Source organism: Clostridium sp. KNHs216, from assembly GCF_006714885.1.
GTDB lineage: Bacteria > Bacillota > Clostridia > Oscillospirales > Acutalibacteraceae > Caproiciproducens.
This window is the reverse complement of record NZ_VFMF01000001.1, coordinates 2,475,343-2,706,028: the sequence shown is the minus strand read 5'-3', so window position 1 is coordinate 2,706,028 and position 230,686 is coordinate 2,475,343. Positions and strand designations below refer to the sequence as shown.

The window sequence follows — 230,686 nt, the reverse complement described above, 5'->3', positions numbered from 1 at the left end:
TGCTTTAGCCGCAGCGGGAGTACCCGCACTGGCGGCACGTCACGCATCCGCCCTCGTGCTCCAGCCTTGCCCCGCACTCCGGGCAATAATGCATTTTTCCCGGGGCGTCGTCCGCCGCTTCTCTCACAGGCGGGGACTTCCGCGGTGTGGGAGCGGTCCACTTTCCCAGCTGGACCTGCTCTTTGTAAACGCGTTCAATCGTCTTTGCAATCGCGTCCGGGCAGGAGGTGCATTTCAGCCCCGGCTGGCGGATAGTCGACGGGCAGCGGATTCCCCTGAGCTGGTCGACAATGCTTTCGACCTCCATCCCGCTGCGCAGGGCGACGGATGCAAGGCGCGCGGTCGCCTCCGACTGGGACGGGCATCCCCCGGCCTTGCCGGTATTGGTAAACACCTCGCAGATTCCCTGATCGTCGTAGTTGACGGTAATATACAGGTTTCCACAGCCGATTTTCACCCGCTCCGTAATCCCGGTCACCGTATCGGGCCGCGGGCGCGGCACAATCCGGCCATCCTCCGGCGTCTCCGCCGCGGGCTGGCCTTCTTTTTTTACCTGCCCGATGTTAAGCACCTGTTCCGCGCGGCTGCCGTCACGGTAAATGGTCACGCCCTTGCAGCCGAGATGGAACGCGAGCGTATACACGCTGGCCACGTCCTCTTTTGTGGCGCTGTTGGAGAAGTTCACCGTCTTGGAAACCGCGTTGTCCGTTCCCTTCTGGAACGCCGCCTGCATCCGGATATGGTACTCCGGGCTGATGTCGTGCGCGGAAACGAACACCCGGCGCAGGTCCTCCGGCAGCTCCTCAATATGGGCGACCGTCCCTTCTTTGGCAATGCGCTTCATCAGCTCGTCCGAGTACAGTCCCCGCTTTTCCAGCTCCGCCTTCAAAATCGGGTTGACCTCGATCATTTCCGTGCCGTCCATGATGTTGCGGATGTAAACATAGCCGAAAACCGGCTCTACGCCGCTGGAGCAGTTCGCGATGATGGAAAGGGTACCGGTCGGCGCAATGGTCGTGATCGTCCCGTTGCGCATCGGTCTGTCCTGCGGCAGGATACTTTCGCCGAAAAGTGGGAACGCACCGCGTTTTCCGGCAAGTACGGCACTCTCTTCGCGCCCGCGTTCGGTAATGAATTTCATGACCTTTTCTCCGAGCGCGATCGCTTCGTCGGAATTGTACGGAATCCCCATCTGCAGCAGGCTGTCGGCCCAGCCCATGACGCCCAAGCCGATTTTCCGCGTCTGTTTGGTTACCCGGTCGATATTTTCCAGCGGATACTGGTTGGCGTCAATGACGTTGTCCAGAAAATGCACGGCGTTTTTTACCGTCAGCCCAAGCTTGTCCCAGTCGAACTCCGTTTTTCCGTTCGCCGTCTTCAGCATCTTCACCAGATTGACGGAACCTAAGTTGCAGGACTCATAGGGGAGCAAAGGCTGTTCCCCGCACGGGTTGGTGGACTCGATTTCACCCTGCGAGGGCACAATGTTGTCCCGGTTCAGGCGGTCCAGAAAGATAATTCCCGGCTCGCCGTTGCGCCACGCGGCGTCCACGATCCGGTCAAACACCATGCGTGCGCACAGAGCGGAAACGGCTTTCTTCGTGTGGGGGTCGACCAGCTCATAGTCGGTATCCTTCTCCACCGCTTCCATAAATTTTTCCGTCAGGCCCACCGAGATATTGAAGTTGTTGATTTCGTTGTTGTTGGCCTTACAGTCGATAAAATCGAGGATATCCGGGTGATCGATACGCAGGATGCCCATGTTTGCGCCGCGGCGGGTTCCGCCCTGCTTGACGGCTTCCGTCGCCATGTTGAACACTTTCATGAAGCTGATCGGGCCGGAGGCGACTCCGCCGGTCGAATTGACGGTGCTGCCCTGCGGGCGCAGACGCGAAAAAGAAAAGCCCGTTCCGCCGCCCGATTTGTGAATCAGCGCCGCCTGCTTGATCGCTTCAAAAATATCCTCCATGCTGTCCGCAACCGGCAGCACAAAGCACGCCGAAAGCTGTCCGAGCGGGCGGCCGGCGTTCATCAGCGTGGGAGAATTGGGCAGGAACTCCAGCTCCTGCATCATATGGAAAAAGGTTTCCTCCGCCTTTTTAACGTCTGCCTTCCCGTCGTGCAGCCTGTCCGGCTCCGCAATGGCGGCGGCCACGCGGCGGAACAGGCCTTCCACGGTTTCCGTGGTTTCTCCCTTTTCATTTTTGATCAGGTACCGCTTTTGCAATACCGTCAGTGCATTCTGTGATATGGTCATGGCCACAATTCCCTTCCCTGTCCATTTTATGATACTATATATTGTATCACTTCATACACATAAGTCAATATATTGTGAATATTTTATCGTATTCAGAAATAAATAAAGAAGGCCCCGCGCGGATTACCGCGCGGGGCCAACTGATTCAAGAAAGATTATTCCATTTTGGAGAGTTTGACAAGGTGCTCGTAGTTTTCGGCCGCAACCTTTTCAGCCTTCTGGAACAGAACCTCTGCGCGCTCCGGGAATGCACGGGTCAGGGAGTTGTAACGAACCTCGCCCATGATGAAGTCACGATAGCTGGCTGTAGGAGCCTTGCTGTCGAGATGGAACGGATTCTTGCCCTGCTCCGCAAGACGCGGATCATAGCGGAAGTTGGTCCAATAGCCGGCTTCAACCGCCTTCTTCTCTTCCATCTGGGAGATGCTCATGCCGCCCTTGATGCCATGGTTGATACAGGGAGCGTAAGCAATGACGATGGAAGGTCCGTTGTAGCTTTCAGCTTCCGAAATCGCCTTGATGGTCTGGTTGTAGTCTGCGCCCATTGCGACGCGGGCCACGTAAACATAACCATAGGTCATTGCGATAGCGGCAAGGTCCTTCTTCTTTGTCGCCTTACCGGTTGCCGCAAACTGAGCGACGGAACCGATCGGGGTGGACTTGGAAGCCTGGCCGCCCGTATTGGAGTAAACCTCGGTGTCGAATACGAGAATGTTGACATTCTCACCGGAAGCGAGAACATGGTCAACACCGCCGAAGCCGATATCATAAGCCCAGCCGTCGCCGCCGAAGATCCACATGGATTTCTTGGCGAGGTAGTCTTTGTCAACAAGCGTTTTCTTCGCAAGCTTTGCAACATCGTCGCTGCCGTTTGCAGCTTTTTCGAGCTCCGCAATCAGAGCGTCTGCCGCGGCGCGGTTCAGGTTGCTGTCTTCCTTGGTCGCAAGGTAATTCTTGCAGGCTTCCTTCAGGGAAGCGGAAGCCGCTTCGGAAGCTTCGATATTTTCAACATACTCGGCGAGTCTGCCGCGGATCGCGTTCTGGGCAAGAGTCATGCCGAAGCCGAACTCCGCGTTGTCCTCGAACAGGGAGTTGTTCCACGCGGGGCCGTATCCCTTCTTGTTGACGGTATACGGTGTGGCCGGTGCGGAACCGCCCCAGATGGAGGAGCAGCCTGTCGCGTTGGCAATATACATTCTGTCGCCGAAGAGCTGTGTGACGAGCTTTGCATACGGTGTTTCACCGCAGCCCGCGCACGCGCCGGAGAACTCAAGCAGAGGCTGCTTGAACTGGCTGCCCTTGATGGAGGTAGGCTTAAACTTCTCGATGACTTCCGGCTTCTCGTCAAGGGTAAGGCCGTAATCAAAGCCCTTCTGGCTCTCAAGCTGTGTTTCCATCGGCTTCATGACCAGTGCCTTTTCACCCTTCATGCCCGGGCAGACGGATGCGCAGGAGCCGCAGCCGGTGCAGTCATAGGAGGAAATGGTGATCGCATATTTCATGCCGGGCATACCGGTCATATCCTTGGTCTTCTGGCTTGCAGGCGCCGCGGCGGCCTCTTCCGCAGTCATAGCGACCGGGCGGATAACGCCGTGCGGGCAGACATAGGAGCAGAAGGTACACTGGATACAGTTTTCCGGATGCCACTCGGGAATATCAATGGCGATGCCGCGCTTCTCGTAAGCGGAGGAACCGGCCGGCACAGTGCCGTCGGCCATCTTGACAAAGGCGGATACGGGAAGCTGATTGCCCTTGTATTTGTTTGCGGGAACCATGACGTTGTTGACATACTCCAGCGTTTCCGGTCTGCCGTCCGTAAAGACGTGCGCCTGGGTGTCGTCCGTGCTGTTCTTCCAGGATGCCGGAACTTCAACCTTGACGAAATCGGTCGCGCCGCGCTCAATAGCGGCATAGTTCATATCGACGATCTTCTGGCCCTTCTTCGCGTAGGAATGCAGGGCGGCGTCCTTCATATACTGGATCGCCTGTTCGGAAGGAATGATGTTCGCGATCTTGAAGAATGCGGACTGGAGGATGGTGTTGATGCGGCCGCCGAGGCCGATCTCTTTACCAAGCTTGATACCGTCGATGGTGTAGAAGTTGATATTGTTGTCGGCAATGAATTTCTTCATTTTGCCCGGCAGTCTCTTGTCAAGCTCTTCCAGATCCCACTGGCAGTTCAGAAGGAAGCTTCCGCCCGGCTTCAGGTCCTGTACCATGTCGTACTCGTCGACATAGGAGGGCTTATGGCAGGCGACGAAGTCGGCCTGGCTGATATAGTAGGTGGACTTGATCGGTTTGCTGCCGAAACGCAGATGGGAAACGGTCAGGCCGCCGGACTTCTTGGAGTCGTAGGCGAAATAGCCCTGAGCGTACATGTCGGTGTGGTCACCGATAATCTTAATGGAGTTCTTGTTTGCGCCGACGGTGCCGTCCGCGCCAAGGCCCCAGAATTTGCAGGAGTGCGTGCCCTTCGGGGTCGTGTCCGGAGTTTCCTTAATGTCGAGGGAAAGATGGGTAACATCATCGATGATGCCGATGGTGAAACGCTTCTTCGGGGTGTCGGTTTCCATGTTGCGGTATACGGCGACGATCTGGCCCGGGGTGGTGTCCTTGGAGCCGAGGCCGTAGCGGCCGGTGTAAATCGGAACAGAACCGAATTCCGTGCCGTTGACCGCGGCAAGAACATCCAGGAACAGCGGCTCGCCGATGGAGCCCGGCTCTCTTGTTCTGTCGAGCACGGAAATCTTCCTGACCGTCTTCGGCAGGACGTCGAGCATATATTTCGCAACGAACGGTCTGTACAGTCTGACCTTGACCAGACCGACCTTGTCGCCGGCTGCGTTCAGGTAATCCACAACTTCCTCCGCCGCTTCGCAGACGGAACCCATTGCAATGATAACCCTTTCGGCATCCGGTGCGCCGTAGTAGTTGAACGGCTTGTAATCGGTGCCGATTTTCTCGTTGACTTTATTCATATAGTCGACAACAACATCCGGAAGAACATCATAGAATTTGTTGCCGGCTTCACTTGCCTGGAAGAAGAAGTCGTCGTTCTGAGCCGTGCCGCGCGTAACCGGATGCTCCGGATTCATCGCGTTGCGGCGGAAGGACTCCACAGAGTCCCAGTCGAGCATCTCGCTCAGATCGGCGTAATCCCACATGTGGATCTTCTGTACTTCATGGGAAGTACGGAAGCCGTCGAAGAAGTGCAGGAACGGTACGCGGCCCTTAATGGCGGAAAGATGGGCGACTGCGCCCAGATCCATAACCTCTTGCGGGCTGTTGGAGCAGAGCATTGCGTAACCGGTCTGACGGCATGCATAAATGTCGGAATGATCGCCAAAAATGCAAAGTGCGTGGGTCGACAGGGAACGTGCCGAACAGTGGATGACGCTCGGAAGGAATTCGCCGGCCATCTTGTACATGTTCGGGATCATCAGGAGAAGTCCCTGAGAAGCAGTGTAAGTAGTGGTCAGCGCGCCTGCTGCCAGCGAACCGTGCACTGCGCCTGCGGCGCCCGCTTCGGACTGCATCTCGGTAACCCTGACTTCCCTGCCGAAAAGATTTTTTCTGCCGGCCGCGGCATATTTGTCCGTTTCATCTGCCATAACGGACGACGGGGTGATGGGGTAGATAGCAGCAACATCTGTAAACGCATAAGACACATGTGCGGCAGCGTTGTTGCCATCCATAGTTTTCATCTTTCTTGAATCCATTATAATTATTTTCCTCCTTTTAAGGATAATCTATTTGCTATAGGCGCCAACATACTGCACCTTGTCTAAATTTTATCATCTTTTATAAGATATGTAAAGAAATTTTGCAGAATTGACCATAGAATTTACATTCCCAATAAAATTTGAAAAAATTTATCCTGAATTCGTTCATTTTGGCGGCGATTCCACCCTGTGAAGCGGCTTTGCCCGGCCACACCTCTGCCTCTTTACTTTGCTCGTGCGCACAAATGCGCAGATACTCCATAAACTGTTTGACATTAGTATGAATAATAATATACAATAATATTATTATATTTTATTTCCGAAAGGGGAAAAACAATTCATGTCACCCGAACCTGACGGCTCATTTTTCCATTTACTGAGCGCGCTGCCCGCCGCTGCTGAACAGGAGCCAAATGAATTTTTATCCATTCTGCTGCTGTTTGTCCTGATTTTGGTAAACGCTTTCTTTGCCGCGAGTGAAATCGCAGTGATTACCCTCAACGACAACAAGCTGAAAAAGATGGCGGAGGACGGTAATAAAAAAGCCGTCAAGGTACTGAAGCTGACGGAGAATTCCAGCCGCTTTCTCGCGACCATCCAGGTCGGCGTGACACTGAGCGGATTTCTGACCTCTGCTTCGGCTTCCCAAAGCTTTGCCGGCAAGCTTGCAAAACAGCTTGCCTTTCTGCCCTTACCCACCGGCGTCGTCTACGGCGTATCCACGGTATTGATTACCGTGCTGCTGTCCTATTTCTCGCTCGTGCTGGGCGAGCTGGTCCCGAAAAAAATCGCCATGCAGCGCGCGGAAGAGCTGTCCTTCAAATTCATCGGCATCCTGAACGGCACTTCCACTGCTTTCCGGCCGTTTATTTCCTTCCTTTCCTTTTCCACCAACGTCGTTCTGAAGATGCTGGGCTTTGATCCCAACGCCTCGGAGGAAACCGTCACGGAGGAGGAAATCCTGATGATGGTCGACGCGGGCGAGGAGAAGGGCGTCATCGGCGAAACCGCCAAGGATATGATTTCCAATATTTTCGATTTCAGCGACATCACCGCGAGCGAAATCATGACCCACCGTACCGAGGTGGACGCCGTGGAGGACACCGCCTCCATACAGGACGTCGTGAATCTTTCCATTGCTGACGGACACTCCCGTATCCCCGTTTACCACGAGGATCTGGACAATGTTCTCGGTGTGATTTATGTGAAGGACCTGCTCCAGTATGTCGGCAGCGAACTGGATGAAAAGATCAGGATTACCGACCTGATGCGCCCCGCGTACTTTGTGCCGGAGAGCAAACGCTGCAGCCAGCTGCTTACTGAGATGGCCGAGCGCAGGACCCAGATCGCGATTATTATTGACGAATACGGCGGGACAGAGGGGATTATTACCATGGAGGACCTGCTGGAATCCATTGTCGGCGACATTCAGGACGAATACGACCACGAGGAAGAGGAAATACATAGGGTGGACGATCACAAGTTTACTGTGGACGGCGGGACCGACATCGATGAAATTTCCGATCTGGTGGGAATCGAACTTCCCGAGGGGGACTACGACACCATTGCCGGCCTGGTGGTGGAGATGCTGGGAAGGATTCCAAAACCGGGCGAACACCCCGTCGTACAGGTCCAAAACCTGACGCTGACCGTTCAGGAGGTCGAGGACCGCCGCATTTCCAAAATCCTGATCGAGGTGCTGCCGGAACCGGACGACGGCGACACTCCGGCGAAAGACGAATAACAGAAAAAACAGAGAGTCTGCTGCTTCGGCACAGGCTCTCTTTTCTTGCGCCGTGATGCCGGATATTTGCGGAAACGAGTTGCTTTCATCGCCATTTTGTAGTATGGTATTGTAGTTATCGGACACAGCCTGTCCGGTATGGTCAGTCGCAAAATCCTGACCTTAAATAAAACTACGGAGGAATCTAAAAATGAAAAATCAGTCTCAGCGTGCGCAGTATCTTGCGCAGGGCGCTATGATCGGCGCCATCTACATGGTTTTGACCCTTCTTGCGGCCCTGGCGAACTTAGCCTACGGCCCGGTGCAGTTCCGATTTTCGGAAGCGCTCACCATTCTGCCGGTCTTTACTCCGGCGGCCGTTCCTGGGCTTGCGGTCGGCTGTCTGCTCTCCAATATCTGGAGCGGCTACGGCGCGGCGGATATGGTGTTCGGAACTCTGGCGACTCTTTTGGCGGCAGTCTGCACGAGGATGGTCAGAAACATCCGGATCAAAAACATTCCCTTTCTGGCCCCGCTGCCGCCGGTTTTGTTCAACGCGGTGATTATCGGGCTTGAGATCGCCATTTTGTCCACGGAAGGCTTCTCGTGGGCCGGGTTCTGGGCGGCTGCCCTTTCGGTAGGAGCCGGAGAGCTGGTGATCTGCTACGGTCTGGGACTTCCCTTGGCTGCGGCCTTGCAGAAGGTAGGGAAAAAGAAAAAAATATTCTGATTTTGGGGTGGAACTTGCAATGGGGGAAGAACAGTTCTGTGTGAAAAAGCGGCTGAGGAGCGTGCCGCCGGTCAGGCTGATTGTGGTGAGCTTTGCCATTGTCATTCTTGTGGGCGCAGTCCTGCTCACGCTGCCGATGGCTTCACGCAGCGGTCTGCCGACCGGGTTTATTGATTCGCTGTTTACCGCGACCTCGGCGACCTGTGTCACAGGTCTGGTCGCATTTGACACATGGACACACTGGAATCTGCTTGGCCAGATCATCATCATTCTGCTGATTCAGATCGGCGGGCTGGGCGTTATCACCTTCACCACCGGCTTTTCCATACTGGTCCGCCGAAAAATCGGGCTGCGGGACCTGCAGCTGGCAACAGAAAATACGAGCGGCGACACGATTAACATAAAGCATCTGATCAAGATCATTCTTTTCTTTACATTTTTCTGCGAGATGACCGGGACGGTGCTGCTGACGTTCCGTTTCGTTCCTCAGTTTGGGGCAAAAGGAATTTGGATTGCGGCGTTTACGGCGATTTCCGCCTACTGCAACGCCGGATTCGATATCCTGGGCTTTTTGATGAAGGACGGCAACCTGATTCCCTACGTCGGAGACCCTCTGGTCTGCCTGACAGTCGGCGGGCTGATCGTGATCGGCGGGCTGGGCTTTGTGGTAATCAGCGATATTTACAATGCGAAGCTTCTTCCCCGGATTCATAAGGAAAAACCGGCCCATCTGCATTTTCACTCCACGCTGGTACTGATCATGACGGCGATTCTGATTGTGTCCGGTACCGTGCTTTTTCTGGTCTGCGAATACGACAATACGCTCGCAGGCATGGATTTCGGAACAAAGCTGAACGCTTCCCTTTTTCAGTCCATCAGCGCGCGCACCGCGGGCTTCTGTACGGTAGACATTGCAAAGGAACACGATTTTACGAAAATCATCACGGTTATCCTGATGTTTATCGGCGCCTCCCCGGCAGGGACCGGCGGCGGTATTAAGACAACCACCTTTATCGTGCTGCTGGCTACGGTCGTCAGCGTCATGCGCGGAAATGAAGAAACCACCCTGCTCAAACGCCGGATAGACCAGTCTACGGTTTACCGCGCGCTGTCGATTCTTTCCGGCGCGGCTATGGTCCTGTTTGTTGCCACAGGCATTATTTTGACCGCGGACCCGGATGTCAACGGCGTCGACGCCCTTTTTGAGGCGACGTCCGGTTTTGGCACCGTGGGGCTTACCGCGGGTGTCACACAGACTTTAAGCTGGATTTCCAAGCTGACGGTAAGTCTTACTATGTATATCGGCCGTGTCGGCCCTGTTTCCCTTGGGCTTGCGCTGACTCTTCACAGAGGACACCGCAGCGCAGGCGCGATTTTGCCGGAAGGGAAAGTCATTGTGGGCTGATACTTCGGCGATAGCAGCGGCCTCCCCGGCAAAGCCGAAGAGGCCGAGAATGATAAAATCCCACCGCGTTTCTCGCGGTGGGATTTTTAGTATTTATTCCTCTTGGGCGCCTAGAATCCTCATCAGTTCCTTCTGGCTTTTATTCTCACAGACGGCGACGATTTCGTCATTGGCGCGAATAACCGTAAACCCGTTTGGAATCATCATGGAATCCCCGCGTACCACGGAGATAATCAGCGAACCCTGCGGTAGGGTGATATCCTTCAGCTGCACGCCGTCCAAAGCGGTGTCGCGCGGAAGGGTAATGGCACAGATTCCGGCCTTCCCCTTATTCAGCGTTGCAAGCAGATGCATCTTTGAGACGTCCACTTCCTGCTCAATCAGGTTGGTGATAATTTCCGTGCTGCTGACGGCAATATCCGCGCCCAGTTTGCGCAAGGCCGCCAGATTGCGGGGGTCGTTCGCCCGCGCAATGACTTTTGCCGCCTTAAATTCTTTTCTGGCCAGCTGCGAGGCAACAAGATTGTCCTGATCGCTGCCCGTAACCGCAATCACGCAGTCGGCGTTTTTTGTACCGGCTTCATCCAGCACCTCAATTTCCGTGCCGTCGCCGCAAATCACTTCCACGTCCAGCTCATTGGCGAGGCGCATACATTTGAGCTTATCTTTTTCAATCAGCTTCACGCTGTATTTTCTCTCGAGCATATTTCTGGCAATCTGATGTCCCAGCTTGCCGCCGCCCACAATTACAATTCTCATATCTTCCCAATATCCTCCAAATTCGGCATGGCCGAAATCAATCAGTCGATCACCTTTGCAAAAATGACCTTGTCCCCTTCGGTAAGAATGATTCTGCGATCAGAAGAATACAGCTCCAGCGTACCGTTACGGTGAAGGACCCCGAAAACGGTCTCTCCAATATCCTTTGGCGCAGCGGCAACAGAAATGCCTTCATGCGTCTTATCCACGGCGCGGCAGTGAAAAGTCGCCGTCGCACTCTCGAAAGACACATTTTTGGAAGCGAGCGGCTGCGTCAGCGCGGTAAAAATAGAATCGCCCGCCAGATTGGTCGGGCAGACGGTTTTCAGACCGAACCGCTCAAATACATTTTCACGGGCTGGGTCGGAAATACGCGCAACCACGTTCTGTACGCCGAAAAACTCACGCACAATCTGTGACACCGTAATGTTCAGATTATCGTCGGGAGTGACCACGGCAACTGCGTCACAGCTTTCCACTCCGGCGTTTTGCAGCACCGTCATATCCATCGGCATGCCGGTAACCGTGATCCCGCTGAAGTCTTCGCTCAAATTCCGGAACGTATCCGGATTGGAATCAATCACGGCGACGTCATGGCCGTGCTCATCGAGCAGTCCCGCCAGACGGGTTCCCAGCCTGCCGCAGCCCACTACAAGAACATTCACAATCATCTCTCCTATTGTATTAACGCTGTATATATCATTTATAAAATCCCACTGATGAAAAACCGCTTCCGCTCTCCGCCTAACCGGATCGATCACAGGGAATTGTGCGCCTCACAACACGTTTATTTGGTCGGATAAACGACTTCAAACTCTTCGCAAACCACGAGCATTTCTTCTGTAAATTCCTGACCGATTTTTTTCAGTTCCAATGTAAAAAACTCGGAATGACACTTTTTCCAAGAGGCAAGAGTACGGTCACATTCCCCCTCTTTATACGCGTGTTCGGCTGTTACCTGATTGAACGGCGTTGTGTAGACCCTCGTTGTTCTGGTTACACAAACCGCCCCGTCTGTGGTATTTAAAATTAAATTGTATCCCCCAACGGGCGGCAGCGGGGACTCTTCTTTTATGTAAGCGGGATATGCGCTGGCCGTCGCGGTTTTTGTGCCTTTTAATACAAGATCAGCCAGTACATCCGACATTTCGGGCGTATTCCCTCCAAATGACCATGCATCATAGGATTTGGCATTCGGATTCACTTTCTTATACTGGTTCCACATCTGTTGTTCAGTCATCATCTATCTCCATCAAGTATCTATCATATATAGTTGCCTGATTTTTGTCAACAAGGCATCCTCCGTAAACTTCATCTTACGCCCTTGGTATTACTCGAAATAGAACAGATCTTCAAACTTCTTATCCAATGCAATACAGAGAATCAGCGCGAGTTTTGCCGTTGGATTGAATTGACCTGTTTCAATAGAGCTGATTGTGTTTCTGGAAACGCCGACCAATTCAGCCAAATCCGCTTGTGACAGGTTCTTTTCCGCGCGGGCAACTTTCAGCCGGTTTTTTAGAATCAATTCGTTTTTCATGCTCCAATGCACAGAATGTTTGTAACGGTTCCTTCATCTTCTTGCTGCTCGCGGCTTTTTTTCAAAATTTCCTCTTTATTCACGATAAGCCCTCCCAGTAATATTGTTATTATGACAAGTTTTATTGTCTTTGACACAGTATACCTCTAACAAGTTTTCTTGTCAATCTTTTCGCAAAGTTTTCTATGCAAAAGCCGCCGAGCAAGACAGAGGCAAGTCGATGTTTTATAGGCTTGCGTTATGTTCATAATGAAACTATAATTGAAAACTTTCTGTTTTTAAATCGCAATAATATCGCCCTTTAATCGCTGTAAATCTCAGCACACAGTAGTCTGGATCTGTTACACCCTTTTTGTAAAACATCGTATCTCCGGTCCGCCAAATATCCTGTTTTGTTTGAGAGTCTTCCAGCACTTCCATTGTTCCAATCAACATGACGCCTTCATAGCGAAAGCGGCCTTTATTGAAAAAATAAATACTGGCTTTTTCGTTTTGCTGATATTGGCTCACACGCAGGGAAGATGTGTTCGTGGTGAAATAAAATAAATTTTCTTCTATTTTGCGCGGCATAAGCATGGCTTTGATATTGGGAAAGCCATCTTCATCAACAGACGCAATAAACGCAACTTTTTGTTTTCCAATAAACTCAAGGATTTGGTCTTTCGTTTTCATCGTAAACTCCTCTCAATGTCAATAGGCATAATAATAGATCATCTGAAATTGAAATAGATATTTGGCCTGATATTATTATAAAATAAATAATCGGGCTAAAGCAATACACTTTTGCATTCATTTTAGACTGATAGCCTTGGCCCGCCCGGAGGGATTCGGGGGTTGGCACGCTTTACCCGCGTTCCGGACGCAGCGCGTCTTTCGCGCCTACGGCGGTGCTCTCCGAAATCGTCATTAAAAAACTTTCATACAGAGACTCCTGCATAAAATGATTGCTGCATTGCTGCTTAGAATTTTACCTCTGCACCGGGGTTTTCGCCTCGTGACAGACGAAAAACAAGGACAGGGCAAAAGCCCTGTCCTTGTTTTTGGCCCGCCCGGAGGGATTCGAACCCCCGGCCTTCAGAATCGGAATCTGCTGCGATATCCAGCTTCGCTACGGGCGGATGTTTAGCCAAAGGTTATTATAACATAATTCGCGCCAAAGTCAATGGAAACAGCCAGAAATTGCGCGGGGTCATGCCTCGCAGATTTTTCTGATCGAGGCCACCGCAATCTCGATATATTTGGACATGGGCTTTTCTTCCACCCCCGCCACGTACACATGACAGGCGGACACGGGCACCAGCACCTTTTCCGCTTTGCTGCCGGAAACGGCCTGTGCGATTGCGGGCGAAATTTCCCCCAGCATCGCGTTCGCGAGAATAATCCCCATAGGCCCGGCGATAATATCCGCGTGCGCGCAGTTGTATACTGCCGCATTTTCGCCGGTAGCACCGGCGTCGGCCCCAGCTCTCAGCATTGCCGAGGTTGCAAGGGCGTTGGTCCCCACCGCGATGAGCTCGGCGCCCGGAAGCTCTGCTTTCAGCCTTTCCACGATGCTGCGGCCAATCCCGCCGCCCTGGCCGTCAATCACGATAATCTTCATTGAAATCCTCCGTCCCCAGATTCTATTTAAGATGATAGCACAAGTATCTTTTTCCGTCAATCAGTCCCGGCACCGGGTATCTTTTCTCATTAAAAATCCTCTTGGAAAAGGATGGATTTCAAAGGCTGCGGGGAGGGTCAGGCATTGACAAAAGCCTATTTATATTGTAAAATAAAAATTAATATCGATATGCAGAAGCATGTCGCCCGGAGTAACGGAAAACAGGATCATGAATTATCAGCGCGCGGCAGCAGCTGTGCGCTTTGCCAGAAGGCTCACAGTACTGTGAGCCTTTATTCTTTTTAATCAGGAGTTATGATCGATGGACTTGAAAACATTCTTTACACAGAATCCGCGCGCTGCGCTCGCCTTTTCCGGAGGAGTGGATTCCTCTTATCTGCTGTACGCGGCAAAACAGTACGGCTGCGACGTCCACGCCTATTTTATCAAGTCGGCTTTTCAGCCCCAGTTTGAGCTGGACGACGCGCGCCGTCTGGCGGAGCAGTTAAACGTTCCCTTTACCCTGGCGGAATTCGACGCTCTTGAAAATCCGCAGGTGGCTGCCAACGACGCCCTGCGCTGCTACTACTGCAAAACCACCCTGTTCACGCAGCTCAGGAAACTGGCGGCGCAGGACGGCTGTACCCTTCTGATGGACGGCACCAATGCCTCCGACAGCTTTGAAGGACGGCCGGGCATGCGCGCCCTGCAGGAGCTGGACGTACGCTCACCCCTGCGCGAATGCGGTCTGACCAAGGACGATATCCGCCGTCTTTCCCGGGAAGCCGGGCTGTTCACTTCCGAAAAGCCCTCTTACGCCTGCCTTGCCACCAGAATTCCCACTGGCACGGCCATTACGGAGGACATGCTGAAAAAAGTGGAGCAGGGAGAAAACGTCATGTTCGCCATGGGCTTTACCGATTTCAGGATCCGGCTTTTCCACGGCGCGGCGAAAATCCAGCTTCCGGAAAACCAGTTTCCAATGGCAATTGAAAAGAAAAACGAGCTGAATCAGGCTCTTTCCCCGTATTTTAACGGGGTATTGCTCGACCTGACGCCCAGAGTATAAAGGAGAGGTTGACAAATATGGAACAGCAAAAAACGCTGGAACTGCTGCAAAAAGTAAAAAACGGAACGCTTTCCCCGGAGGAGGCCGTTCTGAAGCTGAAGATGAGTCCCTTTGAAGACTTGGGATACGCCAAAATCGACCTTCACCGGGGGCTGCGTCAGGGCATCCCGGAGGTGATCTACGGCAGCGGGAAAACGCCGGAACAGATTCTGGGCATCGCCTCGGCCATGCGGGCGCGCGGCGGGGAAAACATCCTGATTACCCGCCTTTCCGCCGAATCCGCGGAAAGGGTGGGTGAAAAAATCGCCCTCACCTACGACCCCATGTCCAAAATCGGGATCGTGGGCCGCAAAAGCGAAATGACCGCTTCCGGCACGATTGCGGTGGCGACCGGCGGCACCAGCGACATGCCCGTCGCCGAGGAAGCGGCCCTGACCGCGGAGGTGCTGGGCAACAAGGTCGCCCGTCTGTACGACGTGGGCGTGGCGGGCCTGCACCGCCTGCTTTCCAAGCTGGATATCCTGATGGACGCGAACGTTGTCGTTGCTATCGCCGGAATGGAAGGGGCGCTGGCAAGCGTGATCGGCGGGCTTGTGGACTGCCCGGTCATCGCCGTACCGACCAGCATCGGTTACGGGGCAAACTTCAACGGCCTTTCCGCCCTGCTTTCCATGCTGAACTCCTGCGCCAGCGGCGTAAGCGTGGTGAATATCGACAACGGCTTCGGCGCGGGGTACCTCGCCAGCATGATCAACCATATGGGAGGGACTCCCCAATGAAAAAGCTGTATCTCGAATGCAATATGGGCGCCGCCGGGGATATGCTGATGGCGGCCCTGCTGGAGCTTTATCCGGATAAGGAAGGCTTTCTCAGGCAAATGAACTCGCTCGGGCTGGACGGCGTTTCGGTCCGGTGCGTCCCTTCGCAGAAATGCGGCATCAATGGAAGCCACATCGACGTGATCATCCACGGTGAAGAAGAAACCGCACAGGACGTGAGTCCCGATGAGCTGCATTCCCACAGTAATGCGGAAGACTCTACTCACCCTGAACACGTTCACAGTCATGACGGTCATGAGCATGAGCACGATCACGGACACAGCCACACGCACGATCATGATGAACACAGTCACGAAGACGCGCAGGCGCACACCCACAGCCATATCGGCTATGAAGCGCTGAAAAGCATGATTTCGGAGATGCCGGTTCCGGAACCGGTCAAAAAGGACGCCCTCGCCGTTTATTCCCTGCTCGGAGATGCGGAGTCCGGCGTACACGGCGTTCCCGTTGAGCAGATTCATTTCCATGAAGTCGGCTCTCTGGACGCTGTCGTGGACGTCGTGGGCTGCTGTCTGCTGTTCCATCTGCTGGGGCCGGACTCGGTCACCGCGTCGCCGGTCCACGTCGGCAGCGGCTTTGTGCGCTGCGCGCATGGGATTCTGCCCGTTCCCGCGCCGGCCACCGCGGCAATTTTACGCGGGGTGCCCATTTACAGCGGGGAAATCCGCGGGGAGCTTTGCACCCCGACCGGCGCCGCTCTGCTGAAGCATTTCGTTTCCCGGTTCGGCCCGATGCCGCCGATGACGGTGGACAGGATCGGCTGCGGGATGGGCGTCAAGGACTTTGCGGCGGCAAACTGCGTGCGCGCCTTCTGGGCGGAAAGCGAAGATAACCGCGACGAAATCGCACAGCTGAGCTGCAATCTGGACGATATGACGCCGGAGGCGGTCGGGTTCGCGACGGAGCTGCTGCTTTCCGCGGGCGCTCTGGACGTTTTCACCGCGCCGATCTTCATGAAGAAAAACCGCCCGTCCACTCTGCTGACCTGCCTGTGCAGACCGGACGACAGGGATAAAATGGCGCGGCTGATGCTTTTGCACACCACCACGCTGGGGGTCCGCGAAACCGGCTGCATGCGCACCATCCTGACCTCTTCCTTCCGTACGGCGGAGACCGCCTACGGCCCCGTACGCATCAAGGTGAGCAGCGGCGGAGACATCCTCAAATATAAGCCCGAATACGCCGACGTACGCGCCGCCGCCGAAAAGCACGGCGTTCCCTACGATACGGTTTACAAACAGGCGGTCGCACAAGCGGAAAAAATGAAATAAAATGCAGATTTATCAAAAATATCTTTGCTTTCCTGAATGAATGCGGTATACTGTAGTCATAAAATATTCATTTTCCCCTGTATTGGAGGCTGCCATGAAAGAGGACATTTTGAATCTGCTCAGCGACAACCCGATCATCGCGGCGATCAACAGCGACGAAGGGCTGGAAAACGTTCTTCATTCCAGGTGTAAAGTGGTGTTTATTCTTTACGGGAGCCTGTGCAGTATTGCGAATATTGTCCACCGTGTCAAGCAGGAGGGCAAATGCGCCTTTGTCCACGTCGATCTGATCGAAGGCACGTCGACCAAAGACGTCGTGATCGATTTTATCAAGGAAACGACGGGCGCCGACGGTATTATCAGCACCCGGGCGTCTATGATCAAGGCCGGGAACTCAAGGGGCCTGTACACCATCCACCGCTTTTTCCTGATCGATTCCATGTCCTTTCACAATGTTTCCAGGCAGGTGAGCCTGTGCAGCCCGGACTGCATTGAAATTATGCCGGGGTGCATTCCGAAGGTGCTTCGTTCCATTCAGAAAATCGTAAACGTCCCGATCATTGCCGGAGGTCTGGTGGTGGACAAAGAGGACGTGGTCGCCGCCCTTGGGGCCGGCGCGGATGCGATCTCTTCCACCAGCACAAGGGTCTGGGACCAGATATAAAAGTGCATAAAGATACGCCCTGAGACGGTTTGTTGGTCCGTTTCAGGGCGTATTTTCTGTTTTCTTTTACATATCTCTTGTGGCGACGAAATCAATTCCCGTTCCTAAAATATCCTTATAAACCACATCGCCGCGCTTGACGGGAGCGGTCACCTCGACGGTATCCAACAGCTTCATTGCGTTGAAAATCATCGCCTTGGGAATCGGCTCGCTGGTCTTTACCGGCAGGCGGCGGTGGGAACCGCCTCTGATCTTCACCGTGGAAGGAACCACCCTTGTCGGATCGGTCAGCTCTTTTTTACCGTAAACCTCGCCCCTTTTGCAGCCGTTGCCGGTCACCGCGCAGCCGTTCTGCTCATCCACCTTCAAATGGCAGCCCTTGGGGCATACGATACAAATCAGTTCAGTCATGCTGTTTCCTCCTTACCGACCGCTACGGTCAGCGCACCCGCGGCATTTTCCAGAAGCGCCTTCGGGACCGTGATCTTTTCCATTTCGCCCGGCGCCATGTGCTCCCTTTTAAACCGCGCGATTTCCTTTTCGCCGTGTGTCACCTTAATTACTACATCCTGATAAACATTGTTGACGCGGAAGAAAATTTCCGCCGCCTTATCCAGATTTTCCGTGCGGATTTTCTGCGGGACCGTGTAGTTGACACAGCTGCCGTTCTGCACCTCGAGAAGGCTTTCGGCTTTCGGCTCCCCGTTTGCGATATATTTTCCCGCGGCGCGGCCCGCCCGCTGGCTTTCCGCCGTTACGAAGTCCACCAGGTCATGCACATGCACCACGTTGCCGCAGGCGAAAATCCCCTGCATGGAGGTTTCCATATTTTCAAACACCACCGGGCCGCTGGTGCGCCGGTCCATGGCCAGTCCCGCGGACTTGGACAGTTCGTTTTCCGGGATCAGTCCGACGGAAAGCAGGACCGTGTCGCAGTCGAAGGTCATTTCCGTTCCCGGAATCGGCTTTCTGTTTTCGTCCACCTTGGACACGACGACCTTTTCCACTCTTCCGTCGCCCTGAATATCCGTAATGGTATGGGAGAGGTAAAGCGGAATGTCGTAATCCTTCAGGCACTGCACAATGTTGCGGTTCAGCCCGTTGGAGTAGGGCATCAGCTCCACGCACGCGAGCACCTTCGCGCCCTCCAGCGTCATGCGGCGCGCCATAATCAGGCCGATATCGCCAGAGCCAAGGATGATCACCCTTTTGCCGACCATATAGCCTTCCATATTGACGTAGCGCTGCGCGGTCCCGGCGGTGAAAATGCCCGCCGGGCGGTCGCCCGGAATCGCAATGGCGCCGCGGGTCCTTTCCCTGCAGCCCATTGCCAGCACGATCGCTTTCGCCTGAATAATCATGTAGCCGTCTTTGCTGTTCACACAGTGAATCTGCTTGCCGCGCGTAATTTCCAGCACCATGGTGTCCAGTTTGACCTGTACGTTGGTGTCCCGCAGCATTTCAACAAACCGCTGTGCATATTCGGGGCCGGTCAGCTCCTCTTTAAAGTAATGGAGCCCGAACCCGTTGTGGATGCACTGGTTGAGGATACCGCCCAGCTCCTTGTCGCGCTCCAGAATCAGGACGCTTTCCGCGCCGTTGTGATAACCCTCCAGAGCGGCCGCGAGCCCCGCGGGCCCTCCGCCGACGACAACCAAATCATAAGCTTCCGTTATCATTGCTGTACTCCTCCCTTTTTGGTCTCTCCGGTCAGAATATAAGTACCCTTTTTATTCAGAAGCACTTCTTCCAGCGGAAGGCCCAGCTCCCTTGCGAGAATCTCCTGCACGCGCGGGCCGCAGAAGCCGCCCTGACAGCGCCCCATGCCGGCGTTGCATCTCTTCTTGACCGCGTCGACGGTGCGCGGGGTGATCGGGCTGTGGATGGCATCCACAATCTCGCCCTCCGTGATCGTCTCGCAGCGGCAGATCACCCGGCCGTAAAGCGGATTTTCCTCGATCAGCTCCGCCTTCTCCTTCGGGGACAGGGATTTGAAGTTCACCTTCCGCCTTTCGTCTATAAAATCTTCCTTTTCTTTCAGATAAACGCCCGTTCTTTCCAGAAGCTTGATACAGTCGAGCGCAATGGCCGGGGCGCTGGTCAGGCCCGGCGATTTGATCCCGGCCAGGTTGATGAAGCCTCTGGCGGATTTGGATTCCTCAATGATAAAGTCCGAACGCTCGCTTTGTGCGCGGACGCCCGCAAAATTGCGGATGGACTCCCTGAAATTGACGCCCGGCACCGACCTGACCGCCGTTTCACGGACAAAATCAAGCCCGCCCTGGGTGGTGGAAACGTCGTCGTCGTTCTCAACGCCGACCGCGTCCGGCCCGACAATCAGGTTGCCGTGCACCGTCGGGGAAACCAGAACGCCCTTTCCCACCTTGCTGGGACACTGGAAAATCACCTTGCTGACCAGATTTCCCTGACTTTTATCCAACAGATAATACTGGCCCTTGCTCGGGATAATTCTGAACTCCGGTTTCTCCGCCACCAGATTGTGGACGTCGTCGGAATGGAGTCCCGCCGCGTTGACCACTCGGGCCGCTTCAACCACCTGGTCGCCGCAGAACAGGCGGTACGCCGTCCCCGTGCGCTCGATCCGGTCGACTTTGCTGTTGAGGAAGAAATCCGCGCCGTTGCGCTTCGCGGTGTCCGCCATGGCGATGCACAGCTCCCACGGGCTGACAACCGCGCCGGACGGCGCGTACAGGGCGCCCTTGATCTCCTTGCTTAAATTCGGTTCCATTTCAAGGGTCTCCCTTGCGTTCAGGACCCGGATGCCCGGCACGCCGTTTACCACGCCCTGCCTGTACAGCCGGTAGATCACGTGCAGGTCGTCCTCGTTGAATCCCAGCACCAGCGACCCGCATTTCTGATAGGGAACCTTCAGTTTTTTCGCAATCTCTTCAATCATGGCGTTGCCCAGAACATTGAGACGGGCCATCGCCGTGCCGGGCTCCGGATCATACCCCGCGTGGACAATGGCGCTGTTCGCCTTGGTTGTGCCGTCGGCAACGTCGTTTTCCTTTTCCAGAACGGCGATTTTCAGGTCGTAGCGCGAAAGCTCGTACGCTGTTGCCGCTCCGATGACACCGCAGCCGATAATTGCTACATCATACATAAGAGACACCCTTTCCATACCTTCATTTTTCCATAAAAGCAATAAAAAAAGAGCAATGCGAATCAACAGTATTGTTAATTCAGCATTACTCAAAAATCTCCATGCTTTTGTATTCAATTTTCTGTGTATATCTTACACCGTCCGACCGGCTTTGTCAATGGATAAAGCCTGAAACGGAGTGCCACTTTTTGTAAAGCGGATTTCAGCAATCTGCATAAAAAGCGCTTTGGATCAGGCTGATTAGCCCAACTCAAAGCGCCGTTTCTTGTGCAATATGACCGAACCCCTGGAAAGACTGCTCCGAAGCCCGGATTTTTGTCAGATAAACAGATTGGTGTCCGACTGCTCGGCGGAGCCGAGGAAGGTGGCGACCCCCGAGATTTCCACCCCGTCGATCAGTTCTTCAGGCTTGATTCCCATAATATCCATGGACATCTGGCAGGCCACGATCCTTACCCCGCCGTCCATGGCGGAGCGGAGAAGCTCCTCCAGCGAAGAAACGTTTTTGCTCTTCATGACCCCGCGGATCATTTTGGAGCCCATCCCCATCATATTCATTTTGGAAAGGCCCAGCTTTTTGCTTCCGCGCGGCATCATCCTGCCGAACATGCTTTCTATGAAATTCTTTTTCACAGCTACCTTCTCACTTCTCCGCAGGATATTCAATCCCCAGAAGGTGAAGAACATCGTGACCTTCCGGCCCATGGAGGCCGCTCCGTTGGCGATGATCAGCGCCGCCAGCGCCTTGTCGAGGTCGCCGCTGAACACCACCATGCTCTTGTCGTTCCCGCTCTGGGCCGGAACGGCGGGGGCCTGCGCGCCCTTCTGGATTCTGACGCTGTAGGTCGCTCCCTCGCGCTGCACGCCGAGCAGCAGGTTCCCCGTCCTTTCGCACCAGACGCTGATGTCCGAAGCAAACGCCGGGTCGGTCGCGCGGATCGTCAGACAGTCCCCGTCACGGATGCTTTTGATTCCTTCCGCGGCTTTCATGATCGGGCCGGGGCACTGCAGACCGCAGGCGTCCACCTCCAGCATTTCCGCGTCCCGGCAGCACGCCGATTTTATCTCTTCTCCGCCGCTACTGTTTTTTTTTACGCCGACACAGTCGGCGCCCGTCGGACTTTCCCTGTCCCCTTTGGCGGTGATGTAAGTCTTGTATCCGCCGCTGAGGTTATAGACGTCGTAGCCGTTCTGCACCAGAATCCTTGCTGCAAGGTATCCGCGCAGGCCCACCTGGCAGAACGCATACACCGGTTTGTCTTTCGGCAGCTCGCTCATCCGCTCACGCAGACTGTCCAGAGGAATTCCGATTGCGCCGTCGAGCGTACCCATTTTCATTTCGTCGGGCGTCCTGACGTCCAGCAGGGTGACTTTTTCACGGTCCAGCGCATCCACCTCGTCATAGTGGAACACTTTTACGTCTCCGCGCAGAATATTGGCCGCCGTAAAGCCCAGCATGTTCACCGGGTCCTTCGCGGAGGAATAAGGCGGCGCGTAAGAGAGCTCCAGCTTTTCAAGATCGTAGACCGTTCCGCCCAGACGAAGCGCGGTGGCAAGCACGTCGATGCGTTTATCCACTCCCTCGTAACCGACCGCCTGTGCGCCGAGGATTTTGCCGTCCGGCGCGAACAGCAGCTTCATGCTGATCTGTGAGGAGCCGGGATAGTACCCCGCGTGGCTCGACGGATGGATATAGGTTTTCTGATACGGAATCTCCTGTGCTTTCAGCTGTTTCTCGTTCAGCCCGGTGGAGGCGGCGGTCATGTCGAACACCTTCAGCACCGCGCTGCCCTGTACGCCGCCGTCCCTTGTGACCCTCTGCCCCAGAACATTGTCCCCGGCGAGCCGTCCCTGCTTGTTGGCGGGCCCGGCAAGAGGAACCAGCGTTCGGTCCCCGGTCACGATCTGTCGAACGGAAATGGCGTCGCCGACCGCGTAAATATCCGGGTCGGAGGTGGCAAAGGTATCGTCGGTCAGGATGCTTCCGCCGACGCCAAGCTCCAGACCGGCTTCTTTGGCAAGGCGGCTGTCCGGCGCAACGCCGATGCTCAGGATGACCAGATCGGCCTCCAGTTCCCTGTCTCCGGTCAGCTTGACTTTCAGGCTTCCGGTTTTTTCAAAGCCCTGCACGCCCGTACCGAATAGTAATTTGATTCCGTTTTCTCTCATATGGCGGTGCAGAATGGCCGCCATTTCCGGGTCGAGGGAGGCGATGGCCTGATCCAAGAATTCAACAATCGTGACGTCAAGGCCGCGTTCCTTCAGATTTTCCGCCATTTCCACCCCGATAAAGCCCGCGCCGACCACAACGGCCGACTTTGCGTGCTTTTCCTTAATATAGGCGTCGATCTGAAGCGTATCCGGCACCGTGCGCAGCGTAAAGATTCCCTCGCTGTCGATTCCGGGCAGGTTGGGGCGCTTCGGCACCGCGCCAGGCGAAAGAATCAGTTTATCATAGCTTTCCTCGTAGGTGCTGCCGTCCGCGTGATTTTGTACGGTCACCGTCTTTTTTTCACGGTCAATTTTCACGACCTCGCTCTTTGTACGCACATCGATGCCAAAGCGCCTGCGAAGCAGCTCCGGCTGCGTGACGATCAGCTTTTCCCTGTCCCTGATCGTTCCCCCGATATAGTAGGGAAGACCGCAGTTTGCGTAGGAAATGTACTCTCCCTTCTCAAACAGGATGATTTTGGCTTCCTCGCTCTGTCTGCGCAGCCTGGTAGCCGCGCCTGCGCCGCCCGCAACACCGCCGACAATCAGTACCTTCATTATATCTCCGCCTTTCTAATCATATAAAGCTTATGAATGCCTGTTTTCAAAAATGAACTTTTTTCGTGCGCCGCCCCTGTCCGGCTTCTATAAAACCCTTAAGGCAGGCTTTGCCTTCCGGCTCCCTCAAAGAGGAAACTAACAGCATTTCCAGTTAATTCTGCAACAGGGTTGCGTTTCTCCCCGCCTTCGGCGGGGAGAAACGCGTTTTGTCTCGCAAGCTGAAATGGAAGTGCTGTAAAATCGGAATTCAATTTGAAAAATTGCAAATATTGTAGTGTAATTTTTTACAGTTTTATGATATCATGAGGGAAGATAGGATTCCGTGACTAAATCACACAGCGGAAGAAAGCCCGGATGTGACCATGTCACAGAATAAATCTCATTTACGGCATATAATAAAACAATCAACCAGAGAGGGTGAAACGATGGCCGATATAATCATCTTGGGAAACGGTCCCGCCGGAATCTCTTCAGCGGCCTATACGGCACGCGCCGGGCTGGACACCATGGTAATCGGGCGCGACAGCGGAGCTTTATCAAAAGCGGGGGAAATCGAAAATTATTACGGCTTTCCCACCCCTATTTCCGGAGAACAGCTGGTCCGCAACGGAATCGACCAGGCCGAAAGGCTTGGTGTTTCCATCGTCAGCGACGAGGTTCTGGGAATCAGCTACGACGGCGAGTTTACCGTCCAGTCAAAACAGGGCTCCTACAAAGCCCCCTGCGTCATCCTTGCGACGGGCGCTTCCAGAAAATCGCCCAGAATCGAGGGTCTGAGCAAATTTGAGGGAAAAGGCGTCAGTTATTGCGCCGTCTGCGACGCGTTTTTCTACCGCGGAAAAGCCGTTGCCGTTCTGGGGGACGGCGACTACGCCCTGCACGAGGCGGCGGAACTTCTGCCGGTCGTCGGTTCGGTCACGGTGCTGACCAACGGGCGTGAACCTTCCGCGGAATTCCCCGAACAGATTTCCGTGAACAAAAAGGAAATAGAAGCGCTCAGGGGCGACAGCGTTTTGGAATCCATCGCTTTCCGCGACGGCTCCACCCAGCCGCTCAGCGGGGTGTTTGTTGCTTTGGGCGTAGCTTCCAGCACGGATTTCGCCCGGACCATGGGCGCCGAAACCGAAAACGGCCGCATTGTGGTAAACGACCGCATGCAGACGAACATTCCCGGCCTTTACGCGGCGGGCGACTGCACCGGCGGCATGTACCAGATTTCCAAAGCGGTCTACGACGGCGCCAGAGCCGCGACCAGCGCCATTCAATATCTGCGCAGCCGCAAAAAATAACTTTTTTCGCCAAAACGTGATATAGTCACGGAAAAAATTCGATTTCCGGTATATAATAGGGATACAAACGGAGAAAACTATTCTTAAACATGGACAAAGGAGAATGAATATGGCAGTGGTAACTTTAACAAAAGACAATTTTACGCAGGAGGCGGTCAACGCCGATAAGACCATACTTATTGATTTCTGGGCCCCGTGGTGCGGCCCCTGCCGCATGGTATCGCCCATAGTGGATGAGATTGCCGAAGAGGCTTCCGCCACCTTAAAGGTAGGCAAGGTAAATGTGGACGAGGAGCCGGAGCTCGCCTCTCAGTTCGGCGTTATGAGCATCCCGACACTGGTGGTGATGAAGGACGGAAAAATCGTGACTTCCTCCGTCGGCACCAAAAGCAAGGAATCCATTCTGAGCATGGTCCAATAAAACAAATCCAAAAGCCCCGCATCCGTGATGCGGGGCTTTTTTCTTTTGCCTTTCTGTAGTATAATAAACCCAAAAAGAAATATCAGCCGCCCGGTGCGGCTGACTCAGGGAGGCAGTCGGGATGGCCGTTACACAGAAAGAGCTCGCATTTATGAGGGAGGCGTTCCCTTTTTGGAATCAGCTGACGCAAAGGCAGCAAACCCTTCTGGAGCAGTCGGTTTCCAGTTCTTCCTACAGGAAGGACCAGCGGCTGCACGACGGCGCACAGGACTGCATGGGTCTGATTCTGGTGCTCAGCGGGCATCTGCGCGCCTTTATCCTTTCCGACTCGGGAAAGGAAATCACCATTTACCGTCTTTTTGAACGGGATATCTGTATTTTTTCGGCCTCCTGCATGCTGAAGAATATCAGCTTCGACATCTATATTGAAGCGGCGGAGGACTCCCGGATCCTGCTGATTCCCACGGCGGTATACAACGAACTGAATCAGACCTGTCTGGCGGTTTCAAACTTTACGAGCCAGCTGATTTCCTCCCGCTTCTCCGACGTGATGTGGGTGATGGAGCAGGTGCTTTTCATGAGCTTTGACCGCCGTCTGGCCAACTTTCTGCTGGAGCAGTCCGCGATTGCCGGCAGCAGCACGTTCAGCATCACGCACGAAACCATTGCGAAAAACATGGGTTCCGCGCGCGAGGTCGTGACCCGCATGCTGAAATATTTCCAGAGCGAGGGGATGGTTTCCCTCTCCCGCGGCGGCATCACCATTACCGACCCGAAAAAACTGGAAAGACTACTCCAGTTTGACAAATGACCGTCCCGATTGCAATTGCCGGTAATCTGTAGTAAAATCAAATGGAAAACATTGTCATAAACAGACGAATTTCTGCGAAGCGGAGGCCATACCTATGCAAACTGGAAAACAGCCCGATCTTCTGAAAAAGCCCGCGGACGACGCGGTGGAAGATTATGTGTTCGCACTCGACATCGGGACAAGAAGCGTGATCGGCATTGTAGGGACCCTGGAGAAGGAAAAGCTGCGTATCTCCGCCGTGGAGCAGGTCGAACATCCGAAACGCGCCATGATCGACGGCCAGATTGAAGATATCGAGCAGGTAAGCCGGGTGGCAAAGCAGGTCAAGGACCGGCTGGAAAAGCGGATCGGCTATTCCCTGCGTCACGTCTGCGTCGCGGCGGCCGGACGCGCGCTGAAAACGCAGAAGGCCTCCCACGAACTAGCGCTCAAGCAGTCGCAGGTGATCGACGAGGAGCTGATCTGCCGTCTGGAGGCGGGGGCGATCGAAGCGGCAGAGCGGCAGTTCAACCCCGAGACCGCCGACGAGAACCAGTCCGTCTTTTACCTTGTCGGCTATTCCGTGATTCAGTACACGCTGGACCGCTACCCCATTTCCAACCTTCTGGAGCACCGCGGGCAGAGCATCGGTGTGGAAGTGATCGCCACCTTCCTCCCCCGCGAGGTAGTGGACAGCCTGTATACCACCATGCATAAGACCGGGCTGGAGGTTTCCAGCCTGACGCTGGAACCGATCGCGGCCATGAACGCGGCCATCCCGCAGAAGCTGCGCCTGCTGAACCTTGCGCTGGTGGACATCGGCGCGGGCACCTCGGACATTGCCGTGTCCCGCGACGGCGGCGTCGTGGGCTACACTATGGCGACCGTGGCTGGCGACGAGGTCACCGAGGCGATCATGAAGATGTATCTGGTGGACTTTAACGCCGCGGAAGAAATCAAGCTGAAAATGAACGGGGAACGGAATATCGTCTTCACGGATATTCTGGGATTTGAACATACGGTCACGCCGGAGGAAATCCGCAATAAAACCGAGCCGGTCAAGCGCGCGCTCTGTGAGGAAATCTCCCAGAGGATCGTACAGGCCAACGGTGGCCCCCCGTCGGCGGTCTTTCTGGTGGGCGGCGGCAGCAAGCTGCCCGGCATGTGCGAATGCGTGGCGGAATGCCTCGACCTGCCCCTGACCCGTGTGGCCATCGGCGGAAGCAACTTTATGGTGCACGTGGCCGCTTCGGAGGAGGACGTAGCCGGGCCGGAATACGCGACCCCGCTGGGCATCGCCGTTTCCGCGGCTCTCAACCTCATCAACGACAGCTTCTCCATCACCCTGAACGGCAGCCGCGCGAAGCTTTTCCGCAGCGGCAGGCTTTCCATTCTGGACGTGCTTCTGATGAACGGGTTCAGCTACAATCAGCTCATCAGCCGTTCCGGGCAGAGCATGATCGTGGAGCTGAACGGGGAAAAGAAAGTCGTCTACGGCGGGCATCCAGCCGCGGCGCGCATCCTTCTGAACGGCGCGGAAAGCAACATCGCCGCTATGATCAAAGCCGGGGACAGCATTGACTTCGAGCCCGCCGTGGCGGGCGAAGACGCGCACCCGCTGCTCGGTGAGGTGGTCGGTCCGCAGGAAACGCGCAGGGTGTTTTTCAATGGTTCGGAAATGACCGCGGGGACCCGCGCCGTTGTCAACGGACAGCCCGCCGGGCCGGATGATCCGCTCAGCATGCGGGACCGGATCCAGACCTTCCCGATCAACACGCTGCGGGAGCTTCTCGTCTTCGCGGGGGAGGACGAAACCCGCCCGTATCTGATCAACGGACAGCCTGCCGACCCCGACAGCCTGCTTTCCGCGGAAGACCGGATCGAATACGCTCCTGTTGCCGCACGGCCCGATACGCCACTGCCCGCCGCCGAACCGCCGCAAAGCGGTGAACCGCAGGAGGACGAAGAACCGCCGGTCCAAACGGTCACTCATATTACCCTGAACGGCGCGCCCCTTGCCCTGAAAACAAAGCAGGACAAAACGCCCTACCGCCTGATCGACATGCTCAATCTGGTGGATTTCGATCTGTCCAAGCCGCAGGGGAATATTATTCTGCACGTCAACGGTCAGGACGCGGCCTATCTTCAGATGCTGGCGGACGGGGACCGTGTGGATATCTACTGGGATAAAAACCAAAGACCGTCATAATACGGAGAAAGCATCGGAGCGGAAATTTCCGCTCCGATGCTTTCTTTATCGGCTCCTCTTTGTCGGTTCCTATTGATTGTTTTTCGGCAGACTGTCTTCCAGCAGCTTTAAAATCCGCTGCGGCTGCAGGTTCGCCTGCGCCAGCATCGCCATGCCCGCCTGGACCAGAATATTGTGCCGCACCAGCTCCGTCATTTCCCGCGCCATATCCACGTCGCGGATACGGCTTTCCGCCGCCGTCAGATTGTCCTCCATCGTGGAAAGGCAGCTCAGATGACGCTCCAGCCCGTTCTGGGCGGCGCCCAGACTTCCGCGCGCTCCGGCGACCGCATCGGCCGCCTTTTTGATAAGGTCAATGGCTTTCTGCGCGTCCTCCTGCGTGTCAATGGAGGCTCCGTCCAAGCCCAGCCCTTTCGTCCCCATATCGGGGATATGGACGGTATATTTGCTGTCCTCCGAATTTTCAGCCCCGATCTGCAGCGTGATGCCGTCCTTCCCAAACGCGGGATCGGAGGGGTCGGTTATTTCGGCCAGGCTGCCGTTAAGCAGCTTGGTCCCGTTAAAATCGGTGGTTTTTGCAATCCGGTCAATTTCTTTTTTCAGCGCCTCAAATTCCTTGCCGGAATTTTTTCGGTCCGTGTCGTTCTGATAAGTCCCGTTGGAGGACTGCACCGCGAGCTCCATCATCCGGCTCAGGATGGACTGGGTCTCGTTCAGGTTTCCTTCCGCGGTCTGAATCATGCTGATGCCGTCCTGCGTGTTCTGCTGCGCCGCCTGCAGGCCACGGATCTGCGACCGCATTTTTTCAGACACGGCAAGGCCCGCCGGGTCGTCCGCAGCGGAATTGATGCGGTATCCGGACGAAAGCCTCATGATGCTTTTATCGCACAGCGCCTGATTGATGGAAAGCTGGCGCAGCACGAAAAGCGCGCTGAGATTATGCTGGATCACCATTTTGATTACTCCCTAAAATCCGAAAGCGGCGAGTCCTTTCGCCGCTGTTTTTAAGTTCTATTTAATATATCGTTTCCTCCGGCAGAAAATTTACATAATTCCCTGCGAAATAAAAAAACAGGGATTTCAATAAACAGCTGTTACCTGATTTCCTGCTCCAGACCGCGGAATACAGGAGTATCGAAGAAATCAGGCAAAGAAATGCCTAACCCGTCGCACAGCTTCTTAATCGTCACAATACCGGGATTTTGACTTTCATTATTTAAGATGCTCTTAATCGTCGACTGTGGTACTGCGGCATGGTAACTTAACGCATTCGGCGTCATATTCCTTTCTCTGCACAGCTCAATAATTCTGTCTGCGACTGCCTGTCTTGTATTCACATGAACCCTCCTAAAAGCTGTGAATTCCGGAACTCCTGAAAAACGTAAAAGCAGGAAAGCAATCACTTGACTTCCTGCTCTAAATTACGGAACTCGGGCGTGTCGAAAAATTGGACGATGCTGATGTTGAGGCCGTCACAAATTTTTTTAATGGTGGAGATCGTCGGATTCTTGCTTACCCCGCTGACGATATTGTTTAAAGTCGATTGGGTGACTCCGGAAATCGTCCCCAATTTGTTAAGGGTGATTTCTTTTTCCCTGCATAATTCCTCGATTCGTTCCGCTACCGCTTCCCCGATTCTCATATCATCATCCTAACTATAAATAGTTAATTTTAGTTTACTCAATTTTTCTTTAAAAGATTACCCATTTATAGTTGACTTTTCGGAGCATTGTGCTATATTAACTATATATAGTTGATATAGAGGAGGTTGCAATGCCGGACTATCGAAAAATGTATTTTGAACTCGCGGCGAAGGTGGAGGATGCTGTCGAACTGCTTGTAAAGGCGCAGCAAAAAGGGGAGGATGACTATATGGAAGGGAAACCAACGATAAGGGAATTTAAAATTCGCGAAGCTTCGGAAAAAACCGATCTGCATCAATAAAAGAGGGACGGCGGCTTTCAGCCGTCGCCCCTTCTGGTTTTGCCTATATATTATTCTTTCGGATTGCTGACCGTGCCGATAAAGACGGGCAGCTTTGTCTGTGTATCCACAATCGCATAGAGGAACGGGCGGTCGAACACGACCTCCTTTTGCTCCTGCACAGGGGCTGCGCTTGTCGCGGCCATGGAAACAGAAGTGGCGGCGCCGGCCTTGGCCCCCAGCTCATCCACCTGAATGAAGGTTTTGTGCAGCACATCGCTGATAAACAGCGGTCCGTCCGGGGAACTGCCCATGGAGCGGAAATCGGCCCGGTCGGCGTCAAAGGCGTCCGTCAGTCCCAGCGCTTTCAGCGGGTCGTTCAGGCCGACGGAAAATTCATATTTGAACTTCGGCAGGAAGGAGTCCGCCCACTCTTCTCCGGAGGAATCGAGCAGAGCAGCGAACGATTTCCCCGTCATCTGCGCGATATATTCGTCCAGCCCGACGCCTTCCTTCGGCAGAATCGCCATGAGGGCAAAGCGGTCATCCTTAAAAGGTTTCAGAATTCCGTCGGATTTTCCGTCGTGCAGATAGATTTCTTCGGAATTCATAAACGGTACGGTTACCTTCCCGCCCGGGGCCTGGAATTCCCTGTCTCTGACCTGATAGTCTTTGTAGGCGATCCGCCAGTCCGATTCGAAATAGAGTGCGTTAATCAGATACATCGTGGTCGCATCGTCGATCTGGCTCACCATTTTATCGATTTTCCCGCCGGTGTTTTCCTTCACCCAGCCGTTGATTTTATTCACGGTCGACTGCTTCCCAAAATCGAGCTGAAACGCGCCCGCGCCGAAATAATCGGCGTTTTTCTGAAGGAAGCCCTTTTCCACCGTCAGGTTTTTGTCGCGGTACCAGATGGAATTGGCAATCTGCAGCTTGCCGTCCGTAATGGATTTCAATTGGTTTGCAAGAAGGTACTCGTTTCGGTTGAGCTCCGTGATGTCCATTCCCCCGCCCAGCAGCTTTTCAAACTGGGTCAGCGTTTCGCCGCCTGCGCCGTTGGCCGTCATGCCGAGCGCAAGAGAGACCGAAACCGGCGACACAAGGGAATTCTGACCCTTTGCGGCGGATTCCCGGAACAGCTTTACGGAAAAATCCTGCTGGCTGCGGATAAAATCCTCGCTCACGCTGCCCTTCACATCGATCTTATTTGCCGAAACGCCGTTCATCAGGTTTTCGGAAGCGCTGACCGTACTGAGCGGAAACAGCACGCCGCTCAGCAGCAGCCCGCAGACCAGCACCACCGCAAGCGCGGGAACCAGCACCAGCCGCAGCGGCTTCTTTTTCTTTTCCGGCTCTCTGTCCGCCGGAAGATTTTTCAACAGTTCCATTGTTTTTTGTTGAAAATCTTCCGACGCCTTTATTTCATTCAGTTCGGAAATATATTTGTCCCTATTCATCGTCAAAACCTCCCGTCAGCGATTTTTTCAGCTGCTTTCTTGCCCGGTGCAGCCAGGAGGAAACCGTATTTTCCTTCTGCTGCAAAGCGGACGCGATCTCAGTCACGCTCATGTCCTCATAATAATGCAGATAAATCACATTCCTGAACTTCGGGTCAAGCCGCATGACCGCGTCCAGGACCTCTCCGTTCCCGTCGCGGGACAGGAGGTTATCCTCCAGAACGGCCCTTCTCCGGAACCACGAGGATTTCAGATAATCCTTACACAGGTTGATCGTCACCCGGATGATCCACGCCTTTTCATGCTCGGCGCTTGTAAAGTCCGGGCCGAGCGTAAAGAGCCGCAGAAACACCTCCTGCGCAATGTCCTCCGCTTCCGCTCTGCTTTTGACATTCTGGAACGCGATGCGCACGACCACGTCGGAATAGCGGGCAAGGCACGACTGAATCCTGCTGTCCGCGTCGATTACTGTTTTCACCTTTTCGCCTCCTTCAGATACAATACGATTCAAAAAGCCCGCGGCTTGCACCTCGCCGGGACATTAAAAAAATATTTTCGGCGCGGGCGGAAGTGCTTGGAAGTAAGCCCCGTCCATGCAACATAAGTCTATAAAATTGAGTATATTGTCCTTGCAAACAGCCGATGATTGGAATAGAATATAGTCAGATATTGCATAATAATCATTTTCGTCCTCATCAAAAAGATACAGGGGGTAACAAAATGCTGTCTGCAAAAGTAAAAGAATGGATTACTCAGGGAAAACTGGATGAAAACCTGTCCTATTTATATGTCTGCGGTTACGAAAAAGTGGCGGATTATCGGAAAAGGCTGCTGCTTGCGGTCGAAAATTTTGAAAAGCTGTTTGGCGAGGGACGGGATATCCATATTTTCAGCGCGCCCGGCAGAACGGAGGTGGGCGGCAACCACACCGACCATCAAAGGGGCCGCGTGCTTGCCGCGAGCGTAAACCTCGACGTGATCGCGGTAGTTTCCGCCGGCAGCAGCGGCCGGGTGCGGGTAAAATCCGAAGGTTACCCCATGGATGATTTAAGCGCAAAGGAACTGGATGTCAAAGAGAGCGAGCGCAACCAGTCCGTTTCCCTCATCCGCGGAATTTTGAGCCGCTTCTCCCAGCTCGGCCACACCGTCGGCGGATTCGACGCCTACACCACCTCCAACGTGCTCGCCGGTTCCGGGCTTTCTTCCTCAGCGGCTTTCGAGGTGCTGATCGGCACCGTCGTCAACGATCTGTTCTGCGGCGGCAGGGAAAGCGCGCTGAAAATCGCGCAGATCGGCCAGTACGCGGAAAACAGATATTTCGGAAAGCCCTGCGGGCTGATGGACCAGGCGGCCAGTTCGGTCGGCGGGTTCGTCACCATCGATTTCAGGGACGCCGAGGCGCCCAGGGTCGAACAGGTCCATTTTGACTTTGCAAAATGCGGCTACGCTCTGTGCATCATCGACACCAAGGGCAGCCACTCCGACCTGACGCCGGACTACGCGGCCGTTCCCGCCGAAATGCGGAAGGTAGCAGCGTTTTTTGGCAAAGAAGTGCTGTCCGAGGTGGACGAGGAAACGTTTTATCAGAACATTCCCGCGCTGCGGGAAAAGACGGGCGACCGGGCTGTGCTGCGCGCCATCCATTTCTTCTCCGACAACGCGAGAGTTTTGAAAGAGGTCGCGGCTTTAAAGGACAACGACTTTGAAACGTTTAAGCGGCAGATTATTGAAAGCGGCTATTCCTCCTATATGTACCTGCAGAACGTCTTTTCTCCGGCGCACGTGCAGGAGCAGGGCATGTCCCTGACGCTGGCGCTCTGCCAGAAGTTTTTAGCCGGAAAGGGCGGCGCTTACCGCGTGCACGGCGGCGGCTTCGCCGGAACGGTGCAGACGTTTGTCCCGCAGGATTCCCTCGGTGAATTCGTGGAGAAAATGGAAGCTGTGCTTGGAAAAGGCAGCTGCCACACCCTGTCCATCCGTCCGGTCGGCGGCACGAAGATGATATAAAAATTTCAGGAGGGCTTTTTCATGGCTGAGTTAAGATGGCATCCTTTGATAAAGGATTGGATTATGATCGCTTCCAACAGGCAGGACCGCCCGCAGATGCCCAGAGACTACTGCCCGTTCTGTCCGAGCTTCGGCAATGTGCCGGACTACGACGTAATGAAATACGACAACGATTTTCCCGCTCTTTCCCAGAACCCGCCGGAGCCGGACGACGTTGCGACCGATTTTTTTAAAGTCCGGCCAAGCTACGGCAAATGCGAAGTGATCTTATACTCTCCCAACCATACGGCGACCCTGCCGGAGCTTTCCGACAGCCATATGAAAAAGCTGGTGGATTTGTGGTGCGAGCGCTTCGACGCGCTGCGCGCCGACGAGAAAATCAAATATGTGTTCCCTTTTGAAAACCGCGGGGAAGTGGTGGGGGTAACCATGCCGCATCCGCACGGCCAGATTTACGGCTACCCGTTTCTGCCAAAAAAGTTGGAACTTGAAACCAACGCGGCAAAAGAGTATTATGAAGAAAGGCACGAGTGTCTGTTCTGCGACATGCTCAAAAACGAGCGGAAAGAGGACCGGCGGATCATCTTCCACAACGAGCATTTTACGGTTTTCCTTCCGTTCTACAGCGAGTATCCCTACGGCGTATACATTGTATCAAACCGTCATACGGAATATATGACGAATTTTACCGGGGAAGAAAGGGCGTCCCTCGGCCTGACCATCCGCGACACCGTCGGGATGCTCGACAGCCTGTTCCATTACCGGTTCCCGTATATGATGTGTATGCACAACGCTCCCGTCAACATGGGCGATTATTCAAAGGACTTCCATTTCCACATTGAGTTCTTCCCGCCGATGAGGAGCGCGGAAAAGCAGAAATTCAACGCCTCCAGCGAAACAGGCGCCTGGGCCTGCTGCAACCCGACCTGCCCCGAGGAGACCGCACAGGAGCTCCGCGAGGCATACAAACGTTATAAGGAGAATCAAAAATGAGAGTATTGGTTACCGGCGGTGCAGGGTACATCGGTTCCCACACCTGCATTGAGCTTTTAAACAGCGGATATGAAATCGTGGTAATGGATAATTACTGCAACTCCTCCCCCGACGTTTTGAAGATCGTGGAAAAGCTTACCAGCAAGACCTTTCCCATCTACGAATGCGACATGCTCGACTATGACGGGTTTGAAAAAATCTTCAAGGAAAACAAAATAGACGCGGTCATCCATTTTGCCGGACTCAAGGCGGTCGGCGAATCGGTCGGCAAGCCGCTGGAATATTACCACAACAATCTGGTGGGCACCATCAACCTGCTCCGTCTGATGAAGCAGTACGGGGTTTATCAGCTGGTGTTCAGCTCCTCCGCCACGGTATACGGCATGAACAATATCGCGCCGTTTAAGGAGGATATGCCGCTTTCCACCACCAATCCTTACGGCACGACCAAGCTGATGATCGAAACCATTTTAAAAGATCTCTGCTTTGCCGATAAAAACTGGAAAGTCGCGCTCCTGCGCTACTTCAACCCAATCGGCGCGCACCAGAGCGGCCTGATCGGCGAAAACCCGAACGGAATCCCGAACAACCTGATGCCGTACATCATGAAGGTGGCGGTCGGCCAGCTTCCCTGCCTGAGCGTTTACGGCGACGATTACCCGACGCCGGACGGCACCGGCGTGCGCGACTACATCCATGTCTGCGACCTTGCCGTCGGACATCTGAAGGCGCTGGAAAAGCTGCCGCAGATCGACGGAGCGCAGGCCTACAACCTCGGCACCGGCAAGGGCAGCAGCGTACTCGACGTGGTCCATGCGTTTGAAAAAGCAAGCGGCAAAACCGTCGCTTATAAAATTGCCCCGCGCAGGGCGGGCGATATCGCCGAGTGCTACGCGGACGTGTCCAAAGCGAAAAACGAGCTCGGCTGGGAGGCTGAATACGGCCTTGACGAGATGTGCCGCGACAGCTGGAACTTCATCAGGAACAAATAGTAACCGAATTCAACAGCGCCGGGGGAGTAACCGCTCTCCGGCGCTGTTTTTTTATGAAACTCCCTCAGTCAGGCTGCGCCTGCCAGCTTCCTCACAGAGGGAGCCTTAAACCGATCCCCCACCTCCCTCTTTGAGGGAGGCGGCGCGCCCGGCGCGACGGAGGGAGTCCATTACGCGTAACTGTCTGAGAGCATCGCCGTAGGCGCGTACCGACCGCATGGTTCGCTTTCCGACCGGCCGGTCCTACTCCTTCAGAATATTCAGAATCTCATCGGCGTTGCTCACCGTTACCGCGCGGTAGGGGATGCGGATATAGTGCTCGTTCTGGATATTCAGCTTTGTGGACGGGCTTTCCCCGGTAGCCAGAGCGTAGGACAGATCGAAGATCGCTTTGGCCTGCCCCTGCGCGTCGTTGAAGACCGTGCCGAACATGCTGCCGTCCTTAATGGCGTTCAGGCCGCTTTCCGTCGCGTCGACCCCCACGATCGCAGGGTGCACCTTCGTTTTGCTGTCCTTGACCGTGTCGATCGCGCCGAGCGCCATATCGTCGTTGTTGCAGAAAACGACCTCGATCCGGTCGCCGAATTTTGCGAGCCACTGGGTCATTTTCGCCGACCCCTGCGCGCGCTGCCAGTTGGCGGTGTCGTTCGCCAGCTTCTCCACCTGAATCCCCGCGCTGGTAACGGCCTTAATGGAATATTCCGTTCTCAAAAGCGCGTCCTGATGTCCCTGCTCCCCTTCCAGCATGACATACTGAATCTTCCCGTCGCCGTTTTTATCGATCTCGGCGCGGTTTTTCTGAAAGGCTTCCGCAATGATTTCTCCCTGCAGCCGCCCGGACTGGGCCGCGTCCGCCCCCACGTAATACGCCCGCTCCCACAGGCGGATATCCTCCTCCACCGGCTCCCTGTTGAAAAAGATCACCGGGATGTTGGCGGCCTTCGCCTTGTCCACAATCACCGCGGCCGCGGTCCGGTCGACCATGTTAACACAGATCACGTCGTAATTCTGGGAAATAAAGCTGTCCACCTGATCGTTCTGCAGCGCCTGGCTGGACTGTCCGTCCACCATATTGACCACGATCTTCTTGCCCGACTCGGTCTCCTTCTGCTTCGCCACCCTTTCCAGGCAGGTGCAAAGGCTCGCCACGAAGGTGTCATCCTTGCGGTAAAGGGAAATCCCGATTTTCACCGTTTCCACCTTTCCCCCGCCTCTGCCCGAGTCACAGGCAGCCAGAGGAAGCAGCATCGCGGCTGCCAGCGTAAAAGCCATGATTCTGATAAAGCTTTTCATATTTCTCCCCCATTATCTTACAAACGGAAAAAGCAGCCTTTGGTTGTCGGAATTATACATGTTCTCGTGATTTACGATTGCGAAATTAATGCTGGCCTGACCGGCCTCCTGCTTATTGTTGATTTTTTCCACCGCCGTACGGATGCTGATGTATCCCAGATTGTACTCGTTTTCCACCCCGAGGGAATTGATGATCTTTTCTTCCAGAAGGGAAACCACCGTATTCGTCCGGCCTATCCCGTAAATCTGCACCTGGGTTCTCCCTGCTTTCAAAAGGTCCTTTTCCGCTTTCGCGGCGGCTTCCAGCGCCGACGCGTCCAGCGCGACCAGCGTATCGGCGCCGCTGGTCTGCAGCATTCTTTTGACCGTATCATTCGCTTCCTGGGAATCGTTGGGGATTTCCCAGGATTCCATATCGTATTGGGAGGATTTGAGCGTCTGCAGCACGCCGAGGTAGCGCTGCTGAATATTGCTGCAGTCCATGCTGTTGCGCAGAATGGCGATATGGCCGCGCCCGCCTCCGTTTTTCAGGATCGTCTCCGCCAGAGCGCTGCCCAGCTTCTGATTGTCGCACGAAATGGTGGGCAGATCCTTGATGGTCGTCACCGTGGACTGCATGGCGACGACCGGAACGCCTTTCTGGGCCTTTTCGATCGGCTCCTTCAAATCTGTCGAATTGACGGGAGCGATCACAATGGCGTCCGCGCCGTTATTGATTTCGCGCTGGAGCAGGGAAATCTGTTCCCCCGCGTTGTTTTCCCCCGACAGGGTGATAAAGCTGACCTCCGCGTTAAAATCCCTCGCCGCCTGATCGATCCCCTGCTTGATGGTGGTGCTGCTCTCCGTGCTTTTGCTGCGCCAGATGACGGATATTTCGTAAGGATCGCTGTTTTTCTTTTCAAAAAACCGGTCCCGGTTCAAAATCAGAAAGGAACCCGCAAACGCGAACAGAATCAGGATAAACACCTTTATTTTATTTCTGGTCATTTGGGCCCGCCCCCTTCGTTTCCTTCGGCTTCCTCCATCGTTTTCAGCGGCAGATGGATTCTGGCGGTGGTTCCCTCGTCCGGTTCGCTGTAAATGGCAAGCCCGTATTCGCTGCCGAAATAAAGCTGAATGCGTTCCTGCACGTTTTTCAGCCCGATACCCGAACCCTTTCCGCGCACCTTTGTGGTTTCCTGCGTCAGCAGCGCGTCCGCCTGCTCCTGCGGCATGCCGAGGCCGTTGTCGATAATGTCGATATAGAGATCATTTCCTTCGCGGTAAGCTTTAATGCGGATTTCGCCGTCGCCGCTCATGAATTCCATGCCGTGATAGATGGCGTTTTCCACCAGCGGCTGGACGATCAGCTTGATGGTCGCGCATTTCAGCGTTTCCGGCTCGGCCGAAATCTCGTAGCTGAATTTGTTTTTATACCGCATTTTCTGTATGGTCAGGTAATTGCGCACGTGCTCCAGCTCGTCCGACACGGTGATGATGTTTTTCCCCTGGGAAAGGCTGATGCGGAAAAGCCTTGCCAGCGCCGTTACCATAGTGACCGCGCCGTCGTACCGCTCGTTTTCAACCATCCAGATGATGGAATCCAGCGTATTGTACAGGAAATGGGGGTTAATCTGGGACTGCAGCGCGTCCAGCTCGCTTCTTCGCTTGGATTCCTGCTCCGCCACAATATCGTCCATCAGCCGGCGCATCTGATCGACCATGGAGCGGATCGTCTTGCCCAGATGCTGCACCTCGTAGGAGCCGGAGACGGAAATATCCACCCCGCTCAGATTTCCCCGGTCAAGCTCCTTGACGGAAAGCTCCAGCTCCTTGAGCGGGTTGGCGATGCGGGAGGACAGGAACATGTTGACGAAGATCATAAGAAAGATCGCGAAGAACAGAAAGAACAGCGCGAAAAGCCGGAACTGCTGATAATTGGAGGTAATGTCCTGTGTGGGGGTGACGGCAATGATTTTCCAGCCGGTATACCCCGCGGTTTTGACCGTGACCAGCCGCTGCTGCCCCTCAAAGGTCTCGTTATGGTTTCCGTCGTCGTACCTGGCGGCGGCGTAGTTGTTTTCATGAATCAGATTGGAATAGATCAGCTGCTGGCGGGGGTGGTAGATGATCTCCCCGTTCCCGTCGATCAGATAGATATAGCCCGATTCGCCCAGATCGACATTCTTGCAGATCTGTTCGATCCCGCTGAAGTTCATGTCGACCAGCAGGACGCCGTGGGTGATCGAACCGGCGCTGGTCAGCTCCACCGAACGGCTGAGCGAAACGACCCACCGGTACTTGTTGTCGGGGTCCACAAACAGATTCTGCACATGCGGCGTGGAAAAATGGCAGTTTTCAATCTTGCGCGCGGCGTTTTTAAACCAGTTTTCCCCGCTTACGTTGGCGGAGGGTTTCAGCTGAGTCAGCGGCTCGGCGGCAATGACCTCGCCGGAATTGGAAAACACGCCGATGCTGATGAGCAGGTCCCGGTTTGTCTCATAGAGCAGACTCATATCGTTGCTGATATTGTCCGTAGCCAGATCGGCATTTTTGATCACGCGGTAATACATGGAGTCGGAAATACGCATCATGTTGCGCAGATAGTTGTCCAGGTTCAGGTTGACCTGGTCGACCATACGCGTGCTGTCGTCCGAGACCATTTCTTCGCTGGAGCTGATAAAACGCATGGAAAGGGAACCGCCGACAATCAGCATCCCTACCACCGAAACAGCGGTAAAAGTGATGGAAATAGTAAACTGCAGGCTTTTTTTCTGCAGAAGCTGGGTTATTTTATCAATAAAGTCCCTTGCTTTTTTCCGCATCGTATCAACTCCAGGCCCGCCGCCGTAAAACGGCGCGGCATTTCGCCTACGTTTCAGTTGCTTCTGTATTTTGATGGTGACACACCAAACTTCCGTTTAAAGACATAGCTGAAATAATTGGGCTCGGTATAACCCACCTTGCCCGCAATCACATAAGTTTTGTCGCCGGTGGTATTCAGAAGATTGACCGCCTCCTGCAGGCGCACCTCCGTCAGATAAGCGACAAAGCTCATGCCGGTCTCCCGCTTAAAGACCGTTGAAAAGTAAGCGGGGCTGACGTGCAGAAACGAGCAAAGGCTTTCCACGGAAAGATCGCTGTTCTGATAATTCCCCGCGATATACTGCTTTGCGTTCTGCGCAAGCAGCTTGGTGGAATCCACACGCTCGCGCTTAATCAGCGTGCTGATTTTGATACAGGAATCCGTGCACCACTGCTTCATCTCAGCCGGCGAATGCAGGGACGCGATGGTGTTGACGTAATTGAAATCCACGCCGAAAATTTCTTCCGTGCTCAGTTCGTACGCATGCATGACCTTCAGCAGAGAGGTCATCATCTCCATGACATAGATCTGATACTGGCTGAGCGGAAGCAGAAGTGTTTCAAAACGCGTGAAAAGCGCGTTGATCCGGTCGGCAATTTCCTGCTCGGAGCCCATCTTGATCGCATTGGTGATTTCCCGCTCGTCGTGCTCGTCGAACTGGAGCCGGACAGAGGTTTCCGGCTCGACATCCGCAATATAAATGGCTTTTCCGGAGCCCATGGTCGCGCTGTAGTCCAGCGCGTTCTGCGCTTCCCGGTAGGAATGGCGGATTTCCGTCAAAACGGAACACACCGTGCCCACCCCGGCCATGACCTTCACGCCGAGCACCCGCTCGGCGGACTTGCATATCTGGTTCATTCCGTTGATCAGGGAATCGATGCCGCTTTCCGGCTTCAGCTCCGCAATGACCGCGACGCAGTCGGAGTAAAGAAAGCCCGTGAACCCGCAGTAATTCCCCAGAATTTCATCCACGGTGCATTTCAGGGAAATCGGGATCAGCTCCTCTTCTCCGTGCAGGGCCGCGTCGGCCTTCGGCGCGGAATCCGCCCGGACAAGCGCAACCGCCCACTGGTCGGCCGCCGTCAGGTCGATCTGCAGAAGCGGAACCTGCGCGCGCAGCCGCTCCTCGGAAATCCGGCCCTCGATCAGGCCGACCAAAAACTGCTCCCGCATCACGGGAAGGCTGTCCATATAATTTCTGCGCAGCATTTCCACGTCGCGCTTTTCCGCGAATTCCCGGTCAAGCTGCTGTTTCAGCTTTTTCAGCGTTTCCGTCAGCTCGTTGGAATTGATCGGTTTGAGGACGTATTCCGCCACATTGATTTTGATCGCCTTCTGCGCGTATTCAAAATCGTCGAACCCGGAAAAGATAATCAGCTTTGCCGACGGCAGGACCACCCGCAGGCGTTCCCCCAGCTCAAGCCCGTCCATAAACGGCATTTTAATGTCCGTCATGACGACGTCCGGGTGAAGATGCTCCGCTTTCTCCAGGGCCTCCAGCCCGTTTTCCGCGTCGCCGACAATGGTGTACCCCAAGCGGGCCCAATCTATCTTACGAATAATGCCTTCTCGTATTTCTTCTTCGTCATCCACAAGAAGAACACGGTAAAGTGCCATAAAATTTTCACTCCAATCGGTACTGCAACTGTGACTATTGTACCATTTTTTTGCCGGATATGCAATCGATAGCTGAGCGCGAACGGCCCGCGCAGTCTTTCTGCACGGGCCGTTCGCGGGAATAGTATGAGACGTAAAACGGAGAAATCATTTTTTTCTGTACTTGGAAAGGTCGATCGCGACAGCGACGGCAATAATGATGCCCTTGATGATCTGCTGCCACATCGGGCTTACGTTGATGAACTGAAGACCATACTGAATAACGGTAAAGATCAAAACGCCGGTTACAATCCCGCGGATCTTGCCGACACCGCCGTTGAGCGAAACACCGCCGACCACACAGGCCGCGATGGCGTCCAGCTCATAGCCGTTGCCGTAGTTGTTCGTAGCTCCTGCAGTTCTTGCCGCTTCCAGTACACCGCCGACGCCGTAGAGGCCGCCGGCCAGGATGAAGATACCCATGATGGTGGCAAATACGTTGACGCCGGAAACGATGGCCGCTTCGCGGTTGCCGCCGATGGCATAAACATTTTTGCCGAACACCGTTTTATTGAGTACGAACCAGATAATGACCGTGGTCAAAAGCGCGATCGGAATCAGCACGGAGAACCCGCCGAAAAAGGACTTGAGCAGCTTTGTCTGGCCAAGCGCCGCAAAATCCGGACGGATGCCGCCGATCGGCTGGGAATTGTTCGGGGGCAAATCGAAGTACAGGGAACACGCGCCGTAAATGATAACCTGTACGGCCAGGGTCGCGATAAACGGATGCATGTCGAACCGGGCGACCAGATAACCGTTCAAAACACCGAACAGCAGACACGCCACCACAGCCGCGACAATGGAAACGATCACCGGGAGCTGCGGAAGATTGGGATAAAAACGGTTCGCGTAAGTTTCCGTCTGCATCATCGATGTGGAAATGACCGCCGCAAGCCCGACCATACGGCCCGCGGAAAGATCGGTACCTGCAATCAGCAGGGTAAAGCAGATGCCCAGGGCGATAATCAGCCTTGTGGACGACTGCGTCATAATATCGAGCAGAACCTTGATCTGCATGAAACGGGGCTCAATGAAGATGATGACGACCACCAGCGCCAGCAGCGCAAGGATAATCGCGTTGTTTGTCAGGAAGGTCTTTGCCGATTTTCCCGAAAGCACGACCTCTCCCAGACGCTCTGAGCTCAGCATCTGAAATCCCGCGTAAATACACAGGATGACGCCGATGCCGATCAGGATCAGAGGCATGTCATACATCGTCTTCTTATAGACCGCAAGCTTCAGGACGGCGCCGACAGCGGCCAGCACAAGGCCGACAGCTATGTAAATGATGGCAAATTTTTGCCGGGGGATGACTTTCTCTCCTTGCATCATACGCAACCTCACTTTCAATTTTAACACTACTGGACGAATTTTGTCGCCAGGCGCATAACCTCGATCTGATTGGCTTCGTCACGGTTCAGCATTCCTGAAACTCTGCCTTCGCACATGACCATAACCCTGTCAGACATGCCCAACAGCTCGGGCATTTCGGAAGAAATCATGATGATTGATTTTCCCTGCCGGATCAAATCCAGCATAATCGTATAGATTTCATATTTTGCGCCGACGTCGATCCCGCGGGTCGGTTCGTCCAGAATCAGGATATCCGGATGCGTGAGCAGCCAGCGCGCGATCAGAACCTTTTGCTGATTGCCGCCCGACAGGTTCTGCATCAGGGTTTCCAGCGTGGGGGTCTTGACATTCAGCTGCTGGTTGGCTTCCTTCGCCGCTTTCTGCCGCCTGCCCTGCTGGAGCACGCCGCTTTTCGCGTAATCCTTCTGGCTGGCGATGACCGTATTGTCCAAAACGGAAAGGATTCCGAACACGCCTGTTGCGCGGCGTTCCTCCGTTAAAAGTGCGATTCCGTGTTTTTTCGCGTCCGACACGGATTTTACCCTGAATTCCTGACCATCCTTTTCCACCGTACCGGATTCAATGGCTCTCAGCCCGAACAGCGCCTCCACCAGCTCGGTGCGCTGCGCGCCGACCAATCCGCCGATTCCAAGGATTTCGCCCCGGTGCAGCTCAAAGCTGACATGCTGGAACGATTTGGGAAGAGGAGAACACAGATCGCTGACCTTGAATACGACCTCTTCGCCCGGAGTATGGGTTCTGGGCGGGAAGCGGTTTGTCATATCCCGGCCGACCATCCGGCTGATAATCAGGTCGGTGGTCAGCTCGGTGGAGGGCCAGGTGCCCACGCCCTGTCCGTCACGCATAATGGTGACCTCGTCCGCAATTTTCAGGATTTCCTCCATCTTATGCGATATGTAAATGATGGCGCAGCCCTTGTCCTTCAGCTGACGTATAATCTTAAAAAGATGTTCCGTTTCATTATCCGTCAAGGATGATGTCGGTTCATCCATGATAATTATCTTCGAATTGTAGCTGACAGCTTTCGCAATCTCAACCAGCTGCAGGTTGGAAGCGGAAAGGCTGCCGGCGAGTACCTCCGGATTGACGTCCAGGTCAATCTCCTTAAAAAGATCCCTGGTTTTGCGGATCATGGCCCTGCGGTCGACCGCAATCCCTCTCATCGGGAAACGCCCCAGCCAGATATTTTCCATAACCGGCCTGAAACGAATGGGGTGCAGTTCCTGGTGAATCATGGATACGCCCAGATCGAGCGCCTGCTTTGAGCTTGTAATATTTTCTTTTTTCCCGTCCAAAACGATCTCTCCGTCGTCTTCCTGGTAGATTCCGAAAAGACATTTCATCAGGGTGGATTTCCCGGCCCCGTTTTCGCCCATCAGCGCGTGCACACTGCCTGGCCGCACGTTCAGACTGACGTTGTCCAGCGCTTTTACGCCGGGAAACACTTTGGTAATGTTCTTCATCTCCAACACATATTCGCCCATACACCATTCCTCCTTTTTGCTAAAATCAACGGGGAACGCAAAGCGTTCGCTTCGTCATTCCCCGTTGAACAGTAACCCCTGAAACTACTAATTCAGCCGAGAATTAGTTGTAATTATTTCTGGAAATCTTTGTAGTTCTCAGCCGTTACCTTAACATAAGGAATCCATACATATTTGCCGTCCGTCACTTCGTAGCCGGCTGTATCTTTGGTGATCTCTTTGCCCTGAGCGGCTGCAACTGCGATGTTCACGGTCGCTTTGCCCTGGTTTTCGCCGTCGTTCAGCACTGTGCCGAGCAGAGAACCGTCTGCCATTGCTTCCAGCGCGGGAGCTGTAGCGTCAACACCGACGACCGGAATATACTTGGATTTGTCGCCCTTGTTGTAGCCCTGTGCTTTCAGAGCTTCGATTGCGCCGAGAGCCATATCGTCGTTGTTGGCGAGAACGGCTTCGATTTTGTCAAGACCCTGGGAGGAAATGAAGGTGTTCATCAGATCGGTCGCTTTTACTTTATCCCACATTGCGGTATCGGCAGCCAGTTTTACCGGCTCGAAGCCCGCGTCTTTAATCGCCTGTACGGAATACTGTGTGCGCAGAGTAGCGTCCTGATGGCCCGGCTCGCCCTGAAGCATCACATACTGGACCTTGCCGTCGCCGTTTTTGTCAGCGTCTTTGTTCGCCTTGAAGTAATCGGCGATCAGTTCGCCGGACATGGTGCCGGACTGCTCCGCCTTTGCGCCTACGTACCAAACCTTGTCGTAGCTCTTCATGACGTCCGCTTCCGGCTCACGATTCAGGAACACGATCGGAAGGCTTGCCGCTTTTGCTTTTTCTACCAACGGGGCGGCCGCGGTGCGGTCAACCGGGTTGACGGCGAGCGCCGTAACGCCCTTGGTGATAAAGGTATCGACCTGCTCGTTCTGAGTCGGCTGTTTGTTCTGGGAATCCACGATGTCGAGCTTCGCACCCAGCGTGCCTGCCTGAGCAGTCATGTTATTGCGGACGCCCGTCATGAAGGTATCGTCGAATTTGTAGATGCAGACGCCGACGTTCACATCGGAGGCATCCGCCGTGCTTGCCGCCGCGCTTTCAGCCGCTTTGCTTTCCGCTGCCTTGCTTTCTGCGGGAGCGCTTGAGCAGCCTGCTGCTGCTGAGGCCATCATCAATGTGGCCAGAATCAATGCAACAATTTTCTTCATTGAAAAATCCCCTACTTTCTTTTTGATTGTTCTGTTCGCAAAGTCTTTCTTGTGCTATTGCACAAATTTCAAGACGTTTGCATCGTTCTATTGGATAGTATAACTTCCGTAATCGAAAAAATCCATATGATTTTCTTTTCTCTTCTATTAAATTTCTTCACAGGTTTCGCTAAACCGCAGGCGATTCCCTAAAATATATTGGTTATTTTTTATAAAAACAGGAAGAAATTTCAAAGAAAACAACGGTTTTTGTGACCTGAATATAGAAGTATCTCCTTTCCGGGCCCGAACATCCCTCCGGCGAAATTTTTGTTGTGCCGGGCGGGCAAAACAGCTATAATAAGGAGGAAAAAATACGGGTTGGGAAGCGGGAAATATGAACGGAAAAATTCTTGATATTCTGAACGGGATTCCGGGGAAAACCGGATTCTATTATAAAAATCTGACGACCGGCGAGAAATGGGAGGTTCGCTCGGAAGAGCCGATGATCGCCGCGAGCGTCATCAAAATCCCCGTGCTGGCGGAGGTCTTCGCGCAGCTGGAAGCCGGCACGGCCGACAAAAACGAGCTTTACCGGATTCGGGAGGAGGACAAGCTTCCCTCCTGCGGCGCGCTGAACTACATGCACACCGGCCTGGAAGTGACGCTGGAGGACCTGTACACCCTGATGATCATCCTGAGCGACAACACCGCCACCAACCTGCTGATAAAAAAATTCGGCATGGAAAACATCAACCGGCGCATGCGGGGCCTCGGCCTGAACGTCACCACCGTCAACCGCCTGCTCTTTGACGCGGGGGCATCCGCGGCGGGCAGGGAAAACAGGATCTGCGCAAAGGAAATCGGCCTTCTGCTCGAAAAGATGTACCGCGGGGAGCTGATTTCGCCGAAGGCTTCTCAGGAAATCATTTCCATCCTGATGAATCAGCGCTTAAATGGGAAAATGCCGTTTCACTTCAAGGGAAAGGTTAAAATCGCGCACAAGACCGGCGAGGACGGCGGCATTACCCACGACGTCGGAATCGTCTTTGCGCCCCAGCCCTTTGTGACGTGCTTCTGCTCGAACGAAACGGACGTTCCGCTCTTTGAACGGGCAATTCAGGACATCACCAAGCTGCTGTACGATCTGCAGCCCCCATGCTGATTTTCAGGCCGGAAACGGGTTTTCGGGCAGATTTGATAACAAAGCTGTAATGAATTTCCTCCCATTTCCGGCGTCATTTTCCCCCTTCCTTACCTTTACAAAAATGCTTCACGGTGATATAATTACCGATATATGAATTTTTTTACTTGAGAAATTGCATTATTTACAGTATTTCCAGTTGATTATGCAACAAGTTTACTTTCTTCCCCGCCTTCGGCGGGGAAGAAAGTGTTTCGTCTCGCGAACCGAAATGGAATTGCTGTAGAATTATGATAGAATGCCGGAGGAGGCCCATTCTTGAAAATAAAGGAAATAGAGATCGGCGAGATTTTTATCCCGCTGGCAACTCCCTTCAAAACCGCTCTTCGCACAGTGGAGAACGTGGAGGACATCGTCGTCAGGATCACCGCCGATACCGGGGAAGTCGGCTACGGCGAAGCGCCGCCGACCGCGGTGATTACTGGCGATACGAAAGGCTCCGTCGTCTGCGCCGTCCGCGATTTTATCCGCCCGGCCATTCTGGGCATGGAAATCGAAAACATGGACGGAATCATGGAGAAGCTCCACTCCTGTATCCAGAAAAACACCAGCGCCAAGGCCTGTGTGGACATGGCGCTTTACGACCTGTACGGAAAACGCTACAAAGCGCCGCTCTACCGGCTTCTGGGCGGGTACCGCACAGAGCTGGAAACCGACCTGACCATCAGCGTCAACCCGATCGACGAGATGGTGCGCGACAGCGTGGACGCGGTGAAGCGCGGCTACCGCATTTTAAAGACGAAGGTCGGCAAGGAAGGCATAAAGGATATTGAACGCATCGCCGCCATCCGCGAAGCGGTGGGTAAAGACGTGAAAATCCGCGTGGACGCGAACCAGGGCTGGACCGCCAAGGAAGCCGTCCGCATCCTGACGGCGATGGAGGACCGCGGGCTGGACATCGAGCTGTGCGAGCAGCCGGTGAGGGCGCACGACCTCAACGGAATGCGTGCCGTGACGCAGGCTGTTTCCACCCCTATTCTGGCGGACGAAAGCGTGTTTTCCGCCGAAGACGCGGTGGAGATCATCCGCACGGGCGCGGCGGACCTGATCAATATCAAGCTGATGAAAACCGGGGGCATTTACGGCGCTCTGAAAATCTGCGCGATCGCGGAGACCTACGGTGTGGAGTGCATGATCGGGTGCATGCTGGAAAGCAAGCTGGCTGTCAGCGCGGCGGCGCACCTTGCCGCGGCGAAGGGCATTATCACCCGCGCCGACCTGGACGGACCGTCCCTGTGCAGAACCGACCCGTTTGAGGGCGGCCCGGATTTTCTGGAAAACCGTATCGTCATGAACGACCTTCCCGGTATTGGGATTCAGACCGTTCCCGCATTTAAAGAGGACGGTAAATAAGGCACCGGCCGTCCTTTTATCATAACAGGCAGCCTACGGCAATTCCATTTCCGTTTGCGAGACAAAACGCAACCTTGTTGCAGAATCAACCGGAAATACTGTAGGGTCTATCATTAAGAGAGAAAAGAGGATAAACGATGAAAAAGCTGTTATCAATGCTGCTGTGCGCCGCAATGCTGCTCGGCACGCTGGCGGGATGCGGCCAGAAAGCCGAGGGCTCGTCCGAAAACTACCGCAAGCTTTATTCCGAAGAATTCACGACCATGAATTATCTGATTTCCGGCAACCAGAACGAACAGGCGGTTGCGGCCAACTGTGTGGACGGCCTGATCGAGTACGACAAATACGGCGTCGTACAGCCCGGCCTTGCGGAAACATGGGAAACCAGCGATGACCAGCTCACCTGGACCTTCCACCTGCGCAAGGGCGTAAAATGGGTGGACAGCACCGGTAAGGAGGTCGCCGACGTAAAGGCGCAGGATTTCGTGGACGCCGCCCAGTATCTTCTGACGGACACCTATAAATCGGAAACCGCGAATATTTTTTACAGTGTGGTCAAAAACGCGGAGGACTACTATAATAAGAAGATCACGGACTTTTCACAGGTCGGCGTGAAAGCGACGGACGACAGCACGCTGGTTTACACACTGAACAAACCGACCCCGTATTTCCTTTCCATGCTTGTTTACGTCTGCTTTTTGCCGGCGAACGGCGATTTTCTGAAGGAAAAGGGCGCCAATTTCGGAGTCGACAATACCAGCCTTCTGTACAACGGCTCTTATCTTCTGACTACCTATGAGCCCCAGGTCTCCCACGTCTATACCAAGAACGACAAATACTGGGATAAAGACAAGGTCTATATCGGCACCATTACCGAAACCTATAATAAGGAAAAGAACACTCTCGCGCCGGAGATGTATAAGCGCGGAGAAATCGATCAGGCCTATATTTCCTCCGACATTCTCGACCAGTGGATGAAGGACGATTCCACCAAGAATCTGGTCAGCCCGAGCCGCAGCCAGTGCTACTCCTACTTCTACGCCTTCAACTTCAACCCGAAGTTCGACGCGCAGTACGAGCCGGACAACTGGACCAAGGCCGTCAACAACGAGGATTTCCGCAAATCCATCTTCTACGGCCTTGATCGCATCAAGGCGCTTGCCGTCGCGGAGCCGTACAATCCGGATAAGCAGCTTCTGAACACGGTCACTCCGCCCGCCCTGGTCGATCTGGACGGTACGGACTACACCAATATCGGCGACCTGAAAGCGATCACCGCCCGCGATTCCTTCCAGGCGGACGAAGCCAAAAAGTACGCCGAAAAGGCAAAGACGGAGCTGAAGGCCGCGGGCGCGACCCTGCCGGTCAAGATTCTGATGCCGTACAATCCGACCACCGCCAACTGGGATAAAGAGTGCCAGGTGGTCGAGCAGCAGCTCGAGGGCCTGCTCGGCAAGGATTACATCGATATTATCCCCGAGGCCGGCCCGTCGACCGGGTTCCTTTCCGCTACGCGCCGCGCGGGCAAATATGCGCTGATGAAGGTTAACTTCGGCCCCGACTACGCCGACCCGCAGACCTTTACCGACCCATTCCAGCCGAACGACGCAAACGGCGAGGGCGGCGGCAACTACAACTGGCCCGAAAAGGCGCAGGGTTACACCGACGCCGACGGCAACAAGACCTACACCAACCTGTATAACGCCGCGATTGCGGAATCCACCGACCTCGACAAACGCTACAATGCGTTTGCCAAGGCGGAAGCCTTCCTTATCAACAACGCGTTCGTCATTCCCTACGGCCTGAACACCGACGGATATCAGGTCACCAAGAGAAACGAATTCGATTACCAGTACGCTCCGTTCGGCGTTTCCATCCTTCGCTACAAGGGACAGCATCTGCTTGAAAAGCCCATGAGCATGGATGAATTCTACGCCGCGGAAAAGAAATGGGACGAAGAGCGCGCGGCCGCGCTTGCGAAGGCAAAGAAATAATACGGGTTCGATTCCCGTTTGCAGATTAAAGGATAAGCGAAAGAATAATGGCTCCGTTGAAGCGCGGCGGAGCCATTATTCCTATTTTTGATCGATAGGATATGAGAATGGGCATTCCTGGGAACGGCTATTCTCATATCCTGCCGCAAAGGAGCATTGCCATGTTAAAATACACAGCCAGACGGCTGGCACAGTCCCTGATTACCCTGTTTATCATCATCACCATCGTGTTTTCCCTGATGAGGCTGATGCCGATCGAGGGGTACTTCCAGAATTTCGACAAGCTGGATAAAAATCAGATTCACACCGCCCTGCAGAGCATGGGGCTTCTGGACCCGCTGCCGATCCAGCTCAAAAATTTCTACATTCAGATTTTCCACGGCAGTCTGGGCGATTCGCTGATCTACCGCCCCAACGTGCCGGTCATAGAAATTATTGCGTCGAAAGCTCCGGTATCCATCTATATGGGGCTCGCCTCCATGGCGATCGCCCTTTTGCTGGGCCTTCCGCTCGGCACCGCCATGGCGCGCAGCAAAAGCGGCTTCTGGGATAAATTCGGCACCGCGTTCATCGTATTCATCACCGCCGTACCCGCCGCCGTCTACTACCTTCTGGTACAGCTCTACTTTACCGACTGGCTCGGCCTGCCGATCCTGTTCAGCGCCGCGAACCCGGTCAGCTGGATTTTGCCGACCGTGTCGCTGTCGCTCGGCAACATCGCCTATTACGCCATGTGGCTCAGGCGGTATATGGTCGACGAGCTGAACAAGGATTACATACGGCTTGCGCGCGCGAAAGGTGTGGACAGCAAATCCATTATGAAGAACCACGTGTTCCGCAACGCGTTCGTACCGATGGTGCAGTATCTTCCGACCTCCCTGCTGTACACCATCGCCGGTTCCATCTATATTGAATCGCTGTATTCGGTCCCCGGCATGGGCGGCCTTCTGGTCAACGTCATCCAGCGCCAGGACAACAACATGGTGCAGGCGCTGGTGCTGATCTACTCCGCGGTGGGCATTGTTGGCCTGCTGCTCGGCGATATCCTGATGAACCTGATGGACCCGCGCATCAGCTTTGTGAAAAAGGGAGGTGCGCGGTAATGGCTCTGAGACACAAAAAATCCGCCGCTGTGGAGACCAGCATCAACCGGTCCCTTAAAGAACTGAGCGACGACAAGTTGTTCGCCTTTGCGGGCTTTGACGAGGCCGCCGCGGAGCGCACCGGTTACTCGGACTACTCTTACTGGCGCTCCACCTTTCAGGTTTTTCTGAAAAACAAAGTTGCTCTGTCCCTGCTGATTTTAATGGGAGTCATCCTCCTGTTCACCTTTATCCAGCCGATGATCCCCGGCCAGCGCTCCGCGACGGAAATTTTCAACGGCGCAAACGGTTTGCAGCTGAGAAACCTGCAGCCCGGCGGGGAATTCTGGTTCGGCACCAACTCCATCGGGCAGGATTTGTGGAGCCGCGTCTGGAGCGGCACGCGCACCTCGCTGCTGATCGGCTTCGCCGTCGCGCTCAGCGAGGCGGTACTCGGCATCCTGATGGGCGTGCTCTGGGGCTACGTGCGCAAGCTTGACCGGTTATTCACCGAAATTTACAACGTGCTGGACAATATTCCCCAGACCGTCGTCCTGATTTTGTTCTCCTACATTATGCGGCCCAGTATCTCGACGCTGGTGTTCGCCATGTGCCTGACCGGCTGGCTGGACATGGCGCGCTTTATCCGCAATCAGATTCTGATTATCCGCGACCGGGATTACAATCTGGCTTCCCGCTGTCTGGGTACGCCGACGCGCCGCATTATGCTGAAAAACCTGCTGCCGTACCTCGTGTCCGTCATCATGCTGCGCATGGCGCTGGCGATTCCCTCCGCCATCGGCAACGAGGTATTCCTCACCTATATCGGACTGGGGCTTCCGGTCAGCATCCCGTCGCTCGGCAACCTCATCAACGAGGGCCGCGTGCTGATGACCTCCCCCGCGCTGCGGTACCAGCTGTTTTTCCCCGCGATCGCGCTTTCCGTCGTCACGATTTCGTTTTATATCATCGGCAATGCGTTCGCGGACGCGTCCGACCCGAAAAACCATGTTTAAGGAGGCTGAAGAATGGAACAGGAAGTTATTCTTTCCGTAAAAAACCTGGAAGTAAAATTTAATCTTCGCGGGCGCATTCTTCACGCAATCCGGGGAATATCGCTCGATCTTTATAAAAGGGAAAGCCTTGCGATCGTGGGGGAATCCGGGTCCGGCAAGTCCGTCCTCGTCAAGACCTTTATGGGCCTTCTGGACGCGAACGGCACGGTTACAAACGGAGAAATCCTTTATGACGGCAAGGACCTGAGCAAGCTGAAAACCGAAAAGGAATGGCTCGGGGTGCGCGGCAAAGAAATCGCCATGGTGCTGCAGGACCCGATGACCAGCCTGAATCCGCTCAAGACCATCGGCTACCAGATCTGCGAGGCGATCGAGCTGCATCAGGGACTGAAAGGGGCCGAAGCGAAAGCGGCGGCGGCTTCCATTCTGGAGGACGTCGGCATTTCCGACGCCCAAAACCGGATGCGCCAGTATCCCCATGAATTTTCCGGCGGGATGCGCCAGCGCGTAGTGATTGCCATCGCCGTCGCATGCAGGCCGAAAATCCTGATCTGCGATGAGCCGACCACCGCGCTGGACGTGACCATTCAGGCGCAGATTCTGAAGCTGCTCAAGGATTTAAAGGATAAATACGATCTGACGACGATCTATATCACCCATGACCTGGGCGTGGTTGCCAACGTAGCCGACCGCATCGCGGTCATGTACGCGGGCGATATCGTGGAAATCGGGAAATGCGGGGAAGTGTTCTACAATCCCCGCCACCCGTACACCTGGGCGCTGCTCTCGTCCCTGCCGCAGCTCGGCGTCAAGGGCGAAAACCTGTACTCCATCAAGGGAGCCCCGCCGAACCTGTTCACGCACATCGAGGGCGACGCGTTCGCGCCGCGCAATCCGCGCGCGCTGAAAATTGACTTTGTCAAGCGTCCGCCCTATTTTGACGTAAGCCCCACCCACAAGGCGCGCACCTGGCTGCTGGACCCGCGCGCGCCCAGGGTGGACCCGCCGGAGATCATCCGGAATCTGCACCGGGAGGTGAGCGGCCATGTCTGAGAAAAAAGCGCCGCTGCTGGAAGTAAAGAACCTTACTGTCACTTTCGGTACCAAAAAGCAGAAATTTACCGCCGTGGACGGCGTAAGCTTTTCGATTCAGGAAGGCGAAACCTTCGGGCTGGTCGGGGAATCCGGTTCCGGAAAAACGACCATCGGCCGCTCAATCATCCGGATCAACCCCACCTCCGGCGGCGAAATCCTTTATAAAGGCCAAAAAATAAACGGTCCGATTTCACGGGAACTTGACCGCGAGCTGACACGCCGCATCCAGATGATTTTTCAGGACCCGATGGCGAGCCTGAATGAGCGCGCCAAGGTGGACTATATCGTCTCAGAGGGTCTTTACAACTGCGGAAGGCACCTGAGCGAAAAGGAGCGGCGGGAGGAGGTCGACCGTGCGCTGACCGACGTGGGCCTGCTGCCCGAATTCGCCAGCCGGTTCCCGCACGAATTTTCCGGCGGGCAGCGGCAGCGCATCGGCATTGCGCGTGCGCTGATCATGCAGCCGGATTTTATTATTGCCGACGAACCCATCAGCGCGCTCGACGTTTCCATCCGCGCGCAGGTGCTGAACCTGCTTGCCGAGCTGCAGAAAAAGCGCGGCCTGACCTATCTGTTTATCGCGCACGACCTTTCCGTCGTCCGCTTTATCTCGGACCGCATCGCGGTCATCCACAAGGGCGTGCTGGTGGAGCTGGCCGAAACGGAACAGCTGTTCGCCCGCCCGCTGCACCCCTACACCCGCGCGCTGCTTTCCGCGATTCCGCTGCCCGACCCGGCCGCGGAAAAGAACAAGCAGCTTCTGGTGTACGACCCCGAAATGCACGATTACTCGGTCGACAAACCGGTTTGGTGCGAAATTGAGCCCGGCCATTTTGTACTGGCAAACGAACCCGAGCTGCAAGAGTACCGGAAAATATTGGAGGGATAACATGTTTACGCCAAAACCACTGTTCCCGGGCGCGCGCGTCGCGCTGATCGCCCCGGCCGGCCCGGTTCCCCCGGAGCGCTTCGGCCCGGCAGTCCGGGCGGTGGAAGAGCTTTCCTTAAAGCCCGTCATTTTTGAAAGCTGCCGCAGGGCGCACGGCTACCTGGCCGGGGACGACCTGCTTCGCGCCAACGACGTCAACGCGGCGTTCGCGGACAGGGAAATCGACGGCATCCTCTGCATCCGCGGGGGCTACGGCGCACAGCGCCTGATGAATCAGATCGACTGGAACAGCATCCGCAGGCATCCCAAATTTTTCTGCGGCTACAGCGATATCACTTCCCTGCACATCGTGCTGAACCAACAGTGCTGCATGGTCACCTACCACACCCCCATGCCCTCCACGGAATGGTACCGGGGCATGGACGAGTACACCACGGACAGCCTGAAAAAGGTGCTGTTCGGCGGAAAAACCGGCGAGCTGCGCAATCCGGACAACATGCCGGTTCAAACGCTGGTCGGCGGCTGCGCAAGGGGAATCCTGACCGGCGGCAACCTGTCGCTTGTGTCGTCGTCGCTCGGGACCTGCTATGAAATCAACACCAAAGATAAAATCCTGTTCCTTGAGGACGTGGGCGAGGAGCCGTACCGGATAGACGGGATGCTGAACCACCTGAAAATGGCCGGAAAATTCCGCGACTGTGCCGGGATCCTTCTCGGCTCCTTCACCGACTGCGCGGCGGAGGACCCGCAGAAATCACTGACGCTGCAGCAGGTTTTTGAAGAGCTGCTCGTACCGGAGCACAAGCCCGCCCTGATGAATCTGGCCTGCGGGCACAGCCTTCCCAGCATGAGCCTGCCGCTGGGAAAAGAAATCGAAATGAATTCCATCTCCGGAAAAATCACGGTATTGGAGGGATGACATGAAGCGCGATGAACTGCGTGATTACGCGGAAAACGAAATTCAGGACATCAACGCGAAGGTTTCGCTTCTGGTATACGACTTCGATCAGGACGAAACGCTGCTCTCCTTTTATGAGAAAGACCGGGTGGTTTCGGCCAGCACCATCAAAACGCCCATCCTCCTGACGGCGCTGGATATGGTACAGAGCGGAAAACTGTCCGTCGGGCAGATGCTCCGCCTGCCCGGGGAAGAAATTCTGGACGACACCGAGGTGTTCGACCGGGGCGTGCGGGAATACCCGCTGGAGGAGCTTCTCACCTGGATGATCATCAACAGCGACAACACCGCCACCAACGTGCTGATTGAATTCCTGGGTATGGACGCCGTAAACGCCTGCTGCCGGAAGCTGGGGCTGAAAGCCACCGCTCTCGAACGGAAAATGCTCGACTGGGAGGCGGTCAGACAGGGCCGCAACAATTACACCAGCGCGCAGGACCAGCTGACTGTGTTTCAGAGCCTGCGCCGCGCTTCGATCCTGACGCCGGAGCTTTGCCGCTGCGCGCTGGGGATTCTGGAACGCCAGCGCGATTTCAGCATGGCGCTGCGGTATATTGCCGACCGGGACTTCTCCGCCGCGCACAAAACCGGCGGGCTGGATTATCTGAATCACGACACAGGCATCTTTTCCCTGCCCGGCCACGAATATTATTTCGGGTGCTTTGTCACCGACTCCACGGACGACACGGATGAAAATCCACTGTCCAAAAAGCTGATCGGCAGACTTTCCCGCAAGGTCTACGACTATTATAAAGAGGGATGACATGGAATACGCACTGATAAAAGACGCCGTCGTACCGCTCATGGAGCTGCCGGACCGCAACAGCGAGCTGACCGACGAGGCGCTCTGCGGCATGACGGTGGAAATTCTGGAACGGCGGGACGGATGGGCGCGCGTGCGCACGCACTACCGCTACGAGGGCTGGGTGATTGAGGCGTCGCTTTGCTTTGGGGAAAGCTTTGTCCGGGACTGGGACGCCGCCCCTAAAAAAACGGTCCTGCAGGCTTACGCCGATGTGCTTGACGGGCCGAAGGTGCAGGGGCATCCGGTGGGCTCGGTGACCCGCGGCGGCCTGCTGAGCCCCGTGGGACAGCCGGAGGACGGCTGGCAGCGCGTCCGCTTCTGCGACGGGCGGGAGGGCTTTACCTGGGGCGCGTTCCTCGGGGAGCAAATCACGTCATGGGACAAAAAAGAGGAGCCCGCTCTGCGGAAAGCACTGGTAAACACCGCGCTCGGCTATTTCGGCACACAGTACCGCTGGGGCGGAAAAACGCCGCTCGGCATCGACTGCAGCGGCCTGTGCTCCATGGCGTATCTGATGAACGGGGTGCTGATCTGCCGCGACGCGCACATTCTTCCGGAATTCGCAATGCATGAAATCCCCTTCAAGGATATCAAAGAAGGCGACCTGCTGTTTTTCCCCGGGCACGTTGCCATGTATCTCGGCGACAGCCGGTACATCCACGCGACGGCGGGCAACAACTGTCACGGGGTCGTCATCAACAGCCTCGACCCCAAGGCCCCGGATTACCGGGCCGACCTGCCCGAAAAGCTGCTCTGTGCGGGCAGCATCTTCTAAAAAAATATCCGCCCCGCTGTATTTGCAGCGGGGCGGTTTTCCGTATTGCGGAAGAATCGGTCCTATTTGTGAATAAAGGCCCTGTACCATTCATATAGAATGTACAAGGCCTTTTGTTTTTTTCATCAATCCTTACGCGGAACCGGGTTCGCCGAATACAGCAGCTTCAGCATCTCCGGGTCGGCAACACCGGTGACCACGAGCCCGTTCAGCAGCTGGAAATCCTTCACGCTCTGCTCGGTGCCCTCGGCGAATTCGCCGGTCGGGGTCACAAACATATAGCCGAGCTCTTTCAGCCGGTTCTGCATCTTCAGTACATCGTCGTTCTTATCGCCTTTTTTCAGCGTAAGATTTGTATTTCCCGGCGCCGTTGAAGAAGCGGAGGAAGACGAACTGCTCTGATTGCCCTTAGAGGGCTGTGACGTCGTACCGGAGGAAGACGGGCTGGAAGAAGCGGGCGGCGCGCTGGAAGCCTCCGTGCCTTCGAGAAGCTCGGGATAAACGGTTCCGGCCATGAAGCTGACCGCCTCGATCATCCCCCTGCCCTGCAGGAGCATCTGATTCGGGTCCATTTCGTAAACCCGGCCCTCCTTGACCGCGCCGAGCTTTTTGTACTCCTCGGACGCCGCCAGCTCTGCCTTTAAGCCGGTCGGGCAGAATATGTATTTCGGGTCGGCCAGCAGCAGCGCGCTGGCAGAAAGCTGATTTCCCGTGCCGTCTGAGGCGGCGTTGACCAGCCCCGCGGATTCAATGAGCTTGCCCTCCAGAGTGTCGCCGGTAACGGCTCCGCCCTGTGTGTCGTAAAGATACGCGACGGTGGTCGGCGTATCGCTGGAGGGGATAATACGGCTGATATCGTCAATGGTAAGGAAAATCCCCTGAGAAATTTTCCTGCCCTTTTCATAACCGGTTTTTGCGCCCTTCATGGCCGCGCCGACCTGGGAATAAAGCCTGTCCAGGTCTTCCCTGCCGGTCGCTTTCGCGACGGTGAGCACGGCGATCCCCTCTTTGTTCAGCGCGGACAGCTGTTCGTCGGTGGGCTTGGTGTCGGTAAATACCAGCTGCGCCCCAAGGTCCTTGATTTTCTGTGCGTCGTCCAAAGTCACGTCCGGCAAAACGGAAAGGTCGCTCTGGGTACACTGCGCACTCTTCGCCTTCAGCTGAGCTTCGTACCCGATCGCAAGAATCACGTCGGCAATGTTCGGTGAAAGCACCGCGACCCCCGCCGGTTCCTCACTGACGGTGACGTTCCCGATGGTCACCGGAAAATCCTTGGTCCCGGCACCGGAAGAGATATCGTTTTTCGGCCCGCAGGCCGCAAGCGCCCCCGCGGCAATGGCTATACACAGAAATACCGCCGTTATTTTTTTCAGCATGGTATGCTCCTTTCCGTCTCTTATCAAATCTTCTGTCCGCGCCTGATGCGTGCTTCCGCGTCGTCGATATACTGTCTGGCGCAGCGCGGGGAACGCCCGCCGCGCGCGGTGGCCCAGCGTTCCGCTCCCTTTTCCAGTTCACTCATATGCTCTTCAAGCTGCCGCTGTCTTGCCAGCAGCCGGATAATTTCCAGATAGCGCTCCCTGTCCGGCAGGGTAAAGCTGATGGAAAGGCCGAAACGATCCGCCAGCGAAAGGCTTTCCTGCATGGTGTCGCCGCGGTGGACGTCGTCGCCCTCCCGGTCGGAAAAGGTCTCCCGAACCAGATGGCGGCGGTTGGAGGTGGCGTAGATGAGCGTGTTTTCCGGCCTTGCCGCCAGACCGCCCTCCAGCACCGCCTTTAACGCGGCATAAGTATCGTTCTGCTTGGAAAAAGAGAGATCGTCGATAAAAATAATGAATTTCATCGGGATCGCGGCGATCTGATCGACCAGAAGCGGAAAATCCATCAGGGATTCCTTCGGCATTTCAATCATCCGCAGGCCCCTTTTGTAATATGCATTCAACAGCGCCTTGACCGTGGAGGATTTTCCCGTTCCGCGGTCGCCGTACAGCAGACAGTTGTTGGCGGGGAACCCCTGTAAAAAGGAAAGGGTGTTGTCCGTCGCCAGCCCGCGCTGCAGTTCGTACCCCTTCAGGTCGGCAAGCGACGTTTTGTCGGGATACGCGACCGGCTGGATTTTTTTATCCCGCCAGATAAACGCGCGGTAGCGGGCATATATCCCGCAGCCGTTTTCACGGTAATACTCCGTCATTTTCCGGATGCTGTCCTTCAGGTCCCCCTGAAGCGCGCTCACCGGTTCGCCGGTTTTCCACCCGGGCAGACGCAGCGGGGAAAGTTCCTGTGCAAACCCGCAGCCGTCCAGAAGCTGCTCCGGGGTGATCGAAGAAATATCCAGAATAATCTGCAGGTCGCGTTCCACCGCGTCCATCAGCGGCTGCGGAAAGCCGGTTGTTCCGGCTGCCGCGGCAAGGGAATACGCGTTTTCGTCATACAGCGCCGTGCCGGTCATGCACCCAGCAAAGTTTTCGCTGTATCCGCGCTCGCAAAGCACGGCGAAAAAATCTCCCCAGGCGTTCAGAAATTCCTCCTCGGACCGGTCTGCCGACCAGAGAAGCCGATAAAATGCTTTGGGGACCGTGCGGTTCAGAATGCCCTTATAAATTGAAAGGGACGCCATTTTCGCTGCGGCCAGCTTCCTCTCATTCATGCAAAACTCCCTTTCAGTCTTTATAAACTTAATATCTGTTATTTTACCCTTGTTGCGGGTATTATGTCAAGTTATGGGATGCAATTGGGTTGCGATTCCAATAAAAATTTGATATGATATTCATAATAGAGAAAGATAAACAAAGAGGTAAATGATGAAGATTTCAAAACTTGCAGGCTTCTTTCTGGCAGCGGCGCTTTTGCTGGGGCTGTCCGCCTGTGGCACAAAAGCGGACGCCGACGTGCTGATGCGCGAAGCGAAAACCAACGCCAACGCCATTCAGAACTGTACCGCCGCCATTGACAATACACTGGAATTCACCGCGAACAACAAACCGTACTCCTATAAAACCGGCAGCACCAGCGTTTACTGGGCGAAGCCGTTCGCACTGAAATCGACCCAGACCTCGCTTCTGGGGGGCGTAACGGGCAGCAGCGTGTCCTACACCGTCACCGACAGCGACGGCGCATGGTTCTATTCAAACGCGGGCAGCGGCTGGCAGAAGACCTCCGCACAGGGCGTTTCCTCCACCCCCCTGGAACAAATCGATATTCTGCGGCTTCTCGGCAGTGTTTCCGGACAGAAATATGTACGGGAAACGGTATTGGATTCGCAGAAGGTACATAAAATAGAACTGACCTTCCAGAATGAAGTACTGAGAAGTACGATTGAAAATATCGTCACCGCCACGGGCATGTCCCAGGGTTCCCAGACGGTGGTGCAGACCCTGCTGGACAGCGCACCGCCCATTTACGGTTACTGCTATGTCGACGAGGCATCCAGCCAGATTGTGAGAGTGGAGCTCGATGCGACCGAAGCGGTCAACAAGATTTTTCAGAATATAGACGGAAGCGGTACCTCGGTGACCATCTCCAAATGTGAGATCAGCGGAAATATCGAAGGAATCGGCAAGGCGCCCGCTGTGGAGCTGCCCGCCGATGCCTCAGCCGCCCAAATGGTGCAAGCCGCCGGTTAGAGCAATCGCCGGTTTCACTCCCTTTCACGGGCCCTGCGTCTTGCACGGGCCCGTGAAGGGAGACAAAACACTTCCGAATTAATAGTAGAACCTGATAAATTTGATATTGTAGAAATCGCACGCAAGAACATCGTCGGTCCGGGTCTCCCGGATCAAGATATAGTTGATACCGACACCCAGCAGGGTACCGGTCCGGTCCGTCAGCGTATTGGTCCCCACCAAAAAAGTAACGAGTACCGGCCGGCCGATCTGCGTTCTTAAAAAGCCGTTCAGATATTGCAGACTGTCCGGCGTAACCACGCTCGGCGGCATCCCGGTCTGAACCTGTGTCGCCGACGTTGTCGCCTGCTGACCGCCTGCCGTTTGCGGTACCCCGTCTCCGGACTGCCTCATGATTCCTATGCTCGACTGCGGCGACGGAATCTGCGGCATAGCGGCGCCGGTTTGCTGCCCGGCCCCTGTCACGGATTGCAGCATCCCCATCTGCGACTGCTGCATTCCCGTCTGCGGAAGGGTAACCGCGGCAAATTGCTGCGCTGTCTGCGCAGGCTGTTTTTGCTGCTGGATAGGGTTCATATAATTGTAGCTCGCAACGCCTTCCAGGACAGACGGCGTATTTTTCATGTTTTCCGCTGTGGGATAAAGCGCGGCCTGGCACGGGGGCATTTTGTAATCGCCAACCGCATTATTATTGTCCATCATTTTGATTCCTCCTTAGAATCATGTAGTTGCATATACTGAGGTAGGAGAATAGTAGCAGTGCTGATTAATCCTGTTGAAAATCACACCGGCTCCTCCCGGCGGGAAGTAAGGCGGGCATTGGGGATTAAATGGATTGAAGTAAAAAAGCGAGTCCCCGACCCCGGAGAAAATGTTTCCCGCGATCGCCCAGTCCGCGATCGCATAGTGGACATCCTCTGGGTCCATATTCCATACGTTCTGAGCATTGTAAGCGCCGGCGACCATCTCTTTCATGCAGGTAAACTGGCCCTGCTGTTCAATAATGGCGCGGATATCGCCGCCGTTGCTTACGCGGGCGAATTCTCCGTTCGGCACCTGCGCGCGGTTGACAATCACGGAAGCGACTGCGCGCATCCCGTTGTCTCCTTCTCCGCCCGCTTCGCATTTTATTAGTTTCGCTAAAAGTTCTCTTGTTGTTAATGGCATATTATCACCTGATTTTAGAAGTTGTCTAATGGCATAATATGTTCTTTACTGCTCTTCCGGCACAACATCCTATGCTGTGCCGGAATTTTTTACAGTCTTATGAAACTTGAAAAACACTTGACTTTTACGTCCCGAATCGATAAAATGTATAAGTGGCTCTACAATAGCCACCGGAATTCTTATCATCAGCATAAATATGGAAGCGTATCGAAGTGGTCATAACGAGCCGCCTCGAAACGGGCGAAGGCAAATCCGTGACCGAAATCCCGAAAAGCCCGTGTTTCCAAGGTTTCCAAGCCGCAAAACTCAGGAATCCACGGCTCTATTCTAACACGTTTCTAACGCCTGTGCTACCCTGAAAAACGGGGTGAAATTGAATATGGAGAGGTACCCAAGTGGTCGAAGGGTCCGCACTCGAAATGCGGTAGCCGGTTTACGCCGGGCAAGAGTTCGAATCTCTTCCTCTCCGCCAACATCAGCCATGGAAGAATCCGCTTCCATGGCTGATTTTTATGTTTTTGCTCTTTCAAGGATTTGAGCCCTGGGCCCATCATCCTGCACATAACACTTTGTTTTATCTGTCGTTCCGTCCTCTGTTCCGCCCTGTTCCAATGAAGCATCCAGCAAGTTACCTATCACAGCACCGGTACCCCGTTTGCTTGCAAAGTCCAAGTGCGCGTAAATATCGGCGGTAGTGGAAAAATTGCTATGCCCCAACCAGAGTTGGATGCGCTTCATGTCCACCCCCTCTGCTACCAATAAGCTCGCACAAGTGTGGCGCAGATCATGAAAGCGGATATGCCGCAAACCGTACTTCTGAAGGAGATAGGAAAAGTGCGCGCTCAGAAAAGCCGGACTCAGCAGATTCCCCAGGCTGTCCACGCAGACGTACTCCAGATACTTCGTGCAATATCCCTTCCTGCATGCCCTGCGGTATTCCTCCTGACGGGCCTTTGCTTCCAGAAGAACACGTTCCGGGATTGGAAGCAGAGGAAGTGTCCGGCGGCTGGACTTGGTTTTCATCTCGTCCATCAGTAGTAGGCCCTCCTGCCCCGCGGCGCATCCGTCGATAACCTTGTGTTCGATGGCGATTGTCTTTTTCTCAAAATCAATGGAACTCCAACGGACTCCCAATACCTCACTGCGCCGCAACCCATAATAGGCTGCCAAGAGAATTGGCACATACAAAACGTCGTCCGTCACCGTCCGTAGCAGCCGATTCAGCTCGTCTCTGGAATAGTAACTGGGCTTGTACCTGTTTTTCCGAGAGGGCTTTTCCACCGCGCGGTCCGCCGCATTAATCTGGATGTATTCCTTTCGGATGGCATAGTCCAAAGCCATCTTGAGCATGGCATGGTATTTGACCACTGAGTTTTCGCAGCAGCCGTCCTTTCGGATGGAGTTATAGAAATCGTCCAGCTGATGATAATTGAGCTCTGTCAGCAGGGTCCTCTGTGGGCCGAAATAGTCTGTTACCCTTGCTTCGATCATGCTGGTATAATTGTGATAGGTAGTTGGTTGGATATGGGGTTTGCGAGTGACAAGCCACTCATAGAGAAAATCCAGAAGGGTCATGTCCACCGTCCTGGTACAGGCAGGCTGACCGCGTTTTGAAGGCGGCAGTTGCGCGCTGTAACGTTGTGTTAGTTCGTTTAACACCTCCTGTGCTTTCTTTTTATTTCCTTTGACTGTGTACCCTGTGCTGATCCATTTGGGCCGTCGCTTGCCCGTGTGGTCATATAGGTTGAGAACGGCATAATATTTGCCGTTCTTCGGCTGTATGCTGCCAGTTATCATGGTAATGCCTCCTTGGTAAGGTGATGCTCTTTGCTGCCGACAATTACAGCATATCAGTTGTTTTTGGTTTGCGCCAATGTGTCAGCTTCATTGTTTTGCAGCAGGAAGTCAATCACATACACCTTGGGAATCTTATACGATTTGCCGACCTTCCGGCCTTTGATCTGACCGGAAATAATAAGGGTATAGGCATGATGTCGGCTGATTCCCAGCATTCTTTGAAGCGTATGTACATTAATTACATCCGGGTATTGCCGAAACATGTGCTTATAGGCAATGCGTGTCTGTGCTATATAAATTCCTCCTTTTATATAAAGGGCCGTGTATATAAGCTTTCTGGATCGTTAATAAACGCTCGGCTTCCGGGCCACTTCCTGCGCCGCTTTCGTTGCGCCGCGTATACTCGTTTCCTCGGGCTGCGCTGTGCGCAATTCAATTAGTGGGTACGCTCGTCCGCACGGATGTCATGGCAAACTATCCCCCAAACCCGTATAACTCCCGGATCCGGCTATGAACTTGTCAAGGTGCCATTGAACCACTTTGTTTTCGGTCTCGCTTATTAAACATAAAAAGAAGATATAGATTTCTGCAAAATAAAAGGCTTATTAATATTTTTTTGGACTGATTAAAGTCTTCCAGTTAAAACAGTACGAAAAATCAATTATCCGCAGGAAAAAATCGAGCGAAAAAAAGAGAAAATATTGCAGTTTGAGTCGTATTGCGATATGATAAATAATTAGATTAATGTATATTAATGACCCCTAATTTGAAGAGGTGATTGAGATGGCCATCAGCTACAAAAAACTATGGAAACTTTTGATTGACAAAGATATGAAGAAGAAAGATTTACAACAAGTTGCCGGTATTAGCTCAGCATCCGTAACCAAACTCAGCAAAAACGAAAATGTAAATACGGATATATTACAAAAAATATGCACCTCTCTTGACTGTGATATAAGTGACATCATGGAAATGCTTCCGAACAATATTGATGTATAGATTCCATATAGAATAATAAGCGCACATGAAAGGAGCCCCAGCAACGGCTGAGCTAGAATAGTATAAATAGAGATTCCTCTCCAATTTGTGATGAGTCGCTCTCCTTACGAGATGCGTTTCTGGGGTGGTTATTTGCTAATAATGCCAAAAAATCCACTGACTGTGTGTACGTTATGATACTGGATGAATATAAAGATGGATTTATTAAACACGGTGCCGGACTACTCACAGTTGCATCAGAGCACAGCAATATTTTTTCATCTCAATACGAACAACTGTTGAATAATAGATGGCCTGAAATTTTGTGGATGCTTATATTGATATCGAGATCAATGTCCGACCTTGCAATGATATTTGATTTAATGAATTACTTCCAGCATTTCAAAATGATGACAATCCGTTATGCGAACACACACAATGTTAGAATTACAGTGGCTGATTGCGGCTAATTGGACCTGAGACAGGTTCGCTGTATGACATCAATTTTCATGAAGGAGACATGGCATGAATAAGGTTTTATGCGGAGATTGCCTTGAGATAATGAAAACGCTAGAGAATGAAAGCGTTAACTTTGTGATGACATCTCCGCCTTATGCAGATCAAATAAAGAATTACGGAGAAGTTATTAAAAAAATACATCCGGATAGATACGTCGATTGGTTCTTGCCGAGAGCAAAGGAAATCTACCGAATTCTTGCTGATAACGGAAGTTTTGTTTTAAACATAAGCGATAAGCTAGATGGGAAATTTCAGAATATCTTTGTATTTAAACTCGTTATAAGCCTTTGCGAGGAAGTTGGTTTTCATCTTGTCCGCGACTATGTTTGGTATAATCCTGCAACCCCTCCTAACGTTTTTTCAAGAGGTACAATGGGAAGAACTAAAAAATCTCATGAGTATTGCTTCTGGTTTTGCAAAAGCGAAGAGTGGACTTTTAATATGGATTCTATACGCAAGCCATATAGCGGAAGTATGAAGAAAATACTGAATGGTGAAGTTATTAACGGACCAAGGGATGAGAATACAAGGCCGAGTCGCCACAACTTTGATCTAAGCCATAAATGGAATGATCACGGTGGAGCGGATCCCGGCTCAGTATTAACAATTAGTAATACTAGTAGTAATGGTGTTTTTCATGATCTGTGTAAAGAGATGAATATTCGACATCCAGCCAGATATCCGGAAAAGCTTGTTGAGTTCTTTATTCTTGCAGGGACAAACCCCGGAGACACTGTACTTGACCCATTTTCTGGTTCAGGCACTACAGCCGTTGTCGCAAAAAAACTAGGGCGTAACTATATATGCATCGAAGCAAATCCAGACTTCTGTAGACTTGCAGAATCTTGGATTGCAGTAACAATCCCAGAGGACGTGTAATTACCATGAGTTTATTTGATGAAAAACCCTACTGCATCCGTTGCATTAATGGCTCAGAAGGTTTGCTTGCTTTGCCAAAAAAGAGTGTAAAACTTGTCTATGGTTCTCCTCCATATCCCAACGCTGATCGTAATTATGGCGTTTGGAAATCAGATAAATACATTGATAAGCTTGCTCCATTTATTGACGCATCAATAGCTGCGTTAAGAGAGGATGGATTTCTTGTTATCAATGTTAAAGCAAACAGAGAAAAGCACACCTCTAAATCTTCGCCAAGGAGATCTTTGGTCATCGAAAGATTAGCAATCCTCCTTGAAGATCAATGGAATTTACATTGTGTTGACATTGAGGTATGGGTCAAAGGAAATCCGGTACCAACCGGCCTCAGATGTGCTTGCCAAGATGCATATGAACAGATTTTATGGTTTTCAATTTCGCCAAAGTGGAACATTAATCTCGATGCCATCCGGAGGCCGTATAGTTCACATAGTTTGGAAGTCTACAAAGATTATGAATACAAGCCACGCGAAAATGGTTTGTCATACGTTAGAAAGAAAAAGACGATTCAGCCCAATACTGCTGGTGCGCTGCCAAACAACGTTATACTTAGCGGTGTATCAAATGCCAAGGGTGTACATCAAGCAGTGCAACCATCTGCGTTACCGGAAAAGTATATAAAAGCGACAACAAGTGAAGGCGACCTTGTTGTTGATCCGTGGCTCGGATCTGGTACGACCGGTGTTATGGCTATAGAATTAGGCCGTAGATTTGCCGGGTTTGATATTTTCCAAGAATATATTGATCTATCAGAAGCAAAGATGGATGAAGCTTGGCAAGGGAGGCGTAGGGATAATGGAACGGTTATCACAGAAAACACTCCATAAAATGCTGTTGTACGATTTGGACGAGCATGTCGCTGCTCAGCATTCTGACATTAGCAAAAAGCCTTTGCTCATCGACTTGGATTCATATCCCTCAAAGCTTAAGGTTTATTTGTTTAATTGTACTTGCCCACCCGGCGGTCGTACAACAGATGAGTATAAGATACAGCTTATCTTGGAAAATCAAAAACGTAATGAACGGTGTCATATTGATAACTCTGATGGACGAACTGTACTTCTCATGGGATATGCAATACCTCTCATAGATGTTGAGGACGGAGTCTATATTATTTGGCAAACGGACATGCATGTAAATGCCGCGTATTCTGCAAATTTACAGGTAACATTACCGTATATGCTGAAGGCGCTCGCAACCGATGTTTTTACTTATAAGAAATATGGAAACAACGAAAGAATGGTTCTGTGTGACAGGAAGCATATTTATCAAGCTATCAAGAAACGTAAAGACTGGGATACGGAAGAGATGATAAAATGAGCATGCTATCAGATTATGAATTCAATGGATCATATAATAAACTCGACGACGATGTATCAGCCGAGTTCTATTTACCGTGTATGCGTAGTTCAATTAGCTATGATCGCATATCTGGTTACTTCGGTAGTACGGTTTACATTGTTGCTTGGGATGCGCTCAAGGAATTCATCAATAACGGCGGACATATTCGCGTTATATGTTCACCATTCCTATCTGTGGAGGATGCAAAGGCTATAGACGATGGAATCTCAGCTAAAACGGAGGCCATATTAGTAAATGCCCTGAAAAAGGAAATCGATTCAATGCTCGAAATGTCCTATTTGAGCACACCATCAAGACTACTAACATGCTTAATTGCGAACCAAATCGTAGAGATCAAGATTGCAATACCAAGGAACACATCTGGCAATCCGGCGATTGAAAAACTCTATCACGATAAAGCCGGTATTTTTACAGATGTTGCAGGCAATGAAGTGGCGTTTCGCGGGTCTTTCAACGAAACGTATAAAGGGCTTTCTAACGACGGGAATATTGAATCCGCAGATGTGTTCCAAAGTTGGGATGGTGGGAAAGATGCCATAAGAGTGAAAGCCATAAGGGATGGTTTTGATAGAATCTGGGCGGGACAATACGAGGCTATCAAGATTTACAATATGCCTGATGAAGTGAAAACTTACGTTTCCAGACACGCATCAGGCTATAAATGGGAGGAACTACTTCGAGAGATTACTGTCATAAAGAGTAAAGACGAAAAATGGACACCTAATAAGGCCAAAAAAGTGATTGGTTTAAAAGATCATCAGACCGAGGCCTTGGAAGACTGGGAGAAGCAAAACTACCGCGCAGTGTATCAAGGATGCACAGGCTGTGGGAAAACAGTTATCGCAATATCAGCGATTAGATGCCAATTAGATAGGGGCAAAACCGTGTTGGTACTTGTGCCAGGAAAAGAGCTTCTTTACCACTGGCAAAAGGAAATTGCTCGGCTAATTGGTGATTTAGATATAAACTATATGTTGTGTGGCGACGGCAATAATTTATGGAGAAAACCCGGAGCTTTACCCCGGTGGACAGCTGCAAGTCAAACTGGGAAAAAAGTAATCATAGCGATGATGGATACTGCTGTTAGTCCAGAGTTTATGAGCAAAATTACTCAAGGCGAGCATCTGTTTATTATCGCTGATGAGGTTCACCGAATGGGTAGCCTGCAGAGGAAGAAGTTTTTCCAAATTATTTCTGGTCCACGTTTTGGAGTGTCGGCTACGCCATGCCGGTATAACGACCCAGAAGGTACACAAGCGATTTTTGATTATTTCGGTACCATACTACAACCGCCATACACTTTGAAGAGGGCAATCAAAGAAAAAGTGCTTACTCCATATTTTTATCATCCGATAACTGTCGCACTGACGGAAACAGAGCAAAAAGAATGGGACAAGATATCCAAACAAATATCAAAGTTATATGCGTCTACAGCCAACAGTAAAAATTCGGATGGAAGTGAAAAGAAAAGTGCATTCTTGGATCTGATGAAAATTGAGCGGGCTCGTATTATTAAGAAAGCAGCCAACAAAGTTATGACAGCTGTCGATATAATCAAACACAGTTATTGTGACGACCAAAAGTGGCTGGTTTATTGCGAAGATATTACGCAACTGACACAAGTATGTGATGCCGTCAGGACTGAAGGAATAGATTCTTATGTTTATTACTCGGACATGCCAGGAAGTCGCGAAGAAACCTTAGAATACTTCGGGCTCAATGGCGGCGTGTTAGTATCAATTCGATGTCTCGATGAGGGTGTTGATATTCCCTCAACCACACATGCAATTGTCCTTGCCTCATCGCGAAATCCGAGAGAATTTATACAGCGTAGAGGCCGAATACTTCGTAAGGCGGACAATAAAAGTTATTCTGAATTATATGACATTATTGCTGTACCAAATGCATCAAGTGCTGATGCAGATAAAAGCATGTCGATTATTGTCTCAGAATTGGCAAGAGCCATTGAATTCGGCACTTATGCTCAGAATCCGGCGTGTATAGCTGATTTAAAAACAATTGCTTTGCGATTCGGTGTTGACTATAAACAATTCGAGAATGGAGGGTTTGAAGAAGATGAAGAACAGCTTAAATGAATTGCTCGCAACACTGGAGGAAATTCGTACAACCCAGTTTCCCGACATCCCTCCAGAGGTAATTGTCGAAATCGTTAATGCGCAGGTTAATAATCAAGACAATCCGGGCACACGGCAAAGTGAAACACAGAAAATCATTACCCAATATACCAATCTGATTACGAGTGAGGATGGTGAAGAAGAATGAGGTTTAAAAAACTAACCGTCGCAAACTTTGGCCCTTTCAAAGATACTGAAGTGGTCGACTTCACTAAAGCAGACGGTGTAAGTATCATATGGGGAGATAATGGTAGAGGAAAGACCTCTCTTCTAAACGCTTTTAACTTTGTGCTGTTTAATATCGTAAGAGACAGAAACGGCAAGATCGATAATTTTATTAGCTATATTAACATTGAGGGCTTCAAGGAAGGTAATTACACATACCGGGTTTCCCTTGACATTGCTAACGGAACTGAAAGTTACAAGGTGACACGTAATCTTGTGCTTGAGCACGGTGTCACCGTTCCGCAGATAAACTCTGATGTAAGGACCACGCTGTCCGTTTCTCACAACGGAATCATCGTCGATAAGGATACCGGTGAGCACATTATTATGTCTCTTATTACACCAGAAGTATCAAGGTTCTTTCTGTTCGATGGTGAACTACTTGAAGAATACGAAACACTCTTAGACGAGAATTCTCCTACAGGCGGCTCTATCAAAGGGGCAATTGAGCAGATTTTGGGTCTTCCAGTTCTTACGTATGGTTTTGCCGATGTAAAAACAGCGAGAGACAAAATTGCTACAACGGCTACAAGGATTGCACAAAATGATGCCAATACCAAGATATACGCGACCAGTATTGTCGACTACGAGGCAGAAAAGATTAAACAGGAGGAAGATCGAGATAGGCTGATTCGTAAACGCGATGACCTGCTTGCGAAGAAAAAACAAATTCAAGCTGAAATTGACTCGACCCAAAAGCTCCGTGATCTGGTTGCCAGAAGAACAAACATAGAGACCGCAATATCTGGGCTTGAGCAGCAGGTAGTTTACCTTCGGGCAGAAGTCGTTGAGCTTCTAAAAGGTTCTTGGAAATGGATGTTCACACCAACAGTTCAAGAGGTCGTCGATGAAATTGACTCTGACATTTCTGAACTTAAGGAAAAGGAAGTGGTTGCAAGTGCGCAGGATAAGACGATTGCTTATATTCAGCAGGCAATCGATGAGGTCTTTTGTCCTGTATGTGATCACGAAGCAACCGAGGCAGAAAAAGTAAAACTCCAGGGAAAAATTGATTTCATCAGGAACAGAACCGTTGGTCTGACATCTGATGAAAAGAAGAAACTAGGTGCCGATAAGTCGCGTTTGACAGCCCTAAGGTCCTACCTTGGTACACAAGATCGAGGCGAAGATGTATTGCGTAAATGCAATACAATCAACGATCTCCTCGTGAAAATTTCTGATAAGCAGGAGCACGAGCTCGTTGACGTTAAAGCCGAGATCAAAGACTTGATTGAGAGCGGTGGGAACGAAGATGCTGTTGCGCAGATTATGAAACGTGCGGAAGATTGCGGAAGGGAGCTTCAAATCACAGAAGACGGTATAAAAGCCGAAAATGCTGTAATTGACGATCTTGCTACAAAAATAGAGAAAACGAACAGAAAACTAATTCAGGTGAGTCAAAACAGGGATGTAAAGCTTGCTGGAAAACGCAAAGACTTTGCAAGCAGCGTGGCTTCGATTTTTGAACAGGGTATCATTACATATAGAGAAAAACTGCGTAGAAATGTTGAGTGTGATGCCACAAAAATATTCCAAGCCATGAACACTGAAGATGATTATGATCGATTGGAAATTAATGATAATTATGGCCTCGCTATCGTTTTGAAATCATCCGGAGAGCTTGTGCCTAAAAGCTCAGCCGGTTGGATTCATATGGTTGCTTTTGCACTAATCGGTGCGCTTCACAAAAATGCGCCGTTTGAAGGTCCTGTTATTATGGATTCACCTTTTAACCGTATGAGCACAAAAAATACGGCTAATATGGTAAAGGCACTTCCGCTTATTTCTAAACAAGTCCTTCTGCTCCCTCTGCCCGGTGAGATCGATGATCAGCGCACACGTCAGGATATTGGAGATTCCATTATTCAAGAGAAGGAATTGATTAGGATCAGTGCTACGCATTCTAAAATAAAGGAGTTGATGTAAAATGGCTACTATAAAAGAACTTGGAACTGATTTAAAGCTTTCACAAAGAGCATCAGACTATGTTGCACAAATGTTTGTAGACGAAGGCTGGTTTACCATACGCCAAGATGCGGCGATATTTGCTGCCGCCTATGTTTTGAAGTACCATTTTAAGGACTTCGATCCGGGCTCTTATGTTGTCCCTGATCAATTAGGAACAAATTATGCATATGGTAATCTGGACAAGGGCGGCTATTGGGAAAATCTCATTAGGAACCTATATCAAACAGAAACACCACGACTTTTTTTTCGCAACCTAATGATTTATGGGCTTGAGGAAATTGGCAATGATATCGAACGCCTTGGTGTGCTCCAAATCGAGAACTACATCTGATTGCAGGTATTAATAGGCTATGAGGGGTAATATAGATGACATTTGCTTCTAAATTATATACTGAGGGAACGTTTATTGAAGAAATAAAGAATCGCTTTCTATGCACCGTAAATGTTGCAGGAGAAAATGTTCTTTGCTACATACCGTCGTCATGTCGCTTGAGTAACTTTATGGAGTTGAGCGGACGTAAAGTATTGTTGATGCCAGTCAGTAAACCGAGTGCACGAACAAAATACTCAGTATTCGCGGTCAGAATTAAGAGGAATTACATGATTCTTAATACGTCTTTTCCCAATGAACTGGTTGAGAAGAGCCTTAGCCGAAGAATGTTCTCCTTCTTAGGTTCTCGGCATAATACCGTTCGAGAAAAGATTGTGGATGGCTACAAAAGTGATTTGTATATTCCTGAAACAAATACTGTTGTTGAAGTCAAAAGCGTTATTTCTCTTACCAATACAACTACTTTTCCAAATGTTCAGTCCGAAAGGATAATCAAGCAACTTCAAAAGATTAAATTGCTGTTGCTCGACGGGTACAATGTTGCATTCCTACTTATTGCATTGAGTCCGCTTGTAACTTGTGTTATGCTCAATTCAGCGGAGCCATATGGTGCATTATTTCGAGACTGTATTGAACATGGGATGCAGATACATGGATATTCAACGTGTTCTAAACGTGGCGAATTTATAATTAAGAGTGAAATCGCAATAAAAACCGAGTAGCAGTAATAAAAGGCCAGCAAGGCGAACACATAACTAATTCGAACTAAATCGGGAAATATGAAAATATTAAATAATACTGATTGTGGTCTAACGGATGTCATAAACATAATTGGAGGTTGAGAAACAAGGAAATCAATAAGACTTTTTTGTCGCTTTTCTTTGTTTATAGCGGCCGCAAGTTCTAGGAAAAACTGTTCACAAGATTGGATTAGCTACGTACCAGCTTGGATTTCACGATTTCCAGACTTTTGCACTTTGATGCGTTTGCTGAGAATCCCTTTATAACTTCCTGCATGGTCTCGGAGCTCCAATAGATTTTCAATTTCTTCTTTGCACGAGTAATTGCCGTGTAAAAAACTCCATGAGTTATCTTTTCTGCATTGTTATTCGGGATAATTACCTTAACCGAATCATACTCTAAACCTTGTGCCTTATGAATTGAAACGGCATACGCGAGCTGAAAGGGAATAATAGATTTCATCCGCAGGTCATCGTCTTCCATGTCCATTTTGCTGCCGTCATAGGCGTATACACTAAAACGAATGCGCGTAGAGTTTCCCACAACATCAATAAACTCGACACCTTCTCTTCTACAGTCCATGTCTGTTAAGGAAATATCTACATCAATTGTAAAGGAGATTCTGTCGTTTTCTTTTTCAATCTTGACAATCCGTCCCTTTAAGTTGTTGTATAAGAGAGAAAATCGTTTCGTGTCATTGAAAAGGATGGGATCACCCACTTTATAATTCCATTCCTGCCACGAGACAGCCTCGCCTTTGGAGTTTGCATTTTGAAAGTAGTTATTCATGTTATTTAGGCCAAATTTTCCGTCGTAATTTAGACAAAGAATAACCTCGTCATCTTCTTCCCGCTTGAAGACTTTTGGCCCTATGTCTTCCGAGAAGGGACCGTCGATAACCAGCTTTTCAGTTATCAACTCATCCATAAGCCTGACTTCATTCCACAAACCAATAAGAGTTTGATTTTTTGTCCTCCAAGTATTTAGTAGCTCAATATTAGCACCGTATGCTTTAATGATATCTTTTGCATAAAAAAACCAGTTACCAAACTCGATGGATTCAATTTGTTGGATATCTCCTGCAAAAACCAAAAAAGTATTGAGACTTAATTTATTGAGAAAAGCTAACATAGTGCGGTTATCAATTGTGCTACATTCATCAACAAAAATGATATCATATTCCGGCAGGACAACTTTCTTGGTAAAGCTGTCGATGCTCACAAAATCAGCTGATGTTCCTGGATTATCAATACGTCTTTTTAGGTTTTGTAGTGCGGTGTGGGTTTTGGTGAGAAACAGTTTACGGTGACTGGTCATCAAATTTGAAATATAGTTGATAAGGGTCGTTTTCCCAGTCCCAGCAGCTCCGTAAATTAAAAGAAGCTGGGAGTCGACAAAGACATCTCTTATTGCTTGTTCTTTTATCCTGTCGGTAAAGTCAATTTTGCTTTGCTTAAGAAAGTTCTGATTGTACTCTTCCTGGCCTTTATTGCCGTTTTTCGAAAACTCTAAAAGTTGTTTTAATATGAGAAGTGTAGTTTTTTCATAAGAATCTATGCAGGCAAGTCCGTCCACAAGGTTTATTTGATATCCCTGGCTGTGCTCCCAAGAATCCAGTTGGGCATTGTACTTATCGATGACTGTTTTACTGGCAACGGCGTCTATCTCAAAATAGATTTCTCCTGTCTGCTTTGTTGAGTTTTTGATAAACAGATATGGGCGAACCACATCTAATTTATCGCTTCCGACAACACTGAGGATGTGTTTTGCCTGACTGCTGCCGCTTGTCTTACTTCCTGCCAAATCAGAAATAAAAGGGTTTCTTTCAAAAGGTAGACACCGGCTCGAGAGGTAGAGCTCGGCACAGAGCTGTTTGGGCTTATACTGTGAAGGCATAACGCTTTCGAGGGCTTCTTCTCTTAGATTCAGGAGCAAATATCTTATCACATTCCGGCCGAACTCTTCTGATGTCTTAGAATAATGTGCCTTAAGCTTCAGAAGTACCTCCTTATAAATGCAAGTATTTGTTTTCTCATAAATTGGATCGATAAGAGATGAAAAAGTGACCGTTTGCAAATCAATTAAATCCAGAAAGTTGATGCCTGTTCTGGTTAGAAAAGTCATCAGTTCATTATACTCGCCATATTTCGAAGAAAGATTTGTGCTGATACGCAATATCTTTCCCAGCTTATTCAGACAGGCAGGCTCTATTGATACCTTCCAATTTGTGATTACCTTTATTTTGGATGCAATTCCCCACAGATCAATTATAGTATCCACATAACCAATCTGTATGGAATAGTTTGTGGAGATGTTTTCTTTTGTATAAGCGGTAATGCGGTTGTACTTTGTAGCATAAATACTTGCCAGCTGCAAAGTGACTTCGAAATATCGCTCTGTTCCAATAAAAAATGGAACTTTTTTCTGAACATAAAATCTGGATGTACATAATGCGTGGAGAGTGGGATCGACGGAATCAACTGCATTTGCAGCCAACTGGTAATATTGACGATCGAGCTCATCAATATGGAGTGGAAACTTTTCCAAGTTATGCAGAACAGACATTCCGCAGTTTTTTTGCAAGAATTTTCGTATTTGCCACAGAAAATTATAATACTTCAACAATAGGCGTTCCGATTGTCCATCATCGGGAATGCGCTTGCCAATATATTGCAAACCTTTGAGAAAAGTTCCAAGGTACTTGGTTTCAATACTTAGAATGGAATGCTCCCAAGCCAATTGGAGACTTGCTCTTTCGTTCCCATTACCTAATGTATTTAGCAGGAGAGTCGCTGTACACAAATCACTTAGTCTAGTAAGAATTCTCCTTGATACGCCATCACGAGTATCATTAAGAATGTCCAGTCTGTCTATGCTTTCCGTAATGTCCTCGTCACAAGCCCTAATAATTTTTTCTACATCATTCTTTGAGTAGTTTTTGCTATCCAATTGGTTAACAAAAGAATGATGGTCAACAAGATCTTCGAGCTTGTTACAAAACACATTAACACTCTCATCGGTATTGAAAATTTCCTCATCAGATGAAAAACTGATGGTTACACTACTGTTTTCAAAATCAATTGAATTGAGAAAATCCACAGACATATATTTCCAGAATACCCGTTCGGAACCGCGGCAATCCGGGTTTAGTACAACAAACAGAATACCAGGATCAAATGTCACATCGCTATAGATAAATGCAGGGAATGCCAAACTCTTCAGGGAATACTTAATCATGCCATCTACTGCACTATATACATGAGTACCCTTAATCTGGACAAAAAAGTTTTGCTTTGGGCGTCTCGATACATTAGGTTCTGAGACAAACTCAAATGTACCATCTGCATTTGGCCACTTGTCATCACAAGAAAAATTAGTGTTGATCTTTCCACTGGATCTCAAAAATGTTTGTAGAATAGAAACAGCTGCACGATCTTCGTCTGAGCGTTCGGTGTGAGTTCTAATATGTCTTTCAATAATTTCTCTTGCATAGTCTAACATATACATTCCTCTCTTTTCTGCAAGCACTTAAATTGATTTCATAGATTTCGTTGAACAATACTATCGGCTTGTATTTATGTTAATATCATCCATCTATGTGCCCATTTGTATAAATAAATTCTTCTAAGCATTTTCTTGCTTCTGCACTGGCATTAGAATACTAGTGAGCCAATCCTACACCCCAGCAAAGACGCATGTTTTTCCGGAAGCCTCAATAATCTCCGGAATGCGGCCACGGACAAGCTTATTATAGACCTTTGCAGCCATCTTTCAGCCTCCTCAGTTGGATAACAAATTGCAAATATCCTGCTCTTTGACAATTTGGATGGGATGTCCTTTTGCTTGCAATTCCAGCGCCTTTTTTACCTTTGTGCCATAGTTGCCGCTGCTCCAAGCATCGCTGCCCCTGCTGCCGACAATCACACAATCTATTTTCCTCGTAACGCTGGAAACCGGGATACCTCCTTTTTGAGAAAGAGCCGATTCCACGCTGGAACGATCCCCAAATTCAAATTCCCCGGTCAGGCAAAATGTCTTTCCGTTGATGTCGAAGCAATCACAGCTACAGGTATTTGCAACAGGATCTGTGATTTGCCCAAATAGAAGCAACATTGCCTGCAACTCTGCATCTTCCAAGATGCCATCTTCCAGCGTACCTCCAACGGTCTCGAAGATTTTATCAAAAGGAAAATTGCCGCGCAGCGCGAGGTTCTCATTCATCCAAGTTTGAAGGGAGAGGACTTCACTCTCACTCAACTCGTCGTCTGCCGTGATTGTGCTAAGCAGATCTTTGAGCGCAAGCAGTTGCGTTGTTGTCTCACTGGGTTTTGCTTTTGGTGGCATCCGTAGTGTGCGGCGCTGTGCCAGATCATACCGACGCAGAAAACGATCCGGCTGCAGTCCATGATGCATATAGTCCAGCAACAGCTCCGCGCAGGCATGGCTGTCGCTGCCGGCGTGGTGGTGATCCAAATTGAGATTAAGGTAATTACAAAGGGTATTGAGCTTGTGATTTTGAAGCTGCGGATAGCATGCTCGTCCCATCACGCAGGTGCAGGCATAATATGTAAAGGGCTGCCATTCGATTCCATAGTCATTCAGGCACTGCGCCAGCACACCCATGTCGAATGGCGCGTTATGCGCAATCAGCAGGCCGCTGCCCATAACCGGCGCAATCTTTTCCCATAATTCTGGAAATGCGGGCTGGTCGGCCACCATTTCCGGCGTGATGCCGGTAAGCCGGATGTTGAAGGGATCAAAGTGCACTTCCGAGTTTACAAGAGAGTAGAAATCATACGTGATGCGGCCGTTTTCGACAACGGTAATGCCGATGGCGCTGATGCGGTCATTTGCATAGTTTGGGGTTTCTACATCAAATGCTATGTAACGATCATTCATGATACTGTACCTTCTCTCTGCATACCTTACCTGCGGCTACTGATCCGCTGCAAAATAACCTCGTCCGCCGGGCAAAACTCGTAGTTTGGTATTTCATCCACTGTGATCCACCGGATATCGTTATGTTCCAATTTCTGTGGTACGCCCTCGGCAATCGTGGCGTTGAACAGCGTCAGGTGCACGGTAATGTCCGGATAATCATGCGTCACGGCCATTAGCTCGCTGCCTACAGACAGCGTGATGGCGAGTTCCTCTTGGCATTCTCTGATAAGAGCCTGCTCTTTCGTTTCGCCCGGTTCAACTTTTCCACCGACAAACTCCCACAAAAGGCCGCGCGCTTTCGTCGCCGATCGCTGGCAGATCATAAACTTATCTTTATCCCAAATCAGAGCTGCTACAACTTCGGTCATTATCCCACCACCAATTTATTTGTCTTGTTCAAGAATTTCGCTGGGATTGGTCTGTCAAGCTTCCATGTAATATTCATCGGCCTTGAACCCTCGTGACAGACATAGCTTGCCGTACCGAGATAGGTGTAGGCAGCAGCGCCGCTGGAGATGCGATCAGTTTTGAACTCGCGCACGAACAGCAGCACGCGGCTGCCCTGGGCGCGGTGATGGATATAGCGCTGACCAGTGGGGGAGTTTTCCGCCGTGGTGCTCTGGCTCTGCCAGTGGAACAGTTCCTCGTTGATGGAGTAATCGTTATACATCGTCGTCGGCGAATAGTCCTTGTCGGACTTATTGAGCGTCACAAAAAACACGTCCGCTTTCTTATCCGGCAGCCACTTTACGCCCTCACGCACGGTGGTGGGCTCCGTGAAATCCATGGCGACCAGAAGCTGGTCACGGGTGTAGGTGCAGTGCAGATCCAGCGGGCATTCAAATCCCAGATCAACCGGCTCATCAATGAAGTCTATGCGGTTAAAATTGTATTGGAGCAACGCGGTAAGCTCTGAGAGCATGACCTGGCTGTCTGCCAGCGCGCATAGATTTTCCAGTACCTCATCGCCGTCCCAACTGTCGGCAGCCTTACCCCAAACCGTGATGTAGAACATTTGCAGCATCCGCTGCTTCAAGGGTGACAGGGCGGCAAAGTCCACATTGTGCAATTGGGGAAGAATGTCCAGCAGGAAAGTGATCCAGCGGCGGGAGTCGATGACGGCGATGCGACTAAATGCTTTTGTCAGCGTTTTCTCGGCAGGCTCCGTGAAAGCATCCAGCTTGCCGGCGAGCTCGCAGAGACGAGAGAAAGAGGAAAACTTGTAGAGTGACCGGGCGTCAAGGCGGCAGTGGCTCAAAAAGTTTGCCAGTGTCAGCGGCAGGCCGCTGTCCTCCTCAAAGCTTCCAATGCGGGAGACCAATCCGGCACTGTTGCCATAGGAGGCACGGATGTTGTCCAGTATGTATTTGGCTGCTTTCTTTTCCAGCTGAATATAGCAGCCTTTGGGCGCGGATACAAAGCCGTCCCGAATTTCGCGCGGCACGCCCCGGGTTGTACTGGAGAGCAGCGCCGCGAACTTGTCCTCAAAGTTATACCTTTTGTTGGCCTGACCGATAAAATCCAGTACGGTCAGACACTCCTTATCCTCGCTGAGACGCAGACCGCGGCCTAACTGCTGGAGAAAGATGGTCAGCGATTCCGTAGGGCGAAGGAACAACACCGTGTTAACCTCGGGGATATCCACGCCCTCGTTGTAGATGTCCACCACAAAGATAAAGCGGACTTCGCCGGAGACTAGCCGCTGTTTTGCAGTTTTACGCTCCTCATCGAGAGACTGACCGGTCAGGAACATGGATGGGATGCCGTGCTCATTGAAATAGTTAGACATGAACTCCGCATGCTCGACGGAGACGCAGAAGCCCAGCCCCTTCACGTCGTTGATATCTGTGACGTATTTAAGCAGTGACGAAACAACCATATCAGCACGGCGCTTGGCAGCGCCGCCACTGAGGGTGTAAATGCGCGACAACTCACCTTTGTCGTAACCGCCCCGCGTCCACTTCAAATCATCCAGATCAATGACGTCAGTGACGCCGAAATACTGGAATGGGCACAGCAACTTGCGGTCGATGGCCTCCGGTAACCGAATTTCCGCCGCGATGCGGCCGCTGAAATAATTCAGAATACTCTTGCCATCCATGCGCTCCGGCGTGGCGGTGAGGCCTATCAGAATTTTGGGCTGATAGTATTCCAGCAGTTTTTGATAGGTGGGCGCGGCGGCATGGTGGAATTCGTCCACCACGATATAGTCATAAAAGTCCGGCGTGGTCTTGACGGTAAAGTCCTGGGAGTTAAATGTCTGGACGGAAATAAACAGGTTTTCTATGCTATCCGGCTTGTAGCTGCCGACGAACATCTCACCAAAATTGGCGTCCTTAAGCACAGCGCGATAGGTATAGAGGCTCTGTTTCAAGATTTCTTCCCGGTGCGCCACAAACAGTAGGTGGCAAGGCCGGCCTGGATTCTGCTTGCGGAAGCGTTTATAGTCCAGCGCGGAAATTACAGTTTTGCCTGTACCGGTAGCAGCTACCACCAGATTGCGACAGTAGCCACGGACGGTTCGCTCGGCCTCCAGCTTGTCGAGAATCTCTTGCTGGTAGGAATAAGGCGCGATGTCCAGCGTGTAGGCATCCGCGTTGTTAGCGTCAAAGTACTTCTCTGCCTTCAATGCGCGAGCGAGGCGCTCCTTCTGATTCTCCGTGTAGTATTCAAATTCATTGGAATTCCAATAGCTCTCAAAGGTGGCGGTGATCTTGTCGATGGTCTCCGGCAGGTCCTTTTTTGTGACTTTCACATTCCACTCAAGGCCGCTGGAGATGGCGGCGTTGGAAAGATTGGACGAACCTACATAGGCCGTGGTGAAGCCAGTATTCCGATAGAATACATAGGTCTTGGCGTGGAGGCGGGTACGTTTGGTGTCATAGCTAACCTTGATTTTTGTGTTCGGCAGCTTGCGCAGCTCCTCGATAGCCTTGACGTCTGTCGCGCCCATATAAGAGGTAGTAATGATACGCAGCGCGCCGCCGATTTGGGTAAATGAGATCAGCTCGTCCATAATAAGCCGTAGACCACTCCACTTGATAAAGCTCACCAGCATGTCGATGCGATCCGCGGAGACGATCTCCTTTTTAAACTCTGTGTACATCTGAGGTTCGTGAACTGCACCGGTAAAGAGGCTGCTTTGCGCGATGGAGGTTTCCGGGCGGTCAACAGTTGCGGCGGTCTTTCCAATAGCTAGCCGCGGGTCGTTTTCCCTGAGTAGAGCAAGAAGCTGCTCTGCCCGCTCGTCCACAGACAAAGCGGCAAAGTCAGCTTCCCTTGTGGTGCGCTCCACGATGCGCACGATTTCATTTGTTAGCCCGATCTGGGCGGAGAGGTCCCCGCCGTTATCCAGCATATTGTCCAGCCCCTTTTGAACTACGCCCGTGAGATACTGCGCTAAGACCTTGGAGGCCTCTGCCTTATCGATGGGCACAGTGGCCTGCCGGGCTGCCGGAAGCTCCGACAGATCGGTATTGATCTCGCGGTTGATCACTTGTTCATATAGACCTGGCTGAAGCATAGCGCAAATCCTCAATTTTATATTAATTTGATCTACTCTAAAATATACAATAGCTCTTGTCCTATCTTTCGCACATCCGCCAGTTTCTCGGCGTCCTTCGAAATGGCCCAGACCTTGCCAAATTTCGTCAGTCCCGGGATGCGGCCCTGATTGCACAAGACTTGCACGCGGCGGCGAGTAATACCCCATTTTTCTGCGGCTTCGGATTAAAATGTAATCTATAAGTTCACCTCATGTAAGCATATAAAAACAGCCCTGCATCTCGCAGGACTCTCCGTTTTACATTAAGTTGGCTGCCATCCAAACGGTATAGGCCCTCGTAGCTTTGCGTCGCCGTCTTTCGATGGCTTTGCCGATTCTTCTATACTTTATGACAAGTATATACTTTTTTGAGAACAATTTCAACCTGCGATTTAGTTAAATTATTTCATTTCAGCATATAAAAAAACCCGAGAGAGTGCAAGTTGCTATGCTAGCTTCAACACGGTATAATGAGGATATCACCTTTTACCCGAAGGAGGGAGAGCCGGTGCCTATCTGCTTCTACGACCCGGATCACCTCATTATTGAGGTGGGCGAAAACATGAAATCACCTCACCTTGCGGATTGGACGGTAGACGGTACAGATTATATCAGTTTGAACTACGAAATTACAACACGAAGATGAAGCCGCCGTCCTGTGTAACAGAGACGGCGGCTTCATCTTCTATCTGCCAGCTAATCCATTTTGTTTATCTAGTTTCTTATGGACCCTGCCATTGCGCGGGATTATCCGCCCCGTATCCTTCCGAAAAATTGATAACGTCCCATACAGGGAGACCCGCTCCTAGCGCAACCAGAAGGGTTTTTAGTGTATCGACCACATTTGTAAAAAAACTACTATTTCACCTTCATTTTATATATGGCACAAAATCGCCATTTCTGGCAACATCTAAATCGAGCCCTATATTTGCTCCTTTCTTGTTGTTTTATGGGAAATTTGGATATATAATAATAAAAACAGCCACTACACAATTGTTGAAGAGTTGGGTGTGGAAATTAGGGCAAACTCACAGAAACCAAGTACGATACATAATAATTGGAACAATGTGGAGTTGAAAGATTTAGAGTCCAGACTGATAAAAAGCAAAATTGAGTCCAACAAATAATACCCCGGCTGTTAAGGAAAAAGACGAAAGACCGTTTAAATCAAGTAATAGATAATACAAACCTTTGCCCCTAGTCCAATAATGAACAGATATTAGAATTGGATTATGAACGTGGTAGGCTAGCGCCTCACTGCGTTGGGGCTAGAATAAACGATATAAGCATTATTGATTTAGAAAATTCCTTTTGTTTACTTAGGACAATACTGTTCGATTATTTCATCAAGACTACTAAAAAATAAGATGGTTCCCATATGAGCAAACTGGACAGTTCGAAGGAAAACTCGATTTGTATATTATGTTTAAACTGTCAATGAAGCGAAGTCTGTATATATGGCTGTATCGGTCTATATAGAGTAACAATATCAAAAATCGTGTAGACACAATGTGAGGTGTGGGTGGATAATGCTTCAGTCTTTGTTTGAGCAAACGATATTTCAACCTGATATTGGCATTCCAAGTGAAAAAAATCTATTCCAAGTCGAAACCAGAACTTTTTCCAACCCGGAATTTGACAACTTGGATAGTATGTTAAAGTGCCATTGCGTTTACATACTGGAAAATGGCAGCGAAGCATATATAGGTGAAACCAAGAATGTGATAAGAAGAACCAAAGAGCATTTTAGTAGATCTGAAAAAAACGGGCTAAAAAGATACCATTTTAAGAGGTTGCATATTATTACTAGCCGACTTGCTGAAATAGGATTTGCAAAGTATCAGGAGAATCAGATCAAGATATTAATGGAGTGGGATGGAAAGTTTAATGTAGTAAATCGCAATGATGGAGAGCCCCAGTATTGCCTGAGAAAGAATCTATTTGAGTGGTATTTTGATAAATTATGGCCAAAGCTTGTAGAAAAAGACCTTGTCAACGCAAAAGAATACAAACTCATTATCAATTCAACTTCTTATAAATATTCTCCGTACACTGAACTAACGGAACAACAGCAAAATTCATTAAATAATATAGTAAATGCTATAGATTTCTGGGAGAATCAAAAAGTGGAAGAACCAAGGCCAATATTGGTATGTGGTGACGCTGGCACGGGAAAGACCGTATTGGCTACCTCACTATTTTATTACTTAAAAAAACATACGCACTACAAAGATAAAAAGATAGCTCTTGTATATGCAAATCCCGCTACGCGTACCGAAATTGGGTCCATTTTTAAAAATACTGAAAGTCTCAATAAAAAAGATGTGATTAGCCCCATTGATGTTACCAAACAGCACTATGATATCATTATTTGTGACGAGGCTCATAAGCTGAGGCAAGGTAAAAACTTAGGTCTATATTATAAGCACTTCAAAGAAGCCAATAAACGGATGGGTATGGACAACACTCATAATGAACTGGATTGGATTTTGAAGAATTCAGATTATCAAGTGCTACTATATGACGAAAAGCAGTACACAAGCCCATGTGATATCCCACATGATTATTTTGAGAAAAAATTGCTTGATAACAACCGAACGGTCCGCCTCATTGCATTAGGAGATCAAATGCGCATAAAAGCTGGAAATAATTATGTTGGATATATTTATGATGTGCTGTACCAAAGGGCCCCACAGCAACAAGTGTTTGATGAGTATGAGTTCAAGCTTTTTACCTCTTTACCCGATATGATAAGTTGTCTTGATGAAAAAGAACACGAAGCGGGGCTAAGCCGATATTGCTCAGGATATGCCTGGCCATGGAGAGCGAAAGAGGACAAGGATTTAGTCGATATCAGCATTGATGGTGTTGAGATCCAATGGAATACACAAACTGGCGGATGGTTAAGCAATGAGGAAGTAAAAAAAGAAATGGGCAGCATCTATACCCTGCCAGGACTGGATTTAAACTATGCAGGCGTCGTGATTGGACCAGATCTTTATTATGACAAAGTGGATAACAAAATAAAAGTGGACAAAAATCACTTTTTTGATAACAAAGTGAAAAAAGGCATATCAGATACAGAGCTAAAGACCTACATCCTGAATACTTACGCAGTCTTACTTACACGAGGCATTAAAGGTACCTATGTCTATGTTTGCGATGATAATTTGAGGGCGTATTTTGAAACGTATATACCGCTTTAGAGGTGAATACGAAGGAACGATGTGCCATCATACTAAAAAGATGACTTTTAAAGAGCTGTTTGATGCGTTGACCACATCATTTGAATAGAGTCTTATTTTATTATCAATACGCCATCCTAAATAAGGGTAGCGTATTGAGTAGAGCTCCCTCCTGAAATTGGCCAAAGCACCGTATTCGAATTATTGGACCAAGCCTTGGGTCCTGACAACAAGGGAACCAGAACCTTGTTTCGAACTATGGATTCTTGTCAAGTATTTTCACGACGGCTTTAAATATCCAACGATTTTGGAGGGGAAGAAAAATGGATAAAGCTAAATTTAATGCCGTTTTCCCAATTATAATAACCGATTTAGCAGACAAAATAATTAAGGCGAGCAATATGCCTGAAAATAAAGCAATTGAAGAATTATATACATCTCAGTTGTATTCTGCACTTGAAAACGAGGAAACAAAGGCCTGGCAATACAGCACTGAGAAACTGTATGATCTATATAAAATGGAAAAAGAAAATGGCCGGATGGAGTTACCGGAGTATTGAGGTATGAATATGAGCAAAATATTTGACTTTGAGATTTCTGTCTGAAAGCATATAAAAATGTGCTTCAACTGGATGCACCACTGTGCTAAATATAGCGAAAGGCCATCAAAGACCGAGAGTGACCTCCCCTTTTCTTTCCTTTCGGTCGCCCTAGCGATTATCCATAGCTCAATATCGCTGGCATCCCTTCGGTGTTACCGCCACATCCAGAACGTACCTATAGGCGCCAGTAGTTCAGTTAGCACATTCGACCGCTTCAGATAACCCGTCTCCGGATCTGCCCAGCTTACCTGACGATGGAGACGCTTCCGGTCCTGCTCGATCTGCCTAGCACTTTTTTCCGCCGCTGCCGCGTTTTTTTTTCTAACTCTTTCAGGCCTCTTCCTTAGACATCTAACCTCAATCGATGCCATTAGGCATCAATCAAATCATCCAGCATATTCACCATTTCAATAAAGTAGTAACGATACACATAGAATAATAATTCGTCATTTATAATATCCCATTCTATGCTTGGCCTCATACGACCTGCAACAGTGTAATAGCCACATAAATAAAAATAGAATGCTCTCCAATCATCAGAGCATTCACATTCCTTAAAAAAGTGATTAACTTGTTCTTTGGAGTACATTCCGTTTTTGATTGCTTCAACCAGACAACAAAAAACCGACAAAGCAATTTCATAGATGACATCTTCATTTGGTTCTCCATCTTCATGAAGAATCCCGGCCTGAATAAACCGCATTTTGGGGTTATTCATTTTATCACTTTCCTCTTTTATTCAATTTCGGGGACCGACCGGAGCCACGGCTCCAACAGGTCCCATACACCGAGAAAATTATTTTGTTATTTCTTTCAACAACCCAATGATATCAATCTTTTTTGGTCTAATTAGTCAGTTTAGGCGGAAATAAATAGTGTGCGATCGGTAAATTTTTGATATAATTATGATTATGGATACAAAGTATATCAACATGAGAAAACTTAATAATGCTCAAATATTTGCGCTGAGGAAAAAGGTTGTTAAGTCTAAGCTTTCAGGACGCAGCAACGGGGAGATTAGTCGAATCGTCAATGTAAATCCCCGGCAAATACAGAGAATATGGTGTGCATACCTCTGTGCCGGGGAATGCATCGAAAATTTGCGGCCAAAACCTTGCGGCCGCAAAAAAGAATCCGGCAAACTTTTGAGTCCTGACGAGGAACAGAGTATTCTTAAAACACTGATGGAATCAACGCCAGAACAGCATCAGATAGATAGCAAGTTGTGGACACGCAAGACAGTTTCTTTATTGATAAAAATGAAATACGATAAGCTTGTTCCTCAGCGGAGTGTAACCAATTATCTAAAGCAGTGGAGGCTTTCCTATTCTAAATCCCACATTGGCGAGAATTATATTGCAGGGGAGTTTTCTCTTTTGCAGCAACGCGCAAAAGTAAAACATGCCAAAGTCTACTGGGTTAGTGTACATGATATCAGTCAGCCAGAGCAGTATGCTATGACCAATGAAAATGGGAGCAATGTTTGGTGCATCAAGTTTATTCCGAGACAAAAGGCTACAAATGCCTTCTTTGCCATTCCCAGCAAAGGGGCTACCCGATTCCTTGTGGTACACAACAGCAGCCTACAAAGCAAGCAAATTAATTTCTTAAGCCGCTTGATGCAGGATGCATCCGATTCCAAGGTCATTGCCATATTGGATAACGATGTTCACCTTGACGAAGGAAAACGCATGCAAGGATTTCTTTGTAATAATAAAGATAAGCTAGAAATCATTTCGCTCGCAGAAAATAAGGACTAAGACTATCAAGTCACCATTGCAAAAAAGGGTCTTGAAAATTAAAATGGATGGTTAAATCCCCATTTTGATCAACGTCAATTCTTTCAATAAGCTCTGACAAAAAGGCATGATTTAATTCCGGCAGAATGTGACCATATAAAAACTGCTCAAAAAGTTGATTTTCCTTGTCCTTTCGTGATGGTGATAAATTTTTTTCACGATTAAGCTCTGAAATCGATTCTGTGATAGCCTTAATCTCATCATCATATTGTGATCTGTAGATCTCACATTCTTCTTTTGTTAGCATCCCGTCCTTCCAATCTTGATACAGCGATTTTTTGTAACGGGCTGTTTTGATTAGTTGTTTCTTCTTTTGGTTAATGAGACAGTCTATCTGATGTTCATAATCATGGGCTATCGGCTCAGCCTGCATAGCCTGCTGGATTTCCGAGATGTCCGCTGCTATTTTTGTGTGTAACTGTACCACTGTGTTTATAATGTTGAGCAGCCTGTCCTCTCTAAAACTGTGACCAAAGCACGCATTCCTTGATTGTTCCCGATATGTCCTGCAACGAAAGTATATATATTTGGACGAAGCGTGGCGCTGCATGGCTTTATTACATTCGGCACAGCGCACCAAACCGGCAAAAGGCTGTAATGGTATTTCCTCGAAAGCCGCTCTCATTCTGTTTGATAAAAGGCTCTTTGCTTTTAGGAAGACATCCAATTTAATGATGGGGCTGTGAGTTGCCTTCACAATAACCCATTCATCCTCCGGTATATCCTCAACCTTCTTATGCTTATAACTTTTGCTGCGCTGCCGCCCCTGAACCATATCCCCGATATATACCTGATTACCTAAAATGCCCCGAACGGTTCGCAGATTCCAAAGAGGCATTCCTTGATCAAGACCGTGATTATGGTAGGCCAGCCCTATGGATTGTTTATACGCGGCGGGTGCAAGAATCCCCAAGGCATTCAGCTTCTTCACGATATGTTTTTGGCTCATACTGTCATAGACAAACCACTGGAATATCATGCGGACTGTTTCGGCAGCCTTATCATCTATAATTAGCTGATGCTTATATTTGGGGTGTTTGCTATACCCATATGGAGCAAATGCTCCCACGAACTCTCCTTTTTCCCGCTTCATTTTAAGAATATTGCGAACCTTAATGGATGTCTGCCTGCAAAAGTCATCATTAACTACATTCTGCATCGGAATCATGACGCTATTCATCAGTTCAGGGGATTTGAAGCTATCCAACGCTGGATACTCTAATGAAACAAACCGTATATCCATAGAGGAAAAGAAAAAATCCAAATAGTACCCTGCCTCATAATAATTGCGTGATAGTCGGGAGAGATCTTTGACTATCACGCAATTTATCTTCTTTTCTTTGATGTCATTTAGCATGCAGATAAAATGTTCTCTGTCAGAATTACTTCCACTGGCACCAACATCTACATAAAGCTCAGCCGATTGAAACTCATCTCCATGGGTTTCGACGAAATCATAGAGTCGCTTCTTTTGGTTTTCTATGCTGTATTCATTAGAATGATCATCACGGGAAATACGTGCGTATAATGCGCCCCTCCACTTGTGAGGTATGTTAATTTGATTCATTTTCATTCTCCCTGCTCATCTTTTACGGCCAAAATATCTGGCCAAGAGCTTACTGATGGACGGTCCGTCGGATGAGTATTTAATATTGATTTTGATTTCGCCGGACCTTACACGGTATGGGTTTTTGATTTCTGTCAGATACTGCAGCATCCTTTCTTCAATGGGTTGGGATAGATCTACGCTTACTTTGCAAATCTCCTTGGGAAGCGTGCTGTTTTGCTTGTCATCAGCCTCTTTAACTAATTTGTTCAATAATGCTCTTGTAATCATGGAGAACCTCCTATAATATGATAACGACATGATTTCCATGGATACAGAACAACGTAATTGGCAGAGATACAAGCTTTCCTGAACTTTAAGTATCTTTTGAGCCTCCATAATAATTGATGCCGGCATCGCCTAGGATGATACGAACATCTTTAGGCTGCGTGTCCATTGAATTACAGAAATTATAGTTTAACATAATGCGCTCTTTCAGGCAATTCGCCTGCTTGCAGCAGGTATTTATTTCTCAATGCGCATTACATTTGTATGGAAAGCGTAGGGCAGTGTAAGTGCGGTATAAAATACGTATTATCATCGCACAAAAGAATTCACACTTGAATAAAACAAAATTACCTCCGGTTATAAATGAAAGGCCTGTGGATTCATGATAGAAACCACAGGCTTTGTTGATTTTGGCTGTCTATGGAAGATTTATCAGCTTATACTCAGTTTATTATTCGTGGCGTTTCCATTCTGTTTCCACTGTTCCAATAGCTGAAATATGACATCCTCCATTTGCCGTGGGGTATAGTTGCAGGGAAAGAATTCCCGAAGCTTGTCCTCCCGCAGCTTGAGCCGATCCACCTGATTGCCCTTTTGCTCACTGAGGATTTTCAGAATAGCGTCCATGTCCAACTTGCCCTCCTGGCTGAGTTTTTTCAAGGTTTGAGCCCGGGAGAGGGATGGGGTGGCCTCCTCAGTGATGATGGTTTCCAGCAACATGCACTGCTCATCATGGGTTAGAAACGAAATCTCCACCGCGGGACCAAAAGCGATGCGGCCCTCATCCACCATCTGCAGCAGATTTCCCTCCAAATAGGTGAGGCGAATATAGCGTTGAATAGTACGACCACTTTCATCGCTAACAGAATCAGCACGCTCTAACTTCCCGACAAGTTGTCGGGAAGTGGTTTCTATTTTCTTACCTTGCCTTTTCATCGCCTCCAGTTTTATGCGATAGGCAAACGCCTTTTCACTGGGTAACAGGTTTTCCCGCTGTTGATTGGCGTCCACCATCAGAATGGTCGCGGCATCGTCATCCAGTTCCCTTACAATCACCGGGATGGTCTTTCGGCCGATCAACCTGCAGGCTGCCACTCGGCGGTGGCCAGACAGCAATTCATATCCGTCGTCATATGGACTGGGACGTACGATGCAGGGTGTCAGTACGCCGTTTTCCTTAATACTCTGGGCCAACTGACGTAAAGCATCGTCCTCCACCACCCTAAATGGATGATTTTCAAAAGGATGCAGCTGCTCCAAGCGGACTGAAATGCTCTTTTCTCCTGTGTTAGTTTTCATCATCGGAATCCTCGCTTTCATAAGGTCGCACCGTTACATACCTCTGCTTCACATGGCCGGGGTATTCCGGAATGGTCATCCGGAGTACCCCCTCCTCCAGCAGGGGATGCAGTACGGTGTCCCGGAAAAATTTCCGGTCGGATAAATCGAGGAATTCCTGAATTTGTTTGCGGCTCCTTGGGGTCCGGCAGTAGAGCGCCACGGCAGCCCGTCTCTGCTCGCGGAAGCTCTGTTGTCTCTGAAATCCGTATTTCTGGATGTACTCGATGAGCCATAACTTTGGCACCCGGACCCAGCGGTCGAACTTGATGCTGTTAATCTCGCCGGAGCGCAGCATCCGGTATACCCGCTTCTTGTCCAGATTCATGATGACCGCCACATCATCGACTGAAAGAATATCGTCATAGGTGGCGAACATCTGCAAATATAGTTCATCTATGGTAATCTTTTTCATGAGGTACAACCTCCGTTTTCTTGCTTTGTCGGTAGCAAAGAGTCGGAAATTGCTGGGGGGTAAATTGAGTTTATGGAACAGACTTGACGGGAATTTGCTATCAATTCTCTATCGTTTCGACTCTGATACGGGGTAAAAGCGCCTCCTTTCCTATATTACCGGTATAGCGCGCTACGTCAGCCTTTATTGCCTGCAAACCCGCATGATATAAGGCTTTCCACTCATATTCAAAGGCCTTAAGCGACCGCGGGAGACCTCTCCTTTCCTTTCCAAACGGTCGCTCGAAATCAGGTAGACCGCAAGGTCTTGCAGGTTCGAACCCCACCGCTTCCGCCAACGTCAGCCATGGAAGAATGCGCTTCATATCCACGCCCTCAGTCCCCAGTCGCAAAGCATACCTGACTCTACAGAAAAACCGGGAAATTGCTACCCGCACCCAGGAGAAAGCCGCCCGAATCGGAAAACGATCAAGAGATAAAAATGGTGCAAATAATGCCGCAGAGATGATAGAAAAAGCACTTGCGAATAAATGCTAATTCTCACATCGGGCCGACTTCGAGGTATTGGCAAAGCAGTAAAGTAAACTAAATAGCAAGCCACCCGGTCAACTCAGAGTTGAACAGGTGGCTAGTTTTTTTTGTCTATACCTGTTGACTATTTCAACTAAAATCCGACCCGTCGAATGCCGCTTTCAGGCGTATCCTTTCATCCCGGCGTTTTTTCAGAGGATAAGCGATAGGTCTTTTTTCTGGCCAAAGCCCTTTGGAGGCTTGCCTTAGCGCGAAGCATATCGGTGGTTGCTTCCTTCCGTTCTATACGTTCCCTGGCCCTTCGTTCGGAGGCTTCGGCACGGGAAAGGTCAATATCCTGTGCTGCCTCGGCAGCGCGTACAAGCAGTGTGACGCTGTTTTCAAGCACATCCACCACTCCGTTTCCCACACAGACATACTCCGTCATATTCCCAAACTCGCATTTTACCGGGCCGTCTCTGACGGCGGCAAGCAGGGGAGCGTGACCGGCCAGAATGCCGGCGTCTCCGTCTTCCAGCGGCAAACCTGCATAGTGCACTATTTTTTCGTATTTGACACCGGCAGAGGTCATCACACAAAGATGTATTCTGTCTTCCACAGGAACCCCTCCTTAGAATTGGTCGCGTTTCTTAAGGACCTCGTCAATGCTGCCGCAGAGCAGAAACGCCTGTTCTGGCAGGTCGTCGCATTCTCCTCCCAGAATGGCCTGAAAGCCCTTAATGGTCTCTTCCATGGGAACATAGCGCCCTTCTACTCCGGTGAAGTTCTCCGCAACATGGAACGGCTGGGAAAGAAATCGCTGAATCCGGCGGGCTCTGCTGACAACTGCCCTGTCCTCTATTCCAAGCTCATCCATTCCAAGAACCGCTATGATATCCTGCAGCTCCTTGTACTTCTGCAGTACGCCCTGAACCGCCCTTGCGGTTTCGTAATGGACTTTGCTCAGGATCCCCGGCTCAAGGATGCGGGAGGTGGATTCCAGAGGATCAACCGCAGGGTAAATGCCAAGCTCAGCAATGCTTCTGGACAAAACGGTCGTTGCGTCCAGATGGGCGAACGCAGTTGCAGGCGCAGGATCGGTCAGGTCGTCCGCGGGCACATAGATTGCCTGGACGGAGGTGACGGAACCGTTTTTGGTGGAAGTGATGCGCTCCTGCAGGGCGCCCATCTCCGTCGCCAGAGTGGGTTGGTAGCCAACGGCGGAAGGCATGCGGCCCAGCAGTGCGGAAACCTCGGAGCCTGCCTGGGTATATCGGAATATGTTGTCTATAAACAGCAGTACGTCCTTCCCGCTGGCGTCGCGGAAATTTTCCGCAATCGTCAGGCCGGACAGCGGCACACGCAGGCGCGCCCCCGGCGGCTCGTTCATCTGCCCGAACACCAACGCGGTTTTATTGATTACGCCCGATTCATTCATTTCGTTCCAAAGATCATTCCCCTCGCGGGAACGCTCGCCGACACCCGCAAAAACGGAATATCCTCCGTGCTCGTATGCAATGTTGCGGATAAGCTCCATGATGAGTACGGTCTTGCCGACACCCGCGCCGCCAAACAGGCCTATTTTACCGCCCTTGGAGTAGGGGGCAAGCAGGTCGACAACCTTGATGCCGGTTTCCAGTATTGCGGTAGACGGAACCAGCTCTGTGAATTCGGGCGCTTGCCGGTGTATGGGAACACGCTCCACATTTTCAACAGGGCCCTTGCCGTCGATCGGTTCCCCGACGACGTTAAACATACGGCCCAGGGTAGCTTCGCCGACAGGCATGGAGACAGGCGACCCCGTATCAGCTGCGGCAAGCCCTCTGGATATGCCGTCCGTTGAAAACAGCGAGAGGCATCGGACGCAGTTGTTTCCTATGTGCTGAACAGCTTCCATAACTACTTTTCGGTCCTCGAGCCGGATTTCTATTGCGTTATAAATTTCCGGCAGATTACCGGAAGGGAACTGTACGTCAACGACTGGCCCGATGACCCTTCTGACGATGCCATTTTCCATAATGAACTCCTCAAATCAAAGGTACATTTTCGATCATTTTTTATGCTTGAGTGCGGACGCACCGCCGGCGATTTCGGCAATCTCGGTGGTGATGGCCGCCTGACGCGCGCGGTTGAGCTTCAGCCTGAGTTCCGCAATCAACTCCTGTGTATTGTCCGACGCAGCGGTCATTGCCCTCATTCTGGACGCATGCTCCCCTGCCTTGGCTTCAAGCAGGGCCGAATAAACCGTGCTGTTGATATGCAGCTGCAGCACGTTTTCAAGAATCGTCGGGCGGTCCGGCTCGAAGAGATACGCTTTATCTGTCGTTTTTTCTTCAGCCTCCTCCGGCTTTTCCGGCAGAAGCTGAGCTTTGCAGGGAGTCTGACTGAGGGCGTTGACAAATTTTTGGTAGACCAATACGACCTCATCCGCTTCGCCGTTCAGGTACATCCTCTTAAGATACTCGGCAAGCCGTATCCCCTGTTCCGCACTCGGTGTATCGCCTATGTCGTCAAAAACGCGTTCAACCGGAAGACCTGCCTTGCGGATTACGTCCTTCCCCCAGCGGCCGCATACGACCACTGAATACGTGCTCTGGGCCGAAGCCGCCAGGTCGGCCATATAGCGGAGAAGATTGCTGTTATATGCCCCGCACAGACCGCGGTTGCTCACAAACAGCACATAGCAGACCTTTTTTACCTCGCTTCTGGGCTCAATCAGTGCGTTTGAATGAATTTCATCTCCGCCGAACAGTACGGCCAGTATTTCCCCACTCTTCCGGGTAAAAGGGCGCATGGCTTCCATGGCTGACTGCACCCTTCTCAGCTTTGATACCGACACCATTTTCATGGCCTTTGTTATTTTCTGCGTGCTTTTTACATTTTTGATATGCGCGCGTATTTCGCGCATGGCTGCCATAAGCTGTCCCTCCCTTCAAAGCATCAAAAGGACCTGACGACTAACCCGATTTGCAGCAATCAGAACGACTGCCTGAAGTCCCTGATGGCCTCACGGAGCTTGCTGAGAGTACCGGCGGACAGCTTCTTTCCTGTCATGATTTCCTCATACAGCGCCGGACACGCACAATAGACGTGATCCACAAGCTCCGATTCAAAGCGCGCAACGTCCTTTACGTCTACATCATCGATAAAGCCCTCGTTTGCCGAGAATATCTGGATGACCTGATCCTCCACGGACATGGGGGCAAACTGATCCTGCTTCAAAATCTCAGTCATCCGCGCGCCGCGCTCCAAAATCTCGCGGGTAGTCTTGTCAAGGTCGGACCCGAACTGGGTAAAGGCGGCCAGCTCCCTGTACTGGGCCAGATCCATTCTCAGCCGACCCGCGACCTGCTTCATTGCGCCAATCTGCGCCGCACCTCCGACACGGGACACCGACAGGCCGACGTTAACGGCGGGACGGATACCGGAATGGAAAAGGTCCGTCTCCAGAAAAATCTGGCCGTCGGTGATGGAAATGACGTTCGTGGGAATATACGCGGAGATGTCGCCAGCCTGCGTCTCGATAATCGGCAGCGCCGTCATGCTTCCGCCGCCGGCCTCTTTGCTTAGCCTGGCCGCGCGCTCCAGCAGACGCGAGTGCAGGTAAAAGACGTCGCCGGGGTACGCTTCCCGTCCGGGCGGCCTCTGCAGGAGCAGGGAAATTTCACGGTACGCCACCGCCTGCTTGCTGAGGTCGTCATACACAACCAGAACATCCCTGCCGTTATACATGAAGTACTCACCCATCGCCGCGCCTGTATAGGGCGCAATATAAAGCATGGGTGCGGGTTCGGAGGCGTTGGCCGAAATGACGATGGTATAATCCATCGCGCCGTGAGCGCGGAGCTTTTCAACCACCCCGGCTACGGTGGACTCCTTCTGCCCGATGGCAACATAGATACAGACCACGTTCTTGCCCTTCTGGTTGATGATCGTATCCAGCGCGATGGCCGTCTTGCCGGTTTGCCGGTCCCCTATGATGAGCTCGCGCTGACCGCGCCCGATAGGTACCAGCGCGTCAATGGCTTTGATACCGGTCTGAAGCGGTACGGATACGGGCAGTCTGGAAAGGACACTCGGCGCAGGGCTCTCAATCGCTCTTCTTTCCGCTGCAGCGACAGGGCCCTTGTCGTCAATCGGAGCGCCGAGGGCGTTGACCACGCGGCCGATCATGCTCTCGCCGACAGGGACATCGATGATTCTTCCCGTACGGCGTGCCTGTTCCCCTTCCTGCAGCTTTTCATAGTTTCCGAGCAGGATGACGCCGACATTGTCCCTGTCAAGGTCCTGAACCATGCCGCGCAGGCCGTTGTCGAACTCCAGCATCTCTCCCGCCATGACGTCGGCAAGGCCCGACACACGGCAGATGCCGTCTGCGACGGTCACGACCGTTCCGGTCTGAAACACATCGATGCTGCTGTCAGCCGTCTTCAGCTTCTCCTTGATCCCTTCAATAATGCTCTGCATTTTCTTGTCCGACCTGCGGGTATTCTTTTCGACATCCTGGCTGAGCTTATCCAGAGAATTCGCAAGCGTGCCGTCATATACGGTGTCGCCCACCTTCATCCGGATGCCGCCGATGACGCGGTCGTCGACCTCATTGCTGCAGGAAAGGAAGGTCTCGCACATTATTTGTGTCAGCCGCTTCATTTCCTCCTCGGAAAGAGGCTCGGCGCTCGATACGGTAATATTCAGTTTCTTCAATTCATTCATATTCAAAATATCACTCGGCATTGCTGCCATCAAATCCTCAATTTTTTCTATAAATTCGTCTGTAAGGGCCTGCCTTGATGAGGCGAACAAATCCTGTTTCAGTGTGTTTTCCGCCAGCGCCACTACTTTCTTTACCGCTTCGGCGCCCACTTTTCCCACCATCTCCTGGCGCAGCAGATGCTCGGTTTCAGAGGCGTTGGCAAGAATGATTTCCGCTTCATGCTCGCTGAGTTCCACGGCCGACTTACTGCTTAACTGCGCCTGCGCTTTCGCGCGCGCAATGATTTCCTTCTGCTGTTCCTCGGCGGAAAGCGCAGCGCTTTCCATGTCGGACATCAAGGCTTTTGCCTGTTTTCTGCCTTCTTCGGATCGTTTCAGTTCCGCTTGTACTTTTTCCCTGTGTCCCCGAACTGCTTTCTTAACACTCTTTCCGGCAAAGAAATACAGAGCGGCAAACAAAATCAGGAAGTTCATAACGGCATAGAAAAATTGCAATCCGGTCATCCGGCTTCATCCCTCCCTTCCCTGTTATGGATTTACACCGGCAAATCCTCTTTAATGGTCTTGCATGGAAAATCCGTTTTTCCGTTACCCGGCAGGCTTCGCCTCACCGAGAAGGTGGAAAGTAAGCACGGACACAAGCTCCGGCAGGCTTTTCCCCACGTCTTTTCTTGCGGCTTCTTCCTCCTCGGCTATACGTCTGTTAGCGGAGTTGCGCATGGAGGCCGCACTTTCATTCGCCCTGTTAAGGATCACGGCTTTTGTCCTCTCGTCGGCAGCCCTGGACTCGCTTAAAATCCGTCTGGCCTCGATGCTGCTTTTTTGCAGATTCTCAGCCAGCTGTTTTGCATTCTCTTCCTTCGCCTGACCGGCTTTTTCCCCTTCGGCGATCCCTTCGTCGATCCGGGCTTTCTGTGCGTCCATAAATTTCAGAAGAGGGGTGTACAGGAAAATCTTCAACAGAAACATCAGCAGAAGAAAATTGATGATGGTCCATACCATCTCTGATAGATCGAGCTTCAAAGTATGTATCCTCCTCTTTCAGTGTTTACGGCGCAATCATATCTTTGCAACCAGCATAAACGCGATCAGCAGTCCGTAGATGGTGAGCGCTTCCAAAAGAGCCATTGCCAAAATCATGCTGGTCCGCAGGGTGCCGGCCATTTCCGGCTGGCGGGCCATTGCCTCCAGCGCTTTGGACGCCACGAGACCCTGTCCTATTGCCGGACCCAATGTACTCAGCGAAATGGCCAGGGCCGCTGCGATTGCAATCATGTTTGAATCCATGTTTTTTCCTCCTGACTGTCATCTTTATTTTTCTTTACTACCAATTACTCTTCCCCGGTTGCTTCGCTTACAAAAATTGCGAGCAGCATGGTAAACACCATGGCTTGGATCAGACAGAACAGCAGACTCAGCACCTGCATCACCAGCGGCAGCAAAACAGGGAACATGGCTGCCAACTGCTCTGTCACCTGTTCTTCCCCGAAGAGGTTGCCGTAAAGCCGCAGAGCCAGCGAAAAAGGCCGAACGAGCTGCTCTATAAGAATCAGCGGCAGCAGAAAAGCAACCGGTTTAAGAAACGACTTGAGATATCCACTTAATCCCTGACATCGGATTCCTATGGTATGGGTCGTAAAAAAAGATATCACCGCAAGGCCGCCTGTGACGGACAGGCTGGCTGTGGGAACGGAAAACAGGTGTCCGGCTCCGGGAAACAGCCCTGAATAATTTGATGCGACAATAAACAGGAACAAAGTGGAAAATACGGGAAAGTATCTGCGCATAGGCTGATACCCCATAATGTCCGCAAAAAAGCCCTCCAGCTTTTCCACCGCCATCTCCGCCAAATTTTGCAGCGGTCCCGGCACATCCCTCAGGCTTCTTGTCGCAAGGATGGAAAACAGTACCAGAACCAGCATGATTACCCACGTCGTCACCACGGACTTTGTGACCGCAAGGCCAAGGATCGAGAACAGGACATTTGATTGTTCTTCCAAGCTTCTTATCACCTCCGTTCAGCAAACGAATCAGTTCTGTTTGTGGCACCTTGAAAGATGCAGGATCAATAGTGTGGACACGGCGGAAAGGCCCAGAGACGTACCGATCACGACGGCCGCAAAGGGCCATGGCAGGAGATCGCGCAGAAAAAACACGACCGCAAGGGCAACAGCGTTAATCAGCATCCTGGCAAAACTGACGCCCATGACGGAAATTATTCCATTTTTTCCGCTGCCGTTCCGGCTTCTTTCCATATATGATTTGCTGATACGGTAATTCAGGAAGGCTGCGAGGCTTCCGAAGATCAGGCCGGCCATACCTCCGGCTGCTACCTCTATCATCACGGCATTACAACCCAAATTTCGTGTGAGCTTTTACGCTTTTCCATATTTGCTCTCATGGTTTTGATTTCCCATTCCTTTCATTGCATCCGGTTTCAGCATTTTGAAGTGCTTTCGCCGAGGGTATCCTCTTTTCCCTTTTGCTATCACAAGTTCTTGCCAAGCCCGTCTTTAAAAGTGTATAACGGATTCCCTTGTAAAGAAACCGGACTGTAGTTGTAATTTGTACCGACAGTCGTACCAATCATAAGATTAAGGTCGTATAAGGATTCGCCGTTTAGTCGTCAGGTCCGACGGCCAAGCAGCAGAAATCAGATCTGCCGCCCCGCTCACTGGAAACCTAATAAAAGCAGAGAACGTGCATCCCCTTCGAGGGGGATGCACGTTCTTTATTTTTACGCTGTTATAATCTGCCCGGCACACTGCCGGGCAGCAGCTTTTATCAAGTCACGATTTAATTCTACATAGAAGCAATCCGCTTTTTAAAGTCGGCGTCTCTGATTACCTGTTTCAGCGCGTCGGATACTTCCGTACTCCAATACCCTTTTTTGCATTCCTGACTCAATTTTAAGAATGCTTCGTTTTCATCTCCGCATTCTTCCATAAGTCCCATAAATCGGTTGATTGTCACCATGATTTTCAGATTGAGCGGCATCTGTCTGGCGGTCAATCCGTCCGGATAACCCTCTCCATTCAGCTTTTCATGATGGCTCCGGACATATAAGTCCAGCCAGGCGTGCATATTCAGAGGCGAAATGATTTTTAAGCCCTCCTCAATATGCCCGTCGGGATCGTCGGTGATGATTTTCCCAATATCATGCAGGCAGCTTCCTACGACCAGTTGATTCATATTTTCATCGATGACATATAGAATCCTGCCCACACTTTCACAGTAGTGGCTCAGATTGACAGAATGAAGATAGGCTTTGTAATTCAGGGCCTGAAGAGTGTTGAGAAGGGCTTTTACGACCGCATTCCCGGGCTCCATCACTTCGAGCGTCTTTTTATACCGTACCGCCCATTCCACCCGGTTTTTCAGTTCCTCGTATTTTACAGGCTTTGATAAAAACGCATCCGCCCCCATATTGAAGGCGTGAATCCGGTCCTCCATATCGTTCAGGGCCGTAAGAATAATAATCGGTATCTTATGTGTCTCCTCAAAGGTTCTCAATTTGTTGCAGATAGCAAATCCGTTCATCCCCGGGAGCATAATGTCCAGCAAAATGACGTCGGGTTTAAAATCCACCACACAGTCGAAGACCTCCAGACTGTTGGTGCACACTTTTGTATGATAGCCCCACGTCGTCAATAAGTCGTCTATGATCTCGATGGCAAGTTTATTGTCATCGACAATAAGAACGTTATCCATACCGGTCACTCCTAAATCTTACTAAACAAAAAGCGTACATCAAAGGATATCCGGGTCGTCCGCTTTTCCCCGATTGATATTGATTGGCAAGGTAATAGCAACCTTCGTGCCCTTATTAATCTCACTGACTAAATAAATCGTCCCGCCCTGCATTTCCACAAATTTTTTTGCCAGAGGCAATCCCAGGCCCGTGCCTTCATATTTGCGCTCATAGGAATTGTCGGCCTGTTCAAATTCACTGAAAACACGCTCCTGATCTTCTTTTTTGATGCCGATGCCGTTATCCTCGATCACAATACGGACAGAACTTTCGACCTGTGCGGAAGTAATCCTGATCTGACCTCCCCCGGGAGTGAATTTGATCGCGTTCGAGAGGATGTTGCAAAGCGCCTGTTTGGTTTTTCGGGAATCGATCCGAACAATGAGATCCTCCCCAAGCATGCTGTTCTCAATGGTAATGTTTTTTTTGTACGCTAAGATTTCCACGATCGACAGGCTTTCCCCGATCACCTCCGACAGCGTACAATTCCCGACGGCGAGCGTCATTTTGCCGGCGTCTATTTTGGCGGTGTCCAGAATGCTGTTGATCAGCTGCTGAAGCTGTTCGCTGCTTTCCAGAATATTGTCGGTATATCTTTTTTGCTTATCGTTCAGCGGACCGAAGAGCTCGGCCTTCAGAAGCTCCGAATAACTGATGATGGAGCTGAGCGGCGTGCGCAGCTCGTGGCTCATATTGGCCAGGAACTGGGATTTATACTGTCCGGATCTTTTCAGCCCTTCTATTGCCTCGCGCAGATCCTGCGTCCGCATTTCAACCTTTTTTTCAAGAGTTTCGTTCAGGGCGATCAGTTGCTGAGACAGGAGCTGCTGTTCTTCCCGACCGTTTTCCAGATCTTTTAAATACTCTAAAATATCCGCCTTGTTTTTTCTAAGCGTATCCGCCATCATTTTAAGCGACCTCAGCAATATAATGCTCTCGTCGTTGCTGTCGGTCAGCGTACTGATATCTATCTGCACATCGGTGTTGCCCTGTGAAATCTGATTTGCAAGACCGGTGGCCTTGATGATCGGGCGCGCAATTTTTTCCGCTACATACCGAAGCAGAAACAAAATGATGACCAAAAAGAAAAGAGGGACAAAAAGATTGATCCTCTTCTGGGTATTTGAAATCAGCTTAAACTTCTGTTCGGGTATTCCCACGCCGATCGTTCCAACATCTTCGCCATCGACATTGGTAATCATCCTGTCCAGATAGATATGAACTTCTCCCCCGAAATCCTTTCTCCCGAAATACACATTGTTCGTTCCTTCCAGCGTAGTGACGGAGACGGGCATGGGGCTGCCTGTATAGTTTTCGCTCTCCGGGCTGGTGATATTGGATGCGATCCGTATCCCTTCGGTCGAAAGCGCAAGGTAGGAATTTGGAACGCTGTTGGAATAGGCCATCGGCAAATAGCTGTTGTTATTCAAAACGGCTCCCAGAACAAGATATCCGGAAATTCCGTTTCCTTCGCGGTTGCGAATCGCATGTACGCTTACGGCAGCAAGGCATTTCTTCAGATATTCATGCTGATCGTTGACATACACCCTGAACTTCAGGTAATCGGCAGTTCCCCGGCCGAATAAATCTTCAAGGTCAAACGATTCAACGGAGGTCACTGCATTCTGGCTTTTCTCCGCTTTCTTAAGCAGCTGGTCCAGCCTTTCCGTACCGGCGTTCTGAATAGAGGGCTGGCCTATGATCAGGTTCTTGTCCGCATCATACAGCTCGTAAAAGTCTATATACGAATAAACCTTACAGGTGTTATTCAGGAAGCTGTATATGCTTTCTGAATCTCTGTTTTGCAGTTCTCTGTCAAAACCTGCGGATTCGGTAATATTGGCGGACAGCCTGCCCATTTCCTCCATCCGGCTTGACAGGAGGTTGTTGGCAATAACAAAAGCTTCTTTCAGGTATTCTTCGGCCGACTGATTGATCTGGTTGTCCAATATGGTATTTGATAAAAAGAGGATGATCCCCATTGGGACGATGATGATGACCGAAGAAAAGATCAGCATTTTTTTGTAAATAGACATTTTTTTCATCCAATTCAGCTAATACAATTTTTACAGTAAAGGATCACTTCCAGCCTGTCCTTTAATTTCAGCTTTCTCAATATGTTCGACATATGCGTCTTCACTGTCTTTTCGCTGATGTTGAGTTTCATGGAGATTTCTTTGTTGGACAGCCCGTAATTAATAAGCCTGACGACCTCCAGTTCCCTCATCGTCAGCTTATTTTTCAAAAGCAGCAGATCATTTGCCGGGCTCTTCTCCTGCTGGCCGCCGTTCTCTTTTTCCTCGACATTCTCTATCGGGCTTAAAATATTGACGACACAGTCTATCAGATTGATAATTTCATCCAGCTTTTCCTTTGCAATTTTGGGAATATCCCGCAACATGCTCTGTTCCCTGCCGGGTCCGTCATCCACCGCTATTCCGCCGCCGAGGCATACGGCTACCAATTCCCCGCAATAGAGGACGGGACAGGCAAAATTAACGATCCCCATATAACATGTACTTTTGACGGATTTATGTTTTTCGCAGACATATTTTAAAATACGCTGCCGTTCTCGCATGCAGCTCTCCGTATTCCCCGATTCGATTTTCTCGCAGACCAGCAGCGAATTTGACCAGACAGTAATAGGCTCGCCGTCAAGGGATACAAACCCTAAGCTGATATTAAACAAAGTCGCGCAGCTGTCCTGCAGCAATTGCAGCTTGTTTTTCCCGAAAAGAGAAATCCATTCTCTGCATCTCATTTGAGTTTCGGCTTTCATAGGAGCCTCCCCGATCAATCTGTCAAGGTCATTTTTATTTCAGCTATCATTATATCTTGCAAAAGTGACAAAATCAACTGAGAAACAGCATAAAAATACTATAAATTGACAAAAGTTTGGCGAAACCGGGCATCTTGTGCAATAAGCCAAAAAATCGACGCCGTAATTTTGGCAGCAAATTTCACAATGTGTACACTTTGCACACATTGTTCAAATTATTTATTTTTCAGCATGAGATAATGTGCACTTTTTACTAATCGGGTTGCAAAGCACGTGTTATGATTTGGGTGCATATTTGGAGCCCACAAAGAATATTAAGGAGGATCATAATGGAAAATGAATCAAGGGTTCAGGAAATTCTGAAGAGACGCGGTCTGGATGTCACACCGGTTGATAATTTCACCGAGGCGGATGTCCCCGAACCGACCGAGCGCTTTACGAAGCTGATCAACATTTACTACCTTATGAAGAACACCATCGACATGGAGATTCCGTATTGGTACAACCGCTTTTGGTGGGAAAATGAAGGCGACGTTCCCGTCATCCGTCGGGCGAAGGCCTACAGCGCGGCGCTTTCCCGCCACACGCCCACCATTTGGCCGGGGGAGAAGCTCGTTATGAACAAGACCAAGAACTGGCGCGGCGCTTTCCCGTTCCCCTGGGTAGACGCTTCCTTCTTCAATGCTGCTGCCGAAGCCCTTATGAACGAGGTCGACGCTCCCCCGGAAGCTGCTGCCGATGCTGTTTCCATAGTCGGCGCCGGCGGCGGAAACGTCACCCAGAACTATGGGAACGTTGTCTCCATCGCCAAGAAGTTCGGTATGCGCAAAGAGGAAATCCCCTGCCTGGTGAAAGTTTCCAAGTACTGGGACAACGGCTCTGTCGAGTCCGTCAGCGACCGCTACTCCAAGCTCGTCCCGGAATATAGCAAATGGCAAGCCTACAGAGACAGCGTTCTGATCATGTTCGACTCCTGGGCGATCCCTCAGGGCCGCGAGGTCATCAATTATTATCTGCCTTTGCAGTATGGCTTCGACCGCATCATCGAGCTGTGCGACGAGAAGATCGCTGAAACGCTCGGGGAAGCCGGTGACGACGGCATTCTCGGTATGAGCCGCGGTTACTACTATACAGCCATGAAGGAAATCACCAAGGGCATGTCCCAGTGGGCCGATAACTACGCCAAGCGTGCTTCCTATCTGGCCGGCCTTGAGAGTGATCCCATCCAGAAAAAGGAATATGAAGAGATCGCCGCCGTCATGCACAACGTCGCTCACAAGAAGCCCGCTTCCTTCCGTGAAGCCCTGCAGACGACCTTCCTGTGCCACCTCGGCGTTGTGAACGAAGACCCGCAGTCCGGTCAGTCCATCGGCCGTCTGGGTCAGGTTCTGCAGCCCTTCTACGCGAAGGATCTTGCCGACGGCACCACTACCGAGGAAGAAGTTGTCGAACTGCTTGAGCTGTATCGTATCAAGATCACCTCCATCGAGTGCTTCGCCTCCTCCGGCGTCACCGGCGGTGTTCTGTCCGGAAACACCTTCAACAACCTGTCCGTGGGCGGCCTGGGCTATGACGGCCTGACTGCCGTTACTCCGCTGGAGTATCTGATTGTCGAAGCCGGTATGAGAGCCAGAACCTCGCAGCCCACGCTGTCCGTTCTGTACGATGAGAAAACGCCCGAGGATTTCCTCATGAAGTGCGCCCGCTGCTGCAAGCTCGGCATGGGCTATCCCGCATGGATGAACAATCAGGGCGGCATGAACTATATGCTCCGCCAGTATCACGATGAGGGCATGAACATTTACGACGCCCGCGCGTGGTGCCTCGGCGGCTGCCTTGAGTCCTCCCCCGGCTGCTTCCAGCCGCTGGATTACGACGGAAGGGTTTGGATGATTCCCGGCGGCGCCGCTCCTACAGCCGGCACCGGTATCCACTTCACTGGCCTGCCCAAGCTGCTTGAGCTCGTCCTCACCAACGGTGTTGACAAGCGTACCGGCATCAAGGTGTTCGAACCCCACAACAAAAAGCTTGAAACCTTCGAGGAAGTCTGGGAAGTCTGGATGGCCTGGATGCGCGAGCTTCTCGATGTTTCCAACAAGATCAACAACATCCAGATGGACGTCTGGAGAAAGATCAATCCGCCTGTTATCCAGTCCCTGCTGAAGGCTGACTGCTTCAAGAAGGGCCAGCACATCGGTGACTGCGGTGCCCGCTACAACGGCTCCATCAACTTCGAGTCCTGCGGCACCATCAATTTCGTCAACTCCATGGCCTCTCTGAAAAAGAACGTGTACGACGACAAGAAGTACACCCTCGAAGAGATGACCGATGCCCTGATGAACAATTTCGGCTTCAAGACTGCTTTTGAGACGGGTGTATTCTCTCCCGACCGCCGCGAGGCCACCGAGAATGCTTCCAAGTATGAGCAGATCTTTTATGATTGCGTCAATGCTCCCAAGTACGGCAACGCCGATCCTTACGCCGACAGCATCCTGAAGGATTACGAGGAGCGCATGCTGCCCGAAATGCTCAGACTGCGTTCCTATTACGGCAAGCAGTACTATATGTGCCAGATTTCCGTTTCCACCCACGGCCCGCAGGGCGCTATCACCCTTGCCACTTCCGACGGCCGTCTCGCCGGTACCACTTACGCCGATGGCTCCATGTCCCCCGCTCCCACCACCGACAAGAACGGTATCTACGCCGTGTTTGAGTCCGCCACCTGCTACGACCACGCGATGTGCCAGAACTCCCAGATGAACGTCAAGATTCATCCGACCGCCGTCAAGGGCATTAACGGTACCAAGAAGCTGCTTGACGTCATCCGCGCCTATATGCGCAAGGGCGGATTCCATGTCCAGTTCAACATCACTTCTTCCCAGACGCTCCGCACCGCGCAGCAGAAGCCCGATGATTACCGTGATCTGATGGTCCGCGTCGCCGGCTTCACGCAGTACTGGTGCGAGATCGGCAAGCCGATTCAGGACGAGGTTATCTACAGAACCGAATATGACGCCTGATTCGGGCGGCCGGGTCAGCTCCGAACAGTTTGAACTGCAAGTAAATTAATGGAGGTAAAATTATGAAACATAATGACTGCGCTAATTTTCTGAACCTTGACTGCGAAAAGGGAATGTGCGCCCTCACCAAGGGGATCGTTCCCCTTGACGGCGAAGGCAGCGACGCCTGTCCCCAATTCAGGGAAGGCTTCCATTGCGCCAACTGCAAAAAATTTTCCGAGCCGGATAAATACGGCATCGGCACCTGCTCCGGCTTTGAAAAGGAGAACTGGACCTACGCGCAGAACGGTGCTTTCTGCTGCGAGCATTATCTGCAGAAATAAAAAACAGGAAAGGGAAGCAACTCAATGGATGATCTAACCGGTATGATCTTTGACATTCAGAGTTACTCCGTTCATGATGGTCCGGGCTGCAGGACGAATGTGTTCTTCGTTGGATGCCCGCTGCGGTGCAGATGGTGCGCCAATCCGGAAAGCTGGGGGCGTAAGAAGCATCTTATGTTTTCAGAGCGGTCCTGCAAATGGGATCAGGGCTGCCGGGCGTGTGAAAATGCATGTCCGGCCGGCTCCATCAAATTTGATGAAGCCGGAAAGCCCTCCCTGAACTGGGTCATCTGCAATGAATGTGAAACAATTGAATGTTCTAAATCCTGTGCGGCCAACAGCCTCAAGCAGTGTGTGCGTTTTTTGACCGTTGAAGATCTGATACATATCCTCCTGCGCGATTTTGCCAACTGGGGGTCTGACGGCGGCGTGACGTTCAGCGGCGGTGAGCCGCTTCTGCAGCACGAATATCTGCTCGAAGTGCTCAAACGGTGCCATGAGCTGCAGATGCACACGGCGATAGAGACCTGCGGCTTTGCGAAACAGGAGATCTTTCTCAGCATCATGCGGTACGTTAATTTCGCATTTATCGATGTAAAAAACATGGACGACGAGAAGCACAGGTGGGGAACCGGCGTCAGCAACGAGCCGATCCTCTCCAATATCTCCGCTCTTGCGCAGTCCCGCTGGGAAGGCAGGCTGGTGCTCCGTCAGCCCACGATTCACGGCTACAACGACAGCACGGAAAATGCACTGAAGGTCATCGATTTCATGAACGAGAATAATCTCTATGAGATCAATCTTCTCAAATTCCATCGCATGGGAGGCACGAAGTGGGAACAGCTCGGCACGCCTTATGAATATGCCGACCACGGCGATATGACCGATGAGCGTATGAAAGAGCTGCAGGAGCTCTATCTGCAAAACGATATTGCATGCTATATCGGTGAAGACACCCCGTTTTAGCCCGTTAAAGACAGACCCGATCCTGTATCTGCCGGTGCGGGCATGACTCATAGCGTGCCCGTACCCAAAAGAAAACAGCGAAATAAAACGCAAAACAACTTTAAAATCCGTTTGATTCCTTTTGCGTCTTAGAGACGCAAATTCTCCTTATATTGCAAAGTAAAAATAAAAACGTTGTTAAATTGGAGGAAAAATCAATGGCACCTATCTCCGAGAAGCAAGCCAAAACTTATGGTCTTATGACCGTTATTTCCGCCTGGCTGGCCGTTTTCTGTCTGTTTGGTTACCGTTCCAGCTTTTCGATTATGCAGAAAATGATTATCGCCGACACCGGCTGGACCACCATCCAGGTTTCTCTTGGCTACTGCTTAATGATGACCGTTTACGCCATCACAGCTTTCTTCAGCGGGTCCCTTGTCGACAAGAAGGGCTGCAGACCGACCTACGCCATCGGCGCCGTCTGCTGTTTTCTCGGCTTCTTCCTGACTTCTCTCGTCAACGTAGCCACACCGGCCGGATTCTACATTTACCTGTTTACTTACGGTCTGTTTGCCGGTGTCGGCACCGGGATGCTGTGGGTCTCCTCCACTGTTTCCTGCAGAAAATGGTATGTCGGCGCCCGTTACGGCACCATGTGGGGCCTTGCTTTCATGGGCGCTCCTATGGCGCAGCTTCTGCTCACACTGGTTCTGAAGAGCGTTCTCGTCAGCATGGGCTGGCGCGCAGGCATGAAGATCCTGTCCGTTATTATGGCTGTTTTCCTCATCGTCGCCTCTGTGATCGCCAAACAGACCCCAGACAAATATGGCGTAGAGGCCTTTGGTCTGGAATCTGTCAAGGACAAGGGCCCTGCACCCGCCAGGAAGAAAGTCTGGACGGTTGGCGAGGCGTTTAAGACCTACGCCATCTGGGCAACCATTCTCTGCTTTCTGACCGCTATGGCCGGCGAATTCCTTGTATGGTCCCAGGTCGTCAGCTTTTTCCAGACGGACATGGGCATGAACCTCGACCAGGCTTCCAACATCTATCTGATTATCGGCATTGCCGGTATTTTCGCTATGCCATTGACCGGCAAGCTGTCTGACAACCTTGTCAAGTCCTTCGGCAACGAACGGAAGGCCCGCAAACTCATGCTCGTCGTCGGACCGGCCTGCGGCGCTGCCGGCGTTGCCCTGCTTCTCACAAAGAACCTGACTATGTGCTTGATCTCTATGGTTCTCCTCGCCATCTACTGGGGCATTGAACCCGGCGGATGCGCAGGTTACGCCGGTTCCATTTTCGGCGGCGCGACTCTCGGACGCATCTGGGGTCTGGCGACTCTGGTCGTCATGGGGATCGGTCCCTCCTTTGGAACCTTTATGGGCGCGTGGTTCAAGGATCATTTCGGCTCCTATATCCCCGCTCTGATCTTCTGCCTGGTCGCTTACCTCATCTCCATGTTCCTGGCATTCACCATGCCGCTTAAGATCAAGGGCGAAGAAGTCTCCGACGAGGGGAAAACCATTGCATAACATAATAGGGGTAACCATGAAAGAAGCTATAGAAAATATCGTTCAGAAGGAATATGCGATGCTCGATAAGGTGAACAACACCGGAGGCAGGGCATGGTGTCAGGATCATTTTGACGCTTTCAGGCTGATGCGCGCAAGCCAGTTTCTAATCTGGCCGGATCAGATTCTGGGAAGTTATCTTGACGACTTGAAGGATGCGGAAAGAACCGGTCGAAATCTGCTCTTTGAGAAGTACGCATGGATGATGATGTTTGCGCTCCCGGAGGAATTTGAAAAGGTAGAACATGTCCTTCCCATATTCCCGGTGGATAAAATTTGCCGGATGGAGGAAACCATAGCGGTTCAGGCCGCGTGGGCCAAGGAATTTGCAAACCGTTATCCCTTCATCGGCGGGCAGGGACGCCCGGTATACTCCTCGCAGGACACCCCGGACGATATTTCGGTGGAAACCTATATGCGCGGGGAACTGTCCACCTATTCGGACAAAACAGAGGTACTCTACCATGATTTTGTTCTTTGCTGCAAAGCGGAGGGACGTAATCTGACCACAGAGGCCAGACGTAACCAGCTGCGCTTTCAGGGCTGGGAATCCCTTGAGCAAGCCGAAAGGCAATACGCGGCACGGAAAACAAAAAAATAAGAAAGAGGATAGGCCGCGCAAAGGAACTGGTTTGAAAAAATCAGGCGAAGCCATCCGGTGGCTGAAAAGGCTGTTGTACCGTAAAGGGAGACAGCAGCCTTTAGGCCTACTTACACGCGGTGACGGCTCACCACAAACGGTCATTACGGGGATGTTTCCCCTTTTTAATCAATATCCGGACTACTGCCTATAACCACGATTTTCTAAGACTTCAGTCGCATATTTGGGCCTGTTGTAAGTACAAATTACAACTACGGCCTAATTTTTTTTGAAAGGAATCGGTTGTATCCTTTGTGATGGAAGATTTAAAAAATCAGGTGTCTTTTGTGTTTGCGATAGCTATTTAATCGGGACGGCCCCAGGAGCGTCTTCCCGTGAATAGACAGAGCAGGTGAAAGGACATTGACCGTCAACACGTACCGGGCCAGACTGGCTCAAAGGCGAAGTAGGGGTAGGGATATGAAACTTGAGGATACGACAATTTATCCGTTCATTAAAAGTTATCCCGAGCTGTGTAAACTATATAAATTCAGTCGGAATAAGTACATCACCCGTGTAGTCTGGAATGACGAAGATGTCTGGTATTTGGTCAGTGGCAGCGTGAAAGTGGAAGCGACTGCCCAGAATGGGAAAAAGCTGCTGGTAGATATCGTCTGCGAAGACAATTATGTCGGACATTTAAGTAATTTCTACGGTCAGAACTTTTATTGCGACTGTGTTGCCATGCTTTCCAGCACCCTGATCCGAATTCCCGCGGAAATGTTCCGCGGCCTGCTGAACACACAGGAGTTCAGCCGCCACTTCTACATGAAGACCAGCGCCCGCTTATACGACATGTATAAAAAAGAGTTGATGAGAGGTCTGTTCACGCAGCGCCAGCAATTCGCATTTTATGTCATTGACAAGACAAAGGACGGCATCTGCCGGATTCACAGCATCTATTATATCTGCGAATATCTGAAAATCAGCCGGCGAAACCTGTACAACCTGCTGGCCCGCTTCGAAGAGGATGGCATCATGGAACGCTTAGAGACAGGTGATATCCAAGTGCTTGATATGGAAGCGCTGTTCGAAATCGCAAAGCCTGTCGTTGACTTCTGCCACAACAAAATCTGATGATTTCCCGGAGGCTATTGAAATGACAAAATATACGGTGGAGCAGACAGACCACAATAATGTCCGTTTCCGTTTTATCGTTCCGTCCGCAGAATTTGACACAAGGCTGGAAACCGCATACCGGGTAAATAAGGACAAGTACGAAATGCCCGGAGTACGAAAAGGCAAGGCGGAACGAAAAATGGCGGAGGCTTATTTGGGCAGGGCAGTCTTTACCAAGCCAGTTGTCGACAAAATTGTTTCGGAGGCTTACTGCAAGGCTGCTTCCGAATATCCGGAGGAAATCTATTACTCCCCCGTGATAACCATAGAACAAAACGAACCGGGCAGGGATTTTATGTTTTCCGCACGGGTCAGAATCCGCCCCGAGGCCAAGCTGTGCGATTACCGATCCGTTCTCCTGACGGAGGGAGACCGAAAAAAGGCCGACGAAGCCGTTCGCGATATTCCGGAGAGCGAGCAGGGTCCCACACGCCGGTATTTACTGCAGTCCGCCCTGATTAACCGTATTGCTGACCAAAGTACTATTGAAATCCCGGAAACCATGATTTTAGAGCGGGCAGTAAATATGGCACGGGAATTTGAACGGCGTTTGGAAACGGATCAGAAATCACTGAAGGAGTATTATCAAGAATGCGGCTCCGATGAGAAAACAATGCTTGCGGAATTTGCCGCAGACGCAAAAAAACAACTGCGCTCCCGGCTGACGCTGCTGGCCATTGCCCGGTCGGAGGGGCTGGAAGCAACCGGCGAGGAATATGATGCAGAAATCCGGAGGCTGAGCGCCATGTACCTGATGACGACGGAACAGCTCAAAAAGTTTTTTGCAAACCGGGAAGGCTCAAAGCTTAAAGAGGATATCGCAGTTTCCAAAGCTGCCGAATTCATCAGCCAAACGGTTCAGCGGCAAAGTCAAAACAGTGATACGTAGCAGTGTCAAAACATGAAAAGGTATCTTTTTCATTGTTAGGTATCGCCAGTCAAAAAAATGAGAGCTGGCTGCAATTGTCCGTCAGCAGCAGTTCCTTTGTGCTGGAGGTCAGTCTGTGGCCCCGCAGCTGATCCTTATATATAAGCATAAAAATTCGATATGGCTTGCGGCTGTTTTTGACGTTTAGCGAGCTATTCCGGAAAGCAGTCTGTAATAGTGGGGCAGCGGCTTTACTCTTCGATATGGTTGCAACCAAAGTATAAGTCGGAATGGAAATCCTTATGACAACGCTGTGATGGAATCTTCTTGTCGGACATTAAAAAGGGGCTTGTTCAGGATGCTGATTATAGCAATCCTGAACAAGCCCCCTTGGATATCTTTAAATACATTGAAACCTACTACAATACTAAACGGATTCATTCCGCATTGGACTGACTAAGTCCTATTTTAACAAGGTCTCTGCATCGATATATTTGATGTTAAGACTCTCCGCAACCGCCTTATTGGTAAGAATTTTTATACTCATGTCATTACCTCCTATTATCTATAATTCTACGGACATTGAAAGAAAAATCCTCCACTCGTAAGATAGAACTACGATTGAAGGTTTTCATATATCCGGAAAAAAGGAATGCCAAGATACAATAAAAAATGAAAGAAACGGACATCGAAGGTTATCAATCTGAGACAAGTTGGTCCTGATTTCCATGTATCCCTGAACAGTGATGTTCCGATAATGTCTGGCGTGTTAACAACCGAAAATATTGAGCAGGCAATTGAAAGGGCGGGCACCAAGTCCGGCAACAAAGGCTTTGACTGTGCAGTTGGTGCGATTGAAACGGTAAATCTTTCGAGATATGCAACTTTTATCCTTGTCGCTCCCACATGGCTTTTCGGAATTCCAGGGGCAATATGCCCTTGGCACTACGGAACAGCTCGGCGAAATGCCCTGCGGCGGTATAGCCCACCGCTTTTGCCACCTCTCCAACCGGCAGGTCGGTATAGGCCAACAGATGCTCCGCCTGGTCAATGCGCACCCGCTGGATGTAGTCGGCCACAGTGCAGTCAAAGTAAATTTTGAAACAGCGTTTGAGCTTGGTTGTACCCATACAGGCGATCTTTGCCAGCATCTCTATGGAGAGAGAATCGGCATAATGGTCGCCGATGTAAGCTGAGAGACTCTGGAGCATAACCTGATCCGACTCTGCAACAGGCACTTTCCTGCGTTCATTTAGCTTCCGGTGCCGTTCGAAGACCAGAGAGAGCGCCTCTGCTGCCTTGGCATCATAATAAAGTGTAGCGGGCAGGCCCCGCCCCTGATATCGCCACAGTTCCCGCAGCAGCCGGGACATTTCAGGAAAGTCAGCTGTCTCGTCCAGGCTCCGAAAGGCGTCGGCAGGACTCTGGTAGAGATCGCCGAACTGTTCCTTTAAATAGGCCTCATAATAGGCCGGGCGGTATTCGATGCCGATGGAGCGGATAGGCACGCCCCGGTGAATGAGGGCGCGATAGGGATGATATCCCCCGAGAAAGCTCTTGACCATATGGCAGTTCAGCTTCCGGTAGGGCTGAAGCTCCTCCCCGGAGATAGATTCATACCAGGTCACACTCAGGCATTCCGGGATAGACATGTTCGTCACCGTGTCCTCCCGAAACCAGAAGTCGTGGATTTTGATGTTATAGCGGTCTCCCGCTTCGTAAACCCAGTAGTATCCGCCGCCGCCATCGCCTGTCAACTGCCAGCATTCACCCTCTGCAGGAAAACCCTCCGGCACGGGACAGGGCTTGAAGTGCATTGCTTCAAACAACTTCCGGTAGTAACTGCTTTTCGTTTCTTTCATGGACGCCTCCTGTTCCAATCGGACGTTTCTTTACCACAAAAAGACCGACTCTGTTAAAAGACATTGTACCAGAAAACCGACCGATATACAATACAGTCAGGCCAAATGAAAGGAGGGATTTCCCATGAAATCCGATAAAAAGGGCCTTGCGCTGCTGCTGGAATGGGCAGGAAAAGATCGGCGGTATCTCTATGCCTCAATTGTTCTGGCTCTGCTGTCCAGTCTCAGTACCATCGTCCCCTATTTTGCATTTTATAAAATCATCGACGCCGTGGTGCTGGGAACCTGCGACCTTGCCTTCGCCTTAAAATGGGCGGTCATCGTACTCATCGCCACGGCTGTAAGAGTGTGCTGCAACCTGGCGGCCACCCTCGCCTCCCACAGGGGCGCCTACAGCACCCTGTTCCGGGTGCGCTGCATGGTGACCGAACATATGGCAAAGATGCCGCTGGGCGCCTTGAATGAACGCAGCACCGGGGAGATCAAGTACGTGATGAACGAGAGCATCGAAAAGCTGGAGTTGTTTTTGGCCCATAACCTGCCGGAGCTGGTGCTCTATCTCTCCGGGCCCATCGTTATGTTTCTCTATCTGCTCACGGTAAACGCGGCACTGGCCCTGCTCAGTATTGTGCCGATCTTCCTTGTAGCCGCAGTGATGGCCCTTATGTTTCAGCGCTTCGGCAAGTTCATGCCCGAGGTCAACGCGAGCAGCGGCAATCTGTCCAGCTCCATCCATGAGTATGTGAACGGCATGCGCCTCATCAAGGCCTATCACATGGGCGCGCAATCCTTCAAAAAGTATTCCTCCGCCATCGAGGCGCAGCACAGGATGTGGGGCGCCATTTCCAAAGCCACCGGGCCCCTTTACGCCGCCTATGTGGTGTTGCTGGAATGCGGTATTTTATTTCTTGTTCCTCTAGGCGGGTATTTCTTCGTCCACGGCTCCATCAGCGCCGGCGTGCTGCTGCTCTTCGCCTTTGTGGGAACGCAGTATCTCACCGATATCCGTCCGTTACAGGAGCTGGGGTCCAATTTGTCCTACGTGCTCAATGGAGTCAATCAGGTAAAGGAAATCCTGGAAACCCCAGTGTTCGGCGGCGGCCAGTCCTTTCCAAAACGGCACGATATCGAGCTTCGGAACGTATCCTTTTCCTATACAGAGGGCGAACCGGTACTGGAGCATGTGGATCTGCACATTGCCCACGGTGAACGGGTCGCCTTCGTGGGGGTGTCCGGCGCAGGCAAAAGCACGCTGGTGCAGCTCATTTCCCGGTTCTACGATGTATCGGAGGGCAGCATCGCCATCGGAGGCATGGATGTAAAGGATATCGACTACGAGCAGCTTTTGCAGAACATCTCGGTGGTGTTCCAGAGCAGCTTCCTTACCCGGGGCAGCGTGTTTGAAAACATCGCCATGGGCAACCGTGCCGTCACGCTGGAGGAGGTTCGTACCGCGGCACGAGAGGCTCAGATCGACGGGTTCATCATGTCTCTGCCAGACGGATATGAAACCAAAGTGGGCAGCTACGGCACCCGCTTCTCCGGGGGACAGAAGCAGCGTATCTGCATCGCCCGGGCCATTCTCAAAAATGCTCCTATCCTCATTCTGGATGAGGCAACCAGTGCCGCCGACCCGGAAAACCAGGTGGAGATTGACCGGGCTATTGAAAATCTTTGCCAGGGGAAAACCGTCATTATCGTGGCTCACCGGCTGGGCATTGTCCAGGGCTGCGACCGCATCGCGGTGGTGGAAAAACGCGGCATCAGCCGGATCGGAAGCTTTGACGATATGCAGGAGAACAATCCCTATTTCGCGGGGGCCTGGCGGGACTACAACGCCGCCCGGAGCATCCGCTACAGCTTGAAGGGAGGAAAAGAAGAATGAACCGTAATGTTTTTAAAATGGGAGGAAAACTGAAGGCCTCTATTGCGGGCGTTGTGATCGAGGGTTTGCTCGGCGGCTGCAATTTTCTGGTGCTGTTTCAGGTGCTGCACCTGATCTTCGACCAAAGCATCGGCTTTGACGATATATTGCGGGCCACCGGCATGCTGGTGCTGCTCTTTGCGCTTCGTCTCATCCTCTATATGACGGCTTATACCGGCAGCCAGACCGGCGGCGCGGATGCAAGCCGGAATATCCGCATTGCCATTGGAGATAAGCTTAAGCGCATCCCACTGGGCCTGTTCACCAAAAACCGTACCGGCTTTTACATCAACGCTGCTACCAGTGAGGTCGGGGATTACGAGCAGATATTGACACACAAGGCTGCGGACATCACTAAATACTGCATCCTGCTGTTTATGGTGGGCCTCTATGCCTGCACCCTGTACCTGCCTATCGGACTCATCGTCCTGACATCGACACTGCTGATTATCCCGGCCATGGCGATGTCCATCCGGCAGGTACATATCTACGGCACCCGAAAAAACCAGGCTCGGGAGGAAAATGTCAGCGCTATTACCGAGTATCTCACCGGCAGCCAGACACTGCGCTCCTATGCGCTGGTGGGTGCCAAAAACGAGTCGGTAACCGCGGCTATGCGGGAATATTCCAATGTCAGTTACGAATATGAAAAGGCAATTCTACCAATCGGATTCGGTTTTGTCTTCTGCAGCTATGTGGCGTTGGCGGCGGCCATCATACTGTCGGTGCAGGGTTGGCTTTCCGGGACGCTGGAGCCGGCCGCCGTGATTTTACTGATTATGCTGCCCATCTTTGTGGCGAAGCTGAACCTGACTCTGTTTATTGACCTGACAGCCTACCGCAATTTGCTTATCTCCAAAAGGAAGATCAGCGGCATCCTTGCGGAAGAGGAGGAACCGGCCGAAGATGCTTCCTTCTCCCCCAAGAACACCGAGATTCGGTTTAAGGACGTGGACTTCTCCTATGTGGAGGGAGAGCCGGTACTGCGCGGGGCCAGCTTTACCATTCCCGCGCGCAGCCTTACCGCCATCGTGGGCGACTCCGGAGCGGGCAAATCCACCATACTCAACCTGATCTCCAAGTATTACGCGCCCCAGCGCGGGAGCGTCACCATCGGCGGCTGCAGCATTGCAAACGCTCCGTCCGAGCAGGTACTGTCGTATATCAGCCTGGTGGATCAGGATGTATTTCTCTTCAACGATACGGTCCGCAATAACATTCGCTATGCCCGGCCGGGCGCCACTGATGCGGACATTGAGGCAGTCTGCCGTCTCGCCAACTGTGACGGTTTTATTCAAGCGATGGAACAGGGCTACGACACCGGGATCGGTGAAAACGGCAACCGGCTCTCGGGCGGCGAGCGCCAGCGGCTCAGCGTGGCGCGGGCCATTCTCAAGGACAGCCCCATCATTTTGCTGGATGAGGCCACCGCCTCTCTGGACATTGAAAACGAACTGCTGGTGAAGCAGGCTGTAACAAATCTGCTGGGTGCCGATAAAACCGTGGTGATGATCGCCCACACCCTGCCTATTGTGAAGCACGCGGACAAGATCCTGGTAGTGGACGGCGGCCGCGTGACGGAGACCGGCACCCATGATGAACTGATTGCCGCCGGCGGGAAGTATGCGGCCATGTGGGCGGCGTCTCAGACATTGAGATAGAACGGCGTGTTCCAAACGGACGCTTTTTTATCACATTTGGACGAACCCCTTCCGCCCCAATTGCGAAACCGCATCATATTTTGTATGATGGGTTTCTGGTTAGCATTGTCTAACCAAATATCTATTGCCTCTTTCCTACAGCAATTCCATTTCAGTTTGCGAGACAAAACACGTTCTTTCCCCCGCCTTCGGCGGGGGAAAGAACGCAACCTTGTTGCAAAATCGACTGGAAATGCTGTAGTTACAGGACGGGGCAATGGCAAGAGGAGGTTTCTACATGGTAAATCAAAAAGTTTCCAATCAAAAGGGACTGACGGTCAAAGACCTGGTGACTACCGGTATTTTTGCAGCGCTCATTTGGGTGACGATGCTGATCGGCGGTCTGCCCTTTGCGCCGAATCCACTGCTGACATTTTATATGCCTTTGGGCGGCGCGCTGCTGGGTGGTCCTGTCTTTCTGCTGCTGGCGGCCAAGGTGCCCAAGCGAGGCCCCATTTCCATCGTCGGCATTTTGGCCGGTCTGATTTTTTTTGCCACCGGTATGCACTGGGCCATGAATCTGGGATATGTTCTGGGCGGTCTTCTGGGCGATCTGATTGCCGGAATTAAAAAGTACCGCAGCGTGAAGCTCAACATCGTGGCGTATATCTGCCTGTGTCTGGGAGCTACCGGCTCCTACATAGCGTTTTTTGCCGATCCCACTGCCTGGAACAGCCTGATGCTCAACGGGGGCACGGCCCAAAGCTATCTGGACGCCATGAACAGCGCGGCGCAGGGATGGATGCTGCCGGTGATCCTGCTGGGTACCGTTGTGGTCGGCGCTTTCAGCGGCTTCGTGGGCAGCAAACTGCTGAAGAAGCAGTTTGAAAAGGCTGGCATTACCGCATGAGCGGTAGAATAAAAGCGGGACTGTGGTTTGATCCGAGGACAAAACTCCTTTTGCTGCTTTTGACTGCACTGGGCGCCACTATGGCGCCCAGTCTTATGTATGAGCTGGGTCTGGTGGTGCTGGTGGCCTTGATGGCGCTGGTGTGCGGTGAGTGGAGGAAGGCCGCCCTCGGCCTTCCGGCTTACCTGCTTTTTTATCTGCTGACCCTTGCCGTCATGCAAACAGACAGTTCGTCACTTCAAACCACGCTGATGGCTTTTCTGGGCCTCTTCCATAAGGTCTATCCCTGTGGTTTTTTGGCAGGGATTATGATCTCCACAACAAAAGTCAGCGAGTTCCTCTCTGCCATGAGCCGTATCCACGCGCCGAAAAAGTTGGTGATCCCCTTCGCCGTAATGCTGCGCTATATGCCCGCCATCCGGGAGGACTGGCATTTTATCAAGGATGCCATGCAGCTGCGGGATGTGTCCCCCAACCTTGCGGGACTTCTGACCCACCCGGCCAGGACGGTAGAGTGCGTATATGTTCCCCTGATGATGGCGGCTTCCAAGGCAGCGGACGAGCTCTCCATCGCCTCGGTCACCCGGGGCATTGAAAATCCCCACCCCCGCACCTGCCTGGTGCAAATCCGTTTTCGGGCGGCGGATGTCCTCGCCGTTGTATGCTTCGCCGCGTATCTTGCGGCAGGACTGTTTTGGAAGGAGGCGTTTTTATGATCGAATGGAAGGACGTTTCCTTCACCTACCCCGGCCAGAAATCCGATGGGTTGCAGCAGGTAAACCTCAGGATTTCCGCGGGCGAGTGCGTGCTTTTCTGCGGTCGCAGCGGCTGCGGGAAAACCACCATGCTGAGGCTGGTCAACGGCCTGATTCCGAGCTTCTTTCCCGGCGAGGGAGACGGCGCGGCGTATTTGGAAGGGCAGGACTGCTCGGAAATCCCAATGTACCGTCTGGCGGAACGTGTTGGATCGGTATTCCAGAATCCGCGAACGCAGTTTTTCAACGTAGATACCGACAGTGAGATCGCCTTCGGCATGGAAAACCAGGCACTGCCGCCGACGGAATTGGCGCGGCGGGTGGAACAGACCGCCCGAGAACTGAACCTTGAGGCGCTGCGAGGCAGAAGCATCTTTGCCCTTTCCGGCGGGGAGAAGCAGAAAATCGCTTTTGCCTCCGTCTATGCCATGAACCCGGACATCTATTTGCTGGATGAACCCTCCTCCAATCTGGATATGGACTCCATTCGCGCGCTCAAGGAGTACTTAAAGCTCATCAAGGCCCAGGGAAAAACCATCCTGATTGCGGAACATCGGCTTTACTACCTCATGGAGCTGGTGGACAAAATCGTCTATCTGGAGCGGGGACGAATCAAAGAAATCTATACGCCAAAAGAACTGGCCGCGCTTTCACAGGGGCAACGGGCTTCCATGGGCCTGCGCGCCGTGAATCTGCAGCAGCTTCGTCCGCAAAAACGTGCAAAAAGCGCACAGGTACCGATTCTGGCGCTGAAAAATGTAAGGCTATGCTACCAGAAAAAGGCGGTACTGGAAAACATCTGTCTGCAGGCCGCCCGCGGTGAAATCATCGCCGTGGTAGGGCACAACGGCACCGGCAAGACCACCTTCTCCCGGGCTCTCTGCGGCCTGCACAAGGGCTGCGAGGGAGATTTTCTTTGGGGCGGGAAGCCCCTCAACGCCAAGACTCGCCGAAAACGGTCTTATCTCGTTATGCAGGATGTGGGATACCAATTGTTTGCGGAAAGTGTGGAAAAGGAGTGTGTGTTCGGGATCAAGAACCCGAATGCGGCGCTGGCGGACAGGACACTGGAGGATCTGGGGCTCTCTTCTTTCCGGGAAAAGCACCCCAACACCCTGTCCGGCGGACAGAAGCAGCGGCTGGCTGTGGCGGTGAGTATGGTGTGCGGCAAGGACATTCTGGTGTTCGACGAGCCGACCAGCGGCCTCGATCACGACAGCATGACCCAAGTGGCAGCCCTGATGGAGCGGTTGGCGGAGCAGGGCGGCATCCTGTTTGTGGTGACCCACGATTATGAGCTGGTTTGCCGGGTCTGTACCCGGGTTGTCCATTTTGATGAAGGCGAAATGCCGGACGATCTGTCCGTTACAGTGGAGAACGAGAGGAAAATACGAGAACTGTTTCATCTTCAACCGTAATTATGGCGTCGGTTCTTGGGACACCAGCGATTCTCCATCATATCGGTGAGATCCGCAAGGCTTTGGTGGAGTTGAGCGGACGGGACCGCATTGAAACAGTTTGGGGCATTGGGTATAGAAACAGATTAGGAAGGATCGGCGCTGTTGCCGATCCTTCCTATTTTATCGTCTCCTGTCGGACACTTTCCTTATAGTCGATTTACAAAAATCCGATCTTTGACTCATGATATTTAGGGCAGCACCGCGTAACAAAAAGGACCTGCGGGAAGGACAAACGGAGTACGATTTTCCAAATACAGAATTGTGCCCGAGGCTGCGGATGCCCTTTGCCTTTTCACCTGTTGTGGATACCATCCCGGTCCGTAAGCGCGGCGGAAATGGCATCCGCCGTCGGCGGGCACCCTTTCACCAGCTTTGACGCACCGTCGCAGCAGCGGCCGATGCCTAATCCCTCAAATTTCTTTCCTCTCCAGCCCTGACCGATGGCGATGGGAATGCCGTGATCTCCGCCGCAAGCATACAGCGCGCGCACCAAGGCCGCGTAGCATGCTGAACAGGCCGAATCCTGCCGAACGCCAGCCGTGAGCTGCGCCACTTTTCCGCTCGGCTTCGGGTATCCGCCGCCCTGCGTAGGGTCGTTCAAACGGATCATATCTTCCTCGCGGAGCTCTGCTGTACCGGCTCCCCACTGTTCGGCAAGCTTAATATAAGGGACGTCGGAAAGAGAAAGCCCCATCAGTCGGCAGCCGTAGGCGTCCATCTGAACCGGGTCCTCCCCCAGATACATGCGTCCGGTGAAAACGGGATTTCCCCCTTCTTCAAAGTCCAGATCGCCGCAGATGCTGTCCACAATCGTCAGGGACGGCCGCAAAACGCTCGCAAGAGCGGCAATCGGTTTCATAAGCCCCTCTGCATGGAAACGCCGCTTCTCCCGATCGGGAAGACAGCCCTTACAGTTTTTCAGGGCACAGGTCATGACCGTCTGACAGTGGCCCTTCAGAACGGGCAGATTGATCAGATACCCCGCGTCCAGGGCGCGGTTACAGATTTCCATCGGCCGAAACGGGGTATCCACGGTCCGCGCCTGATCACGCTTGAGGTCGTAAAAGGGAACGCCGTATTTACGGCTGATCTCTTCATACCCGGCAGCCCGGCAAGCCCGGTCGGTCCTGTCCCCGACCCAGGAACCTTCAATAATGCTGATCTTCCGGATGCCGTGATCCTTCAGATATTCGATTGCCCCGGACAGGACGCCCGCATGGGTGGTGGCCCCTGATTCAGCGGGCTTTGCCACCACCAGATTGGGTTTGAGAGCTACCTCAGCGCCCGAAGGAATTTTCTTAACGACTTCGGCAGCCTCCATAAGGGCCTTCGTCATGGAAAATGCATCGCTGCCAAAGATCTCATAGATTTTACCCATGAAATGATCATTTCCTTTCTAAACTGTTTTGGGGACACATAGAAATATGATTCACAGGCTCTTGCCTCTTTTTAGACCTCATGGCGATGGAGATGCCTGCCGTGACCAGCGCCGCCATGAAAAGCGGAATCATGCCGTCGAAATATCCCGCTCGGTCTCCAAGATTGTAGTACAGCACATAGCAGACGAGGCTGATCAGCGTGGCGACTCCGATCACAACGGCGAAGACGACCAACGACTCACGAATCGCCAAACCTTGTCGCCCCTTTGTTTTTCAGAGCTATCTGCTCCGGAACACCCGATTTTATTCCTATTTTACCATCCCTTTACGCATAAGAAAAGACAAAGTACCTTTTTCAGATACTTTGTCTTCAGACCAAACGGAAGCCAAATGGTTCGTTTTTCGTGAATATGCGCCGTTGGTTTCTTCTTGCCCTGGCATTTTGGCATTATTTAATGGCACCCTAGGCCAGATCAATCAGGCCTCCGGGCAGGTTTCAAGCGGCGCCAGTCAAATTTCCGATAGTTCCCAGGCGTTGGCGCAGGGTGCAACCGAACGGGCTAGCTCGGTGGAAGAGCTTGCCGCATCAATCCCAGAAATATCCGCTCAGGTTCGGCAAAATGCGGCACACGCCACCAATGCAGTGTGGAGCTTTCCGGACAGGCCCTGACAATGAAGGAATTGGTTGGAAAATTTAAATTGAACAAAAGGGTCCTCTAATGAAGACGCGGAGCATGGCAGACAGCCATGCTCCGCTAATACAGGTTGTTTCTTCTTGATTAGATTACTCCGGATCATCCAGCGTACGGATTACCTTCAGCATCTTGATGATTCTATGAGCTCTCTTGTTCATGAATTCCTGAATGTCGATATCATCATAATCATAACAGCCTTTTTTTGTCTTAATGCCCAAGCGGCCTTCTTTGATCAGCTCTTCTCCAAGACGGTCGCCATCGGTATCATTGCACAGGGTTTTAAAAACGTCCCGCGAAACACTGGTGGTCAAATCCCATCCCACCACATCGTGGAGGGACAGCGGCCCCTCAAAGGAATATCTGGTTCCACTGGTGTAACGAATCGCGCGCTCCACGTCCGCAGCGGTTGTCCATCCCTGCGTGATCATGTAAGCGATTTCTCTGGAAAGCACATTGTCAAGCCGGTTTACGATGAAGCCCGGAATGTATTTTTTTATGACGGCGGGCTCCTTTCCCACGGAGGTCAGCACGTCGCAAACCGTTTTTACATTTTCAGAAGATGTTTTCGGCCCCATAACGACTTCCACCAACGGCATAACATACGGTGGATTGAAGAAATGTGTAATCATCAGACGCTCCGGGTGGCTGATCTGTGCGATTTCAAAAATGTTAGACGCTGAGGTATTGCTGCAAAAAATGCAGTCCGGCGCACAAAGTTTATCCAGCTTATCGAAAATCTCTCTCTTAATATCGACATTTTCAAATACACCTTCAATGACCAGGTTCACTTTCGGGGCTATTTTTTCGAGATCTTCCTCATAAAAAACGAACTTCTCGGTATTCCGAATTTCTTCAGGCGAAACGATGCCCTCTTCAGCATAATACGCCATGTCTGCCTGAATGGTCTGCTTTGCCTTTTGCAGCTGCTCCGGGAAAGCGTCATAAAGAGTGATGTCGATTTCCTTCGCGGCAAACACCTCGGCAATTCCGCGTCCCATGGTTCCTGCGCCAACCATCAGAATATTCCACTTGTTCAATGCAATCCCACCCTTTAAAAAATATTGACGGGAACAAATTCCCGCTGTTAATACTACTGATTCATCATAATGCGTCCGACGGTACCGCCCGTTACTTCGAGAACGGCCCCGCTTACATAGGACGACTGATCGGTTGCCAGAAATTCCACCGCATTCGCGCAATCCGTTGTCGTGCCAAAACGTCCCATTGCAATATTGCGGGTGAACTTATCTTCCCCAACGCTCTTATAGCCCGCAACCAGCCGCGCGGTCGAAATGAATCCGGGCGCGACCACGTTGCAGGTGATATTGTAAGGACCAAGCTCCTGAGCAAGCAGTTTGGTATACTGGATAATAGCGGCCTTTGATGAAGCATAGTGCGCATAGCTCCCATCACTGTTGGCTGTAAGTCCGCCCACGGAGGCTACGGTAACAATTTTACCGTACTTGTTCTTTTTCATCATCGGGGCAACGGCATTGCAGGAATAAACGGTTCCAAAGAAGTTCCTTGCGACCACGGCATGAAACTGCTCCCAGTTTAGCTGGGATGCCTTGTTTCCGTCCATAGGGCCCATTCCGCCGCCGGCATTACATACAAGGATGGAGATATCGCCCATCTTCCCGGCTATTTCTTCAACCGCCGCAAAGACCTGCTCCCTGTCGCTGATATCCGCTGTTGCACCTTCGGATTTTACGCCCAGTGCACGGATTTCGTCCATAACGGTATCCGCTGTCAGCAAATCCTCCTCCGCCTTGTACTCCTGAAAGCTCTTCAAATTGATGTCGATAATACCGACATCCGCTCCCAAAGAAGCAAGCCGCAGTGCATATTCCCTGCCGAGTCCCCTGGCCGCGCCTGTTACTATTGCATTTTTCCCCGTTAAAATACCCATTTGATGTTCTCCTTTCATTGAATACAGATCCTATGTCCTGCCGGGAAAATCAAAATGGCCTGTCTGATCGTTGGATTTTGCACCGGACTTCGCGAAATGTCATTATTTGGCCTGGCACAGAATTCACCGAATGGTCCAAACATCCCGATCCTTTCAGCAAGGACTAATCGATAATCCCGTTTCCCTTTAATGCCTGGATCTCCTCCGGACTATAATCCAGCAGCTGGGAAAGCACCCTCTCCGTGTCCTGACCCAACGCCGGCGCGCCGCGCCAGACCGCACCGGGTGTCTCTGACATTTTGGGGACGAAGCCGAAAGCCTCAATATTCTTGTCAAGCGTCTGATCCGTATAGGTGATCCAGTCGCCTCTTTCTCTCCAGTGCGACTGTACATAAACGTCTCCGGCATCCCTTACCACAGCGGCGCCGATCTTGTTCTCGATGCAGATCTCCAGCGCCTCGTCGGCGGTATGCTCCATAAAGAATTTCTGGAAAGTGGCATCCAGTTCCTTTCCCAGAGGGCTGGCCACGGCTTCGGCGCTTCCGCCGGCTTTTTCATAGCTGTACTTTTCCGTATCTATTCCGAATCCCTTGAGAACCTTGTTGTAGGCGGTTTTTCCATAAGAGCCCAGATTGATATATTTACCGTCCTTTGTCGGGAAAATGCCACCCGGCTGATAAGTGGTCTGCTTGATCCCCTGCCTTTGTTTAAGCGTTTTCATCTCCGTCCAAAGCGGGAAGTTGTCGTCCATCACCCTCATCCAGCCTTCCGTCAGGCAGACGTCGATGCTTTGCCCTTTTCCGGTCTTCTGAACATGCATATAAGCCATTAAGATGCCGTTGACGGCAAACAGTCCGTTCAGATAATCGCCGATATACTGCTGGGCATAATACGGCTCGCGGTCCGGCCAGCCCTGAAGCAGGCCCCAGCCCGATTCGGCCTGTCCAAGCGGATCGTATCCCGGCCTGTTGATGTGCTTCTGCTCTCCGCCGAAACCGGCGGTCCCGAACCCGCTGATATGGCAAATGACCAGCTTGGGATTCACCTGTAACAGCAGTTCATCACTGATGCCAAGCTTATCAATCCATACCATGTTTTCAATCCAAACGTCCGAATTTTTAATCAGGGACAGAAAAATCTCCCGGCACTCGGGAACATTCAGATTGGTTTCAAGCAGGAAGCTGAGCTTGTTCCTCGCATTCTGCATCCATGATCCGCTGATGGATTTATCCCCGCTGGTGATCTGCGGCTTCTGATGTCTGGCCGGATCGCCCCCGACCTTTGGACGCTCCAGCGCAATTACCTCTGCGCCGAAGTCGCTCATCATCGTCGCGGCAAAGGGCGCCGCTACAACGGTTCCGTTCAGCAGCACCCTTATCCCGCTGAGAGGCCCAAAGCTCGGAATGAGGTACGGTGCTGGTTTACGCTCGATTTTTTCCCATCGGTCCACGATTAAACTCCTCCTGTCAAAGTAACGCTGTACTGCCGAAATGGCAGCATACTGCGTATGTCAATTACACCGTCTCTAAAAATTCATGCCTTAGGAGCAGGTTGTTCCCATATCTGCCACAATATAGGTGCCGGTAATAATCCCGGAAAAGTCGGAGGCCAGGAACAATACGATGGCCGCGACCTCTTCGACCGTGCCCCATCTCTTCAGAGGAATCTTGCTGAACATTTTTTCCTGATACTTGGGATTGTCCAGGAATTCGGCATTCAGCGCTGTTTTCACGTAACCGGGGCAGACAGAGTTTACCGTGATGTTGTATTTCCCGAATTCAATTGCCATCCCTTTGGTCAGATTCAAAACAGCCGCTTTCGAAGCACCGTATGTAGAAATATTTTTGGTCCCCACCAATCCGCCGATCGAAGCCATATTGATGATCCGTCCCCCGTTTCCCTGCCTGATCATTTCTCTTGCAGCAGCGGCGGAGCCAAAAAATACGCTTCTCAGGTTGGAATCCATCACCGTATTGTACTCGGCCTCACTCATTTCCAGCATCGGCTTTGTAATGGCCACGCCAGCGTTATTGACCATAATATCCAGCTTCCCGTATTTCTCTATGGTCGTGGCAACCAGATTATCAACTTCCTCCTTATGCTGAACGTCCGTTTTGATTCCGACAGCGTCGCCTCCTGCGGCGATGATTTCCTGCGCCACCTTATCGCAGTCCTCCTGATGTCTGCTGGTAATCACGACCTTGGCGCCGTAATATGCCAAAGTCCTCACCACTCCATAACCGAGCCCTTTGGTTCCTCCGGTTACGATTGCGACCTTATCCGTAAGATCGTAATTCGGCATTGCAAACGGCAAACTTGCATCCTGGGTCATCTGACTTCCTCCTTCATTATTTTTTTAGACCTTGGGCAAACAGGCAGAATATTGAGTGGACGCATCACTTCGTAACAAACGAAGTGATGCGTTTCCTGAATCTGCACAAATTACTTTGTTTCCGGCTTTCCCTTCGATACCGAAGAGTCGAACTTTGCCAGCATGGCACGCGGTGTGGCTGTGTGCAAGCTGCGCTCATAGCGTGGGCATTCCTCATAGCCAGGCAGTCCCGCCAGATACTTTGCGATTTTTTTCAGCTCTTCCAGATCATAACGGCTCATGAGTGTGATCGTTTCCATAAGAGGCGACCCGCCGCCGTGAACGCCAGCAACAGCTTGAGCGGCCTCGTAAGAATCGCACAGTTTATTCTCCATCATGCGCATAACGCGATGGGTATCCTCCGCGCTGTACGCCGGATTCCGGCGGATATACTTATTGCACAGCTCTGCGGTCTCCGGATCGAAGAAGCTCTCCTCTGTCGGCAGGGAAGCGCATACGCCGCCCGTCAAATCCGCCAGCGTCTCATACTCGTGATACATGTTGTGCCCGGCCAAACGGCGTCCGGCATTGGTCAAGACCTCATCAGGCACCCACTGGCCGGACGGGAATTCAACCGCGTGGTGCGCCGCCGCCTCACCTGCCGCAAACACCAGCTCCGCCGTCTGAATGATATCACAGATCTTTTCACGGACATGGGACTCCTTTGCAATATCGTTGACATCCGCGACCAAAGCGGCCTGAGACGCGATCACCTCAGAAACTGCGGTCTTGCATCCCGTGTAGGAATGGCGGTGATAATGCGCGAACATCAGCGCCAGATATCCGGCATAACGGGCTACATTCTCGTTGTCGCGTCCGCACATAAACACGCGGTCGTAGGGGACAAAGCAGTCGTCGAAGATCGTCAGACTCTCCACGTCGCCGATATGAGCGTAAGGCGCGTCCAAGTGCGTCCGCTTATGATGCAGCCCCGGAAGCGCCATCAGCTTAACGCCGTCCCAGTCGCCGGGCAGTGCGAAAGCCACCGCATAGTCACTGTCCTCCTGGCTCATAAACTTGGTGGGATTGACAATGATCTCGTCTGCGTAAGGTGCGATGGAATTGCATATTTTGGCGCCGCGGACGATGATGCCCTTGCAGGGCTTCCCATCCACACCGATGCCGTCCACATCTGCCTCGACAACATGGACAAAGGAATCCGGATCCGGCTGCATGTGCGCGCGCTTATATTTCGAATTGCGGGAACCCTTCACATCGGTTTGGGCGCAGTTGCAAATCAAATCGAACTTTTGACAATACTCAAGATACTTGAGTAAGCGCTTGTGATACTCGGTTCCGCACGCTTCATCACAGTCGTAAGTGACGGAATACAATGCGTTCAATGCGTCCGATCCCATGCAGCGCTGCATGCATCCGCCCACATGCTGACAGATCAGGCGGGTCATCAGCTGCTTTTTGAGAAGATCCTCCACACTGCGGTGAATATTCGTGGCGCGATCGATGGTCTCGCCTGTGATATGGGAAGTAGTCACACATACGTCCGCATAACGAGGATCATTTGCGACATCATAGCACTGCTTCATAACGTATGTACCGCCTTTGATCCAGTCGGCCAAATCACGCTCCGCTCCCTGTTTTCCATTGGAACGGTCCACACATTTCCCATTGAGATAAACATTCGGTTTCATTCTCAGCAAACGCTCTTTGTACTGTTCATAAGTTCCAACTGCCATAATTTTCAACCCTTTCCCTTCATCGAATTCATAAATTGAATCGCCTCTCCAAGCAGAGAGAACGGATGGCCAGTCAGTCACTTTGCTGTTCCGATTCTGATGGAAAAGTATGTAATCAAAATCTTATCCGACACAACAAACTTGCTGGCTTCCGATTTAATATTAATGCTTACCAAATCATTCGTCAACAGGTAAAATAATTTTTGGTCATTTGTAATAAAATGCTATATGACCAGTTGTATATTAAAGAGATTTTCGAATCAATTTTTCTTTTGCTATTGCTATAATATGCGGAAAGTTTTATGTTTATATTAAAATATCAAGAATATATCGATAATATTTTAGGCAATATATAAAAAATTTTAGTTTATAAATTAACAGTTCATTTGATATAATCGATAGAGCGATATATTATTTTATGGCCCAAATCAGATGCTTTGACCAAGCCTCGCGTTCCTTGGCCAGAGCAAGAAAAAACGCCACCCGTATTCCATCAGGTGAGCGACAGGGCCATCACAAAAAGGAGGTCTGCAAGATGGATAAAGAGCTCCGCAAAGATATGGAAGCCGTCCTGAATTTATTTGTCCGGCCACAGCTGGCGTCCCATGGCGGAAACGTCGAGGTTCTGGATTTGGATGAAGACGGCATCCTCTGGGTCGAGATGCAGGGCGAGTGCTCCGGATGCCCCTCGGCGGATGATACCGTAAAAAATCTTCTCGAAAAGAAGCTTATGCGCCGCATTCCTCAGATCAAGGGTGTGGAAATTGATTCCGGCATCAGCGATGAAATTTTTGCTGAAGCCATGAAGCTGATGACAGCCCATCCCAAGCCAAATACGGACGATGTCGGGCCGTAATGCGCTGTCCACGGCATACGAACCTTTATTTCAGCCTCAGCAAACATAAGCGGTATTTTCATCGTATTCGGCATCGGTATCAGTAAATAAAAAAACAGCAGACCAATATCATCGGAAAATGATATCAGTCTGCTTTCTATATTCATGAAATCGGGTAAAGTGAAAGAATGGATTTGATGCATTCCCTGATTCGGACGGCCGCCCGGCACCCGAAGAAATCCCCTCTATGCTCTAATCTTTTCCATTTACGTACGTCATTCCCAAGGGCCGGCCCGTTTCCGGCGCGCGATATCCCGCCGTCACTCTGTTGGATGCCTCAGTGAGCGTATCATCTGCAGGCAAAAATCCATCAGATACTGCTGGGCCTGCCTTGAAGTCAGCTGAACGTCTGCTTTGTCGTCGCCAGACCCTCCGTTCAGCTTAATCAGCTCCTGCTGGACATTTGGACCGACAAACGGGTAACATATGATACAGTTGCCTAAGGTCTGACTGAATACGATTGCCTTTGACATTGAAATATCCGCATATTCAGTGAGAAGCCGGGCCATAGGATATATAACATTCTCGAGGATGCTCTCGTTTAAAGGGTCGGCAAGCCCGTCGGGCAAGGATTGTCCGTTGAGAGAAAAGCTGATCGCATAACGGTTGTGCGGATCAAATGCAATTTCCAGCTGCGTGTGCAAATATTGCTGAAGGTATCCGAAGCATGTTTCAGGAGTCAGGGTGCCCTGAGTGGCACATTCTTCCACGGAATTGGCAATCGGTGTGTAATAGAGCTCATGATACTTCAGAATATCCTGTATCACGGCTGCACAGAGATTCTCTTTCGTTACGAAATAAAAGGAAATTGCGGACTGGCTGCAGTGTGCCTCCTGGGCAATCATTCTGGTTGTAACATAGTCGTATGTTTTTGTACCAAAGAGCTTCTTCGCTGCGCCTATAATTCGGATACGGGTTTTTTCACCTTTTGTACTTTTCATTCTTTCAATCCCATCATAAGTGAAAATAGACGGCTCCAAAGGAGTCGGCATGCCAAGAGGAGCAAACTGCAAAAGCACGCACCAAGCGGAAAGGGCGGAAAGCAAGACGATGCGTGGAAATAGGACCGCTTTTTGCGCGCGTTTTTCTTGGCTATACTTTAAAGAATAAACGAAAATGAGTGTCATTGCAAGCCCAAAATTTATTTTTTCATTTGTCCGAACAATTAATTGCAATATAAAAGCGATATGAATCGTCGACGATTCTTTTCGGACTGCCAGAAATGATTTGAAAAGATAGAAAAGCTCCAAATTTCCTGTCTGCAACTGAAAATAAGCAAAAATTTTATCAATGTTAAGAAAAATAATGTTATAGATCAGAAGCAAAAAACGTATTTTATCATTTCCTATAACATGAATTTATATGGAACATTTGACCTATGTTAAGAAATCAGGTACAAAGAACTATTAGATACAGCCGAGCTCTCGGCAATTGCACATAGGCCGATGTCGATTCTACTATAATCAAAGCCTCAGACAGCCCCGGACCGGTTGAACCGGTACCCGTTTCCGAAGGCGGAAGCCATAGAAAAAATGCATAGCAAAGCTACCGATCCCCTCATTCAGACGGATGTCCTGTTAGGAAAACGGTTAATCAGTTACAGCATGGCCGTCCGATGGCCTCCGGCGCGGACAAAAAAGGGCGAAGACGCTGCACAGACCGCCCCAACGCGGGAACCGGTCTGTTTCAGAACCCGTCTCAGCCCTTAACCGTCCGCTTACAGACGCCTGCTCCGTTCATCAGTGCCTTTATTTACAGCATTCCCGTTGCTCATTTATCTGTAGCAGTAGAAGCCCTCGCCTGTCTTTCTGCCCAGCCTGCCGCTGCGGACCATCTTACGAAGCAGCGGATATGCGCGGTACTTTGGGTCACCGGTCTCAGTGTACAGCACGTCCATGATCGCAAGACATACATCAAGTCCCACAAGGTCGCCCAGAGCGAGGGGACCCATCGGGTGATTTGCGCCCAGCTTCATGGCGGTGTCTATCCCTTCGGCCGAAGCAACACCCGTCTCAACGAGGCCTACAGCCTCGTTGATCATTGGGATAAGGATCCTGTTCATAACAAACCCCGGCGCTTCGCTGACCTCCACAGGCTCCTTACCGATCTGCACAGCAAGCGCCTTTACCGTCTCTGTGGTCTCGTCAGAGGTGCTCGCGCCCTTTATAACCTCCACCAATCTCATTATCGTCGCCGGGTTAAAGAAATGCATACCGATAAACCTGTCCTGACGCTTCGTGGCGGAAGCGATTGCCGTCGTGGAAATGGAGGACGTGTTGGAAGCAAGTATCGTCTCCGGATTGCAGATGCCGTCAAGCTCCGCAAAAATATCCTGTTTTATCTTTAGGTTCTCTATTGCCGCCTCAATCACAAGGTCGGCATCCGCCGCCGCTTTCAAATCCGTCGTAAAGCGTATCTTTGACGTTATCGCGCTCTTGCCCGCTTCATCCAGCTTGCCTTTTGAAACAAGCTTGTCAAGGCCCTTGTTCATTCTGTCTTCGGACCGTTTTATAATTTCGTCGGAGATATCGCGAACCGTCACCTCAAAGTCCGCGTTGGCAAAAACCTGCGCAATGTCCAGCCCCATCGTTCCGGCACCGACCACCATGATCTTCTTCATAGCCATTTCATTCCTCCTTCAGCATTTCTCATATATTGTGGCTACGCCCATGCCGCCGCCAATACACAGCGTGGCAAGGCCTCTCTTCGCGTTCCGGCGTTTGTTCATCTCATGCAGCAAAGTGACTATGATTCTCGCCCCGGAAGCCCCAACTGGGTGGCCGAGGGAGATGGCGCCGCCGTTCACGTTCACCTTGTCCATGTCGAAACGCAATTCCCGCGCCACGGCGATCGACTGAGCGGCAAAGGCCTCATTGGCTTCAATAAGATCCATGTCTTCCACCGTGAGTCCTGCCCTCTCAAGCGCGTTTTTACAGGCTGGGATCGGGCCGGTTCCCATGATTTTGGGGTCCACTCCGCCCTGGCCCCAGGCTACGATCTTCGCCATGGGCTTTAAGTTGTATTTCTTCACCGCCTCGTCCGACGCAAGGACAATGGCCGCGGCTCCGTCGTTGATTCCGGAAGAGTTGCCCGCTGTCACGATGCCGCCCTGTGCCTTAAAAGCGGGCTTTAATTTTGCAAGGCTCTCTTTTGTTGTGCTGTTCCGCGGAAACTCATCGGCCTTAAACGCCACCGTCTCCTTTTTCACCTTTACGCCGACGGGTACGATTTCGTTGTCAAACCTGCCCTCAGACTGGGCCTTCGCCGTCTTCTGCTGTGAGGACAGCGCAAACTCGTCCAGTTCCTCGCGGGTAATACCCCACTTCTCGCAAACATTCTCCGCCGTGACACCCATAAGGTAGTTGTTATACACGTCGATGAGCCCGTCAACCTGCATGGTGTCGATCAGCTTCTCCTGGCCCATCCGGGCACCCCAGCGCGCCGCCGGCATTGCGTAGGGCGCAGCCGACATGTTCTCTGTACCGCCCGCCACAACGATATCCGCATCCCCAAGCTTAATTGCCCGGGCGCCCTCGATCACGCTTTTCATGCCGGAACCGCAAACCATGCCCACGGTATAAGCCGGCACCTCCACAGGGATGCCCGCATAAATGGAAACCTGACGCGCCACATTCTGCCCAAGCCCAGCCGTCAATACACAGCCGAACATGACCTCGTCCACCTGCATAGGCTTCATTCCGCTCCGCAGGAGAGCCTCCTTCACCACGATTGTTCCGAGCTCGACCGCAGACGTGTCCTTCAGCATGCCCCCGAAGCTGCCGATTGCCGTCCGGCAGCAATTGACTACATATACGTCTTTCATTTGCGATTCCTCCTCATTCATTTTTTCAGATGATAATGTTCTGCTTCCTGGCCGCAAAGGTCAGTTTGTCTCTGAAATCCGGATGAGCTATGGAGATGAGTTCCCTGGTCCTTTGGCTGAGCGTCTTTCCGCGCAGCTTTGCTATGCCGTATTCCGTCACGATACAGTCCACGTCGTTTTTTCCGGTGGTCACAATCGCACCCGTCGTAAGTGCCGGGGTAATCTTGCTCACCGTACCCTTCATCGCCGTAGACGGGAACGCAATGAAGCTCTTGCCGCCTCTGGCGCTTATGGCCCCGCGGACATAATCCACCTGTCCGCCGGTTCCGGATACATGACGCATCCCTATGGACTCTGCGCAGACCTGTCCGTAAAAATCCACCTCAAGAGCCGCGTTTATGGAAACAAAATTTGGATGCTTCGCAATCGTTGCCGGGTCGTTCACATAGTCCACCGGCAGGATTTCGACGGCCGGATTGTCATTGATAAAATCGTAAATCCGTTTTGAGCCGAAAGCAAAAGCAGCAACCGTCCTGCCCCGGTGTACAGGCTTCTGGCTGTTGTCCACGGCGCCGCATTCGATGAGCTCCACCATGCTGTCCGTAAGCATTTCCGTGTGTATCCCGAGGTGGCGCTTACCTTTCAGGGCCAGTCCGACCGCATCCGGTATCGCGCCGATACCAAGCTGCAGCGTGGCGCCGTCCGGAATTTCCGCCGCAATGATCTCGCCGATAGCGGTGCTGATTTTGTCCGGCCTGGACCTGGGCAGCACAGGCAGGTCCTCGTCTACCTCACACAGACCGGTAACCTGCGAAATGTGTATGACCGGAGCTGCCAGAGCGCGGGGCATGTTTTTATTGACCTGTATGTAGATTCTCTTTGCCTTTCGTATGAGCGCCTCGCTCACGGACCCGTCGCAGCCCGTGCTGAAATACCCGTGATTGTCCATCGGCGACACGACGGCCAAAAAGGCATCGACATTCACATAGTCCGTGAACAGAGAGGGCATGTCTCTGTAATAGCTGGGCATCACATCCGCAAAGCCTGCATTGACGGCCTTCCGCATTCGCTCACCGGAAAACCACGAAACGCCTCTAAGCGTTTCCCTGTAATCCTCACTAAAAAACGGAAGAGGCCGCGTATCTAGCATCGTGTGCAGTGTAACGCCCGAAATTTTACCCTCTCTGGCTTGATTTCCTATGGCGTCGCAGATGGCGTACGGCGCGCCGAGGGCAATATCCGCACAGCAGACCCAGCCGGGTTCCACCTGTGACGCTATTCCCTCCGGCGTCGTCAGCCTGTTTTTATATTCTTCAACGATGTTCATGGGACTTCCTTTCCTCTGTAACCTGTATCCTTCGCGCCCCGACTTATAAAAATCAGAGCGCTTTTTCATTTTTTACTTAAGTCCCATCCAGCTCGAAATGACCATGCGCTGAACTTCGGAGGTGCCCTCATAGATTTCGGTGATCTTAGCGTCGCGCATCATGCGCTCAAAGGGGTACTCCCGGGTATAGCCATAGCCGCCGATGAACTGGAGGGCACGGCGTGTTACGTCGCTCGCCGTCTCAGACGCAAAAAGCTTTGCCATTGCCGCAAGATGGCTGTAAGGTTCGTGGTCCTGCTTAGCCTGTGCCGCGCGGTACACAAGAAGTCTCGCCGCATCCACCTTCGTCTGCATATCTGCGAGTTGGAATTGGGTATTCTGAAACTGTCCGATCTTCTTGCCAAACTGTACCCGCTGGTTGACATAGCTTACGCACTCTTCTATCGCGCCCTGCGCAATACCCAGAGCCTGAGCCGCAATGCCGATGCGTCCGCCGTCCAGCGTGCTCATCGCGACCTTAAAGCCTTTGCCTTCTTCTCCGAGAAGGTTTTCCTTCGGAACCTCTACGTTGTTGAATATGAGCTCATAGGTGGCCGAGCCTCGGATTCCCATTTTCTTTTCCTTCGTTCCGAATGTAAATCCCGGCATGCCTTTCTCAAGGATAAACGTGGAAATGCCTTTATGCCCCATGTCCCTCTGGGTCATCGCAAAAACCACATAGGTATCGGCATAGCTTCCGTTTGTAATAAATATCTTGCTGCCATTCAACAGGTAGTGGCCGCCCTTGTCCTCCGCAAACGATTTCTGCATAGCCGCATCCGTCCCCGCGCAGGGTTCCGTAAGGGCGAAGGCACCGAGCTTTTCGCCGCTCGCGAGCGGCGTCAGATACTTCTTTTTCTGCGCTTCCGTCCCGTATTCGCTGATGGGCCAGCTGCACAGGGAACTATGCGCCGACAACATGACGCTTGTTGACGCGCAGTGCTTTGCTATTTCCTCGCAGGCCGCGATATAAGCCAGATAGCTCATTCCCGCTCCGCCGTATTCCTCTGGAAATGCGATGCCCATCATCCCCATCTCTGCCAGCTTTTCGCGGGTTTCCTCCGGAAAACGTTCGTTTTCATCGATTTCGGCAGCCAGGGGCTTTACTTCTTTTATGCAGAACTCGTGTAGCATCCCTAATATCTCCTGCTCCTCTTCCGTAAATTTAAAATTCATTTTATTCATCCTTTCGACAGTGAATTTTGTTAATAAGGCTCAGATTTTCAGTGACCACCCTCTTTTCCGGATATTTGTGGAGTATCAGTAGAAAGCGTTTAATGAATAACAGTAAGCTGCCCCAAGCGGTCGGGCTTTCGTTCCGCGCCGGATGTCCTTGCCATCAGCAGGATGAGGCACGCTCCCGCCTTAGCGGGCACCGTATTTATCCGTTATACGTCGCCGTCCCGAACATTGCCGGAAACGTCAGCCCAGATGAATCATTCTGTCAAGGGTTTCCCTATATTCCCGCATGATGCCGTCAATAACGCCTTTAACAGTCGGGACATCGTTGATCAGACCGATCGCATTTCCGACAGGGAACAGACCGCTGTTGACGTCGCCGGTTTCATATGCGCTAAGGCTGTGTGATCCCGAAATAACCGTCATCAGTTTTTCAAGCGTTATACCCGGCTCCTGTTCAAGTACCAGGCACTTTTGGGCACAATCGTTATTTGCCACGCGCATCATATTGTGAATTGATTTCTGGCATAGCACCGTATCGTTTTCAGAGGACTTTACAATCCACTTCTTGAAATTGCCGTGTACTGTGCATTCTTTTGTGGCTACGAAACGGGTTCCCATTACGATGCCCTCTGCGCCCAGCGCCAGTGCCGCCGCAAGGCCCCGCCCATCGGCATATCCTCCTGCGGCAATGATCGGAACACGGCATATCCGGGCCGATTTATTTGTCAGAACCAGCGAGCTGATTTCCTCTTTTCCGGGATGCCCGGCGCACTCGAAGCCTGCCACGGTGACGGCGTCACAGCCGGCTTTTTCGGCGCTCAGAGCATATCTGGCCCCGGGAACTTTATGAATATGTATGATGCCGGCCTCGTGAACATAAGGGACCAGATCCTTTGGATTCGTCCCGGCCGTTTCAATGGCCCTGACGCCTTCCTCACCGCAGATCCTGATCGTCTCCCTGACGTCATCCCCCACGGAAATATCGGGCAGCAGCGATATGTTCACAATAAACGGCCTATTCGTCAAAGATTTCATCTCTTGAACCGCATTTCGGAATTCTTCATTTCCGGAATAGATTGTTCGGTTAATCGTACCGCAGCCTCCGGCGTTACTCACCGCCGCAGCCAGCGTAGGAACGCCAAGATTCTGCATTCCTCCCTGAATAATCGGAAATTCGATTCCTAAAAGTTCAGTCAGTCTTGTTTTCATTTTTTCACCTTTAACGGGCATTCCTTTTGCCGCCTTTTGTCCGTATTTAAGCTAAAAGTCATTTGCACTAAATCAATAATACCCCGGCGGTGATCACGCTGGGGTATTATTGGGTTTCTTTCGCACCAAAAAGTCGTGCGTTCAGGTATTTCCTTACATGATCTCTTTTTTCTCAGCGTCTGCATCCTCCGGCTTTGCGAAGCGGGCAAATAGGAACCTCTCTCCCAGGCTGCAGGCAGCGGCAAGCAGCAGACCGGCAACCAGTGTGGAAACAAGAGCCACTTCATTCTCCCCGTTTTGAGAAAAGGTTAAAGCAACGGCTGCGAAAATGAAAGGCAGCTTGTTAAAAGGCGTTTTCCTGAGAACCGTAAGGTGCAGTCCCATGGTGATTGTAGTCATAAGAGTGATTCCAATAAACATTGCAGCCGCGGCAGGTACTCCGAAAGAGGCTTCAAAGCTGATGAAAGCATAATCAAGCTGCCCCCATATTAAGCCCGCAATGATACAGCACAGGCAGGAGGGAACATCTTTGAGTGTGGAACCCATTCCAAAAAATACCGCCAGAATGATAAAACTCATCCAGCCGATTGTAAGTCCGGTATACCCATATAGGAAGAAGAAAACCGCTGACAAAAGGGAAACCCAGAGGCTGTAAATCCAGAAGGCTTTATTCATCGATAATACCCCCAAATATGTATGTTGTTTACTTCACGATTGTAGCGACATGAAGCTTATCTTGATAACGGACGGACTCATAGGTTTCATAATTTCTCACTTCATGGTTAAAAATAAGATTTCTGATATCATGTCCCGCAAGCGCATAGGCCCGGTCAATGTGTTCAATGACCGAGACAGGGGAACCAACCGCGGTAAAAGGAACATAGACGCCGTCATGATTCAGGCCAAGTACGTTTTCATAAACATATGCCACATCGCCGCTCAGAACTTTTTCGACCGTTTTGCCATCCTCTTCCACCTTAACCAGGACGATTTCTCCGCAGTAGGAATGGCCCATAGGAAGCGCAACAACGCGGATGCCGTCGAAAATTTGCTGATCGCCGTCCAGCAGCGTCATTCTTCCATCGCAAATAAAGGCGCAGGCTGTTTTAAGATCGCAGGGAAGAAAAGCGTTTTTGGCCCGATTGAATTTCGCAGGCAGCGATAGGGCCGCCAGTGACTTTAGGATTTCATCTTTCTGAACATAAAAATGCGCGTTGGGGAACAGCTTCAGGCCGCCCATATGGTCGAAATGGCAATGCGTGATAATGACTGTGTCAATATCCTCCGGTGTCAGGTCCACCTTTGCTAAAATATCTTTCGGCATCCGGGTACTCTGGAAGGAATAAGCCTCACAGATCGCCTTTGAATCAGGCTCATCATAGTTCACGCCGCAATCAACCAATATGTTGTGGCCATTCCCCTGAATCAGGCAATAAGACATTGTCAAATTCATAAAGCCCCCGTTGTGAGCACTCGCGATCTGCCCTGATACCGGTGCTTTATCAGTGTTCGCGTACTCCAGAATCCGAATTGAATATTTTTCCATTATTGACCCCTCCAAATAATTTCATTTTCATTCTTACTCTTTTATTGTTTGCGGAAGCGCTTTGTTTTCTAAACGGCCATTAGCATGACCACGGGAAAATATGAACAAAAGCATATCGCAGATCATAAAGGCAGAGAAATAAGGAGAGCTCTCCGGCAGTCCAAACAGGAATAACAGCAGGCAGTATTGTATAGCCTCAGGCTTTTAAGAAAAAAATTTTTATTAAGATGCCAGATTATCCGCCAGCTTTTCTTTCTTGTAGAATACAGGGCTCAAAACGGTATAGACAACCGCCAGTATGATCATGCCGATCGCAGCGACCAGATATTTGTTGGCGATCATATCGACCGGATTTCCCCCTATCGCTGTTGAGACGCCATTGATTACAAACGGGCTGCAGAACATCCCGAAATTGAGCAGTCCCATTGTAATGGAAATGCCTGTGGCTCGGATCGATGCGGGCGCGTACAGCGATACGATGAGCACCGCGCTTGGAATGATAAAAGCCTGTGCGGCACCTGCGCAAAAGCTTGCGAAAAATATCGCCGGAAGCGTCCCGATAAATTTAATTCCCAAGAACCCCAGCGCCGTCATTACAATTCCGACCTGCATGGTACTGTTGCCCAGTTTTTTTCTTAATTTCCCGAAGATCAGTCCGGTCAGCATACCGGCTACCGGGAATATGGTGTTCGCGTACCCAACGATGACAGAGGTGCCCAAGCCGCTCGTCTGAATATACAGCGAGACATTCAGCTGATACGTATAAAGAAACAAATACGAAAAAAACACTGTTATGGAAGCGAAAAATACGGCTCCGTTAAGCTTATCGCCACCTTTTGCATCCGTGCCTTTCCGTACGGGCACCGGAGCAACGAAAGTCAGGTTCTTTTGCACAAGAAACAGAGCCGGGACAAACAGGAGCAAGATGGCATACGACCATTTCCAGCTGATACCGGAGAGCAGTCCGGCACAGAAGGTCAAAATGATTGCTCCCCCGGTAGATGCAGAAGCCTGATAACCCATCATATCGTCCCGTTCCTGATTAACAAAAAAATCAGAAACCAGCGCTTTTGTCAGCGAACCGTTCATTCCCTGATTAATCCCAATAAACGCGCTGGAAATGAACAAAGCGGCCAGACTTTGGGGTCCAAAGAAAAAGGCAAGAATACCGCCTAAAAGTCCTAAAAACATGCCGCCGAACAGCAAATTCTTTTTTGCAAACTTTATCGACATAGGGCCTGCTAAAAAAGCGAACAACATGCCCATAAGGCTGGGGATCGTCAAAACCAGCTGAACGGTATTCACGCTGACATCCGAAAAATCCTGCTTGATATTCGCTAAGATCGCCGATATCACCATGGAAGACATCAGCATGAATGATCCGGCTATAATCGCTATTCGGTTTGCATTTTTTTCTTGCGCGTTCATTATAATACCCCTTTCAAATTAGAAATTTTCAGGTTCGCCAACCGCACTCTTTATCTGTCGATTGCTTTTGCGATGCAAAGGAACGACTTCCAAAAACAGGCTTTCTGCCGCCCGGGTTTTCGTAAAACTCGTCGAACCGCTCAAGCTCTGCTGCTTGAGGGACCGCAAACGCCGGAATTATTCTGAATATACCGGTCCATTGCTGCCGCGGCTTTCCTTCCTGCCCCCATAGCGAGAATAACAGTGGCTGCGCCGGTAACCGCATCTCCGCCGGCGAAGATGCCTTGACGGCTGGTCTCGCCGGATTCTTCGGAAACAATAATGCAGCCGTGCCGGTTAACTTCAATTCCCCTGGTGGTTTTACGGATGAGGGGATTCGGAGAAGTGCCTACCGCTATGATTGCGGTATCAATATCGAGTACAAATTCACTCCCTTTCTGTTCAATCGGGCGGCGGCGCCCCGATGCGTCGGGTTCACCCAGTTCCATTTTTATGCATTCAACGCCTTTCAGCCAGCCCTTTTCATCCCCGATAAAGCGCACCGGGTTTGTCAGCAGCTGAAATTGAACGCCCTCTTCCGAAGCGTGTTCGACTTCTTCGCTCCGCGCCGGCATTTCCTTCAGGCTGCGGCGATACAGGATGTACACGGTTTCAGCTCCGACTCTCAGCGCGCTCCTCGCCGCATCCATCGCGACATTTCCGCCGCCGACTACGGCTACCTTTTTCCCCTTGAAGATCGGCGTTTCGTACTCCGCCTGATAGGCTTTCATAAGATTGATTCTGGTAAGATATTCATTCGCCGAATAAACCCCGTTAAGATTCTCTCCCTTAATCCCCAGGAAGGTAGGAAATCCCGCGCCGGAGCCGATAAATACAGCCTTGAATCCCTGTTCAAACAACTCGTCTACCGTAATTGTTTTTCCAATTACAATATCCGTCTCAATTTTGACGCCCATCTTTTTCAGGTTGTCTATTTCGGCTGAAACTATTTTTTTAGGAAGCCGGAACTCTGGGATACCATAGACCAGCACTCCGCCCGGCTTGTGAAGGGCCTCAAAAACAGTCACCGCATACCCTTTCCTGGCCAGTTCCCCCGCGCACGTCAACCCGGATGGTCCTGCGCCTACAACAGCCGCTTTAGGCCCGTCCGGGTCACTATGCCCGTTCTCGCTGACAGCATTGCTCATATGGCAGTCCGCAGCAAAGCGTTCGAGCCGCCCAATACCGACCGGCTCCCCTTTAATCCCTCTCACGCATTTGCCTTCACACTGAGATTCCTGCGGACATACCCTGCCGCAAACCGCGGGAAGTGCATTTGTTTCCCGAATCGTCTGGTAAGCTTCCTCAAATCTGCCGTCTTTCATATGGGCGATAAACTCGGGAATTTTCACGCTGACAGGGCATCCGGCTACGCAGGGCCGGTTCTTGCAGTTCAGGCACCTTTTTGCCTCTTCAACGGCTGTTTCGGCGGAATATCCCAAGGCAACCTCATTAAAATTCGTTTTCCTTATCTGTGCGTCCTGTACGGGCATACCTGCTTTCTTCATGCTAACGGCCATTTTACCGAACTCCTTTCATGAGCCTGCAATTCATGTCCACGAGCCGTTCCTTTTCCTGCTCCGCATACATTTTACCGCGGCGAATCGCCTCATCAAAGTCCACGAGATGCCCGTCAAACTCAGGTCCGTCCACGCAAGCAAATTTCGTTTCTCCGTCTACCGTAATGCGGCAGCCCCCGCACATGCCGGTTCCGTCAATCATAATGGGGTTCATGCTTATGATTGTTTTAATGCCGTATGGTTTCGTAACCTCGCTTACCACCTTCATCATGATCAGGGGACCGATCGCAATCACGGCGTCATATTCGTTGCCATCCGCAATCAGTGACTTCAGCACATCGGACACGAACCCCTTTACGCCATTAGAGCCATCATCCGTTGTGCAAAAATAGCGGGTGCTGACTTTCTTGAATTCCTCCTCCAGAATGATGATATCCTGATTGCGAAAACCGGTGATGACATCAACATGCGCACCCTTTCCGAAAAGTGCCTTGGCCTGCGGATATGCGATTGCGCAACCGACGCCTCCGCCAATGATCGCCACCTTTTTCAGTCCGTCGAAATGAGAAGCCGTCCCGAGCGGTCCGACAAAATCTGCCAGCGCCTCTCCTTCTTTCTTCTGGGAAAGGAGTTTTGTCGTGGCCCCCACAATCTGAAAGATAATCGTCACCGTGCCAAGTTTGCGGTCATAATCCGCTATTGTCAGTGGAATCCGCTCCCCTGTCTCTTCCACTCTTAAAATGATAAATTGACCCGGCTGCGCCTTTGCCGCCACCAGCGGAGCTTCTATTGACATTAACGTAACGGCGGGGTTGAGATCTTTTTTCTTCACAATCCGATACATTTTAACCTCCAACTTCTATAAAGCAGATCGGCAAGCGGTTCTGGCCGGACAGCACAGGAACACTTCTGAAGATGCTGATCTTTCTGAAATATCTCTGCCTTTTAAGGACCTGATACGGATGCTAATGGGCCATCTGAGAGCCTATGACAATACGCTGGATCTGATTGGTTCCCTCAAAAATCTGGAAGATTTTTGCGTCACGCATCAGCTTTTCAATCGGATACTCACGGCTGTACCCATAGCCGCCGAAAATCTGTACCGCATCTGTTGTTACTTTCATACACATATCACTGACAAATGTCTTTGTAATGGAGCCGAGCGCCGTATCATACTGGCCGGTTTTATCAATCATTTCCGCACAGCGGTACAGCAGGGCGCGAGCCGCCGTACATTGAATCTGCATATCGGCCAGCATCCACTGCAGCCCCTGATTCTTGATAATCGGATGTCCAAAGGTCACACGTTGTTTCGCGTAAGCCACCGCTGCTTCAATGGCGTGTTCCGCAATACCCAGACATCCGTAAGAATTGACGCCCCGGCTGCGGTCCAGGCTCTTCATTGCGATCTTAAAGCCTTCTCCTTCTGCCCCGATCCTGTTTGTAACAGGAATATGTACATCATCGAAAATGACATCCGCGGTATTCGACAGGCGCAGTCCCATTTTATCTTCATCCTTACCCACGCTGACACCGGGACGTTCACGCTCCACCAGGAAGCAAGTAATGCCTTTGGCACCCAGAGAACGGTCCACAGTCGCAAAGACGGTGTACATATCCGCAAGGCCCCCGCTCGTGATAAAGCACTTGTGTCCGTTGATAATATACTCATCGCCTTCACGGACAGCGGTCGTGCGGGTAGCGGCGGCGTCGGATCCCGCATCCGGTTCCGTCAGGCAGAAAGCACCCAGCTTTCCCTCCATCACGCGTTCCATATAATAGGCAATCTGCTCTTCGGTTCCCGCAATGCGAATCGGGGTGGCACCGAATTCCGCAGTAGTGGCGCTCACGATGAAACCAGCGTCAACCTTGGCAAACTGTTCATTGATCAGAACCAGATCCAAAGAGCTGGCCCCGATACCGCCATATCTCTCAGGAACAAACATGGTGGAAAAACCGGCCTCATAGAATTTCCTGTACACTTCCATCGGGAATTCACCTTCGCGATCGCACTCGGCGACAACGGGTTTCAATTCCTTTTCTGCAAATTCCTTTGCAAATGCTACCAGATCCTGCTGGTCCTGTGTCAGAATGAAATCTTGCATAATGATTTCTCCTTTTCATTGTTAATTAAGTTCTTCCGATAATGACCTGAAAAGGCCCTTACTGGTTACACTTGCCGGTCAAAAAACCGAGACACTCCCAATTCCCAAATACCGTTCAATCGAACCACATTCAGTCCGGATCCGTACTGCCTGTATTTTTTAGCGCTTTTTACAAAAGGTCCGGTACCTCAGGCGCCAACACAGACCGCTTCGTAATTTTAGTTCGTTTGACTGACTTGTTTTTAATCTACCACATTATATTCCCGTTGGCAATATGTTTTGTAATACTTCTTTTCTTTAATTGATTTTTCAGCGTATTGATGGAAGTCGCTGCCTGTTTTTGTATATTTTATCTATTTTTAAAGTAATATTATATTTTATTTCATATTTTTTTACTTCATTCAATGAGTATCTCCGCGCATATACCATAAAATGAAAGATGCGCGGAGATATTATTTCAATGATAAAAGCGAAAACCATATTTTCGTTTATTTGAACTAATTATTAAAAAATTACAAAAATCATTGAAATAAATTAATTTTTGTAGTATTGTAAATATTATAAAAAGTATTAATAATTGATTTGTTTTTTGGTGCTTTTCTCTAATTTTGTTTTTAGTTTCTTTGAACAGTTTTAGACGGTCATAAAAAATATTGTACCCGGAAAGAACAGCTTATGAAAAATCAATTGGAGAAATTTGAAGGAAAATATGACAAATACCGAAAGATACGAGGGGGCCAAAATGCTAGGATTATTGTCAGATTATCTTTCCGATCATAAGGGTGAATTTGTTTCTCGTACTGTCATCGGGCTGTTTCAACAAGCTTCCAGGTGGTACCCGGACAAAGATGCCGTTTGCCTGGATTCCACACATATAACATATTCTACGCTGGACCGCAGTTCGGATCAGCTGGCTCATTACCTGACCGAATATGAACACGTCGGCCCCGGTGATATTGTGGCCGTTGTGACTGGCCGAAACATGGACACACCCGCAATTGTTCTTGGCATATGGAAAACAGGCGCCGCTTATATGATCCTTGACCGCTGTTGTCCCGAATCGCATAACAAGAATTGCATACGAAGTGTTAACGCACGCATCTGTATAGACCACGACTATTTTATCAACGCCATCAGCTCCTGTAGCCAGTGCTCTGCGTTTGAAGACCGCTCCCGTTCCCATCAGCTGGCTCTTGTCCTCTTCACTTCCGGCTCAACAGGCAAGCCGAAGGGCGTACGTATCCTGCATTCGAATCTTGCCGCCAGTGTCAGCAATTTCGACTGTCTGCCGTTACGCTCCGACGACACGTTTGCGTCTTTTGCCAAATTACTCTTTATCGCCGCAGTGTACGATTTCTGCTCCTGCCTGTCTTTGGGATGCACTTTTCGGATGGTGCCGTCTTCCATCTGCAAAAACATTCAGGAGCTTGCTGCATTTTATATTCAAAATAAGATTACCGTTACGTTTCTCCCGCCTCATATGGCAACCAAGTACATAGAAATCGATCAAGGCAGTACCCTCCGCTTACTGTTGGTCGGCAGTGAGGTGACTCGCAATTTAAAGAAACGCCCTTACGAAATCGTCAACATCTACGCTTCCAGCGAAGCAATCGCCGCTATCAGCCATTACAATATTCAGGATGCGCGCTCCTCTTATCCCATCGGAAAGCTGGTTCCCGCTCTGAAGGGCTATGTTATGACCGAAGACGGCACTCCCGCTTCGATCGGGCAAAATGGGGAACTGTGGATCTCCGGCGCCCAAATATGTGACGGATATCTGAATTTGCCCGAAGTCAATATGGATCGTTTCGCACCCAACCCGTTTGAAACGGCGCCCCCGTTTCAGCGTGTCTTTAAAACCTGTGACATCGTACGCATTCTTCCGGACGGAAATATGGAATATATTGGCCGTAAGGACAATATGTTCAAAATCCGAGGCTTTCGTGTCGAACCCAGCGGCGTCGAAAGATATATGCTTGAATTTCCCCATATCAGCGAAGCCTGCGTAACCTGTTTTACCGACAATGGGGGCACCAACATTCTTTTTGGTTACTTCATCGCGGATGAAAGAATAGATCACAGGGCGCTGCGTGCCTTTTTACAGGAGCGTATCCCATATTACACAATCCCAACCGGTTTCATTCAAACGGATACCTTCCCGCGTACGCTCTCCGGTAAGGTTGACCGTCATGGTTTTCTTCCTCCCCCGGAATTGGACGACCACAAAAAACTGGCTGTTTTATACTATTAATTTCATAACGATTGTACCGAATCCACCCTGCAGGAACCGCGTTGTTGCTACGGCCTTCAGCGCGGTTTTTTACATGCCTTTTTCCCAATTTAAAGATCGGCGCGGCAAGGGATAAGAGCCGGTGGAAATGATGGGATACAATCATCAGCTTGTTCCAAATTTTATTTTTTGATTGATTGAACTATTTTATTATTTAAAAAATATATCAAAATAAATCAGTATTATCATGGATATATCGTATTTTTCTATTTTATTTCTGATGTTTTTTGTATTGACTTTTTTTCAAACGAACTATATAATAAGGGCTGTGGAGCATCAGTATGGATCGGCGTTTTTTGTAAGATACATTCCTTTCACTTTTATTGTGATTTTCTGTCGAATCACAGGCCTGCGCTCAAGGCAATCATTTATTGGGAAAGAAGGAATACTGAAAATGAACATTCTTGTTTGTATAAAACAGGTACCCGACACTACGGAAATCAGGATAGACCCCGAGAAGCACACCCTTATACGTGACGGCGTTCCAAGCATTGTCAATCCTTTTGACGGATATGCCCTGGAGGCTGCCGCAAGAATTAAGGATAAAGATTCCGGCGCTCAGATCATTATTTTATCTATGGGCCCCGAACAGGCAAAGGCCGCCCTTAAAGAATGCCTTGCAATCGGGGGCGACAGGGCTTATCTTGTTTCCGATCGTGCGTTCGGCGGTTCCGATACATTGGCAACGAGTTATATCCTTTCCTGCGCAATCAGGAAGCTTGAAGAAACTGAGGGTAAGTTTGACATTATTTTCTGCGGCAAGCAGGCTATTGACGGCGATACCGCTCAGGTCGGGCCTGAAATTGCAGAGCACCTGGACTATCCGCAGGTTACATATGCACACGAAGCTTTCGTTGAGGGCGATATCGTTAAGGTCAAAAAGGAAGTGGAAGACGGTTTTGAAATAATAGGAGCCAAAATGCCTTGTGTCATCACCGTTACGAAACCTTCCTTTGAGCCCCGCTATCCTACAATCAAGTCCAAGATGGCCGCAAACCGGAAGGAAATCCCAACTATAACTTCCGACGATATGATTACCATCGACAGAGAGAGGATCGGTCTAAAGGGCTCTCCCACAAAGGTAAAGAAGACATTTACACCTCCTGTGAAGACCGGCGGCGTTAAGATTCACGAAGACTGCAGTGAAGATTCAGCCAAAAAGCTGTTCGAAATGCTTGTCGATGACGTCATTATTTAATAGGAGGGAACTTAAAGTGGAAGCGAAAACCAAAGATTTATGGGTATTTATAGAGACCAATGAAGACGGTACCGCTAAAAATGTCGGTATGGAACTCCTCGGCACAGGCCGAGGCCTTGCGGATAAACAGGGGGGCAAACTCGTCGGAATCGTGATCGGAAACAATGTGGATTCCACCGTTAAGGCGGCGACCGCATATGGCGCAGACACCGTCATTGTCATTGAAGGCGGGGAATATACGCATTACACGACAGACGCATATGCCGATGCCATGTATTACCTGGTTGAAAAATACGGCCCTACCAGCATTCTGATCGGTGCCACCAACAACGGCCGCGATCTCGGCCCCCGCCTTTCCTGCCGGTTAAAGACCGGTCTGACGGCGGATTGCACCTCTCTTGCCATTGATGAGGAGACCGGCAATGTCGCGTGGACCCGTCCCGCGTTTGGCGGCAACCTCATGGCAACGATCCTTTGTCCCGAAAATCGTCCTCAAATAGGTACCATCCGCCCCGGCGTTTTCAAAAAAAGCACTGCAGACGAATCCCGAACTGCGGAGATTATTAAGGAAGATTTTCATGTTGCGCCCGAAGCTATCCGTACGGAGCTTCTCGATGTTATTAAGGAAGCCTGCGGAGAACTCGTCGACCTTGAAGGTGCCGAGATCATCGTTTCCGGCGGCCGCGGTGTAGGAGGGCCCGAAGGCTTCAAGCCGATAAGAGAACTTGCGGAAGCGCTTGGCGCAACAGTTGGCTCTTCCCGTGCAGCCGTAGATTCGGGTTGGATCGCCCATTGCCATCAGGTCGGCCAAACCGGCAAAACCGTTGCCCCAAAGATTTATATTGCTTGCGGTATATCCGGTGCTATCCAACACCTTGCCGGTATGAGCGGCTCTAAAACGATCATTGCGATCAACAAGGACGAAACCGCTCCGATTTTCAATATTGCCGATTACGGGGTTGTCGGAGATCTGTTCGAGGTTATTCCCGTTCTTACCGAGGAAATCAAAAAAAGGAAAGGTTAAAAAATTCCTCCGAACACAAAACTGCTGCGCTTCATCATGGAAATTCTTTCGCTATGCGAAATACGGCATCTATAATTTTAAGACTGGGTTAGCCTAATAAAGAGGACACTGGAAACGGTGTCCCGCTGTTTCTAAACAGGTCTGATCAATAAAAATGCGCGGATTTGGAATTACTCCTCATCCGCGCCCTTTTTTGCCTTCCAGCGATAATGGAATAACCTGAATTTCCGGTTCCGGCAATGATATGTATTGTCCGTCATTCCCGCTATGCTAAAATCAAAATATTTTAAGCCTTCCCGAATATATCGCATAAACCGTATAACTCCCAGTAATAATGGCTTTCGACAATCAGCAAAAATTTCTGTTTGATATGAAAGGACGATTTGGAGTTTTCCAAATCGTCCTTTCATAAAATCAGTATCAATTTCATCGGATACTTACTTTTAAAAATCGTCAGCAAAGAGAAACCCGATCAGCATATAGCCCCCAATATAAGCAGTCAGCGCCTTGCCGAAAAATCACGACAGGTATTTCAAAAGGGATAAGGGGTCATCGACAATAAGCCCTGCACCGGCTTTTTTAAGCCAGGCTTTGTCGCGGAATCCCCAGCTGATAGCTATGCAGTCTATCCCTGCGTTCTTTGCGGTTTCTATATCCACTTCGGTATCTCCGACATACACGGCTTTTTCCTTACCGCTTTTTAATTCAGACAATGCTTGCAGAACCGTGTCGGGTTCCGGTTTTTTTCGGATATTCTCCTTTTCGCCGATTGCGACGGGGATCAGGTCTTCAAAATATAACTGCTTCAGGTCCTGCACGGCATCATTGAATTTGTTTGACACGATCGCCAGTCGATAACCCTTTTCCGACAGGAATTTCAAGACTTCCATAATACCCGGATACGGCTGCGTTTTATCTTTGCTGTGCTGAGAATAATACTCCTTGAACGAGCTCAGTGCTTCTTCAAAACGTGGATTCTGCCTACCGCCCGGGACGGACAGCTCCACCAACCGGACAATTCCGTTTCCCATAAAGCTTCTGACTTCCGACGGAGTACACAGTGGAAAGCCAAACTCCTTCATGGCATGATTGACACTGACTGTCAGGTCGTCTAGAGTATTTAACAGAGTGCCGTCCAAATCAAAGATCACCGTATCATACTTATTCATAAAAATCACCCATCCTTCTCGTAATTGGCATTACCTATTGGCAGGGCCAATTTAATAATATAACTAAATTGCCAGAGAGGTCAATATGTCCCATAAACAAAAAAATCGTGATTTTCATCACGATTTTTGACTGATTTTTAATCCGGTGTCAATGATGTCATAGTGGATGTTTACAGATTCCGCACCTGATTGCAGGTCCCTGTGCAACAGACTCTTATAAATTTGCCGGTGCGATTTCATCAGCAAACGTCTTTTACCATCCAGCTCCTGGCTTAATATGTGCTTGATTGCTTCCTCACAGGTTAACGATAACGCCTGCATAACACTAACCATCAATTCGTTCCCCGAAGCTGCAACGATAGCATCATGGAATTCTTTATCGTAGACAGACTCTTCACTTTTGGGTGAATGCTCCATTTTTGTCAGGATCGCCTTGATCTTTTCCAGTTCGTCATCCGTGATCCGATTCATTGCCAGTGTCAATGCCTGCAGCTCTATGCCGCGGCGCAACTGATTGATTTCAATATAGTTTACCTGTTTCATAAGTACCATCATAGAGAGGGGAGTCGTAAAGCTCTTTTCAATGTTGCCGGTAAGGTAATTTCCAGAGCCCTGCCTGCTTTCAACGAATCCCATGTTCTCCATGGTGCTCATCGCTTCCCGAATGGAATTTCTGCTCAGATTCAATATTTCCGACAATTCACGTTCCGTAGGAAGCTTATTGCCCATTCGTAATTGATCACTGGCAAGCTGCTGCTGAATGTATCGGATAACTTTCAGATAGGCTTTCCCATCATCGTTCATTTACGTCACCTACTGTTCAATTGCTACTGTCAATTGAACAGAGTATATACCTGTTGCTCGATTAGGTCAATAGAGCGCAGGATATACAGCGCGACAGTCCGACAAGCCGGTAACGTTATTACAGCCGCAAAACAGATCGTACAAGAGGGTCCGTTTTTCCGTTTATAAAATATCTTCCCTTCGGATTATAAAAGCTATACTCGGATATACCGCTCATTTTCCTTGACAACTAAAATGCAAGCTGCTATACTGAATTAGTACGTAATCGGACTATATAAGGGCGGATGCGAAGTATGAATCATAGTCAAGCACGTCGGCAGATGCAGGAATTAAATACCATTTACAAGGAAACCGATGCAATATATAGCGAATTTGCAAAGCGGAGCGGCATGTCCGACTGTGCCTTCTGGCTGATGTATGCCCTTTGTGAAGCGGACGGAAAATGCACGCAGAAGGAGTTGTGCAGCCAGTGGGTCATGAGCAAGCAGACCGTTAACTCCGCACTGAACGGTCTGAAGAAAAGCGGCTATATTTCCCTGATATTATCTGAGACGGATAAGCGCAGCAAGCTGATTATGCTTACCGATAAGGGCCTTCAGTTCAAAGAGAACAATATCGATATTGTTTTTCATCTGGAGGAGCGGGTTCTTCAACGGCTGAGCAATACTGAAATCACTGCCATGCTGGAAAGCAACCGGAAATATCAGGAATTGCTGAGGGCCGAAGCAAAACAATTTCTAAATAAATAATGGTCAATCATCGGAGGGTGATCCATCGCAATGGATGTACCGGATAAGATGCTGAGTGCGCTCAGAATCTTATCCGGTATTTTTTTATATGGTTATTGCCATTCGTCGTGAACTGGGCAGCGGAGGCCGGGGGGCTGGGAAGTGGACAGCCGGAGGAAACAAAAAATAAATAAAATATTGTGAGGATTTCATGGACTACAAGACCTTATATGAAAAGACAACGCCAAATAAACTGTTCGCCGTCGTAGCGATTCCCGGCGTTATCAGCATGCTCGTCTCATCGCTGTACCAGGCGATCGACGGAGCCTTTGTCGGGCAAATTTTAGGCACCGATGCATTTGCGGCGCTGAATCTTGTCATGCCGCTTGTTATCGTGAATTTTTCCATAGCCGACCTGATCGGTGTCGGCTCTGCCGTGCCGATCGCTATCAAACTGGGAGAAAAGGATGAAGATGCGGCGAGCAATATTTTTTCCAGCGCCTGTCTGATGATCATTGGATCGGCTGCCGCTCTTGGCACAGTCCTGTTCGTTTTTGCCGACAATTTTGTGCGGCTTATGGGCGCCGACGAACAGCTTGTGACCCTGGCGACTCAGTATTTACGTGTTTACGCTGCCTGTGCACCCATGACAACCATTGTTTTCGCGGTCGACAATTACCTTCGTATCTGCGGTAAAATACAATACAGCATGATGGTCAATATCCTGATGTCGGTTATCAGCGCCCTGCTGGAGTTCCTGTTTCTCTTTGTCCTCGGTTTTGGCATCTGGGGCGCGGCGCTCGCAACCTGCATGGGTATGTTCATCTGCGCCGTTATTGCATTCCTGCCGTTTTTTCGTGGTAAAACGCAGCTTCGTTTTGTCAAGCCAAAATTTGACCGCGGGATATTGAGGACGATTTTCGTAAACGGAGCTCCCTCCTTTCTCAACAATATAGCCGGACGGATTACTTCCATCATCATAAACATATTTTTACTTCGCCTTGGAGGAGCCACAGCGGTATCGGCTTATGGGGTTCTGATGTATGCCGATGGGTTCGTTCAGCCAATGCTTTACGGCCTTTGCGATTCTTTGCAGCCTGCGGTCGGCTTCAATTACGGAGCAAAAAATTACAGCCGGATTGCGTCAATTGAGCGCAGGTGTTTCGGTGTCTCCGGAGCGCTGTCGCTCGTGATGGCCGCTGTCATGTTCTTTGCGAAAGCGCCCATTGCCGGCATCTTTGTGAAGCCGGAGGATACGGCGGTAATCGCGATGTCGGTGCATGCGCTGTCCTTTTTTGCTTTCACCTATCTGACACGTTGGATATCGCTTGCTTCGCAAAGCTATATGTCGGCAATCGGGAAAGCGGGATATGCCACTGCCATCGCTCTTTCCATGGCATTCGTCTTTCCTGTCCTGTTCATTTTTTCTCTTAGCTTTCTCGGCCTGGACGGACTTTGGCTTAACATGCCGTTTGCGTCCTTAACGGCTGCTGTCCTCGCCGCCATCCTATTAAGGCTCCACCCTGTACGCGGGGATCAATCGCAGGAAAACGCAGAAGGGAATTCTCAGACGTCTACAACAGGCTGAAATGAATAGCGGCCAATGCGGGATAAGCAGCCGGCGCGGTATCCGGCTGTCCGTCATTGGTTGGATTTTCGACAAACCGGTCACAGGGTTAATCGCTTTGCCGCGCAAAAAAATTTGTAATTCCCGTTGACAGTTCGAGGGCTATGTCATATAATTAGACCATCGGTCTAATTATGGAGGTGCCTATGGCAAGAACAAAGAAAGAATTTGAGGGCAAGCGGGATGCTCTGCTGCTGAGTATATGGGATATTTTTGTCCGCAATGGTTACGAAAACACGACCCTCTCCCTGATCATCAGCGAGCTGTCCATTTCCAAAGGCGTTTTTTATCATTACTTTCATTCCAAGGAAGAGTGCGCGGACGCGGCGATCAAAATGTTTATCGACCGCTGTATCGAAAGGATTCAAGCGGAAGCGCTGCCGGGATTGACACCGGACCAAAAGCTGACACGGATGATTTTATCCGGGGTGGATTTTTTCCATAGTGACAGGCAGCAGGCAATCGGAATCGATGCGCCGTCCAACGCGGTATTCCATGAAAAGCTGATGATTGCCGCGGTCAAGCGGCTGGCCCCGGTTTTCGCGCGGATGATCGAGCAGGGAGTGGCGGAACAGGTATTCTCCACAGAGCATCCTCTGGAATCGGCGGAAATGATTTTAACCTTATCCAACTTTTATCTGGATGACGTTTTGTTTCAGTGGAAGCCTGAAACGATACCGGACAAAATCCGTGCCGTCGCCGATTCCGCCGAACGAATTCTGGGGGCTAAAAAGGGAACGTTCCGTTTCCTGTGTTTTTTGGCAGAAGGGAGGTCCGCACCGTGAAAATTCTGATTCTCGGTCTTGGGGTCATAGGCACAACCTATGCTTATCTCTTTCAAAAGGCAGGCGCCGAAACGGAACATTTCATCCGGGAAAGCAAAAGGACGGAATGCCCCGAAACGATTTCCGTCAGACTTCTCGACGGCAGAAAAAACCCGAGAGGCCAAGAGCTCCGGGATTCCTATACGGTTCATATGGCTCAGCGCGAAAGCACCTACGATCTGATCCTCGTCAGCGTACCCGGCGGCAGGCTGAAGGAAGCGGTAGACACGCTGAACGAAAACCGGCTGAACGGACCGATTCTGGTTTTCAGCGGAATCTGGGAGGACAGAAGGTATGTGGATACCGTCATGGCAGGAAGAAAATATCTTCTCGGCTACCCCGTAGCCGGAGGCCAGATCGAATGGCAAAAGGCAGAGCTGAACAGCGTGCTTTTCGGCCACGTCATGCTGGAGCGCGAGGAGAAGGCAGCCATTGACGGCTACGCGGGTCTCATTTCCTTGTTTGACCAAGCGGAAATCAAGACGGAATGCCCATTCGATATGCTGGAATGGATATGGCTGCACATGGCCATTAATGCCGGTGTCATCGCTAACGCGGCGGCGATCGGCGATATTCGGGATAGCGCCGCGGCCGCGGGGAAACTCATGGATAATCCGTCCGCTTTAAACCGGACGATACGCACGATTCGGGAATGCACCAAAGTGGCGGCGGCAAGAGGAGCTGACCTGCGGAACTATGCTGATGAGCTGGCGTTTTATAAATTTCCGGCCGGCTTGGGCGGGATGCTGATGAAGCATATGTTCCGTACAAACCAGCTCACAAGACGGATTATGGAACTGCACGCGAACCGGGATGATTTACTTTATGTGTGCCGGAGCGTCTACCATTCGGGCCGGGAGCTCGGTGTTTCCATGCCCTTGTTTGAGAAAGACTACGCCGATTTAGAGAAGAAACTGGTACAGACAAAAGACCTCTGAGGAAACCGTGTTATTCTGTCTCTTTAAAGGTTATTATTTCGCTTACAGCAATTCCATTTCAGTTTGCGGGGGAGAACGCAGCCTTGTTGCAGAATCAACTGGAAATACTGTAGCGTATGCTTATGCTGATAAGGAAGGCCGCCGGGAAACTTTCGTTTCCCGGCGGCCAAAGTTCTTTCCGGTACCTCTAAAGGATACTGAAATGACGATTCTTTAATTGTATGACGGTAACCGAGCAATTTTCCGTTTCGGCTCCCGCCCAAAAATCACGGTCGGGAAGCTGATTCACGATGCTGACCGTCGCCTTGATAAAAGCGCCGTGTGTAAAAACCATCATACTGGAAAACCGCGACTCATATCCGTATGCTTTTTCTTCCAGAAAAGACCGGCACCTTGCTTTCAGCTCCTGAATTGTTTCCCCGCCCCGCGGCGGAAGATACTTTTCAGGGTGCTTAAAATAGTTATGTAACCTGAAAAACGGGCATTTGTAAATAAGCGGCAGGGACTGCCCCTCCCTTACTCCATAAGAGATTTCCCTCAGAAGCCGGTTTGTGTACAGAGAACAGTTCTCCCTGCCCGCCAAAAAAATCTCCGCTGTTTCCCGTGCTCTTTTCAATGGGCTCGTATAAGCGATATCCACCGGTATCTGTATCATTTTCCCGGCTGCCAGTCTCGCCTGTTTTCGTCCGGCTTCATTTAACGGGATATCTGCCTGGCCCTGAATTTTCAATTCACGGTTCCAATCAGTTTCTCCGTGCCGGATCAGATAGATTTTCATTCGCTCGTATTGGCTTTTGCCGGCTTTTTGAATCTCCTGCCGAATTTCTCGCGGAATGCTTCGTTGTCCTTGACAGCGTCGATGAAAACAGCGATCAATACGACGGCGCCTGTAACGATTGTCTCCCAGTAGGAGGATACCCGCAGCAAGGTGATACAGGTGCTGATCACGCTGCTGAGGAAGCCGCCCACGATTGTGCCGACAACCGATCCCAAACCGCCGGCCATGGAAGTGCCGCCGAGCACCGCCGCCGTAATGGATTCCATCTGCCAGCTCTCTCCAATGCTTGCCTGAAAGGATGCCAGCTTACAGGACATCATGACGCCGGCAAAAGCGGACAGCAGGCCGCTGAGGCAATAGACCATAATTTCAATTTTCACCGTGGGAATTCCCACAATTTTCGCACAGTTCCGGTTTCCGCCAAGGGCGTAAACATAGCGCCCAAACCGGGTCTTTTTCAGCATGACGGTCAGCAGGATGCAGATAACGACCATGAAAATAACAATGTTGGGAAGAATGCCGTTGATGATGCCGTTTGCCAGATGTTCCGCAGAATCCGGCATTCCCGTAATCGGCATTCCCTTCGTGACGACATAAACAACTCCCTTGTAGATCTGCATGGTCGCAAGGGTAACGATAAAAGGAGTCATTTTGAACTTTGCAATGAAGAATCCATTGACCGCGCCGAGCGGAATTCCCATAAGAGTCGTGATAAGAATTGCAAGATACGGATTGATTCCGTACTGAACCATGAAAATGGCATTTGCCATGCCGCATACGGAGCCAATCGTTGCTACGGAAAGGTCGATGCCTCCCGTTAAAAGGACAATTGTCTGCCCAAAACCGACGATGATCACGAACGATGCCGCCCTTGTCAGGGTACTGATATTGTATGCGGTAAAGAAATTACCCGTAGCGATCTGTACAGCGACTCCCACTAATAAGGTAACAATCAGCACCATCCCCGCCGTTGACTTGAAAAATTTAATTGTTTTATTCATAATTAACGAAACCTCCCGCTACTGAAAAGCTACCTTAAGAACATCTTCCTGTGTGGTCAGATCAACATCATCAATGAACCCGCTCACTTTGCCGCGGCAAATCACCATGATTCTGTCGGCCATCGCGAAAACTTCATCCATTTCGGAAGAAATCACGACCACGGCGACACCATGATCCGCAAGCTCGCGAATCAGATTATGGATTTCTCCCTTGGCATTTACATCAATGCCCCGGGTGGGTTCATCAAGGATCAGCATCCGGACGCCTTTGGCCATCCATCTGGCTACGATCACCTTCTGCTGATTGCCGCCGGACAGGTTTTTGATCAGCGTGTCTCTGGACGCGGTTTTTATGGACATTTCTTTGATATACTGATCAGCAAGAGAGGCAGCCTGGCTGTAATCAATCAACCCATGCTCCAGCATCTGCTTATAGGAAGGAAGCACCATGTTTTCCATAACCGACATGGACGGCGTAATTCCGTCATGCCTTCTTTCTTCCGATACATATCCCATCCCATGTGCGATCGCCGACATTGGGGAATTGATTGCAACTTCTTTACCTTCAATGTAAGTATGTGCGCCCGGTTCGCTCTGTGTGATTCCAAATACACATTTGAAGATTTCCGTTCTTCCCGCTCCAACCAGACCGGCCACACATAAAATTTCACCTTTGCGGATATGGAAGCTGATATCTTCAAACTCACCTTTTCTGCTCAGGTGCTTTGCCTCATAAAAAATTTCATCCGATACATTTCTCTTGACTCGTTTCAGTTGTTGTACCTGTTTTCCTGCCATTTTTGTTATCATTTCATCTTTGGTTATTTCTGACGCAGGCACTTCTTCCACCAATTTTCCGTCCTTCATAATCGTGATCCGATCCGCCTGCTGCATCACCTCATCCAAATGATGGGTGATAAAGACCATCGCCGTACCCCGCTGCTTCAGCTCCTGCATCGACTGAAAAAGATTTTCCGCTTCCACATTGGTAAGGACGGAGGTCGGTTCATCCAGAATCAACACCTTGGGGGTATAGGCCAGTGCGCGCGCAATGGAAACCAGCTGCTGGTAGGCTGCCGACAGCTCTTTTACCGGCTGCGTAACATCGATTTCAACATTGAGTACCTTCAGAATTTCTTTTGCTCTTTTTTGAGTTTCCTTGGAGTCGATCACCCCGAACTTCACAATCTCGTTTCCGAGGAAAATGTTCTCGGCGGCGCTGGCCTCCGCGACCAGATTCAGCTCCTGGGGAACCAGTACGATATTTTTTTTCAGAGCTTCTTCAGGGGTGGAGAGCCTTAAAGGCTCCCCCTCCATAAAGATTTCTCCTTCGTCCATGGAAATTTGCCCGGTAAGGATATTCATCAATGTGCTTTTGCCGGCTCCGTTTTCGCCGACCAAAGCATGAATTTCCCCTTTCCTTAATTTAAGGCATATCTTATCCAATGCTTTTGTTCCGGGAAAGGTTTTGGTGATATCCTTCATTTCAATGATATAATCATCATTTTGATTGCGTGTTTGCATCTGCATTATCTCCATACAGCATCTTGATGAACTTGTCGGCGTCCGCCGCATACACGGAGGTTGAGCCGACTGCCGTCGATTCTTCGACCTTTTCGCCGTCGATGGTCTTGATTGCGTTGTAGATCAGCTTATAGCCCATATCATAGCAGTTCTGGACCTGTGCAACATACAGGGTGCCGTCTTTCAGATATTTGAGCGTGCGAAGATCGTGGTCCATGCCGCCGATGACGATCTTACCGGATTTGCCCGCGTCCTTGACTGCCTGGCAGGCGCCGACCGGGTTGGACATGTTGTTGCAGAGGATTCCGCCGAGGTCCGGATAGGCCTGCAGCCAGGACTCCGTGATGCTGATCGCTTTTTCGACGGCGTCATTGTCCCTCTGTTCGTCAACGATTTTGATATCCGGGTATTTTGCGATCGTGTCCTTGAACCCTTTTAATCTTGCTTCATGGGAGGCAGCGCCCATCGTTCCCGAAAGAATCGCGATTTGCCCTTTACCGCCCATTTTTTCACAGACAGCTTTTGCGAGCGTGCAGCCGTCGCCGTAGTTATCTGTATTTCCTACAAAAAACGACCTCTTACAGTTCTCCACGTCGGAGCTTGCGAAGGTTGCGACCGGAATCCCTTTTTCCACTGCGGCGTCGATTGCCTTTGCCGTCGTTTCAGGCTGGTTTACATCGACTGCGATCAGGTCGTATCCCTGACCCACGGCGGTTTCGATCGAGTTGACCTGATCGACCGCATTGGGTTCCGCCGGTCCGTACCACTCGTAATCGACTGTGACGCCTTTGCCGTCCATATCCTTCACCGCCGCATCGACACCGGCTTTGATTGCGTCATACCAGCTGTGGATGTTCTTGTATGTACAGTAGATTTTGTAGCTCTTTTTCTTCGGCGTATAGGATGTGTCAAATTTCTGGTCTGCAAGGTCGGTTTTGCCGGTGGCGCTGTCACCCGCCTTAGCCACCACGCTGTTCGTACCCTCGGTTTTCGTTCCGGAAGAAGTTGCGGCAGGTGCCGACGACGCGCAGCCCGCCAGCAGGGAAACCGCCAGCAGTGCTGCGGTTGCTACAGATAACAGTTTTTTCCTCATCTTTTTCTCCTCCAAATCAATACAATTAGCCGTATCTCGCAATTGAGTGGAAAAACGGGCACGGCGAACACCATTTTCTCCATTTATATAGAAGCAACAGGACCCCGACCGATGTGATTGAATTGATAAAATAAGGATAGAAACCTATTGCAATCTATCGGCAGACAAACAGACGGAACCTTCCGTTGAAAAGGAAACACGGTTCAGAACTTTATGACCGCTTTGATGACTTCATCCTTATGGTTCGTACTGTATTCAATTGCATGGATGCAATCTTTAAAATCGAATACGTGGGAAACGATTTTATCCAGAGGAATGGCACCGGAGGCGACCGCCGAGATGGCTTTCGGATACAGATTCCGATAGCGGTAAACGGAATAGACCGTGCCTTCCATTGCGTTGAGGGTGGCAACGTCGAGCTCGAGAACAGGTTCCGGCGAAACGCCGACCAGCGTGACTTTTCCGGCACGTTTGATCAGCCTACAGGTCTGCAGGGTCGTGAGCCGGTTTCCCGCGCATTCGTATACCTGATCGACTCCGCCGCCCGGCAGCGTTTTAGCAAATTCCTCGATGCTCTCTCTCCTGCTGTTGAAGACCCTTGTCGCGCCGACTTCCATTGCCTTTTCCAGCCGCTTGTCCAGAACGTCCGCCACATAGATTTCGCTGATGCCCCTGGCTTTCAGGCTCATGATCGTACACAACCCGATGCAGCCGCTGCCGAGGACGATAGCGCTTTCCCCGATTTTCGCGTCGGACAGCTCCGTCGCGTGCAATCCTACGTTCAGCGGTTCAAGCAGCCCGCCCTCCATAGTGCCGACGGAATCCGGGAGTTTGTAGCACATGGAAGCGTCGTGGACGCAATACTCCGAAAACACGCCGTCGCGCTCGTGCGGAATCGCGAGCATTTTTACGTCCTTGCACAGGTTATAGTGGCCTTTTCTGCAGTCTTCACATTTTCCGCAGGGCACCGCTGGCTCGATCGCCACTTTATCCCCCACTGAAAATCCCTCGACGCCTTCCCCGACTGCGGTAACAACGCCTCCCGGCTCATGGCCGAGCGCGAGCGGCCCGTCAAGCTCCCAGTTGGCGAGCCGGCCCTCCTGATAGAAATGAAGGTCCGAGCCGCAGACGCCAACATATTCCAGCTTGATCTGCAGTTCTCCGGGTTTTGGCTGGGGAATCTCCCGTTCGGTCCAGTCGAGTTTCTGCTTGCCAATCAATACACATACTTTCATTTTTCCCTGCATGGTTATTTCCTCCCTGATCATTCATTTTTACAAACTTTTCTTGATCGCGATAAGATTTCTGACCTTCTCCGCGATTCCTTCCGGGTCCATTCTGTAATATCTGAAAACTTCCTCGTCGGTTCCATTTGGGACGTCTTCATCCGGGATTCCGCATATTTTCATTGGGACGGGCCTGTTCTGTGCAAGAAATTCGGATACAGCGCCTCCCAGGCCGCCGTAGATGCTGTGTTCTTCCAGCGTAAGGATACACCGGCACTCTTCCGCCACCCTGCCGAGCATTTCGGTATCCAGCGGCTTGATGGTATGCATGTCTACAACCGTGACGTCGATCCCTTCTTTTTTCAGCAGTTCGGCGGCTTCAATGGCTTTGCAGACCAGCTGCCCGCAAACGACGATGGCCGCGTCGCGGCCGTCGAACCATCTGTTCGCCCTGCCGATTCTGATTTCCGACGCGTCCCGGTACAACACGGGGACCGCATTCCTTCCGATTCTGATATAAGTCGGCCTTCCCTCGTTCAGCAGTTCGGCGGTAACGGCCCGCATCTGCGTAGCGTCGGAGGGGATTTCCACCGTCAGGTTCGGTATGGCACGCATCAGCGCAATATCCTGAAGAGAATGATGCGTTGCCCCCAGCGCCCCATAGCTGATGCCCCCGCTGATCCCGATTACCGTTACATTGTTATTGGAATACGCCACGTCGACTTTGACCTGCTCCGAAGAACGTGTGCTGTAAAAGCTTGCCGGTCCGATCACAAATACTTTTTTACCTATGTAAGACATTCCGGCGGAAACCGTGACCGCATTCTGTTCCGCAATCCCCATTTCCACAAACTGTTCGGGAAGTTCGTCGGGGTAGCTTCCCAGCTTTGCGGAACCCTTCGAGTCGGTGCAAACAACTATAATATCTTTATCGCTTTTGGCTTTTTCAAGAATCATCTTGGAAAAAGCACTGCTGCAAGCTTCTTTTTCCATTAAGCCAGTTCCTTTCTGTATTCGTCCATGTCTTTTTTCAACTGTTCCAGCTGTTCTTTCGTTGGGGTCTTATGGTGCCATTCGGCCTTATTTTCCGCACAGGCGAGCCTTTTTCCCTTGATTGTATCCGCAATAATACAGATGGGACGGCCTTTTTCCCGATTGCTCAGCGCAGTAAAAATCTGATCAAAATTATGCCCGTCGATCTCAACCGTTTTAAACCCAAACGCTTCCGCCTTTTCCTTCAGCTTTTCAAGCGGCATCACCGTTTCGGTGCTTCCGCTGATTTGGAGAAAATTCCGGTCGACAATCCACGTCAGGTTGTCAAGCTGATATTTTGACGCGGACATCAAAGCCTCCCAATTGCTTCCTTCGGCAAGCTCTCCGTCGCCGGTAAGCACATACACGCGATTCTCTTTATGGTTTTTTTTCAGAGCCAGCGCAATTCCGGTGGCCAGCCCCAGACCGTGCCCCAAAGACCCGGTATTCGCTTCGACGCCGGTGATTTTTTTGTTGGGATGCCCTCCGAGAGGGGAGCCAAATTTCCCGTATGTATCCAATTCTTCTTTCCCAATATACCCGTATTCCGCCAAAAGAGTATAATAAGTCTCGGATGAATGCCCTTTGCTTAATACGAAATAATCTCTTTCGCTCCATTTCGGATTTTTGGGATCATGTTTGATGTAGTTGAATATGGCGACCATGATATCCACTTCCGAAAGATCGCCGCCGATATGCCCGCCTCCTCCGTTATAAATCAGTTCCACTGTCTTTTCACAGATTTCAGACGCCTGAATCTCCAATTTCCTGATCTGCTGATCGTCCAGCATTTTTTACTCCTCCTTACTGCCGAGCAGCATGTTGATTGCTTGGTTCCATCCGAAAACCTTTTCTGCTCGGATATTGCCGTTCATCCGCGGACGATATATATGATATGAAATAGCCTCGTAAATACGGGATTCATCATATAGGCCTGAAGAAATACCGGCCAGATAAGCGGCCCCAATGACGGAAAGCTCCTCCGCGTCCGGTATCTTAATGTCTATTTCGGTAATATCGCTTTGAAACTGCATGAGATATTGGTCTCTTGTAGGCCCTCCGTCCACGCACATCTGCGGGATGTTGAGACCGGTATCCTTTCTCATTGCTTCAATCACATCGTTGATTTGATAAGCCGCACATTCGCAGCCGGCTTTCACGATTTCTTTCCTGCCGGTTGTTCTGCTCATCCCGGTAATCAGCGCGCGCGTATCGTGCCTCCACCAGGGGGCGCCCAGGCCGGAAAACGCGGGGATGATATAAGTCTGATCATGCTCATCCGCTTCGCTTGCAAGCCCGGATGTTTCAGAGGCGGACTGAATAAGCCCAAGCTCATCTTTCAGCCACGAGATCACGGCACCCGTATAATTGATGTTGCCTTCCAGCACATAGGAAACTTTTCCTTTTACTTTCCAGGCGAGCGACGTGGATAAACCGTGTTTACTGAAAAACGGTTCAAAGCCCGTGTTCAGCATGACGGACGAGCCCGTCCCGTAAGTTGCCTTGATGTCGCCTTCATTCAGACAGTGATGTCCAAACAAAGCGCCGTGGGAATCGCCCAAAACTCCGCAAACAGGAATCGGCGCTTCAAGATACCCCTCCAGATCCGTATGGCCAAAGACCGAATCGGAATCGCAGACCTCCGGAAGCGCATCCATTGGGATATGAAAGATGCCACAGAGCTCCTCGTCCCACGCAAGATTTCTGATATGAAACAGCTGTGTCCTGCTTGCGTTGGAATAATCGGTTTTGAAAGAGGCCCCATGTGTAAGCTTATAAATCAGCCAGCTGTCTACGGTTCCCAACGCCAGGGTATGGTTTTTGATCTTATCCTCCATGTCCGGAAAGTTTTCGATCATCCATGCCATTTTGGCGGCCGGGTAATACGGAGACAAGTTTAAGCCCGTCTTGCTGTAAACGGCTTCTGTCACAGAAGGGTCCGCACCAATACGGTCACAAAGGTTCTTGGCTCTGTTACACTGCCAGACGATTGCATTCCCAACCGGACGGCCGGTCTTTTTATCCCAGCAAACCGTGGTTTCGCGCTGATTGTCTATCCCCATGCAGACGATCTTTTTTCTGTCAATTCCGGTCTTTTCGACGACCGCTTTGCAGACGGCGACAACGTTACGATAAATTTCTTCCGGATCATGTGACACCCAGCTCTTTTCATTGACGATCTGCCTATGGGGGCGATCACATCTGCCAATTATTTTTCCGCGTTCGTCAAATAGAACCGCCTTGGTACCCTGCGTGCTTTGGTCAACACCCAAAATATAAAATGTACTCAAAATGTTTCTATTCCTCTCGAATTTGTTTTATAAAGAACTTTATTTTGTTTATTTTTGATTCATATGCTTTCTATATTGAACATTATAAACACATTAGCGCTAGTTGTCAATAGATTATGTTTGCTTTTTTGTATGATATGTTTGATTCGTGTTCGTTTTCAATCGTTTTAAAACAATCTGTTGTTATTTTTAAAGTTTTATATTATAATAGATTCAAATTCCATGCCATGAATGTTCGAATATCCTTGATACAAAAAGTATTAAATTGATAAAGGTGTGCAAAGTATGCAAAAAGATCGACCGGCCCAAATCATTGAAATCATGCAGTCCCAAAATATCATTTCCATCAGCGAGCTTTCCAGGCTGCTCAACTGTACCGAAATGACGGTTAGAAGAAATCTTGACAAGCTGCAGGAAATGAATTTTGTAAAGCGCGAGCATGGCTATGCCGTTTTGCTGAAAAACGCGCAGGAGACGGATTATTATGTTCAGATAGAGGAGAATAAAAAGGAAAAAGAAGCCATTGCAGCCATTGCGCTGCAGTATCTGGTTCCTTTTGAAAGCATCTGCCTGGATTCGGGAACTACGATCCAGCAAATGGTGACAATGATGCCGCAGAACATCCCCTTGTCGGTGATTACCTCCAGCCTGACCGCCACCTTGACTTTATCGAATTACAGCAGTGTTCAGGTTTTGCTTCCGACCGGTTTTCTGAATCATGCAAACCGCTCCATCTTATTTGCCGAACCGGAACACATTTCGCAATACAAAGCGGACATCGCTTTTATTTCCTGCCGCGCTTTCCGGGTTCCGGGAGGGGCGTATGAGCATACGCAGAATTTGACCACAACCAAAAAAGCGCTGGCCTCCATCGCGGAAAAACGCATTCTGCTGCTCGATTATTCCAAATGGGATGTCAATTCCTTATGTAATTCTATAAGCCTTGAAGAAATCAATACCATTATTACCGATGACAAGGCTCCTGCCGCATCTGTAAAAAAAGCCGCCGACTTCGGTACGGAGATCATTATTGTAAATTCAGACACGAAATCCGTTGTGGAGCATTACAATGCGGACAAGAAAACCAGCCGGCAATAACAGGATGTTTGAAAAACAGCAGGGACAAGGTAAAGCCTTGTCCCTGCTGTTTTTTATGAAGGTACTAAATCAACGGTATAGAAGTTCTCCGGCACCATGTGACCGTAGTGATAAACACGTCCCCTTTGCAGCGAGCAAGGGCCCTATCGCTCTTCCCGCAAACCGGTGACCGGTTGGGGAATATCTGCGTACTCGGACAACGACCGCCGGCATTATGAAATGTTCTCCAATTCTCTGGTGATCAGCGCCGATGCGATACGCAGCGCTTTGATCCTGCGGATAAGCAAAGTGTGCTGGGAAGTACCTTCTTTCAATTTTGGCTGCACTTTTTCACACTTGCTGATCGTGGAAGCGATTGCCCGGAGCGCTTCCTGCAGCTCTTCCTTTGTAAAGCCCTCCACAAGCTCACTCCTTTTCCTGCGTGACTCAAGCTTTCCGTATCGGGTGACGGATGACGGTTTTCAGTTTGGACGCTTCCGTCCTGCGGGGATCACTCAAATAAATTTCGTGATGATGCCGTTTATCGGTAATTTCAACAGCATACCCGTTTTGTTTCACGTATTGCTCCATTGCCAGGACAGTGGCCGGTTCGCCGTCATAAGGGCCCAGATGCATGCACTGCACGCACAGCCCCTCGTCATAGGAAAAGAATTCCACCGGAGAAAAGTCCGTCTTCTTTTTCCTCGCCGCCTCTTCCTGTGCCCATTCAAAATCGGGCTCCTTCACGAAATCCGGCAGACGAATCAGGGAAATCCACTGAAAGCGGTCCTTGCGGGAGTAGTCGACGCCACGGACGCCCTCCTGCCACCAGAGTCCTTCCAGCGGCGGCACGACATATTCAAAAAAACCTTCGATTTGACGGGTGCTCTTATAGCTCATCTTGATGGTGTAGGCCATACCATAGAGCAGTTCCATGGCCTTTTTGTACTCCCCGTCCTCTTCATTGGGGTCGCCTTTTCCCCGTACGGCGAGGAAATTCATTGCCGGAATTTCCACAATACCGGGATGCTCCGGCGGCAAATAAAATTCCCTGTACTCTTTCTTATAGTCGAACGTCATCATTTTCCCTCCTTAATATGGATATCAACAGCGCCAATCCTCCAGCATTTTGCTCAAAATTCTATTCGTTTCCCATCACCTGCAGCAGGCTTTGGACATCTTTTTGTATCAGGCTGTGCATCGTATCTTTAAACGGAAGATCATGGATGGAAAGCGCCTTGTTCTTCATTTTGCCGCGCAGCGCCTTCTTGTATCGGGCCACATCCTCCAGAGTTTTCAGTATTATTGTACCGAATCAATATGCAATTGTAAAGTTATTCCTCATCCGCGCCCTTTTTGTCTTCCCGCGATAACGAAATCGTTCGCACTTCCGATTCCGGCAATGATATGGTTAGCTCCTCACATTCCCGCTGTGCCGTAATCAGAATATCGACAGCCATATTGATTTTATGCGGGTTTCGCATGAAAGTCAATATGCAATTTTCGCATATTATACAATATCTGTGAGGTGAGAATATTGTATCAGCATATCAGAGATTTGCGGGAAGACCACGATCTAACTCAACAGCAGCTGGCGGAACTGCTTAACATCAGCCAAACAACCTATTCGAGATACGAAAGCGGGGCTTTGGATATTCCCAGCTCGTCACTAATATCCCTGGCGAAATTTTATCAGACAAGCGTGGACTATCTGTTAGGCCTGACCAGTCATAAAACGCCATACAATAAGTAAATGCTGTTTTCTTTATGGTGCCTGAAAAGATTGACAAAGCAGACGGGAGGGTGTATCGTATGATTATTATTAACATGATGGCCTTTGTGGAGCGGGTTGTTTCCTATTTCCTGCGCAAGGTGCCGGAGGAATATGAAAAGGGCACTATCACAGCGGTGAAGTGCATGTCCGAAAATTGTTCTGAAAAGTTGTCCCGCAAGGACGGCTTTTTTAACCGGCTTGAGTTAGCGTAGGCTAACCATTAACAGGCGAACAGAAAGCCGCCCGTTTCCCTGGCCGCCATGACGGAGGGCACACGAAAAACGCCAAGGGAAAGAAAATCAGAAGGAGTGACGACAGGTATGGCGCATGAAGAAATCCGGCAGGCTTATCAGATGCTGGGACAGGAGGCTACCGCCTACGACGGTATGATCACCTGCTCCACGCTTTTTGGCAGAACCATCTGCAAACTGGTGTGGGATATGAACAAGGCGGATAATGACCGCTATCTGCAGCTGGCGCTTGCCGGAATCCGGGAGGACTTTGCCGGAAAGCTTCTGGAAGTTCCCGTGGGTACGGGCGTCCTCACCATGCCGGTATACCAGAAGCTGGCAAATGCGGACGTGACCTGTCTGGACTACTCGACAGAAATGATGGCCACCGCGCAAAAAAGGGCGGAAAAGTTCGGATTGCGGCAGGTCCGCTTTGTACAGGGCGACGTGGGTGGCCTCCCCTTTGAAAACGGCAGCTTCGACGTCGTATTGTCCCTGAACGGCTTTCACGCCTTTCCGGACAAGGGCGCGGCCTATCGCGAGACCTTCCGGGTGCTGAAGCCCGGCGGGATTTTCTGCGGCTGCTTTTATATCCGGGGCGAAACCCGGCGCACCGATTGGTTTATCCGGCATTTTTACGAACCGAAGGGCTTTTTTACTCCTCCGTTTGAGACGGCGGAAAGCCTGAAAAAACAACTGGAAAATTTCTACGCAAACGTGACCCTGGATACGGTAAAATCCATGGCCTGCTTTTGCTGCCGCAAGGGGGAATCAAGAAAATGATGAAACGCTTTTTCCAAAACACTCGAAAGCCGGAGGGCTTTCTTGGGCGCATGATGCTCCGCAGCATGAACGGAGGGCATACGCCGCTGTCCACCTGGGGGCTTTCCCTGATTTATCCCGCGCCGGACGCCCACGTGCTGGACATTGGCTGCGGCGGGGGCGCGAACATCGCAAGGCTGATGAATCTCTGTCCCCTAGGGTTCGTGGACGGCATCGACTATTCCTCAGAAAGCGTCGCCTTCAGTCGGAAGAAAAACGCCGCGGACCTTGGCAAACGGTGTGAGATCCGACAAGGGGACGTAGGGGCGCTGCCCTATGCCGACGCAGCCTTCGATCTGGTGACCGCTTTTGAAACGGTCTATTTCTGGCCTGATCTCGAAAAAGCTTTTGCCGAGGTCCTGCGCGTACTCAAACCCGGAGGGCAGTTCCTCCTCGTATGCGAAATGGATGATCCGGCCAACACTACCTGGACCGGGCTCATCGACGGGATGACGGTCTATGCCGGCGAGGACCTGAAGGTTCGGCTGGAACAGGCGGGTTTTGTTCCCGTCCGCCTGTTACGGAACAAAAAGGGCTGGATCGGTCTGCTGGCCGGAAAAGCGGAAGGGGGACTTTTATGAAAAAGCAAACAAAAATCGACTATGCAAATTGGATACCGGCAAAGCTGCCGACTACCTTAGGCGTGACCGGCCTCCTGCTGGCCCTGCTGTTCATCGCCAGTTTCCTGCCGGCAGCGAACGTTCCCGTTATCATCCTTCGGATTTTTTTCGCTGCCGCGGCGCTTCTGACGCTGGCCCTTTTCGGATACATGGCCCGCGCCCGCCGGCTGCTCTCTTATGAGGGCGGCGGCGTGCAGGGCAAAATTCTGGACAATGTACTGCGCTATCTCGATTGGGACGGGCACGGTACGCTTCTGGATATCGGCTGCGGCAGCGGCGCGCTGACCATCAAGGCCGCAAAAAAATATCCGGATGCCCGCTGCGTCGGCATGGACTACTGGGGCGCAATGTGGGACTACGCAAAGGAACAGTGCGAAACCAACGCGGAGCTGGAAGGAGTTGCAAAACGTACGTCCTTTCAAAAGGGCGACGCAGCGCATCTGGATTTTCCTGACGGGCACTTCGATGCCGCGGTAAGCAATTTTGTCTTTCACGAGGTACGCACCCAGCCGGATAAACTGGCGCTGATCCGGGAGGCTCTGCGGGTACTGAAGCCCGGCGCGCCCTTCGCGTTTGAAGATGTGTTTTTCTCCCAGAAGAATTATCCGAATTTGAACGCGCTGGTGGAAACGCTGTCAAAAGAGGTAACGGAAATCCGCTTCGTGGACACCCGGAAGAACAGCTTTGTTCCAAAGCTGTTGCGGACGTCTTTGGTCGCCGGAGAAATGGGACTTATCTGCGGGAAGAAATAAAACTCCTGACCTCTGTTTTTATTTTTGGGGGATCCCTCCTATATTAAAAAGAGAAACTGCTGACAAAAAATACCGCCTGCTTTTTTTGCAGGCGGTATTTTTTACTGATGACGCTTATTTCTTTTTCACGGGGTAGCAAACCTCCGTCACCCATTCGTCAGGATTCTGCGTTTCATGAGGGCTGACATGGTAAATGTTGAAGAAAGGCCCGTTAAAATCGTAACCGTTATCGCGAACCCAATTGGCAACAGCCTCACTGACTCCGTCGATTTTGTCATAGCCTCCCTTGTAGGTGGCTGAAGCGATCAAAACAGGCGGCTCGGTTTTGAACACCACATGCTCGGTGTTCGGGTAGCTGCCCCGCACGGATTTCTGAACTTCCACGTCCACGTCGTTTTCCTTGTACTCTGCATCGTGGAAAATCGCCAGCGTGTAGCAGGGCTCTCCGTCCTGCATGTTTAACGGGGCGGTTTCTTTCATGAGGACATGCCAGAGCCTGCCCTCGTAGTCATATGCGGGAATGATCTGCCGGACGCTGGCAACATAGCGTTCAGGCAGCGTTTTTAAAGTTACATTGTAACTCATCGCGGTTCCATCCTTTCTCAGCCGTTTAATGGCTGTTTCAAGGAGCAGCAGACGGTGCGCGGTTAACTCGGCCTCTGCTTTTACTTCGGTTTGCTTTACGGACAAAAACTCCGCCAGCTTTTGCGGATCATCGTAGATTTTCAGAATTTCCCCGATAACGGACAGGCCGAACCCCATATCCTTGAGACAATTAATCCGACCGGCCACAGGGAGCTGATCCTCGCCGTAATAGCGGTAGCCAGTAAAAGAATCGATACTTTTGGGCACCAGCAGGCCGATTTCGTCGTAATGCCGCAGCATCCGGATGCTGATCCTTGACAGTTTAGAAAAATCACCTATTTTCAGCATGATAGATCCCTCACACATGTGTTTTTTCGAGCTCAGTTACAGTATAGAGTATACCATAATGGGAGAGTCAAGAGGCATTTTACAATTTATCAGCCGAGGCTTAACCTTTATCTTTCCGTTCTTTTATGGCGTTTTTTCGCCTCATACATTTTTTTATCGGCCAGCTTGATGATCTCCTCCGCCGTTAAGCCGGAGTCCGGCATTGTCACCACTCCCAGTGATACCGTAATGCCAATATCGCTGCCCTGTATGGGGAACGCCGCTTTATCAAAATCCTGATAAATCCGCTGTGAAACGCGGTGCGCCTCTTCGCTGCCGGTATTGTTCAGGCAGATCACGAACTCGTCGCCGCCGTAGCGGGCCGCCCAGTCCGTCTCGTTTCTGATGCATTTCCGGATCGTTCCCGCCGCGAATTTCAGAACCTGGTCCCCGGCCGCATGACCGAAGGTATCGTTGACCGACTTCATATTGTCAATATCGATAAAAATAACCGACAGCGGCTTCTGGCCCACCATCGCGCCGACAATATCGGCGGGCAGACGGTCGTCCAGAAACCGGCGGTTATACAAAGACGTCAGCTCGTCCCGGATGACCATATCGTTGATATCCCTGACCGCGTTAAACAGCACCTGACCCTTATTGTATTCGCCCGTGCCGATCATCATGGTATCCGTCGCGTTTTTCAGAATTTCCAGCACCACGGGGTGTTCCTCGGAGTCGATCGGCAGGGCAGTGACCAGCATAATCACATCGGGGCTGTGCTCCAGCTTCATAAAGCTCTTCTGTTCCCGGTGCGCCCTGATCGACACGCAGTTTTCACAGATGCGCCCGCTGCTCCAATAGGCGTAACACGCCTCGCACGTTTCGGCCGTACCGTTATTGCGGTATTCCATAACCCTTTTCCGCACGGGGTCCACAAGACGGACCGCATCATACATTTTGTGAAAAAAGTCCAAGTTCGCCTGCAGTTTGTCCAGCGTAATTTTTTCGGTCATACATACTCTCCTTAAGATGATAAGACGGAAACAACGGATGCGCTCAAGAGCAGAAAAACAGAGTAAAATCTGCGCAGTCGGGTAATTATGTTTTTTATTATACAATGAGAATGCAAATATGGCAAACTACAGGCAGGCCATCATAAAACATCCGAAATTAACGGCTCAGGCCGGGAGGGGCAGCTTCTTAATTTTGCTGAAACACGGAAAAGTCCCCCAGCGCAAGCGCCGGGTCAATCCGCACGCAGCCCTCCGTATCCACACAGGCCGTCATATATTCAAAATGCTTTGCATCCAGCGGGTTCCCGCTGGACTGAGCCACTTTGCTTGCATATTCCAGGTCGTCGGCCAGAACAAACAGATAGACGTACATGGACCCGTTTTCCACACTGGTAAAATAAATTTCCAGATGCTCCTTTTCATTTTTCAGCGTTTCATTGCCCGCCTCCTTGTTTTCCTTTAAAAATTCAAGCCACTCCCGCGCGAGGTCTTCCTTTCCGGATTTAATTTTCACACGCCATAAAACAATGTCCATTCTATTTTCTCCTCCTTGTATTTTCGTCCGATTACGGCCGGTTAGTCAACGCTAACCTAATCATACAGGAAACACCGCTTTAAGTCAAGAAATACGGGTCCATAAACGTATTTTCTTTACATGCCCGGCGGAATATGCTACGATATGATTCGTTATCACTAACCATATAAAAACACCCCGCCGGCATCCTGCGGTGCGAGTGCGTATCCAGGAAAAAGCTTTCCCGCGGATGCAAACAAAAAGTCCAAACGGTGCCAAACCGTCCAATCGGAGCGGAAGTCAAAACCGGCAGCCATTATACTGTTTTGTGACGGACGCTGTCAGGCGTCCTAATAAAAAGCCGGTTAGTTAGCTACAGCTAACCGCTGTCAGGGGGAAACAAAAATGGCTTCAAACAACTTAAACAGAGGGCTGACAGGAAAGGATCTCATTACGGTGGGAATCTTCTCCGCCCTTTACTTCGTCATTAACTTTATCTTCATGCTGCTGGGCGGACTGCATCCCTTAATCTGGATCCTGATGCCCGGCTTCATCGCCTTGTTTTCGGGGATTCCCTTTATGCTGATGTGCGCCAAGGTACAGAAGCCCTGGGCCGTACTGCTGATGGGCATTATTACCGGTCTTATTTATTTTGTAACGGGTCAGTTCACAGTGGTGATCCTTGTAACGTTCGTCATTTCCTGTTCTCTGGCGGAGCTCGCCCGCGCCGTTACGAAATACGGGAGCTTTCAGGGAAACACGGCGGCTTTCGTGCTGTTTTCGCTTGGCATGACGGGATCGCCGCTTCCGCTCTGGCTGATGCGGGACAGCTTCCTTTCCCAGATTTCCTCGCAGGGAATCCCGGCGGACTACCTTGAAACCCTGAAAGCCGTTTCCTCGCCCGCCATGTTGTTCGTCCTTTTTGCGGCGCCTGTTGTCGGCGCGATATTCGGCGCTTACATTACCAGAGGCATGTTTAAAAAGCACTTTGTCAAGGCGGGCATCGTTTGAGCATGCAAAAACATCTGCGAATCGATCCCCGCACAGGGCTGCTTCTGCTGGTGATGTCCAACATCATCGCGTTCACACAGAACTCCTTCCCGGTAGAAACCGGCTGGATTCTTTCCCTCTGTCTGCTGGCGGCTTTCTGCGGCTGCGGCAGGGCGGTCGCCCGGTGGCTGCTGGCCTTCTGCCTGCTTCTGGGCCTTCAATATTACGTGTTTCCGGTATCCGCAAAGATCATTGCCACCAGCTTTTCCATTTTTGCAAATTACACGCGAAGAATGTTCCCCTGCCTGGTCGTCGGTATGCTGATGGTAAAAAAGACGCCGCTTCGGGACCTGATCGTGGGTCTGAGGAAATGGCATTTTCCGCAGAAGCTGATCGTGGCGGTATCGGTGACCCTGCGCTACTTTCCCGCGATCCGTGAAGAGGCCGGATACATACGCGACGCCATGAAGCTTCGGAAGATTCACGGGCTTCAGAAAGTGGAATGTCTGGTCATTCCTTTGATGATCTCGGCGACCGGCACCGCGGAAGAGCTCGCGGCGGCGGCGGTGACGCGCGGCATTGAAAACCCCGCTCCCAAAACAAGCGTGGTGGAGCTCCGCCTGACCGCGGCGGACGGAGCGTGTATTCTGGCCGGGGTTCTCTTCACCGCCGCTTCCTGCCTGATCAGATGAAAGGAGGTGCTTTATGATTTCCATTGAAGACGTATCCTTCGGCTATTCCGGAGAGCACGGCACGCTTCACGATGTTACCCTGAAAATACGGGACGGCGAGTGCATTCTGCTCTGCGGAGAATCCGGATGCGGAAAAACGACGGTCACCAAGCTGATGAACGGGCTGGTCCCGCATTTTACGGACGGCTGCGCGCTGGCAGGCAGGGTATCCGCCGAAGGCCTTGCGGTGGCCGAAACGGAGCTTTACGAGCTTGCAAAGCGGGTGGGCTCCGTATTTCAGAACCCCAAAAGCCAGTTTTTCAACCTCGATTCCGACAGCGAGCTGGCTTTCGGTCTGGAAAATCAGGGAGCCGCGCCGGATTTCATACGAACACGGCTGAAGGAAACCGTCCGGAACCTGCGGATGGAAGCCCTTCAGGGCAGAAGCATCTTCTCGATGTCGGGAGGGGAAAAGCAGATGCTGGCCTTCGCCTCCGTTTACGCCATGGACCCGGCGGTGTTCGTGCTGGACGAACCGACCGCGAACCTTGACGAGGATGCGGTCAAACGCCTGCGGGAGCAGCTTCGGTTTTTAAAGCGGCAGGGCCATACCGTGGTCATTGCAGAGCACCGCCTCTGGTTTCTGGACGGCCTGATCGACCGGGCGGTTTTCCTGAAAAACGGGAGAATTGAGCGGAGCTTTTCCGGCGGAGAATTCTTTTCCCTGCCGGAGAGGGAACGGATCGATATGGGACTGAGGGCGCTGACGCCGCCGGACGGTGCCCTGCCACCCGCTCTGCCCTGCGGCGCGGCGCGGGGGCTGTCGGTGGAAGGGCTTATCTGCGGCTTTGGAAAAGACGAGCCGGTGCTCCGGGCGCTTTCCTTTTCAGCGGTCCCCGGGGAAATTCTGGCGGTTTCCGGAAAAAACGGAATCGGCAAAACCACCTTGACCCGGTGCCTGTGCGGACTGATGCGCGAACTCGCGGGAACCGTTCGGCTGAACGGCAGGCGGCTGAACCGGAAGCAGCGGGCGAAAGCCGCCTTCTGCGTCATGCAGGACGTGAATCACCAGCTTTTTTCGGACAGCGTATTTGGAGAGTGCCTGCTGGCGGCCCCGGAATGCACAGACGAGCGGGTAAAGGAAGTCCTGAACCGGTTTGACCTGCTGCCGTTTCAGGAAAAGCATCCGATGGCGCTTTCCGGCGGGCAGAAGCAGCGGCTTGCCATAGCGACCGCCGTGCTTTCCGGCAAAGAGCTTCTGATATTTGACGAGCCCACCAGCGGACTGGATTACGCACACATGATGGAGGTGTCGTCCGTTGTCAGGCAATTGGCAGACGAAGGGCGCATCGTACTCATCGTGACCCACGACAGAGAATTTCTCCGCTGCGCCTGTGACAGGGAGCTGGAACTCAGGGAGGAGGGCTTATAAAATGCTGGAAGACCGGATTCTGAAAAGCAGCCGGCTGGTGCTGCTGGCCCAAAGCGACGGATGCTGCGTCTATCAGATGAAGAACGGAACCGGGGACGGCACCATGACTGTTTACGATATTTTCCCCGGCGTCATGCTGGCCTACAACGACTATCACATGGAGAACTGCTTTTCGGAATTTCAGACGGCGGAGGACCTGCTTTGCATCGACCACTGCCGGGAGGGGCGGCTGGAATACCCCTCAAAGGATGCCGCCTATTCCTACGTGGAGTCGGGCGATCTGAAAATTGACCGCAGGCTCAAGCATACCGGCCACTTTTCGTTTCCGCTCTCTCATTATCACGGAATCACGGTCTCCTTTCAGCTTTCGGAAGCCGCCCGCGCTTTGCCGGAGGAATTCCGGGACTTTCCCGTGGACCTGTACGGAATCCAGCGTAAATTCTGCGCCGGAAGCAGCCCGATGGTCCTGCACGGCGCGCCATCCATCGACCATATTTTTGACGAGCTGTACGCCGTTCCCGAAAAAATCAAACGGGCCTATTTTAAAATCAAGGTTCTGGAGCTGCTGTTGTACCTGGACGCTCTGGAGCTTCCGAAAAGCCGGGAAGAGCGGCCTTATTTTTATAAGTCCCAGGTGGAGAAAATCAAGTCCATGCGCGCCCTGATGGCGGAGCATCCGGAACGGCACTATACCATGGAGGAGCTCTCCGCACGGTTCAACATCCCGCTGACGCCGATGAAAAGCTGCTTCAAAAGCGTGTACGGCAGCCCGATCAGCACCTATATGCGCGTTTTCCGGATGAACCGTGCCGCGGTGCTTCTGCGGCAGGAAAGGGGTACCGGAATCGCCGAAATCGCAGGGCGGATCGGCTACGACAGCCCCAGCAAATTTGCGGCCGCCTTTAAGGCTGTGATCGGCAAAACACCGCTGGAGTACCGCAGAAACCTCCGTTAGCCCGACCGGTGTACGAAAAAATGGTCCATCCGGGCCGGTATCGTCCTTACGGAGCGGAAAAAGCAGTCGGAATCTCTTATGATATGGGTGGCCGGAACCGGCCGCCCAATTTTTATACAGGAGGAATCCACTTGAAAAAGAAAAGCTGGTTTTCCAGTTTACTGTCCTTTGCGGCGTACTGCAAGGGAAAAATCATCGCTTCCGTGATCTTTTCCGTAATCAGCGTTACGGCGGGGCTGATACCCTATCTGAGTGTTTATAAAATTCTGGAGGCGTTTATTCAGAATCGAATCGATACGGAAACGATTTTTACATGGTCGGGTATCGCCGCCGGAGCGTATCTGATCAAGACGCTGTTTTTCGGGATTTCCACGGCGCTGTCCCATGTCAGCGCGTATGTCATCCTGGAAAAGCTGCGGCTTCTTGTGGCGGACAAATTCCTGCACGCGCCGCTCGGAGAGGTCACCGCAAAGCCCATCGGGGAGATCAAGAACATGATCGTAGACAAAATTGAAAGCATCGAGCCGCCGCTGGCGCATGTGATCCCCGAGGCATCCGGCAACCTGGTGCTTCCCCTGATCAGCATCCTCATCCTTGCCGCGATCGACTGGAGGATGGCGCTCGCGTCGCTGGTCACGGTTCCCCTGACCATGATCCCCTTTTCCATGCTGATGAAAAGCAGCGGGAACAACTACGAAAAGTATATGAAATCCAGCAACACCGTCAGCAGCGTGATCGTCGAATACATCGAAGGCATCCAGGTCATTAAGACGTTCGGGCAGACGGGCAGGTCGTATGAGAAATTTTCAAACGCGATCGTGGACTACCGGAAGTTTATCCTCGACTGGATGTCTTCAACCTGGGTCACCATGAAGCTCTGCGTCGCGCTGTTCCCGTCCACGCTGCTGGGCGCGCTCCCCGTGGGTTTGCTGCTTTGCGTAAAGGGGACCCTCACTCCGGCGGAGCTGTGCCTTTGCATCATGATCGCCATGTCCATGGTCGGCTCGCTTGCCCATTTGGAGGTGTTTATGAACGAAATCAAGCAGATGGGTTTCATCATCCGTGACACGCAGAGCTTTCTGGATATGCCGGAGCTTCCGCAGCCGACAGGGCCCGCCCCGCTGAACGGCTTTGACGTCCGGCTTTCCGGCGTCCGGTTTTCCTATACCGGAGAGGAAAAGGACGAGGTGCTGCACGGAATCGACCTGCATTTGCCGCAGGGCGGCTTTACCGCGCTGGTCGGGCCGTCGGGCGGCGGCAAATCCACCGTGGCGAAGCTGATCGCCCGCTTCTGGGACGTTACGGGCGGGAACATTACCATCGGCGGCACCGACATCAGGGATATGCCGCTTTCGCAGCTTTCGTCGCTTGTCAGCTTCGTGACGCAGGACAATTATCTGTTCCAGTGTTCCCTGCTGGAAAACATCCGCATCGGGAATCCCGGCGCGACGGACGGAGAGGTCCGGGCGGCGGCGAAGGCGGCGCAGTGCGACGGGTTTATTTCAAAGCTTGAAAACGGCTACGACACGCCGGCGGGGGAAGCCGGGAGCCGCCTTTCCGGAGGCGAAAAGCAGCGGATCGCCATTGCGAGGATGATTTTGAAAAATGCGCCCATCGTCATCCTGGACGAGGCCACGGCCTTTACGGACCCGGAAAACGAGGATAAAATGCAGCGCTCGATTTCCGAACTGACCAGAGGGAAAACGCTGCTTGTCATCGCCCACAGGCTTTCCACGATCAAAAACGCGGATAACATTGTTGTTTTGAAAGACGGGGGCATCCTCGCACAGGGCAGACAGGAAGAGCTACTGAACGGCTGCCCGCTTTACCGGCAAATGTGGAAAGCGCATATCGGCGCCAAGGCATGGACCGTTTCGCAGAGAAAGGGGGCGGGCGCTCATGTTTAAGAGCATTCAAAGAATCATCCGCTGGTGCGGCGAGCTGAAGGGGCGCTTATACGCCGGCTTCGCGGTTTCGCTGTTTTCCACCTGGTTTTCCGCCGCGCCCGTCATGATCGCGGCCTATACGATCGGCCTGCTGATCGACGAAGCGCGGGGCGGCCCGGAATTCGACGAAAACTGGGTCTGGCTTTCTCTGGCTCTGATCGTCGTCTTCGTATTTTTGCGGTTCCTGTTCGACTATCTGCGCGCGAAATTTCAGGAGAGCATCAGCTACGAGCTTGCCGCGAGGGACCGCCTCGCCGTAGGAAGCATCTTAAAGCGCGTCTCGCTGGGATATTTTCAGAAGGTCAGCACGGGAGAAATCCTGAACGCGGTCACGACCGGCCTGAACACGCTGGAAAATATGGGCATCCGCATGATCGACACGATGGTCGGCGGTTACCTCAACTGCCTTTGCATCTTTCTCTGCCTTGCGGTTTTCAACCCGCTTGTCTCTCTGATCGCTGTTGCCGGGGTCGCTCTCTCTTTTCTGTTTTTACTCGGCATTTCCCATTACAGCGTGAAAAACGCGCCCGCCGCAGCCGCAGCGGACCGGGATATGGCGACCGCCGCCGTGGAATACGCGAGAGGGCTTTCCGTGGTAAAATCTTTCGGGCAGGGCGGGGCAGCGCTGGCCTCCATGAAAAAGGCCTGCGGCGACAGCAAGCGGGTCCGGCTCAAAATCGAGTGCGGGTTCATCCCCAACAACTGCGGGCATCTGCTGGCGCTGCGGCTGGCGTCGGCCGCTCTGGTCCTTTCCTCCGCCTATCTGGGGATGAGCGGACAGATGCCGCTTTCCGTCATGCTGATGTTCTGCCTGTTTTCCTTCACCATTTTCGGCGGGGTGGAGCCGATCGCCGACACAGCACACATTCTCGGCGTGATCGACGAGGCGATGGACCAGCTCGACAGGCTGAAAACGGAGGAACACATAGACGAAGCAGGCAAAGATATCCGGCTGAAAAGCTTCAATATCGGCTTTCACGACGTTTCTTTCGGTTACGACAGCAGAAAGGTACTCGAACACGTGTCGTTTACGATTCCGCAGAATACCATGACCGCCATTGTGGGACCTTCCGGCGGCGGCAAGACCACGGTGTGCAATCTGCTCGCCCGGTTTTACGACGTGTGGAGCGGCAGCGTTACGGTAGGCGGCCGCGACGTGCGTGAGTTTACGTGCGACAGCCTGCTTTCCAATATCTCCATGGTGTTCCAGAACGTCTATCTGTTCCATGACACCATCCGGAAAAACATCTGCTTCGGCAAACCCGACGCCACCGAGGAAGAAATGGTGGAAGCGGCAAAGGCTGCCTGCTGCCATGAGTTTATTTCCGCGCTGCCCGACGGGTACGACACGGTTGTCGGCGAGGGCGGCTCCACGCTTTCTGGCGGGGAAAAACAGCGCGTTTCGATTGCCAGAGCCATCCTGAAAAACGCGCCGGTCGTTATTCTCGACGAGGCGACCGCCAGCGTGGACCCGGAAAACGAGCACCTGATCCAGCAGGCCATCTCCAGCCTGACCCGGGGAAAGACCATCATCGTGATCGCCCACCGGCTGGCCACCATTGAAAACGCCGACCAGATTCTGGTGATCGACGACGGGCGTGTGGCCCAGAGAGGAACACATGCCGAGCTGATGGCTCAGGACGGGATTTACCGGAACTTTGTCTCCATCCGTCAATCGGCGGAAGGGTGGAAAATCACCTGAACCGGGCAGAAACACAGCCGGTTGTAAAAACGCCTGATATTGCATTCTTCCGTATTTTTTGATATCATTATTTTCAAATATGAAAACGATTGTGCCCATTTCAAAGACAAGGTTGGAATCCTATGCGAATCATCATCTCTCCCGCAAAGAAAATGAATGTGGACACCGACAGCCTGCCCTATGAAAGCCTGCCGCAGTTTTTACCGGAGGCGGAAGCACTGCTTTCCGCCCTGCGGGGCATGGACTGCGCCGGGTTGAGGCGTCTGTGGCGCTGTAACGATTCGATCGCCGCGCTCAATTACGGGCGGGTGCAGACGATGGACCTGTGTGAAAACCTGACTCCCGCTATTCTGTCTTACGAGGGAATCCAGTACCAGTACATGGCCCCCGGCGTATTTGAGGACAAACAGTTTGCATACATTCAGGAGCATCTGCGCATCCTGTCGGGATTCTATGGACTCCTGCGCCCTTTCGACGGGGTGACGCCCTACCGTCTGGAAATGCAGGCGAAGCTGTCCGTGAACGGAAAGAAAGACCTCTATGCGTTCTGGGGAGAGAAACCGGCTCGCCGGCTTTGTTCGGAGACCGGCTTTATCCTGAATCTGGCCTCCCAGGAATACAGTAAGGCGGTTTCGCGGCATCTGCCGAAATCGGTCCGTTTTCTCACCTGCACCTTTGGGGAATTCACAGCGGGAAAGGTCATCGAAAAGGGCACCCTGTGCAAGATGGCCCGCGGGGAGATGGTCCGCTGGCTCGCGGAAAATGCCATAACCGACCCCGGCGGCGTCAAGGATTTTGACCGTCTGGGATATACTTATTATAACAATCTTTCCACGGACGATCATTTCGTATTTATCAAAAAGAAGACACAACGGAGTTCCATATGATAAAACCAATTTGTAAAGATACTGTTTTTCTGAGCCGGAAGTCGGTTCCGGCGACGAAAGCCGACCTGCCGGTCGTCGACGATTTGCTGGACACCCTGAGGGCCAATTCGGCGGGATGCGTCGGCATGGCGGCAAATATGATCGGCGTCAACAAACGCATCATCGCGTTCAGCCTCGGCCCCGTGAACATTCCGATGATCAATCCGGTCATTGCAAAGCGCGCCGAACCGTATGAAACGGAAGAGGGCTGCCTGTCGCTGACCGGCGTGCGAAAAACCACCCGGTTCCGGTCCATTGAAGTGGAGTTCCTTGATCGGAGCTTCAAACCTCAAAAACAGACCTTCGCCGGATGGACAGCGCAGATCATTCAGCATGAAATCGACCACTGCGAGGGAGTCCTGATCTAAAATACTACAGGAATATGGAGTGACTCCATATCCCTGTTTTTATAAATAACACCCAAAAAATCCGCGGTTCCCGTCAGGCCAGCTTCCAGCCGATCGCCTCTCTGCGGGCATTGAGGAATTCGGAATAGATGCCCGGCTGCCCCGCCAGTTCCTTATGGGTACCCCTCTGTACGATTTTCCCGCCGTCCAGAACCAGAATCTGCTCGGCCTTCTCCACCGTTTTCAGGCGGTGCGCAATCATGATAATCGTTTTGTTGTGCGTCAGCGCGTCGATTGCTTTCTGCAGCTCGGCCTCGTTTTCGGGGTCTACGTTGGCGGTCGCCTCGTCCAGAATGACGATCGGCGCGTCCTTCAGCATGGCCCTGGCGATGGAAATCCGCTGTTTCTCCCCGCCCGAAAGGGAGCAGCCGCCCTCGCCGACCATGGAACCGTAGCCCTGCGGGAGCGCGGAAATGAACTCGTCGCAGCAGGCCGCTTTCGCCGCGGCGACCACCTGTTCCTGCGTCGCGTCCGGCTTTCCGAATTTGATATTATTTTCAATCGTATCGTTAAAAAGGTAGACGTCCTGAAAGACCATGGCGATATTTCTCATCAGGCTGTCCAGCTTATATTCCCGCACATCGTGTCCGCCGACGGTGATGGAGCCGCTGTCCACATCCCAGAAACGGGCGATCAGGCTGCACAGCGTGGTTTTTCCGCCGCCGGACGGGCCGACGACCGCCGTCGTGGTTTTTTCCGGGATGGTCAGGCTGACACCGTCCAGAACCTTCCGGTCCCCATAGGAAAAGCCGACGTCCCGGAACACGATGCCGGAGGCTTTCGGGGCCAGCTCCCTGCCCTCGGTATCCATCGTCGGCGTATCGTCGACGGAATTGGCCTTTTCCATGGAGGCGTCCATCATCTGCAGAACGGAAGCCATATTTCCGGCGGATTCCAGCTCGCTGTAAACCATAAAGGAGGCGATAAGCAGCAGCAGGCAGTTTACCAGCGGCAGCTCCCCGTTCAGGTAGAGCGCCAGCGTAGCGGTCAGGATGGCGATGCTCGCGACACGGATCACCGCCCCTTTCAGAATATCCCACGGAATGACGTTCCGGGTAACCGCCAGATTCCGGGCGCAGCTTTCATCAATGGATTTGCGGATTTCCTGATCGCCGTCGTTTTCCAGCCCAAAGGCTTTGACCACGCTCATGCCCTGCAGATATTCCATCACGGCGGAAACCAGGCTTTCCTGTGCCCTCTGGCGTTTCGGAAAGCTTTTTGAAACGCCGCGCTGCGCCGCCTCGGTCGCCAGCAGATAGACGGCCATGCCCGCCAAAACAATCAGCCCGATGCGCCGGTCGATCACGCACATGCCGAGACCCAGCGCGACGGAGGTGAGAAGCCCTCCCAGAATGCTCACCATACACCGGGCGGCGGAGTTTTCCACATCCCCCAGCGTTGTGGTGACCACCCCGGTAATATTGCCAAGGCTGTTTTGATTGAAATACCCCATGGGGATATAGCGCAGGCGGTCCCCGATATGGATGCGTTTATCGGATACCATAAAATAGCCGATCTGCGTCTGCTGCATATTGGAGAAGAAGGAAGCGGCGGCTTTTCCGGCGATAGAGACCAGCATGACGACCAGCGCGGTCCAAGCGGTTTTCGCGTCCCGGTTTCCCGTTGTCAGCGCCTGCAGCACCAAAAGCAGCGCATAAAACTGCAGCGCGGAGAATGCCGAGCCGACAAAGGAAACCGCGATGGATCTCCACATCTGCCCCCGGCGTTCGCCGGAAAAAGCGGCAATTTTTTGAAATACATGAAACATTTTTTATCTCCTCCCTCAGCCCTGATCCCGGGCGCCTATATGCGCCGCCCACATTCCGGCGTAAAGGGGACAGTCCCGAAGCAGTTCTTCCTGTGTGCCCTGCGCCGCGATCCGTCCCTTCTGAACCACGACGATGTTGTCGGCGTCGGTGATGGTGGACAGCCGGTGGGCAATGACGATCAGCGTTTTCCCCTTTGTCAGGGCGGAAATCGCCTTCTGGATAGCGGCTTCATTCTCGGGGTCGATTGAGGAAGTGGCTTCGTCCAGAATCACGACCGGCGCGTCCTTGAGCATTGCACGGGCAATCGCGACGCGCTGGCGTTCCCCGCCCGAAAGGCGGCTGCCGCCACTGCCGACGACCGTGTCAAAGCCGTTTTCCAGCCGGCGGATAAATTCCCCGCAGCCGGCCGCCGCTGCCACGGCTTCCACCTCCGCGTCCGTTGCGCCTTTATGTCCCATGCGGATATTTTCCCGCACCGACCAGTCAAAAAGATAATTATCCTGTGAAACATAGGCGATCTGCTCCGTCCACTGCCGCAGGGGGATTTTTCGCAAATCCGTTCCGTTGGCGCTGATTCCGCCGCCCGTCACGTCCCAGAAGCCCGCGATCAGCTTGGCAACGGTGGACTTTCCCGAACCGGAGGGCCCGACCAGCGCCGTCACCGTGCCGGGACGGATTTTGAGATTGACTTCGTGAAGCACCTCTTCGTTGTCCTTGCCGTAGGAGAACGAAACGTCCCTGAGCGCAATCTCCGGATTTTTCAGCTTGACCGGCGTCTGCGGGCGCTCCAGCTCGGGGGACTCCAGAATCGCTGAAATTTCCGCCACATTGGAGGAGACGACCGCCAGATCGTCTATAAAGGTCATCGCCGCCATGATCGGCCCGGTCAGGCCCAGGGACAGCACGATGATGGTCAGAAAGCTTTCGACGGAAAGGCTGCCGCCCGCCCAGAAGGCAAAGCCAGCCGGCAGCACGGACACCAGCACGGCCGGAATCACGGCTCCCCACGCGCACATGTACTTCAGGTTGTCGCCGAACCAGTCGACATAATACTGTCCGTTCGCCCTGACCGCGTCGGCGTATTTCCGGTAGGAACCGGCAGACTGGCTGAACGCCTTGACCACCTGAATCCCGCCGACATACTCCACAATGGCGTTATTCATCCGCCGCCCGGTTTCCACCGCCCCGGCCCAGCGCTTGGCATAGGTTTTTCCGCTCTGCGACACAAGGAAAAGGCCGATCACCAACGTGATCAGGGAAATCAGCGCCATGCGCCAGTCGAGGACCAGCAGGTAGACAAAGATGGCGACGGGCACCAGCGCGTTGGAGGTCAGCTCCGGAATCAGATGGGCAAGGGTGGGCTCCATCCCTTCCACACGGTCCACAATGGTGGTTTTGTACTGGCCGGAGGGTGTGTCCAGCACCGTGCCCATCGGAACCCTTGCCAGCTTCGCGGTCAGCGCCTTGCGCAGGTCGCGCAGGGTGCGATAGGTCGCGGTATGGGAAATCAGGGTCGACAGGCTGCCGAAAACCACCTTGCCGAGATACCCGGCAAGGGCGGCCCCGCACCACATCAGGCAGGAATTCCAATCCGCGCGCCCCGACAGCAGCAGCCCGATCACGGACGCCGCGCAAAAATAGGGGACCATCCCGCCGGCTACCCCCAGAACCGCCAGAACAACGGAGCCGACGAAGCTTCCGCGATAGGGCGCGGCCCAGCCCCACAGTCTGGCGGCGGCACCGGGTCCTTTTTTCTCTTTTTCTTCTTTCACAACAAACATCTCCTTTAGTTAGCTATAGCTAACTCGATAGCAAAAAATCAGGGGCCTACGATTTCGGCAGCCCCAGAATTTTGAACCAGCCGGCGGAATAGAATTCCCGCAGACTGTTCATGTAGACGACGGCCTTTTCAAAAGGCATGTCGTGGCGCACCGTTTCAAACATCCCCGAGAACAGGGCGCTGGCGAGAATGTGAATCAGCCCGTCGTCAAGGGGATAGACCGGAAGCCCTGCCGCTGTCATCCGGTCGATCAGGGTACGGCTTGCGTTGACTTCGATTTCGATCAGCGTGTCGATATAATGCTCGTATTTTGTCCCGGCGGCACAGGAGCCGATCAGCTTGAACGCGTCAAAATGGCTGTATATATGCCGGATCATCCACATCTGCCCGTCGTCCGAAACCTCCGGCAGACCGGCAAGCTGACGTTCGAGCGGCAGCTCTGAAAAGGACTGCTGAATCTCGCGGTAACGGGCTACCAGCTGACGGGCCGGTTCCTCCACCAGCGCTTCAAACAGGGCTTCCTTGTCCGAATAGTAACGGTAGATCGCCCCGGTGGTAACGCCCAGGGAAGCGGAAATATCGCGCAGCGACGCGCCCTGAAAGCCTTTGGAAAGAAATTCCTTCTTCCCGGCCTCAAGCAGGTCGTCCGCGAGCTTTTGATTCATCAGTTTCATGACAGGCTCCCATAAGATAACTTCGTTATTCAATAACACTGTTATCATAAAGCTAAAAAATTTTTTTGTCAAGACCCGGCCTGACACATTACGGAAAAAAACGGCCGCCCCGCTGTTCAGCGGAGCAGCCGCCCAAGCCTTAAAATTACTTCAGTCCGTCCAGACCAGCGGTGTTTTTGTCGCCCCCAACCAGAGGAGCTCCCTTTTTGCCGCCGACCGTCATGTCGCTGGTGCAGCTGTCCTCCACCTTGGAATTGCTGTAAACGTACCCGGCGATCGTACCGGTCAGAGAACCCGCGCTGATACTTCCCGTGCTTGTGCAGTCGCTGACCACAAACGCGTTCGGCTCGGTGCGCTGTTCCTTGTACGCCTGCATAAAGAACCCGCTTCCGACGATGCCGCCGATTCTTTCTGCGCTGGCCGGCGCGGTGATATCCGCTTTTACCGTGCAGCCGCTGATCGCCGTCGGCGTCTTGGCATCATTTCCCGCGTGACCGAGCAGTCCGCCGATCATGCTGCAGTTTTCCCCGACGGTCATTTTCACGTCTACGGTGCAGTCCTTCACTTCCGGCGCCGCCTGCCCGCAGGCCGCAAGCCCGCCGATCGAGTAGCTGCCGCTGCCCGTCACGGTGACCGAACCCGTCGCGGAGCAGGAGACGATGGAGCTTTCCTCCATGCCGCCAGCAAGCACGCCGATTCCCTGCGCGTTGTCCCCGTTCAGCGTGACATCGGCGTTTGCCTTACAGTTTTTAATATCGCAGAAGCCGCCCCCCACGATTCCGCCGACCAGAAAATTTCCAGCAACGCTGTTTGTACCTTGAAGCGTAATGTTTTCCACCGGTTTTTTGGAAACCCCGTAACCGATGACGCCGCCGACCAGCATATTGCCGGAGACTTTGACGTTTTCGACTACCAGATCGGTCACGGACCCGTTTTCACCGGCCACGCATCCGAAAAGGCCGACGCCGCTTTGTTTTTCAGCCGACACGGCAACATTGGAAATTTTATGTCCGTTCCCGTTAAATACTCCGGTGAAAGCCACGGTGAGGTCCGGCGCTTCTTCGTCCTCTTTTGAGGCGGGTTCAAAATGCCCGATGGACTCAAATTTTTCATAGGACGCCAGATCGATATCGGCATTCAATGTATAACAGCCGTCCAGATGCTCTCTGACCGCGTCGAGCTGCTGTGCGGTTTCGATCACCCAGGGGGATTCCTGCGTTCCGCTGCCTCCCGCAAATTTTCCTGCTTCTGAGGAAACAGAAGCGGCGGACGCCGCCGGGGAGCTGCTTCCCTCCGGGCTGGAGCAGCCGGAAAAGCAAAGGGCAAACAGCATGACCATGCTTACAGCAATCAGTGATATTCTTTTTCTCAAGTTTCATATCCTCCTATATTTAAGAATAATTTTTAGTTAGCATATGCTAACCATCATCTATTGTAACACGGGAGGAATTTCAAAGGTTATTCCGATCGGACGCCGGATATCCTTTCCGGACAAAATTCTTTCTGTATTCGGAGGGGGAAAGCGAAGCGGTCTGCTTAAAGGCGGCTGAAAATTTGGCGGGGCTGTCGTAGCCCACCTGCCACGCGATTTCCGCGACGCCCAGCTCTGTTTCCCGCAGCATGGCAGCGGCGGTGTGCAGCCGGTAATCGCGCAGATAAGTATAGATTGGGGAGCCCCACACGCTTTTAAAGCATTGTTTCATCGAGGTCAGGGGGATGTGAAACTGTTCGGAAAGCTCGGCCAGCGTAAAACGCCGGGACAGATTTTCCGTCAGGTACCGGCGGATTTCTTTGACGGCATCGATCTGCTCTTTCCGGAAATACCTGCATCTGCGCTGTTCGCAATCCGTGTTCGCGGCGCTGAGAAACAGGATCAGTTCAATGACCTTCAGTTTAACGTAGGGGCACATCAAGCACTCCGGGGCATGGTAGAGCTCGGAAAAAATATGCTGGATGGAATCCGTCGCGCGAAGAATGCAGCAGTTGTTTTCCGGACACAGCTTATTTTGGAGGGCGTGCAGGTCCAGCGTATCGCTGCCGAGGATTTTGGAAACATCCTCGATTGGTTTGGATGCCCGCTCGATATCAATGATAATCGATATCCCCTGATAGTGCGAAAGAGGGAAGCAGGACGTCTTCGGCTGATTCCACAGCATATTGACAGCCAGGTCCCCGCTTCCCAGATAAGCGAATTCATTGTTTTGGAACTCACACTCGAACCGGCCCTCGCGGCAATGATTGATTTCCATAATGTCGGAGCTTACGGGGACGCGGTGTTCAAACTTTTCAGAAAGACAAAAGTCGTTATAAAACAGCTCGATTCCCGGCAGGACTTCATATTTGGTAATGCTCCCGCTGGCGGGGTCGTCCCTGAGCTGATAGACCACGCACTCCTTTTTCCGAAGCAGAAGCCTCGTCCTGTCCCCGTACAGCTCGATATTTGTTCGTATTTCCGTATCACCGCGGCTGTTTTTCTTCCTCTTTCTCCCATGTCTGGCGTCCGGGGGCTTACAGGTACCGGCGGGAATCGCCCAGGCGCGCCCGAAGCGGACCGCGCCGCCGACCCTGCCCTGCCCGCAAAGCTTCTGTATTCTTCGCTCCGAAACGCCCCATTGCAGCGCCGCGCTTTTGACGGAAACAAAATCCGGCATATCACACCACCTCCCAAACCGTTCTTGCGTTTCACGCGCAGGCAAGACGGATTTCCGTCAGCGGCCGGAGGCTTTTCCGTCCACATGCCTGCGAATCGCCTCGAAGCTGGCCGCACTCAGGTCATGCTCGATCTTACACGCATCCTTGCGGGCCGTTTCCGCATCCACCCCCAGATTCATCAGCAAATCCGTCAGCAGGCGGTGCCTTTCATAAATCCGGGATGCGATCTCCATCCCGGATTCCGTCAGTGTGATGAGACTCTCCTTATCCATGGTAATGTACCCGTTTTCGCGCAGCCGTTTCGTCGCGACCGACACGCTCGGTTTTTTTACCCCCAGTTTCTCTGCGATATCGACGGAGCGGATGTAGCCGTGATCCTCCTTCAGCATCAGCATTGTTTCAAGATAATCCTCGGCAGATTCCCTGATCTCCATAGGACATGACCTCCTTCTGTTTTCTGTATCTTTCATAGAGTGATTTCTTTTATCGGCGGCAACACAGCGCCCTTGTGAAATACGGCATTCCGATACCCCTGCCGTAAGCCGGAGGACTCCGACTTTTTGCTCCCTTTTGCAAGCTGTCCTTATAACAGCTCCGCGCTGCAGGCACCGGTTAGATTCAACTAACACAAATATATCACAAAACCCAAAAAAGAGCAACCGGAGCGAGGCACAAGACATGAAACGCAAGAGAAATGCAGGCCGTGAAAACGGGGCTTGACAAGAAGCCGCAAAAATGTTACTCTTTTTTTGCGACCAAAATATAAATAATGGTCATATAATTTTATAAAACAGTCTTGCTTGGGAGGAATAAAATGTCCCCTAAAAAATTCGATTGGCAGAAACGGGAAGAAATCCGCGTTCAGATGCTGGAAGCCGGCTATGAGCTGATTCGGCAATACGGTATGACCCATACCTCAGTGGAAAAGGTGGCCGAAGCCGTGGGGCTGGGAAAAAGCACATTCTATAATTTCTTTCCCAGCAAGGAACGTTTTGTCTATGAGATCATCGTTTCTATGCGAACGCAGCTGATGGAGTATTTTGAACAGCTTCTGGCCGGGCGGGAGAAGCTGCCGGTACCGCAGGCAAAGGAATTCCTGAAAAAAATTATTTTCAGTGAACGCAGCATCTACAAATATCTGACGCCGGAGGACGAAGAAAAGCTGCGCGCCGCCCTTCCGCCCGAGTACTTTCTCGATGTGGAACAGGAGTCCCGGGTCATGGTCCGGCTGTTCGGGCGTATGGAAGGAATCCGCGCCGATATGGACGAACATCTGGTGGGCAATCTGCTGAAGATCATGGCTCTGGCCCAAATCAATCAGGCCGAGCTTCACGCCGACGCGCTGGAACGCACCCTGGATAAACTGTATGAACTGCTGTTTTCCTGTATCTTTGAAGAGGGCAGGCATTGAGCCGCCCGCTTCTTTGCACAGAAGTTATTTAAAACTAACTACAGCAATTCCATTTCAGTTTGCGAGACAAAACACGTTCCTTCCCCGCCCAAGGCGGGGGAGGAACGTAACCTTGCTGCAAAATCAACATGGAATGCTGTAAGAAAGAAGGGATCCGATGCATATCGAAACCTATGGAAAGACAGGGCGGCCCTGCATCTTATTATTTCACACCATGTTTACCACCGGCCGTCTGTTTCAGAAGCTCGTTCCGCTGCTCGAACAAAACTTTCTTCTGGTGATTCCCACTCTGGACGGGTATGACCCCGCCGAGGAAACCGAGTACCCCGGCGCGGACGGGGAGCTGGAGCAGATCGAGGCCTTTCTGAAGGAACGGCAAATTCCGGAATTGACGGCTGTCGGCAGCTCCCTGGGCGCTATGCTGGCCTGGAGGCTGTGGCAGCGCGGGCGTGTTTTCATCCAAAAACTGATGCTGGACAGCCCGCCTTTCGGCTGGGATGCCGCGACAGCCGCCCAAAACGCGGGATATTTCTGGAAGCTGGTTCAGGCTGTCCGGGCCGCTCCGGATACCCGCTGCGTCTTTGACGAGCATTATGGAGAATTCGGACCCATGATGCGGCGATCCTGCTCTGCCGTAACCGAGAACACCATCCGCCGCTCCTGCGAGACCTGCTTTGGCCCCCGGCTTCCGGAACAAATCCGGACCGGCGCGACCAAAATCCTGCTGGTTTATGGCGAAGACGACCCCAACTATCGGCATTTGGAAAAAGAACTGGCCGGGCGCACAGACGTGTCGCTGGCGGTAGAAGCAGGCTTCGGACACTGCGGTTTTCTGATGCGGGAACCGCAGAAATTTGCAAAACTGTTAATGGAGGAATGAACGATGACACCCGTACTATCTGCGCTTTTGGAAGGACTGGTCTGGTCCGCCCTGTGGGTTGCCATGCTGATGCCCATGTTTTTCCGCTTTCCGTGGCTGCTGGTCCACGATTACCCGGAGGACGCGCGCAAAGCCGTCCGCCTTCCCGAACCCACCCCCGCGCAACGCCGGAACGGAATTCTTTTCACCGTGTTCGGGTATGTGATTCTGCTTGGCACGCTGACGGCGGCGGGGCTTGTTCACTACGGTTCCGGTCCGGTCCTGTTCGGCGCCGTCTTTCTGCATCTGTGGATTATCTGCATGACCTGGAATGTGGTGGACCTGCTGGTTCTGGACTGGCTGGTATTCTGCACGATCACGCCCAAAAGCTTTATCCTGCCCGGCACCGAAGGCTGCAAGGGCTATAAGGACTACCGGTTCCACTTCATCGGTTTTCTAAAGGGCTGTGTTTACATGACGCTGTTCGCCCTGATTTTTGCCGGGATCGATTTTGCTGTTCTGAAATTATTGATCTGGTAAATTTCAAATACCGTCAGAAATTCCCCACACCGCTTGATTTGCGCAATCCCTTTTGAAGCCTCTTGCCATTCCGGCTTATTCCGTGTTACACTGTAATCAGAAATCATGTACTGCGGCCACGCGGCGAGTACATCAGCCGGAAAAACGGGACGTATCAACAAGTCCGGACAGGTAGGGGCATTATGACCACAAACAAAGAAGATTATCTGAAAGCAATTTATCACAGCGGCGGGCTGAACGAACGCGCTACAACAAAGGCAATCGCGGAACAGCTGGGAATCGCCTCCGCTTCCGTAACGGAAATGCTGGCGCGGCTGGCGCGGGAAGGGCTGATCCTTTATGAACCGTATAAGGGTTCTCAGCTGACGGAAAAGGGGCTGAGGGCCTGTATCGGCATTGTCCGCAGTCATGAGCTGTGGGAGGTGTTTCTCGTCCGCTATCTGGATTACAGCTGGAGCGAAGCGCACGAGGACGCGGAATTTCTTGAGCACGCGACAACGGAACGGCTGGCGGAGCGCCTGGATCACTTTCTGCAGCACCCCGAGGTCTGTCCCCACGGCGCGGTCATTCCGCGCCTGGAAAGTATCCCAGAGGAGCGGAAACTGAGCCCGCTTGCCTTCCAGCCGGTCGGAAAGACCGCCGTAATCCGTCAGGTTGAGGAAGAAAAGGAGCTGCTGGATTATCTGGAGGGGCTGGGCATGAAAATCGGCTCACACGCAACCGTCCTTTCGTTCGGGGCGTACGACGGCCCGCTGGAAATTCTTCTGGACGGGCATCCGGTGCAAATCAGCCGAAAGGCCGCTGAAAAAATCCGGGTCGAACCGGATGCATGACCCGCTGAAAGCGGCTTGAACGGTCCACAGTCCGGGATATCTTCATAAAGACTTTCGATCATAACAGCCCTCCTTCCAACAAAAAGGAGGGCTGTTTTTATGCGCATATTCCTTACTTTTGCGAAATTTTTCATTTTCTTCCGCTGAAGCACGGAGGAATCCCCGCGCAGACGCCGGGCCGATTCATACAGGGATGCGAATTGACTTGGGAGCGATGCTCCGTTTTTTATTCAGCCGAGGAGCCATCCGTACAGCAGAATCAGCGCTGTTACCGCCAGCGCCGGGAGCCTGCGGAGGAGAATTTGTTTTGCGTATTCATCCATATCGGTTGCGCCTTCTTTCTGTGTCAGATAAACAAACGGACAATGGTGTTAAATAAAAAGCAAACGGTGATGCCGCATACGGTGGGGACCAGAAAGGATACGGCGGTCCACCGGAGGCTTTGGGTTTCCTTGCGGATGGTAAGGCACGTTGTGGCACAGGGCCAGTGCATCAGGGAAAACAGGATGGTGCTGACGGCGGTCGTCCACGTCCAGCCGTTTTGAACGAAGAGCTGCATCAGCGCGGGACCTTCCAGTTCCAGCAGGCTCCCCTGCGCCATATATGTCATGATAATGACGGGGACCACAATTTCATTGGCAGGCAGCCCCAGCAGAAATCCGGTCAGAATCACGCCGTCCATGCCCAGCGCGCGGCCGAGGGGATTCAGAAAGCCCGTCAGGTGCGCCAGCAGGGTCGCGTCCCCGACCGTAACATTGGCGAGCGCCCAGATCAGCACCCCGGCCGGGGCGGCGGCTGTGACCGCTCGGCCCAGCACCTTGAGGGTCCGGTCCACAATGCTGCGGACGATGACCTTGCCGATCTGCGGCCTCCGGTAGGGCGGAAGCTCCAGCGTAAAGGAGGACGGGACTCCTTTCAAAATCGTCCTGGAAAGCAGCCTGGAAACCAGCAGGGTCATTCCCACCCCGAACAAGATGACCCCGACCAGAATCACCGCTCCCAAGAACGAACCAAGCAGCCCGGTCGCCCCGCCGATCAGGAACATGGTAATAATGGAAATAATCGTGGGGAAACGCCCGTTGCAGGGAACAAAATTGTTGGTAATGATGGCGATGAGCCGCTCCCGGGGGGAATCGATGATACGGCAGCCGGTAACGCCCGCCGCGTTGCACCCGAACCCCATGCACATGGTGAGCGCCTGTTTGCCGCAGGCGGCGCAGCCTTTGAAGCAGCGGTCCAGATTAAACGCTACGCGGGGCAGATATCCGAAGTCCTCCAGCAGAGTAAACAACGGAAAGAAAATAGCCATCGGCGGAAGCATGACGCTGATGACCCAGGCCATGACCTTGTAAACCCCGTGAATCAACAGATCGGTCAATAATGCCGGCACACCGGCGGAAAATGCCGCGGCCGCCAGCCGCTCTTCCACCCAGAACAGTCCGTCGGCCAGCAGAGCCGAGGGAACGTTCGCGCCGGATATGGTGATCCAGAACACCGCCAGCAGGAGAAGCAGCATGATGGGAAAACCTGTAAGCCTGCTGGTAAACAGCTTATCCAGACGGCGGTCCCGGCGATGGCTTCCGTTTGCGGGCATTGAAATAACCCCCCGGCTGATTTCCGCCGCGCACCGCACGAAAGCACCCGCCATATCGTCCCGAAGCCGCGTCCGGGAAACGCCCTCTTCCTCCATGCCGGCCCGCACGTCCGCCAGTGCCTCCGAGAGCTCAGGAGCCTGCTCCGGGTCAAAGCCGAGACAATCCGCCAGCGAGGAACGAAGGCTTTCGTCCCCGTCCAGCAGTCGGGCGGCAAACCACCGGGCGTCGGCTTTGCCGTCCGCGGCCTTTTCCGCCTGAGGCAGCAGCGCCCGAATGCCCTGCTCCACATAGCCGGGATAGGGAACAAGCACCTGCTTTTCCTCCGGAAACGGCTCGCCCAGCAATTGCTCCACGGCGTTCATGACGTCCTCCAGCCCTTCTCCGGAACGGGCGGCCGTGCCGATTACGGGGACTCCCAGCCGCCGGGAAAGCAGGGGAAGGTCGATATCGATCTGTTTCTTCTTCGCCTCATCCAGAAGGTTGACGCAGACCACGGTCCGCGCACAGGCTTCCATCACCTGCAGCACAAGATTGAGGTTGCGCTCCAGACAGGTGGCGTCACAAACCACCACGACGGCGTCCGGCGAACCGAAACAGATAAAATCGCGGGCTACTTCCTCTTCTGTCGAGCGGGCCATCAGCGAATAGCTGCCTGGAATATCGACAAGAACGTATCCGTGTCCGTTCCGGGCACAGTACCCCTGGGCATTTGCCACGGTCTTTCCGGGCCAGTTGCCCGTGTGCTGACGCATACCGGTCAGCGCGTTGAACACGGTGGATTTCCCCACGTTGGGATTTCCCGCCAGCGCAACGACCCGGTCGCCGGCCTCTTTTTTATGAATTACAAGCCCCGCACAGGAGGAGTTGAGCTCAGCGGCGGCTTTAAGCGCTGGCATCGGCGGCCTCCTCCAAAACAAGGACCGTATCGGAATCCTCTCTGCGCAGGGCGATGACCGCCCCGCAGATTTCATAGGCGGTCGGGTCCCCCAGAGGGCTCAATTCCACACAGGTCACTTCCCGGCCCTCCACCAGACCCAGATCCTGCAGCCGCCTGCGCAGCCCCCCTTCTGCCGAAAGACCTGAGACGGTCGCCCGCCGGCCCGGACGTATCTGTGTTAACGGTATCGTTTGCTTCACTTCCTATCCCTCCAATCCTTTCACTTTATCGTCGATTAAAACCTTAAATGGGTCATTTTTAGGTTATCCTATATTTTATATTATAGTATACCTAATAATATGTCAAGCCCCTGTATTAAGTTTCTGATTGTTCTTGTATTGGTTTATTCCGCCCCAGCGTCTTGACAAATAAAAGCGGTTATGATAATTTAAGGAAAATAGGAAAAGGGGTGTCTGTTTGGAGACTGTTCTGTAAGGAACACGAATTGCACAAGGGCTGAAAAGGCGATATCATAAATCGCTTTGTTTGCTGTGCAATCAGGTTTTATACAGAACTGTGACAAACAGGCTTTTTATTTGATAAAGTCACTGCTTGGGCATAGTTTTGAAACTATGCCCTTTTGTTTTGCCGCAATTCGTGTTCCATCTTGTCTAAAAAAGAAAATTTTTGAATGACGAGGTGCAATCCATTGAATCAACTGATCCGTTACGGCGCAAAGGAGCGCCGGTTTTCAGAGGCGGCTCTCTATCCCGACCTGCATCTGGCGAGAGTCGTATCTCAGTATAAAGACCGATACAAAATCATCACGGCGGACGGCGAATGCTTTGCCGGGGTTTCCGGAAGATTCCGTTATGAGGCGGCCGAACCGTCCCGGTACCCGGCGGTAGGCGACTTTGTCATGGCGGACCGCACCGGGGGCGGCTCCGGCGACGCGGTCATCCATCGGGTACTGCCGCGCAGCAGTGTTTTTGAACGGAAGTCCGCGGGCGGCGGACAGCAAGCGCAGGTGGTCGCCGCCAACATCGACACCGTATTGATCTGCATGTCTCTGAACCACGACTGCAACCCGAGCCGCCTGGAACGCTATTTGTCCGTGGCATGGAGCAGCGGGGCGGTTCCCGTCGTCGTGCTGACAAAAGCCGACCTTTACGCGGATTTACAAAGCGTCTTGGCTGAAATCACGTCTACCGCTCCCGGTACCGATGTAATCATCACCTCCCGCTGCGATCTGAGCTCCTGCGACAAGCTGCTGCCCTACCTGCAGCCGGGCATGACGGCGTCCTTCATCGGGTCGTCCGGCGTCGGCAAATCCACCCTGATCAACCGGCTTGCCGGGGAAGATTTGCTCCGTACCTCCGGTATCCGGCAGGACGACAGGGGACGGCACACCACCACCCGCAGGGACCTGCTGGTTCTGCCGCAGGGCGGTATTGTCATCGACACCCCCGGCATGCGTGAGCTTGGGGTGGAATCCGTCGACCTGTCCCGGTCCTTTTCCGACATCGACGATTTGTCTTCCCAGTGCCGTTTCCGGGACTGCACCCACACCGCGGAACCCGGCTGCGCGATTTTGAAGGCGCTGGAGGCGGGAATGCTGGACGTCAGGCGTCTGGAAAGCTACCGGAAACTGAAACGGGAAGCCCGTTACGACGGCCTTTCCTCGAAACAAATCGAAAGTGAAAAGTTAAACGGCATGTTCGAGGGTATGGGCGGGATGAAAAAGGCAAGAAAGTTCATCCGCCAGAATGACAAACGAAAAGGAGAATACTAATGATATATATCAAAAGCAAGGAATATGATACAAAACGGATTCTCGACAGAATCATGGGGCTCAATCCCGTCAAGCTGGACGAAGAGCTCCTGAAAAATCACCGGATACCGCGAGGCGCGACCGCCGTTATGACAGGATTCGTTCTGGACTTTTGTCTGCCGCTGTAAGAAACTCAGAAGACAATTTTTAACCGCCGGTTGAATTTTTTAACCGGCGGTTAAAAATCAGAGAAAAAACTCAACTACGATTCCATTGCGGCTTTCCCGACAGGCGGTTATACTGATAACAGGAAGAAGCCGTTCCGGAAAGCGAGGAAAACGGTATGGAATTATCCATTGGAAAGAACATTCAAGATAAACGAAAGGCCCTTGGTCTGACCCAGGAACAGCTGGCGTCCGCTCTTGGGGTCTCCATCGCGGCGGTTTCCAAATGGGAAACAGGCGGCGCCTGTCCGGATATCACGCTGCTCTCTCCCCTTGCCCGCCTGCTGGACATCACGGTGGACGACCTGCTCGGGTTTGAGCCGCAGCTGTCTACGGAACAGGTCATTGACTTCTGCGGGCAATGCTCCCGGGAATTTGAACAGGGCTCCTTTGAACGCGCGGTGGCATTGGCTGAAAAATACCGGAAGGAATATCCCAACAGCGCGCTTTTAAAGCTGCGTCTGGGCAGTGTCTGCATGATGCACACTCCCTGCGCCCGGACGGAAGAAGAAGCCGAGGGCCTGCTGGAACAGGCGGAGGCACTGATGAGGGATGCGGCAAAAAGCGAGGAGGTTTCCACTCGGGAGGCTGCCTGGCAAAGTCTGTGCGCCCTGCTGATGCAGAAGGGACGTTACGAGGACGCGCTGAAGGCGCTGGAACAGATTCACCAGCCGGTCATGGACCCCGCGGCGATGAAGGTTTCCGTGTATTACGCGATGGGCGACCTGGGAAAATCCAAGCAGACGGCGCAATATTTACTGACGAACCACCTGACCGCCTGCGACATTGCGCTGAATACCCTTTCAAACCTTGCGAAAAAAGAGAAGGACTATGCTCTTGCCCTGAAAATGGAGGACCTGAGCCTTCGGCTTTTCCGGATGTTTGACCGGGATAAGCTTTACGGGCAGAATCTGAACCATTATCTGATGATTGCGCAGTGCTATGCGGAGGAGGGGAAAGCCCGGGAAACGCTGGACACGCTGCATGACTTTGTAACGTGCGCACGAATGCCGCTCGATTTGGAAGCGGTGAAAGCAAGCCCCTTTTTCGACAGCATCGAAATGCGCGAAATGTCCTATTCCGAAAGCTATCTGAACCGCTGCGTCTGCCAGATGGTGAGGGAAAACCCCGCGTTTGATTTTCTGAAGGGGAACCCGGAATTCAGGGAGATTCTGGAGGAGCTCGCACAGCTTTCCGAAAAATGATTCCACCGCCCGAAAGACGGCATCGCTGTAAAACGCGCTTTCTCCATGGCCTGTTTTTTGTCGGGAGCCCGAAGCGAAAAAGCAACAAAAAAACAGGCCAATCGCCGCAGGATTGACCTTATTATCAGAAAAGAGTAAAATAGATCGCACAAAGATAAAAACACAGTTCCGGTTGGTAGTCCGGACGCGGCAAACGCTGTCAGTAACCTGCCTCCTTGGTTGTCCGTTCTTTGTAAGGTACACAAAAGGAGGATATCTGATGGGAAATACTGTTTTCAAACTGACGGTTCTTTTCGACGAACCGTTTTGGGTAGGCATTTATGAGCGCAAATGTGACAGAAAGTATGAAGCTTGTAAAATCACATTCGGAGCCGAACCCAAGGATTATGATGTGTATGACTTCATACTCAAAAATTACGAAAAGCTGCGGTTCAGCCCCTCTCTGGAAGCTTCCATCCCTGATGAACCCCGTATGAATCCAAAACGTATGCAGCGGGAAGTAAAAAAGCAGCTGATGAGCACAGGGATTGGAACAAAAGCTCAGCAGGCGTTGAAGCTTCAGCAGGAACAGGGAAAAACGGATCGGAAATTCCGCTCCCGTGCTGAACAGGAGGCTGAAAAGGAACGCCAGTTTCAATTGCGGCAGAAAAGGCGGAGGGAAAAGCACAAGGGACGCTAACTCTTTCCGCCTCGACAAAATTGATTTGCCGGAGGACTGATTATGAAATACAATTGTACGCTCATTGCCGTACGCGATATGGCGCGTTCCAAACAATTTTACTGCGGCCTGCTGGAAATGGAAGTAACCGCCGACTTCGGCGCGAACGTTACGCTGTCCGATCGCGTCGCTTTGCAGACGCTGGATACCTGGAAGACGTTCCTGCACAGGGAGGAAACGGAAATCACCCTGGGGCACAACGCCGCCGAGCTGTACTTTGAGGAATCCGACATGGACCGTTTTCTGGAGAAGCTCGCGTCCTATCCGGGAATCGAATACGTTCACCCGCCGAAAGAACACGCCTGGGGGCAGCGGGTGGTACGCTTTTATGACCCCGACCGTAACATCATCGAAGTGGGAGAGGAAATGACGACGGTGGCGCGCCGCTTTGCCGCGAGCGGTATGACGCCGGAACAGGTGGCCGCACGGATGGATGTCCCCATCGGGGCCGTCCGGCACTGGCTGGCCGAATAGGGGCGGCGAGTACGGCTTTTTAAGATGACAGGGAAAGCGCAGCACGTGATCGGATTCAGGGGCCGTCCTCCGGAGGATGGCCCCTGTTATAAAAGAGGCCGCCATGTTTTTGGCGGCCTCAAACTGTTTTCAGGGTTTTATTCTTCTTCTTCAATATTGACATATTCCAGAATTTTTTCCGTAAAGACGATCCCGTTCAGATGGTCGATTTCGTGACAGAGACATTTTGCCATATCGCCCGTCACATCCAAAGTGATCGGCTTTCCGTTTTCATCCAAAGCCTTTACCACGACATGGGACGGCCTTTTCAACCGGCCCCAGATTCCGGGGAAGCTCAGGCATCCCTCGATTACCGTCTGCTCGCCGCTTTCTTCCGCGATTTCAGGATTCACCAGCTTAAAGAGCCCTTCCCCCATATCGGCGACCACCAAACGCCTTAGAATCCCGACCTGATTTGCTGCCAGACCGCCGCCGTTCGGGGCATGGTACATTGTCTCCGCCATATCGTCGAGAAGCTGACGGATATGGTCATCCACCTTGACAACGGGTTTGCAGACCTTACGAAGAATTTCATCGTCAAACGTTCTGATTTGCCGCAACGCCATCTGTCACCCTCCTGCTCGATTCCGCCCTCGATTTTCTCTCACTGTCCTCAAACAAAAACACGCTCTCGATCGGTTCCCCGAATACCCTTGCGATATCGTACGCAAGCCAGACGGAAGGCTCGTTTTTCCCGGTTTCGACCGCGTTGATCGCCTGTCTGGACGCGCCCACCAGCTCGCCCAGCTGCTCCTGGGTCAGCCCAAACAGCTCCCGAAGCTCTTTGACCCTGTTTCTCACATTCACCCCTCCAAAGTAAAGTTTACCTTACATATATAGTAGCACCGGAATGCATTTATGTCAACTTGACCTTACATTCTTTTGATTCATTTCTTGCGCCTGAATTTATGGTATAATTATGCAAAGAAAGTAGAGGCGCGCAGACAAATGGAAAAATCGAGAATGTATCAAATGCTGTCCGATCTGAACAGACTGAAATGGAGCGTAACCTATAAGGGAATCCTTGCCGGAATGATCGCGGGGCTTTTGGTGACGCTCTACCGCCTGGGGATTGAATTCGGCACCGAAAAATCGCTGGAAGCGTATCAGTTTTTACGGCTGCATCCGATTTATATCATACCCTGGATGTTTCTCATCGCGATTGCGGGATATCTTACCTACCGGCTGGTAAAGCTGGAGCCGTATGCGAAGGGAAGCGGAATTCCGCAGGTTGAGGGAATCGTCCTGTTCGGAATGAAAATCAAGTGGCACACCGTGCTGATCGTACGGTATCTGGCGGGAATCCTGACCTCCTTCTTCGGCGTTTCGCTGGGCCGAGAGGGCCCGTCCATCCAAATCGGGGCCGCCGGCAGCCAGGCGTTCGCAAAGAGGGCAGGAAAAAACAAGCTGGAGGAAAACTGCCTGATTACCGCGGGCGCTTCGGCCGGACTTTCCGCCGCGTTCAACGCGCCGCTGTCCGGGATTATGTTTGCGCTGGAGGAAATCCACCGGACCTTTTCGCCCAATATCCTGATTGGCGCAACCACGGCCGCGCTGACGGCCGATGTGGTATCAAAATACTTTTTCGGGCTGAAGCCGGTGCTGAATTACACGAACATCCCGCAGCTGCCCATCCGGTATTACGGCCTGCTGCTGCCCCTCGGGGTCCTTTCCGGGATTGTAGGAGCCGCTGCCAACAAGGGCCTGCTGAACATTGGCCTGCTCTACGCGAAGCTGCCCGCTTTTCTGCGGCCCGGCGCCGCGCTGCTTCTTGCTTTGCCCTGCGGGCTGCTGATCCCGCAGGTGCTGGGCGGCGGCCAGAATCTGATCAGGCTGTCCGAAAGCGCCCAGATCAGCATTTCCCTGCTGGCGATCTATCTGGTTATGAAGCTCGCCTTTACCTGTGTCTGCTTCGGAAGCGGGATTCCCGGCGGTATTTTTATGCCCATCCTTTCCCTGGGGGCTATGACCGGGTGTATCTTCGGAAAAATGATTACCGTATGGGGCCTGTCGGCGGACTATATTCCCGCGTTCTGCGTCTGCGCAATGGCGGGCGCCATGTCCGCTTCCGTAAAAGCGCCCGTCACCAGCATCCTGCTGATGGCGGAAATGACGGGTTCGCTGGTACACCTGCTGCCGGTCGCGGCAGTCGCTTTTATTGCGCTGCTTACCTCCGATCTACTGAAAATCTCCCCGATTTACGAAGTGCTGCTGGAACGGCTGACCGATGAAGAAAAAGAAAGCGCCGACGGGAAAAAGTCGGGCGCCATCATTGAAATTCCGGTGGAGCTCGGCTCTATGGTTGCCAGAAAAAAGGTGAAGGACGTCGGCTGGCCGGAGGGCGCGCTGATCGTATCTCTGCACAGGGGAGAAAAGGAGCTGGTTCCCAACGGAGAAACACAGATTCTGCCCGGCGACTATCTGGTGGTCCTTTCCTCCAAACAGGCATTTGATGAAATGAACCGGTCGCTCATGGAGCTTTGCCGTTCCGACTGATTCTTTCCTCTCCCGGCGTTTGTTCCTGTTCCGGTGATTTGAACGCAGCATTCTTTATAATGTTTCCTAATCGCGATCGCGGCGGATTCGTCTGCCGCTTCCACAAAAAATGCGTTCCCTGACAAGGGAACGCATTTTTATTTTGCCCGGGGCTTCTTTTCGAGTTCATCCGGGCGACGCTGCCCCGCTACGGAACATTTTTCGGATGCGCGGAAGGAACCGGAAGACTGCCGCTTTTCAGCAGCCTCCAGAGGGTTGTCCGGCTGATTCCCAGCTGGTTTGCCGCCTGTGTGCGGTTCATGCCGTTTGCAATCATCGCGTCCTTAACCGCATTATGAACCGTCTCGTCAAGGGTGCATTTTTTGGCAGAAGCTTCCGCCGCGGCGGACGGGCTTTGCTTCCCGCTGATTTCCTCGCTCAGGACATCAATCACGTCCGTGACGGGAATCATCAGGGAGCCTGTAATCATAAACAGCTCTTTGAGCACTCGCTTGAACTGCTTTACGTTGTCATCCCAGCGGAAGCTTTGCAGATAGTTCATTGCCTCCGGCTCAAATCCAATGATTTTCTTACCGTATTCCCTGTTCAGTTCGTTGATATACAGAACCGCCAGATTGGGGATATCCCCGACGCGTTCCCTTAAAGGGGTAAGGTAGAGTGGGAATGCGCTCAGCCTGCTTGTAAGAAACTCACAGACCTTATTGTTATAGGATTCCGACACCCTGCAGGTCACGGAAAAAATGATTTTGTTTTTATGGACAAACGGGGATTGCTGCAAAAACGCCACCAGTTCATTCAGGTATTTTTCCTTAAGATAATTCAGCTCCTTAAAATACAGGGCAATCCCCTGTTCGTAAAGCGGCGAATCGGTGCTGTTGAACAGGAAGTGAAGGCTGCGCGTGCCAAGCCGCTTGCAGTCGACCAGATAGAGCGGAGCATTGCGGAAATCCGAATTGGCGTAGATGTAGTCTGCAAGCCTGCTCTTGCCCGTTCCCGATTCCCCGATAATCACAACGGTGTTGCTTCCCCCGCTGTAAGCATCCGTTTTTTGGCGGAAGTCCTTGTTTTTGGTATCGTCGTAAAAAACATTGAAAAAATCTTTGGTCAGGTTTTCCGTGTTTTTTATCATGACTCCCGGAATATTGGTCTTGCTGTCAAACAGGGATTTTTTTACCTCAAAAACAAGAAAATGCTCTTTTCCCAGGGCTACGACACTGCCTTTTATCAGATAGAGGCTCTCATTGATTTTCTTTTCCTTCTGAATTGCCTTTTCCTGTTTCACCAGCGGAATCAGGTGCGCGGCTGCTTCCACAAGCCTGTTTTCCAGCTCCGCGTTGGCTGCGTACCGCAGCGTTCCGGAAAAATCGAACAGCAGATACGCCTTTTTGAGATGCCCCGCATATTCCTCGAGCACCGAAACCGGGAGGCGCGATCTTTCCAGACAGGAAATCAGGTTTTGCGCTTCTCTCAGGCAGGAAACGGCGCTTCCGAAGCCGGATGCCAGCATGATAACGGAATTGATCCCGTTTTCCCTGCAGACACGGTTCACCTCGGAATCCCCCAGAAACATGGAATATTCCTGGGCTTTCAGCCCGTTTACCAGCCCGGGGGTGACGGTATCGGCGGCGACTGTTTCAATTTCCGACGAAAGCCCGGCCAGATCCAGTGCCGAATCGGCCATCTCTGCCAGCCGCGGCGGTGCGATCAGTATTTTCTTCCCTGTGTAACCGACCGCGAGCCGCGCGGCGCTGAGAAGATCGTAAAAGGAAACCGGGATTTCAATTACGGGAACCGCCCCGGCTTCCTTTAACTTCTCATATGTTTTTCCCTGGGCAAGCACCGCCGCGTACCGCAGCAGACCTTCGCCATATTTTACCAGTTGCTTTGCCTCCTCGGTTCCCTCTAGAATAACCTCAACGGCAAGGTCCGGAACCGACTGTGAGGCGGTGCGCATAATTTCGGCCATTCCTTCAGAAGGAACCATCGCCAGAACCCGGATCATCTCCATTTGAACTCCTCCATACTGTTTCTCTATGAAACATTATAGCTATATTATTTTATAACATCAATAGTTTTATTTGATATGTTTCACATCTAAACGGGTTTTCAATGTTTGGGATTCGCTATAGCTCCCGCCTTCCTGTAATATTAAATAAAAATTACACCACTAATCAAACGAAACAAGGATGAATGACAAATGAAAACAAATGATGCAAGACCGCTGGTTGTCGTAACAATGGGCGACCCCGCCGGAGTCGGACCGGAGATCTGCGCAGGCTGCATGACCGACAGCGATATCCTGAAGCAGGTTCGGCCGGTCGTGATCGGAGACCGCGGAATTTTACAAAGAGCGCTGGACCTGCAGGGAAGCAAATTTCAGATCCATCCGGTCCGGTCCCCTGAAGAAGGCGGGTACCAATTCGGAAGTATTGATTTAATGGAGACCGATCACGGCATAACAGAGGAAATCGTATTTGGAAGCCCCAGTGTCCCGGCGGCCAAAATGGCGTACAGCTTTATATTAAAGGCAATCGAGCTTGGAAAGCAGGGCAGCACAGATGTGATTACCACCTGTCCGATCAATAAGGAATTCTTTGTCCGCGCAGGCTTCGGGGAAAAAGACCACACCGCCCTGTTCCGAAAGCACTTCGGCGGGGTGCCGACCGTCTCCATGTTCCATTGCAGGGAGCTCAGGGTGTTCCATTACACCCGCCACATGTCGCTCAAAAACGCGATCGCCGCGCTGGATGTCGACAAACTGGTCGAATGCATGAAGGGAATCCACACCACGCTGCGCGGAATCGGGATCGCCTCCCCTAGGATTGCCGTCGCCGCCCTGAATCCCCATGCGTCGGATCACGGGCTCTTCGGCGATGAGGAAGAAAAATTTTTGATCCCCGCTATCCGGAAATGTGTGGAAATGGGCATCCGCGCAGAAGGACCGGTCCCTTCGGATTCCGTATTCTATCTGGAAAAGCGCGGCGTTTACGACGGGGTCCTTTCCCTTTTCCACGATCAGGGGCATATCGCGTGCAAAACGTATGACTTTGAAAAATCCGTTTCCCTGACATTTGGTTTCCCGTTCATGCGCTCCACCGTCGACCACGGTACGGCGTACGATATTGCGGGAAAAAACACGGCAAGCTACGAAAACCTGAAGGAAGCGATTCTGATGGGTGCGAAATATTGGAAGATGCAGCAGCCAGAATAAAATAAAACGGAGGAGACAGTAATGGAAAGAATCGGAATCATTACGGACGACATGACCGGCACAATGACGTGCGGAGTTTTGCTGGCAAAGAAAGGGATCAGCGCCTGTTCCTATTTTTCGGGCGACGATTTAAGAGGGGCGGAAGAACAGGAAGCGCTTATTCTCAGCGCGAACAGCAGAAACCTTTCCAAAGAAGACGCACAGGCACACGTCCGGTCGGCTTATCACGCGCTGGCGCAGCGCGGAGCCAAGTATTTCACCAAGCGGATCGACACCACGTTTCGCGGGGGGATGGGCTACGAAGTGGACGCTTTGCTCGACGAGCTGCCGGACGACGCCATTGCGGTTATGGCCGCGACCATGCCAGACACCAGAAGGATTGTGGTCGGCGGTTATTCCGTTATCGACAATGTGGTCCTGACGGAAACCGGGGCGGGGAGAGACGTTTTATCCCCTGTAAAAGAGGCCCATATTCCAACGCTGATGCAAAGTCAGAGCCGTCGGAAGGTAGGAGCGATCTATCTTCAAACCGTGCTGTCGGGGGAAGAAGCCCTGCGCACCGCGCTGGAACAGCAAAAGGCGGACGGGAACAAAATCATCGTCATCGACGCGGTTTCGACAGAGCATCTTCACCGCATTGCACAGACCGTACATAACCTCGGCTGGAACACCGTCTGCGTCGACCCGGGCGCGTTCACCCAGCAGATGGCGCTTTGCAGGGGCTTCGGCCATCCCGACCGCGTCCCGGAAGGGCAGAAAGAGCAAGTGGATATCCCCTCCTGTTCCGAGAAGGTCCTTGTGGTCGCCGGCAGCGCGACGGAGGTTACACGCAGGCAGATCGAGAAACTGGCACAGTCCGGCTACGCCGCGGATGTATCCATCCACGCCGGTGAGCTGATCGACCGCAGCAAGGAAGACAATCCGGAAATCCGGAGGAGCATCGAGGAAGCGAACCGGTACCTTCACGACGAAACCAGCCGTGTTGTAGTGCTTGAGACCGCCTCCACAGGCGAGCGGCTGGTCCTGCAGGACTGGGAAAAGAAGCTCGGGCTGCCCTCCCGTCAGGCGTCCGCCAATATCAACCTCGGGCTCGGCGCAATCGTCAGGGGGATCGCGTTTGATCCGGCCAACAAAGACAAAATTTCCGGAATCTACATGACCGGAGGAGACACCCTTGTCACAGTGCTCAAAGCGCTCGGTGCCGCGGGAATCCGTCTGGTGGACACCGTGCAGCCCCAGACCAACCTCGGCCGGATTATCGGCGGCGATTTTGACGGGGTCAGAATCGTCGGAAAAGGCGGGCTGATCGGCGACGACGAAACCGCTGTCCGGGTAGTCAGCCGCCTGTACTACGAGCTGCAAAAAAACCGGTAAGCCTTGACACGATGCACCCACAGCAGAACGCCGCGGAGCAGGAGAAATGCTCGTGTGAATCCGCTGAATTTGGAGAGGAGTTAATCAAATGAATTTTATGAAAAAGGTCCCCGGCGGACAAATTATCGTTCCAATGCTGCTTGCAATGATCATCAACACCGCGTTTCCCACCTTTCTGGGAATCGGCGGTCCGACCACCGCGCTGTTTCAAAAAGGCACCCAGACCTTGATGGGACTGTTCCTCATCATCTGCGGTTCCTCCATTAAAATCAAGGAAGCGGGCATGCCGCTTTACAAGGGAACCCTGATGCTCGTTATGAAGCTGGCGCTGGGCGGCGCAATCGGGTGGCTGGCAAGCTACCTGTTCGGTGCCTACGGCATTCTTGGCCTGACGCCCTTCGTTCTGTTCTGCGCGCTTCCCAGCAACAACAGCTCGCTTTATGTGGCGCTGTGCGGTGAATACGGCGACGCCACGGACATGGGCGCCGTTTCCATGCTGGCGCTGAAAAACGGTCCCTTCGGAAGCATGCTCGTCATGGGCATGAGCGGAGCCGCCCATATTCCGGTCACCGATATCATCGGCACACTGATTCCGATTCTGATCGGCGTGATCTGGGGCAATCTGGATGAAAATTTCCGTACCCTGTGCTCCAAGTCGCAGCCCATCGTCGTTATCTTCCAGTCCTTTGCCATCGGCGCCAGCTCCAGCCTGCTTACCCTTTGGGACGCGGGTCTCAGCGGGATTCTGCTCGGCTTCATCTCCCTTGCCCTCGGATTGATCATCCAGTTCCTTTATAACCTTTTCCTCAAAAAGAAATCTCCTCTCGGTGTTTCCATGGGTACCGTCGCCGCAAACTCCGCGCTGACGCCTTCCGTCATTGCGTCCGCCGACCCGACCTTCCAGAGCATGGTCCCGGTCGCCGCGGCCCAGTGCGCCACCGCTTCCGTAGTCACCATGATTATCTGCCCGTTCCTTGTGAACTTCTTTAATAAGAGGATCCTGAAAAAGCAGGGCGCGGAGCAGCCGCTCGAAGCGGCCGCGGCTTCCAAATAGGCATCAACTATCAGAAAGGTCTTAACAATGGATAACGAATTACTGCAAAGCTATCAGGACGCAGTCTGGATTGCAAAAACCCTGTTTCAGAAAGGGACGGTAACGGGTTCCGCCGCCAATATCAGTTTCCGGTGCGGCGATTCCGTCTATATTTCGCAAAGCGGCTCTATTTTCGGGCTGCTGTCGGAAAAGAGCTTCGCTCAGGTCGACCTGAACGGACAGCCTGTGAACGGCGGGCGGCCCAGCAAGGAGCTGCCGATGCACTTAACTTTATACCGGGAATTTCCCTCGGTAAAGGCAGTGATCCATACCCACAGCTTTTATTCCACCATTTGGTCGACACTGCCCTTTGTCAATCCCGCAGACGCGATTCCGGAGGATACCCCCTATCTCAAAATGCAGCTGGGGGCCATCCGTCTGGTCGGATACCACAAGCCGGGTTCCGAGGAATTGTTCGAGGCTTTCCGGAAGGCCCTGGGAAACACGACCGGATATCTGCTGAAGAATCACGGGCCGATTGTCGGGGGAAGCTCCCTGCTGGACGCGTTTGCAAAAATCGAAGAGCTCGAGACCAGCGCGAAAGTCGCCTGGCACCTGCACCGCGACGGTAATTTTGCGGCCGGTCCGGACGGACGGTGATTCATAAATACAGAAACAGCTTGCTCAATCTATCTCCCCAAAGGGGCTGCCGCAGAATATTTGCGGCAGCCCCTTTGACGCTTCCCCTATTCAACTAGGCACACGGATATGGTAATCGCAAGCGATAATGATATCAGATTCGCCAATTTATAAATATCCCGCGACGGCGCGCTGCGCCTGTGGTATAATACTGTTATTCTATCGAATGCGGGTGAAACGGATGGACGAGAAAATTGAACAGACCCTCCGTCAGCTGCAAAGGAACCGCATGACGGGTTATTTCGCGGAAAGCCGCGAGGAAGTAACCGGACTGCTTTCAAAGCTCCTCCGGCCCGGAGAAACGGTCGGCTGCGGGGATTCCGTCACGCTGGAGCAGCTCGGCGTGTATGATTTTCTGCGGAACGGGGACTTTGTTTTCCTCGACAAATACCGCGAAGGACTCTCCCCGGAAGAAAAGCGGGAGCTCTACATTAAAAACTTTTCCGCGGACACGTTCCTTACCGGCACAAACGCGGTGACCCGGGACGGCAGGCTGTTCAACATCGACGGAAACGGCAGCCGGGTGGCCCCCATGGTGTACGGCCCGAAACAGGTGATCGTTGTCGTCGGGATAAATAAAATCGTCGGCTCCGTGGAGGAAGCGGTGGAGCGTGCCCGACAGATCGCGGCGCCCCTGGACGCGAAAAGGCTTGGCAAAAGCACCCCCTGCGCAAAGCTCGGCCGGTGTATCGACTGCCGCCACGAGCAGCGGATCTGCAACGACTTTGTCCTCATTTCCGGAAACTTTGACAAAAACCGATTTAAAATCATCCTTGTAAATGAAACCCTCGGCTACTGAAGCGATAATTGTTTCTGTTTCGGCAATTTCACGGCGGACACAGCATAAACGTTGAATAAGCGGGTCCTATCCTACAGCGATCGGATTTTGCGGTACGCCGTTAAAAAATACAGAGAAAAGGGGATTTTTCAAATGAAGGTTTTGATTCTGTCGGGCACGCCCAAAAAGGAAGGCCTGTGCTGCTCCTGTGTGGAAGCGGCTTCCGCCGGCGCGAAGAAGGGGGGAGCGGACTGCGAAATCATCCGGCTGTCCGATTACGGCCTCGTCCGCTGTGCCATGTGCGGCGACGGCTGGGGAATCTGCCGCGACGAACACACCTGCATCTTCGGGGTGGACGGCTTCACGCAGATCCAGCAAAAAATTGCCAAGGCGGACGCCCTGATCCTTGACACGCCCGTGTACTGGGGAGATATGACCGAAGCGATGAAGGCTTTCTTCGACCGGTTCCGCCGCTGTGAAGCAAGAAAGGGCGAGTCAGGGGCAATGGCCGGAAAATCCGTCCTGCTGATTGCTTCTCCCGGCGGCTCCGGCAACGGGATGATCAGCTGTCTGGAGCAGATGGAGCGGCTCTGCCGTCATCTGAGCGCAAAGATATATGACTTTATCGGCGTGAACCGGTGGAACAGCTCCTATAAAATCGCCGCGATCGAAGAGGCGGCGGCTTCCATGGTACGCGGCGCAAAAGAAGCCTGAGGAAAGGGGCTGCTGCAAAACAGTTCTTCAACAAAATAGCGCACAAAAAATGCACCTTGAGCGGGCTTTTAAAACCCGTTTCAAGGCGCATTTTCTTGTTATAAAAGCTATTTGCTATCGCAAATCCGTTGTGCAGCAGCCCCTTTGCTTCGTTCCCTTGTTTACCGTTATATCCGTTCGTGGCCCTGATTGCACAGCCTGTCGAAGATGACCTCCTTGGACAGCGCGAAAAGGCCGTATATTCCCGAATTTTTTTCCAGCAGAGCGGGAATTACCTGTACCGGGGCAAATGCGTTTTCCCGTACGATCCGGTTGATGATCGGAAGCATCTGCGCGTGAAAAACGGTATATTCCCCGCCGAATATCACCAGATCGCAGTTCAGCAGGCAGACAATGTTGGAAATGCTTCCGCCGATAATGACCGCAATGTCGTCCACACATTCTTTCAGAAACGGATCGCCGTCCCGCCACACCCGGATAATATCCTTGAATCCGATTTTTTCGGGGCTTTTCCCCAGCGCGGCAAAAGCGTCCCGCGTGCTTTGCGGCGCCTGTGCGCAGATTCTGTCCGTCAGCCCGTGGATGTTGGCCGAACCGCCCAGATTGTTGAAGGACATCCCGCGCGCGCGGGCCATTTCGTTTTGGATGGTGATCTCGTTCGCGATTTCACCGGCGCAGTTGGCGCTCCCCCCGTAAAGCTCCCCGTTCAGGATAATTCCCGCGCCCAGCCCCAGGCCGCCGCTGACGTATACGAGGTCCCTGGAATTCTTTCCCGCGCCGCTGGTGAACTCCCCCACCGCCGCCGCGTTCACGTCGTTGACCACCAGCACCGAGGTGCCGAAGCACTCCTCCATCTGCCGTGAAAAATCGCCCATGTTCCAGTTGGCAAAATTGGAATTGGCAAAAAAGGTCCTGTTGACCGGGTCATAGATGCCGGGGCATGAAATGGCGATGATGGCCAGGTCCCCGCTGGTCAGGTTGTTGGAGGAAAGCAGAAGCCTGACCGCGTTCAGCACCAGCTCCAGTCTGGTGGCGTAGGGGGAATCATTGGAAATATTTACCGTAAATTTATTGATAATTTCCCCGCCCAGATTGGCAAGCACGAAAATCGGGTCCTCGAAATTCAGCTCAATCGCAATCATATACTGGTATGTTTTGTTAAATTTCAACAAAATCGGTTTTCTGCCTCCGGAGGACATGGAAACCCCCTCGCCGAACTCCTGTATGATTCCCCGGTTCAGCAAAGCTGCAATATTTTCCGTCATAGCGGACTTGCTGATGAACAGCTCACGCGCCAGCTCGGCCCTGGAAATCGGCTCGTCGCTACAGATTTTGTCCAGAATCACTCTTTGGTTGATTGACCTGATATGTGTTTGGTCTACAGTCTGTTTGATGTTCATCACGATCCGTTCAAAAAGGTTATAGTTCGTACCCTGGACGAACTTTTTCATTAATCATATCACGAGAGAATATTAATTACAATACCTGGATTTTAAATAAAAAACAGTTATTTCGATTGACATTTCACTGAGTTGGTGGTAATATCAAATCTGTTAATAGTTCGGAAACAAAACAAACTAATGATTTTGCATCTTTCACATGGCAATCATTCACCCGCCGCGCTCCCCATCAGCGGTATTCTGTAGAAAGAAACTGTTTACTTTGTACAGAATTCAATAATATCAACTATAAAAGAAAGAAGTGATTCCTTTTATGAAAAAGAGCAAACTGCTTGCGCTGATTCTTGCGGCTTCCATGGTACTGGCAACCAGCGGCTGCGGCTTTACCGGCACAGCGAGCAGCGCCGCGGCATCCGGCCCGGCCCAGTCCGAAGGTACTGCAAAAACCTCGGACGGCACCATCACCGTCTACGACACCAATGAAATCAGGACCCTGGTGCAGTGGGCCGCGTCCGACAACAACTCGTTTACCATCCTGAACAATGTATCCGAAGGCCTTTACCGCCTGAACGAAAAGCACGAGCCGGAACCGGCGCTGGCGGAAAGCTACAAGGTATCCGACGACAAGCTGACCTACACCTTTACCCTGAGGGACGGCCTGAAATGGAGCAACGGTACCGCGCTCACCGCAAAGGACTTTGTGTTCTCGTGGCTCAAGCAGATGAGCACGGACGCCACCAACGGCTATTCCTTTATTATGACGGATTACATAGTAAACGGCGCCGAGTACCTTGACAACAAGGCCAAGGCGGAGGACGTCGGCGTGAAGGCGCTCGACGACAAGACTCTGGAAGTAAAACTCAAGCAGCCCACCCCCTATTTTGTCAGACTGACCGTTCTGCCCATGTTCTTCCCGCTCAACGAGGAATATGTCAAGTCACAGGGCGCAAACTATGGCTTGAAGGCGGACAATATGGTCTACTGCGGCCCGTACTCCCTTGCCGCCTATGACCCGGCAAGCGGCAGCACCCTCAAGAAGAACGACAGCTACTGGGATGCGGCAAACGTCAAGGTTTCCAATGTCAACGTCCGCATTATCAAGGAGCAGGCCACCGCGCTCAACGCTTACAAGTCCGGCGAGCTCTCCCGGGTAACGCTTTCCTCTTCCGACGTACCGGCAATGAAATCCAGCGCTGAATTCAGCTCTACCAGCGAATTCAGGACCACCTACCTCCAGTACAACCTTGCCAACAAAGCGGTCTCCAATAAGAATATCCGCCTTGCCCTCGGCTACGCCGTGGACCGCGCGACTCTGGCGGACGTTGTTCTGGCGGACGGCTCCGCTCCGGCTACCGGCCTGATTGCCAACGGCATGTTCGGCGACGGCACCAAATCCTTCCGCGAGCTGAACGGCGACATCACCACCTTTGACGCCGCGAAAGCCAAGGAATACTGGGAGAAGGGCGTGAAGGAGCTGGGCAGCGCGCCTTCCCTGGTCCTTCTGACGGAAGACGATTCCGTGACAAAAACAGTCGCCACCTATATTCAGGGCGAATTCAAGAAGAATCTGGGAATCGACGTCAAGATCGACTCCAAAACAAAGAAAGCAAAAAATCAGCTGATGGACGACAACAACTACCAGATGGCCGTCACCGCGTGGGGCGCCGACTATGACGACGCCATGACCTACATGGACCTCTGGACCAACGGCACACCGTACCGCGGCAACTACAAGAGCGACACCTACAACTCTCTGATTACCGACGCGAAGAAGCAGACCGACGACGCGAAGCGTCTGCAGGATATGCTCTCCGCCGAAAAGACGCTGGTTTCCGAAGACGCGGTTGTTTCTCCGCTGTTCTACAGAGGCTTTGCCTACCTGACAAAACCGAACGTAGAAAATCTGGTCACCCATCCGTTTGGGCCGCCGATCGAATTCAAATATGCTTCCTTGAAATAATTACACCTTATATTCTATAAAAGACAAAGAGGAGGATCGTCAATGACCTCCTCTTTGTCATCACTACGGCAATTCCATTTCAGTTCGCGAGACAAAACACGTTTCTCCCACCAAAGGCGGGGAGAAACGCAAACTTGTTGCAGAATCAACTGGAAATGCTAATAAGATAAAGGAGGGCATACGGAATGTTCAAATATATCTGTAAACGGATTGTGTATCTGCTGATTACTCTGCTGATCATCGTCACCACGACCTTCTTTCTGATGAAGAAGCTGCCGGGCACCCCGTTCGACGCGGAGCGCTTCTCTCTATTGTCGGCGGCGCAGCAGGCACAGTTCCTTGAAAAATACGGCCTGAACGATCCGGTAATCGTGCAGTACGGGAAATATATCGGCAATGTGTTCAGGGGGGATTTCGGGACTTCCTTTTTCTACACGGGCCAGCCGGTTTCCGGGGTCATTCTGGGGCGTATCGGCCCGTCCGCGCTGATCGGCCTCCAGGCGATCCTGATCGGCCTTTCCATCGGCTTGATTCTGGGAATCATCGCCGCCTGGCGGCACAACAGCGGCATCGACTACTTTACCATGGTGGTCGCCGTCTTGGGCGTTTCCGTGCCGAACTTTGTCGCCGCGGCGCTTCTGCAATACTTTGTGGGCTTAAAATGGGGCGTGCTGCCCGTCGCCTTCTGGCAGAGCTGGAAAAGCTCCGTTCTGCCGTCCATCGCATTGTCGTTCGGCGTGACGGCAATGATCGCGCGGTTTATGCGGACCGAAATGCTGGACGTACTGGAGCAGGACTATATCATCACCGCGAGAGCGAAGGGGCTGAACCAGTTCAAGGTGCTGATGCGCCACGCGGTCCGCAATTCCATCATCCCCGTCGTCACCATCCTGGGGCCGATCGTGGTCAATCTGCTGACCGGCTCCCTGGCGGTGGAAAACATCTACAGCATTCCGGGTATCGGCAGCCTTTTTGTCGATTCCATCAAGACGAACGACTATTCCACCATTATGGGCATCACCATTTTCTACAGCGCGTTCTACATCTTTGTGGTGATGGTGGTCGATATCCTTTATTCGGTAATCGACCCGAGAATCCGCCTGGCCTCCGGCGGGAAAGGGGAGTGAGGGTATGGCGCAGAAAATGGAGATTCCGCAGAAGCTTTTCGTAAAAGCCGTAGTAGACAAGGACGAAAGAGAACATATTGCCCGCCCCAACCTGACCGCGTTTCAGGACGGCTGGCTGCGGCTGAGGAAAAACAAGGCGGCGGTCGTCAGCCTGGCGATTCTGGTTGTGATTATTCTTCTGGCCATATTCGGGCCGATTTTCTCAAAGTACACCTTTTATGACACCGATTATCTGCACACCTACAACGGACCCGGCGCGGCGCACCTGTTCGGCACCGACCAGTTCGGGCGCGACCAGTGGGCGCGCATCTGGCAGGGCACGCGCATTTCCCTGCTGATCGCGGTCGCCGCCGCGTTTATCGATCTGTTCATCGGCGTTACCTTCGGTGCGGTTTCCGCGCTGTTCGGCGGCAAGGTGGACGCGGTGATGCAAAGAATCATTGAAATTCTGGTCGGAATCCCGCAGCTGATTATCGTCATCCTTTTGATGATGGTCATGCCCGCCGGCATCTGGACCATTGTCGTGGCCCTTTCCATCACCGGATGGGTCAACATGGCGCGATTGGTGCGCGCGCAGATTTTAAAGCTGAAAAATCAGGAATTTGTTCTGGCCGCCCGCGTTCTTGGCACCGGAAACAGGGAAATCATCCTGAAACATCTTATCCCGAATACCGTGGGCGTCATTGTCATCAACGCCATGTTCACCATTCCGTCGGCGATTTTCACCGAAGCGTTTCTGAGCTTTATCGGAATCGGTCTGGCGGAACCGCAGGCCTCGCTCGGCGTTTTGATCAACAACGGGTATCAGGTGCTTCAGAATTTCCCGTTCCTGCTGATCTTCCCGGCCGTGGTCATCGTGTTAATCATGGTCTGCTTCAGCATTTTGGGCGACGGGCTGCGCGACGCGCTTGACCCGAGAATGAGACAGTGAGGAGGGCGCGCTATGAGTAAGCTTCTGGAAGTGGAAAATCTGAACGTCCATATCCATACACAGCACGGGATCGTGCAGGCGGTGCGCGGCGTGAGCTTTTCGCTGGAAAAGGGAGAGACCCTCGCCATCGTGGGGGAATCCGGCTCCGGAAAATCCATCACGGTCAAGGGCGTAATGGGCCTGCTGCCCACAAACGGAAAAATCGCGGAGGGCTCCGTCCATCTGGAGGGCAGGGACCTTGCCGCGCTGAGCGAGCATGAGATGCAGAAAATCAGGGGCTGCGACATCTCGATGATTTTTCAGGACCCGATGACCTCCCTGAACCCGACCATGACGGTGGGCAAACAGATCATGGAGGTCCTGCATGAGCACCGCAGCGACCTGACAAAGGAGCAACTGAAGGAAAAGGCGATCGAGCAGATCAGGCTGGTCGGCCTGTCCAACCCGGAAACGCGCTTTTCCCAGTATCCCCACCAGTTGTCCGGCGGCATGCGCCAGCGCGTGGTCATTGCGATCGCGCTCGCGTGCAGCCCGAAGGTGCTGATCGCGGATGAGCCCACCACCGCGCTGGACGTTACCATTCAGGCGCAGATTCTGGACCTGATGAAGGATCTGCAGGGGAAAATCGATACCTCCATTATTATTATCACCCACAATCTGGGCGTGGTCGCCAACATCGCGAACCGCGTGGCCGTCATGTACGGCGGCAAGCTGGTCGAAACCGGCAGCGTGCGCGACCTGTTCTACCGCACCGCCCATCCTTATACGAAGGGGCTTCTGGCCTCCATCCCGAAGCTGCACGAGGACGACCAGCAGCTTTTCTCCATCCCCGGCACGCCGCCCGACCTGATGGACCCGCCGAAGGGCTGTCCGTTCGCCGCGCGCTGCCCGCACACCATGAAGGTGTGCCAGGAATTCATGCCGGAATACACCCAACTTTCCGACACGCACCGCGCCGCCTGCTGGCTGCTGGACAGCCGGGCGCAGCAGGACGACGCAAAGGACGGTGAAGATCATGACTGATAACAAAGTGATTTTGCAGGTAAAAAACCTGAAAAGATATTTTAACGTAGGAAAAAACCAGACCCTGAAAGCGGTGGACAACGTCAGCTTTGAGGTCTACAAAGGGGAAACCTTCGGCCTGGTCGGCGAGTCCGGCTGCGGAAAATCCACGCTGGGCCGCACCATTATCCGGCTTTACGGCGCGACCGGGGGCGAAGTCCTGTTCGACGGGGTCAACGTCCACGGAAAGCTGAGCGGCGCGCAGAGCCACGAGCTTTCGCGCCGGATGCAGATGATTTTTCAGGACCCGTACGCTTCACTGAACCCGCGCATGAAGGTCATGGACATCGTCGCGGAGGGAATCGACGCACACGGGCTGGCGAAGTCCGCGCAGGAGCGCGCCCAGATGGTCGTCGACCTTCTGGAGGTCGTCGGCCTGCAGGAGGAACACGCCAATCGGTTCCCGCACGAATTTTCCGGCGGCCAGCGCCAGCGCATCGGCATTGCCCGCGCGCTGGCGGTCAACCCGGACTTCATCATCGCAGACGAACCGATTTCCGCGCTGGACGTCTCCATTCAGGCGCAGGTCATCAACCTGCTGAAAAAACTGCAGGAGCAGCGCCAACTGACTTATCTGTTCATTGCACACGACCTTTCCATGGTAAAGCACATCAGCGACCGCGTGGGCGTGATGTACCTTGGCAGTATGGCGGAGCTGGCTTCCAGCCGGGAGCTGTTTGAAAATCCCCTGCACCCCTACACGCAGGCGCTTCTGTCCGCCATCCCCCTGCCCGACCCGGATCTGGAGCAGTCCCGCAGCCGCGTCGTGCTGGAGGGGAGCATCCCCAGTCCGATCAATCTGCCGGAGTGCTGCCACTTCTGCTCCCGCTGTCCGAAAGCCACGGAGCTCTGCAAAAAGCAGGCCCCGGAAATGGTGGAAGCGGAACCGGGCCACTGGGTGGCCTGCCATCTGATTCAGGCCCCCGGCAAATGAGCGGTCCGGGCGTATGTTAGGAGGATCATGTAAATGATATTTTCACAGGAGTTACAGGACTCCGTTCACCGGCAGTTCCTCAAAACGCAGTCCACTCTGGGGCTGCGCGGCGGGGAAATCCTTTCGCGGCTGGACGGCTGCGAGGGCGGCCGGCGGACCGCCATGGAGTTTTTTTACAGCACCATGCCGTCCGCCGACCTGGGGGACTACGATTTTTCCCTTTACCTGAGCTATGTGGATTTCGGCCTTTTCCTGAGGGAGCACTCCCCGTGGGGCGGCCGGATTCCTGAGAATATTTTTCTGAATTATGTTTTGTATTACCGGATCAACAACGAAAAGATAGAAGACTGCCGCAAATTCTTTTACGACGCTCTGAACGAAAGAATCCGGGGCATGAGCATGAAGGAGGCCGCGCTGGAAGTAAACGTCTGGTGCGCCGAGCACGTCACCTATCAGGCCACCGACGAAAGGACCGTGTCCCCCCTTACCGCTCTGAGGTCCTCTTACGGCCGCTGCGGCGAGGAATCCACCTTTGCCGTCACCGCCCTGCGCAGCGTGGGGATTCCCGCACGGCAGGTCTATACGCCCCGCTGGGCGCACTGCGACGACAACCACGCGTGGGTGGAGGTCTGGTGCGACGGGGAATGGTATTTCCTCGGCGCGTGCGAGCCGGAGCCGGTGCTCAACCGCGGCTGGTTCACGGAAGCCGCCGCGCGCTCCATGCTGATGGACAGCAAATCCTTCCTGCCGATCGAGGGCGAGGAGGCCATCTGCACGGACGGGCAGACCATTATTCTGAACGAAATCCGGAGATACGCAGACGCGCGCCGGTTCACCGTTACAGTTACGGATGCTTCGGGGCCGGTTTCCGGCGTGACCGTAGGGTTCGAGCTGCTCAACGGCGCAGAATTTTTCCCGGTGGCCGCCGTCGTCACCGACGAAACGGGCCGGGCCGGGGTCACGCTTGGCTTCGGCAGCGTTCACATTCACGCGGAAAAGGACGGGAGCTTTGTGGAAGCCTTTGCCGATACGGAGGAAACCGACGGCATTACCGTCGACTTTTCCGGCGCGGTGCGGGCCGAACCGGACGTGCGGGAGGATTTCTGCTTCCGCGCGCCGAAGGACAGCACCAGGAATCTGGTGCTGCTTTCCCCGGAGCAGAAGGAACGGCGAAAGCAGATTGTAGACGGCGCCGAACGGAAACGCCAGCAGTACGCCAAAAGCTTCTATCAAAAGGAAAAAGCCGAAAAGCTCGCCGCATATTTTGCCCGCCCGCAGGAGGTGCTGGCCGTCCTGAAAGCCGCCGAAGGCAATTTTGAACAATTGTACCGTTTCCTTTCCATGGATTTCGGCGAAGAAAACCGGGAGCTACAGCTGAAAATGCTTCAATCCCTTCCGAAAAAGGACTGGCGGGATGTCGATGCCGCCCTTCTCGCGGAGCACTTCACGTATTCGCTCCGGTACCAAGCGGATTATCCCGAAGAAATCTTTGTTCCCTACATACTTTGCCCCCGGGCGCATTTTGAGCAGCTGACACCTCACAGCAGACTGCTTTCCGGCCTTTTGGACGAACAGGCGGCGGCTTTCCGCAGGCAGCCCGGGCTGGTGTGGGAATCCATTTCCCGCTTTGAGGGTCCGGCGGAACGCGACAGCGAACGGCTGCCCGGCACCCCGGCGGGGATTCTTTCCAGCGGACAGGCAAACGAAATGGGGCGCGGCGTGCTGTTTACCGCTGTCTGCCGCGCGCTGGGAATTCCAGCACGTATCAATTCTATTAATTTATACCCACAGTATTATCAGAACGGCGGGTTCAAAAACGCGCAGGAGGCTTCCGGGGAGTCCTGCGGCAAGGCCGTGCTGACCCTTTTGGGCGGCGAGGAAAACTGGTCGTATCTGCACAACTGGACCATCGCCGTGCTGAAGGACGGCGTGTACCGGACTCTGGAGCTGTCGGACTCCGTCTGGACGGACACAACGCTGACGCTTTCCCTGCTTCCGGGCCAGTACCGGCTGATTACCTCCAGCCGCACGCCCAACGGCAACCAGTTTGCCAAAAAGTACTGCTTCCGCCTGGCGGATAAAGAATCGAAGGAGCTTGCCGTTTCCCTGTTCCAAACGCAGATTTCCGACCTGTTCGTGGATATTCCGCTGCCGCCCTTCCAGCTTACCGGCGACGGGGACGAACCCGTTTTGTCCGCCGCCGTCACAGACGGAAAAACCGCCGTATTGATCTGGCTGGAAGAGGGCCGCGAACCCACGGAGCATATTCTCAATGAATTGATCGGGGCGCGGGAAAAGCTGAACGCCCTCGGCTGCGAGCTGGTCTTCATCCTTCGCGGCCGCTCTGCGTGGGAGAATGAAACCTTCGCGAAAGCGTACAGAGCCATTCCCGGAGCGCGCGTCTATTATTCGGACTTTGCCGAAACGGCCGCCCCGCTAGCACGCAGAACCTTTGTGGACCCGGAAAAGCTGCCGCTCACCATTGTCGCGCGGGACGGACGGGGGATTTACGCCTGCAGCGGCTACAACGTGGGCGTTGCCGACTTGCTGATCAAAATCATTACGGCCGCCGGCGAAAAGCGTTAATTTGGGACAAATCAGAAGACATCAGAACACCGCATGTCCACGGGATCGCCGTGAACATGCGGTGTTTATATTTTACAGAAATAATACTATATGTATATTTTATTTCTTTCTAAACCACTGCGACATTCCGGCGCCCACTTCGTCATTGGGGCGCTCCGCGAAGCCGAGCTGTTTATAAAACGACTCCCTGCCCTTGGCGGCCATCAGATTAAAGAGGATCGCTTGACCGCTTTTCAGCCGGGAGGTGAAAAAGTCCATCAATTCCTGTACCATCGTCTTTGCAATGCCGTTTTTCTGATAGTCCGGACGGACGATCACATCTGAAATCAGCACGACGTACCCGCCGTCGCTGACGGCGCGGGCATGTCCGACGATTTTATCCCCGTCCGCCGCACAGATGATGTACGCGGAATTGTGAAGCCCTTCCTTTGCCTGAGCGGGTTCGATCGGGTCCCATCCCACCGCTCTGCGCAGCGCGTTGTAATCCTCCACCGTAATTTCATGCCGGTACTCTATTGACACATAGCCTCATTCCCTTCGTTTTTTTAACATTATAACATGGGAATGTTAATTTTTCTGCTGTTTTCCATATCGGCAGTGATCCTCTTTTCGGAGGATATTGACGGGTATTTCATCCGTATGGATATAAACACTATAGTCAATATTTTGAGTATAGTCAATACTTTAAGTATGTTACTCTACTGTTGAGGTGATAGTGATGATCAGTTATCAACCATTTTACAGAACCCTGTTCCAAAAAAACATGACGGAATATCAACTGATTTTCAAATATGGCTTTTCCTCCAACATCCTGCACAGAATGAAGCACGGAAAAGCCATTACCATGAAAACACTTGACACGCTGTGTTTTATTTTAGACTGTGAAGTCTCCGATATCATCGAACACGTAAAGGAATAGATTCGCTTTCCGTTCCTTGCGTTGCGCTCCATCTTTTCAGGGCCGGGAACCACCCCAGCATATCCGCGCGGGCCTGGTCCCTGTCCTGATACCTGCCGGAATCCTTCTCATAGTCCAGACAGAAGTCGATCATCTGCTCCATGGTGCAGTCAGCGGTAAACGCGCCGTTCTGATAGCAATAACAGCAGTAATCCGTATTTTGAGAACCGTCCTTATCCGTTCCGTACTGCTCCCTCTGCGTCATCGGCATGCCGCAGCTCTGGCAGAAATCGTGCAGGGCAACATAAATATTGACGCGCGCGTTGGTGTAGTCGGCGTCCGGCAGATATTCCTCAAAATCGCAGGAAAATTTTCTGCACAGCTCCGTATTCCATATTTCCTGCCAGAAAGCCGCCATGCCGCTGCGCGTGTTCCCTCGGAACGAAAATTTTGCGTATTTTCCCGCCGGAATCACGGCGGCCTTCCCGTTTTCCGGCAGTTCCCCGATTCCCGACACTTCACAGCACGCCATCATATCATAGTTTCCCTGCGTGCCGTTTTCATAATTTGTATACAGGCCGAAGGCAGTTTCTCCCGTTCTGTGGGGTATTTTCTGAATCACCCCATCGAAGAACGACTGCCACAGACCGCCGATTTTTTCCGGCATATCCGTTTCGGAATTTCCCGTGCGGGTACAAAGCCCCACCACCGTTTTCTGCTCTAATTCAACAATTTCATAATCCATAGGGTTCCCTCTTTTCCATTTGATGAAACAAGGATACCATACGGAATATGACATCAGAGCGTCATATTATCCATTTTTTTGATACAGCGAAACAATTTTTTTCGCTTTCTCCTTCAGAACGTCCCGGATATGCTGCGGGGAAACCACTCTGACGTCCTCCCCGAAGGAAAGCAGATAACCGTATACCCAGCCGTCTTCTATGTATTTCACCGTCACGGAAAAACTGCCGTCTTCGTTTTTCTGAACCAGCCTGTGATCAAAATCGTCGTAAACGCGGTAAGCCATCCGCGGAGAAAACCAAAGCGAAAGCGTGACCTCCGCACCCGGACCAAGGCCCTGCGGCTCCAGCTCCGGAAGCGGGCGGCTCCTGCGCGCAAAAGGCTCCTCCGTCAGGCACACGTCCTGCATCCGCATGATTTTGAAGGTGCGGAAAGCCTGCTTATCCAGACAAAAGCCCTGCAAATACCATGCCGCGCCCTTAAACCGCAGCTTTACGGGTTCGACTTTGCGGAAGCTTTCTCCACCGTTGGAGGCATAATAGTTGAAAGTTACCACGCGCCGCTCCAATATGCCTGTTTTCAGGGCTGAAAATTTCCGACGCTCATTGTCTCCTCCGCCCCAGGCGGAAAAATCCACATCGATCCAGTCGCCGCTCTGCCTTTGGAACAGCGCGCTCAAATGGGAAAGCACCGCGCCGCCCTCCCCGGTATTGGTCGCCTTCAGGCTTTGCAGAGCAAACAGAATCTCGTTCTGCTCCTTTTCGGACAGTAAAGATTTATCCAGTACAAAATCGGGAAGCAGGCGGATGCCGCCCCCTTTTCCCTTGCTGGCGTAAACCGGGATCCCTGCCGCCGAAAGCTTGTCGATATCCCGGTAGATGGTCCGCGCGGAAACCTCAAAGCGCTCCGCAAGCTCCCCGGCGGTCGTGCCGGAACGCGTTAAAAGCAGATAGATGATTTCAAACAGCCGGTCGCTCTGCATGGACGGCGCCCCCTTTTTCTTTCAGTATAGCACAGGGGGACGAAATGATAAATGGAAACAGCAGGAGGGGACCGTCTCGGCCGATTGCCGAAACGGTCCCCTCCCGAGAAACAGGGATTTTATTGAAAGAAAAGATTGGGAACTTAATTCTGAATTTGTTTCAGCGCTTTCTCGATGACCTCCGCATTGCCCAGAGAATCCCCAAAAGAGATCAGCCTGGGTTCCTGCCCCAGCACCGCCCTGCCGAACTGCTCGATTTCGAGCCGGTAGTTGTCCGGACAGTCCACGGTGAGCTCTTCGGTTTTCCCTTCCGAAGCCAGAAGGATTTTTCCCTCGCCCTCGGTATTGAACTCGGTCGGCACGGTCAGCGACCCTTTATCGCCGATAACCAGATACCGGTGGGAGCGGAAAATCGTCAGGCTGCAGTAAGAAACGGCGCGGATGCCGTTGGGAAATTCCATCATGATGCAGCTTTCCGTATCCACCGCATGTTTTTCGGAAACTTTCCCAAACGCGCTGACCCGGACGGGCTCGGCGCCGGCAAGGTAACGGATCAGGTTCAGGTTGTAGCAGCCGACGTCATAGGTCGCGCCGCCGTGCAGCGCTGCGGACAGACGGACATCCGCCTCGTTTTCCAGATTGTAGCCGTAACAGGATTCTATATATTTTACTGTACCCAAAGCGCCCGACTCCACAATGCTTTTCGCCTTTTGGGTCAGGGGGCTTTGCCGGTAAGCGAACGCCTCCATCAGGAGCACGCCGTTTTCGTCGCACGCCGCCTTCATTCGCCTGACCTCTTCGACGGACACGCCAAGAGGCTTTTCGCAGAGGACATGCTTTTTCTTTTCCGCGGCGCGCAGCACCCATTCGCAGTGCAGCCCGTTCGGAAGGGGAATATAAACCGCGTCCACGTCGGGGTCGTCCAGCAGCACTTCGTAGCTTTCATAGGTCTTTTGCGGGTGGAACTTTTCCGCGAACCGCTTCAGTTTTTCACTGCTTCCTCTGCTGGAAAGCGCCTGCAGGACCGCGTTTTCCGCATGCAGCATTCCCGGGAGCACTTTACGCTCCGCGATTCCCGCGCAGCCGAGGACTCCCCATCGAACCGTTTTTTCCGCCATTGCAGCAACATCCTTTCCGGACCGGTTTCCGTATGAATCTCAGCGAAGCGCAAGCCCCGCTTGTTTTACAGGTCTTTTTTATTCTGATCGAAGATTACCGCGATCAGGATGATCGCGCCCATGGCAATGGTCTGCCAGTAGGAGGAAACGCCCAGAAGACTGAGCGCGTTGTTGATGATTCCGATGACGCACAGGCCGAGGACGGTCTGGCTGATGCCGCCGCGTCCGCCGCTCATGCTGGTGCCGCCCATGGCGACCGCCGCGATCGCGTTCAGCTCGTAGCCGTTGGCCGCCGCGGGCTGGCCCGCCTGCAGCCGGGAGGAAAGCACTGCGCCGGCAAGGGCCGCCAGAACGGCGCAGATGATGTATACGTAAAATTTAACCCGTTTTACATTGATGCCGCTCAGCTGGGAAACATCCTCGCTGCTGCCTACGGCAAAGACATAGCGGCCGAAGCAGGTCCTGCGCAGGACCAGGAAAGCGACCGCGAGAATGATGATCATAATGATGACCATGACCGGAATCGGCCCAATATAGCCGAGGCCGAGCCACGCGTAAGCGTCCGGAAGCCCGAACACCGGCTTTGCGTTGGTATAGACATAGGCAAGGCCCCTCGCGATGCTCATCATGGCCAGTGTCGCCACAAAGGGAGGCACGCGCAGCTTTGCAATGTTAAACGCCGTGACCGTGCCGCAGATGCCGCCGACCATAAGGGAGGTTCCGAAGATCACCAGCAGGCTCACCGGGATTCCGGCGTTCGGCACAAGCTGGATCAGGGATGTGGACACGATGCCCGAAAGCGCCGCGACCGAACCGACGGAAAGGTCGATGCCGCCGGTCAGGATGACAAAGGTCATGCCCGTTGCGATCAGCGCGTTGATGGTGATCTGCATCAGTACGTTAATCAGGTTGCCCACTTCGGAGAAACGCGGTACAAAGATCAGGGAAACAATAAACAGTGCCGCCAAAAAGAGCACCATGGTGTAATCCTGGGTAATATGTCTGAGCTTTTTCATAGCAATTTCATTTTTCATTTTTATGCCTCCCGGCTCAGCCAGCGTTCAGGCTGGCAAGCTTCATTATATCTTTTTCGGCGACATTGGTATTGTCGAGCGTACCCGAAACGTGGCCCTCGCGCATGATCATGATGCGGGTGGAAACGCCGATAACCTCCGGCATTTCGGACGACACCATGATGATGCTTCCGCCGTTTTCCACAAATTCCTTCATCAGGGCGTAGATTTCGGCTTTCGCATTGACGTCGATGCCCCTGGTCGGCTCATCCATAATCAGGATTTTCGATTTCGCGACCAGCCATTTGGCGATAACCACCTTTTGCTGGTTTCCGCCGGAAAGGTTCTTGGTCCGCGCGTTTTCGTCCGGGGTTTTGGTATGGAGCCGCTTAATGTAGTCGCGGGCGACGTCCGTTTCCCATTTCCGGTCGATCACGCCGCGGGTGGAATTTGCGTAAAGGCTGGCGAGCGAGGTATTTTCCTTCACGGATTTCTGCAGCAGCAGGCCCTGGCCCCTTCTGTCCTCGGGAATCAGCCCGATTCCCGCCTTGATCGCCTGACGCGGAGATTCAAAGTGGACCTCTTTGCCAAAAACATAGCATTTTCCGCCGTCCAGCTTATCCGCTCCGAAAATCGCGCGCATCACTTCGGTTCTGCCCGCGCCGATCAACCCGGCTACGCCCAGGATTTCGCCCTTTCTGAGTTCGAAGGACACATCCTCAAATACGCCGCTGCGCGTCAGATTCTCTACCTTCAGCACGACTTCGTCCTTGACCGCGTCCTTTTCCGGCCGGTAATAAAACTGGGTCATCTGCCGTCCGACCATCAGGGTAATCATGTCGTCCTCCGAAATTTCGGATAACAGGGCCGTCTTAATCAGCTGCCCGTCGCGCAGGATGCTGATGCGGTCGCCGATGGCCGTAATTTCTTTCAGTCTGTGCGATATATAAATAACTGCGACATTGTTTGTTTTCAATTTATTGATGACGGTGAACAGTGCGTCCACCTCTTTGTTGGAAAGAGAGGAGGTCGGTTCGTCCATAATAACCAGCGAACTGTCCTGCGAGACCGCCCTGGCGATTTCCACCATCTGCCTGTCGGCGTTGTTCAGGCGGCGTATCATGGCCTTTGCGTTGATTTTGACTCCGATGGAATCCAGAATTTCCTGTGTTTTCTGATTCATGGCCTTTTTATCGATCAGATTGGTTCCCCTGATCTTCGGCTCGCGCCCGAGAAATATGTTTTCCGCTACGGTTAAATCGGGAATTACGCTCAATTCCTGATGGATTACGCTGATCCCGTGCGCCAGCCCCTCGCGGGTGTTCATAAAGCGCACCTCTTCACCATTGACTTTCAGGCTTCCGCTGTCGGTCTGGTATACTCCGGAGATGATCTTGATCAGCGTGGATTTTCCGGCTCCGTTCTCGCCTAAAAGGACATGGACTTCGCCCGGATAAAAATCTACCGAAATATCGGACAGCGCTTTAACCCCGGGAAAGGACTTATTGATATTGGACAACTCTACAATCGGTTTCTGCCCCATTTGTATGCTTCCTTTCCATACAAAATTAAATGGCGGGGACAGGCAATGGCTCACCCATCCCCGCGGAAAAATCAGGTAGGCTTATTTGGCGTTGGATTTATCGATGATATACGGAGAAATCGCGATCAGTTTTTCGACGGTCTTGCCGTTTACGGTGTCAACAGCCGCCTGAAGGGCGGTTTCACCGATCTTCGCGGGATCCTGTGCAACGTCTGCGACCCAGAGGCTGCCTTCCTTCTTGATTTCGGCAACGCCTTCCGCGTTTCCGTCAAAGCCGATGATTTTGACCTGTTTGTTGGCCGATTTGACGGAGGACAGAGCGCCCATCGCGGCCGGATCACCCACGCAGAAAACAGCGTCGAGGTCGGCGTGCTTCTGGAGCATGTTCTGCATGACGTCGGCAGCCTTCGCCTGGTCGCCGGAATAGTTCTGAACATCTACGACCTTCACGTCCGGAGCGTTCTTTGCGATCCACTCGGTAAAGCCCTTTTCACGGTTGACGCAGCCTTCGATCTCGGAATAGGTAATGACGGCGGCGTTGCCCTTTTTGTTGGCAAGCACGTTGTTTACCAGATATTCGGCAGCCAGCTCGCCGCCCTTGTAGTTATCGGTGGAAACGTGGCACACGGTGTTGCCGTCGGACGGAACATCCATTGTCAGAACCGGGATGTTTGCTTTTTCCGCAAGCTCAACCATGGATTTGCTGCCGGCGGAGTTGGTAGGGCAGAGGATGATCGCGTCGACCTTCTGCGTGATGAAGTCCTGAACCTGGCTGAGCTGTTTGCTGGCGTCCTGATTGGCGTCCTGAACAACGAGCTTTACGCCGAGTTCTTTTGCCTTGCTGTTTAACGCTGTTTCAATATTATTGTAGAAAACGTGTTCTCTGGTCAGAAGGCTGACACCGACGGTGATCTCCTTCTTGGCGCCGTCCGCCGTGGAAGCGGGCGTGCTCGCGGCTGCGCTGCTGGCGGCGGTACCCGGGCCGGAACAGGCAGCAAGAGTGGAAATAAGGGCCGCTGCTGCTAAAACGATACTTAATAATTTGCCAAACCTTTTCATTATTAATCCTCCTAAAAATTTATGAAAATGGATTTACTCCAAATTCGTCTTTTAAAAATATTTTTCAGGCTCTGTTGTCGCACCCGCACACCTGGATTTTGTGCCTTACGATTTCCTCGACCTGTTTTTTGCCCAGCTTCATAAACACCTTCGGGTCATAGACGGCTTCGTCCCTGAGGGCCTCGCGCACACCTTTGGTCAGTGCGGCGCGCAGCTCCGTCGCGAAATTCACCTTGCAGATGCCCAGCCCGACCGCGCGGCGGACCGCTTCGTCCGGCACGCCGGAAGCCCCGTGGAGCACGATCGGAATATTGACGAGCCCGATGATCTTTTCCAGGCGGACGAAATCGAGCTTCGGCTCCCCTTTATAAAAGCCGTGAGCGGTGCCGATGGCGACCGCCAGTGAACGGACGCCCGTCCTTTCGGCGAAGTCCTTCGCCTGCTGTGGATCGGTGTAGATATCCTCTCCGGCCTTTACCTCGTGGGTATCCTCCTTGCCGCCGACTCTGCCGAGCTCGCCTTCCACGTCGATATTCTTCTTTGCCGCGAGGTCGACGACCGCTTTGGTGACGGCGATATTTTCCTCGTAGGGAAGCTTGGAACCGTCGATCATGACGGAGGTGTAGCCGGAATCGATCGCCGCGGCGCACCGCTCGTAGCTGTCGCCGTGGTCAAGATGCACGGCCACCGGCATATCCGTCTTTGCCGCTTCCACCGCGACCATCGCGCGCAGCATGTCGAAGCCCGCGTAATTCACCGTTCCCGGCGTGGTCTGTATGATGACGGGGCTCCTCATTTCGTCGGCCGTCCGGATAACGGACTGAGCCATTTCCATGTTTTCGATGTTGAACGCGGCAACCGCGTAGCCGCCGCGCCTTGCGTCCAGCAAAAGGTCCCGGGTTGTTACTAATGGCATAATCAAGACTCCTATCTTATCCTATTTCCTCGGTATGAATCAGTGGAAGCATCTTTTGGAAGCTTTCCAGCGTACACATCTGGGTGCCCTCCAGCGTCAGGGAGCCGTGCGCCACGGCTACGCCGTAACGGAGCATCTCCGCGCAGGAAAGGCCGTGCACAATCGCGTAGCACATGCCTGCCACCAGAGAATCCCCGGCGCCCTGCACGCCCTTTACCTCGATATCCGTCCCCGCGCAGAAGTAAGCTTTCTCTTCGGTAATCAGCATCGCGCCGCCCTTGCCCATGGATACGCAGACCATGCCGACGCCCTGGCCGATGATTTTCCGGGCAACGCGGATGGCGTCTTCCTTTGACTGAATCTTTTCTCCGAAAGCTTCCTCAAGCTCGTCCTTGTTGGGCTTGATCAGGTACGGTCCGGCTTTGATCCCTTCCAGGAGCAGCTCGCCGTAGGCGTCGATCACGGTTTTTACGCCGTATTCCCTCGCCTTGTCCGTCAGGGTTTTATAGATATCCTTGGAAACGCCCGGCGGCACGCTGCCGTCCAGCACAAGCAGCGAGGTTTTGGGAAGATATTCCTCCACTTTCTTCACAAGGTCCGCGATGCAGTCCCCGTTTACGAAATTTCCACTTTCGTTCAGCTCACTCATCACGCTGGCTTTTCTGTCAAAAATCTTGATATTGGTGCGGAGCTGCCCGTTTACGTTTAAAAAATCGTTGCTGATCTTTTCGCTGTTTAAAAAATCTGTCAGAAGCGACCCGCCGTCCATATAATTGAAGCCCAGGCAGCGGGTTTCTTCCCCTATATTGTTCAGCGCGATGCTGACATTGATTCCCTTGCCGGAAACATCGCACCGGAAATTTTCCACATGATTGGTTCCCCCGTAGGTAAAGCCGTCAACGGTTACGGTTCTGTCGATGCACGGGTTCAGCGTAAGTGTGGTTATCATTCTTTGTACCCACCTTATTAATGTTATTGGTTCAAGTAGCTAGGCCTTGTTTGTAAAATCAAGAGTCTTGTCTTATTCGGCTAAAATCGCGTCTGACCGCGTCAAAAATGCTCGGCATACGGATAGTATTCCTGCGCTTTTTTCCTTGTCAGGCACAATTTTATCACGAAAATCCTTCGATTTTTAATTTACAAACAAGGCCTAGATGTTTTCTGAAGCCCAGTCCGACATTGCCTGAAAAATGATCCACACAGAAGTCGCTCCGGCGTCCTGAAGGCCGATCGCCTTGGTCCCATAGGATTTTGCGCGGCCGAACCGGGCCACACATTCCCGGGTGTATTCCATCCCTTTTTTCGCGCCAGCCGCGCACAGGACGAGGCCTTCTTTCAGGGAAACGCCCTTCGCCGCGCCTTCTTCCAGCCCGGCGGCCGCCGGTTCGAACGCGTCCACCATGGTTTTGTCGCCGACCCGCGCCTTGCCCCTTTGTTTCAGCGCTTCCAGCGCCCGGCGGAAAATTCCGGCCATCAGCGCCAGATCGGCCTGCTCATGAGGTTCCTGACGGGCGACGCCGCTGATGAACATCGTGCCGAAGAGCACGCCCGAAGCGCCGCCCATCGTGTCCAGCAGGGTCATGCCCACTTCCTGGAAAAGAGCCTCCACCGTGGGGAACTCCTTTCCCTCCAGAGCCGTTTTCACTGCCTTGAAGCCGAGCGCCATGCCGAAGCCGTGGTCGCCGTCCCCTATTTTCAGATCAATTTCCGTCAAAAAGTCTTCACTTTCCACAACCTTGCGCGCGACCGAAAGGAACATGTCCCGCAGCTGGCGCGTATTCATGGTATTTTCCATACTCTGTCTCCTAAAATCCCGGCGCCTGTAGAGCGCGTCCGTATTTATCTGTACTTTTTAAAGAACGGCGAATAGGCGGGCGCGTCGTAATACGGTTTCAGCTCCTCGTCCAGCTTCAGGATCGAAATGGAAAACCCGCCGGTCCCCTGCGGCTGGAAAAGCGTATCGATAAAAATATCGTGCAGAATGATTCCTTTTTCCCTGAGGCTCTCGGCCACCCTGCGGTTGACGATGCTCAGCTCCAGCAGGCTGGTAAAACCGAACCCGTTCACCATGACGGCGATCTCGTCTCCGCCGGAAATCCCGCTGTCGTCCAGCAGGTATTTCAGCATGGTATCCGCGATCTCATCCGCGGGCTTCAGCTCCGTGCGCAGGACACCGGGCTCCCCGTTGAAGCCCATGCCGTACTCGATGAAGCCGTCCGGCAGCTCGCACATGGCCTTTCCGCTGGGAAGATAGCCCGGAGAGGTCGTCACGCTGAACGTGAACGTGCTGCGGTTCGCTTTCTGAATGACCCGCACCGCGTCGTCCAGCCCCAGCCCGGCGTCGCACGCCGCGCCCGCGACCTTCATCACCATCGCGATTCCCGCCACGCCGCGGCGTTCGCTCTGCTGCTCCCGCGGGGCGCTGGTGATATCGTCCGCGACAAACACGCAGCGCGTACGGATGCCGTCCATTTCGGCGAGCTCGCCGACCAGCTCGAAATTCAGCACGTCGCCCGCGTGATTCGTACAGATATAGATAACGCCCTTTTCGTGGCGGACCGCTTTCGTCACATTTAAAATTGCCCGCGCGGGGGGCGCAATATACACATTGCCCAGCGCCGCGCCGTCCGCGAGCCCTTCCCCCACGTAACCGATGATCCACGGCTCGTTTCCCGAACCGCCGCCCGTCACGATGGACACCTTGTCCTTTTTCCGCTTTGTCAGAATGCCTTTGGACCGGGGCAGCGCTTCCAGCAGGTCCGGACAGGTGGCGATATAGCCTTCGAGCATCTGCTCTATCATCTGTTCCGGCTGGTTGATGATCTTATTCAAAATCCATTGTCCTTTCGCGTTTCATTGTTTTCCTCCGGATTGACCACGACAAGATCGACTCCCGTACCTTCGATCTGGCTTCTCAGCTGCTGGGGAATCCGGCTGTCCGTAATCAGCCGCGTAATATTTTTAATCGGGCTGATCCGCGCCATGGACGTATGCCCGAATTTGGTGGAATCGGAGATCAGGATGGTTTCGCGCGCGGCTCTGAGCACGCACTGTTTGACCTGTGCTTCATAAAGATTCGGGGTTGTAATTCCCGTTTCCACGGTAATACTATTACACCCGATAAACGCTTTATCCATACAGAGGCTGTTAATTGTGTTTTCCGCGAATCCGCCGACACAGGACATGATTTTGTGGCGGACGCTTCCGCCAATGAACACCAGCTCGATGTCATCGGCGTCCAGAAGCTCAAACGCGATGTTCAGCGCGTTGGTAATCACCACAATATCGCGCTTGCCGCCGTTTTTAATCAGCTTGACAAGCTCCAGCGTGGTGGAACCGGCGTCGATAAAAACGGTGTCCGTGGGATCGATGTACTCATACGCTTTTTTTGCGATCGCTCGTTTTTCGCCCGTGTTCTTCTTTTCTTTTTCTTTTTCTTCAAATTCACGAATGGTGGAGATGTTGACCGCACCCCCGCGGGTACGTCTTAAAAGGCCCTGCTCGTCCAGTTCATTCAGGATCTTGCGCACGGTCACCTCAGAGGTTTCCAGCGCCTGGCTCAGCTCCGGTACGGTTACGACCGGCTTTTCTTGCAGCATGGAAAGGATCAGGTTCTTTTTTTCTACAGTAAGCATAACGCTCTCCCTTTCGTTGTGTTTTAATATTATATCATTAACTTTCAAAAGTCAATATATTTTATAAAAAAATAAATTTATGAAACTTTTTGCTTTCCTTCTTCGAAACCTGTCCGATTTTGCTTTATTTTCTTATAAAATCTGTATTTAGTATATAATATATAGGAATATTAGTCAAAGAATTTCCGCCTATACCGAATTTTTATTTTTTCTTCTGTGTAAATATCAGTTCTTTGAGGTTAAAAACAGGATCAATAGCTTTCGAAACATTACGGTTATGGAGAATGGCTCTCCAAATTGACAAAGATGTAAAATGCAATCGGAATGCTTCTCCGCTCAAAATTTTTTCTCTGCCTTTACAAGAACGTATGTTCTGTGTTATGATAGAGCAAAGCCCTCTAAAGAGGGGAAAAAACTGCCTCCCTTCCGCGAGGGAGGTGCCGCGCCCGGTGCGACGGAGGGAGTTCATTGGGAAGCACGGTGCTTTCCGAATTCCTGTTTCTAATCGTCAGCTCTGCCCTCAGGCCGGGCGGGGACCTGCCGGTCGGGAAACGCCTACGGCGGACTCGACTGCAAACAAAATAATGAATCGATAACTAATCCCGTCGTTCTAAACAGCCCCGGGAATTAAGAATCCCCCTGCACCCCCGAGTATCCCCAAAGGTCTTTAGGAGATACGATACCGCTATGGTTTTCATTGACGGGGGAATACGCAAACTGGGACGAAACTCCCTCAAAGAGGGAGCCTAAAGAAACCAACCCCTGCCTCCCTCCGTGAGGGAGGTGTCGCGCCCGGCGCGACGAAGGGAGTCAATCACTCATAACTGTCTGAGTGCATTGCCGCAAGCAGGCGCCAAAAAGAACGGTACCCCATCATAAGGAGCTGAAAGACATGGACGTCTTTGATAAACTGAAAATTCTGACCGACGCGGCAAAGTACGACGTGGCCTGCACCTCCAGCGGAGTGGACAAAAAGGCTTCGCGCGGCGGGATCGGAAACGCCACCGCCTGCGGCATCTGCCACAGCTTCGCCGCGGACGGGCGGTGCATCTCGCTTTTGAAGGTGCTGATGACCAACGCCTGCACCTACGACTGCCAGTACTGCGTGAACCGCCGCTCCAACGACACGCCCCGCGCCGCCTTTACCCCGCGCGAGCTGGCAGAGCTGACCATCAACTTTTACCGCCGCAATTATATAGAAGGGCTTTTCCTCAGCTCGGGCATTCAGCGGAACCCGGACTACACCTGTGAGCAGATGATCGAGGCGCTGCGGATTCTGCGGGAGGAATACCGGTTTTCGGGCTACATCCATGCAAAGGCCATCCCCGGCGCGGACAGCGTGCTGATTTCCCGTCTGGGAATGCTGGCCGACCGCATGAGCGTCAACATTGAGCTGCCGTCCCAGAGCAGCCTGAAGCTGCTGGCTCCGGACAAATCGAAGCATTCCATTCTGGCGCCCATGGGATATATTCAGAACCGGATTCAGGAAAACACCACCGACCTTGTCAGATACCGGCACGCTCCCAGATTTGCCCCCGCCGGACAGAGCACGCAGATGATCGTAGGCGCCACGCCGGAGACGGATTTTCAGATTCTGAACCTGACCGAGGGCCTTTATAAAAAATACAAGCTGAAACGCGTTTTCTTTTCCGCCTATATGCCCGTTTCCGACAGCGCTCTGCTGCCCCCCACGGACACAAAGCCCCCGCTTCTGCGGGAGCACCGGCTGTACCAGGCGGACTGGCTTCTGCGGTTCTACGGCTTTTCCGCCAATGAAATCCTGGACGCCGGCCATCAGACCTTTAACCCTTATATAGACCCGAAATGCAACTGGGCGCTCAATCATATGGAATGCTTTCCTATGGAAATCAACCGTGCGCCGTATGCGGAGCTGCTGCGCATACCGGGAATCGGCGTGACCAGCGCCAAACGCATCGTTACCGCCCGGCGAACCGGGCCGCTGAATTTTGACGGGCTGAAAAAGCTGGGCGTTGTGCTGAAACGGGCGCAGTACTTCATTACATGCGGCGGAAAAATCGCCGACGGGCTGAAAATCACACAGGACGCCGCGCTACGCTCGCTGATGTCCGATACCGCGCTGGGCATGTACCGTCAGGGCGCGGGCTTTGAACCGGAGCAGCTTTCCCTGTTTGAGCAGCCGCGCCTGACACAGGAGGATGTGCGAAAATGCCTGACCGGTCAAATCTGATTTACTGCTACGACGGAAGCTTTGACGGGCTTTTATGCTGTGTCTTTGAGAGCTACGAAAAGCGTGAAATTCCCGCGGATATTTTTTCGCCCGACACGGAGCAGACCGTTCTGCTGCCGCAGAGGGAGATCGTGACCGATCCCAAAAAATCGGCCCGGGTGCTGGCTTCCATCCCGGGGAAAATGGGGATGGAAGCGCTGGATTTCGTACGCCGCGCTTATCTGACGTGCCTGCCCCGGAAAGAGCTTTTTATCCTGCTGTTTCTCCGCATGGGCTTTTCCTTCGGTCCCCGGGTGATGAATATGCTGGCGGACGATGTGGTAAACACGCTTTTTAAAGCGGTCAAGCACCTGACCAACGAAGCGCACCTGCTGAAAGGCTTTCTGCGCTTTTCCGTCTTTGACGGCGCGCTTGCCGCCGAGATCGAACCCAAAAACCTCGTGCTGCCCCTGCTGGCCCCTCATTTCCGGGAACGGTACCCGGAGGAACGCTTTTTGATTTACGACCGCACGCACTCCATGGCTCTGATCTATCAGCCCTACCGCTCGAAAATCATTTCCGCAGACGATTTCCAGATGCCCGAACCGGACGAGGAAGAAC

208 protein-coding genes, 2 tRNA genes, 4 pseudogenes and 1 riboswitch (1 of these 215 cut by a window edge) are annotated in these 230,686 nt (G+C 52.1%); of the genes and pseudogenes, 100 read left to right on the top strand and 114 right to left on the bottom strand.

Annotation, left to right across the window (positions count from 1 at the left end; all coding sequences use genetic code 11):
* Positions 1–4: 4 nt before the first annotated feature.
* Positions 5–2,257: a vitamin B12-dependent ribonucleotide reductase gene (locus tag LY85_RS13050; RefSeq protein WP_141826996.1), complete on the bottom strand. Its 2,253-nt coding sequence runs from the start codon at positions 2,255–2,257 to the stop codon at positions 5–7.
* A 155-nt stretch (positions 2,258–2,412) separates the two neighbouring features.
* Positions 2,413–5,976, bottom strand: a complete 3,564-nt coding sequence (gene nifJ, locus LY85_RS13045; RefSeq protein WP_141826995.1) for a pyruvate:ferredoxin (flavodoxin) oxidoreductase — start codon at positions 5,974–5,976, stop codon at positions 2,413–2,415.
* 343 nt (positions 5,977–6,319) lie between these two features.
* Here nifJ and LY85_RS13040 point away from each other — a divergent pair, with 343 nt between their 5' ends.
* From LY85_RS13040 to LY85_RS13030, 3 genes are all read left to right on the top strand, one after another.
* On the top strand, positions 6,320–7,723 hold the full coding sequence (locus LY85_RS13040) for a hemolysin family protein (protein WP_243122557.1): 1,404 nt from the start codon (positions 6,320–6,322) through the stop codon (positions 7,721–7,723).
* A gap of 190 nt (positions 7,724–7,913) precedes the next feature.
* On the top strand, positions 7,914–8,432 hold the full coding sequence (locus tag LY85_RS13035; protein ID WP_141826994.1) for a QueT transporter family protein: 519 nt from the start codon (positions 7,914–7,916) through the stop codon (positions 8,430–8,432).
* 19 nt (positions 8,433–8,451) lie between these two features.
* A complete protein-coding gene (locus LY85_RS13030; protein ID WP_141826993.1) occupies positions 8,452–9,837 on the top strand; it encodes a potassium transporter TrkG in 1,386 nt (461 codons plus the stop codon).
* 93 nt (positions 9,838–9,930) lie between these two features.
* Here the strand turns inward: LY85_RS13030 and LY85_RS13025 are convergent, their stop codons facing one another.
* From LY85_RS13025 to LY85_RS12995, 7 genes are all read right to left on the bottom strand, one after another.
* A complete protein-coding gene (locus tag LY85_RS13025; protein ID WP_141826992.1) occupies positions 9,931–10,596 on the bottom strand; it encodes a TrkA family potassium uptake protein in 666 nt (221 codons plus the stop codon).
* 41 nt (positions 10,597–10,637) lie between these two features.
* Positions 10,638–11,267, bottom strand: a complete 630-nt coding sequence (locus LY85_RS13020) for a TrkA family potassium uptake protein (protein WP_243122556.1) — start codon at positions 11,265–11,267, stop codon at positions 10,638–10,640.
* A gap of 116 nt (positions 11,268–11,383) precedes the next feature.
* Entirely contained in the window at positions 11,384–11,836 is a 453-nt protein-coding gene (locus tag LY85_RS13015; RefSeq protein ID WP_141828103.1) for an ASCH domain-containing protein, read from the bottom strand.
* Positions 11,837–11,926: 90 nt separating this feature from the next.
* Positions 11,927–12,136, bottom strand: a complete 210-nt coding sequence (locus tag LY85_RS13010) for a helix-turn-helix transcriptional regulator (protein WP_141826990.1) — start codon at positions 12,134–12,136, stop codon at positions 11,927–11,929.
* 255 nt (positions 12,137–12,391) lie between these two features.
* Positions 12,392–12,808 (bottom strand): pyridoxamine 5'-phosphate oxidase family protein, encoded by a 417-nt coding sequence (locus tag LY85_RS13005; RefSeq protein ID WP_038322023.1) that lies wholly within the window; start codon positions 12,806–12,808, stop codon positions 12,392–12,394.
* 369 nt (positions 12,809–13,177) lie between these two features.
* Positions 13,178–13,254, bottom strand: a tRNA-Arg gene (locus tag LY85_RS13000).
* 71 nt (positions 13,255–13,325) lie between these two features.
* Entirely contained in the window at positions 13,326–13,736 is a 411-nt protein-coding gene (locus LY85_RS12995; RefSeq protein WP_141826989.1) for a DUF3842 family protein, read from the bottom strand.
* 322 nt (positions 13,737–14,058) lie between these two features.
* Here LY85_RS12995 and larE point away from each other — a divergent pair, with 322 nt between their 5' ends.
* From larE to LY85_RS12975, 4 genes are all read left to right on the top strand, one after another.
* Entirely contained in the window at positions 14,059–14,805 is a 747-nt protein-coding gene (gene larE, locus LY85_RS12990) for an ATP-dependent sacrificial sulfur transferase LarE (protein WP_141826988.1), read from the top strand.
* A gap of 17 nt (positions 14,806–14,822) precedes the next feature.
* Entirely contained in the window at positions 14,823–15,584 is a 762-nt protein-coding gene (gene larB / locus LY85_RS12985; protein WP_141826987.1) for a nickel pincer cofactor biosynthesis protein LarB, read from the top strand.
* A complete protein-coding gene (larC, locus tag LY85_RS12980; protein ID WP_141826986.1) occupies positions 15,581–16,915 on the top strand; it encodes a nickel pincer cofactor biosynthesis protein LarC in 1,335 nt (444 codons plus the stop codon). Before larB ends, larC begins: the two co-directional genes overlap by 4 nt.
* Positions 16,916–17,009: 94 nt before the next feature.
* Positions 17,010–17,579, top strand: a complete 570-nt coding sequence (locus LY85_RS12975) for a glycerol-3-phosphate responsive antiterminator (protein ID WP_141826985.1) — start codon at positions 17,010–17,012, stop codon at positions 17,577–17,579.
* A 66-nt stretch (positions 17,580–17,645) separates the two neighbouring features.
* On the opposite strand, the gene LY85_RS12970 is transcribed toward LY85_RS12975, so the two are convergent.
* The 4 genes from LY85_RS12970 to LY85_RS12955 all read right to left on the bottom strand — a co-directional run bounded on the left by LY85_RS12970 (position 17,646) and on the right by LY85_RS12955 (position 23,472).
* A complete protein-coding gene (locus LY85_RS12970; protein ID WP_141826984.1) occupies positions 17,646–17,990 on the bottom strand; it encodes a DUF1667 domain-containing protein in 345 nt (114 codons plus the stop codon).
* Entirely contained in the window at positions 17,987–19,258 is a 1,272-nt protein-coding gene (locus LY85_RS12965; RefSeq protein ID WP_038322046.1) for an FAD-dependent oxidoreductase, read from the bottom strand. The genes LY85_RS12970 and LY85_RS12965 overlap by 4 nt, the downstream gene beginning before the upstream one ends.
* On the bottom strand, positions 19,255–20,703 hold the full coding sequence (locus LY85_RS12960; RefSeq protein WP_141826983.1) for an NAD(P)/FAD-dependent oxidoreductase: 1,449 nt from the start codon (positions 20,701–20,703) through the stop codon (positions 19,255–19,257). The genes LY85_RS12965 and LY85_RS12960 overlap by 4 nt, the downstream gene beginning before the upstream one ends.
* A gap of 318 nt (positions 20,704–21,021) precedes the next feature.
* Positions 21,022–23,472 carry an FAD-dependent oxidoreductase gene (locus LY85_RS12955; RefSeq protein WP_141826982.1) on the bottom strand — a complete coding sequence of 817 codons (2,451 nt, stop codon included), beginning with the start codon at positions 23,470–23,472 and terminating at the stop codon, positions 21,022–21,024.
* A gap of 428 nt (positions 23,473–23,900) precedes the next feature.
* Between LY85_RS12955 and LY85_RS12950 the strand changes: the two genes are divergently transcribed.
* From LY85_RS12950 to LY85_RS12935, 4 genes are all read left to right on the top strand, one after another.
* The gene (locus tag LY85_RS12950) at positions 23,901–24,764 is read left to right on the top strand and encodes an NAD(P)/FAD-dependent oxidoreductase (RefSeq protein WP_141826981.1); all 864 of its coding nucleotides are present in this window, start codon (positions 23,901–23,903) and stop codon (positions 24,762–24,764) included.
* 103 nt (positions 24,765–24,867) lie between these two features.
* Entirely contained in the window at positions 24,868–25,185 is a 318-nt protein-coding gene (gene trxA, locus LY85_RS12945; RefSeq protein ID WP_141826980.1) for a thioredoxin, read from the top strand.
* A 121-nt stretch (positions 25,186–25,306) separates the two neighbouring features.
* Positions 25,307–25,996 carry a Crp/Fnr family transcriptional regulator gene (locus LY85_RS12940; protein WP_141826979.1) on the top strand — a complete coding sequence of 230 codons (690 nt, stop codon included), beginning with the start codon at positions 25,307–25,309 and terminating at the stop codon, positions 25,994–25,996.
* 94 nt (positions 25,997–26,090) lie between these two features.
* Entirely contained in the window at positions 26,091–28,184 is a 2,094-nt protein-coding gene (locus LY85_RS12935) for a cell division protein FtsA (RefSeq protein ID WP_141826978.1), read from the top strand.
* Positions 28,185–28,253: 69 nt separating this feature from the next.
* On the opposite strand, the gene LY85_RS12930 is transcribed toward LY85_RS12935, so the two are convergent.
* From LY85_RS12930 to LY85_RS12920, 3 genes are all read right to left on the bottom strand, one after another.
* Positions 28,254–29,138: a flagellin gene (locus LY85_RS12930; protein ID WP_141826977.1), complete on the bottom strand. Its 885-nt coding sequence runs from the start codon at positions 29,136–29,138 to the stop codon at positions 28,254–28,256.
* Positions 29,139–29,278: 140 nt separating this feature from the next.
* The gene (locus LY85_RS12925) at positions 29,279–29,521 is read right to left on the bottom strand and encodes a helix-turn-helix transcriptional regulator (protein ID WP_141826976.1); all 243 of its coding nucleotides are present in this window, start codon (positions 29,519–29,521) and stop codon (positions 29,279–29,281) included.
* 62 nt (positions 29,522–29,583) lie between these two features.
* Positions 29,584–29,826 (bottom strand): helix-turn-helix transcriptional regulator, encoded by a 243-nt coding sequence (locus LY85_RS12920; protein ID WP_141826975.1) that lies wholly within the window; start codon positions 29,824–29,826, stop codon positions 29,584–29,586.
* A gap of 131 nt (positions 29,827–29,957) precedes the next feature.
* Between LY85_RS12920 and LY85_RS19355 the strand changes: the two genes are divergently transcribed.
* Positions 29,958–30,128 (top strand): hypothetical protein, encoded by a 171-nt coding sequence (locus LY85_RS19355; protein ID WP_185741213.1) that lies wholly within the window; start codon positions 29,958–29,960, stop codon positions 30,126–30,128.
* Between the two features lie 50 nt (positions 30,129–30,178).
* Here the strand turns inward: LY85_RS19355 and LY85_RS12915 are convergent, their stop codons facing one another.
* Both LY85_RS12915 and LY85_RS12910 read right to left on the bottom strand, forming a co-directional pair.
* A complete protein-coding gene (locus LY85_RS12915; RefSeq protein WP_141826974.1) occupies positions 30,179–31,567 on the bottom strand; it encodes a serpin family protein in 1,389 nt (462 codons plus the stop codon).
* Entirely contained in the window at positions 31,560–32,045 is a 486-nt protein-coding gene (locus LY85_RS12910; RefSeq protein ID WP_141826973.1) for a sigma-70 family RNA polymerase sigma factor, read from the bottom strand. The genes LY85_RS12915 and LY85_RS12910 overlap by 8 nt, the downstream gene beginning before the upstream one ends.
* A gap of 242 nt (positions 32,046–32,287) precedes the next feature.
* Here LY85_RS12910 and LY85_RS12905 point away from each other — a divergent pair, with 242 nt between their 5' ends.
* The 3 genes from LY85_RS12905 to galE are packed head-to-tail and all read left to right on the top strand — an operon-like array spanning position 32,288 to position 35,559.
* Entirely contained in the window at positions 32,288–33,574 is a 1,287-nt protein-coding gene (locus LY85_RS12905) for a galactokinase family protein (RefSeq protein ID WP_141826972.1), read from the top strand.
* 21 nt (positions 33,575–33,595) lie between these two features.
* Complete coding sequence (gene galT / locus LY85_RS12900) at positions 33,596–34,567, top strand: galactose-1-phosphate uridylyltransferase (RefSeq protein WP_141826971.1); 972 nt, start codon at positions 33,596–33,598, stop codon at positions 34,565–34,567.
* Positions 34,564–35,559, top strand: a complete 996-nt coding sequence (gene galE / locus LY85_RS12895) for a UDP-glucose 4-epimerase GalE (protein WP_038322057.1) — start codon at positions 34,564–34,566, stop codon at positions 35,557–35,559. Before galT ends, galE begins: the two co-directional genes overlap by 4 nt.
* A 243-nt stretch (positions 35,560–35,802) precedes the next feature.
* On the opposite strand, the gene LY85_RS12890 is transcribed toward galE, so the two are convergent.
* The 7 genes from LY85_RS12890 to LY85_RS12860 all read right to left on the bottom strand — a co-directional run bounded on the left by LY85_RS12890 (position 35,803) and on the right by LY85_RS12860 (position 45,410).
* Complete coding sequence (locus LY85_RS12890; RefSeq protein WP_141826970.1) at positions 35,803–36,852, bottom strand: galactose ABC transporter substrate-binding protein; 1,050 nt, start codon at positions 36,850–36,852, stop codon at positions 35,803–35,805.
* A gap of 12 nt (positions 36,853–36,864) precedes the next feature.
* Positions 36,865–37,839, bottom strand: coding sequence for a substrate-binding domain-containing protein (locus tag LY85_RS12885; RefSeq protein ID WP_141826969.1), 975 nt, complete (start codon positions 37,837–37,839; stop codon positions 36,865–36,867).
* Positions 37,836–39,656: a sensor histidine kinase gene (locus LY85_RS12880; protein WP_141826968.1), complete on the bottom strand. Its 1,821-nt coding sequence runs from the start codon at positions 39,654–39,656 to the stop codon at positions 37,836–37,838. The genes LY85_RS12885 and LY85_RS12880 overlap by 4 nt, the downstream gene beginning before the upstream one ends.
* A gap of 53 nt (positions 39,657–39,709) precedes the next feature.
* Positions 39,710–41,314 carry a response regulator gene (locus LY85_RS12875; RefSeq protein WP_141826967.1) on the bottom strand — a complete coding sequence of 535 codons (1,605 nt, stop codon included), beginning with the start codon at positions 41,312–41,314 and terminating at the stop codon, positions 39,710–39,712.
* 147 nt (positions 41,315–41,461) lie between these two features.
* Entirely contained in the window at positions 41,462–42,682 is a 1,221-nt protein-coding gene (gene mglC / locus LY85_RS12870; RefSeq protein ID WP_038322246.1) for a galactose/methyl galactoside ABC transporter permease MglC, read from the bottom strand.
* Positions 42,683–42,711: 29 nt separating this feature from the next.
* Entirely contained in the window at positions 42,712–44,211 is a 1,500-nt protein-coding gene (locus tag LY85_RS12865; RefSeq protein ID WP_038322062.1) for a sugar ABC transporter ATP-binding protein, read from the bottom strand.
* Positions 44,212–44,324: 113 nt separating this feature from the next.
* Positions 44,325–45,410 (bottom strand): galactose ABC transporter substrate-binding protein, encoded by a 1,086-nt coding sequence (locus LY85_RS12860; RefSeq protein WP_038322063.1) that lies wholly within the window; start codon positions 45,408–45,410, stop codon positions 44,325–44,327.
* A 376-nt stretch (positions 45,411–45,786) separates the two neighbouring features.
* On the opposite strand from LY85_RS12860, the gene LY85_RS12855 reads away from it, so the two are divergent.
* From LY85_RS12855 to LY85_RS12810, 10 genes are all read left to right on the top strand, one after another.
* On the top strand, positions 45,787–46,554 hold the full coding sequence (locus tag LY85_RS12855) for a serine hydrolase (RefSeq protein ID WP_141826966.1): 768 nt from the start codon (positions 45,787–45,789) through the stop codon (positions 46,552–46,554).
* 297 nt (positions 46,555–46,851) lie between these two features.
* Entirely contained in the window at positions 46,852–47,946 is a 1,095-nt protein-coding gene (locus tag LY85_RS12850; RefSeq protein ID WP_141826965.1) for a dipeptide epimerase, read from the top strand.
* A 137-nt stretch (positions 47,947–48,083) separates the two neighbouring features.
* A complete protein-coding gene (locus LY85_RS12845) occupies positions 48,084–49,940 on the top strand; it encodes a peptide ABC transporter substrate-binding protein (RefSeq protein WP_141826964.1) in 1,857 nt (618 codons plus the stop codon).
* Positions 49,941–50,101: 161 nt separating this feature from the next.
* Complete coding sequence (locus LY85_RS12840; protein WP_141826963.1) at positions 50,102–51,043, top strand: ABC transporter permease; 942 nt, start codon at positions 50,102–50,104, stop codon at positions 51,041–51,043.
* Complete coding sequence (locus LY85_RS12835) at positions 51,043–52,038, top strand: ABC transporter permease (RefSeq protein ID WP_141826962.1); 996 nt, start codon at positions 51,043–51,045, stop codon at positions 52,036–52,038. Before LY85_RS12840 ends, LY85_RS12835 begins: the two co-directional genes overlap by 1 nt.
* Before the next feature lie 12 nt (positions 52,039–52,050).
* Positions 52,051–53,091, top strand: a complete 1,041-nt coding sequence (locus tag LY85_RS12830; protein WP_141826961.1) for an ABC transporter ATP-binding protein — start codon at positions 52,051–52,053, stop codon at positions 53,089–53,091.
* The gene (locus LY85_RS12825) at positions 53,084–54,022 is read left to right on the top strand and encodes an ATP-binding cassette domain-containing protein (RefSeq protein ID WP_141826960.1); all 939 of its coding nucleotides are present in this window, start codon (positions 53,084–53,086) and stop codon (positions 54,020–54,022) included. The genes LY85_RS12830 and LY85_RS12825 overlap by 8 nt, the downstream gene beginning before the upstream one ends.
* Position 54,023: 1 nt before the next feature.
* Complete coding sequence (locus tag LY85_RS12820; RefSeq protein WP_141826959.1) at positions 54,024–54,941, top strand: LD-carboxypeptidase; 918 nt, start codon at positions 54,024–54,026, stop codon at positions 54,939–54,941.
* Position 54,942: 1 nt separating this feature from the next.
* Positions 54,943–55,743 carry a serine hydrolase gene (locus LY85_RS12815; protein ID WP_141826958.1) on the top strand — a complete coding sequence of 267 codons (801 nt, stop codon included), beginning with the start codon at positions 54,943–54,945 and terminating at the stop codon, positions 55,741–55,743.
* 1 nt (position 55,744) lies between these two features.
* The gene (locus tag LY85_RS12810; protein ID WP_243122554.1) at positions 55,745–56,560 is read left to right on the top strand and encodes an NlpC/P60 family protein; all 816 of its coding nucleotides are present in this window, start codon (positions 55,745–55,747) and stop codon (positions 56,558–56,560) included.
* A 125-nt stretch (positions 56,561–56,685) separates the two neighbouring features.
* Here the strand turns inward: LY85_RS12810 and LY85_RS12805 are convergent, their stop codons facing one another.
* Both LY85_RS12805 and LY85_RS12800 read right to left on the bottom strand, forming a co-directional pair.
* On the bottom strand, positions 56,686–57,936 hold the full coding sequence (locus tag LY85_RS12805; protein WP_141826957.1) for a peptidoglycan-binding protein: 1,251 nt from the start codon (positions 57,934–57,936) through the stop codon (positions 56,686–56,688).
* 23 nt (positions 57,937–57,959) lie between these two features.
* Positions 57,960–59,207, bottom strand: a complete 1,248-nt coding sequence (locus LY85_RS12800) for an ATP-binding protein (protein WP_243122553.1) — start codon at positions 59,205–59,207, stop codon at positions 57,960–57,962.
* Positions 59,208–59,361: 154 nt separating this feature from the next.
* Between LY85_RS12800 and LY85_RS12795 the strand changes: the two genes are divergently transcribed.
* A complete protein-coding gene (locus LY85_RS12795) occupies positions 59,362–60,183 on the top strand; it encodes a hypothetical protein (RefSeq protein WP_141826956.1) in 822 nt (273 codons plus the stop codon).
* A 78-nt stretch (positions 60,184–60,261) separates the two neighbouring features.
* On the opposite strand, the gene LY85_RS19590 is transcribed toward LY85_RS12795, so the two are convergent.
* Both LY85_RS19590 and LY85_RS12785 read right to left on the bottom strand, forming a co-directional pair.
* Complete coding sequence (locus LY85_RS19590) at positions 60,262–60,885, bottom strand: hypothetical protein (RefSeq protein WP_243122552.1); 624 nt, start codon at positions 60,883–60,885, stop codon at positions 60,262–60,264.
* 18 nt (positions 60,886–60,903) lie between these two features.
* On the bottom strand, positions 60,904–61,350 hold the full coding sequence (locus tag LY85_RS12785; protein WP_038322076.1) for a cell wall hydrolase: 447 nt from the start codon (positions 61,348–61,350) through the stop codon (positions 60,904–60,906).
* A 381-nt stretch (positions 61,351–61,731) separates the two neighbouring features.
* Here LY85_RS12785 and LY85_RS12780 point away from each other — a divergent pair.
* Positions 61,732–61,822: transfer RNA gene (locus tag LY85_RS12780), tRNA-Ser, on the top strand.
* A 38-nt stretch (positions 61,823–61,860) separates the two neighbouring features.
* Here LY85_RS12780 and LY85_RS12775 read toward each other — a convergent pair.
* On the bottom strand, positions 61,861–63,147 hold the full coding sequence (locus tag LY85_RS12775; RefSeq protein WP_243122551.1) for a tyrosine-type recombinase/integrase: 1,287 nt from the start codon (positions 63,145–63,147) through the stop codon (positions 61,861–61,863).
* A 53-nt stretch (positions 63,148–63,200) separates the two neighbouring features.
* Positions 63,201–63,362 carry a helix-turn-helix domain-containing protein gene (locus LY85_RS12770; RefSeq protein ID WP_243122550.1) on the bottom strand — a complete coding sequence of 54 codons (162 nt, stop codon included), beginning with the start codon at positions 63,360–63,362 and terminating at the stop codon, positions 63,201–63,203.
* A gap of 568 nt (positions 63,363–63,930) precedes the next feature.
* Here LY85_RS12770 and LY85_RS12765 point away from each other — a divergent pair.
* The 9 genes from LY85_RS12765 (at position 63,931) to LY85_RS12725 (ending at position 72,323) form a co-directional block, all read left to right on the top strand.
* Complete coding sequence (locus tag LY85_RS12765) at positions 63,931–64,146, top strand: helix-turn-helix transcriptional regulator (RefSeq protein ID WP_141826953.1); 216 nt, start codon at positions 63,931–63,933, stop codon at positions 64,144–64,146.
* Positions 64,147–64,650: 504 nt separating this feature from the next.
* Entirely contained in the window at positions 64,651–65,523 is an 873-nt protein-coding gene (locus LY85_RS12760) for a site-specific DNA-methyltransferase (RefSeq protein ID WP_141826952.1), read from the top strand.
* Positions 65,524–65,528: 5 nt separating this feature from the next.
* Positions 65,529–66,407, top strand: a complete 879-nt coding sequence (locus tag LY85_RS12755; protein ID WP_141826951.1) for a site-specific DNA-methyltransferase — start codon at positions 65,529–65,531, stop codon at positions 66,405–66,407.
* Positions 66,376–66,900 (top strand): hypothetical protein, encoded by a 525-nt coding sequence (locus LY85_RS12750; RefSeq protein ID WP_141826950.1) that lies wholly within the window; start codon positions 66,376–66,378, stop codon positions 66,898–66,900. Before LY85_RS12755 ends, LY85_RS12750 begins: the two co-directional genes overlap by 32 nt.
* Positions 66,897–69,038, top strand: coding sequence for a DEAD/DEAH box helicase family protein (locus tag LY85_RS12745; RefSeq protein WP_243122549.1), 2,142 nt, complete (start codon positions 66,897–66,899; stop codon positions 69,036–69,038). Before LY85_RS12750 ends, LY85_RS12745 begins: the two co-directional genes overlap by 4 nt.
* Positions 69,019–69,225: a DNA modification system-associated small protein gene (locus LY85_RS12740; RefSeq protein WP_141826949.1), complete on the top strand. Its 207-nt coding sequence runs from the start codon at positions 69,019–69,021 to the stop codon at positions 69,223–69,225. Before LY85_RS12745 ends, LY85_RS12740 begins: the two co-directional genes overlap by 20 nt.
* Complete coding sequence (locus tag LY85_RS12735) at positions 69,222–71,228, top strand: AAA family ATPase (protein ID WP_141826948.1); 2,007 nt, start codon at positions 69,222–69,224, stop codon at positions 71,226–71,228. Before LY85_RS12740 ends, LY85_RS12735 begins: the two co-directional genes overlap by 4 nt.
* A gap of 1 nt (position 71,229) precedes the next feature.
* Positions 71,230–71,601 carry a hypothetical protein gene (locus tag LY85_RS12730; RefSeq protein WP_141826947.1) on the top strand — a complete coding sequence of 124 codons (372 nt, stop codon included), beginning with the start codon at positions 71,230–71,232 and terminating at the stop codon, positions 71,599–71,601.
* Between the two features lie 35 nt (positions 71,602–71,636).
* Positions 71,637–72,323 (top strand): DNA/RNA nuclease SfsA, encoded by a 687-nt coding sequence (locus tag LY85_RS12725; protein ID WP_141826946.1) that lies wholly within the window; start codon positions 71,637–71,639, stop codon positions 72,321–72,323.
* 208 nt (positions 72,324–72,531) lie between these two features.
* On the opposite strand, the gene LY85_RS12720 is transcribed toward LY85_RS12725, so the two are convergent.
* The 6 genes and pseudogenes from LY85_RS12720 to LY85_RS12695 all read right to left on the bottom strand — a co-directional run.
* Positions 72,532–75,843, bottom strand: a complete 3,312-nt coding sequence (locus LY85_RS12720) for an ATP-dependent RecD-like DNA helicase (protein WP_141826945.1) — start codon at positions 75,841–75,843, stop codon at positions 72,532–72,534.
* 279 nt (positions 75,844–76,122) lie between these two features.
* Entirely contained in the window at positions 76,123–77,241 is a 1,119-nt protein-coding gene (locus LY85_RS19800; protein ID WP_185741212.1) for an exonuclease domain-containing protein, read from the bottom strand.
* 26 nt (positions 77,242–77,267) lie between these two features.
* On the bottom strand, positions 77,268–77,651 hold the full coding sequence (locus LY85_RS12710) for a (deoxy)nucleoside triphosphate pyrophosphohydrolase (protein WP_141826944.1): 384 nt from the start codon (positions 77,649–77,651) through the stop codon (positions 77,268–77,270).
* The gene (locus LY85_RS12705) at positions 77,651–80,806 is read right to left on the bottom strand and encodes a DEAD/DEAH box helicase (protein WP_141826943.1); all 3,156 of its coding nucleotides are present in this window, start codon (positions 80,804–80,806) and stop codon (positions 77,651–77,653) included. Before LY85_RS12705 ends, LY85_RS12710 begins: the two co-directional genes overlap by 1 nt.
* 32 nt (positions 80,807–80,838) lie before the next feature.
* Complete coding sequence (locus tag LY85_RS19575) at positions 80,839–80,973, bottom strand: hypothetical protein (protein ID WP_347562438.1); 135 nt, start codon at positions 80,971–80,973, stop codon at positions 80,839–80,841.
* Between the two features lie 113 nt (positions 80,974–81,086).
* A riboswitch (cyclic di-GMP riboswitch) is annotated at positions 81,087–81,170 on the bottom strand.
* Positions 81,171–81,570: 400 nt separating this feature from the next.
* A pseudogene (locus LY85_RS12695) lies at positions 81,571–81,681 on the bottom strand (Maff2 family protein); the annotation flags it as partial.
* Between the two features lie 675 nt (positions 81,682–82,356).
* On the opposite strand from LY85_RS12695, the gene LY85_RS12690 reads away from it, so the two are divergent.
* Positions 82,357–84,033, top strand: coding sequence for a DNA/RNA helicase domain-containing protein (locus LY85_RS12690; RefSeq protein WP_185741211.1), 1,677 nt, complete (start codon positions 82,357–82,359; stop codon positions 84,031–84,033).
* A 302-nt stretch (positions 84,034–84,335) separates the two neighbouring features.
* Positions 84,336–84,572 (top strand): hypothetical protein, encoded by a 237-nt coding sequence (locus tag LY85_RS12685; RefSeq protein WP_141826941.1) that lies wholly within the window; start codon positions 84,336–84,338, stop codon positions 84,570–84,572.
* A gap of 412 nt (positions 84,573–84,984) precedes the next feature.
* Here the strand turns inward: LY85_RS12685 and LY85_RS12680 are convergent, their stop codons facing one another.
* Complete coding sequence (locus tag LY85_RS12680) at positions 84,985–85,332, bottom strand: hypothetical protein (protein ID WP_141826940.1); 348 nt, start codon at positions 85,330–85,332, stop codon at positions 84,985–84,987.
* 193 nt (positions 85,333–85,525) lie between these two features.
* On the opposite strand from LY85_RS12680, the gene LY85_RS12675 reads away from it, so the two are divergent.
* On the top strand, positions 85,526–86,374 hold the full coding sequence (locus LY85_RS12675) for a helix-turn-helix domain-containing protein (RefSeq protein ID WP_207705556.1): 849 nt from the start codon (positions 85,526–85,528) through the stop codon (positions 86,372–86,374).
* 10 nt (positions 86,375–86,384) lie between these two features.
* Here LY85_RS12675 and LY85_RS12670 read toward each other — a convergent pair whose 3' ends face one another.
* The 16 genes and pseudogenes from LY85_RS12670 to LY85_RS12600 form a co-directional block, all read right to left on the bottom strand.
* A complete protein-coding gene (locus tag LY85_RS12670; protein WP_185741210.1) occupies positions 86,385–87,980 on the bottom strand; it encodes a recombinase family protein in 1,596 nt (531 codons plus the stop codon).
* Between the two features lie 15 nt (positions 87,981–87,995).
* Positions 87,996–88,250 carry a DUF6870 family protein gene (locus LY85_RS12665; protein ID WP_141826937.1) on the bottom strand — a complete coding sequence of 85 codons (255 nt, stop codon included), beginning with the start codon at positions 88,248–88,250 and terminating at the stop codon, positions 87,996–87,998.
* A gap of 429 nt (positions 88,251–88,679) precedes the next feature.
* Entirely contained in the window at positions 88,680–89,549 is an 870-nt protein-coding gene (locus tag LY85_RS12660) for a ParB/RepB/Spo0J family partition protein (RefSeq protein WP_243122548.1), read from the bottom strand.
* Positions 89,536–90,000 carry a helix-turn-helix domain-containing protein gene (locus LY85_RS12655; protein ID WP_141826936.1) on the bottom strand — a complete coding sequence of 155 codons (465 nt, stop codon included), beginning with the start codon at positions 89,998–90,000 and terminating at the stop codon, positions 89,536–89,538. The genes LY85_RS12660 and LY85_RS12655 overlap by 14 nt, the downstream gene beginning before the upstream one ends.
* Positions 90,001–90,705: 705 nt before the next feature.
* A complete protein-coding gene (atpC, locus tag LY85_RS12650; protein ID WP_141826935.1) occupies positions 90,706–91,128 on the bottom strand; it encodes an ATP synthase F1 subunit epsilon in 423 nt (140 codons plus the stop codon).
* 12 nt (positions 91,129–91,140) lie between these two features.
* Positions 91,141–92,526, bottom strand: a complete 1,386-nt coding sequence (atpD, locus tag LY85_RS12645; protein WP_141826934.1) for a F0F1 ATP synthase subunit beta — start codon at positions 92,524–92,526, stop codon at positions 91,141–91,143.
* A gap of 33 nt (positions 92,527–92,559) precedes the next feature.
* Complete coding sequence (atpG, locus tag LY85_RS12640) at positions 92,560–93,426, bottom strand: ATP synthase F1 subunit gamma (RefSeq protein ID WP_141826933.1); 867 nt, start codon at positions 93,424–93,426, stop codon at positions 92,560–92,562.
* Between the two features lie 59 nt (positions 93,427–93,485).
* A complete protein-coding gene (gene atpA / locus LY85_RS12635) occupies positions 93,486–94,976 on the bottom strand; it encodes a F0F1 ATP synthase subunit alpha (RefSeq protein ID WP_243122656.1) in 1,491 nt (496 codons plus the stop codon).
* A 48-nt stretch (positions 94,977–95,024) separates the two neighbouring features.
* Positions 95,025–95,726: pseudogene (locus LY85_RS19570) on the bottom strand (F0F1 ATP synthase subunit delta); the annotation flags it as partial.
* A gap of 84 nt (positions 95,727–95,810) precedes the next feature.
* On the bottom strand, positions 95,811–96,245 hold the full coding sequence (locus tag LY85_RS12630) for an ATP synthase F0 subunit B (protein ID WP_141826931.1): 435 nt from the start codon (positions 96,243–96,245) through the stop codon (positions 95,811–95,813).
* Between the two features lie 36 nt (positions 96,246–96,281).
* Positions 96,282–96,509 (bottom strand): ATP synthase F0 subunit C, encoded by a 228-nt coding sequence (gene atpE / locus LY85_RS12625; RefSeq protein ID WP_141826930.1) that lies wholly within the window; start codon positions 96,507–96,509, stop codon positions 96,282–96,284.
* A 44-nt stretch (positions 96,510–96,553) separates the two neighbouring features.
* A complete protein-coding gene (atpB, locus tag LY85_RS12620) occupies positions 96,554–97,222 on the bottom strand; it encodes a F0F1 ATP synthase subunit A (protein WP_141826929.1) in 669 nt (222 codons plus the stop codon).
* A 30-nt stretch (positions 97,223–97,252) separates the two neighbouring features.
* A complete protein-coding gene (locus LY85_RS12615) occupies positions 97,253–97,564 on the bottom strand; it encodes a hypothetical protein (protein ID WP_141826928.1) in 312 nt (103 codons plus the stop codon).
* Between the two features lie 460 nt (positions 97,565–98,024).
* Positions 98,025–98,933, bottom strand: a complete 909-nt coding sequence (locus LY85_RS12610) for a response regulator (RefSeq protein WP_141826927.1) — start codon at positions 98,931–98,933, stop codon at positions 98,025–98,027.
* 39 nt (positions 98,934–98,972) lie between these two features.
* Positions 98,973–101,009: an ATP-binding protein gene (locus LY85_RS12605; protein ID WP_141826926.1), complete on the bottom strand. Its 2,037-nt coding sequence runs from the start codon at positions 101,007–101,009 to the stop codon at positions 98,973–98,975.
* A gap of 14 nt (positions 101,010–101,023) precedes the next feature.
* A complete protein-coding gene (locus LY85_RS12600) occupies positions 101,024–101,752 on the bottom strand; it encodes a LuxR C-terminal-related transcriptional regulator (RefSeq protein WP_243122547.1) in 729 nt (242 codons plus the stop codon).
* 329 nt (positions 101,753–102,081) lie between these two features.
* Between LY85_RS12600 and hpdB the strand changes: the two genes are divergently transcribed.
* From hpdB to LY85_RS12555, 9 genes and pseudogenes are all read left to right on the top strand, one after another.
* Entirely contained in the window at positions 102,082–104,772 is a 2,691-nt protein-coding gene (gene hpdB / locus LY85_RS12595) for a 4-hydroxyphenylacetate decarboxylase large subunit (protein WP_185741209.1), read from the top strand.
* 62 nt (positions 104,773–104,834) lie between these two features.
* A complete protein-coding gene (gene hpdC, locus LY85_RS12590; RefSeq protein WP_141826925.1) occupies positions 104,835–105,095 on the top strand; it encodes a 4-hydroxyphenylacetate decarboxylase small subunit in 261 nt (86 codons plus the stop codon).
* A 24-nt stretch (positions 105,096–105,119) separates the two neighbouring features.
* On the top strand, positions 105,120–106,061 hold the full coding sequence (hpdA, locus tag LY85_RS12585; protein WP_141826924.1) for a 4-hydroxyphenylacetate decarboxylase activase: 942 nt from the start codon (positions 105,120–105,122) through the stop codon (positions 106,059–106,061).
* Between the two features lie 197 nt (positions 106,062–106,258).
* Positions 106,259–107,572: an MFS transporter gene (locus tag LY85_RS12580; RefSeq protein WP_141826923.1), complete on the top strand. Its 1,314-nt coding sequence runs from the start codon at positions 106,259–106,261 to the stop codon at positions 107,570–107,572.
* Between the two features lie 16 nt (positions 107,573–107,588).
* Positions 107,589–108,212, top strand: coding sequence for a DUF4125 family protein (locus LY85_RS12575; RefSeq protein ID WP_141826922.1), 624 nt, complete (start codon positions 107,589–107,591; stop codon positions 108,210–108,212).
* Positions 108,213–108,671: 459 nt separating this feature from the next.
* Entirely contained in the window at positions 108,672–109,328 is a 657-nt protein-coding gene (locus LY85_RS12570) for a Crp/Fnr family transcriptional regulator (protein WP_141826921.1), read from the top strand.
* 22 nt (positions 109,329–109,350) lie between these two features.
* On the top strand, positions 109,351–110,259 hold the full coding sequence (locus LY85_RS12565; protein WP_141826920.1) for a trigger factor: 909 nt from the start codon (positions 109,351–109,353) through the stop codon (positions 110,257–110,259).
* Positions 110,260–110,515: 256 nt separating this feature from the next.
* Positions 110,516–110,694, top strand: a pseudogene (locus LY85_RS12560) (integrase core domain-containing protein); the annotation flags it as partial.
* A 274-nt stretch (positions 110,695–110,968) separates the two neighbouring features.
* Positions 110,969–111,115 (top strand): annotated as a pseudogene (locus LY85_RS12555) (6,7-dimethyl-8-ribityllumazine synthase); the annotation flags it as partial.
* A 10-nt stretch (positions 111,116–111,125) separates the two neighbouring features.
* Here LY85_RS12555 and LY85_RS12550 read toward each other — a convergent pair.
* Positions 111,126–112,100 carry an AraC family transcriptional regulator gene (locus tag LY85_RS12550; RefSeq protein ID WP_141826919.1) on the bottom strand — a complete coding sequence of 325 codons (975 nt, stop codon included), beginning with the start codon at positions 112,098–112,100 and terminating at the stop codon, positions 111,126–111,128.
* 124 nt (positions 112,101–112,224) lie between these two features.
* Between LY85_RS12550 and LY85_RS12545 the strand changes: the two genes are divergently transcribed.
* The 5 genes from LY85_RS12545 to LY85_RS12525 all read left to right on the top strand — a co-directional run bounded on the left by LY85_RS12545 (position 112,225) and on the right by LY85_RS12525 (position 118,747).
* A complete protein-coding gene (locus LY85_RS12545; RefSeq protein WP_141826918.1) occupies positions 112,225–113,985 on the top strand; it encodes an ABC transporter ATP-binding protein in 1,761 nt (586 codons plus the stop codon).
* Positions 113,982–115,685 carry an ABC transporter ATP-binding protein gene (locus LY85_RS12540; protein WP_141826917.1) on the top strand — a complete coding sequence of 568 codons (1,704 nt, stop codon included), beginning with the start codon at positions 113,982–113,984 and terminating at the stop codon, positions 115,683–115,685. The genes LY85_RS12545 and LY85_RS12540 overlap by 4 nt, the downstream gene beginning before the upstream one ends.
* Before the next feature lie 277 nt (positions 115,686–115,962).
* Positions 115,963–116,574, top strand: coding sequence for an MptD family putative ECF transporter S component (locus LY85_RS12535; RefSeq protein ID WP_141826916.1), 612 nt, complete (start codon positions 115,963–115,965; stop codon positions 116,572–116,574).
* Positions 116,571–117,290: an energy-coupling factor transporter transmembrane component T gene (locus LY85_RS12530; RefSeq protein ID WP_141826915.1), complete on the top strand. Its 720-nt coding sequence runs from the start codon at positions 116,571–116,573 to the stop codon at positions 117,288–117,290. The genes LY85_RS12535 and LY85_RS12530 overlap by 4 nt, the downstream gene beginning before the upstream one ends.
* Positions 117,287–118,747 (top strand): energy-coupling factor ABC transporter ATP-binding protein, encoded by a 1,461-nt coding sequence (locus tag LY85_RS12525; RefSeq protein WP_141826914.1) that lies wholly within the window; start codon positions 117,287–117,289, stop codon positions 118,745–118,747. The genes LY85_RS12530 and LY85_RS12525 overlap by 4 nt, the downstream gene beginning before the upstream one ends.
* 334 nt (positions 118,748–119,081) lie before the next feature.
* Here the strand turns inward: LY85_RS12525 and LY85_RS12520 are convergent, their stop codons facing one another.
* The 7 genes from LY85_RS12520 to LY85_RS12490 form a co-directional block, all read right to left on the bottom strand.
* Positions 119,082–120,167: a DUF362 domain-containing protein gene (locus LY85_RS12520; RefSeq protein ID WP_141826913.1), complete on the bottom strand. Its 1,086-nt coding sequence runs from the start codon at positions 120,165–120,167 to the stop codon at positions 119,082–119,084.
* Between the two features lie 7 nt (positions 120,168–120,174).
* Positions 120,175–120,420 carry a hypothetical protein gene (locus LY85_RS12515; protein WP_141826912.1) on the bottom strand — a complete coding sequence of 82 codons (246 nt, stop codon included), beginning with the start codon at positions 120,418–120,420 and terminating at the stop codon, positions 120,175–120,177.
* 532 nt (positions 120,421–120,952) lie between these two features.
* Positions 120,953–121,900 carry a 3-hydroxyacyl-CoA dehydrogenase family protein gene (locus tag LY85_RS12510; RefSeq protein ID WP_243122546.1) on the bottom strand — a complete coding sequence of 316 codons (948 nt, stop codon included), beginning with the start codon at positions 121,898–121,900 and terminating at the stop codon, positions 120,953–120,955.
* Between the two features lie 53 nt (positions 121,901–121,953).
* Positions 121,954–122,772 carry an SDR family NAD(P)-dependent oxidoreductase gene (locus LY85_RS12505; RefSeq protein WP_141826911.1) on the bottom strand — a complete coding sequence of 273 codons (819 nt, stop codon included), beginning with the start codon at positions 122,770–122,772 and terminating at the stop codon, positions 121,954–121,956.
* A gap of 163 nt (positions 122,773–122,935) precedes the next feature.
* Positions 122,936–124,222 carry a CoA transferase gene (locus LY85_RS12500; protein ID WP_141826910.1) on the bottom strand — a complete coding sequence of 429 codons (1,287 nt, stop codon included), beginning with the start codon at positions 124,220–124,222 and terminating at the stop codon, positions 122,936–122,938.
* Positions 124,223–124,312: 90 nt separating this feature from the next.
* Positions 124,313–125,104: an SDR family oxidoreductase gene (locus LY85_RS12495; protein WP_141826909.1), complete on the bottom strand. Its 792-nt coding sequence runs from the start codon at positions 125,102–125,104 to the stop codon at positions 124,313–124,315.
* A 110-nt stretch (positions 125,105–125,214) separates the two neighbouring features.
* Positions 125,215–126,837 (bottom strand): 4-hydroxyphenylacetate 3-hydroxylase N-terminal domain-containing protein, encoded by a 1,623-nt coding sequence (locus tag LY85_RS12490; protein ID WP_141826908.1) that lies wholly within the window; start codon positions 126,835–126,837, stop codon positions 125,215–125,217.
* Positions 126,838–127,372: 535 nt separating this feature from the next.
* Here LY85_RS12490 and LY85_RS12485 point away from each other — a divergent pair.
* The gene (locus LY85_RS12485; protein ID WP_141826907.1) at positions 127,373–127,693 is read left to right on the top strand and encodes a NifU family protein; all 321 of its coding nucleotides are present in this window, start codon (positions 127,373–127,375) and stop codon (positions 127,691–127,693) included.
* A gap of 299 nt (positions 127,694–127,992) precedes the next feature.
* On the opposite strand, the gene LY85_RS12480 is transcribed toward LY85_RS12485, so the two are convergent.
* From LY85_RS12480 to LY85_RS12425, 12 genes are all read right to left on the bottom strand, one after another.
* On the bottom strand, positions 127,993–129,057 hold the full coding sequence (locus LY85_RS12480; protein ID WP_141826906.1) for a TetR/AcrR family transcriptional regulator: 1,065 nt from the start codon (positions 129,055–129,057) through the stop codon (positions 127,993–127,995).
* Between the two features lie 449 nt (positions 129,058–129,506).
* A complete protein-coding gene (locus tag LY85_RS12475; RefSeq protein WP_141828083.1) occupies positions 129,507–130,352 on the bottom strand; it encodes a 3-hydroxybutyryl-CoA dehydrogenase in 846 nt (281 codons plus the stop codon).
* A gap of 18 nt (positions 130,353–130,370) precedes the next feature.
* Positions 130,371–131,555 carry an acetyl-CoA C-acetyltransferase gene (locus tag LY85_RS12470; protein WP_141826905.1) on the bottom strand — a complete coding sequence of 395 codons (1,185 nt, stop codon included), beginning with the start codon at positions 131,553–131,555 and terminating at the stop codon, positions 130,371–130,373.
* A gap of 25 nt (positions 131,556–131,580) precedes the next feature.
* Positions 131,581–132,882 (bottom strand): acetyl-CoA hydrolase/transferase C-terminal domain-containing protein, encoded by a 1,302-nt coding sequence (locus tag LY85_RS12465; RefSeq protein ID WP_141826904.1) that lies wholly within the window; start codon positions 132,880–132,882, stop codon positions 131,581–131,583.
* A 72-nt stretch (positions 132,883–132,954) separates the two neighbouring features.
* Positions 132,955–134,097, bottom strand: coding sequence for an acyl-CoA dehydrogenase (locus LY85_RS12460; protein ID WP_141826903.1), 1,143 nt, complete (start codon positions 134,095–134,097; stop codon positions 132,955–132,957).
* Between the two features lie 246 nt (positions 134,098–134,343).
* Positions 134,344–135,333 (bottom strand): nitronate monooxygenase, encoded by a 990-nt coding sequence (locus LY85_RS12455; protein WP_243122545.1) that lies wholly within the window; start codon positions 135,331–135,333, stop codon positions 134,344–134,346.
* A gap of 132 nt (positions 135,334–135,465) precedes the next feature.
* Positions 135,466–135,987, bottom strand: a complete 522-nt coding sequence (locus tag LY85_RS12450; protein ID WP_141826901.1) for a DUF1097 domain-containing protein — start codon at positions 135,985–135,987, stop codon at positions 135,466–135,468.
* 28 nt (positions 135,988–136,015) lie between these two features.
* Positions 136,016–136,858, bottom strand: coding sequence for an N-acyl homoserine lactonase family protein (locus tag LY85_RS12445; protein WP_141826900.1), 843 nt, complete (start codon positions 136,856–136,858; stop codon positions 136,016–136,018).
* A 222-nt stretch (positions 136,859–137,080) separates the two neighbouring features.
* Complete coding sequence (locus LY85_RS12440; RefSeq protein WP_141826899.1) at positions 137,081–138,286, bottom strand: MFS transporter; 1,206 nt, start codon at positions 138,284–138,286, stop codon at positions 137,081–137,083.
* Between the two features lie 140 nt (positions 138,287–138,426).
* On the bottom strand, positions 138,427–139,845 hold the full coding sequence (gltA, locus tag LY85_RS12435; protein ID WP_141826898.1) for an NADPH-dependent glutamate synthase: 1,419 nt from the start codon (positions 139,843–139,845) through the stop codon (positions 138,427–138,429).
* A 1-nt stretch (position 139,846) separates the two neighbouring features.
* Entirely contained in the window at positions 139,847–140,689 is an 843-nt protein-coding gene (locus LY85_RS12430; RefSeq protein WP_141826897.1) for a sulfide/dihydroorotate dehydrogenase-like FAD/NAD-binding protein, read from the bottom strand.
* A gap of 121 nt (positions 140,690–140,810) precedes the next feature.
* Positions 140,811–141,950 carry an acyl-CoA dehydrogenase family protein gene (locus LY85_RS12425; RefSeq protein ID WP_141826896.1) on the bottom strand — a complete coding sequence of 380 codons (1,140 nt, stop codon included), beginning with the start codon at positions 141,948–141,950 and terminating at the stop codon, positions 140,811–140,813.
* Between the two features lie 742 nt (positions 141,951–142,692).
* Between LY85_RS12425 and LY85_RS12420 the strand changes: the two genes are divergently transcribed.
* The 3 genes from LY85_RS12420 (at position 142,693) to LY85_RS12410 (ending at position 146,462) form a co-directional block, all read left to right on the top strand.
* Complete coding sequence (locus LY85_RS12420) at positions 142,693–144,201, top strand: amino acid adenylation domain-containing protein (protein WP_185741207.1); 1,509 nt, start codon at positions 142,693–142,695, stop codon at positions 144,199–144,201.
* A gap of 433 nt (positions 144,202–144,634) precedes the next feature.
* A complete protein-coding gene (locus LY85_RS12415; protein WP_141828081.1) occupies positions 144,635–145,438 on the top strand; it encodes an electron transfer flavoprotein subunit beta/FixA family protein in 804 nt (267 codons plus the stop codon).
* A gap of 16 nt (positions 145,439–145,454) precedes the next feature.
* Positions 145,455–146,462: an electron transfer flavoprotein subunit alpha/FixB family protein gene (locus LY85_RS12410; protein WP_141826894.1), complete on the top strand. Its 1,008-nt coding sequence runs from the start codon at positions 145,455–145,457 to the stop codon at positions 146,460–146,462.
* Positions 146,463–146,980: 518 nt separating this feature from the next.
* Here LY85_RS12410 and LY85_RS12405 read toward each other — a convergent pair.
* Positions 146,981–147,631 (bottom strand): HAD family hydrolase, encoded by a 651-nt coding sequence (locus LY85_RS12405; RefSeq protein WP_141826893.1) that lies wholly within the window; start codon positions 147,629–147,631, stop codon positions 146,981–146,983.
* Positions 147,632–147,748: 117 nt separating this feature from the next.
* Positions 147,749–148,435 carry a FadR/GntR family transcriptional regulator gene (locus LY85_RS12400; protein ID WP_141826892.1) on the bottom strand — a complete coding sequence of 229 codons (687 nt, stop codon included), beginning with the start codon at positions 148,433–148,435 and terminating at the stop codon, positions 147,749–147,751.
* Between the two features lie 293 nt (positions 148,436–148,728).
* Between LY85_RS12400 and LY85_RS12395 the strand changes: the two genes are divergently transcribed.
* The 4 genes from LY85_RS12395 to LY85_RS12380 all read left to right on the top strand — a co-directional run bounded on the left by LY85_RS12395 (position 148,729) and on the right by LY85_RS12380 (position 152,552).
* On the top strand, positions 148,729–149,184 hold the full coding sequence (locus LY85_RS12395; protein WP_185741206.1) for a MarR family transcriptional regulator: 456 nt from the start codon (positions 148,729–148,731) through the stop codon (positions 149,182–149,184).
* A gap of 190 nt (positions 149,185–149,374) precedes the next feature.
* Positions 149,375–150,751 carry an MATE family efflux transporter gene (locus tag LY85_RS12390; protein WP_141826890.1) on the top strand — a complete coding sequence of 459 codons (1,377 nt, stop codon included), beginning with the start codon at positions 149,375–149,377 and terminating at the stop codon, positions 150,749–150,751.
* 185 nt (positions 150,752–150,936) lie between these two features.
* Positions 150,937–151,575, top strand: coding sequence for a TetR/AcrR family transcriptional regulator (locus LY85_RS12385; RefSeq protein WP_141826889.1), 639 nt, complete (start codon positions 150,937–150,939; stop codon positions 151,573–151,575).
* Positions 151,572–152,552 carry a 2-dehydropantoate 2-reductase N-terminal domain-containing protein gene (locus tag LY85_RS12380; RefSeq protein ID WP_141826888.1) on the top strand — a complete coding sequence of 327 codons (981 nt, stop codon included), beginning with the start codon at positions 151,572–151,574 and terminating at the stop codon, positions 152,550–152,552. Before LY85_RS12385 ends, LY85_RS12380 begins: the two co-directional genes overlap by 4 nt.
* A gap of 187 nt (positions 152,553–152,739) precedes the next feature.
* Here the strand turns inward: LY85_RS12380 and LY85_RS12375 are convergent, their stop codons facing one another.
* The 8 genes from LY85_RS12375 to LY85_RS12340 form a co-directional block, all read right to left on the bottom strand.
* On the bottom strand, positions 152,740–153,330 hold the full coding sequence (locus LY85_RS12375; protein WP_141826887.1) for a histidine phosphatase family protein: 591 nt from the start codon (positions 153,328–153,330) through the stop codon (positions 152,740–152,742).
* Positions 153,327–154,331: an ABC transporter permease gene (locus LY85_RS12370; protein WP_141826886.1), complete on the bottom strand. Its 1,005-nt coding sequence runs from the start codon at positions 154,329–154,331 to the stop codon at positions 153,327–153,329. Before LY85_RS12370 ends, LY85_RS12375 begins: the two co-directional genes overlap by 4 nt.
* Before the next feature lie 18 nt (positions 154,332–154,349).
* Entirely contained in the window at positions 154,350–155,855 is a 1,506-nt protein-coding gene (locus LY85_RS12365) for a sugar ABC transporter ATP-binding protein (protein WP_141826885.1), read from the bottom strand.
* The gene (locus LY85_RS12360) at positions 155,833–156,948 is read right to left on the bottom strand and encodes a substrate-binding domain-containing protein (protein ID WP_141826884.1); all 1,116 of its coding nucleotides are present in this window, start codon (positions 156,946–156,948) and stop codon (positions 155,833–155,835) included. The genes LY85_RS12365 and LY85_RS12360 overlap by 23 nt, the downstream gene beginning before the upstream one ends.
* Positions 156,949–157,151: 203 nt before the next feature.
* Positions 157,152–158,195 carry an NAD(P)-dependent alcohol dehydrogenase gene (locus LY85_RS12355; protein WP_141826883.1) on the bottom strand — a complete coding sequence of 348 codons (1,044 nt, stop codon included), beginning with the start codon at positions 158,193–158,195 and terminating at the stop codon, positions 157,152–157,154.
* 27 nt (positions 158,196–158,222) lie between these two features.
* Entirely contained in the window at positions 158,223–159,167 is a 945-nt protein-coding gene (locus tag LY85_RS12350; RefSeq protein WP_141826882.1) for a transketolase C-terminal domain-containing protein, read from the bottom strand.
* Positions 159,167–159,997, bottom strand: a complete 831-nt coding sequence (locus tag LY85_RS12345) for a transketolase (RefSeq protein ID WP_141826881.1) — start codon at positions 159,995–159,997, stop codon at positions 159,167–159,169. Before LY85_RS12345 ends, LY85_RS12350 begins: the two co-directional genes overlap by 1 nt.
* Positions 159,998–160,000: 3 nt before the next feature.
* Positions 160,001–161,497: a glycerol kinase gene (locus LY85_RS12340; RefSeq protein ID WP_141826880.1), complete on the bottom strand. Its 1,497-nt coding sequence runs from the start codon at positions 161,495–161,497 to the stop codon at positions 160,001–160,003.
* Positions 161,498–161,782: 285 nt separating this feature from the next.
* Here LY85_RS12340 and LY85_RS12335 point away from each other — a divergent pair, with 285 nt between their 5' ends.
* Positions 161,783–162,595 carry a DeoR/GlpR family DNA-binding transcription regulator gene (locus LY85_RS12335; RefSeq protein ID WP_141826879.1) on the top strand — a complete coding sequence of 271 codons (813 nt, stop codon included), beginning with the start codon at positions 161,783–161,785 and terminating at the stop codon, positions 162,593–162,595.
* 212 nt (positions 162,596–162,807) lie between these two features.
* On the opposite strand, the gene LY85_RS12330 is transcribed toward LY85_RS12335, so the two are convergent.
* The 3 genes from LY85_RS12330 to LY85_RS19345 all read right to left on the bottom strand — a co-directional run bounded on the left by LY85_RS12330 (position 162,808) and on the right by LY85_RS19345 (position 163,856).
* The gene (locus LY85_RS12330) at positions 162,808–162,996 is read right to left on the bottom strand and encodes a hypothetical protein (protein WP_141826878.1); all 189 of its coding nucleotides are present in this window, start codon (positions 162,994–162,996) and stop codon (positions 162,808–162,810) included.
* A 25-nt stretch (positions 162,997–163,021) separates the two neighbouring features.
* Positions 163,022–163,654 (bottom strand): GyrI-like domain-containing protein, encoded by a 633-nt coding sequence (locus tag LY85_RS12325; protein ID WP_141828080.1) that lies wholly within the window; start codon positions 163,652–163,654, stop codon positions 163,022–163,024.
* A 61-nt stretch (positions 163,655–163,715) separates the two neighbouring features.
* Positions 163,716–163,856: a hypothetical protein gene (locus LY85_RS19345; protein WP_185741205.1), complete on the bottom strand. Its 141-nt coding sequence runs from the start codon at positions 163,854–163,856 to the stop codon at positions 163,716–163,718.
* A gap of 255 nt (positions 163,857–164,111) precedes the next feature.
* Between LY85_RS19345 and LY85_RS12320 the strand changes: the two genes are divergently transcribed.
* The 5 genes from LY85_RS12320 to LY85_RS12305 all read left to right on the top strand — a co-directional run bounded on the left by LY85_RS12320 (position 164,112) and on the right by LY85_RS12305 (position 166,772).
* Positions 164,112–164,327, top strand: coding sequence for a helix-turn-helix transcriptional regulator (locus LY85_RS12320; RefSeq protein WP_141826877.1), 216 nt, complete (start codon positions 164,112–164,114; stop codon positions 164,325–164,327).
* Positions 164,328–164,386: 59 nt separating this feature from the next.
* The gene (locus tag LY85_RS19340) at positions 164,387–164,560 is read left to right on the top strand and encodes a hypothetical protein (protein WP_185741204.1); all 174 of its coding nucleotides are present in this window, start codon (positions 164,387–164,389) and stop codon (positions 164,558–164,560) included.
* Between the two features lie 108 nt (positions 164,561–164,668).
* On the top strand, positions 164,669–165,361 hold the full coding sequence (locus LY85_RS12315) for a class I SAM-dependent methyltransferase (protein WP_141826876.1): 693 nt from the start codon (positions 164,669–164,671) through the stop codon (positions 165,359–165,361).
* On the top strand, positions 165,358–165,981 hold the full coding sequence (locus LY85_RS12310; protein WP_243122544.1) for a class I SAM-dependent methyltransferase: 624 nt from the start codon (positions 165,358–165,360) through the stop codon (positions 165,979–165,981). The genes LY85_RS12315 and LY85_RS12310 overlap by 4 nt, the downstream gene beginning before the upstream one ends.
* A complete protein-coding gene (locus LY85_RS12305; protein ID WP_141826875.1) occupies positions 165,978–166,772 on the top strand; it encodes a class I SAM-dependent methyltransferase in 795 nt (264 codons plus the stop codon). The genes LY85_RS12310 and LY85_RS12305 overlap by 4 nt, the downstream gene beginning before the upstream one ends.
* A 114-nt stretch (positions 166,773–166,886) precedes the next feature.
* Here the strand turns inward: LY85_RS12305 and LY85_RS12300 are convergent, their stop codons facing one another.
* The 3 genes from LY85_RS12300 to LY85_RS12290 form a co-directional block, all read right to left on the bottom strand.
* Positions 166,887–167,705, bottom strand: coding sequence for a MerR family transcriptional regulator (locus LY85_RS12300; RefSeq protein ID WP_141826874.1), 819 nt, complete (start codon positions 167,703–167,705; stop codon positions 166,887–166,889).
* Positions 167,706–167,812: 107 nt separating this feature from the next.
* Positions 167,813–168,700: a GGDEF domain-containing protein gene (locus LY85_RS12295; RefSeq protein ID WP_141826873.1), complete on the bottom strand. Its 888-nt coding sequence runs from the start codon at positions 168,698–168,700 to the stop codon at positions 167,813–167,815.
* Between the two features lie 187 nt (positions 168,701–168,887).
* Positions 168,888–169,235: a DUF6176 family protein gene (locus LY85_RS12290; protein WP_038322199.1), complete on the bottom strand. Its 348-nt coding sequence runs from the start codon at positions 169,233–169,235 to the stop codon at positions 168,888–168,890.
* Between the two features lie 384 nt (positions 169,236–169,619).
* On the opposite strand from LY85_RS12290, the gene LY85_RS12285 reads away from it, so the two are divergent.
* The 8 genes from LY85_RS12285 to LY85_RS12250 all read left to right on the top strand — a co-directional run bounded on the left by LY85_RS12285 (position 169,620) and on the right by LY85_RS12250 (position 178,204).
* Positions 169,620–170,225 carry an MptD family putative ECF transporter S component gene (locus LY85_RS12285; protein ID WP_141826872.1) on the top strand — a complete coding sequence of 202 codons (606 nt, stop codon included), beginning with the start codon at positions 169,620–169,622 and terminating at the stop codon, positions 170,223–170,225.
* A gap of 2 nt (positions 170,226–170,227) precedes the next feature.
* The gene (locus LY85_RS12280; RefSeq protein ID WP_141828077.1) at positions 170,228–170,896 is read left to right on the top strand and encodes an energy-coupling factor transporter transmembrane component T; all 669 of its coding nucleotides are present in this window, start codon (positions 170,228–170,230) and stop codon (positions 170,894–170,896) included.
* Positions 170,897–170,909: 13 nt separating this feature from the next.
* On the top strand, positions 170,910–172,307 hold the full coding sequence (locus tag LY85_RS12275) for an energy-coupling factor ABC transporter ATP-binding protein (protein ID WP_141826871.1): 1,398 nt from the start codon (positions 170,910–170,912) through the stop codon (positions 172,305–172,307).
* Between the two features lies 1 nt (position 172,308).
* A complete protein-coding gene (locus LY85_RS12270; RefSeq protein ID WP_141826870.1) occupies positions 172,309–173,262 on the top strand; it encodes an AraC family transcriptional regulator in 954 nt (317 codons plus the stop codon).
* A gap of 125 nt (positions 173,263–173,387) precedes the next feature.
* Positions 173,388–175,169: an ABC transporter ATP-binding protein gene (locus LY85_RS12265; protein WP_141828075.1), complete on the top strand. Its 1,782-nt coding sequence runs from the start codon at positions 173,388–173,390 to the stop codon at positions 175,167–175,169.
* Positions 175,162–176,910, top strand: a complete 1,749-nt coding sequence (locus LY85_RS12260) for an ABC transporter ATP-binding protein (protein ID WP_141826869.1) — start codon at positions 175,162–175,164, stop codon at positions 176,908–176,910. Before LY85_RS12265 ends, LY85_RS12260 begins: the two co-directional genes overlap by 8 nt.
* 122 nt (positions 176,911–177,032) lie before the next feature.
* On the top strand, positions 177,033–177,797 hold the full coding sequence (yaaA, locus tag LY85_RS12255) for a peroxide stress protein YaaA (RefSeq protein WP_141826868.1): 765 nt from the start codon (positions 177,033–177,035) through the stop codon (positions 177,795–177,797).
* Positions 177,794–178,204 (top strand): peptide deformylase, encoded by a 411-nt coding sequence (locus LY85_RS12250; RefSeq protein WP_141826867.1) that lies wholly within the window; start codon positions 177,794–177,796, stop codon positions 178,202–178,204. Before yaaA ends, LY85_RS12250 begins: the two co-directional genes overlap by 4 nt.
* Positions 178,205–178,277: 73 nt before the next feature.
* Here LY85_RS12250 and LY85_RS12245 read toward each other — a convergent pair whose 3' ends face one another.
* The 6 genes from LY85_RS12245 to LY85_RS12220 form a co-directional block, all read right to left on the bottom strand.
* Positions 178,278–180,011 (bottom strand): ABC transporter ATP-binding protein, encoded by a 1,734-nt coding sequence (locus tag LY85_RS12245; RefSeq protein ID WP_141826866.1) that lies wholly within the window; start codon positions 180,009–180,011, stop codon positions 178,278–178,280.
* Positions 180,012–180,026: 15 nt separating this feature from the next.
* Positions 180,027–181,784, bottom strand: coding sequence for an ABC transporter ATP-binding protein (locus LY85_RS12240; protein WP_141826865.1), 1,758 nt, complete (start codon positions 181,782–181,784; stop codon positions 180,027–180,029).
* Between the two features lie 55 nt (positions 181,785–181,839).
* Complete coding sequence (locus LY85_RS12235) at positions 181,840–182,466, bottom strand: TetR/AcrR family transcriptional regulator (protein WP_141826864.1); 627 nt, start codon at positions 182,464–182,466, stop codon at positions 181,840–181,842.
* A 145-nt stretch (positions 182,467–182,611) separates the two neighbouring features.
* Positions 182,612–183,838, bottom strand: a complete 1,227-nt coding sequence (locus LY85_RS12230; protein ID WP_141826863.1) for a GLUG motif-containing protein — start codon at positions 183,836–183,838, stop codon at positions 182,612–182,614.
* A gap of 79 nt (positions 183,839–183,917) precedes the next feature.
* A complete protein-coding gene (locus LY85_RS12225; RefSeq protein WP_141826862.1) occupies positions 183,918–185,117 on the bottom strand; it encodes an AraC family transcriptional regulator in 1,200 nt (399 codons plus the stop codon).
* A 57-nt stretch (positions 185,118–185,174) separates the two neighbouring features.
* Positions 185,175–185,552, bottom strand: coding sequence for a metal-dependent transcriptional regulator (locus LY85_RS12220; protein WP_038322210.1), 378 nt, complete (start codon positions 185,550–185,552; stop codon positions 185,175–185,177).
* Positions 185,553–185,932: 380 nt separating this feature from the next.
* On the opposite strand from LY85_RS12220, the gene LY85_RS12215 reads away from it, so the two are divergent.
* The 4 genes from LY85_RS12215 (at position 185,933) to LY85_RS12200 (ending at position 188,761) form a co-directional block, all read left to right on the top strand.
* Positions 185,933–186,529, top strand: coding sequence for a TetR/AcrR family transcriptional regulator (locus LY85_RS12215; RefSeq protein ID WP_141826861.1), 597 nt, complete (start codon positions 185,933–185,935; stop codon positions 186,527–186,529).
* Positions 186,530–186,686: 157 nt separating this feature from the next.
* Positions 186,687–187,409 carry an alpha/beta hydrolase gene (locus LY85_RS12210; protein WP_141826860.1) on the top strand — a complete coding sequence of 241 codons (723 nt, stop codon included), beginning with the start codon at positions 186,687–186,689 and terminating at the stop codon, positions 187,407–187,409.
* A 3-nt stretch (positions 187,410–187,412) separates the two neighbouring features.
* Positions 187,413–187,928, top strand: coding sequence for a hypothetical protein (locus LY85_RS12205; RefSeq protein ID WP_038322214.1), 516 nt, complete (start codon positions 187,413–187,415; stop codon positions 187,926–187,928).
* 182 nt (positions 187,929–188,110) lie between these two features.
* Positions 188,111–188,761 (top strand): metal-dependent transcriptional regulator, encoded by a 651-nt coding sequence (locus LY85_RS12200; protein WP_141826859.1) that lies wholly within the window; start codon positions 188,111–188,113, stop codon positions 188,759–188,761.
* 346 nt (positions 188,762–189,107) lie between these two features.
* On the opposite strand, the gene feoB is transcribed toward LY85_RS12200, so the two are convergent.
* Positions 189,108–191,252 carry a ferrous iron transport protein B gene (feoB, locus tag LY85_RS12195; RefSeq protein WP_141826858.1) on the bottom strand — a complete coding sequence of 715 codons (2,145 nt, stop codon included), beginning with the start codon at positions 191,250–191,252 and terminating at the stop codon, positions 189,108–189,110.
* A complete protein-coding gene (locus LY85_RS12190; protein ID WP_038322217.1) occupies positions 191,239–191,493 on the bottom strand; it encodes a FeoA family protein in 255 nt (84 codons plus the stop codon). The genes feoB and LY85_RS12190 overlap by 14 nt, the downstream gene beginning before the upstream one ends.
* 431 nt (positions 191,494–191,924) lie before the next feature.
* Between LY85_RS12190 and rsgA the strand changes: the two genes are divergently transcribed.
* From rsgA to LY85_RS12170, 5 genes are all read left to right on the top strand, one after another.
* Complete coding sequence (gene rsgA, locus LY85_RS12185) at positions 191,925–193,025, top strand: ribosome small subunit-dependent GTPase A (RefSeq protein WP_207705555.1); 1,101 nt, start codon at positions 191,925–191,927, stop codon at positions 193,023–193,025.
* Positions 193,025–193,192, top strand: a complete 168-nt coding sequence (locus tag LY85_RS19335) for a hypothetical protein (protein ID WP_185741203.1) — start codon at positions 193,025–193,027, stop codon at positions 193,190–193,192. Before rsgA ends, LY85_RS19335 begins: the two co-directional genes overlap by 1 nt.
* A gap of 155 nt (positions 193,193–193,347) precedes the next feature.
* Positions 193,348–194,433, top strand: a complete 1,086-nt coding sequence (locus LY85_RS12180) for a helix-turn-helix domain-containing protein (protein WP_141826856.1) — start codon at positions 193,348–193,350, stop codon at positions 194,431–194,433.
* A 259-nt stretch (positions 194,434–194,692) separates the two neighbouring features.
* Positions 194,693–195,112 carry a YjdF family protein gene (locus LY85_RS12175; protein ID WP_141826855.1) on the top strand — a complete coding sequence of 140 codons (420 nt, stop codon included), beginning with the start codon at positions 194,693–194,695 and terminating at the stop codon, positions 195,110–195,112.
* A gap of 42 nt (positions 195,113–195,154) precedes the next feature.
* Positions 195,155–195,625 (top strand): VOC family protein, encoded by a 471-nt coding sequence (locus tag LY85_RS12170; protein ID WP_141826854.1) that lies wholly within the window; start codon positions 195,155–195,157, stop codon positions 195,623–195,625.
* A gap of 137 nt (positions 195,626–195,762) precedes the next feature.
* Here LY85_RS12170 and def read toward each other — a convergent pair whose 3' ends face one another.
* Together def and LY85_RS12160 are read right to left on the bottom strand one after the other, a co-directional pair.
* Positions 195,763–196,230, bottom strand: coding sequence for a peptide deformylase (gene def, locus LY85_RS12165; RefSeq protein ID WP_141826853.1), 468 nt, complete (start codon positions 196,228–196,230; stop codon positions 195,763–195,765).
* On the bottom strand, positions 196,202–196,465 hold the full coding sequence (locus LY85_RS12160; protein ID WP_038322224.1) for a helix-turn-helix transcriptional regulator: 264 nt from the start codon (positions 196,463–196,465) through the stop codon (positions 196,202–196,204). The genes def and LY85_RS12160 overlap by 29 nt, the downstream gene beginning before the upstream one ends.
* A 147-nt stretch (positions 196,466–196,612) precedes the next feature.
* Here LY85_RS12160 and LY85_RS12155 point away from each other — a divergent pair, with 147 nt between their 5' ends.
* On the top strand, positions 196,613–198,160 hold the full coding sequence (locus LY85_RS12155) for a ClC family H(+)/Cl(-) exchange transporter (RefSeq protein ID WP_141826852.1): 1,548 nt from the start codon (positions 196,613–196,615) through the stop codon (positions 198,158–198,160).
* Between the two features lie 187 nt (positions 198,161–198,347).
* On the opposite strand, the gene LY85_RS12150 is transcribed toward LY85_RS12155, so the two are convergent.
* Positions 198,348–200,168, bottom strand: coding sequence for a PrpR N-terminal domain-containing protein (locus LY85_RS12150; protein ID WP_141826851.1), 1,821 nt, complete (start codon positions 200,166–200,168; stop codon positions 198,348–198,350).
* A 189-nt stretch (positions 200,169–200,357) separates the two neighbouring features.
* Here LY85_RS12150 and LY85_RS12145 point away from each other — a divergent pair, with 189 nt between their 5' ends.
* The 6 genes from LY85_RS12145 (at position 200,358) to LY85_RS12120 (ending at position 205,969) form a co-directional block, all read left to right on the top strand.
* Positions 200,358–201,371: a 4-hydroxythreonine-4-phosphate dehydrogenase PdxA gene (locus LY85_RS12145; protein WP_141826850.1), complete on the top strand. Its 1,014-nt coding sequence runs from the start codon at positions 200,358–200,360 to the stop codon at positions 201,369–201,371.
* A gap of 21 nt (positions 201,372–201,392) precedes the next feature.
* Positions 201,393–202,745 (top strand): four-carbon acid sugar kinase family protein, encoded by a 1,353-nt coding sequence (locus tag LY85_RS12140; protein WP_141826849.1) that lies wholly within the window; start codon positions 201,393–201,395, stop codon positions 202,743–202,745.
* Positions 202,746–202,833: 88 nt separating this feature from the next.
* Complete coding sequence (locus tag LY85_RS12135; protein ID WP_141826848.1) at positions 202,834–203,799, top strand: 2-keto-3-deoxygluconate permease; 966 nt, start codon at positions 202,834–202,836, stop codon at positions 203,797–203,799.
* A 27-nt stretch (positions 203,800–203,826) separates the two neighbouring features.
* Positions 203,827–204,438 (top strand): class II aldolase/adducin family protein, encoded by a 612-nt coding sequence (locus LY85_RS12130; RefSeq protein ID WP_141826847.1) that lies wholly within the window; start codon positions 203,827–203,829, stop codon positions 204,436–204,438.
* Between the two features lie 220 nt (positions 204,439–204,658).
* Positions 204,659–205,276 carry a lactate utilization protein gene (locus tag LY85_RS12125; RefSeq protein WP_141826846.1) on the top strand — a complete coding sequence of 206 codons (618 nt, stop codon included), beginning with the start codon at positions 204,659–204,661 and terminating at the stop codon, positions 205,274–205,276.
* Positions 205,277–205,408: 132 nt separating this feature from the next.
* Positions 205,409–205,969 carry a flavodoxin family protein gene (locus tag LY85_RS12120; RefSeq protein ID WP_141826845.1) on the top strand — a complete coding sequence of 187 codons (561 nt, stop codon included), beginning with the start codon at positions 205,409–205,411 and terminating at the stop codon, positions 205,967–205,969.
* Positions 205,970–206,136: 167 nt separating this feature from the next.
* On the opposite strand, the gene LY85_RS12115 is transcribed toward LY85_RS12120, so the two are convergent.
* Complete coding sequence (locus LY85_RS12115) at positions 206,137–207,420, bottom strand: ROK family transcriptional regulator (RefSeq protein ID WP_141826844.1); 1,284 nt, start codon at positions 207,418–207,420, stop codon at positions 206,137–206,139.
* A gap of 262 nt (positions 207,421–207,682) precedes the next feature.
* Here LY85_RS12115 and LY85_RS12110 point away from each other — a divergent pair, with 262 nt between their 5' ends.
* The 6 genes from LY85_RS12110 (at position 207,683) to LY85_RS12085 (ending at position 215,969) form a co-directional block, all read left to right on the top strand.
* On the top strand, positions 207,683–209,329 hold the full coding sequence (locus tag LY85_RS12110) for a peptide ABC transporter substrate-binding protein (RefSeq protein ID WP_141826843.1): 1,647 nt from the start codon (positions 207,683–207,685) through the stop codon (positions 209,327–209,329).
* Positions 209,330–209,514: 185 nt separating this feature from the next.
* A complete protein-coding gene (locus LY85_RS12105; protein WP_141826842.1) occupies positions 209,515–210,456 on the top strand; it encodes an ABC transporter permease in 942 nt (313 codons plus the stop codon).
* Positions 210,457–210,460: 4 nt separating this feature from the next.
* Entirely contained in the window at positions 210,461–211,387 is a 927-nt protein-coding gene (locus tag LY85_RS12100) for an ABC transporter permease (RefSeq protein WP_141826841.1), read from the top strand.
* A gap of 12 nt (positions 211,388–211,399) precedes the next feature.
* Positions 211,400–212,410, top strand: coding sequence for an ABC transporter ATP-binding protein (locus LY85_RS12095; protein ID WP_038322235.1), 1,011 nt, complete (start codon positions 211,400–211,402; stop codon positions 212,408–212,410).
* A complete protein-coding gene (locus LY85_RS12090; RefSeq protein ID WP_141826840.1) occupies positions 212,403–213,383 on the top strand; it encodes an oligopeptide/dipeptide ABC transporter ATP-binding protein in 981 nt (326 codons plus the stop codon). Before LY85_RS12095 ends, LY85_RS12090 begins: the two co-directional genes overlap by 8 nt.
* Before the next feature lie 33 nt (positions 213,384–213,416).
* Positions 213,417–215,969 carry a transglutaminase domain-containing protein gene (locus LY85_RS12085; protein WP_141826839.1) on the top strand — a complete coding sequence of 851 codons (2,553 nt, stop codon included), beginning with the start codon at positions 213,417–213,419 and terminating at the stop codon, positions 215,967–215,969.
* Positions 215,970–216,068: 99 nt separating this feature from the next.
* On the opposite strand, the gene LY85_RS12080 is transcribed toward LY85_RS12085, so the two are convergent.
* Entirely contained in the window at positions 216,069–216,491 is a 423-nt protein-coding gene (locus tag LY85_RS12080) for a GNAT family N-acetyltransferase (RefSeq protein WP_243122543.1), read from the bottom strand.
* Positions 216,492–216,687: 196 nt separating this feature from the next.
* Between LY85_RS12080 and LY85_RS12075 the strand changes: the two genes are divergently transcribed.
* On the top strand, positions 216,688–216,888 hold the full coding sequence (locus tag LY85_RS12075) for a helix-turn-helix domain-containing protein (RefSeq protein WP_038322238.1): 201 nt from the start codon (positions 216,688–216,690) through the stop codon (positions 216,886–216,888).
* Here the strand turns inward: LY85_RS12075 and LY85_RS12070 are convergent.
* The 11 genes from LY85_RS12070 to LY85_RS12025 form a co-directional block, all read right to left on the bottom strand.
* A complete protein-coding gene (locus LY85_RS12070; protein WP_185741202.1) occupies positions 216,866–217,612 on the bottom strand; it encodes an effector binding domain-containing protein in 747 nt (248 codons plus the stop codon). The genes LY85_RS12075 and LY85_RS12070 overlap by 23 nt on opposite strands.
* A gap of 66 nt (positions 217,613–217,678) precedes the next feature.
* Positions 217,679–218,593, bottom strand: a complete 915-nt coding sequence (locus tag LY85_RS12065; RefSeq protein WP_141826837.1) for a YafY family protein — start codon at positions 218,591–218,593, stop codon at positions 217,679–217,681.
* Between the two features lie 143 nt (positions 218,594–218,736).
* Entirely contained in the window at positions 218,737–219,711 is a 975-nt protein-coding gene (locus LY85_RS12060; protein WP_141826836.1) for a Gfo/Idh/MocA family oxidoreductase, read from the bottom strand.
* Between the two features lie 65 nt (positions 219,712–219,776).
* Entirely contained in the window at positions 219,777–220,745 is a 969-nt protein-coding gene (locus tag LY85_RS12055; protein WP_141826835.1) for an ABC transporter permease, read from the bottom strand.
* A gap of 16 nt (positions 220,746–220,761) precedes the next feature.
* On the bottom strand, positions 220,762–222,267 hold the full coding sequence (locus LY85_RS12050; RefSeq protein ID WP_141826834.1) for a sugar ABC transporter ATP-binding protein: 1,506 nt from the start codon (positions 222,265–222,267) through the stop codon (positions 220,762–220,764).
* A gap of 81 nt (positions 222,268–222,348) precedes the next feature.
* Positions 222,349–223,326, bottom strand: coding sequence for a substrate-binding domain-containing protein (locus LY85_RS12045; protein WP_141826833.1), 978 nt, complete (start codon positions 223,324–223,326; stop codon positions 222,349–222,351).
* Positions 223,327–223,390: 64 nt separating this feature from the next.
* Positions 223,391–224,242 (bottom strand): class II fructose-bisphosphate aldolase, encoded by an 852-nt coding sequence (locus tag LY85_RS12040; protein WP_141826832.1) that lies wholly within the window; start codon positions 224,240–224,242, stop codon positions 223,391–223,393.
* Positions 224,243–224,258: 16 nt separating this feature from the next.
* Entirely contained in the window at positions 224,259–225,191 is a 933-nt protein-coding gene (gene pfkB / locus LY85_RS12035; protein ID WP_141826831.1) for a 1-phosphofructokinase, read from the bottom strand.
* Positions 225,192–225,392: 201 nt separating this feature from the next.
* A complete protein-coding gene (gene dhaL, locus LY85_RS19565) occupies positions 225,393–226,037 on the bottom strand; it encodes a dihydroxyacetone kinase subunit DhaL (RefSeq protein ID WP_243122542.1) in 645 nt (214 codons plus the stop codon).
* Between the two features lie 44 nt (positions 226,038–226,081).
* Positions 226,082–227,074 carry a dihydroxyacetone kinase subunit DhaK gene (locus LY85_RS19560; RefSeq protein ID WP_243122541.1) on the bottom strand — a complete coding sequence of 331 codons (993 nt, stop codon included), beginning with the start codon at positions 227,072–227,074 and terminating at the stop codon, positions 226,082–226,084.
* A complete protein-coding gene (locus LY85_RS12025) occupies positions 227,071–227,877 on the bottom strand; it encodes a DeoR/GlpR family DNA-binding transcription regulator (RefSeq protein WP_141826830.1) in 807 nt (268 codons plus the stop codon). The genes LY85_RS19560 and LY85_RS12025 overlap by 4 nt, the downstream gene beginning before the upstream one ends.
* An 892-nt stretch (positions 227,878–228,769) precedes the next feature.
* Here LY85_RS12025 and LY85_RS12020 point away from each other — a divergent pair.
* Both LY85_RS12020 and LY85_RS12015 read left to right on the top strand, forming a co-directional pair.
* Positions 228,770–230,086 (top strand): putative DNA modification/repair radical SAM protein, encoded by a 1,317-nt coding sequence (locus tag LY85_RS12020; RefSeq protein WP_141826829.1) that lies wholly within the window; start codon positions 228,770–228,772, stop codon positions 230,084–230,086.
* On the top strand, positions 230,065–230,686 hold the 5' portion of the coding sequence (locus tag LY85_RS12015) for a TIGR03915 family putative DNA repair protein (RefSeq protein WP_141826828.1). It continues 209 nt past the right edge of the window; only the first 622 of its 831 coding nucleotides appear in the window; the start codon lies at positions 230,065–230,067; its stop codon lies off the right edge, out of view. Before LY85_RS12020 ends, LY85_RS12015 begins: the two co-directional genes overlap by 22 nt.

Bases quoted from the DNA above. Each gene is read 5' to 3' on its own strand.
- LY85_RS13050 (WP_141826996.1), bottom strand. From the start codon at position 2,257: ATGACCATATCACAGAATGCACTGACGGTATTGCAAAAGCGGTACCTG.
- nifJ (WP_141826995.1), bottom strand. From the start codon at position 5,976: ATGGATTCAAGAAAGATGAAAACTATGGATGGCAACAACGCTGCCGCA.
- LY85_RS13040 (WP_243122557.1), top strand. From the start codon at position 6,320: ATGTCACCCGAACCTGACGGCTCATTTTTCCATTTACTGAGCGCGCTG.
- LY85_RS13035 (WP_141826994.1), top strand. From the start codon at position 7,914: ATGAAAAATCAGTCTCAGCGTGCGCAGTATCTTGCGCAGGGCGCTATG.
- LY85_RS13030 (WP_141826993.1), top strand. From the start codon at position 8,452: ATGGGGGAAGAACAGTTCTGTGTGAAAAAGCGGCTGAGGAGCGTGCCG.
- LY85_RS13025 (WP_141826992.1), bottom strand. From the start codon at position 10,596: ATGAGAATTGTAATTGTGGGCGGCGGCAAGCTGGGACATCAGATTGCC.
- LY85_RS13020 (WP_243122556.1), bottom strand. From the start codon at position 11,267: ATGATTGTGAATGTTCTTGTAGTGGGCTGCGGCAGGCTGGGAACCCGT.
- LY85_RS13015 (WP_141828103.1), bottom strand. From the start codon at position 11,836: ATGACTGAACAACAGATGTGGAACCAGTATAAGAAAGTGAATCCGAAT.
- LY85_RS13010 (WP_141826990.1), bottom strand. From the start codon at position 12,136: ATGAAAAACGAATTGATTCTAAAAAACCGGCTGAAAGTTGCCCGCGCG.
- LY85_RS13005 (WP_038322023.1), bottom strand. From the start codon at position 12,808: ATGAAAACGAAAGACCAAATCCTTGAGTTTATTGGAAAACAAAAAGTT.
- LY85_RS12995 (WP_141826989.1), bottom strand. From the start codon at position 13,736: ATGAAGATTATCGTGATTGACGGCCAGGGCGGCGGGATTGGCCGCAGC.
- larE (WP_141826988.1), top strand. From the start codon at position 14,059: ATGGACTTGAAAACATTCTTTACACAGAATCCGCGCGCTGCGCTCGCC.
- larB (WP_141826987.1), top strand. From the start codon at position 14,823: ATGGAACAGCAAAAAACGCTGGAACTGCTGCAAAAAGTAAAAAACGGA.
- larC (WP_141826986.1), top strand. From the start codon at position 15,581: ATGAAAAAGCTGTATCTCGAATGCAATATGGGCGCCGCCGGGGATATG.
- LY85_RS12975 (WP_141826985.1), top strand. From the start codon at position 17,010: ATGAAAGAGGACATTTTGAATCTGCTCAGCGACAACCCGATCATCGCG.
- LY85_RS12970 (WP_141826984.1), bottom strand. From the start codon at position 17,990: ATGACTGAACTGATTTGTATCGTATGCCCCAAGGGCTGCCATTTGAAG.
- LY85_RS12965 (WP_038322046.1), bottom strand. From the start codon at position 19,258: ATGATAACGGAAGCTTATGATTTGGTTGTCGTCGGCGGAGGGCCCGCG.
- LY85_RS12960 (WP_141826983.1), bottom strand. From the start codon at position 20,703: ATGTATGATGTAGCAATTATCGGCTGCGGTGTCATCGGAGCGGCAACA.
- LY85_RS12955 (WP_141826982.1), bottom strand. From the start codon at position 23,472: ATGAAGGTACTGATTGTCGGCGGTGTTGCGGGCGGCGCAGGCGCGGCT.
- LY85_RS12950 (WP_141826981.1), top strand. From the start codon at position 23,901: ATGGCCGATATAATCATCTTGGGAAACGGTCCCGCCGGAATCTCTTCA.
- trxA (WP_141826980.1), top strand. From the start codon at position 24,868: ATGAATATGGCAGTGGTAACTTTAACAAAAGACAATTTTACGCAGGAG.
- LY85_RS12940 (WP_141826979.1), top strand. From the start codon at position 25,307: ATGGCCGTTACACAGAAAGAGCTCGCATTTATGAGGGAGGCGTTCCCT.
- LY85_RS12935 (WP_141826978.1), top strand. From the start codon at position 26,091: ATGCAAACTGGAAAACAGCCCGATCTTCTGAAAAAGCCCGCGGACGAC.
- LY85_RS12930 (WP_141826977.1), bottom strand. From the start codon at position 29,138: ATGGTGATCCAGCATAATCTCAGCGCGCTTTTCGTGCTGCGCCAGCTT.
- LY85_RS12920 (WP_141826975.1), bottom strand. From the start codon at position 29,826: ATGAGAATCGGGGAAGCGGTAGCGGAACGAATCGAGGAATTATGCAGG.
- LY85_RS19355 (WP_185741213.1), top strand. From the start codon at position 29,958: ATGCCGGACTATCGAAAAATGTATTTTGAACTCGCGGCGAAGGTGGAG.
- LY85_RS12915 (WP_141826974.1), bottom strand. From the start codon at position 31,567: ATGAATAGGGACAAATATATTTCCGAACTGAATGAAATAAAGGCGTCG.
- LY85_RS12905 (WP_141826972.1), top strand. From the start codon at position 32,288: ATGCTGTCTGCAAAAGTAAAAGAATGGATTACTCAGGGAAAACTGGAT.
- galT (WP_141826971.1), top strand. From the start codon at position 33,596: ATGGCTGAGTTAAGATGGCATCCTTTGATAAAGGATTGGATTATGATC.
- galE (WP_038322057.1), top strand. From the start codon at position 34,564: ATGAGAGTATTGGTTACCGGCGGTGCAGGGTACATCGGTTCCCACACC.
- LY85_RS12890 (WP_141826970.1), bottom strand. From the start codon at position 36,852: ATGAAAAGCTTTATCAGAATCATGGCTTTTACGCTGGCAGCCGCGATG.
- LY85_RS12885 (WP_141826969.1), bottom strand. From the start codon at position 37,839: ATGACCAGAAATAAAATAAAGGTGTTTATCCTGATTCTGTTCGCGTTT.
- LY85_RS12880 (WP_141826968.1), bottom strand. From the start codon at position 39,656: ATGCGGAAAAAAGCAAGGGACTTTATTGATAAAATAACCCAGCTTCTG.
- LY85_RS12875 (WP_141826967.1), bottom strand. From the start codon at position 41,314: ATGGCACTTTACCGTGTTCTTCTTGTGGATGACGAAGAAGAAATACGA.
- mglC (WP_038322246.1), bottom strand. From the start codon at position 42,682: ATGCAAGGAGAGAAAGTCATCCCCCGGCAAAAATTTGCCATCATTTAC.
- LY85_RS12865 (WP_038322062.1), bottom strand. From the start codon at position 44,211: ATGGGCGAATATGTGTTGGAGATGAAGAACATTACCAAAGTGTTTCCC.
- LY85_RS12860 (WP_038322063.1), bottom strand. From the start codon at position 45,410: ATGAAGAAAATTGTTGCATTGATTCTGGCCACATTGATGATGGCCTCA.
- LY85_RS12855 (WP_141826966.1), top strand. From the start codon at position 45,787: ATGAACGGAAAAATTCTTGATATTCTGAACGGGATTCCGGGGAAAACC.
- LY85_RS12845 (WP_141826964.1), top strand. From the start codon at position 48,084: ATGAAAAAGCTGTTATCAATGCTGCTGTGCGCCGCAATGCTGCTCGGC.
- LY85_RS12840 (WP_141826963.1), top strand. From the start codon at position 50,102: ATGTTAAAATACACAGCCAGACGGCTGGCACAGTCCCTGATTACCCTG.
- LY85_RS12835 (WP_141826962.1), top strand. From the start codon at position 51,043: ATGGCTCTGAGACACAAAAAATCCGCCGCTGTGGAGACCAGCATCAAC.
- LY85_RS12830 (WP_141826961.1), top strand. From the start codon at position 52,051: ATGGAACAGGAAGTTATTCTTTCCGTAAAAAACCTGGAAGTAAAATTT.
- LY85_RS12825 (WP_141826960.1), top strand. From the start codon at position 53,084: ATGTCTGAGAAAAAAGCGCCGCTGCTGGAAGTAAAGAACCTTACTGTC.
- LY85_RS12820 (WP_141826959.1), top strand. From the start codon at position 54,024: ATGTTTACGCCAAAACCACTGTTCCCGGGCGCGCGCGTCGCGCTGATC.
- LY85_RS12815 (WP_141826958.1), top strand. From the start codon at position 54,943: ATGAAGCGCGATGAACTGCGTGATTACGCGGAAAACGAAATTCAGGAC.
- LY85_RS12810 (WP_243122554.1), top strand. From the start codon at position 55,745: ATGGAATACGCACTGATAAAAGACGCCGTCGTACCGCTCATGGAGCTG.
- LY85_RS12805 (WP_141826957.1), bottom strand. From the start codon at position 57,936: ATGCTGAAAAAAATAACGGCGGTATTTCTGTGTATAGCCATTGCCGCG.
- LY85_RS12800 (WP_243122553.1), bottom strand. From the start codon at position 59,207: ATGAATGAGAGGAAGCTGGCCGCAGCGAAAATGGCGTCCCTTTCAATT.
- LY85_RS12795 (WP_141826956.1), top strand. From the start codon at position 59,362: ATGAAGATTTCAAAACTTGCAGGCTTCTTTCTGGCAGCGGCGCTTTTG.
- LY85_RS19590 (WP_243122552.1), bottom strand. From the start codon at position 60,885: ATGATGGACAATAATAATGCGGTTGGCGATTACAAAATGCCCCCGTGC.
- LY85_RS12785 (WP_038322076.1), bottom strand. From the start codon at position 61,350: ATGCCATTAACAACAAGAGAACTTTTAGCGAAACTAATAAAATGCGAA.
- LY85_RS12775 (WP_243122551.1), bottom strand. From the start codon at position 63,147: ATGATAACTGGCAGCATACAGCCGAAGAACGGCAAATATTATGCCGTT.
- LY85_RS12770 (WP_243122550.1), bottom strand. From the start codon at position 63,362: ATGCTGGGAATCAGCCGACATCATGCCTATACCCTTATTATTTCCGGT.
- LY85_RS12765 (WP_141826953.1), top strand. From the start codon at position 63,931: ATGGCCATCAGCTACAAAAAACTATGGAAACTTTTGATTGACAAAGAT.
- LY85_RS12760 (WP_141826952.1), top strand. From the start codon at position 64,651: ATGAATAAGGTTTTATGCGGAGATTGCCTTGAGATAATGAAAACGCTA.
- LY85_RS12755 (WP_141826951.1), top strand. From the start codon at position 65,529: ATGAGTTTATTTGATGAAAAACCCTACTGCATCCGTTGCATTAATGGC.
- LY85_RS12750 (WP_141826950.1), top strand. From the start codon at position 66,376: ATGGAACGGTTATCACAGAAAACACTCCATAAAATGCTGTTGTACGAT.
- LY85_RS12745 (WP_243122549.1), top strand. From the start codon at position 66,897: ATGAGCATGCTATCAGATTATGAATTCAATGGATCATATAATAAACTC.
- LY85_RS12740 (WP_141826949.1), top strand. From the start codon at position 69,019: ATGAAGAACAGCTTAAATGAATTGCTCGCAACACTGGAGGAAATTCGT.
- LY85_RS12735 (WP_141826948.1), top strand. From the start codon at position 69,222: ATGAGGTTTAAAAAACTAACCGTCGCAAACTTTGGCCCTTTCAAAGAT.
- LY85_RS12730 (WP_141826947.1), top strand. From the start codon at position 71,230: ATGGCTACTATAAAAGAACTTGGAACTGATTTAAAGCTTTCACAAAGA.
- LY85_RS12725 (WP_141826946.1), top strand. From the start codon at position 71,637: ATGACATTTGCTTCTAAATTATATACTGAGGGAACGTTTATTGAAGAA.
- LY85_RS12720 (WP_141826945.1), bottom strand. From the start codon at position 75,843: ATGTTAGACTATGCAAGAGAAATTATTGAAAGACATATTAGAACTCAC.
- LY85_RS19800 (WP_185741212.1), bottom strand. From the start codon at position 77,241: ATGAATGATCGTTACATAGCATTTGATGTAGAAACCCCAAACTATGCA.
- LY85_RS12710 (WP_141826944.1), bottom strand. From the start codon at position 77,651: ATGACCGAAGTTGTAGCAGCTCTGATTTGGGATAAAGATAAGTTTATG.
- LY85_RS12705 (WP_141826943.1), bottom strand. From the start codon at position 80,806: ATGCTTCAGCCAGGTCTATATGAACAAGTGATCAACCGCGAGATCAAT.
- LY85_RS12690 (WP_185741211.1), top strand. From the start codon at position 82,357: ATGCTTCAGTCTTTGTTTGAGCAAACGATATTTCAACCTGATATTGGC.
- LY85_RS12685 (WP_141826941.1), top strand. From the start codon at position 84,336: ATGGATAAAGCTAAATTTAATGCCGTTTTCCCAATTATAATAACCGAT.
- LY85_RS12680 (WP_141826940.1), bottom strand. From the start codon at position 85,332: ATGAATAACCCCAAAATGCGGTTTATTCAGGCCGGGATTCTTCATGAA.
- LY85_RS12675 (WP_207705556.1), top strand. From the start codon at position 85,526: ATGGATACAAAGTATATCAACATGAGAAAACTTAATAATGCTCAAATA.
- LY85_RS12670 (WP_185741210.1), bottom strand. From the start codon at position 87,980: ATGAATCAAATTAACATACCTCACAAGTGGAGGGGCGCATTATACGCA.
- LY85_RS12665 (WP_141826937.1), bottom strand. From the start codon at position 88,250: ATGATTACAAGAGCATTATTGAACAAATTAGTTAAAGAGGCTGATGAC.
- LY85_RS12660 (WP_243122548.1), bottom strand. From the start codon at position 89,549: ATGATGAAAACTAACACAGGAGAAAAGAGCATTTCAGTCCGCTTGGAG.
- LY85_RS12655 (WP_141826936.1), bottom strand. From the start codon at position 90,000: ATGAAAAAGATTACCATAGATGAACTATATTTGCAGATGTTCGCCACC.
- atpD (WP_141826934.1), bottom strand. From the start codon at position 92,526: ATGGAAAATGGCATCGTCAGAAGGGTCATCGGGCCAGTCGTTGACGTA.
- atpG (WP_141826933.1), bottom strand. From the start codon at position 93,426: ATGGCAGCCATGCGCGAAATACGCGCGCATATCAAAAATGTAAAAAGC.
- atpA (WP_243122656.1), bottom strand. From the start codon at position 94,976: ATGCAGAGCATTATTGAAGGGATCAAGGAGAAGCTGAAGACGGCTGAC.
- atpE (WP_141826930.1), bottom strand. From the start codon at position 96,509: ATGGATTCAAACATGATTGCAATCGCAGCGGCCCTGGCCATTTCGCTG.
- LY85_RS12615 (WP_141826928.1), bottom strand. From the start codon at position 97,564: ATGATAGAGGTAGCAGCCGGAGGTATGGCCGGCCTGATCTTCGGAAGC.
- LY85_RS12610 (WP_141826927.1), bottom strand. From the start codon at position 98,933: ATGGATAACGTTCTTATTGTCGATGACAATAAACTTGCCATCGAGATC.
- LY85_RS12605 (WP_141826926.1), bottom strand. From the start codon at position 101,009: ATGTCTATTTACAAAAAAATGCTGATCTTTTCTTCGGTCATCATCATC.
- LY85_RS12600 (WP_243122547.1), bottom strand. From the start codon at position 101,752: ATGAAAGCCGAAACTCAAATGAGATGCAGAGAATGGATTTCTCTTTTC.
- hpdB (WP_185741209.1), top strand. From the start codon at position 102,082: ATGGAAAATGAATCAAGGGTTCAGGAAATTCTGAAGAGACGCGGTCTG.
- hpdC (WP_141826925.1), top strand. From the start codon at position 104,835: ATGAAACATAATGACTGCGCTAATTTTCTGAACCTTGACTGCGAAAAG.
- hpdA (WP_141826924.1), top strand. From the start codon at position 105,120: ATGGATGATCTAACCGGTATGATCTTTGACATTCAGAGTTACTCCGTT.
- LY85_RS12580 (WP_141826923.1), top strand. From the start codon at position 106,259: ATGGCACCTATCTCCGAGAAGCAAGCCAAAACTTATGGTCTTATGACC.
- LY85_RS12575 (WP_141826922.1), top strand. From the start codon at position 107,589: ATGAAAGAAGCTATAGAAAATATCGTTCAGAAGGAATATGCGATGCTC.
- LY85_RS12570 (WP_141826921.1), top strand. From the start codon at position 108,672: ATGAAACTTGAGGATACGACAATTTATCCGTTCATTAAAAGTTATCCC.
- LY85_RS12565 (WP_141826920.1), top strand. From the start codon at position 109,351: ATGACAAAATATACGGTGGAGCAGACAGACCACAATAATGTCCGTTTC.
- LY85_RS12550 (WP_141826919.1), bottom strand. From the start codon at position 112,100: ATGAAAGAAACGAAAAGCAGTTACTACCGGAAGTTGTTTGAAGCAATG.
- LY85_RS12545 (WP_141826918.1), top strand. From the start codon at position 112,225: ATGAAATCCGATAAAAAGGGCCTTGCGCTGCTGCTGGAATGGGCAGGA.
- LY85_RS12540 (WP_141826917.1), top strand. From the start codon at position 113,982: ATGAACCGTAATGTTTTTAAAATGGGAGGAAAACTGAAGGCCTCTATT.
- LY85_RS12535 (WP_141826916.1), top strand. From the start codon at position 115,963: ATGGTAAATCAAAAAGTTTCCAATCAAAAGGGACTGACGGTCAAAGAC.
- LY85_RS12530 (WP_141826915.1), top strand. From the start codon at position 116,571: ATGAGCGGTAGAATAAAAGCGGGACTGTGGTTTGATCCGAGGACAAAA.
- LY85_RS12525 (WP_141826914.1), top strand. From the start codon at position 117,287: ATGATCGAATGGAAGGACGTTTCCTTCACCTACCCCGGCCAGAAATCC.
- LY85_RS12520 (WP_141826913.1), bottom strand. From the start codon at position 120,167: ATGGGTAAAATCTATGAGATCTTTGGCAGCGATGCATTTTCCATGACG.
- LY85_RS12505 (WP_141826911.1), bottom strand. From the start codon at position 122,772: ATGGGTATTTTAACGGGGAAAAATGCAATAGTAACAGGCGCGGCCAGG.
- LY85_RS12495 (WP_141826909.1), bottom strand. From the start codon at position 125,104: ATGACCCAGGATGCAAGTTTGCCGTTTGCAATGCCGAATTACGATCTT.
- LY85_RS12490 (WP_141826908.1), bottom strand. From the start codon at position 126,837: ATGGCAGTTGGAACTTATGAACAGTACAAAGAGCGTTTGCTGAGAATG.
- LY85_RS12485 (WP_141826907.1), top strand. From the start codon at position 127,373: ATGGATAAAGAGCTCCGCAAAGATATGGAAGCCGTCCTGAATTTATTT.
- LY85_RS12475 (WP_141828083.1), bottom strand. From the start codon at position 130,352: ATGAAGAAGATCATGGTGGTCGGTGCCGGAACGATGGGGCTGGACATT.
- LY85_RS12470 (WP_141826905.1), bottom strand. From the start codon at position 131,555: ATGAAAGACGTATATGTAGTCAATTGCTGCCGGACGGCAATCGGCAGC.
- LY85_RS12465 (WP_141826904.1), bottom strand. From the start codon at position 132,882: ATGAACATCGTTGAAGAATATAAAAACAGGCTGACGACGCCGGAGGGA.
- LY85_RS12460 (WP_141826903.1), bottom strand. From the start codon at position 134,097: ATGAATTTTAAATTTACGGAAGAGGAGCAGGAGATATTAGGGATGCTA.
- LY85_RS12455 (WP_243122545.1), bottom strand. From the start codon at position 135,333: ATGCCCGTTAAAGGTGAAAAAATGAAAACAAGACTGACTGAACTTTTA.
- LY85_RS12450 (WP_141826901.1), bottom strand. From the start codon at position 135,987: ATGAATAAAGCCTTCTGGATTTACAGCCTCTGGGTTTCCCTTTTGTCA.
- LY85_RS12445 (WP_141826900.1), bottom strand. From the start codon at position 136,858: ATGGAAAAATATTCAATTCGGATTCTGGAGTACGCGAACACTGATAAA.
- LY85_RS12440 (WP_141826899.1), bottom strand. From the start codon at position 138,286: ATGAACGCGCAAGAAAAAAATGCAAACCGAATAGCGATTATAGCCGGA.
- gltA (WP_141826898.1), bottom strand. From the start codon at position 139,845: ATGGCCGTTAGCATGAAGAAAGCAGGTATGCCCGTACAGGACGCACAG.
- LY85_RS12430 (WP_141826897.1), bottom strand. From the start codon at position 140,689: ATGTATCGGATTGTGAAGAAAAAAGATCTCAACCCCGCCGTTACGTTA.
- LY85_RS12425 (WP_141826896.1), bottom strand. From the start codon at position 141,950: ATGCAAGATTTCATTCTGACACAGGACCAGCAGGATCTGGTAGCATTT.
- LY85_RS12420 (WP_185741207.1), top strand. From the start codon at position 142,693: ATGCTAGGATTATTGTCAGATTATCTTTCCGATCATAAGGGTGAATTT.
- LY85_RS12415 (WP_141828081.1), top strand. From the start codon at position 144,635: ATGAACATTCTTGTTTGTATAAAACAGGTACCCGACACTACGGAAATC.
- LY85_RS12405 (WP_141826893.1), bottom strand. From the start codon at position 147,631: ATGAATAAGTATGATACGGTGATCTTTGATTTGGACGGCACTCTGTTA.
- LY85_RS12400 (WP_141826892.1), bottom strand. From the start codon at position 148,435: ATGAACGATGATGGGAAAGCCTATCTGAAAGTTATCCGATACATTCAG.
- LY85_RS12395 (WP_185741206.1), top strand. From the start codon at position 148,729: ATGAATCATAGTCAAGCACGTCGGCAGATGCAGGAATTAAATACCATT.
- LY85_RS12390 (WP_141826890.1), top strand. From the start codon at position 149,375: ATGGACTACAAGACCTTATATGAAAAGACAACGCCAAATAAACTGTTC.
- LY85_RS12385 (WP_141826889.1), top strand. From the start codon at position 150,937: ATGGCAAGAACAAAGAAAGAATTTGAGGGCAAGCGGGATGCTCTGCTG.
- LY85_RS12375 (WP_141826887.1), bottom strand. From the start codon at position 153,330: ATGAAAATCTATCTGATCCGGCACGGAGAAACTGATTGGAACCGTGAA.
- LY85_RS12370 (WP_141826886.1), bottom strand. From the start codon at position 154,331: ATGAATAAAACAATTAAATTTTTCAAGTCAACGGCGGGGATGGTGCTG.
- LY85_RS12365 (WP_141826885.1), bottom strand. From the start codon at position 155,855: ATGCAAACACGCAATCAAAATGATGATTATATCATTGAAATGAAGGAT.
- LY85_RS12360 (WP_141826884.1), bottom strand. From the start codon at position 156,948: ATGAGGAAAAAACTGTTATCTGTAGCAACCGCAGCACTGCTGGCGGTT.
- LY85_RS12355 (WP_141826883.1), bottom strand. From the start codon at position 158,195: ATGCAGGGAAAAATGAAAGTATGTGTATTGATTGGCAAGCAGAAACTC.
- LY85_RS12350 (WP_141826882.1), bottom strand. From the start codon at position 159,167: ATGGAAAAAGAAGCTTGCAGCAGTGCTTTTTCCAAGATGATTCTTGAA.
- LY85_RS12345 (WP_141826881.1), bottom strand. From the start codon at position 159,997: ATGCTGGACGATCAGCAGATCAGGAAATTGGAGATTCAGGCGTCTGAA.
- LY85_RS12335 (WP_141826879.1), top strand. From the start codon at position 161,783: ATGCAAAAAGATCGACCGGCCCAAATCATTGAAATCATGCAGTCCCAA.
- LY85_RS12325 (WP_141828080.1), bottom strand. From the start codon at position 163,654: ATGACGTTCGACTATAAGAAAGAGTACAGGGAATTTTATTTGCCGCCG.
- LY85_RS19340 (WP_185741204.1), top strand. From the start codon at position 164,387: ATGATTATTATTAACATGATGGCCTTTGTGGAGCGGGTTGTTTCCTAT.
- LY85_RS12315 (WP_141826876.1), top strand. From the start codon at position 164,669: ATGGCGCATGAAGAAATCCGGCAGGCTTATCAGATGCTGGGACAGGAG.
- LY85_RS12310 (WP_243122544.1), top strand. From the start codon at position 165,358: ATGATGAAACGCTTTTTCCAAAACACTCGAAAGCCGGAGGGCTTTCTT.
- LY85_RS12305 (WP_141826875.1), top strand. From the start codon at position 165,978: ATGAAAAAGCAAACAAAAATCGACTATGCAAATTGGATACCGGCAAAG.
- LY85_RS12300 (WP_141826874.1), bottom strand. From the start codon at position 167,705: ATGCTGAAAATAGGTGATTTTTCTAAACTGTCAAGGATCAGCATCCGG.
- LY85_RS12295 (WP_141826873.1), bottom strand. From the start codon at position 168,700: ATGACCGAAAAAATTACGCTGGACAAACTGCAGGCGAACTTGGACTTT.
- LY85_RS12290 (WP_038322199.1), bottom strand. From the start codon at position 169,235: ATGGACATTGTTTTATGGCGTGTGAAAATTAAATCCGGAAAGGAAGAC.
- LY85_RS12285 (WP_141826872.1), top strand. From the start codon at position 169,620: ATGGCTTCAAACAACTTAAACAGAGGGCTGACAGGAAAGGATCTCATT.
- LY85_RS12280 (WP_141828077.1), top strand. From the start codon at position 170,228: ATGCAAAAACATCTGCGAATCGATCCCCGCACAGGGCTGCTTCTGCTG.
- LY85_RS12275 (WP_141826871.1), top strand. From the start codon at position 170,910: ATGATTTCCATTGAAGACGTATCCTTCGGCTATTCCGGAGAGCACGGC.
- LY85_RS12270 (WP_141826870.1), top strand. From the start codon at position 172,309: ATGCTGGAAGACCGGATTCTGAAAAGCAGCCGGCTGGTGCTGCTGGCC.
- LY85_RS12260 (WP_141826869.1), top strand. From the start codon at position 175,162: ATGTTTAAGAGCATTCAAAGAATCATCCGCTGGTGCGGCGAGCTGAAG.
- yaaA (WP_141826868.1), top strand. From the start codon at position 177,033: ATGCGAATCATCATCTCTCCCGCAAAGAAAATGAATGTGGACACCGAC.
- LY85_RS12250 (WP_141826867.1), top strand. From the start codon at position 177,794: ATGATAAAACCAATTTGTAAAGATACTGTTTTTCTGAGCCGGAAGTCG.
- LY85_RS12245 (WP_141826866.1), bottom strand. From the start codon at position 180,011: ATGTTTCATGTATTTCAAAAAATTGCCGCTTTTTCCGGCGAACGCCGG.
- LY85_RS12235 (WP_141826864.1), bottom strand. From the start codon at position 182,466: ATGAAACTGATGAATCAAAAGCTCGCGGACGACCTGCTTGAGGCCGGG.
- LY85_RS12225 (WP_141826862.1), bottom strand. From the start codon at position 185,117: ATGCCGGATTTTGTTTCCGTCAAAAGCGCGGCGCTGCAATGGGGCGTT.
- LY85_RS12220 (WP_038322210.1), bottom strand. From the start codon at position 185,552: ATGGAGATCAGGGAATCTGCCGAGGATTATCTTGAAACAATGCTGATG.
- LY85_RS12215 (WP_141826861.1), top strand. From the start codon at position 185,933: ATGTCCCCTAAAAAATTCGATTGGCAGAAACGGGAAGAAATCCGCGTT.
- LY85_RS12210 (WP_141826860.1), top strand. From the start codon at position 186,687: ATGCATATCGAAACCTATGGAAAGACAGGGCGGCCCTGCATCTTATTA.
- LY85_RS12205 (WP_038322214.1), top strand. From the start codon at position 187,413: ATGACACCCGTACTATCTGCGCTTTTGGAAGGACTGGTCTGGTCCGCC.
- LY85_RS12200 (WP_141826859.1), top strand. From the start codon at position 188,111: ATGACCACAAACAAAGAAGATTATCTGAAAGCAATTTATCACAGCGGC.
- feoB (WP_141826858.1), bottom strand. From the start codon at position 191,252: ATGCCAGCGCTTAAAGCCGCCGCTGAGCTCAACTCCTCCTGTGCGGGG.
- rsgA (WP_207705555.1), top strand. From the start codon at position 191,925: ATGACGAGGTGCAATCCATTGAATCAACTGATCCGTTACGGCGCAAAG.
- LY85_RS19335 (WP_185741203.1), top strand. From the start codon at position 193,025: ATGATATATATCAAAAGCAAGGAATATGATACAAAACGGATTCTCGAC.
- LY85_RS12180 (WP_141826856.1), top strand. From the start codon at position 193,348: ATGGAATTATCCATTGGAAAGAACATTCAAGATAAACGAAAGGCCCTT.
- LY85_RS12175 (WP_141826855.1), top strand. From the start codon at position 194,693: ATGGGAAATACTGTTTTCAAACTGACGGTTCTTTTCGACGAACCGTTT.
- LY85_RS12170 (WP_141826854.1), top strand. From the start codon at position 195,155: ATGAAATACAATTGTACGCTCATTGCCGTACGCGATATGGCGCGTTCC.
- def (WP_141826853.1), bottom strand. From the start codon at position 196,230: ATGGCGTTGCGGCAAATCAGAACGTTTGACGATGAAATTCTTCGTAAG.
- LY85_RS12155 (WP_141826852.1), top strand. From the start codon at position 196,613: ATGGAAAAATCGAGAATGTATCAAATGCTGTCCGATCTGAACAGACTG.
- LY85_RS12150 (WP_141826851.1), bottom strand. From the start codon at position 200,168: ATGGAGATGATCCGGGTTCTGGCGATGGTTCCTTCTGAAGGAATGGCC.
- LY85_RS12145 (WP_141826850.1), top strand. From the start codon at position 200,358: ATGAAAACAAATGATGCAAGACCGCTGGTTGTCGTAACAATGGGCGAC.
- LY85_RS12140 (WP_141826849.1), top strand. From the start codon at position 201,393: ATGGAAAGAATCGGAATCATTACGGACGACATGACCGGCACAATGACG.
- LY85_RS12135 (WP_141826848.1), top strand. From the start codon at position 202,834: ATGAATTTTATGAAAAAGGTCCCCGGCGGACAAATTATCGTTCCAATG.
- LY85_RS12130 (WP_141826847.1), top strand. From the start codon at position 203,827: ATGGATAACGAATTACTGCAAAGCTATCAGGACGCAGTCTGGATTGCA.
- LY85_RS12125 (WP_141826846.1), top strand. From the start codon at position 204,659: ATGGACGAGAAAATTGAACAGACCCTCCGTCAGCTGCAAAGGAACCGC.
- LY85_RS12120 (WP_141826845.1), top strand. From the start codon at position 205,409: ATGAAGGTTTTGATTCTGTCGGGCACGCCCAAAAAGGAAGGCCTGTGC.
- LY85_RS12115 (WP_141826844.1), bottom strand. From the start codon at position 207,420: ATGAAAAAGTTCGTCCAGGGTACGAACTATAACCTTTTTGAACGGATC.
- LY85_RS12110 (WP_141826843.1), top strand. From the start codon at position 207,683: ATGAAAAAGAGCAAACTGCTTGCGCTGATTCTTGCGGCTTCCATGGTA.
- LY85_RS12105 (WP_141826842.1), top strand. From the start codon at position 209,515: ATGTTCAAATATATCTGTAAACGGATTGTGTATCTGCTGATTACTCTG.
- LY85_RS12100 (WP_141826841.1), top strand. From the start codon at position 210,461: ATGGCGCAGAAAATGGAGATTCCGCAGAAGCTTTTCGTAAAAGCCGTA.
- LY85_RS12095 (WP_038322235.1), top strand. From the start codon at position 211,400: ATGAGTAAGCTTCTGGAAGTGGAAAATCTGAACGTCCATATCCATACA.
- LY85_RS12090 (WP_141826840.1), top strand. From the start codon at position 212,403: ATGACTGATAACAAAGTGATTTTGCAGGTAAAAAACCTGAAAAGATAT.
- LY85_RS12085 (WP_141826839.1), top strand. From the start codon at position 213,417: ATGATATTTTCACAGGAGTTACAGGACTCCGTTCACCGGCAGTTCCTC.
- LY85_RS12075 (WP_038322238.1), top strand. From the start codon at position 216,688: ATGATCAGTTATCAACCATTTTACAGAACCCTGTTCCAAAAAAACATG.
- LY85_RS12070 (WP_185741202.1), bottom strand. From the start codon at position 217,612: ATGGATTATGAAATTGTTGAATTAGAGCAGAAAACGGTGGTGGGGCTT.
- LY85_RS12065 (WP_141826837.1), bottom strand. From the start codon at position 218,593: ATGCAGAGCGACCGGCTGTTTGAAATCATCTATCTGCTTTTAACGCGT.
- LY85_RS12060 (WP_141826836.1), bottom strand. From the start codon at position 219,711: ATGGCGGAAAAAACGGTTCGATGGGGAGTCCTCGGCTGCGCGGGAATC.
- LY85_RS12055 (WP_141826835.1), bottom strand. From the start codon at position 220,745: ATGAAAAATGAAATTGCTATGAAAAAGCTCAGACATATTACCCAGGAT.
- LY85_RS12050 (WP_141826834.1), bottom strand. From the start codon at position 222,267: ATGGGGCAGAAACCGATTGTAGAGTTGTCCAATATCAATAAGTCCTTT.
- LY85_RS12045 (WP_141826833.1), bottom strand. From the start codon at position 223,326: ATGAAAAGGTTTGGCAAATTATTAAGTATCGTTTTAGCAGCAGCGGCC.
- LY85_RS12040 (WP_141826832.1), bottom strand. From the start codon at position 224,242: ATGCCATTAGTAACAACCCGGGACCTTTTGCTGGACGCAAGGCGCGGC.
- pfkB (WP_141826831.1), bottom strand. From the start codon at position 225,191: ATGATAACCACACTTACGCTGAACCCGTGCATCGACAGAACCGTAACC.
- dhaL (WP_243122542.1), bottom strand. From the start codon at position 226,037: ATGGAAAATACCATGAATACGCGCCAGCTGCGGGACATGTTCCTTTCG.
- LY85_RS12025 (WP_141826830.1), bottom strand. From the start codon at position 227,877: ATGCTTACTGTAGAAAAAAAGAACCTGATCCTTTCCATGCTGCAAGAA.
- LY85_RS12020 (WP_141826829.1), top strand. From the start codon at position 228,770: ATGGACGTCTTTGATAAACTGAAAATTCTGACCGACGCGGCAAAGTAC.